The following is a 228269-nucleotide window of genomic DNA, read 5'->3' on the forward strand; positions in this document are numbered from 1 at the left end:
AAATGCCCGTCAAAGCCCGTCAGCTGCAATGCATGATGGGCTTGTCCAGTTCCGTTCTCAAATAGTGCGGGCCGGACACCTGTGCCGTTATACTGATTGTCTTGAACTGCCCACGAGCACTCAATGCACTGCTACCAGACTGGCTTTCGAACCGCGTCGCCACAAAGTTTATGCGGTCACGTGAGGACCGCACAGACAACTGGATGGTACGGACGCCCATTTCCGAATGCTTCTCTTTGTGATCCAGGTTAGCGGCTGCGCCGGAATGCATTGCGCGGCGCCGCCCGCTTCGGCGAATCGATGTGACGGAATGTGATGCGCCCCTTGCTCAGGTCATACGCCGACAACTCAAGCGTCACCCGGTCACCCGCGAGGATGCGAATAAAGTTCTTTTTCATACGCCCTGCCGCATACGCGATCAGGCGATGCCCATTTTCCAGTTCAACACGAAAACGGCTGTCAGGAAGCACCTCATGCACTACGCCCGGCATTTCAATAAGGTCTTCTTTTGCCATCTCTCACAACCTTCGCACAATGTGGATATTGGTGGCGCGAGAACCCCACGCCGACTCGGTGAGCTCATACGAAACGAGCTTTTGCTCAAGTAAGCCTGCAGGTTGATCTCCAACAAAGTCCCCAATCTCGGCTGCAATATCGCATCCCCCAGCATCCGGTCTGATCTGACCGATGCCCTTTAGCCTGCTAAACCAATGAATCGTGCCTGTATGTGTGCTCATGTGCTGCTCCCTTGCTGTAGACGTGCGAACCCAATTCTCAAGTAGAGCCAGTGGTCGAGGATCGGACAGGAATGGCCGCCAGGCCGAGACAGGTAGGAAACAGGACGGTGACGAAGTACCGAAGTGGGAGGTCAGTGTATAGGAAGTTGGCCAAATCACCTAATCTGCTTGTTCCGATAGTTCTTCAATTCAACATTCTCTGAGGGGAGAACTGGGCAAGCATGAGCCGGCCCGAATAAGCACGTCCCATGGGTAAATGGGTTGCACGTTCCCAAGCTGTTGATTTCCTTAGAAATTGTACAAAAACGCACATCAGTTCGAGGCGTAGGGCCCTGCAGTACGTTTGCAGTGTTTTGGAGGATGTTATGCAGGCACTGTGATCGGCTTTGCGTTCATGGGGAGCAAATCATCCAGGAGCGAGGAATCAGCGTTACAGGAACTGGCCAGAATTAAAGCTCATTGATAATTCTGTGGGGCGATCATGCGATTTTTCTGGCAAGCGTATGCACCTAAAAATAAAGCCCTGTAAAAACAGGGCCTTACTGGTCATTTAAGCTGGAAATCTAATATTGCCATTTGGAAATTCACTCCCACTCGATGGTCGCTGGCGGTTTACCGCTGATGTCGTACACCACACGGTTCAGCCCACGCACTTCATTGATAATGCGGTTGGACACCTTGCCCAGCAGCGAGTGCGGCAGGTGCGCCCAGTGCGCGGTCATGAAATCCTGGGTCTGCACGGCGCGCAGGGCTACGACGTAATCGTAGGTGCGGCCATCGCCCATCACGCCCACCGATTTCACCGGCAGGAACACTGCGAATGCCTGCGAAGTCGCGTCATACCAGTTCTGCGGTGCGTCCTCGCCTGCCATCACGGCGCCTTCGTATGGGGTGTTGCGCAGTTCTTCGATGAAGATGGCATCAGCGCGGCGCAGCAGGTCGGCGTATTCCTTCTTCACTTCGCCCAGGATGCGCACGCCCAGGCCTGGGCCAGGGAATGGATGGCGGTACACCATCTCGTGCGGCAGGCCCAGGGCCACGCCCAGCTTGCGCACCTCGTCCTTGAACAGTTCGCGCAGCGGCTCGAGCAGCTGCAGCTTCATGGTCTCCGGCAGGCCGCCCACGTTGTGGTGCGACTTGATGGTCTGGCCTTTCTTGCCCTTGCCCGCGGATTCGATCACGTCAGGGTAAATGGTGCCTTGCGCCAGCCACTTGGCGTTCACCAGCTTGGCCGATTCGGCCTGGAACACTTCCACGAACTCGCGGCCGATGATCTTGCGCTTCTGCTCCGGATCGGTCACGCCGGCCAGGTGGCCCATGAACTGTTCGGTCGCATCGACCGGGATCACTTTCACGCCCAAGTTCTTGGAGAACATGTCCATCACCATCTTGCCTTCGTTCAGGCGCAGCAGGCCGTGGTCGACGAAGACGCAGGTCAGCTGGTCGCCAATGGCGCGGTGGATCAGCGCTGCGGCCACGGAGGAATCGACGCCGCCGGAGAGGCCCAGGATCACTTCATCTTTGCCTACCTGCGCGCGGATCTTCTCCACGGCTTCGGTGATGTAGTCCGGCATGTTCCAGTCTGCCTTGCAGCCGCAGATCTCGTGCACGAAGCGGCCCAGCATGGCCTTGCCCTGCACGGTGTGGGTCACTTCCGGGTGCCATTGCACGGCGTAGAACTTGCGATCTTCGTCGGCCATGCCGGCGATCGGGCAGGATTCGGTGGACGCCATCAGCTTGAAGCCAGGAGGCAGGTCCAGCACCTTGTCGCCGTGGCTCATCCAGACCTTCAGCATGCCGTGGCCTTCATCGGTGACGAAGTCGTTGATGCCGTTCAGCAGCGCGGTGTGGTTGCGGGCGCGCACTTCAGCGTAGCCGAATTCGCGTACCAGGCCGTTTTCCACTTTGCCGCCCAGTTGCGCAGCCATGGTCTGCATGCCGTAGCAGATGCCCAGTACCGGCACGCCGATTTCAAATACGGCTTGCGGTGCGCGCGGGGAGTCGCCCTCCAGCGTGGAGTTGTGGGAGCCGGACAGGATGATGCCCGATGCGCCGTAGTTGCGAATGAATTCGTCGTCTACGTCGTATGGGTAAACCTCGGAGAACACACCCGCGTCGCGCACGCGGCGTGCGATCAGCTGGGTCACCTGGGAACCGAAATCAAGGATGAGGATTTTTGAATGCATATTTTCGGGGGCAAAAAATAGTGCGGCGACACTTGGTCGCCGCCTTGCGGAGTTTCTTATTCGGAGCGGTAGTTCGGCGCTTCTTTGGTGATCTGGACGTCGTGCACGTGCGATTCACGCATGCCGGCCGACGTGATCTCGACGAATTCTGCTTTCTCTTTCAGTTCGTCGATGGTGGCGCAGCCGCAGTAGCCCATGGACTGGCGCACGCCGCCCACCAGCTGGAACAGGATCGCCAGCACGGAGCCCTTGTAGGCCACGCGGCCTTCAATGCCTTCCGGTACGAACTTGTCCTGCTTGGCGCTGGCGTCCTGGAAGTAGCGGTCAGCCGAACCATCGGCCATCGCGCCCAGGGAGCCCATGCCGCGGTAGGACTTGTACGAACGGCCCTGGTACAGGATCACTTCGCCCGGCGCTTCTTCGGTACCGGCGAACATGGAGCCCATCATCACAGTCGATGCGCCGGCTGCCAATGCTTTCGAAATGTCGCCCGAGAAGCGGATGCCGCCGTCGGCGATACATGGAACGCCTGTGCCCTTCAGCGCTTCGGCCACGTTGGAGATCGCGGTGATCTGCGGCACGCCAACGCCTGCAACGATACGGGTGGTGCAGATCGAGCCTGGGCCGATGCCGACCTTGACCGCGTCCGCGCCGTATTCAACCAGCGCCTTCGCCGCGGCTGCGGTGGCGATATTGCCGCCGATGACGTCAACGTGCGGATACTTGGTCTTGATGTACTTCACGCGGTCCAGGATGCCCTGGGAGTGGCCGTGGGCGGTGTCCACCACCAGCACGTCCACGCCTGCCGCCACCAGCAGGTCGATGCGTTCTTCGTCTTTCGCGCCGACGCCGACTGCCGCGCCAACCAGCAGCTTGCCGTGCTGGTCTTTCGAAGCGTTCGGGTGTTCGGTGGATTTCTGGATGTCCTTGACGGTGATCAGGCCGCGCAGTTCAAACGCTTCGTTCACCACCAGCACGCGCTCCAGGCGGTGCTTGTTCATGAGGCGCTTGGCTTCTTCGGTGTTGGCTTCTTCGTTGACGGTCACCAGCTTTTCACGCGGGGTCATCTTGGCGCGCACTTCAGCGTCCAGTTCTTTTTCAAAGCGCAGGTCGCGGTTGGTGATGATGCCGACCACTTCTTTGCCCTGAACGACCGGGAAGCCGGAAATACCATATTGCTCGGTCAGCTTGATCACGTCGCGGATCTTCATGTCCGGCGGAATGGTGATCGGATCGCGCAGCACGCCAGCCTCGAAACGCTTGACCTTCGACACTTCACGCGCCTGGTCTTTCGGCTTCAGGTTCTTGTGAATGATGCCGATGCCGCCTTCCTGTGCCATCGCGATCGCCAGGCGGCTTTCAGTGACGGTATCCATTGCTGCGGACAGCAGCGGAATGTTCAGGGAGATGTTACGGGTCAGGCGAGTCTTGAGAGACGTATCCGCAGGCAGGATGTTGGAATACGCGGGGACGAGGAGCACGTCATCGAAAGTGAGTGCTTTTTGGAGCAGACGCATAGTATTTCCTATAGGCGCAAAAGCAGATTATACAGGAAACATTCGCTTTCGTCTCGGCAATCCTAAAGCACAGTTCAGGCCATGACCGGCGAATACATTGCTAGCGCTACCATCTGCACAACACTTTGCTGCGTCGCACAATCCAATTCTGTTTACAAATTCTTGCAGTAGTCTAAACTTGCCATCACTGATAGCGCTATCAGTCATTAAGGAGACTTATGGAGAACAATATGAACCTGCGCTGGGTTGTCATGGGCGTCAGTGGCGCCGGGAAAAGCGAGATCGGCGCGCGCCTGGCCGCGGCACTTGGCGTGCCCTTCCTTGAAGGCGATAGCTTTCACCCTGAAGAAAACGTGGCCAAGATGTCGGCCGGCACTCCCCTGAACGATGAGGATCGCGCGGGCTGGCTGCAAAAGCTGCGCAGTGAAATCAGTGCAGCCCGCGAACGCGGTGAAGGCCTGGTGCTGTCCTGCTCTTCGCTCAAGCGACGCTACCGCGACTTGCTTCGCAGCGGCGATCCGGAATTGCGCTTCGCCCACCTGCACGGCGAACGCGAAATCCTCGAGCAGCGCATGCGCACCCGCCCCGGCCATTACATGCCGGCCTCGCTGCTGGAAAGCCAACTGCGCGACCTCGAACCGCTGCAAGCCGACGAAGCTGGCGTCTATCTCGACCTGACACAGCCGCCACAACAGCTGGTCAGCCAGATCCTGCAGCACCAAGCCTAAACCAACACTGGAGACAGCATGAAATCAGCCATCACCGCCAAGGTCGCAAAACGCCGCTGGGGCATAGGCGCCCTGCTCGGCATCGGCGTCCTGATCAACTATATCGACCGCATCGGCCTGTCGGTCGCCGCGCCGCAAATCCAGGAGGCCTTCAACCTGACGCCAGTCGACATGGGCCTTCTGTTCAGCGCCTTCGCCTGGTCTTACTCGCTGCTGCAGATCCCGGTCGGCATGGTACTGGACCGCTTCGGCCCGACCCGCGTTGGGCGCTGGGGCGCCTTCCTGTGGGGCCTGGCTTCTGTCATTACTGCCTTCTCCAGCGGCTTTGCCGGCATTTTCGCCGCCCGCATCCTGCTCGGCATTGCCGAAGCCCCGGCCTTCCCGGTCAGCTCCAAGGCCACCGGTTACTGGTTCCCGCGCAATGAACGCGGCACTGCCACCGCCATCTTCGATGCCGCAGCCAAATTCTCCAACGTGATCGGCGTCCCCCTGGTGGCCGTCACTGTGGTGGCCTTCGGCTGGCGCTGGGGCTTCGGCCTGACCGCGGTGCTGAGTTTCAGCTACTTCTTCGCCTTCCTGCTGTTGTATCGCGACCCGAGCGCCGATACCAAGTTGAGCAAGGCTGAACTCGATTACATCCAGCTCGGCGGCGCCGCACCGGAAGGCCCGGCAGAAGGCGGCGCCGTCAATATGCTGGGCTACCTGCTCACCAAGTCCAAGGTCTGGGGCCTGACCATCGGCTTTGCCGCCTACGGCTATACCTTCTACCTGTTCCTTACCTGGCTGCCTGGCTACCTGGTGCAGACCATGCACATGAGTATCATCAAGTCGGCCGGCTTTGCAGCCATTCCATGGGCCGTGGCGACGGTAACCGACCTCTTCGTCGGCGGCTGGCTGATCGACCACCTGATCGCCAAAGGCAAGAATGAATCCGTGGTGCGCAAGAGCGTGCTGGTGATCGGCATGCTGTTCGGCCTGGCGGTGTTCGGCGCGACGCAAACCACCGATCCGGCATGGGCCATCTTCTGGATCTCGATCGCACTGGGCGGCCTGGCATCCGCAGCACCGGTCGGCTGGTCGCTGCCCTCGCTGATCGCGCCGAAGGGCGGTGCCGGCACCGTCGGCGGCATCATGAACTTTGCCAATAACCTGATGGGTGCTGCTGCCCCTATCGTGACCGGCATGATCGTCGGCGCGACCAATTCCTTCGCCAACGCCTTCATGGTTGCCGGCGTGATCCTGCTGGTGGGCATTGTGTCCTTTGTCTTCGTACTTGGGAAAATCGAGCCCCTGCCAGATCCGGTCCCGCGTGGCAGCACGGTCCCTGCATAAGCGCGCCGCCCCCTAATCAAAAACGGAGACAGCATGAACAAACGCATTACTGCGGTGGCGACGCTCGCCCTTACCGTTTGCAGCAACGCCGCATTGGGGCAGAGCAATGTCGCTTTCTACGGCGTGATGGACCTTGGCATTTCACAGGACCGCGGCGGCCTGGCCAGCACCTCGACCCGCGTTACCAGCGGCATGGCGACCCAGAGCCGCTGGGGCTTCAAAGGCAACGAAGACCTGGGCGGCGGCCTGTCGGCCTTCTTCGTGATCGAAGGCGGCATCCACGGCGACGTGGGCAATTCGACCCAGAACAATACCTTGTTCGGCCGCACCAGCATCGTCGGCCTGCGCAGCGCCAAACTAGGCTCGGTGTCCATCGGCCTGCAGGACACGCCGCTGTTCACGACCCTGAACACGATTGTCGACCCGCTGCGCAACGGCATCGCTCGCTCCAACAACCTGATGCCTTCGACCGGGTTCCGCGCCAGCAACTCGGTACTGTTTCGCACCGCCGACATGCATGGCTTCAGTGCCGACTTCATGGTGGCGGCCGGCGAGGTGGCGGGTGACAGCAGCGCCGGCCGCGCGCTTGGCGGCTCGGTCGGCTACGCCAAAGGCCCCTGGAACATCCGGCTCGCCTACCACAACCGCAATAACGACAGCGCCAACGTGAAGAACACCGGCAGCGGGCGCAATTTCCTGCTCGGCGCAAATGTCGACTTCGAAGTGGCCAAGCTGTGGTTCGGCCTCGGCGTCGACAAGGGCTTGAATAGCGCGCCGTTGAACGGTTCCGGCGCGCCATTCGGCGCTACGCCACCGACGCCATCGACCGACAGCCGCGACCTCCTCCTTGGTGTATCGGTCCCGTTCGGGCCGCACACCATTGTCGCCACCGCCATTGCCAAGGACGACCGCGGCGTGCTGAAACAGGACGCGCAACAGTATGCCCTGGCCTATATGTACGCTTTCTCGAAGCGTACGGACGTCTACACCTCATACGCCCGCATCCGCAATCACAATGGCGCGGGCTATACAGAAGGCAATAGTGAAGAGCCGGGCTTGGGTGACCGCCAGTTCACGGTCGGCCTGCGCCACCGCTTCTGAGCTGTCACCGAACCCACGATTCTTTTGGGAAATAAATTTGACAACAGGGGGATTTCGGGGTGAAATGTGCGTTCTCACCCAAGGAATTCCCTCTATGAATCAACGTATTACCCGCCTGGCGCTGGCAACGGCGCTGATTGCCTGCACTTCCCTTGCCCAAGCGCAGTGGATGTGGGTGAACGACAAAGGCGTGAAGCAACTGTCCGACCAGCCGCCGCCACCGGGCACGCCACCAAACCGCATCCTGAAAGCACCACGCGGCGCTGCCGCTGCCGAGCTGCGCAAGGAAATGGCTGCGTCCGCCGCCAACGGTGACGAAGCCCCAGCCGCCGAAGAGAAAGCCGCACCAGTCAAGCCGACGTTGGCTGAACGCAACGCCGACTATAAGAAGCGCCAGCAGGAAGCCGCGGAAAAGACCGCCAAGGCCAATGAGCAGGCCAAGGTCGACGCCGAGAAGAAGAAGTACTGCGCGGAAGCCAAGAGCAATATCGGCATGCTGGAAAGCGGCGTTCGCGTATCCGAAATGGGCCCGAACGGCGAGCGCAACTTCATGTCCGACGAAGCCCGCGTGCAAAAGATCAAAGAACAGCGCGAGTCCGTCAACAACATCTGCAAATAAACGGGAACTCGCATTGCCGGGCATGGCCTGAGCATGCAACTGGCCATGATCGGCGCCCTGCTGCGCCTGGCGCGAGTTTTCTAGGCTTTCTTCGCCCGGCGGCGCCGGGCGTCCTTCGGATCGGCGATCAGAGGACGGTAAATCTCGACCCGGTCGCGTGCACGGACCACGGTATCCAAGGTTTTCTTCTTGCCGTAAATCCCGACCGGCATCGTCACCAGGTTGATCTCCGGCGCCTCCTGCATGATGCCGCTGATCTCGATAGCCTGGCCGATCGTCGTGCCCTCATCCACTTCCAGCGCATACAGCAATGGCTGTGAAGCTGGCGCATAACACACGGTAATCTTGATACGTTCAGCCATAGACAGTCTCGGCACGCTTGCAGAAGGAATCGACCATGCTATTGGCAATCATGCCGAACACCGAACCGATCACCTGTTCCAGCAGCTTGCTGGAAAACTCGTAGTGCAAATCGAGTTCGACCTTGCAGGCATCATCGCGCAGGGCCTTGAAAGTCCAGGTGCCGTCGAGGGTCTTGAAGGGTCCGTCGACCAGCTTCATGCGGATTTCGCTGACCGGCGTATTCGTATTGGACGTGGTGAAGTGCTGCTTCACACCATGGAAATTGATCCCAACGCTGGCCACAACATGGTTCTCCCCCCGTTCGCGGACATCAACTCCGCCACACCAGGGCAAAAATTTGGGATAATCCTCGACCTTTGCCACTAAATCAAACATTTGCTCGGCGCTGTATCCCAGGAATACCGACTTGTGCACTACTGCCATTGAGTAACCGTTTGCTATGATGTTGTCCAAAGAACCCGTAGTTTAACCGACCCACGCATTTTTACCCATGTCCATTGCCGATAATCGCAAAGCCTTCCACGACTACTTCATCGAAGACAAGTATGAAGCAGGGATCGCGCTCGAGGGCTGGGAAGTCAAGGCGATCCGCGATGGGCGCGTTCAGATCAAGGAAGCTTACGTTACCATCCGCGATAACGAACTGTACCTGTTTGGCGCGCACATCAGCGCCCTGCCCACCGCTTCCACCCACATCCACCCGCAAGCAGTGCGCACCCGCAAGCTGCTGCTGCACCGCGCCGAGATTGACAAACTGGTCGGCAAGGTCGAGCGTGCCGGCTATACGCTGGTGCCGCTGAACCTGCATTTCAAAGGCGGCCGCATCAAATGCGAGATCGGCCTGGCCAAGGGCAAGAAGCAGCACGACAAGCGCGCCGCCGAGAAAGACCGCGACGCCAGCCGCGAGGTGGCGCAAGCCATGAAGCAGCACCGCCGATAACATTTCCAAGTGGCAACATTGATGGTACACTTTGCACCATCAATAATGCCCGGAAATGACATGGCGACCAAAATCGCATTCGCACTGATGGCAGCCGCTGCGCTCAGCGGCTGCAAGACTCCGTATTCGTCCGCACCGCTCGCCACCAATTTCCCCACCACCAGGCAGGAAAAGCTGCAGGCTGCGGCGCATTGGAACGCGATCGCCGGCCATCTGCAGCAACAGCTTATCGCCGAGCTGAAGAAGGCGCCGCCACGACCGCTGTATGTGGCAAGCCCTGTCAACCAGACTCCATTTCAACAGGCTATCAACAACCAGCTCATCTCCTCGCTGGTCCGGGACGGTTACGTGGTTTCGCGCACGCCCGCCGGCGCACTGCAAATCGACCTCGATATCCAGGCCATCACATTCAGCCCGAATCGCAAGCAAGCACCGACGGTAGGCGTAGCAACCGCCATCGCCACGGGCGTTTGGGTGCTGGCCGAGCGTATTGGCGAACCGGTCGGCAAGCTTGGCCGCTTTGCAGGCGCAGCCGGGGTTGGCGCCGGCATCGACGCCTACCAATGGTACGGCAGCGAATTCGCGTCTGGACCAACGCCTCGCACCGAGATTATCATTACAGCGTCCGTGACCGATGAACATCGCTACCTTGCGCGCGCGGCTAACACCTACTATGTCGCCGACACCGATCGCGCCCTGTACGGCATACGGGACGAAGCCGTACTGCAAATTAGCCAGAGCTTCCAGGTAAAAGGAGACCGATGATGCGCGCTATCGCTGCCCTACTTCTTCCGCTCGCACTGGCAGGCTGCGCCTGGTTCTCCAACAAGCCGCCCGAGAACGACTATGCCTCCACCTCGCAAAACCAGTTTGTCGGGGCCAATTACCGGGCAGCAGACGCTCTGCTCGCGCAACTTAATGGCCGCGTGGCAGGCGACAAACCCTTGATCATGGCGACCGTAGTCAACATCGACGCGCTGGACCAGAGCTCCACACTGGGCCGGCTGGTATCCGAACAGGTGTCGACGCGCCTGGCCCAGGGCGGCCTGCGCATGCTCGAAATGAAGCTGCGCAATTCGGTCTACATGAAGCGCCAACAAGGCGAAATGATGCTGACGCGCGAAGTGGGCGAAGTGGCGCACAACCACAATGCCCAGGCCGTAGTGGTCGGCTCATACGGCGAAACCAATGACGCCGTCTTCGTCAACATCAAGGTGGTACAGCCGCAAACCAACCAGGTAATGGCAGCCACCGACTACGTGCTGGCCAAGGACAGCGTAGTCCGTTCTATGCTGCTGGGACGCTGAGCAAGTCCACCAGCCGGGGCAGCACTTCCTGCGCGGGCGACTCCAGCTTCAGGGACAGCAGGCCGTCGGCGCGCGTCCTGCCTGCGTTGATCGCGGCAATCGGCTTGCCCGCCGCCGCAGCCATGCGGCAGAAGCGGTAGCCGGAAAACACCATCAGCGAAGAGCCGACCACCAGCAGCGCGTCGGCCGCCTCCATTTCAGCCAGTGCATGCGCGGTGCGTGCCGGCGGCACGTTATCGCCAAAGAAAACCACGTCGGGCATCAGCACACCGCCGCAGGCGGCGCAGGCCGGCGCATGGAAATCCACCAGCGCATCCGGTTCGATCGCAGCATCGCCGTCGGGCAGCGGCTGGGCAAGCATATTCGCCAGCTCGGGATTGTCACGCTTCAACTGCGGCTGCAGGCCGGCGCGCGAATAGCGGGCCTGGCATGCGAGACAGCTTACATGGTGCAGGTTGCCGTGCAATTCGATCAGGCGCTTGCTGCCGGCCCGCTGGTGCAAGCCATCGACGTTCTGCGTAATCACGCAATGCAGGTGGCCGCCGGCCTCCAGTTCGGCGATCGCGCGATGGCCGGCATTCGGCACGGCGCTCGCCATCGTGGGCCAGCCCACCATGCTGCGCGCCCAGTAGCGACGCCTGATCGCCTCGTCGCGGCGGAATTCCGGGCCCTGGATCGGCGTGCGTCCGCGCCGCACGCCGTCCTTGTCCCGATAGCCGGGAATGCCGGAGGCAGTACTCAGCCCCGCGCCGGTCAAGACCAGCACGCGGCTGTGGCGCGCCAGCCAGCGCGCCAGTTCAGCCTCAGTCGACAGCGGCGCATCCATTGGGCTTGAAAATGCGTTCGGTCGACGCCGGGTATTTTTCCAGCTTCGCTGTGGCGCGAGTTGGGCGCGGAGCGAAGTCGCCGCCGCAGTTCGGGCATTTGCCGTGCAGCTTCTCGTCCACGCAATCGGCGCAGAAAGTGCACTCGAAAGAACAGATCAAGGCATCCTGCGCACCGGGCGGCAAGTCCTTGTTACAGCATTCGCAGTTGGGTCGCATTTGCAGCATTTCCAGGTTCCTTTATTGATTCTTGTAGCTGATTGCATTCAGCAAAGCGCTGGTGGTGTCGATATCGGCCAGCGCCTCATTACTTGCGCGCGCAAAGCTGCGTTCACGGATGCGGGCCAGGCGTTCGAGCAATTCCTGCCTTGGCAGTCGCGATTGCACGATCGCCGCAGGATCAATGCCCTCGTAACGGCCCCCATTTGCTTCCAGCGTATCGAGCAGGCGCCGCACTTCAGCGTCGGCCAAACTGCCCTTGCCTGCTTGCTGTGCCGGCTGTTGCGCCAGTTGCTGGCGCATCGGCGCAAAGAAGGCCAGCGCCTCTTTCGACAACCCTTGCGGCTTGAGCGCCAGCAGCACCTGGCGACCCTGCGGCCCGCCTGCGCGCAACAGGAAGTTCACAGCGCGCGTGAACACTTCCATGTCCGGGCTTTGCAGCAGCGGTTCAACGGCCGGCACGCTGGCTGGCGAGCCGACGAGCTGCAGCAAGTCCAGCACAGGCTTGACCAATGAAGGGTCGCGCAACAGTGTGGCAAGATGACGCTCTGCCGCCGCGCCAAAGCGGCCATACAGCAAAGCGCGCACCCCGGTTTCGTCGATGGTAGAGCCTTGCTGCGGCAGCGGAATGCTCACGGCCTTGCGCAGGAAAGCGCGATCGACCAGCGGCAGCAGGCGCGCATCCTGGCTGGCCGCGGCAGCGTGCATCAGGCGGAATAGCTGCGGGCCATCGAGCGCCGCATCGGGATTGATGGCCAATGCCGCTTGCACGATAAGCGCCTTGTCGGATTCGGCGCCGTAAGCGGCCAGAAAGCAAGCGGCGTCCAGCAACAGGTGCTGGCTGGGGCGCGGCGAGCGCAATTCGGCAGCCAGTTCGCGGCGCAGCAAGGGAATTGCATCCTCACGGTAATCGCCGAAGAAGCGCCAGGCAGCATCGAGCTCGCGGCGCTGGGCTCCCGCTGCGGCGGCGTTGGCAGCCGCCGGCATGGCGCGGATCTGGGCGATGCGGGCAGTAATGGCGGCATCGGTAGCGGCATCGCCGGCATATGCCGTGAAAGACGACGCTGCCAGGGCAGCGGCAAGAAGGCGCCTCATGCCGACAGCCTGCGCTGCAGGTCCGTCACGCCAGCGAGCCAATCCTCGTAATGTTCGCTGTCTTGCCACAACTCGCGCAACTCGGAAGCATCGGACAGCACCAGCGCCAGCACGCGCTGGGCCTTGTCGGCGATATCGGCCCGAGGCTTGTTGAGCTTCGCCTGCACCTCAGCCACCCACTCGTCGACGCGCTCGGAATCCTCATCCCTCGCCCCGCCCTTGCCTTGCAGGCGCGACCAGGTTTCCACCGCCGCCAGCGCCTCGGCGCCAAATGGCGCCTCCAGGTACTCGGTGGTCTCCGCCTGCAACACGTTGTTCAACGTGTCCTCGATAAAGTAAAGGTCCCTCGATTCCTGCAGATCCTCCGCCCAATCCTGCGCGAAGTCATTGCCAAACGGTCCAACAGCCCAGGTTCCCACAAGCGCCTCCTGTACGATATAAGGCCGCATTGTACGCAATTACGGCAGACCTCGTGTCACACCCTGGGGTCACACCCCGAAAGTGACACGGGCTGAGCCATTTCCCGCTTGAGGCCGTGTCACACTTGGGGTGTGACCCCAAGGTGTGACACGGACTCTGCTGGAGCTTACTTCTGGGTCTTGACCACTTGCAGGGCGGTGGCGATCAGGCTACTCATTTCACCGACGTTGGCGGGCACGATCAGGCTGTTGTTGGTCTTGGCCAGTTCGCCGAAGGCGCTGACGTATTGCTCGGCCACTTTCAAGTTCATTGCCGCTTCGCCGCCGGGTTGCTGGATCGCTGCGCCAACCTGCTTCAGCGCGCCGGAAGTCGCTTCGGCAATTGCGAGGATGGCGGCAGCTTCGCCTTGCGCGCGGTTGATGGCCGCTTGCTTGTCGCCTTCGGAACGGGCAATCGCGGCTTCGCGCTCGCCGGTGGCGATGTTGATCTGCTCCTGCTTGCGGCCTTCGGAGGCTGCAATCAGCGCGCGCTTGCCGCGCTCGGCCGTGATCTGGGCCTGCATGGCGTGCAGGATTTCTTGCGGCGGCGTCAGGTCCTTGATTTCGTAGCGCAGCACTTTCACGCCCCAGTTGGCGGCCGATTCGTCGATCGCATTCACCACCGTGGAGTTGATGTGGTCGCGTTCTTCGAAAGTCTTGTCAAGCTCCATGCGTCCGATCACCGAGCGCAGCGTCGTTTGCGCCAGCTGCGTGATTGCGGCAATGTAGTTGGAGGAGCCGTAGGAGGCGCGCATGGCATCGGTCACCTGGAAGTACAGGATGCCATCCACCTGCAACTGCGTATTGTCCTTGGTGATGCAAACCTGCGATGGCACATCCAGCGGTATCTCTTTCAGCACGTGCTTGTAGGCGATGCGGTCGATGAACGGCACCACGATATTCAGGCCGGGCCCCAGCGTGGCGTGGTATTTGCCAAGCCGCTCGACCACCCATGCGTGCTGCTGCGGCACCACATTGATGGTCTTGAAGACGAACACCAGCGCGACGATAAATACCACCAGCGTGACAGTGCCAAAACTGATTTCCATTCCCTTCTCCCTGTTATGCGCCGACGATCAGCCGGCTGCCGCGAATCTCGCGAATCCTGAATATGCCTGGTGCCGCTGCTTCGCCCGGCGCCAGTTCCACATCCCACATGGCGCCGCGATACATCACGCGTGCAGCGCCGTCCTGCCAGGCGGCCACGCTCACGGTCTGGCCGATGTCCAGGTTGACGTCCGGGTTGGACGCCGCCGGTGGCTGCGTGGTCTTGCCAAAGCGGCTGCGGCGCAGCAGCAGCGTGGCGATGGCGGCGACCATGGCGGCCACCAGCATCTGGCCCGGCATGTCGATGCGCGCCAGCGAAACAAGCGCGCCCGCCCCCATGCCGATGGCAATCATCAGCAGGTAGAACGTGCCGCTAAACAGTTCGAGGGTGACCAGCACGCCCGCGCCAATCGCCCACAACATCCAGTCAGCCATCACAACCTCCAAAAGTAAAAAACCCCCGCTGCCGACAAGGCCACGGGGGTTCAAGCCGCTTATCGGCGGTTTATTGTTGCATTTCTGCCAGCTTCTGCCAAGTGTCGATGACCGAGTCCGGGTTCAGCGACATGGTCTCGATACCCTGCTGCATCAGCCACACGGCCAGTTCCGGGTGGTCGGAAGGACCCTGGCCGCAAATGCCGATGTACTTGTTCAGCTTGATGCAGGCCGAAATGGCCATGCCCAGCAGCGCACGCACTGCTGGATCGCGCTCGTCGAAGTCGGCGGCCAGCAGTTCCATGCCGGAATCGCGGTCCAGGCCCAGGGTCAGCTGGGTCAGGTCGTTGGAGCCGATCGAGAAGCCGTCGAAGTGCTGCAGGAACTGCTCCGCCAGCACGGCGTTGGATGGCACTTCGCACATCATGATGACGCGCAGTCCATTTTCGCCGCGTTTCAGGCCGTTCTTGGCCAGCAGGCCAACCACTTTCTCCGCCTGGCCCAGGGTGCGCACGAACGGCACCATGATTTCGACGTTGGTGAGGCCCATTTCTTCACGCACGCGCTTCATCGCGACGCATTCCATCTCGAATGCGGCAGCGAAGTCTTCGGACAGGTAGCGCGCGGCGCCGCGGAAGCCCAGCATCGGATTTTCTTCATCCGGCTCGTAGCGCGAACCGCCGATCAGCTTCTTGTACTCGTTGGACTTGAAGTCGGACAGGCGCACGATCACTTTCTTCGGCCAGAAGGCAGCGGCGATGGTGGCGATGCCTTCCGCCAGCTTGTCGATGTAGAACTGCTTCGGCGAAGCGTGGCCGCGGGCGACCGACTCCACCGCCTTCTTCAGGTCGGCGTCGATGTTCGGGTATTCCAGGATCGCTTTCGGGTGCACGCCAATATTGTTATTGATGATGAACTCGAGGCGGGCCAGGCCCACGCCGTTGTTCGGCACGGACTGGAAGTCGAAGGCCAGCTGCGGGTTGCCCACGTTCAGCATGATCTTGGTCTTGATCGGAGGCAGTTCGCCGCGCGACACTTCGGAGATCTCGGTTTCCAGCAGGCCGTCGTAGATCTTGCCCTCGTCGCCTTCTGCGCAGGACACGGTCACGAAGTTGCCGTCTTTCAGGACGTCGGTTGCGTCGCCGCAGCCCACGACTGCCGGCACGCCCAGTTCACGCGCGATGATCGCTGCGTGGCAGGTGCGGCCGCCGCGGTTGGTGACGATGGCCGAGGCGCGCTTCATCACCGGCTCCCAGTTAGGGTCGGTCATGTCGGCTACCAGCACGTCGCCCGGCTGCACGCGTTCCATTTCGCTTGGGTCGTTGATCACGCGCACAGGACCGGCGCCAATCTTCTGGCCGATCGCACGGCCGGAGGTCAGCACGGTGCCGCTCGACTTCAGCTTGAAGCGCTGCTGCGAGTCAGTGGCTTTCTGCTGCGATTTCACGGTTTCAGGACGTGCCTGCAGGATGTACAGCTTGCCGTCGCGGCCATCCTTGCCCCACTCGATGTCCATCGGGCGGCCGTAGTGCTTCTCGATGATCATGGCGTACTTGGCCAGTTCGACGATTTCGGCATCGACCAGGGAGTAGCGGTTGCGCATCTCGATCGGCACATCGACGGTCTTCACGGAACGGCCGGCCTTGGCTTCGCTGGTGAATTCCATCTTGATCAGCTTGGAGCCGATATTGCGGCGGATGACGGCCGACTTGCCCTGTTCCAGCATCGGCTTGTGGACGTAGAATTCGTCCGGGTTCACGGCGCCCTGCACCACGGTTTCGCCCAGGCCGTAGGAGGAAGTGATGAAGACCACGTCCTTGAAGCCCGATTCGGTATCGATGGTGAACATCACGCCCGAAGCGCCCAGGTCGGAACGCACCATGCGCTGCACGCCGGCCGACAGCGCCACTTCAGCGTGGGTGAAGCCTTTGTGTACGCGATAGGAGATCGCGCGGTCGTTGTACAGCGATGCAAACACGTGCTTCATCGCTTCCAGCACGTTGTCGATGCCGACCACGTTCAGGAAGGATTCCTGCTGGCCTGCGAACGATGCGTCAGGCAGGTCTTCCGCGGTGGCGGAGGAGCGCACGGCGAACGACACTTCAGTGGTGGAGTCTGCGACCAGTTTGTCGTAGAAGGCGCGGATATCGGCTTCCAGGCGAGGCTGGAACGGAGTATCGATGATCCATTGGCGGATTTCTGCGCCCGATGCTGCCAGGGCGCGGACGTCGTCGACGTCCAGGTGTTCAAGGCGGTCAGCGATGCGCTTGGCCAGCGAAGGGCCACCGTCAACGCTGTGCGACAGGAAGTCGCGGAAGGCCTGGGCGGTGGTCGCGAAGCCGCCAGGCACCCGCACACCTGCGCCGGCCAGCTGGGAGATCATCTCCCCCAGCGACGCGTTCTTGCCGCCGACGGATTCGACATCCGTCATGCGCAAATTCTCGAACGAGGCAACGTACACCCCGTCGGATTGCTCCTTCAATGCTGCGTTAGTCATAAAGACACCTTTTTGATGATAAAAATCTTTACGCAGGCATGCTTGGCATCGTTCTTGTCATTCTTGGCGCCGTGCAGCACAATCTTACCGTTGGCAAGCATTTTACAGCCTGCGCAGCAAATTGACGATTCATCCACTGGAAAAGCTTTTTTGATGCCACAAGATCAACGTTTATTGCCGGCTTCGAGCCGCACCGTCTTTTTCGTCTCTGACGGCACGGGCATCACTGCCGAAACTTTCGGCCATTCCGTGCTGACGCAGTTCGACCTGCGCTTCCGCCAGATCCGTCTGCCCTTCATCGATACCTGCGACAAGGCTTATGATGCAGTGCGCAAAATTAACGAGATCGGGGCCGAGGATGGCGCCAAGCCGATTGTCTTTTCGACCCTGGTGAAAGCGGAGCTGTCGGAGGTGATCCAGCGCGCCAACGCCATGCACATGGACCTGATCCAGACCTTCGTCGCGCCGCTTGAGCAGGAATTGGGCGTCAAGTCGACCCACACCATCGGCCGGTCTCACAATGTGGTGGACAGCGAGGAATACAAGAACCGTATCGAAGCGATCAACTTCTCACTCGCGCACGATGATGGCCAGTCGAACAAGAACTTGTCCTCGGCGGACGTGATCCTGGTCGGCGTCTCGCGTTCCGGCAAAACCCCTACTTCGCTGTACCTGGCCATGCAATACGGCGTGAAAGCGGCCAATTACCCCCTGATTCCCGACGATTTCGAGCGCGGCAAGCTGCCTTCGGCGCTGTATGCGTACAAATCGAAGATTTTCGGCCTGAGCATCGAGCCGCAGCGCCTGTCGGAGATCCGCAACGAGCGCCGTGCCGGCTCCAAGTATGCTTCGCTGGAAAACTGCCGCTATGAGGTCAACGAGGCGGAAGCCATGATGCGGCGCGAAGGCATCCGCTGGCTCTCGTCCACCACCAAGTCGATCGAAGAGATTTCCACCACCATCCTGCAGGAAATCAAGCCGAACCGCTCGGTTTATTGAGGATTTCCGCCCGCATCGCCCGCTGGAACTCGGCCCACAGGGCTGCCAGCGGGCGTCCATAGGCGCCGCTCACCGCCCCGGCAAACGCGTCGCCCCGCCCGACCGCCGCCAGCAGGCGCTTGAACGCTGCCGGGTCTCTTTCGTCCATCCACGCTACCAGCACCGACGCCTGGCGGTAATACATGGCATGCGCCAGCCCGTAGCTGGGCGCCTGCTTGGGCGCGAACAGGGAGCCCTCATCTTCAGGAACCATGTGCCGGCCGTGTACGAAGGCCTGCACCGCCTCCTCACGTGTCACGTTGCCAGCGCCGCCACCGCCCGACAGATAGGTCGGCAAGCCTTCCCAGAACCAGTTGGGTAACTTGCCGATGCCGGACATGCCGATCCGCTGCACCAGGTGCAAGTGCGCCAGTTCGTGCGTCACGATGGCCTCCCTGCGCTCGGTTGCCCAGGCCTGCATTTTCGGCGCAAGGTGCACATCGCCCAGCACCACCACTCCGGCTGCGCGCGGGGCAACAGCGCCGTAACGCGAGAAACTCTCGTCACTGGCATACACATTGACGCGTACCGGAGCCACGTACGCCATGCCGAAGGCCCGTTCATCATGCCCGATGGCGGCCGGCAGGAGCGGCGCAATGGCTGCGCCGAAGGCCTCGGCGCCGGGCTCGCACCAAATGCGGGGATCGGGCGTGCACTGCGTGAAATGGTCCTTGCTGGACAGCCAGGCACGCGCGCCGTAAAAGGCCATCTGGCCAACGGGCGTGAAGGCAGCGGCGACCGGCAGGCTGACCGCGATTAGCAGCCCCGCAATCCATCGTTTTTTCATTAGAAGAAGTCTTTCCAGTCATCCAGCCAGCCGGGGATGTCGTCCACCGGCATCGGGTTGGCAATATAGAAACCCTGGGCATAGGTGCAGCCCAGCCCTTGCAGGAAGTCCCAGTCATCCCTGGTTTCCACACCCACTGCGCAGGCATGCCGCGACAGGCTGCGCGCCAGGCCAAGGCAGGTTTTGAGGACGGTGCCGATGGGGCGCTTGCGCGAGGCGCCATCGACGAAACCGGGATCGATCTTCAGCTCGGAGAACGGAATGGCGGCCAACAGCTGCAGGTTGGAGCGCCCGGTGCCGTAATCGTCGATCGCCAGCCCGAATCCCATCATGCGCAGGCGCAAAAGGCGTTCGATGAAATGCGGATTGGTGGTCAGTACTGAAGCTTCCGTGATCTCGAACGTGAGGTAGTCGGACAGGATGCGGTGGCGCTCCAGGCAGGCCGTCATCTGGGCGATGAATTGCGGGTGCGCCAGCGTGCCAGGGTCCACATTGAGCGAGATCGAAATCGGAATCCCCTTGTCGTGCAGGCCGCGACAGGCTGCGACCGACTTCTCGATCATGCACCAGTCGAGGAAATCGATGCGCCGCACGCTTTCGAGCACCGGCACAAATGCCGATGGACCAAGCACCCCATGCTCGGGATGGCGCCAGCGGGCGAACACTTCCAGCCCTTTGACAGTGCCGGTCTCCAGTTCGATCTTGGGCTGGAAATAGGGATCGAATTCGCGTCCCTGGAGCCCGCGCCCTACTTCGGCAAAGCTGAACTCGGGATGCTGCGGGCCCGCTTCCGGCTCGGCGGAAGGCTCCCGGTAGTTGGCAATCAGTTCCTGCAGCCTGGCCGAGGTGACTGGCTTGGCCGAACTGCCCAGCACATCGAGTCCATAGGCTTCGGCCATGGTCTCGACGGAAAACAGCACGTCGGCGCTTTGCGAGGCGAAGATGATGATGCCCGCCCGGCAGTCGATTTCGGCCAGGCGCCGTAGCACTTCCAGGCCGTCCATGCCGGGCAGCGTCAGGTCCATCAGGGCGATGTTGGCGGGGGGATTGAGGCCGATTTCCAGCAGGCGCAGTGCACTCAGCCCATCTGATGCCTGGGTCACCTGCCGGGCGCCCAAGTGGCGCAGCATGCCGGCCAATAGCTCACGCTGGACGGGTTCGCCCTCGGCGACCAGGAAGTGCAAGCTTGCAATTTCCATAACGCCCATTCCAGCATGGTTAGTTTTATTAAGCCAGATTTTGCCTTACTTGCTCGAAAAAGCATACTGCCGCGCATGCGGCGACATTCAGCGATTCGACCTTGCCCAGGTGGGGCACGATGACGCGGTGGGTGGCCGTGCTTAACAGCATGTCCGAGACACCCTGCCCTTCATGTCCGAAGATCCAGGCCACGGGGCGTTTCAGGTCCAGCCGGTACAACTGTTCGGCTGCGTAGCCGCTGGTGGCCAGGGTGGCGATTTGCGCGCCCTGCACCAGTTGCGGCAGGTCGACGTTTTCGTAGATATCGAGCACAAAGTGGGCGCCCATGGCGGCGCGCAGCACTTTCGGCGACCAGCAGAAGGCGGTGCCGGGTGCGCAATACACCTCCTTCACGCCTGCAGCGGCGGCGCTGCGCAGGATCGAACCGACGTTGCCCGGGTCCTGCACGTTATCCAGCAGGACGGCGTTGACGCTCAGCGCCTGAGGCACATCTTTTTGGGGCGTGGCGATCAGGAACATCAGGCCGACGCCGTGTTCGACCTGACTGACGGCGTGGTAAAGCTGGTCGGTCAGGCACAGGATATGGGCGTGCTCTGCCTCCAGGCGGGCGATGATGGCGGCCACCTCCGGGTTGTGCAGCGCGCCTTCGGCCACGATGGCTTGTTCGGGATGGCCGCGCAACTCGAGCCAGGTCTCGCACAGGTGCACGCCATCCAGCAGGCTGCGGCCGGCCTTGCGACGCGCCTGCGAGTTGGTGGCGAGCTTGGCCAGTTCCTTGTATTGCGCGTTGTCGCGCGAAGTGATGTTCTTCACAGGTCACGCTCCAGGACTTCACGCACCGGCGCAAAGCTGCGGCGGTGCACCGGCGAGGCGCCGTGCTCGCGCAAACGCTCCAGGTGCAGCGCCGTGCCATAGCCTTTGTGCTGGTCGAAGCCGTATTGCGGGTATTTCTTGTGCAGCTTGACCAGCGCGGCGTCGCGCGCGGTCTTGGCCAGGATGGAGGCGGCTGAAATGGATTCGATCTTGTCGTCCCCTTCCACGATGGCGATGCTCTGGATGCGCATGACCGGGCACTTATTGCCGTCGATCAGCGCGAGGGTCGGCACGGTTTGCAGCGCATACACCGCACGCTTCATGGCCAGGAGGCTGGCCTGGAGAATGTTCAGGCGGTCGATTTCCTCTTCCGAAGCCTTGGCCACGGCCCAGGCGATCGCGTGCTCGCGGATCAGGGGCGCCAGCTCGTCGCGCTTTGCCTCGTTGAGCTTCTTGGAATCGCGCAGGCCCGGAATCGGCCGGTTGCGATCGAGGATCACGGCAGCGGCAAACACCGGGCCGGCCAACGGACCGCGCCCGGCCTCATCGACGCCGCAAATGATCTCGTCGAGGGAATATGGAAGGTCGTCAAACAGACCGGATTGTTGGGACATCACTCAATTCTTTCTACTGTCCAGTTCGTGTCACACCTTGGGGTCACACCCCAAGTGTGACACGAACTGATCCATTCTCACGGCAGCGTCCGTGTCACCGTTGGGGTGTGACCCCATGGTGTGACACGGGCTTATCTGTTGATGACCTTAAGGACTGCCGCGGCGCCTTCCTGGGCGCTGTTACGCAGCAGGCTGTAATGCATGTCGGTAAAGCGTTGCGCCAGCTGCAGGCGGTGCGGGACGTCGCTCAGTTGTTTCCACATGGCGTCGGCCAGCGTCTCGGCTGTTGCGGCGTTCTGCAGCATTTCCGGTACCAGGAATTCGCGCGCCAGGATGTTCGGCAGGCCGATCCACGGCTGGTATCCCATATGCCTCATGATATGCCAGGATGCGGCCATCATCTTGTAGGCAATGACCATCGGCTTCTTGAACAGGGCTACCTCCAGCGAGGCGGTGCCGGAGGCTACCAGCACGGCATCGGCGGCGCAGATGGCTGTGTGCGACTGGCCATCCAGCAGCATCAGCTCGACATCCTGCAGGCCGGCTTCGGCCACCAGTTCCAGGAAATACTTGCGCTGCTTTTCGCCCGCCATCGGCACCACGAATTTCAGCGTGCGGTCGCGCTGCTGCAGCAGCTTGCAGGCGCCAATGAAGGCGGCTGTGTTGCACTTCAGTTCGGCCATGCGGCTGCCCGGCATCACCGTGACGACGTTGGCATCCTCCGCAATGCCCAGCTGGCGGCGCGCGGCCGCTTCGTCCGGCTGCACGGGGATCACTTCTGCCAGTGGGTGGCCGACGTAAGTCACGGGCACGCCAGCTTTTTTGTAGATCTCTTCCTCGAACGGGAAGATCACCAGCATGTGCGAGACAGATTTGATGATCTTCTTGATCCGGCCGCCGCGCCAGGCCCAGATTTGCGGGCCGATATAGTGCACGGTCGGGATGCCTGCGGCGCGCAACTGCGCTTCCAGGCCCAGATTGAAGCCCGGATAGTCGGCGCCAATGAAGCAGGCAGGCCGTTCGGCCAGCAGCTGGTCACGCAGCGTGTTCTGGATGCCTTTCAGCTCGCGGTAGCGGGGAATGATCTCGAACAGCCCGCGCACGGTCATCTTCTCGATCGGCCATTGCGACTCGAAGCCATGTTCCATCATGGCCGGGCCGCCGATGCCGTGGAAGCGCGCTTCGGGCAGGTGCGGGCGCAGGCCGCCCAGCAGGCGGCCCGCCAGCAGGTCGCCGGAAGGTTCGCCGGCGACGACTGCAATCGATACGTCAGCGGACGATGCCACGGGTGGTCGTATCGAGGAATTCGCGCATCGAGCGCGCGGCGGCGGCGCAATCTTCCGGCAGCCCGGCTTCGGCTTCCAGCATGGCTGCCCTGGCTTCGTCCAGCGTCAGGCCGGAACGGTACAGGATCTTGTAGGCGTTGCGGATGGCGTTGATCTGCTCGCGCGTGAATCCGCGGCGTTTCAGCCCTTCGATGTTGACGCCATGCGCTGCTGCCGGATTGCCGTTCAACAGCACGTATGGCGGCACGTCCTGGGTCAGGCTGGTGCTCATTCCGACGAAGGCGTGGGCGCCGATCTTGCAGAACTGGTGCACGTTGGCGAAGCCGGACATGATCACCCAGTCGCCGATCTCGACGTGGCCCGCCATCTGCGCGTTGTTCGAGAAGATGGTGTTGTTGCCGACCACGCAGTCATGCGCCAGGTGGACGTAGGCCGAAATCCAGTTGTTGTTACCCAGCTTGGTCACGCCCTTGTCCTGCACCGTACCGAGGTTGAAGGTGCAGAATTCGCGGATGGTGTTGTCGTCGCCGATTTCCAGGCGGGTCGGTTCGCCGTTCCATTTCTTGTCCTGCGGCGCGGCGCCGATGGAGGAGAACTGGAAGAACTTGTTGTTCTTGCCGATCGTGGTATGGCCCTCGATCACGACGTGCGGGCCCACCACGGTGTTCTCGCCAATCACCACGTTCGGGCCAATGATCGTGTAGGGGCCGATCTCGACGCCGGCAGCCAGTTCGGCTTTCGGGTCGACAATCGCTGTTGGGTGGATGGTTGCCATGCTCTTACTCCACGGAGCGGATGGTGCACATCAGCTCAGCTTCCAGCGCTACCTGGCCGTCGACCGAGCCGACCGCCTTGTATTTCCAGATGCCGCGCGCATTGCGCAGGATTTCCACGTCCATCTTCAACTGGTCGCCGGGACCGACCGGGCGCTTGAAGCGCGCATTGTCGATGCCGACGAAGTACACCACCGAATTCTCGTCCGGCTTGATGCCCATGGACTTGAACGACAGCAGGGCTGCGGTCTGCGCCATCGCTTCGATCATCAGCACGCCGGGCATGACCGGCTTGTGCGGGAAGTGGCCGTTGAAGAACTCTTCGTTCACGGTCACGTTCTTGATGGCGGTGATGGACTTGTTCTCTTCATAAGAGATGACGCGATCAACCAGCAGCAGCGGGTAGCGGTGCGGCAGGTAAGCCTTGATCTCGCAGATGTCCATCGTCTTGTTTTCGGTAGTCGTCATGATTCTTCGTCTTCGGTTTTAGTTTTAATGGTTTTTTCCAGCGCGCGCATTTTATCGCGCATGGTCGGCAGGTTCCGGACAATCGCAGCCGACTTCTCCCAGTCGCTGTTCTTGGCCAAGGGGTAGAAACCCGTGTATTGGCCTGGTTCGGTGATCGAGCGCGATACCAGGCTGCCCGACGAAATATGGACATGGTCCGCAATCGTCAGGTGGCCAAGGATCATCGCCGCGCCGCCGAAAGTGCAGTACTTGCCGATTTTTGCGCTGCCTGCCACGCCGACGCAGCCGGCCATGGCCGTGTGCGCGCCGATATGGCAGTTGTGGCCGATCTGGATCTGGTTGTCCAGCTTCACGCCGTCTTCAATAATGGTGTCCGCCAGTGCGCCGCGGTCCACGGTGGTGTTGGCGCCGATATCGACATCGTCGCCGATCACTACGCGGCCCACTTGCGGGATGCGTACGTAGACCCCGCCGTCATTGGCAAAGCCGAAGCCGTCGGTGCCGATCACGGCGCCCGAGTGGATGATGCCGCGCTTGCCAATCACGCACTTCGAATGGAAAGTCACATTGGCAAAGAAATGCGTGCCCTCGCCCACCTGCGCATCGCGGCCGATGGTGCAGCCGGCATCAAGCACCACGCCAGCGCCGATCACGGCGCCCGCTTCGACCACCACTTTGGGGCCGATATGGGCAGTGGCGTCCACGCTCGCAGCCGGGTCGACATACGCCGTCGGGTGCACGCCGGCCGGGCGCACATAGGCCGTCTGCGCTTCGAAGATCTGCGCGGCGCGAGCAAAGTACACGTAGGGATTCTTGACGACGATGCGGGCACCCTTGTAGGTTTCTGCCACGGTGGCATCGTCATTGGCGCTGACAATCAGGGCTGCCGCGTGGCTTTGCCCTGCTTGTGAACGGAATTTGCTGTTACTGAGGAAGCTGATATGCGAAGCGCCTGCATCGGTCAACGGCGCGATTCCGGCAACATAAAGTTCCGGGTCCCCCACCAGTTGGCCGCCCAGGCGCTCGACCAGTTCTCCTAGCCGAAGGCCCATCTGTAATCCAATCTATCTGTTATTTGTCCAACGCTTCCAGCACCTTGTTGGTGATGTCGATGCGCGGGCTGGCCCACACGGCGTCCTGCAGGACGATGTCGTAGCCTTCGGTATTTGCAAGCTGCTTGATGATCTTCGTCGCCTTTTCGGCAATCGCAGCACGCTCCTCGTTGGTGCGCTGGTTCAGGTCTTCGCGGAATTCACGCTGGCGGCGCTGGAAGTTCAGGTCCGCCTCGTAGGCTTCGCGCTGCAGCTTGCTGCGCTCAGGCTCCGGCTTGCTGGCGCCTTCCTTTTCCCATTTCTCGGCCGCCGCCTTGGAGCGCATGGCCAGTTCCTGCAGCGCTTTCTCGCGGCTGGAGAATTCCTCGCGCAGCTTGTTGTCGGCCGACTTGGCCAGCTTCGATTCGTTGTAGATGCGCTCGGCGCTCAGCCAGGCAATCCGGGAGGACTGCGCCAGCGCCGGTGCCGCGGCCATCATGCCCAGCGCCAGTACGGCAGCGATTTTGCCCAGGGTAGCGGTTGCAGTCTTCAACTCGATTCTCCGTCCAAATAAGTTGCTTTGGTGCACTAAATGCATCAGAAACCAGTGCCCATCTGGAACTGGAAGCGTTCCAGGCGGTCACCCAGTTTGTCGTTCAGAGGCAAAGCATAACTCAACTTCAGCGGCCCCACCGGGGAAATCCAGCTCAAGCCCAGGCCGGCCGAGAAGCGCAGCTCGGACAGGCGCATCTTCTGGCGTTCCTGGTAGACCTGGCCGCCATCGAGGAAGCCGAACCAGCGCAGCGAGCGGTCCTGGCCCTGGCCTGGGAACGGCATCTGCAGTTCGGCATTGCCGATCAGGCGCGAAGCACCGCCCAGCGAGTCGCCGTAGCGCGGGTCGACCGCGCCCAGCGAGGAACTCTGGTAGCCGCGCACCGAGCCGATGCCGCCGGCGTAGAAGTTCTTGAAGACCGGGTAGTTCTTGCCGCCGAAGCCGCGGCCATAGTCGACCTCGCCCTTCAGCGCCAGGGTGATCTTGTTGGTCAGCGGCTTGTACCACTGGGTTTCGTACACCGCTCGCCAGTACTTCGATTCGCCGATCGCATCCAGTTCCAGGTTGATGCGCTGCATGTAGCCGAGGGTCGGGGTCATGGCGGAGTCGCGGCTGTCGCGCGCCCACGCCGCGGTCAGCGGAACCGAGTAGGCGTTGACCGAGCCGACGCCGCTGGCCGGGCCGCCCAGGTCGCGCACGTACTGCTTGAAGTAGGTCGGCGACGATTCGTCGGTTTCCACGTTCGACTTTTCCAGCCCGATACCGAAGAAGATGGTGTCCTGCTCGGAGAACGGCACGCCGAAGCTCACGCGGCCGCCGGTCTGCTTGATGGTGTACAGGCCGGTGTTGACTGCAGGCGGGCGGAAGGTGCGCAGGTAGAGCTCATAGCTGCGCGAGATGCCGTCCGGCGTGAAGTACGGATTGGTGTGCGAGAACGCGATGGTGCGGCTGTACTTCGAGGTATTCAGTTCCAGGCCCACGGTGTTGCCCGAGCCGGCGAAGTTGGCCTGCTGGATCGCCGCGTTGAAGGTGAACTTTTCAGCCTGCGAGAAAGCGCCGCCGATCTGGAAATTGCCGGTCGGGCGTTCGACCACGGACAGGTTGATGTCCACCTGGTCGGAGGTGCCCTGCGCTTCCGGCGTGTCGACGGTCACGTCCTTGAAATAGCCGGTGCGGTCGACGCGGTCGCGCGAAGCCTTGATCTTGGAGGCGTCGTACCAGCTCGATTCGAACTGTCGGAACTCGCGGCGGATCACTTCGTCGCGGGTGGTGGTGTTGCCCGAGATATTGATGTGGCGCACATAGGCGCGCTTGCCCGGGTCGATGAAGAAGGTGAACGCGACTTCGCGCTTGGCCTGGTCGATCTCAGGGTTGGCATTCACGTTGGCGAAGGCGAAACCGAAGGTGCCGAGGCGGTCGGTAATCAGCTTGTTGGTGGCGGTCAGCAGCTTGCCGGAGTACAGCTTGCCCTTTTGCAGCAGCACCAGCTGGCGCAGTTCGTCTTCGCGGCCGAACATTTCGCCTTCAAACTTGATGTCGGAGACGGTGTACTTTTCACCCTCGGTGATATTGATGGTGATGTAGATGTCCTTCTTGTCCGGCGTGATCGAGACCTGGGTCGAATCCACGTTCATCTCGATATAGCCGTGGTCCAGGTACCAGGACTTCAGGGTCTCGATGTCGCCATTCAGCTTGGTCTTGGAATACTGGTCGGACTTGGTGTACCAGCTGAACCAGCCGCCGGTATTCAGGGCGATCTGCTCTTTCAGCTCCTTGTCGCTGAAAGCCTTGTTGCCGACAATATTGATCTGCTTGATGCGCGCCACGTCGCCCTCATCGACGTCGAAGTCGATGCTGACGCGGTTACGCTCCATCGGGGTAACGGTGGTGGTGATTTTCACGCCGTACAGGCCGCGCGACAGGTACTGACGCTTCAATTCCTGTTCAGCGCGGTCCACCGATGCCTTGTCGAAGGTCTTGGCTTCGCCGACGCCGATATCCTTCAGCGCCTTGACCAGCATGTCCTTCTCGAATTCGTGGGTGCCTTTGAAGTCCACCTTGGCGATCGCCGGGCGCTCTTCCACGATCACCACCAGCACATTGCCGTCGCGCTCCAGTTTCACATCCTTGAAGATGCCGGTCGCGTACAGGGCCTTGATGGTGGCTACGGATTTGTCGTCACTGAAGGTTTCGCCCACGCGCACCGGCAGGTAGCTGAACACGGTGCCGGCTTCGGTACGCTGGATGCCTTCGACGCGGATGTCCTTGACGACGAACGACTCGGCGGCCATTGCGCTGCCGGAGCAGAAAGCCAGGACGGCTGCGCCTACCAGGGTACGGCGGAATTGGGGAGCGATACGATCAGTGTGTAATTTCATCGGCAAATCGAAAAAAATTAAAGCAGGCGGGCCAGGTCATTGAATATAGCCAGCGCCATTAAAGACACCAGCAATCCCAGTCCAATACGCTGCGCCATTTCGCCAAAGCGCTCGGAAACGGGGCGCCCTGTCAAAACTTCCAGCGAATAATACAGCAAATGCCCCCCATCCAGAACAGGAATTGGCAGCAAATTCATCAGTCCAAGGCTCACGCTGATAAAGGCGACGAAGGCAATAAAAGGCTCGGCACCCATTTTCGCCGTTTCACCGGCATATTCGGCAATGGTCAGCGGGCCGGTAATATTCTTCAGCGAGACTTCACCAACAATCATGCGGCCCAGGATCTTGAAGGTCATCGTGCAGATTTCCTTTACCTGGCGCACGGCTTTGGCGGCCGCCTCCAGCGGGCCGTAATGCACCACCATCGTATCAACTGCGCCCACCAGTTCGGCCTTGATCTTACCGACTGTTACAAGACCTTTGCTGTTTGCCTGCTTGTCTTCTACCGCGTCAGGGGTCAGCTCCAGCTCCAGACTGCGCCCCTCGCGCAGCACGGTGACGACCAGCTTTCGGCCCGGCGAGCGCAGGACTTCGGCCACGAAGCCGCGCGCATCGTCAATCGGCTGGCCGTCGACAGCCTGGATCACATCGCCCTTCAGCATTCCGGCGCGGCGGGCGGCGCCGCCCTCCTCCATGCGGCCAATGACTGGCGGCGGGCGCATCAGGTCGAGGCCGATCACCGCCGGCACGTCGTCCTCGAGGCTCGCATGGCCAGCCGCTTCGGCCGGCAGCGAAGCACGAACTTCGCCGTAACCGGGGCGTTCAAGCACCAGGCTCAGGGCTTCCTTGTGGATTGCAGACTGGATGATGGCCCAGCGCAGCTCGGACCAGCCCTGCACCGGATCGCCATTGACCGACTTGACCAGGTCGCCCCGGTGCAGGCCGGCAGCTGCTGCTGCCGTCGCTTTCGCCGGTTCCGCAATGCGGGCCGTCGGCTCGCGCACGCCGGACATGTACAGGCCGGCGTACAGGGCGATAGCAAGCAGGAAGTTGGCCAGCGGGCCGGCCGCCACGATGGCGATGCGTTTCCACACGCTCTGGCGGGTGAATTCACGGGCCAGGTCTTCGGCCGGCAGGCCGGATACATCGCCTTCGCGGGCATCCAGCATCTTCACGTAGCCGCCCAAGGGGATGGCAGACAAGGCCCATTCGGTCTGGTCCTTGCCGAACTTGCGCATCCAGACGATGCGGCCCATGCCGACCGAGAAGCGCAGCACCTTGACACCGCACCAGCGCGCCACCAGGTAGTGCCCCAACTCGTGGATGATGATCAGGGAACCGAGACAGACAATCGTGGCGAGAATGGTGCGAAAGGTGTCCATGGCTGGCTGCTTATCCGGCGATGATCCGTTCTGCCGCGGCCCGTGCCAGCGCATCCTGCGCCATGACGGCATCAATGCTGCTGGCCGCCCCATGCGGCAATTCGTCCATCACCTGGCGAATCACGCGGTCGATGCGGCGGAAGCCGATGCGCTCGTCGAGGAAGGCCTGTACCGCCACCTCGTTGGCTGCATTCAGCAAAGCTGGCGCGGTGCCGCCTGCGCGCAAGGCCTCGAAGGCCAGTGCCAGGCAAGGGAAACGGTTGAAGTCCGGCTTTTCGAATTGCAGGGTGCCGACCTGGGTCAGGTCAAGCTGTGCCACGCCGGAGGCGACGCGTTCCGGGTAAGCCAGTGCATGGGCGATCGGCGTGCGCATGTCCGGGTTGCCCAGTTCCGCCAGTACGGAGCCGTCGTTGTAGGACACCATCGAATGGATCACCGATTGCGGGTGGATCACGACCTCGATCTGTTCGGCCGGGGCGCCGAACAGCCAGTGGGCCTCGATCACTTCCAGGCCCTTGTTCATCATGGTCGCGGAATCGACCGAAATCTTGCGGCCCATGACCCACTTGGGATGCTTGCAAGCCTCGTCCGGCGTGACATTTTCCAGCGTGGAGACGTCGCGCTTCAAGAACGGGCCGCCGGAGGCGGTGAGCAGGATCTTGGTCACGCCCGCAGCGGCCGGAACGCGGCCATAGCCTTGCGGCAGGCACTGGAAGATCGCATTGTGCTCGGAATCGATCGGCAGCAGCACGGCGCCGCTTTCGGCCACGGCATCCATGAACAACTGGCCGGACATGACCAGCGCTTCCTTGTTGGCCAGCATGACTTTCTTGCCGGCCCGGGCAGCGGCCAAGGTTGGCGCCAGGCCGGCGGCGCCGACGATGGCAGCCATCACGGCATCGGTTTCGGCGGCGGCGGACACGGCGCACAGCGCGGCCTCGCCCCATTCCACTTCGGTGCGGCAGCCGGCGGAGCGCAGCAGAGCGCCCAACTGGTCGGCGGCAGCGGCGCTGCCGACCACGGCGCGGGCCGGGCGGAACTGGATGCACTGCGCAGCCAGTTCTTCGACGCGGCTATGGGCGGTCAACGCGTAGACAGAATAACGGTCCGGGTGGCGCGCAATCACGTCCAGCGTGGAGACGCCGATCGAGCCAGTAGCGCCGAGGATGGTAATGCGTTGCATGGAATTCCTTAGAACAGCCTTGGAGTGATCAACGCAGCGATGGGCAGCACCGGCACCAGCGCGTCGATACGGTCAAGCACGCCGCCGTGGCCAGGCAGCAGGTTGCTGCTGTCCTTCATGCCGGAGCGGCGCTTGAGCATCGATTCAAACAGGTCGCCCACAATGGAAGCGGCGACGATCAACACTAGCACGGCCAGCATGATGCCCCAGCCCATGCGGGTCGCCAGGCGCACTGCGAAAGTGTCCTGCAGCAGGGGTACGGATGGCGCCAGCAGCACGGTCACGACGGCCAGCAGCAGCACGGCAACCAGGCCGCCTACCGCGCCCTCCCACGACTTGCCGGGAGAGATGGTCGGTGCCAGCTTATGCTTGCCGAAAGCCTTGCCGGAGAAATAGGCGAAGATGTCGGCCGCCCACACAATGGCCATGACCGACAGCAGGTAGACAGGGCCGCGCGCGAACAGCAGCAGGATGGCGACGAAGCAGGACACCAGGGTCACGGCGTACACCATGCTCAGCATGGTATTGCCCATGCCTTCGGCCGGCGGCAAGCCCAGTTTGAGGGCCGGCGCAAAGCGGATCAGCCAGATGGCCGCGCCGATGGCCAGCCAGAACCTGGCCTGTTCGAGTCCCGCATTGAAGAAGAAGGTATAGACAAACGCCGCCGCCCACGCGGCCGCCACGACGATCGCGGCGCGGTTCTTGAACAGGCGGAAGGCTTCCCACACGGCAGCGGCAAAGAACACAGCCACCACCACATTCACCGCTGGCTGGTAGCCGGAGAACAGGACAGGCAACAATACCGCCAGCAGCAGGACGGCGGTAATCACGCGGGTTTTCAGCATTGTTTTAGCTCTTATTTGCTTTTCTTTGCCACCTGGTCGCCAGTGCGGCCAAAGCGGCGTTCACGGCCCTGGTAGGAGGCAATCGCCTCATCCAGGCGTTCGGCATTGAAGTCGGGCCAGTAGGTGTCGGTGAAGTGCAGTTCCGTATAGGCCAGTTGCCACAGCAGGAAATTGGAGATGCGCTCTTCACCGCCGGTACGGATGAACAGGTCCGGCTCCGGGGCATATGCCATCGACAGGTAGGGTGCCAGTTGCTCTTCCGAGAAATCGGTCGTGCCGGGGTGCTCGGCCACCATCTTGCCGATCGCCTGCATGATATCCCAGCGGCCGCCATAGTTGGCGCACACGGTGACGGTCATGCGGGTGTTGTTGGCGGTCTTGCGCTCGGCATTGGCGATCATGTCCTGCAGCTTCTGGTCGAAGCGCGACAGGTCGCCCACCACCTTCAGGCGGATATTGTTCGCATGCATCTTCGACACCTCACGCTCCAGGGCCGTCACGAAGAGTTTCATCAGCAGCGAAACTTCCTCTTCCGGCCGGCGCCAGTTCTCGGAGCTGAACGCAAAGACGGTCAGGTACTCGATGCCCCGCTCGGCGCAGGCTTCCACCACGGTGCGCACCGCTTCCACGCCTTTGACGTGGCCCGCCACGCGCGGCAGGAAACGCTTGGTTGCCCAGCGCCCGTTGCCGTCCATGATGATCGCCAGGTGGCGCGGCACCTTGGGCGCATCAGGCACGTCGGTTGTCGAACTAGAATATTTCATAGGTGCGTAAACTAAAAATCCGGGGAGGCAGGGGCAATACCCCTATCCTCCCCGGTTTCGGGACCTTAGACGGTCAGGACTTCTTTCTCTTTTTCGGCGACGGTCTTGTCGATGTCGGCGATGAACTTGTCGGTCAGCTTCTGCACTTCGTCAGCTGCGCGGCGCTCTTCGTCTTCCGAAATGGCCTTGTCCTTCACCAGCTTCTTCAGGCCTTCGTTGGCGTCGCGGCGGATGTTGCGCACGGCGACTTTAGCGTCTTCGCCTTCGCCCTTGCACAGCTTGACCATTTCCTTGCGGCGCTCTTCGTTCAGCGGCGGGGTCGGCACGCGGATCATGTCGCCCTGCGAGGCCGGGTTCAGGCCCAGGTCGGAATCGCGGATCGCCTTTTCAATGACGGCGCCCATTTTCTTTTCGAACGGGGCTACGCCGATGGTGCGCGCGTCAACCAGGGTCAGGTTGGCGACCTGGTTCAGCGGGGTCGGGTTGCCATAGTAGTCCACCATCACGTGGTCCAGGATGCCTACGTGGGCGCGGCCGGTACGCACTTTGGCCAAGTCGGCCTTCAGGGTTTCCAGCGATTTGACCATGCGGTCCTGAGTATTCTTTTTAATGTCAGCGATAGACATTGCTGCTCTCCTGTTGCAATTACTTGAAATATTTTAAACGTGAACCAGTGTACCCTCTTCCTCGCCCATAATCACGTTCATCAACGCGCCCGGCTTGGTAATTGAGAATACTTTGATCGGCAGTTTCTGGTCGCGGCACAGCGCGAAGGCGGTGGCATCCATGACTTGCAGGTGCTTGGCGATCGCTTCGTCAAAGCTGATCTTGTGGTACATGGTGGCGTTCGGGTCTTTCTTCGGGTCGGCGGTGTAGATGCCGTCGACCTTGGTGGCCTTCAGCACGATTTCCGCGCTCACTTCCGAGCCGCGCAGGGCCGCTGCGGTGTCGGTGGTAAAGAACGGGTTGCCGGTGCCGGCGGCGAAGATCACGACCTTGCCCTCTTCCAGGTACTGCAGCGCTTTCGGGCGCACATAAGGCTCGACCACCTGCTCGATGCCGATAGCCGACATCACGCGCGCGGTCACGCCCACGTGCTTCATTGCGTCGGCCAGGGCCAGCGCGTTCATCACGGTAGCCAGCATGCCCATGTAGTCGGCGGTGGCACGGTCCATGCCCTGGGCGCCAGGCGCCACGCCACGGAAAATGTTGCCGCCGCCAATGACGACCGCCAGTTCAACGCCCAGCTTTGCTACTTCGGCGACGTCCGCCACCATGCGTTCGATGGTGCCGCGGTTGATGCCGTACGGGTCATCGCCCATCAGGGCTTCGCCGGACAATTTCAGGAGGACGCGCTTGAAGGCTGGTTTTGACATGAGCTGGGGCTCCTTTTAAATGTTTTGTTCGGTGTGGCTTCGGCGGCAATGATAACGGAAATGCCATTGTCCACCGTTTAATTCAGGATTGAAAGCCTTAAAAGAGGCTTAACAACCTTAAAACCGGTAAACCAGTGCCTGACCCGCAGGGTCAGGCACTTGCCCGCTGCCGCCGCGTATCGGGTGTCAGACCCTGCGGGTCTGACACTGGTTTACCGGTTTGGCAAGCAGCAGGCTTAAAAAAACGGGCCTTTCGGCCCGTTTTCTTGATTATGCGCCTTTGGAGGCAGCCATCTGGGCTGCGACTTCCGCCGCGAAATCGTCAACTTTCTTCTCAATGCCTTCGCCAACCACGTACATGGTGAATGCCTTAACGGTGGTGTTAGCGGCTTTCAGCATCTGCTCGACGGACTGCTTGTCGTTCTTCACGAAAGCCTGGTTCATCAGCGACACTTCTTTCAGGTACTTGGCAACGGCGCCATCGATGCGCTTGGCAACGATGTCGGCTGGCTGGGCTGGCTTGCCAGCGGCAACAGCGGCAGCAGCGTCTTCGTCCGACTTGGCCTGGGCAACCGAACGCTCTTTAGCGATCAGGTCGGCAGGAACTTGCTCGGAGGACAGAGCCACTGGCTTCATTGCAGCGATGTGCATGGCCACGTCTTTACCAACTTGCTCGTCGGCGCCGTCGAACTCGACGATTACACCGATCTTGGTGCCGTGCAGGTATGCAGCCAGCTTGCCGGTGGTTTCGAAACGCTGGAAGCGACGGATCGACATGTTTTCGCCGATCTTGCCCACCAGGGCAGCACGCACTTCTTCCAGGGTCTGGCCGTTGCCAGCTGGCAGGGCCAGCAGGGCAGCAACGTCAGCTGGGTTGTTTTCAGCGGCCAGCTTGGCAGCCAGGGCAGCCAGGGCCAGGAAGTCGTCGTTCTTGGCAACGAAGTCGGTCTCGGAGTTCACTTCAACCAGGGCGCCGATGTTGCCGGCGATGTGGGAAGCAACCACGCCTTCAGCGGTGATGCGTGCGGAAGCTTTGGCAGCCTTGCCGCCCAGCTTAACGCGCAGCAGCTCTTCCGCTTTGTCCATGTCGCCGCCGGCTTCGGTCAGCGCTTTTTTGCATTCCATCATTGGCGCGTCGGTCTTAGCGCGCAGTTCACCTACCATTGCTGCAGTAATTGCTGCCATGTGATTCTCCTGTATTCGGTTTGGGATTCAGTCCGGGGCGGCGCCAAAGGCAGCCTGCTCATCCGGGTAATTCTGTTTAAAAAAAAGGGGGAGCTGGTGGGCCACCCCTTTCTCAAGCTGAAGCTGCCTTGCGGCAGCCAGGCAATTAAGCCTGCTCGTTAACTTCTACGAACTCGTCGCCAGCTGCAGTCTTGATGGATTCCAGGACTTCAGTGGTAGCGTTTGCACGACCTTCCAGGATCGCGTCTGCCACGCCGCGGGCGTACAGGGTGATCGCTTTGGAGGAGTCGTCGTTACCAGGGATAACGTGGGTCACGCCTTCTGGGGAGTGGTTGGTATCGACCACGCCGATCACTGGGATGCCCAGTTTTGCGGCTTCGGTGATCGCGCCTTTGTGGTAGCCAACGTCAACCACGAAGATTGCGTCAGGAACACCGCCCATATCCTTGATACCGCCGATCGACTTCTGCAGCTTTTCCAGTTCGCGACGGAACAGCAGAGCGTCTTTCTTGGTCAGCTTTTCAACGGAACCGTCTTCGATCGAAGCTTCCATGTCTTTCAGGCGCTTGATCGAGGTCTTGATGGTCTTGAAGTTGGTCAGCATGCCGCCCAGCCAACGCTGGTCAACAAACGGAACACCTGCGCGCTGAGCTTCAGCAGCGATGATGTCGCGAGCCTGGCGCTTGGTGCCAACCATCAGGATGGTGCCACGGGAAGCGGAGATTTGACGGATGGTTTTCATCGCGTCCTGGTACATGGCCAGGGTCTTTTCCAGGTTGATGATGTGAATCTTGTTGCGGTGGCCGAAGATGAACGGAGCCATCTTTGGGTTCCAGAAACGGGTTTGGTGACCGAAGTGGACGCCGGCTTCCAGCATTTCACGCATCGTTACAGACATTATTTACTCCAGGGTTGGGTCTGGAATCCTCCCAGTCACCCTTGCGGGCACCCTTGTTGGGGGGATTCGGGTTTATAAAATAAGAAAATTTACTACTTTGCAAGACACTAGGCCAGGCAACCATAAATTTTAGCGTATTGGAGGGGGCTCATGCAAGCGTATTGCAGCCTTCCACGCAGTGCGCCGGGCCGCATTTTAGTGCAAACTTTATAATAAATACAAAGATTCCCGAAATTTTTTGTATTTCTTGTCGATCCTGGGCACGCTGGCGCGTCGTGCTTTTACAAACCCACCCCAACATGGAGATTACTGAAATGGCTACGAATACCATCAAACTGCACCGTGTACTGCGCGCTTCCCCTGATCGCATCTACAAGGCCTGGACTACCGCCTCGGCCTTCAACAAATGGCTGCCGCCAAACGGTTATCTGGGCGAAGTGCACGAAATGGATGCGCGCGTTGGCGGCAAGTACCGCATGTCCTTTGTCGACCTGGGCACTGGCTTCACCCACTCCTTCGGCGGCGAATACCTGGAACTGCATCCGGGCGAGAAAATCCGCTACACCGCGGTGTTCGACGATCCGAACCTGCCGGGCCAGATGCAGACCACCATCAATCTGCGCGCCGTCTCCTGCGGCACCGAAGTCGACATCGTCCAGGAAGGGGTGCCAGCTGTAATCCCGGCGGAGCAATGCTATCTCGGCTGGCAGCAGTCGCTGGCCTTGCTGGCTTTACTGGTTGAACAGTAAGGAGGCGGCCATGGGATCTCCCTCCTCCTACTTCCCCTCGATCGAAGCAAAGTACGGCAAGCCGGTCGAGCATTGGCTCAAGCTGCTGAAGGGCATGAAAGACTTGAAGCACATGGATATGGTGGCTGCGCTGAAGGCCGAACACGGCATGGGCCACGGCCATGCCAATGCCCTTGTTGCGCACTTCAAGACGGAGAACAGCAAAGCTTGATCCGCATCTAAGCGGCAGGAGGGGAGCGTCGCCACAATGGGGAAACACGTCGAGGTGCCCTCATGAGCCTGGTTGACATCAATCCCCTACCCGCCGAAGATGAAATCATGGATCCAGCAACCAAACAGTATGTTGATTCCAGCCTCCTGATCGCTGAGGGGCGTTCTGACGTAAAGCTCGCGGAATTCCGCTCCACGATTGAAGCGTACACTGCGCGGGCTGACGAACGCGAGGCGGCTGCCCGGGCGCGCGAAGCCCTCGACGCAAAAGCCTTCGTGCAACATATGAGCGAGATTGCTGCGCGGGCCGCTGAGCGCGATGCGGCCGCACGGGAGCGCGAGGCAGCCATTGTGGAGCGCGAGGCCATCCGGGCCAAGGCATTTGAACGACGGATGGACGGCTATGAGGCACGGGCCGACGAGCGCCAAAGGGCCACGGAGGCAAGGCTTGATCGAATCGAAGCTTCAATTGCAAGCTTGAAAAAACTCGTCGTGGGAGCTTCCCTCAGCACCGTGCTGGGCGTGGGGGCGATCTACGTAGCACTGGTCCAGAATTATCACGCTGCCTTCGACTCGGCTCGCTATCTTACGACGGCCGAGCGGGACGTGGCGGCGCAGCGCCAGCGCACCGAAGCGCTGCTGACCGCCATCGATGCCCGCTTGGCCGCCATGCAGAAAGCTGGCGGCCAGCAGGACCCTTCACCTTAGGCGCCTTACTTCGTGACGCTCAGCGTGTAGTTGCCGGAGCCGCTATACGAGTACACAGTGATCCGGTAATAGGCTACCGCGGCACTGTAGCTGATCGCTTCGGTCGACGTCGGGCTGGTCGACGAAGCCACCTGCACCCACGCACTGCCATTCCACTTCTCCAGCTTCAACTCAAAGTCGGCGTTCGACGGGCCGGACAGGTTGGCCTTGATCGTGCCGCCGTTGTAGTAGAAGTATGGCGATGGGTGGATGGCGGATGCATTGGTGCCGGACAGGTAGCCGGTGTAGGTTTCACCGCCGCCCGTGCCGTCGCCCTTCACGACATCGAAGGAGATCGTCTTGGCGGCCGCGCTGATATTGGCAAGGCCGAAGTTGGAACCGCTGCCGCTCCACCAGCGCGAGTTGGTGCCATGGCTGGCGTAGTTGTTCGGCACCGTGTCATAGAAGGCCTTGTAGATTGCGCCGTCATACAGGTCGGTGCCGTCGCCGCGATTCACATTGTTTTCGGGATCGCGGCGGCCATCGGCATGTTCCATCTGCACGTATGGATGCCACTCGTCGGAGTTGTTGCCCGCCGGGTCGATGTGCCACACGGCCAGGCCGGAACCCAGTTGGTACAGGTTCTGGTCCGCTTTGTAGATCGCTTCCACGTAGAAGGCCTCATCGGTCTTGGCCGGATTGGTCCAACGATACAGGCTGTGCGAACCGGAAGTGTGACTCAGGCGGCCTTTCGGCGCATTGGCGTTCAGCGCCGGATTCAGCTCGGTCACCGTATCCCAGCCCACCTGGTAGCGGAAGAAGCCATTCGGCGGCACCGGGCGGTACTGGCTTTGCGCGCCAATGCTGCCGAAGCCCATGATGCAATAGCTGGCCGCCGAACCTTCGGAGCTGCCGTCATAGTCATACAGGTCCGGCCAGCCCATTACCAGGTGTCCGGTCTCGTGAGAAAAGGTGCCGATTGCGAGGCTGTTGCCCATATTAGTGATCTGGTAGTAGCCGGTGCAGACGCCGTCCGCGCAGAACTGCTTGCCCAGCCAGCCCATGTGCGGCCACAGGCCCTTGGACCAGGCGCTGTCCGCGCCGCCGGAGTAGAAGAAGTTCAGGCCGCGAATGCGCTTGTTGGCATCAACGCTCAGCGATGCGAAGTTGAAGCCTTGGGTGTATTCCAGCCAGTTCAATGCTTCGGAAATCAGCTCCTGCGAACGCACGCCGGAATCGAGCGAGCTGTCGGCGTAATAGGCCTTGTTTTTCTTGGCGCGGTAGTAGATCGTGGTGGTGTTGGTGTAATCCAGCTTGCCGCCCGAGACCGATTGCCAGTAGCCGCGCACGGACTGCGCGTTGCCGAAGCCGGTGTACGGCATGTCGTTCAGGAAGGAATTGACCTGGGCCTGGGTGATCGTACCGGGAACGTCCGGGAAGTCGATGATCACGGTCAGGCCTTTGACCTGGCCCGTTACAGGGGCCGCCAGGGCCTGCGGCGCGCTCATGGCGGCGCTTGCCGATTTGCGGGCACTATCCAGCGTGCGGCCGTTCATCTTCTCGAACTTCTCCTTGGCCTTGCGGGCACGCGCCTCCTGGCTCAGGCCTTCCTGCTTCTTGCCGGCAGTTCCGCCCAGGCTGCGCACCTTGGCGTTGGTCGCCAGCACGCCGGTCGACACCAGTTCGTCTCCCGCGGCGTTCACGGTGGCGTAGCAGAAGCCTTTCTTCGCAGCGTCGTACACGACCAGCGAGCCGTCATCGGTACGCTGTTCGGCGTAGTAATCATTACCATCCAGGTGAACGCGCAGCTTTTCGCCGCCCGGCTGCTTGAACTCATAAACGCTGTCTTTGTAGGGAATACCAGCCTGCGCAAACAGGCTGGCCATCAACATCGCAGCTGCAGTAACTACTTTCAATCGCATTTCGGTCTCTCCGTTTCTTGTTGTAAAGAAAGGAAAGTAAATCACGCACGATTGTGCAAGTCTTGATGAATTTATAAGTGCGCGGTGTAGAAATCGGCACAATCGCGCACCATCGACATCAAGTCACCGTGAAGGCAACCGGGCCTGCAAGGGCCGAATAGCCGTCGTTATACAGCAGCCAAGCCGCATAGCTGCCGGCGGCCAGGCCGGACGTGGCGAAGGCTGCCGTGCCGGCGCCGCTGGTGACGTACTGCCATGACAGCGAGGCGGTCGAGCCTGGCGTGACGCCGTTACGGTAAATGCCGATCCAGTTCTTGCTGTTAACCTGCGGGGCGGGAACCGAGTAGCTGAAGCTGATTGGAGTGCCGCGTGGGACCGAAGCGGCGCTGGCCGACAACGTGGCCCTGGGACCGGCTGGCGTGCGGCCCAGTACCGGGTCGGTGCGGCTGGCCTGGCCGTTTTCCACGCGGCCGGCCATACGGCGCAGGTATTGCGCGTCGAAGTCGCAAGTCACGGCCAGGTCGTACCAGCCGTAGCTGGCTCCAACCGGAATGCTCACGACGGCCTGCTGGCCGGCAGCCACAGTGTGGCTCGTGGCGGCGCGCCCATAGGCATTGTCGACAATGCGGAAGGTGGCGGCACGCAAACCCTCCACATTGGAGAGGACGATATCAACCGACATGGCGAGCGGGTTGGCGTTCAGCCACGCCTCCGGGCGCGCACCGCCAGTCGCAGTCGCCAATGCCAGCACGCCGGCAAACTCACGCTGGAAACCGCCCGGCCCCACAACGCTCAGGTGATAGTTGGGCGTAGACCAGTTCCATGCTTCGCGTTCGATCTTCTTGCCTGCTTCGACCGTGTAATACCATGGGCCGTCGCTACGGACCTGGGAATAGACGATAAACGCACCGCCTGCCAAGCCCTGGTTGAAGAACGACAGCTCCACCTGCTTCGACAAATTCACCCGTGCCGTAGCGGCAAAGGCGTACGGCAAGGCGCAGGAGTAGCGCGGGCTGCCGCCCTCTTGCACCGGCAAGGTCTGCACTGCCGGCGGTTGCGGATAAGGCTTGCCCGACACCAGCTGGTAGGTGGTCGATTTCGGCACCGTCGACGGCCACGACGAATTCGGCGTCTTGAAATCAAAGGCCGAAGTCAGGTCGCCGCACACCGCGCGGCGCCATGGGGAAATGTTTTCGCAAGCGATGCTGGAGCGCTGCTTGCCCAGGCCGGCCACCAGCCATTCTTCGAGAAAGCGCAGCTTGGAGGTATGGTCGAACAACTGCGAGCACACACGGCCACCTTTGCTCCACGGCGAAATGACCAGCATCGGTACGCGCGGGCCTAGGCCGACCGGAATGCCGTTGTAGTTTTCGTATTGACCGTTATCGGCCAGCGTGCTGCGCCCCATGCCGGTGTTCAATGGGGCCATATGCGAAGGGATGTGATCGAAGAAGCCGTCGTTTTCGTCGTAGGTAAGAAGGAAGACCGTTTTCGACCACACGTCGGGGTTGGCGACGAGTGCGGCGAGCAAGCGCGCAGTGAGGTTCTCGCCGGCGTTGGGCGAGTTCGGCGAATGTTCCGTGTAATCGTTGGGAGCGACGATCCACGACACTTGCGGCAACCGGTTATTGCGCACGTCGTCGGCGAAGGAATTCACCAGCCAGTCGCCCTTGGTGCCGCGCGCGTTGCTTTCATAGGAACCCGGCGCGATGACCCGGCCCTTCTGGTATAGCGGGCTGCTCTCCGACAGGCGCGTGCCATCGGCATTGACGCGGAAGTTGCGGAAATAGGCCAGGTAGTTGTCGCCGTAGTTGTCCCATTCCTGGTACACCTTCCAGCTTACGCTGTTCGCCTCCAGCACTTCGGCATAGGTGCGCCAGTTCGGCGCGCTGGCCGTCACGGACGGCGTGATGTTGTCGTATTTCGGATCGTTGTTGTAGTAGCCAGCCGAATCTATGTTGTACAGGCTGCCCATCGCGCCGAGCCAGTTCTGGTTGCTGCCGGTCAGCGAGTACATGCGGTTCGGGTCGGTGGCGCCGAAGATCGAGCAATGGTAATCGTCGCAGATGGTGAAGGCGTCGGCCAACGCATAGTAGAACGGCAGGTCGCCGCGGTCGAAATAGCCCATGCTCTGGGCGGTCTTCTGCTTGACCCAGGCGTCCCAGCCCTGCCATGTGGTTTGCGAACCTTTCCAGCTATGGTTGGTGCCCAGCGAGAGTGCACTGGTATTCTTGGCGTCGAAATGGAATGGCAGCACATAGCCGCCAGTGCCGTTGGGCTGGTACCAGACCGCTTTCCCGCCCGGCAGCGTGATCGCGCGCGGGTCGTTGAAGCCGCGCACGCCAGCCAGGGTGCCGAAGTAATGGTCGAAGGAGCGGTTTTCCTGCATGAAGATGACGACGTGCTGCACGTCGGCCAGGGTGCCGGTGGCGCTGTAGGCCGGCACCGCCAGCGCTTGCCTGATCAGGTCGGGGAACAGGGTGCTGGCGGCGCCAGCGGAGGCCATGCCAAGGAACTTGCGGCGGCTGGTGGACATCGGTTTTCCTTATGGGTCTGGTTGTAGGGTGTGCCGATGCTAAGGTGCATTTATGACCATTTCATGTCGCCTGTCACCCGTGCGCCACGCCTTTGACCGATTCGCAACCCGGCGTCCCGCAATTCGGCATAGGCGGGCCGACCGGGCGCGCGCTGAGGCTGTCGTTTATAATCTTGCTGATAACGCCCCTGAGTGGCGTACCCTGTACAGAACAGCAAGATCCCATGACTATCAATATCAAAACTCCCGAGGACATCGCAGGCATGCGCGAGGCCGGCCGCCTCGGCTCCGAGGTGCTCGACTACATCACCCCCTTCGTCAAGGCAGGCGTCACCACCGGTGAGCTGGACCGCCTGTGCCACGAGTACATGACCAATGTGCAGGGCACCGTGCCGGCGCCGCTGAATTACTGCCCGCCAGGCTACACGCCCTACCCGAAAGCCATCTGCACTTCCGTCAACGACGTGATCTGCCACGGCATCCCAGGCGACAAGGTGCTGAAGGATGGCGATGTGGTCAACCTGGACATCACCGTCATCACCAAGGATGGCTACCACGGCGACAACAGCCGCATGTTCTTCATCGGCAAGCCATCGATCCTGGCCAAGCGCCTGTCGGACGTCACCTTTGAATGCATGTGGCTGGGCATTCAGCAGGTCAAGCCGGGCGCCACCCTGGGCGATATCGGCCACGCGATCCAGGTGCATGCCGAGAAAAACGGCTACAGCGTGGTGCGCGAGTTCTGCGGCCATGGCATCGGCAAGGTCTTCCACGAAGAACCGCAGATCCTCCATTACGGCAAGCCAGGCACGGGCCCCGTGCTGGAAGCAGGGATGGTCTTCACCATCGAGCCGATGATCAATGCCGGCCGCCGCGAGATCAAGGAAATGCCGGATGGCTGGACCATCAAGACCAAGGATCGCAGCCTGTCCGCACAATGGGAACATACGCTGGTCGTTACCGAAACCGGTTACGAGGTGCTGACCCTGTCCGCCGGCAGCCCGCAGCCGCCAGCTTTCATCACTGAAAAAGCCGCAGCATAAAAACGCATGCCCCACGCCGCGATGAAGAAGGACCTCCGGGAACAGCTCAAGGCCCGGCTTAAATCGGACCGCCAACGCATCATTGCCAACTTCCATGAAGACGGCATGCCAGAGAAGCTGTTGCGCAACCTGCGCAGCAGCGTCGACGACATCCTGACGCAAGCGTGGGCAGCAAACCGCCTGCCGCCGCAAGCCGCCCTGGTGGCGGTCGGCGGCTACGGGCGCGGCGAGCTTTTCCCCTACTCCGACGTCGACGTCCTGATCCTGCTGCACGAGGCGCCGGACGACGCCGCGCGCGGCAAGCTGGAAGAATTCGTCCAGCTGCTATGGGACCTGGGCCTGGACGTGGGCCACAGCATCCGCACCATCGACGAATGCCTGGCCGAATCGAAGGCCGACATCACCGTGCAAACCAGCCTGCTGGAAGCGCGCATCATCACCGGCAACATGGTGCTGTTCGCGCAACTGCAGGACGCCTACAACAAGGCCATGGACCCGCGCGCCTTCTTCGAGGCCAAGACCATCGAAATGCGCCAGCGCCATGCCAAGTACGAGGACACCCCTTTCAGCCTGGAGCCCAACGTCAAGGAAAGCCCGGGCGGCCTGCGCGACCTGCACGTGATCCTGTGGATGGCCAAGGCCGCCGGCCTGGCCAACTCCTGGCGCACCCTGGCCGTGCGCGGCCTGATCACCCAGACCGAAGCGCGCCAGCTGATGGAGAAGGAACGCGCCTTCAAGGATATCCGCGTGCGCCTGCACCTGGTGGCCGGCCGCCGCGAGGACCGCCTGGTGTTCGACGTGCAGACCGCCGTGGCCGAAACCCTGGGCCTGAAAGCCACCGGCACCGGCGTGCACATGCGCCGCGCCAGCGAATACCTGATGCAGCGCTACTACTGGGCTGCCAAGACCGTGGTGCAGCTCAACACCATCCTGCTGCAGAACATCGAGTCCTACCTGTTCCCACACGACGAGAAGCCGGTGCGCATCAACGAGCGCTTCAGCGAAGTGAACGGCATGATCGACATGAACGACGACGACACGTTTGAAAAGACGCCGTCGGCCATCATGGAAATCTTCGTGCTGCTGTGCGAGCGCCCTGCCCTGAAAGGCATGACCGCGCGCACCATGCGCGCACTGTGGCATGAGCGCTTCAAGATCGACGCCGACTTCCGCGCCGATCCGGTCAACAAGGCTTACTTCCTGCGCATCCTGCAGGCGCCACAGGGCATCATCCACAACATGCGCCGGATGAACGAGCTGTCGATCCTGGGCCGCTACCTGCCAAGCTTCCGCAAGATCACGGGCCAGATGCAGCACGACCTGTTCCACGTCTACACGGTGGACCAGCACATCATGATGGTGCTGCGCAATATGCGCCGCTTCACCATGACCGAGCACGCACACGAGTATCCGTTCTGCTCGCAGCTGATGGCCAACTTCCCGCAGCCATGGCTGCTGTACGTGGCGGCCCTGTTCCACGACATCGCCAAGGGCCGCGGCGGCGACCACTCCAAGCTGGGCGTGGCCGACGTCGAGCAGTTCTGCCAGGAGCACGGCATCAACGAGGAGGACACAGAACTGGTGGCCTTCCTGGTCGAGCAGCACCTGACCATGTCGCACGTGGCACAGAAGCAGGACATGTCGGACCCGGACGTGATCCAGGCCTTCGCCAAGACGGTGGGCGATGAACGCCATCTGACTGCGCTCTACCTGCTGACGGTGGCAGACATCCGCGGCACCAGCCCGAAAGTGTGGAATGCCTGGAAAGGCAAGTTGCTGGAAGACCTGTACAAGATGACCTTGCGCGTGCTGGGCGGCGAACCGCATTCCGCCGACCGCGAATTGAAGAACCGCCAACAGGAAGCGCTGGCCACCCTGCGCCTGTATGGCCTGCCGCCCGACGCGCACGAAGCGCTGTGGAAGCAGCTCGACCTGGCCTACTTCCTGCGCCACGACGCCAGCGACATCGCCTGGCAGACGCGCGCGCTGTGGGATCGGCTGGACAGCGAACAGCCGGTAGTGAAAGCGCGCCTGGCGCCGATTGGCGAAGGCTTGCAGGTGGCCGTCTACATCAAGGACCAGCCCGACCTGTTCGCGCGCATCTGTTCCTACTTCGACCGCAAGAACTTCAGCATCCTCGATGCCAAGATCCATACGACGAAGCACGGCTATGCGCTCGACACCTTCCTGGTCACCGAGCAGAATTTCGCCAAAAGCTACCGCGACATCATCAACCTGATCGAGCATGAGCTGTGCGACCTGCTGGTAACACAAGGCCCGCTGACCGCGCCAAGCAAAGGCCGGCTGTCGCGCCTGTCGCGCACCTTCCCGATCCAGCCAACGTTGGACCTGCGCCCTGACGAACGCGGCCAGTACTACCTGCTGTCGGTGGCGGCCAACGACCGCACCGGCCTGCTGTACTCGATCGCCAACGTTCTGACCAAATACAAGATCAACCTGCATACGGCCAAGATCATGACCCTCGGCGAACGCGTGGAAGACGTGTTCATCGTCGACGGCCCTGCCCTGGCCAATGCCCGCACCCAGCTCCAGCTGGAAACCGACTTACTCGAAGTACTGAAAATCTGATGTCCGAAGAATTGTTACGCCTTTCCAAGCGCATGTCCGAACTGGGCCTGTGCTCCCGCCGTGAAGCCGATGAATGGATCGCCAAGGGCTGGGTGCGCGTGGATGGCAAGGTGGTGTCCGAACTGGGCACCAAGGTTTACCCAAGCCAGAAAGTCACCGTGGAACGCCAGGCTGCCGCCGAACAGGCGCGCCGCGTCACGATCCTGATCAACAAGCCGGTCGGCTATGTCTCCGGCCAGGCCGAAGACGGCTACCAGCCTGCCGTAGTGCTGATCAAGCCGGAAAACCGCTGGGCCGAAGACCGCTCGCCGGAACGCTTCGACCGCAACCAGTTGCGCAGCCTGGTGCCGGCAGGCCGCCTCGACATCGACTCGGTCGGCCTGCTGGTGCTGACCCAGGATGGCCGCGTCGCCAAGCAGCTGATTGGCGAAAATACCAACGTTGACAAGGAATACCTGGTCCGCGTCGAATACACCAAACCAGGCCGCCTGCCGGACAGCGACCTGCAGCGCCTGAATCATGGCCTGTGGATGGACGGCAAACCGCTGCTGCCGGCGAAAGTACGCTGGCAGAACGACGACCAGCTCAGCTTCACCCTGCGCGAAGGCAAAAAGCGCCAGATCCGCCGCATGTGCGAGATGGTTGGCCTGCGCGTGGTAGGCTTGAAGCGCGTGCGCATTGGTCGTGTCAAACTTGGAAACTTGCCAGAAGGGCAATGGCGCTACCTCAGCCCGGACGAGCACTTCTGAGTCGGCATCAACGCAACAGAAAAGCAGCATTCATTGCCGTTTAGCAAGCGCTGGGCACCGGAACGCGGTAAAGTGTTGGCGTCCTCTCCCAAAAAACGAGAACCTGAGCTGTGAACGATCCAATGCCAAACGACTTCCGCAAGGGACCGCCCCGTCCACAAGACGCGGTGGAGCCGATTGCCGCGGGGTCACATCCGCACGATATCGTGGACCCCGATGAAATCGGCGACGCACTGGCGGCGCTGGCCGATGCGGGCGACGCGATTTCAATCTACCACCGGGACAACGTCGAGCCGGTGATGGCGCGCCTGCTGTCCGTCGATCCCGAACTGCCGCACTTCGTGATCCAGCTGAACGAAGGTTCAACCCTGCCACCGGGTGAATGCACCTTCGTGGCATGGCTGCGCAGCGCCAAGTTCCAGTTCAAGCTGGACGACCCGCAATGGAACGCCCTGCCCGAGCAGCCAACCCTGGTCCCGGCGCAATTCCCCGAACGCTGCCAGGTGCTTAACCGCCGCGCGGCGCCGCGCCTGGAGACGCCGCTCGGCACCTACCACACCGCCTCCTTCGTCCTGAATGGCAAGCCGTACGAAATGCAGCTGTACGATTTCGCTGTCGGCGGCGTCGGCATGCGCTGCTCGCCGCGCGATGCAGTCGGCTTGCATGTCGGCCGCAAGCTGCAGCGCGTACGGCTGGACATGGGCCCCGGCTCGGTGCTGATCTGCGACCTGGAGATCCGCCTGGCGCGCCATTTCCGCTCCTTCCTGCTCGGCGAGCAGGTGCAGATTGGCTGCCAGTTCCAGAACCTCTCGCCCATGATGCAGGACGAACTGCAACGCATCCTGGAAAGGCTTAACACTACCCGCGGCGGCCAGCGCTAAGCCCCGGCTTACGCCGCCTAGAACGAAGTCCGCAGCGACAGCGTGTAGCTGGCGCCGGGCTTGTACTCGTCGAAGATCGCGTTGCTGAATTGGGTATAGGTCTGGCTGATCGCCTTGTTGGCATTCCAGACGCTGAGCGTCAGGTCGGTGTTGTACCTGAAGCCGAACATCTGCTTCAGGTTCATGCCGACCGACGCATCGACCTGGGTGCGCTCCGTGGTGTAGGCATACGCCCCTCCCGCAACATTCAAGCCGGTACTGGTGTTCACGACATGGCTTGCCGTGTATTGGCGTGCCACGCGGATATTCAGGCCGCCGCGTTCATAGTACAAGGTAAGGTTGTTGGTGCGCGGCGGCACGCCGGCCACTGGCGGCGCATTCGGCGCGTCGTCCGTCTGCTTGGCATAGGTGAAGTTGGCGGTGAAGCCAAAGCCCTTCACCGGCAGCATGTCCAGCGGCTGCTGCCAGGTGGCTTCCAGGCCTCGAACCTTCAGCTTGCTGTCGATGTTGTACGGCTCGGTGATTTCCACCAGATGCTTGTCGCGGCCACCGCTGGCCGTCACCGCCTGCTGCTGCGCCTCCGTCAGGCCGACGGTGCCGAACATCTGGTCCAGCTGCGCCAGCGAATAGGTGTTGATGCGCTGGCCCGGGCGGCTGGTGATGTCTTTGCCGAAGGCGCTCAGGGAAACATAGGCTTCCTTGCTCATGTAATACTCGAGCCCGATATCCAGGTTGTTCGCCTCGAATGGCTTCAGGTTCGGATTGGTCACGCTGCCCTGGCGCGCGCCCTGGTCGCCCAGCGTAAGTTGGGTCTGGCGCAGGTCGGCCGGGTTGGCACGCGTCAGCGACTTCGACCCGGAGGCGCGCAGGATGGTATTCGGCGTGACGTTGTAGGCCAGCGTGGCCGACGGCAGCGTGTTGCTGTATTTGGTGGTCTCGTACCTCCACACACTGAGGTTGTCATACAGGCCGCCGTTCTTCAGCGTCGCGTTGCGCGGGTCGGCGCCGACACTCAACACGCCGATGGTCTGCTCGGTCTGCGCATAGCGCACCCCGGCGTTATAGCGCAAGGTGCGGCCAAAGAGCTGCACGCGGCCGGTGGTTTCCGCATAGGCCGCGTCCACCACTTCGCGGATGTAGCCGCCGCTGCCGTTCTGGAAGCCCTTATGGATGTTGTCGCGGAAGTACTGGTAATCCGTATCAGCGGCAAACCTTGGCCAGTCGACGGTAATGAAACCATTGCTGCCCGCTTTCACGTAGTTCGGGATTGCCGAATTCGGAACCACCGAACCGAGATACATCAGGGGCGCCGCCCCGGCGGTGGAACCGGTGCCGTAACCCGGGTAGGCAGTGGTGACATCAGCCACCGGGCCTGGCGTGCTGCGGCCATCGCAACCGGGGCTGCGGATCTGTGTGTTCGGTGCGAAGAAGCGGTAGCTCATGTTATTGCCACATGCGACGTTCATCCAGGCGTCGGCGACGGAATAGCTGCGGTAGCGCCGTTCGATGTCGTCACGCGAACCGCCAAACTTGATGCTGAAGTCCGCGTCGCCCCAGTTGACGTTCAGGCGAGTGCCTTTGGTCTTGTTGGTGCGCTCGTAGAGGTCCATGCGCAGCCCGGACAGGCTCTGGCCCGCCTGGTACCAGCCGAAGTTGTTCGGATCGTTGATGTCCAGGTTGGAGGTGTAGACCGGCGTCTGCCCCGGCGTGCTGTTGTCGTAATAGATGACGGAATTGGGCGACCTGGTTGCCACCAGCACGGTCGGCATGTCGCGGAAGAAGGTGCTGTTGGTGGCGTTGAAATGGCCGTCGATGGTCCACTTGTCGCTGGGACGGAATTCGAAGCCCGGATTGATGCTGCGGAACTTGGTCTCCTCCTTCATCGGGCGGTATTCCAGCGCCCAGAAAGTATTGGCAAACGTCGCCTTGGTGATGGTGCACCCCAAGGTGCAGTCGCTGCGGTCGAATTCCATGCCGATCGGTATCGGCGTATTGGCGCGGGTGCCGGCGTTCATGCCCTCGTAGGTCATCCTGTTCTTCTTCTGCGCGAACATGGTGTCGAGGTAGATATCGAGCATATCGTTCGGCTGCCATTGCAGGCTGATGACTTCACCGGCGCGATTACGCTTGCCTTCGTAGACAAAGTGCCGTCCCAGTCGGCCCATCAAGCCGTTGTCGATCTGCTGCAGCGTGGCGCCGGGGTTCAGCGCCAGCAGCATGGCGCGGTCGATCTGCTTGCCCGGCACCAGGATGGGGCGTGCAAATTCCGGCAAGGCGCTCAATGCCAGGCCGGACGGCACGGTGTCGGGCGTCGATTGCGAGCCGCCGCCGGTGCTGTTCAATTTGTCCGACGCATTGCCCTGGAAGGATTTCAACTGGAAGTTGCGCATGTCGACCGTCTGGAACCCGTCGGTCTTGTAGCCGGTGTTCCCCCAGGCGATGCCGGCCAGGGCGCCGAACTTGCCCCAGCCGGCGGTGGTCCAGGTATTGCTCACCAGGGCCGATCCGGTATTGCCGGTCTTGCTGTTTTGCTCGCGGTAGTTGCCGCTCAGGGTAAACGCGGAGCGAAAGCCGGCCTTGTCGAAAGGACGTACGCTGCGCATATCGACGGTGCCGGCAATGCCGCCTTCGATCAGGCTGGCCTTCTGGCTCTTGTAAACGCTGGCGCTGCGAAATAATTCGGAAGGCAGGAAGTCCATGTCGACTTCGCGGTTGGCGCTGATCGAACCGCCCCAACTTCCCGCCGACGCCGACGCCATGGGCGCGCCGTTCAGCAGCACGCGCGTGAACGCCGCGCCCATGCCGCGGATCGAGATGTTCAGGCCCTCGCCGTCGATCTCGCCGCGCCGCACGTTCACGCCCGGCACCCGCGCCAGGGCATCGGCAATGTTCGGGTCGGGGAATTTGCCCATGTCTTCGGAGAAGACGGTATCGCTCAAGCCGATGTTGTCGCGCTTTTCCATTGCCGACAGCGCGAGCGAGCTGCGATAACCGCTCACGGTGACTACCGGCAGCACCTTGTTCGCTGCAGTTGGCCTGGCATCCGTTGCCGGCGTGGCTTCGGCGGAGGGCTGCGACTCGGTGGCTGCAGTGGCTGGCGGTTGCGGCGCTTCGCTTTGCGCGTAGGCCGTCGAAATCATCCCCGCGAGTATGGTCATGACGAGGATTTCACCGCGCGTGCCGAAGCGGCGCACGCGTCCTCCCAGTTGCTGGTTCATGCTGTCTCCTTTATATACGGCCTCATGGGCCTTGATTTAGTTAGCGCTATCAATGCGCTTGCAAAGTTACATTTGCTCCTTGTAATGTGGGCGCTTGCGCCCGCACGGTGATGGCTCCCTTCTGTCCCGGCTTGCCGCGCACGATGGCCAGGCACAAGCCGTTGAAGGCGGGTCGTTCGGTGGATGGGAAAGGCACGAAGCTGGTCGGGTCGCCGTTATCGGTCGCCACGATCTCGCCCGGGCCTTCGATGCTGAATTTCACGCTGTCCTTTGCCATGGGGACGGTATTGCCGTCCAGGTCGGTCACGCGCAGGGTGATGAACGAGAGGTCCGCGCCATCGGCAGCGATCTCGCTGCGGTCCGGCACCAGGTCGAGTTTTGCCGCGGGGCCCACAGTGCGTACCGCCGATACCGCCCATTCCTTGCCCTGTTTGTACGCGATCACCTTCAACCCGCCCGGCTCGTAAGTCACCAGGTCCCAGCGCAGGCGGTATTCGAATTCCGCGCGCTTTTTGCGGCCCTGGCTTTTGCCGTTCACGAACAGTTCGGCCTCGTCGCCCGAGGTGAATACGTGGACCGGCGTGAACTTGCCTTCCCTGCCCGGCCAGGTCCAGTGCGGCAGGATGTGCGCCAACGGAAGGTCCGGGCGCCAGCGCGCCTGATACAGGTAGAAGCGGTCCTTCTTGAAGCCCGCCAGGTCGATGATGCCGGAATAGGAACTGCGCGAAGAGTAGAACGGCGTCGGCTCGCCCAGGTAATCCCAGCCTGACCAGACGAATTCCCCCGCCACATAAGGGTATTGGTCCTGCGCGGACCAGGAGCGGTCGGCTGAAGTGCCGAAGTCGGACGCATACAGCTCGTAGGCGCTGACCTGGTGCGTATTCCAGTCGCCGCCGGCGTCGGGCCGTACCGAGGACGTGAGCGCGCCCGTCACCGGAAACTGATACTCGCCGCGGCTGCTCAAGGCCGAAGCGCTTTCGCTGCTGAAAATCATCTTGCCTGGGAAGCGGGCACGGAATTCAGGGAAGCGGCCTGGATTGCTGCGGATGCCCGCGCCCTGGTAGTTCACGCTGACCAGGTCCACCGTAGCCGGCAGCGGCATGTGGGCACGGGCGTAATTCATGGCGGTCATGGTCGGGCGGCTGCGATCCTCTTGCCGCACGATGGCAGCCAGCTTGCGGCCGATCGCGGCGCCCTCTTCACCGGTGTACTGCTCCCCCACCTCGTTGCCGATACTCCAGATCACAATCGAGGGATGGTTGCGGTCGCGGCGGATCATGGCGCGCAGGTCCTGCTCGTGCCAGTCGGGGAAGATCAGGTGCGTATCGAGCGCGGTCTTTTTCCGTTCCCACACATCGAACACTTCGTCGATCACCACGATGCCCATGCGGTCGGTCAGCTCCAGCAACTCCGGAGCCGGCGGATTGTGGCTCATGCGCAGCGCATTGGCGCCCATTTCCACCAGCATTTGCAGCTGCCGTTCCGCAGCGCGCACATTGAAGGCGGCGCCGAGTGCGCCCAGGTCATGGTGGTTGTTCACGCCCTTCAGCGCAATGCGCTCGCCGTTGACCAGCATGCCTTTGTCAGGGTCCATGCGCACATCACGAATGCCGAACCTTGTCTCGAATTCGTCGATCCCAACGCCGTCGCGCCGGACGGTGGTGACGGCCACGTATCGATGCGGATGCTGGGTCGGCGGCGGCCCCCAAAGGCGCGGCCGCGCGATGGTTGTGCTGCCTGTTGCGACATTGCTTGCGCCTGCGGCCACTTGCAGGCGCTGCGGCTGGATGTGCGCAACCGGCTGGCCGCTGCGGGTCCCCTGTTCGTCCAGCGCGTATATCGCCGTTGCCACACTGACGGTGGCGCCGCTGCGCGAGTCGTTGTCCACCGCGACTTCCAGCGACACCTCGGCGGAGTCCCGGCTCACGCGCGCCGTTCGCACATGGGTGCCCCAATGCGCGACATGGATGGGCGCCATCTTGGTGAGCCACACATTGCGGTAGATGCCCCCGCCCGGATACCAGCGCGAAGACTCCGGCGGGTTATCCAGCCGTATCGCGAGCATATTGCTGCCGCCGGGGACGACGTATGGCGTCAGGTCCAGCCGCCAGGAGTTGTAGCCGTAAGGCCAGCCGCCGACCAGCTTCCCGTTGAGCCACACCGTCGCATACGACATCGCGCCGTCGACATCGAGGAAGATCGAGCGGCCGCGGTCGGAAGCCGGTATGTCGAGTGCCTTGCGGTACCAGCCGATGCCCCAGCTGGGCAAGCGGCCAACGCCGCCATAAGGACCGGTCTCCAGGAAGGGCCCGGCAATGGCCCAGTCGTGAGGCAGGTCCACGCGCTTCCATGCGACGTCGTCGTAGCCGGGCTTCAGGTAGGCCACGTCCAGTTGCGGCTCCTGCGCCGGGCGCCGATGGCGTCGAGCGGGATCGCTGATAAAGGCGTTGCCGCTCGGGAGTATCCACGGCTTGAGGACCTGTTCCTGTGCTGCGGCCGCAAGCGCCGCAGCCTGCGGCACCGCATCGGCAGCCTTGCCGTCTTCACTTGCCGTCACCTCGGGTCGCACGTCGTAGCGCAGCGAAGCGGAGGTACCGGGTGGATCGCCCATCGTGAAGCGCCAGCCGGCATTGATCGACAGGCGTTCTCGCGGAGCGGCGGCAGCAAGCAGCGCGACAGCCCAAAGCAACAGGGACGCCAGCGCCCTGCATTTCGTCAGACGTTTCATGTTTTCCCGTAGTTCGAAGTAAGCCGTCGCGCAAACAACCAACCACTAACACGAAACCGATAGCGCAACCATTTCAGTCTATATTTGGCGTCATAGAAATGTCAACAACTTGTTGGCGAGACTGTTGCGCACGATTGAAAGGCGTTGTTTGCGCTATTCATTTGGCGCAGGCCTTCGATCAACATGGTGATTTTCTGGCGTACCGCAGCCGTGCCCCCGTTGACTGGCCACTGCCACTGCTTTGATACTTCAACGGCAACATACCAAAAAAATCCCCAAGGAGACATCGTGAAAACTTTCCGGTTGAATGCCTGCGCGGCAGGTATGGCCTTGCTCGTCCTCTTTTCCGGCTGGTTCGCCGGCAATGCCCATGCGGCCGACTTCGGACTTACTGAAGACAGCAATTTCTACACCATCGACACCGGCGCCGGCCTGGTGTTCAAGATCCGCCGTACCGACAATGGCGTGAGCACGCAGTCCGCCGGCGACATCGCTTCGATGATTTACAACGGCGTACAGTACCAGGACCAGTCGCGCGGCAGCCAGGTGAATTCCGGCTTTGATTTCCTGTACACCGGGGTTTCCGCAGTCAGCGTAAACGCCACCACGCTCGGCCCCGACTTCATCAAGGTGACGGTGCAGGCAGGCGACCTGACGCACTACTATATCGCCCGCCGCGGCTATCCGCACATCTACATGGGCACCTATTTCACCAGCGAGCCAAGCACGCTGGGGCTGACACGCTATATCCTGCGCGTGCCGATTGCCGCCTTGCCGAACGGGCCTGTGCCATCGGATATCCGCAACAATACGGGCGCCATTGAATCGGGCGATATTTTCGGACTTGCCGACGGCCAGACCCGCTCCAAGCATTATTCCAACAGGCGCCTGAAGGACTGGTCGTACATCGGCGCCACCGGTCCCGGCGTCGGCCTGTGGGTGGTGCGCGACAACAACGAGGGCAATAGCGGCGGCCCCTTCTACCGCAGCCTGCTGAACCAGGGCACCTCGACCACGCAGGAGATTACCTACATCGTCAACTATGGAGAGGCCCAGACCGAAGCGTTCCGGCCCGGCATCCTGAACACTTATTCGCTGGTGTTCAACAACGGCAGCGCACCGACAACTCCCGACACCTCCTTCTTCGCCAGCATGGGCATGACCGGATTCGTCGGCCCTGAAGCGCGCAGCCGCGTGGCCGGCGTGGGCCTGCAGGGACGCGACACGCGCTATGAATACACGGTGGGCTTCTCCAATGCCACCGCCCAGTACTGGGCCAAGGCCGATGCGGCAACCGGTCACTTCGACAGCCCCGGCATGATTCCCGGCACCTACACCATGAAGGTCTACAAGAACGAACTGGTGGTCGATACGCGCAGCGTGACTGTGGCGGCGGGACAGACGGTGGCGCTGAACACCATCAATATCGCGGGCGACCCCAGCACCGCGGCAGCGCTATGGCGCATCGGCGACTGGGACGGCACGCCGGCGGAACTGCTGAACGGCGACAAGGTCACCACCATGCATCCATCCGACGTGCGCATGGCTTCCTGGACGCCGGGCGACTTTGTGATCGGCAGTTCCAGCGCGGCCACCGGATTCCCGGCTTATCAATGGAAGAGCGTCAACGGCACCATCACCATCCGTTTCAACCTCAAACAAAGCCAGCTTGTGCCGCTCACGCTGCGGGCCGGGATCACCGTCGCCTTCGCAGGCGGGCGGCCCAAGGCACAGGTGAACGGCTGGGTCTCGGCCAACCCGGCCGCCTCCAGCCAGCCTTCAACGCGTACACTGACCGTAGGCACCTACCGTGGCAACAATACGCTGTACACCTTCAATATCCCGGCCAGCGAACTGGTGGTCGGCGAGAACGTGCTGACCCTCACCGCCATCAGCGGTTCCAGCGGCACCACTTACCTGAGCCCCGGCTACGCCTGGGATGCCGTCGACCTCATTCCTACGCCATGAACAAGATAAGACTACTCACCCTGTCGGCAGCGCTGGCCGCTGCCGCCGCAGTGCCGGGCGCGGCATCGGCAACCGTGATGCGTACCTTGGCTGCGCCGCCCTCCTCGCTGCACACCGCTACCTTCAGCGCAAATCTCGCGCTGTCGAATGATTATGTGGAGGACGGCCTGCTGTTCCATTTCAACGGTTCGGCCAACAACAACCAGTGCGGCTATGCCGGCATCAACTGCTATGACCAGCCATCGGACCTCAGTCCCTGGTTTTCGGGGAATTACATGTCGACATCGGGGAACAATGCCTACATCAGCATCAGGCGGGCAGACGGCAGCGATTTCCGCAGCATCGCCTTCGCCGCGGCGTCCGGCTACCTGACCGTGAACGGCTACTGGAGTACATGGAACGACAATGTGCGCACCGGCGCCGGCAATTTCACGCAGGCTGGCGGCACCCTGCTTGGGCTCTATGATGCGACGGGGTTCGACGAAGTGCGCTACTACGCCTTCTCCGGCGCCAACCGCAGCAGCGGCTGGAGCAGCCCGGCCATCGATGCAGTCCAGGCAGACATACCGGAACCCGGCGGCGCTTTGCTGCTGGGCGCCGGCCTGTTTGCCCTGGCCACGGTGCGCCGCAAGCGCGCCTAGAGCACGTCCAGCGGCGTGGCGCGCGTGGGCGGGGCGAACGCCTTGTCCAGCGAAGCCAGGTCCTCTTGGTCCAGGCGCAGCGTCATCGCGGCCGCGTTGGCGCGCACATGCGCTTCGCTGCTTGCTTTCGGAATCGGCATCACGCCGTCCTGCCGCAGCAGCCATGCCAGCGCAATCTGCGCGGGCGTAGCATGGTGACGCGACGCGATGGCCTGCAGCGCCGGTTCGGCCAGCAGGCGTTCCTGTTCCTTACGGTTGGATTCAAGCGGCGAGTAGGCCATCAGCAATATGCCGCGCTCCTGGCACCAGGGCAGCAGGTCCCACTCGATACCGCGACGACGCAGGTTATACAGCACCTGGTTCGCCTCAATGGCTTCACCGCCGGCCAGCGCAGTCGCCTTTTTCATGTCCGACAGGTCGAAATTGCTGACGCCGAATTCATGGATCTTGCCGGCCTGCTTCAGGGCTATCAGCCCTTCCAGGGTCTCGGCGAAAGGCACGCTGCCTTGCCAGTGAAGCAAGTACAAGTCGATGTGGTCGACCTTCATGCGCTTCAGGCTCTTCTCGCACGCCGCCACCACGCCCTTGCGCGAAGCGTTCTGCGGCAGCACCTTGCTGACCAGGTAAGCCTCGCTGCGGCGGCCGGCAATCGCTTCGCCGACCACTTTCTCGGCGCCGCCATCGGCATACATTTCCGCCGTGTCGATGACGGTCATGCCGAGGTCCAGTCCCAGTTGCAGGGCGCGCACCTCGGCAGCCTTGTCGGCTGCCCGCTCGCCCATATTCCAAGTGCCCTGCCCGATCCTCGACAGCGTCATGGCGACCTCCGGAAGTGTTGCGTCAAGCCTCGATGGCGCTGGCCGACTTCGCGGACCAGCGGTACAGCCCTACGACCACGGCGCCAGCAACGGCCAGCGCGATCAGCATGGTGGTTGCCTCGCTCATGCTGTTGGCAATTGCCAGCGGTTCGCCTTTGTTGGTCAGCACGATCAGGCCAGCCAGGGCAACGTTGAACAGCGATTCACCGACAATAAAGCCGGACATCACCAGCACGCCCAGGCGGGAAGCTGCTTCGCCATGCTTCTTGTTGCGCATTGCTTTCTCAAAGAAGTAACCGGCGATTGCGCCCACCACCACCGGCGAGGTAACCGCCGACGGCAAGTAGATGGCCAGGCCGACGCCGAGCGGCGCACAGCTGTATTTGCGGTTGCTGGACTTCTTCAGGATGAAGTCGAGTGCAACCAGTGCCAGGCCGATCAGGGCGCCATAGCCGATCAGGTCCCATTTCAGGTCGCCGCCGATCACGCCTTTGGCCAGCGTGGAAATCAGGGTCGCTTGCGGGGCCGCCAGCGGCTGGTCGGAAATGGCATTGGCATTCGGTGCGCCCGCGAAGCCGTTCGCGTGGTTCAGCAGCTCCAGCACCGGCGGCACCACGCAGGAACCGGCGAACACGCCGATGATCAGGGCGACCTGCTGCTTCCAGGGCGTCGCGCCGACCAGCTGGCCGGTCTTCAGGTCCTGCAGGTTGTCGTTGCCGATCACGGCTACTGCCAGCACCACGGTGGTGACGAACAGTGCGAAAGCGATCAGCGCCTGGGCGGTATCCGGCCCCATGATTTCGCGGCCCACCCAGCCTACCGAGGTGGCGGCACCCAGGATCGACAGGATGGCCAGGCCGGATACCGGCGAATTGGAAGAGCCGATCAGGCCGGCCATGTAGCCGCACACCGCGGCAGCCAGCATGCCGGCAATCAGGATGTAGCCGATGCCCACCACGATCAGAGGGGTCGAGATCGAGGACAGCGGGCCGCCCGACAGGAAGGACGACAGCAGCCAGCCTGCCGGCACCATAGACAGAAGGGTCACCAGGCCGACGATGAAGATCGGCAGGTCCTTGTCTTCGCGCGGCACGTCGCCGCCGCCGGCCTTGGCGCGGCGTGCAGACTCCATCGCGGACTTCAGGCCGCCCACGACCGGCTTGGCCAGTGTCGCCAGCGTCACGATCGCGGCAGCGCCAATGGTGCCGGCGCCCATCATGCGCACCTGGCTGCTCCAGATGCCCAGGGCGTGGTCGGCCACCGATACGCCGGGAGCCGCCGGATTGGCCATGGTCAGCAACGGGACCAGGATACCCCATGCAATCACCAGGCCGACCAGCATGGCCATGCCGACCGCGATACCCATCAGGTGGCCGGCGCCCACCAGGGCCAGCGAGCTCGATGCTCCCAGGCCGGTGGCGCCGTTGCCGAATTTGACGAAATGCGCCACTTCAGCGGCAACCAGCTTGGCAGCGCCGAGGAAAGCGAAAATGGCGGAAGCCACGGAACCCCAGATCACCGCCCACAGTCCAGCCTTGCCCTCCTGCGCGCCGGCACGCGATTGGGTGCCGACTTTCAGCACTTCCGCCGCGGCCACGCCTTCCGGATACGGGAGGTCGGACTGCGACACCAGTGCGCGACGCAGCGGCATGGTGTACATCACGCCCAGCACGCCGCCGATGGCGCAGGCGCCAAAGGTTGGCCAGAAAGGAATTTTTGCCCACCAGCCGATCATCAGCAGGCCAGGCAGCACGAAAATCACAGACGCCAGCGTGCCCGCGGCCGACGCGATGGTCTGCACGATATTGTTTTCCTGGATCGTCGCATCCTTGAATGCGCTGAGCAGGGCCATGGAAATCACGGCAGCGGGAATCGAGGTGGCGAAGGTCAAGCCGACTTTCAGGCCAAGATAGACCTGCGCCGCGGTAAAGACCAGTGTAATGAGAATGCCGAGGGCGATGCCGCGGACACTGAATTCGAGCGGGTTGTTCTGCGACTGGTTGCTCATCTGGGTAATCCGTTGTGTTGATAAGGATGCAAAGTGGCCGGGATATTACGCCAGATTCGCGGCGCCGCCAAACAAATCAGTCGTCGTCGCCGGGATCGAGGTCGGGGAACAACACCGAGGTAAAGCCGAACTTGGAGAAGTCGCGGATCCGTGCTGGATACAGGATCCCCAGCAAATGATCGACCTCATGCTGTACCACGCGGGCATGGAATCCCTCGGCATCGCGCACGATGCGTTCGCCGAACTGGTCGTAGCCCTCATAGTGCAGGCGCATATAGCGCGGCACAGAGCCGCGCAGGCCCGGCACCGACAGGCAGCCTTCAAAGGCCTCTACCATCTCTTCGCCGAGCGGCGTCAGCACAGGGTTGATCAGCACCGTTTCCGGCACTTGCGGCGCATCGGGATAACGCGTGTTGGCCTTGAAGCCGTAGATCACCAGTTGCAGGTTGACGCCAATCTGCGGCGCCGCCAGGCCGGCGCCGTTCGCCGCATGCATGGTGTCGAACATGTCCACGATCAGCGCATGCAGCTCTTTCGTGTTGAACTCGCGCACCGGCTCGGCAACGCGCAACAGCCGCGGATCGCCCATTTTCAGGATTTCACGCACGGCCATGCTTAGCCTCCCAGCAGCGCGAGCAAGCCCGCTTCATCAAGAATCGTCACGCCCAGCTCTTCGGCCTTGGCCAGTTTGCTGCCCGCCTCCGCGCCGGCGACGACATACGAGGTTTTCTTCGACACCGAACCCGACACCTTGCCGCCGGCACCTTCGATCAGGGCTTGCGCCTGGTCGCGGCTCATGGTCGGCAGCGTCCCGGTGAGGACGAAGGTCCTGCCGCTCATGGCGCCTTCCGCCTCGGCCACCTCGGGCAGTTGTGCCAGCAGCGCTTCGCGCAGCTCGTGCAGGGCCACCAGGCATTCGCGGTTGGCCCGTTCGCGCAGCCAGGCTTCAAGGCCCTGTTCCACGGTCGCCGGCAGGCCGAACACGTTATACACCGTCAAGTGCGACAGTGCCTCCAGCGTCATGCCCTGCTCTACCAGCTGGCGCGCGCGCGGCTCGGTCAGTTTCGGAATGCCGACGGCAGCCAGCAGCGCAACCGTGTCCAGCTTTTCGCGCAGCGCGGCCTTTGGAGCATGCTCCCCTTTCGGCGCCACGCCAGCGGCCAGCAGCGCATCCAGCGCCTCCTGGTTGCGCTCTTCGGCGAAGAAATCGGCAATCGATTCGGCTACCGTACCGCCGATATCAGGCAGCACGCGCAGCAGCGCCACGGGCGCCTTGCGGATCAATTCCAGCTTGCCCAGCCAGTCGGCCAGCGTCTTGGCGGTCGACTCGCCGACGTGGCGGATGCCCAGTGCGAACAGCAGGCGCTCCAGGGGCGGGTTCTTGCTGGCGGAGATGGCGTCCAGCAGGTTTTCCGCCCACTTGGTCGGGACCTTGCCCTGGGCGACAGTTTCCGGCGTGGTGCCGTCTCGCTCGTCGGCCAGGCGCTTCATTTTCAGCAGGTCATCCAGGGTCAGGCGGTACAGGTCCGCCACGCCATGCACCAGGTTGCACTCGACCAGGTTGTCGATGTAGCGGTCGCCCAGGCCTTCGATATCCATCATGCGGCGGCCGCAGAAGTGGCGGATCGCCTCCTTGCGCTGGGCGGAGCAGAACAGGCCGCCGGAGCAGCGCGCGACCGCTTCGTCGGCCTCACGCACCACGTGCGAACCGCATACGGGACATTCGGCCGGCAGCGCCCACATCAGCGGTTCCGGCGCTGGGCGCTTCTCCAGCACCACGGACAGCACTTCCGGAATCACGTCGCCCGCGCGGCGCACGATGACCGTATCGCCAACACGTACGTCCTTGCGGCGCACTTCGTCCTCGTTATGCAGCGTTGCATTGGTGACAGTCACGCCGCCGACGAAGACCGGCGCCAGGCGCGCCACCGGCGTAATCGCGCCGGTACGGCCAACCTGTACCTCGATCGCCTGCACGGTCGTCAGCGCTTCTTCCGCCGGGAATTTATGCGCCAGCGCAAAACGCGGGGCGCGCGAAACGAAGCCCAGCGCACGCTGGTCTTCGAAGCGGTTGGTCTTGTACACCACGCCGTCGATCTCGTACGGCAGCGAGGGACGCGCTTTCCCGATGCGCTCGTAGTAGCCCAGCAAGCCATCCTTGCCGCGCACCACCTCGCGTTCGGCGCATACGGGCAGGCCAAGTTCGGCGTACCAGTCCAGCAGCGCGCTGTGCGTTGCCGGCAGTTCGGCGCCGGTCAGTTCGCCGATGCCATAGGCATAGAAGCTCAGCTTGCGCTGCGCGGTGATGCGCGAGTCGAGCTGGCGCAGCGCGCCGGCGGCAGCGTTGCGCGGGTTGACGAACTCTTTCTGGCCCAGTTCACGCTGGCGCGCGTTCAGGGCGGCAAAATCGGCCTTGAACATCAGCACTTCGCCGCGTACTTCCAGCACCGGTGGCGGCGCATCGGTATTCAGGCGCAGCGGGATGCCCTTGATGGTACGGATGTTGGCAGTGACGTCCTCGCCGGTGTAGCCGTCGCCGCGCGTTGCCGCCTGCACGAAGACGCCGTCTTCGTAGCGCAGGTTGATGGCCAGGCCGTCGAACTTGGCCTCGGTTGCGTATTCGACCAGTTGCACTGCGTCGAGTCCTTCGCGCACGCGGCGGTCGAAGTTCTCGATATCCTCGTCGTTGAAACCGTTATTCAGCGACAGCATCGGCACCGCATGCGTCACGGCGGCGAATTCCGCCAGGGGCGGCGCGCCCACGCGCAGGGTTGGCGAGTCGGGAGCCTGCAGCTCGGGGTGCGCCGCTTCAATCGACTGCAGTTCGACGAACAGCTTGTCGTATTCGGCATCGGGGATGGTCGGCGCATCCAGCACGTGGTAGGCGTGCAGGTGGCGGTTCAGCTCCGCGTTCAACCAGGCTGCGCGTTCGGCGGGTGTTGCGTGTTGGGTATTGCTCATGTTTCCGGTTAGCTGAACAGGCGCAGTGCGCGGGTGGAACCAGCAGGAATATCCGATGCAGCCATGTCGTCGTAGAACTCGCGCACCTGGCCGGCAATGCTGGCCAGGGTTTCGTCGGCCAGCGGCTGGTTGGCGTCATCGACAATGGTCGCATCCAGGCGCGCCATCAGGTTCTTGGCACAGCCGATCATCGAGCCAAAGCCGTCGCGTGCCGGAGCGACGCAAGGCACGTCCAGCAACAAGGTCAGGCGCGAAGTGGTTTCCTCGGCCAGCGTGACGTTGGTCGACAACGAGAACAAGTAGCCGCCCTCGCCGTCCGGCATGGCATAGCGGCCGTCCGGGCGCATGTCGAAGCCCAGCTTCTCCAATGCGCCGAGCAGGGTCGCTATGTTCCATGGAGCACCGTTGGAAGCGAGGTTCACGCCCAGCTGCGCATCGTGGTTGGCTACGAAGCGATGCAGGTTTTTCGCATCCTGCATGACTTCGATCATGTCCGGGATTTGCGGCTCGGCGCCGATTTCGTCGGACACGCTGCGCAGGCGCGTCACCAGTTCGGAGTATTCCAGTTCATTCAATGCGGTGCTGCGGCTGGCCAGCTGCACCCCGCCTTGCAATTTGGTGTACACCACGCCGTGGCGCACCGGTTCCCAGTCGCCGCTCACGGCCAGGCCAATGAAGTGGACAGGCTTGTTGCCGACAAAGCGCAGCTTCTGCAGGGCCGGCAGCAGTTTTTCGCCGCGGGCCGGCGCTTCCAGTTCCAGCGGCAGCAGGCAATCGATCAGCGGATCGACCAGGCAGGTGGCCAGTTCTTCGGCAGGCACGCCGGCATCGGCGGCGCGTACCGGCAGCACCGGCTCATTGCTGTCCGGTGCGATATTGGGCCCGGCGACGTTGCCGACATGGCCTCCGACATGTTCCGGCACGCCGTAGGCGCCCGAACCGGCGTCCGGCATCGGCACGTCGTCGAGGTGGAAGCGCGGTTCGGCGCGCACGCCGTCATCGCTGCGCATCAGGACATCGTCGTGCTGGCCGTCGAAGGCGCGCTCGACACGTTTCTTCAGCTTGTACTCCTGCCACTTGTTGTAGCTTATGACGCCAACGACGAACACGCCGCCGGCGGCAATCAAACTCATTTGGAAATCTGTAATCATGCGGCTTGAGCCTCTGTAGCAAATGATGCGGCGGATTCCATGTCCACCGCTACGATGCGCGACACACCTTGTTCCTGCATCGTCACACCGATCAGTTGATTGGCCATCTCCATCGCAATCTTGTTGTGCGAGATGAAGAGGAATTGGGTCTGTTCGGACATGCGCTTGACCATGCGGCAGAAGCGCTCGGTATTGGCATCGTCCAACGGCGCGTCCACCTCGTCCAGCAGGCAGAATGGCGCGGGATTCAAACGGAACATCGAGAACACCAGGGCCGTTGCGGTCAGCGCCTTTTCGCCGCCGGACAGCAGATGGATGGTGGCGTTCTTCTTGCCTGGCGGTTGCGCCATGACCTGCACGCCGGAGTCGAGGATTTCCTCGCCGGTCATGATCAGCTTGGCCTGGCCGCCGCCGAATAGGATCGGGAACAGTTCGGAGAAGCTCTGGTTGACGCGGTCGAAGGTGTCCTGCAACAGGTCGCGCGTTTCCTTGTCGATCTTGGTGATCGCATCTTCCAGGGTCGCAATCGCTTCGGTCAGGTCGCGGTTTTGCGCGTCCAGGAAATTCTTGCGCTCCGACGCGGTAGCCAGTTCGTCCAGCGCGGCCAGGTTGACGGCGCCCAGCGCGGTAATGGCGTTGGTCAGGCGGGTTACCTCGCCCTGCAGGTAGGAGGCCTTCATGTCCGGGTGCAGTTTTTCGGCCAGCGCGGCTTCGTCGGCCTGCACTTCGGCCAGTTGCTGCGCGAACTGTTCCTGGTTCAGGCGCGCGGCCTGCTCCTTCAGCTGCATTTCGGTGATCTTGTCGCGCTGCGGCTGCAAGCTGCGCTCGGACTGCATGCGCGAGTCTTCAAACTGGCGCAGTTGCTGCGTAATCTGGTCCAGCTCATGGCGGGCGTCGGCCAGCGCGCGCTCCTGCTGCGTGCGCCGGTCCAGCAGGTCCTGCAGGCCTTCGTTGGCGGTGCCGGCCTCCAGCCCTTCCAGCTCCAGCTTGCCGGCCTGCAGGCTTTCCGTCACCTGCGCGACTTGCGAAGTAGCGGTCGCAATATTTCGACGCAGCTCGTCGATGCGGTTGCGCCCCGATTTCTCGGCAAATTCAGCTTCCTGCGCCTTGCGTTCCAGTTCGCGCAGGGCTTCGCGGGCGTCGGCCAGGCGCTGCTCTTTCTGCATGAAGGCAGTCTGGCCATCTTCATGCTCGCCTTGCAGGTTGCCCAGCTCCATATCGAGCTGCTCGAACTTTTCTTCCGATTCCAGCTTTACCTGCATCTGCTCTTCTTCTTGCGCGGCGATTTCGGCGAGGTCGGTTTCGATCTGGTTGCTGCGCTGGTTGAAGCGGGCTTCGATCTCAGACAGCTTGACCACTTCCAGCTGCAGCGTATGCACGCTGGCGGTCAGGCTTTGCACCTTGGCGCGCAGTTCGGTGAGCAGGCGGCCATGGTTGCCAAGCGCCGCATCGGCACGCACGGCGCGGCTGCGGGCTTCTTCAGCCAGCATCGATTGCGCGCGCAACTGCTTGGTGATGTTGTCGATTTCGTGCTGGCGGCCAAGCATGCCGGCCTGTTCGTCGTCCGCCGCATAGAAGCGCACCGACGATTGCGTAATGATGTGGCCCTGCTTCGTCACGAAGCAGCCGCCCGCCGGCAGCGTGCCGCGCGCGGCAAAGGCGCTGGCGTTGTCGTCGGCCAGGAACACATTGTGCAGCCAGTCCTGCAGCACGCCACGCAAGCCAGGATCGTTCAGCTTCAGCAGGTCGAGGAATGGACGCAGCGTCGCATCGCCCGATGCCGCAGGCGCAGCGGCGGCAACCGCAGGCGCGAACAGCGCCAGCTTGGCCGGCGGCGCATCGTTGAAGAAGTGCTTGGCCCATTCGATATTCGATACCTGTAACGCCGAAGTCCGTTCGCGCAGCACAGCCTCCAGGGCAGTTTCCCAGCCTTGCTCGATGTCGAGCTTTTGCCACAGGCGCGGCAGCTCGTTCAGTTCGTGCTTTTGCAGCCATGGCGTGATCTTGCCCTCGGTCTGGACGCGCTCCTGCAACTGGCGCAGCGCATTCAGCCGCGCTTCCAGCTGGTGGGTCGCGGCGGACTCGGATTGCACGGCTGCCTGCGCAGCCTGCCGTTCTTCCTCGAGCTTTGGCTGCTGCTCCAGCGCTTCCTCGAGCATCATGTTCTGCTCTTCCAGCGACTGCTGCTTTTCTTCGAGCTGCATCTTCAGGTTCGACAGGTGCGATGAATCCGGCATCGCCAGCCCGCCCTTCTCCTGCTGCAGGCGCTCCTTGCGCGTCGCCAGGCCGGCCAGGATGTTGGAAGCATTGCGCTGGTGCGCAGATTCCAGTTCCAGTTGCTGCTGCGCCTGCATGATGCGCGCGCGCGACTCCGTGCTCCGGGTCTGCGCCTCGCGCCATTCCTGCTCCAGCACCGGCAGCAACTCGCCCTTCTGCTCGGCCAGCATGCGCGCCTCTTCCACGCGCGCCGACAATTCCTCCAGGTTGATTTCCGCTTCGGCGACCTGGCCGCCGTATTCCTCCGCCTGCTGCGACCACTGGTCGCGCTGCGCGGTCAGCGTAGCCAACTGCTGCTGCAGGCGGGTGCGCGACTCGATCACGAACTTGATCTGCGCCTCAAGGCTGCCGATTTCTGCATTGGTCTGGTACAGGTGGCCCTGCGCCTGGTGCAGGCGGTCGCCGACAGCGAAGTGCGCCTGGCGCATCTGCTCCAGCGTCAATTCCACGTTGCGCAGCTTCGCGGTCTGTTCTTCCAGGTCGTTTTGCGCCTGCTCCATTTCGCGGAAATACTTCGCCTGCTCGGCCTGCGCCTCGTTCTTGCGCAGCAGCCAAAGCAGCTTCTGTTTTTCCTCCTGGTCGGATTGCAGCTGGTGGAACTTGGTCGCCACCGCAGCCTGGCCTTCCAGCTTTTCCAGGTTGTTAGTCAGCTCGCGCAGGATATCTTCCACGCGCAGCAGGTTTTCCCGCGTATCGTGCAGGCGGTTTTCTGTTTCGCGGCGGCGTTCCTTGTACTTCGAGACCCCGGCCGCCTCTTCCAGGAACACGCGCAGTTCTTCCGGGCGCGACTCGATGATGCGCGAGATCATGCCCTGGCCGATGATCGCGTAGGCGCGCGGCCCCAGGCCGGTGCCGAGGAAGATATCGGTAATATCGCGCCGGCGCACCGGCTGGCCGTTGATGTAATAGGTGGACGTGCCATCGCGCGTCAGCGTGCGCTTGACCGCGATTTCGGCGTACTGCCCCCATTGGCCCGACGCCTTGCCCTCGTTGTTGTCGAACACCAGCTCGACGGAAGCGCGGCCGGCCGGCTTGCGATGGGTGGAACCGTTGAAAATCACGTCCTGCATCGATTCGCCGCGCAGCTCGGAAGCCTTCGACTCACCCAAGACCCAGCGCACCGCGTCGATAATATTGGACTTGCCGCAACCGTTAGGACCAACCACGCCGACCAACTGCCCGGGTACCTGGAAATTGGTGGGATCGACGAACGACTTAAATCCCGACAATTTAATGGAAGATAGACGCACGTTTTATCTGTACTTCGCCCGCTGGGACGTGTTAAAAAAGTGGCTAATCATACCATTTTCCCTGTATAGCAAGAACAAAATGAAGACCAGAACCGCCATCCTGTTTGTATGCATGGGTAACATTTGTCGCTCCCCGACCGCAGAGGGTGTATTCCGGACCCGCGCCCAGGCTGCCGGGCTCGATTTGCACATCGATTCAGCAGGCACCCACGCATACCATATTGGCAACCCGCCAGACCCGCGCTCGACCCGGCATGCCGCTGCCCGCGGCTATGACCTGAGCGCACAACGCGCCCGCAAGGTGGCCGCGGAGGACTTCGAGCGCTTCGATTACGTGCTGGCCATGGACCACGACAACCTGGAGATGCTGCAGCGCGCCTGCCCTGCACAATATCGCCACAAGGTCAGGCTGTTCATGGAGTTCGCCTCACGCTCCGGCTCGGACGTGGTGCCCGATCCCTATTACGGCGGCGCGAATGGCTTCGATACGGTGCTGGATTACATCGAGGACGCATCGGACGGCCTGCTGGCCGCCCTGCGCAAAACCTAGGCAGAAGTGCCGTTGGCCGGCAAATCGTGGTGATCGTCGTTGACGGCGGCGACACCGCCCATTGCCACCGACAGCGCTGCAGCCACCACGCCTTCGGTACGGATCAGGCGCACAGTGCCCTTGCGGAACTGCTCCGCCATCGCCTCGCCCGTGATCGAGAACGCCTCCTGGCGGCCCGTGGTGGAGAAGATGTAAAGCGTCTTGAGTGGACTGATCCAGGCCAGCTTGACCTTGCGCTGGCTACCATCTTCCTGGTCGAATTCAAGCCACATGCCGCGCGTCAGGCTATCCACCTCGATCGCCGCATCGTCGTCCGGAGGCGGCGCCTCTTCCGCTTTTACTTCGGCTACAGCCTGAAGCTGCATGCGGCGCTCGGCATCCTTCTTCGCCACTTCCATTGCAAGTTCAACCTGGCGCTCGGGCGACATTTCAATCGGCGCACGAACGATCGAGGCATGGCACTCAGCCAGTTCGGCGAAGAATTGCAGGCGATCCGCATCCTGCCACTTGATCACGTCCAGCCATTTGTTCAGGGTGGACAGCAAGGTAGGCAGCTTGGCAATCAGGGTCTTGCGCTCGTCCTGGGTGATCTTCGGACGCACGCTCCAGATCAGGTCATCCATGGTCTGGGTTGCGTTGTTGACCGCGCCCGGCTTTTCGCCTTCGACGCTATAGGCAATGGTCAACACGGACACCCACTTGTTCTCCAGGAAGGCCTCGACGATCGCCACCACTTCGCCAGTGCCGATGCGCAGTGCCACGGCATCCTTGGCCGACTTGGCGGCCACCGACATCTTTTCCTGCTTCAGCGCCTTGGCGATCGGCTCCGCCATGGCGGCTGCAGCTGCCGCCTCCTCAGCCTTGATGGAGGCTTCCAGTTCATTGACCGCCTCGGTGAAGACGGTCATTTCCTCCTCGTGGTCCTCGCTGACCTTCTCCACGCTGCGCTGCATGGCCTTGTAGAGAGGATCGTCCGGGTCCTTGCGATTCTCCCAGCCCATGCGCGACAGCAGGTCGATCATGCGGCGTGCAGGATGCGCTTCCTGGAAGAAGAAATTCTTGTCGACCAGCGCGGCCTTCAGCACCGGGATCTGCAGGAAGCGGATCAGGTTGCGGATCTCGGGCGAAATGCTTTCGTCGCGGAACACCGTCTCGAACACTGCCGACAGCAGGTCGATCGTGCCTTCGTCGGCGCGAGTCAGGCTGCCGGCAGGCGCCTGCTCTTTAATCTGCGGCAGCAAGAACACATTGCTCATCGAGCCGCCACCAGTAACAAAGCCGGGGGCCGGCATCGCGCCGCCGCCGGCCTGCACGGGCCCCATAGCGAATCCTGGAGCCAGGCCCGCCGGCATGCCCGGCGCCGGCATCGCACTGCTATCGGCGCTGGCAAACACGGCGCCCTGCGGCACGCCGCGCTGCAACTGCGCCAGGAAATTCATCAGCGGCTCTTTGGCGCTGATCAGCGATGCGCGCTGGGCCGCTTCGTTATTGGCCCCGCCGTGGAAGCCCTGGGCCGGCCCCTGAACCCAGCCTCCCGCAGGCACTGCCACGCCACCCGGCACGCCCGGCACGGCGACGCCGCCCAGCATTCCGCCCGGGACGGCCGCTCCCGCACCTGCAACTGCTGGGCCGCTCGCCAGCGGCATGCCCGGCAGGCCACCACCGGGTACAACACCGCCGGCAGGAATCATCATGCCGCCCACGGCCGGCACGCCAGGGACGCCGGCCATCATTGGCGCGGCACCAGTTGCAACGCCCGGCGCCATGCCAACGCCACCAGGCATTGCCATGCCAGGCGCCGCGCCGGCCACATAGCCTGGCGCAGGCATTGGCTGCCCCGGCGCTGCCATTGGCGCTGCTGTCCCGGCACTTGCCGGCGCGGCAGCTGCCAGCGCCTCCGCTGTATGCGCAGGCGTACCATACAGCCCCGGCGTCACGCTCAGAGTGGGCAGGGACAGGTCGAGGTCGCCTAGTTGGTCAAATCCGGTCGGCGCTGCCTTGCCGCCCGGCGCATCGCCCGCACCAGAGAAGAATTGGCGCAATTGCTCCGCCAGCGCGGCCTGCTGGTTTTTCTTGCGAGATGACGCTTGCGACGCATCGTGCGAGTCAGCGCGGCGTGACTTGTGTTTTTCGACCGAGCCCGGCCCCACGCCCTTGCGCTCGAGCGCTGAACTCAGCTCCTGCAGCATGGCGCCAAAATCGAAGAACTCTTCCGGACGCAGGAATGGCTTCATCAGCTCATTCGCCTCCTCATCCTTGATGAAATCGATCCACGCCTGCTGGAAGGCGCCGAGGAAGACTTCCGGCCGGAAGGGGTTCTGGTTAATGCGCAGGATATCGCGGTCCAACAGGAAGGCCAGGCGCACATTCAGGGTGGCGAGGCCATCGGAATACTTGGCTTCAAACGGCTTGCTGAAGCTGCCCAAGGTCACCTTGGTATCCATTTCCTCCATGGACACCAGGGACAGGGACTCAGCCACCTTGCGCACCGGCGCCTTCTGCCCTGGCGCCAGTTGCGCGATTTCCAGCCGCAGGTCGTTTTCCAGTTGCCTGGCGAAGATGCCGAGGAAGGCGTAGTGATCGGTGCGCAGCCGGTTGCCGGCGCGCAAGCGCGCTTGCAGTGTCTTGACGTCGACTGCCTCGCCCGCGTCCACCAGGCTGCCCGCCCATTGGGTGGACAACTCATTGAACTGATCACTGATGTGCTTGTTGACCAGGCTAATCAGGTTTTCCAACAAGGCATGCCGCGGCGTGACCGCTTTTTGGGGCGCCGAAGATGTGTGGTTTTCTGGAAGCATGGTCTGGCCTGACTTTGGTGGTTATTCACATTGTCGCAGATTCTTTCCACATGGCAATAGGCAAATCAAAAGAATCTGCAAATATTTTCGGCGATGTGGTCAAACGGTTGGGTTTGCACCACAATGGTGCAAGGTCATGTCCTACACGCCGGTCAGTTGTATTCCGATTCACCTTTACTATTGCAGAAAGCATGATGAAGTTCCGATCCTTCAGAAAGGAACTGTCATGAAATCCAGGCAAAAATCCAGCAAGCAGAGTTCGAGCTCGGGCACACGCCAAAGCGCCGACCAGGGTTCACGTTCGGGAGCCCAGCCGGCCAGCCAGCAGTCCGATACGGCCGTCAGAGCAAGACGGACAAGAAGACACCTGCCAGCCGTAGCGGCAATCGCTAGATGACGGGCGCGGCATAGGGGGGCTGGGAGTTCGCTTCCAGGCCCTGTCGTTTCAGATATTGCGCTTCAGATGTTCGTTACGCGCTTGCCCTTGGGCGGCTTGAAGTCGGCCACGTCGTTGACGAGACCGACCTTGGCAGCTTCCTGGGCAGTCAGGTGCAGGTCTGAATAGGCGTGGATATTCCAATGTTCGTCGGTCAGGCGAACATATTTGCGCAAGATCGATTCGGTGCGGGCGTCGTCCGCCTGCAAGCCTTCCACAATGATGCGCAGCGCATCCGGGCGCGCTCCGTGCGGCGCACTTGCATGCGACTTGTGCACCATGAAACGCGCGGTTTCGCTGGCAAAGCGTTCGTCGCCGGACAGGAACAGGATGACGGCAATGGAAGCCACCGCTCCGCCGTTATACGTGACGATCTTGATCGGCAAGTTGCGCAGGTAATTGTGCAGGCACAAGCCGTCGCTCACGTAGCCGCCGTTGGACTGGATCAGGATGTGGGCGGTTTCGATCCCATCCTCTGTCATGTCCGCCACCGCATCGAACATGCGGTGCACCATATCGCTGTTCACGTCGCCGGACAGGGTGAACCAGGCCTCGGTATCGCGTTTTTGCTTTTCTTCGCTCATGGTCGCTCCACTCTGTAAATGGATGTCCGGTCATTCTAGCGCAGACCGCCATCCAGGCGTGCCCTCCTCAGTCATTAGCCAGCACATCCTCCAGGCATCGCGCCACCAGCAGCTTCGCAGACCAGCGCGGATCGAAGTCGAGCAATTTGATTGTTGTAAATTCAATCGACTGACGCGTTCCCCAAGCCTCACAAACGAAGGAATTCGGGCGCCAACCCTGGCCTTGCGTCACGGCTTACTTTGCCCAATTCCTGGTCATGAAACTGCGGGTTCACGGCCCAGTCGATTGCCGCCTCCAGCCAGGGGCAGAAGATGGCAAGAAATTCCCTGTAATAGCGTTCAACCGCGGCTTTCCAGGGATTGCCATAGTCGTCGTTTGGCGTTTTCATGACCATTGGACCAACGGCCCAGCGGCAAGTTCCCCGGGGCCGCAAGATTGACTTTATTGCCCTCCTGTCATATAGTCGCAAGTCTTGATCGGGAGAGACCAGCTGCCGCTGGCGCCGAAGGGGCATTACCCAGAAACTCTCAGGCAAAAGGACCGAACAAGGGCCCCATGGGCTAAAACTCTGGAGAGCGGCCCGCCATGGCGCAGGGCCCACCGAAGGGGCGTGCGGGATTACCTTCCCGTTATCTCTCAGGTACCAAGGACAGAGGGGTAGGCGTATTCATGTTTACGTTTATTAACCCCTATTCTCTGCCCTGAGGTATCAATGACGCTCAAAGCAACCCCACTCAACAATGCTCATCGTGCCCTTGGCGCCCGTATGGTCGACTTTGGCGGCTGGGACATGCCGGTCAACTACGGCTCCCAGATCGAAGAGCACCATGCCGTGCGCACCGACGTCGGCATGTTCGACGTGGCCCATATGTGCGTGGTTGACATCAAGGGCGCCAACGTACGTTCCTTCCTGCGCGGCCTGGTCGCCAACAACGTCGACAAACTTCAAGTGTCGGGCAAGGCCCTGTACTCCTGCATGCTGACCCCGGAAGGCACCGTCATCGACGACCTGATCATCTACTTCATCAACGAAGAGTGGTTCCGCCTGGTGGTCAACGCCGGCACCGCGGAAAAAGACATCGCGTGGATGAACAAGCAGAACGAAGCCGCCAAGGCCGGCCTGACCATCACCCAGCGCCGCGACGGCGCCAACGCCATGGCCCTGATCGCCGTGCAAGGCCCGAACGCCCGCGCCAAAGTGTGGGAAGTGATCCCGCAAGCCAAGGAAGCCACCGCTGAAATGAAGCCATTCAACGTGGCCCTGGTGCCAGGCACCGCCTTCGGCGAAGCCATGGTAGCCCGCACCGGCTACACCGGTGAAGACGGCTTCGAAATCGGCGTCGCCGCGGAACAAGCTGAAAACCTGTGGAATGCCCTGAATGCGGCAGGCGTGAAGCCAGCCGGCCTGGGCGCGCGCGACACCCTGCGCCTGGAAGCCGGCATGAACCTGTACGGCCAGGACATGGACGAAACCGTGAACCCGCTGGACGCCGGCCTGGCATGGACCATCGACCTGGTCTCCGAGCGCGACTTCATCGGCAAGGCAGCCCTGCAAGCGAAAGGCCAGAACGCACAATTCGTCGGCCTGATCCTGCGCGAAAAAGGCGGCGTGCTGCGCGCCCACCAGAAAGTCATCGCCTCCAACGGCGAAACTGGCGAAATCACCTCCGGCACCTTCTCCCCTACCATGCAGCAGGCGATCGCGCTGGCGCGCGTGCCGATGGGCGTGAACGTGGGCGACACCGTGCACGTGGAAATCCGCGACAAGAAGCTGGCCGCCACCGTGGTGAAGCTGCCTTTCGTCCGTAACGGTAAAATCCTGGTTGCTTGAGCCAGACCCGTAAAACCAAACAATAACCTTAGCCTTGGAGCCAACATGAGCAACATTCCAGCAGACCTGAAGTACACCGAGTCCCACGAGTGGGTACGCGCTGAAGCGGACGGCACCGTGACCGTCGGCATCACCGAATTCGCGCAAGACGCCCTGGGCGACATCGTGTTCGTCGAGCTGCCAAAAGTAGGCGCCTCCTTCACCGCCGGCGACGACGCCGCCGTGGTGGAATCGGTGAAAGCCGCCTCCGACATCTACGCGCCGGTTTCGGGCGAAGTGGTTGCCGTGAACGACGCCGTAGTCGGCGCGCCTGAATCGATCAACGCCGACGCCTACGCGAACTGGCTGTTCAAGATCAAGCCAAGCGACGCCAACGCCATCAACGGCCTGCTGGACGCCGCTGCTTACGGCAACGTAGCGCACTAATTACCGCATTACCGGGCCCGCTGCGTGCGGGCCTTTTTCACATTCTGGCCAAGAGATTTCCCACCATGACCCGCACCAGCCTGACCCAACTTGAAGCCCGCGATGCCTTCATCGCCCGCCACATCGGCCCGGAAGCCGCAGAACAGCAGCAAATGCTGGACGTGCTCGGCTACGCAACCCGCGCCGCCCTGATCGATGCCATCGTCCCGCCGGGCATCCGCAACAAGAATGACCTGCCGCTGGGCCAGTTCTTCCAGCCGCTGCCGGAGAACGAAGCACTGGCCAAGCTGAAAGGCATCGCTTCCAAGAACAAGGTGCTGAAATCCCTGATCGGCCAGGGCTACTACAACGCCCACACCCCGGGCGTGATCCTGCGTAACATCTTCGAAAACCCAGCCTGGTACACCGCTTACACCCCATACCAGCCGGAGATCTCCCAGGGCCGCCTGGAAGCGATCCTGAACTTCCAGCAGGTGCTGATCGACCTGACCGGCATGGCCATCGCCAACTCGTCCATGCTGGACGAAGGCACCGCCGCTGCCGAAGCCATGACCCTGATCCAGCGCGTCGGCAAGTCGAAGTCGAACACCTTCTACGTCGCCAACGACGTGCTGCCGCAGACCCTGGAAGTGGTGCAGACCCGCGCCGAGCCGCTGGGCATCACCGTCAAGACCTTCGACCCGTCCGAACTGGCCGGCGTGACCGATGCTTTCGGCGTGCTGCTGCAATACCCGGGCGTGAACGGCGTTGTGCACGACTACCGCGCTGCCGTTGAAACGGTCAAAGCTTCCGGTGCCATGGTGATCGTTGCCGCTGACCTGCTGGCCCTGACCATGCTGACGCCTCCAGGCGAATGGGGCGCCGACGTTGTGGTCGGCAACTCGCAGCGCTTCGGCGTACCGCTGGGCTTCGGCGGCCCGCACGCCGGCTACATGGCCACCCGCGACGAATACAAGCGCTCCATGCCAGGCCGCCTGGTTGGCGTGACCGTCGACCAGAACGGCAACAAGGCTTACCGCCTGGCCCTGCAGACCCGCGAACAGCACATCCGCCGCGAAAAAGCGACCTCTAATATCTGTACCGCACAGGTGCTGCTGGCCGTGATGGCTTCGATGTACGCCGTCTACCACGGCCCGAAAGGGCTGAAGCAGATCGCCGAGCGCACCCACCGCTACACCGGCATCCTGGCCGCCAACCTGAAGTCCCTGGGCTACTCGGTCAACGACACCTTCTTCGACACCCTGACTGTCGCCACCGACAAGGCCAACGAACTGCACGCAGCCGCTGTTGCCGCGGGCATCAACCTGCGCAAGATCGACGCCAAGCACGTTGGCGTGTCGCTCGACGAAACCTGCGACCGCGACACCCTGGCAGCGCTGTGGAACGTGTTCAGCGGCGGCAAGGCTGCGCCGGACTTCGACGCAGTTGAAGCATCGGTCGGCGCCAGCTTCCCTGAAGCGCTGGCACGTACCTCCGCTTACCTGGAGCACCCAACCTTCAACCGCTACCACAGCGAAACCGAAATGCTGCGCTACCTGCGCTCCCTGGCCGACAAGGACCTGGCGCTGGACCGCACCATGATCCCGCTGGGCTCCTGCACCATGAAGCTGAACGCCACCAGCGAAATGATCCCGGTGACCTGGCCTGAGTTCTCGTCGATCCACCCGTTCGCACCGAACGACCAGACCGTCGGCTACCGCGAAATGATCGCCCAGCTGGAAGAAATGCTGTGCGCCGTGACCGGCTACGCCGCTGTCTCGCTGCAGCCTAACGCCGGCTCGCAGGGCGAATACGCCGGTCTGCTGGTGATCAAGAAGTACCACGAATCGCGCGGCGAAGGCCACCGCAACATCTGCCTGATTCCATCGTCGGCACACGGAACCAACCCTGCTTCCGCCGCCATGGTGGGCATGCAGGTTGTGGTGACCGCCTGCGACGACAAGGGCAACGTTGACCTGTTAGACCTGAAAGCCAAGGCCGAACAGCACTCCAAGAACCTGGCCTGCGTGATGGTGACCTACCCATCGACCCACGGCGTGTTCGAAGACGGCATCACCGAACTGTGCGAAATCATCCACTCCCACGGCGGCCAGGTTTACGTGGACGGCGCCAATATGAACGCACTGGTTGGCGTGGCCGGCCCAGGCGCGTTCGGCGGCGACGTATCGCACCTGAACCTGCACAAGACCTTCTGCATCCCGCACGGCGGTGGCGGCCCAGGCGTCGGCCCGATCGGCGTTGGCGCACACCTGGCCAAGTTCCTGCCGAACCAGCGCTCCAACGGCTACGTGCGCAGCGAGGACGGCATCGGTTCGATCTCGGCCGCACCGTTCGGCTCCGCATCGATCCTGCCGATCTCCTGGATGTATATCGCCATGATGGGCGGCGAAGGCCTGACCGCAGCCACCGAAACCGCGATCCTGAACGCCAACTACGTCGCACGCCGCCTGGCGCCGCACTTCCCTGTGCTGTACTCGGGCCACGACGGCCTGGTGGCGCACGAGTGCATCCTGGACCTGCGTCCCCTGACCGACGCCACCGGCATCAGCAACGAAGACGTGGCCAAGCGCCTGATGGACTTCGGCTTCCACGCCCCGACCATGAGCTTCCCTGTTCCGGGTACGCTGATGATCGAGCCGACCGAATCCGAGTCCAAGGTTGAACTGGACCGCTTCATCGACGCCATGATCGCCATCCGCGCCGAAATCGCCAAAGTGGAATCGGGCGAATTCGACAAGCTGGACAACCCGCTGAAGTTTGCCCCGCACACCGCTGAAGTGCTGCTGGCAGACAAGTGGGACCGCAAGTACAGCCGCGAAGTGGCCGCCTACCCTGTGCCGTCGCTGCGCAAGCAGAAGTACTGGCCGCCGGTTGGCCGCGCCGACAACGTATACGGCGACCGCAACCTGTTCTGCGCCTGCATTCCAGTCAGCGATTACGCATAAGCGCGCTTGCCGGAAACCGGTGAATCCGGGTCAGACCCAAGGGTCTGACCCTGGTTTACCGGTCTTGAAGGAAACTGAATGAAGCAATCTACCAAAGCAGCCCTGATTTCCGGCCTCGGCTTCCCCGGCCTTGGCCAAATGCTGGTACTGAAGCGCACAGTGCGCGGCCTGGCTTTCATGCTGCCGGCGCTGGCGGTCTTCGGCTGGCTGATGTACGGCGTCTGGAAAGCCACCGCGGTCCTGATGGACCAGGCCCTGAGCGGCGCCCTGCCGCCCGACCCGATCCTCATCGCCCAGCGGCTAACCAAGGCCAGCATCATGCCCGGCACCTCCACGGCAGGCTGGATCCTGCTGGCCTGCTGGGTCGCCAGCATCGTCGACGCGCTGCTGACGCGCGACAAGCCTTAAGCCACGCTGCGCGCCACCCGGGCTGCGCGCTGCACATCCTGTGCTTCGTCATCCCACACCGCGGCCTGGGTAATTTCCTCCGCCCCCACCTGGGCGCCATCGGCGTTAAAGCGCAGCCATGCCAACGCCCCGCCTGGCGTCACGCCGATCGCATGCACGCCGCCGTGATTCGGCGCCGCCATCAGCGCCGCCATCACCAGCGTCGTTGCGATAGGCACAGGCATGCCCCAATGCCCGCCCTGCTTCCGGCACACCAGCCACAGGCCGCCCGCACCGTCGCCATAAGCGAGGTACTCGCCCACCGGGCTCGACTCGCTCCACACCACGCATGCTCCGCCGATATTGGCGACCGGTTGCGGCACGGACTGCCCGCCGCGATAGACGACGATGCTCTCGCCTGCCACAAACACGTCAGGCACGTTCGGCACGTTGGACGGCGCCAGGTGCAGGCTGGACGCTCGGCGCGGCAGGCCCTGGTAGTCGATCGCGATCCCCCAGGAGGCCGCGCGTGAAAAGCTGTTGAAACGCAGGGTGCGGCCGCAAGGCGTATCACTCAGGCGCCAGGCGCCCGGCACGCGATAGCTGCCGATTGCCGACGCCAGCGAGTCAACGCCCTCCTGTTCTTCCCAGGCACTCAACGGGCCTTCCATCGCTGCGTTGAAGTACCAGGTCTTCGCCGCAGTCACCAGCACCATCGGCACGGCGCCCGACTGCAGCAGGCCAAAGGAGATACGCGTGACATCATCCTGCACTTCCGGCACATGGCGCGGCGCCATGCCGCGCATGGTCTCCACCCATGCTGCTTCGTCGAGGTGATTGGGAATGCCGACTGCCACATGCGAGGTCGGCCCGCCGCCGCTGGCCCATGGAGCAACAGCAAGCGCCAGCGCAATGGTGCCATCCGGCGCCTGCTGGACGTCGAGTGCCTGCACCTTGCCCGGCTGGTTCAAAGGCAGCATGCCGCTCAGGTCCGTCTGCGACCAACGGCCGAAGGGGGTGCGGCGGAACATATATAGCGAACGATTGGCGCCAACCGTAAACACCAGCGGCAAGCCTGATGCGTCACGCACTACGAACAGGGGCGAACGGGCCAGGGCCGGTGCTGCGCAAGGGCTGGAACGGTAGCCCGTTTCATACAGCGGCACCAGTTCCTGCCGCACCAGCGCAGGCAGCTCGCGGCCAGCCGTCACCTGGCTGCGCCAATAAGGCATGTCGGCCGGCTGCGACGTATCGTATCGATCGAACACCGCGTTGTAGGCGCGCAGCAGGCGCTCTTTCACGTCCAGTTCCGCCAGTTCCGGGCGCGCCAGCAAATGCAGCGCCAGCTCCGCGCGGCCGCGCACAGCCTCGCCCTGGCAGCTATACAGGGTAGTCCACGACAGCGCCTCGCTCGCCATCGGTTCACGTTGCAGCACAATGCGCGCCACGCGCGCTGCGGCATAACTCAAGGCGCCCGACGCACTGGCGCCGCCCCACTTCCGTACCTGTGCCACCGGCACAGATGTCATCAGCACAGACATGCTTCACTCCCCCAGTTCAATTTCTATGTCACCAGACTCATTGATGCGCAAGTCACGGCACCCCAGCTTGCGCCCTGGGGCCAGCCCCTCGGCAACGGCGGCGAACATGTCGCCGGTAGCCGTTGCCAGGAAACCGGCAATATCCTGTTGAACCGAGGCCAGGCTGGCAGCATTGCCTTCCCACCACAGGTTGATGCGCTGCACATTCAGCAGGTGCGGCAGCGGGTCGGACACCACGTAAATTCCGGTAGTCCCAGCGTCGGTGGCCGGCACACTCTTGCGTGCGAGCGACGCCACGCCCACCCGGCCGTTTTCGACCTGCCACTGCAGTCGCAGCGACCATTGCAGCGTGGCGCGCGCCCAGGCCTTGCCCATATAGCTTCGTTGGCGCGACAGCGGCAGTTCCTGCTTCACGCTGTCCCACTCATAACGGCCCAGCACACTGCTGATGTCGATGGTCGGACGCGGCACGCCATCTGGCCCGGCCTGGCGGCCCATGGTTACCATGCATTGCAGGTCCTGTTCCGACTCGCGGTCGTGCAAGGTACGGTTGGCTTCCTGCCAGTTCAGCAGAACGTGGTCGCGATAGGTCCAGCCATTGCTGTTGCGGATGAAGCGCGCGCGCTCGCCATTGCAGAGCGTCGCCTCGACGCCCGACTTCTCGTTCTGGCATTCCTGCGGATTGACCTGGGCCACGCCATCGCGCGACGCCACATAGTCGGGCAGCGAATCCAGGCGGCGTTGCAGCTTCTCCACCACCATTGGGTAGATGTACTGGCGCAGGAAGCTCTCGCGCCCGATCACGGCGCGGCGCATTGCGGTCTTATTGAGCACCGCCGGAGCCAGGCTGCGCAGCCAGTTTCCAACCGCAGTGATAAAGAATTCCTTCAACGGGCCGTTGTCACACGGCAAATGAGATTTATCCACGTCACATAAAGCCGCCTGCAGCACCAGGCCGCCATATTCGTTGACCGCGGCCGTGAACTCAAGGCGCCAGCCGGCGACCGGCTGACGCAGGATGTCGCGCCGGCCGTAAGCGTTGTAAAAGCGCAAATTCCCTGACGCAAGCGTCAATGTCAGTTGGGCAGTAGTTGGTGCCGCGGAGTCATAACGGATCTCGACAGGACGCAACTCGGCGCGATCCTCGCCTTCGCCGCCGAGGGCCAGGCTGCCCACTTCCATGCTCCCGTAACGGATGTCATTAGGAAACTCGCCGGCCGCCCGCATGGCGTCGATCGTACTCTCCAGCAACTTTCCGGAAGTAAACCAGCTGGCGGACAGCTGTTGCACCGAAGTCGTGGTGTCGGAACCGATTTCGAAAAATACCGCTTTAGTTGTGACCATTTTTGCTTTTAAGAATGTTAAGATTTGGCCGTTTGGCAATGACTGCACTGTAAGAAAAAAAGTCTTCCCTCGCCTTCCGGCAACCTTCCGGAGGCCGGAAGAAAACCTTCCGGACCGGAAGAAATGCTCCGGAAGGTTTCTAAGTCATTGATTTATAAGAGACAGATAAAAAGAAGGTTGAACAGGCCATGGAGTTTCAATTCGGCGACTGGTTGGTCAGTCCAGAAGCCAATATCGTCACCAACGGGGACGCGAAGACGCCGCTCGAGCCGCGCGTAATGGCGGTTCTGCGCTATCTTTGCCGCCACCCCGGGGCGGTAATTCCAGCGGAAGAGATCCTGCAGGCTTGTTGGGGAAGCAACGAGCTGGGCGACAATCCGGTCCACAAAGCCATCACCCAGCTGCGCCGCGCCTTCGGTGATTCGAGCAGCGAACCGCGGTATATCGAGACCATCCGCAAGCGCGGCTATCGCGCAATTGCCCCGGTCTTGCCCCTGGCCGCGCCACCCGCGACCACGTGGGAGGGTGGATCGCCGTTCAGGGGTCTGGAAGCATTCCAGGAAAATCACGCCGCCATCTTCTTCGGTCGCGTGCAAGCGACTGCCCAGCTGCGCGAACTGGTCTTGACCCAAGCTGCCCATGGCTGCCCAATGGGGTTGGTGCTCGGCCCTTCCGGGTCCGGCAAGACTTCCCTGGTCCGTGCTGGCCTGCTGCCACAATTAATGGCAGGCGCCATTCGATCAGATGAACCGATCGGCCTATCCAGCACGGTCTACCTCGACTGCGCCGACCTCGGCAGCGGCACCTTGTTCCAGGCCTTGGCCTGCGTCCTGATCGATGCCGAGATCAACGGTGAGCCACTATTCCCCGGTGCCAGCGCTGACGGCCTCGGCAGTCGCTTGGCTTCCGAGCCTGAGGCCGTCGCAGCAGAACTGCGCGAACGCGCCTGTCAGCGCACGGCCGTTGGCGTGTTTGTCGACCGCCTCGAGGCCATTTTCCGTGCGCAACCAGGCGAAGCTGACCGCTTTATGGAAGTGATTGAATCGTTAGCGAAATCAAATTGTCTGCTGTTGCTAATGGCTTGCCGCAATGACTTCTATCCGGAAGTGATGGCCCAGCCAGTACTGCTTGCGTTGAAATCGCGCGGAGGCCACTTTGACGTTTTGCCGCCTGAAGGTGCCGACATCGCGCAGATCGTCCGCCAACCCGCCCTGGCGGCGAATCTGACCTTTGAAAAAGACCTGTCGACAGGGGCGAGCCTTGATGACGTGCTTTGTGATGCCGCGCGCGGCAACCCCGATACGCTCCCTTTGCTCCAATACTGTTTGAATGAGCTATATCGTCAAAGAAGCGAAGAAGCACAACTAAGGTTTGCAGTCTACCAAGAATTAGGAGGGATCGATGGGGCCGTTGGCGTACGTGCGGAGCAAGTTGTTGGCCGCCTTTCAGAAGCGCAACTCGATGCACTGCCACGCGTTTTATCGTTGTTGGTAAGTATCGGCGAAGATCAAACTACTGTCACCTCACGCCGTAGCCCACTTTCCATGCTTCGGACTGAGGATGAGCGCGAATTGGTACGGGTTATGGTTGAGGCCCGACTTTTTGTCAGCGAATTGGCTGGCCAAGTTCCGAGCTTTGGCGTTGCCCATGAAGCGCTTCTGCGGCGCTGGCCACGTGTATCTATGTGGATCGATGGACATCGCCAGGCATTGCAGTTGCGCACTCGCTTGCGCGGCCAGGCGGAGCGCTGGCTGCAAGGGGGCCACCGGACCGATCTGCTAATTCCACAAGGGATTCAAACACACCAGGCGGCAGAATTGCTGCGCTTGCCGGACTTCGCCCTCGCACCACTTGAGCTTGAATTTATCCGGCAATCGATCTCGCGCGCGAAGATCCGCGAACGCATCAACGTCACAGTGCTTACTGTCATTGCATTACTGGCTATCCTCTCCGCAGTCCTGGGTGTTAGTGCTCGAAATTCACAACGCGAGTCGGAAGAGCATCGAATTGAAGCCGAAGGGCTAATGGGCTACATGCTGGGTGAATTTGTCGAAAAAGTTCGGCCGCTAGGGCGACTTGAACTCTTAGATGACGTTAGCGGTCGGGCACTTCAGTATTTGACCACAACCAAACATTCAGCGGCAACATCTGAATCTGTAGTTCAAAGAGTCAAGGCCTTGCAAGTTATCGCTGAAGTTAATCTAGCTCGGGCCAATCCGGCAAAAGCGAAAGAAGCTTTGCTGACAGCACGGGAGCTCTTGCATTCGCGGGGAATGGCTGGGAGCGACGACAAATTGCACCTTAAGAATATCGGTGCCAATGCCTACTGGCTCGGCTTGGTGCACCTCAGGCAGCGGGAATTTGAGGCTGCAGAACGTTATTTCCATGAATACAAAGCCGCCAGCGAAAAATGGCAGGCAATCGCGCCGGAAGACTTGGATGCTATCACTGAACTAGCCTATAGCCATAGCAACCTAGGTACTGTCGCGCTGCGACAAGGCAATCTCGAGCGTGCCTCCTTATTTTTCACCACGTCGGTCCGACTTAAAGAGAAGGCGCTAGTCAACCACAGAACCGCGGAGCTTTCGGCAGGCCTCGCCAACAGTATCGTTGGGCTTGCTGCGGTGAAGGTTCGCCTTGGCCACCTTTCGGAAGCTTATGACTTGTACAAACAATCAGAACAATTGCTTCAGGAGCTCCTCCTCCAAACCCCTAATAACGCCACGTGGCAATTTAGGTTGAGCAATACACTGCGCTATCAGGGCGAACTAAATATTGCTATGGGGCAATCAGCTATTGGCACAGACAAGTACCGTCAAGCAAATGTCATTCTTACTCGACTCGTTGAACAAGACTCGAGTAACCAAGATTGGTTCTACACGTTAGCGGAAAACCAATTCCGCATAATTCGTGAAGAGTCGGCATCGAAAGATTTGGCTTCAACAATAACTAGACTCGACATCCTGCTTAAGGGTATCGCCAGCACCCGTACTGCTGCACCACAGTTGTCGGTCGCAGGCGCGCTTAAGGGTCGCATCGACAATATGAAGGGCGAGGTATTTTTGGCTGCTAAACAACCACATGCAGCGAAAGAGCGCTTTGACGCAGCGGCCCTTGAATTAGGAGGTTTGCTCGACAAGAACAAGTCCGATCCTTTGCTGCTTGAAAACTATACCCTCGCGTTGCTCGGACGTGCACGGGCTCGGGGCTGGAACTCTCCAGACTCGCAGGAGGATTGTGCTCGAGCCCTGAATGTTCTAAAGACGTCGAACGGCGACCTCCGCGATTTCCATTTCATTATTCCAACTGCACTGGCAAATCGTTGCCTCGGAAATAGCTCCAAACTCGCAGAGGAAAAAGGAAAATTAAGCCAAATAGCGTATCGTGACGAGCGCTACCTTCGTATGATTTCGTCACAATAATGATAGAAAAGAGGACTCCCATGTCAAAACTTCAAAACGCGCCTGAAACTTCACCAGTAATTCAAGTTCAAGTAACTGCAATTCCATCCATTGATCCAGCTACAAAGAAGGTGAAGTACGACACCACCTTTACACCAGAATCGATCAAGGTGACTAAACCTGACACTATCCTTAGCTACGAGTTGGTAGCACCAACGCCTGCTGGAGTGCAATTCAAATCAGTGAAGGTAAAAGGCAAAAAGCCTGAACAGATCAGCGCGCCTACCATCAGCCAAAGCGGAAAAGTGATGGTAATGACTGACGCTAACTCATTTAAGGAAGTATTAAATCTCACAATCCGCTTCAAGGATTCAGACGCCCTTGAATTTGATGTCGATCCTGAGGTAGAAAACGATCCAGGACATGACATGTCGGATGCGCCAATCGCCATGGTGATGTTAGAGCCGGAAGAAGGCAACGACCCCGGGCACTGAGACTGCCCGAGCGCAAACATTTCAGCGGGACTATGATCTAGAAAGTCCCGCCGCATCTGCGCATTTTTCCCGACCACGATGGCCCCATTGAGGAGATCACTCGCCAGCATCGCCGGCAAGATGATCCACCTACCGCAACAACAACTGTGTAGAAACAAATTGGGGATAACTCGCCATGATTCCACCTGTCACTTTTTTGCCAACTATCAGCGATCTTGCCGATGGTGTCCTTGAAATGTATGTCGACGGTGAGTCTCCAGGTAACCAATCCAACATCTAAGCCAGCGTGCATGGATCGGCCATCGACAACAATTCGGAAGGCAAAGGGTCAGCGCATATTGTCCAAAGCACCACGAACACTGCCAGTCCGGGGCGCCGCATCGCTTGCGTTTTTGGCTGCACAGCGTCGAATTACAGCCCAATAGGATGGGGCCAAGCAGTCATTGTCTTCAAAGTAGCCGCGCTCACGTAACAGTTTGTGCAACGCTGGCAGTTTATAGCCAGGCACAGTTGCAGCCATGTGGTGTTCAACGTGGTAATTGACGAAGTTGGGGGCGACCAGCAAACGCGCGAGCGGACCGGCCAACGTGGTCGCTGTGTTGCGGCGCGGGTCTCGGTCCATATGATCGGGCACGCCGCCATGCTCGCCCATCACGCGCAAGCGCAGCAACAGCGGAAAAACGAAGAGCTGGCCAAGCCACCAGCATGCGTAAACCTCTGGCACACCCAATGCCCACAGCACGGCGATGATCAGCCCATGCATAACGAATACCGGATACAGCGCACCGCGATCGGTCGGCTGGAATTGGTAGACAATTCCCTTCACGCCGTTCACGCCGGAGATGTCGCGCAATAGTTTTCGGAGCAGGCTGGCGCGCGTGGCGGGATAGCCTTTGACAAAAGCCAGGTCTGGGTCGGCGCCAGTGCCGGCCGCACGATGGTGTTCCAAATGCCCACGTCGATATGCAGCATAAGGTACGTTTGGCAGGGCGCCGAAAATCCACTTGCCCATCCATTGGTTCACTTTGCGAGAAGTGAAGAAATTCAGATGCGCGGCATCGTGCGTAAGAATCGCGAAGCCGAGCGCTCGGCCGGCGAGCAGCACACTAGCGAGTATCCAGGCGATCGGGTGATGCCAAACCGCGGGTAGCGCGAATCCGGCTGCGACCAGCGCCACGTTGACAAGCACGGCGCGGGAAGCACGCCAGTTGTCGGCAGTAGTGAAGGCCCGAAGCTCTTGCCTGTCGATGTAGGAGAGGATGTTCATGTGGCCATCCTAGCGCTGCACGCAGCAGATCATGGTACATTATTCGTCATGCGACGCACTTTTTCCGCCACACCGACAAGCATCTACATCGACCACAACTGCTGGGCTGGCGGCGTCATGCTGATTCGCGAGTTGCTCGCGGTCGCAGGGACGTTGAACGCGCGCGAGGTCGATTTGCACGCTGCAGCAATGTTCGATGTGACCCTGGTCGGGCCTACCTTGCAGCCAGTCCGTTCCTTCACGGGGCCGCCACTGCTACCGGAGCGCAGCTTGCGCAATGCCCAAATAGCCGGCGTTCTGGTGCTGCCATCCTTCTACGGCGACGTGCCAGCCAGCCCTTCCCTACTGCGCTGGATCGTCAGGCACTACGAAGCAGGCAGCTGCGTCCTCGCTTCGGCCAGTGGCGTGCGATTGCTGGCGGCAACTGGCTTGCTCGATGGGCGTGATGCCACGTGCAACCTGGCGGACCGGCGCGCAATCGCCGCCGCGCGTCCAGCGGTACGCCTGTCGCCGCAATCGCCACTCGTCGTTGATGGCAGGCTGATCACAGCGGCCAGCATCACGCCAACCATCGACGCTTGCGCCCACTTGGTAAAGCGTTTCCATGGCGAGAAAGCTGCGCTGAAGTTTGCTCGCTATGCCAACTCGGCGCGCCAGTTGGCAGACGTCGGCGTGGCAAGCGGGCACCACGAACACGGCGACGCCCGCATCCAGGCCGCGCAACAGTATATTGAACAACATAGCTGCGCTGGCATCACACCCGACGACGTGGCGCGCCATATCGCCATGAGCCAGCGCAACCTGGCGCGGCGTTTCAGCGCGGCGCTCGGCGTCACGCCGGTGCAGTACATTCTTCAATGCCGAATCGAGCAGGCCAAGCGCCTGTTGGCAAAACCAAGCGCTGGTTTGCGACGCGTTGCGATTGAAACCGGTTTCAGCGACGAGGCCGTTTTCCGCCGCGCGTTCAAGCAGGTGACGGGCCAGGCGCCCAGTGCCTGGCGAACGTTGCTCGGCAATTAATGGATGTTGTTTATCAGTGCTGATGGTGCCTGCTGCACTGTACATTCCCGCATGGCAATGCCACCATGTGAATACACCTAGAAAACAAACCATCGGGATGAGAATCACAGCACTGCAAGGCCTGCGCACCAGGCCGCTGGCAGTCTTGCTGCTCGCGGCGGCAAACGCATGCGCGCAAGATGCCGACTTGACCACGTTGCCGCTTGAGCAATTGATGTCGATGGAGGTCTTTAGCGCCTCCCGCTTTAACCAAAAAGCGACGCAAGCTCCTTCGAATGTAACCGTCCTTACTTCGGCCGACATCCGTGCCTACGGCTGGCGCACGCTCGCCGACGCGTTGCGCAGCATTCGCGGGCTGTACACCAGCAACGACCGCAGCTACAGCTATCTCGGGGCGCGTGGCTTCTTGCGGCCGGGCGACCTGAATACGCGCTTCCTTCTGCAAATTGATGGCACGCGCATCAACGATCCGGTTTTCGACCAGGCGCAGCTTGGCGCTGAATTCCCGCTTGATCTTGAACTGGTCGATCGCATCGAATTTGTGCCGGGGCCGGGATCGTCGATCTACGGCACCAACGCATTCTTCGGCGTGATCAATGTGATCACCCGCCGCGCGCCCGAGATCGAGGGGACGCGCGCCACGCTGGAAGCTGGCCAGGCCGGCACTCGCTCCGGCAGCGCAAGCTACGGCTGGCGAAACGGCGATGCCGAATTGCTGCTGGCAGCTAACCGCGGCCTCAGTGATGGCCGCGACCTCTACTTCCCCGAATTCGGCGGTACCGCGCACGGGCTGGATTGGGAACGCTACTCGCGCTTCTTTGCGCGCGGCCAAGTTGGCGCATGGTCCCTAACCCTGATCGACGGCAAGCGGACCAAAGGCATGCCAACGGCTTCTTACGGCCAGCCATTCGACGTCGCGGGCGGACTGACGGTCGACGAATTGCGGATGGCGGAAGTCGGCTATCGCGCTACGATGCTGCCGATGCACGGCGAGCTTTCGGCCCGCCTTTACCATTCCGAGTACCTTTATGACGGGCACTTCGTCAACCAGGAACCCTTCGGCACCATCAACTTGGACCGGACCCGCGCCAAGTGGTGGGGAGCGGACGTCAACCTGTTCCTGCAGCTGCTCGAATCCCACAAGCTGGTCGTCGGTGCGGATTACCAGTACAACCACGATGTGCTGCAGCAGAACTTCGACACCGAGCCTTTCGTCAGCTACCTGAATGACCGCTCACAAAGCAAGCGTTTCGGCATCTATATGCAGGATGAAATCACGCTGGCCAAAGGCATCCTGCTCAACGCCGGCCTGCGCTACGACCGTGAAACCAGCACTGGCGGCGTATTCAATCCGCGCCTGGCCCTGATTGCCGAACTGTCGCCGGAAACAACGGTCAAAGCCATCTACGGCAGCGCATTCCGCACGCCTAACAGCTATGAACTGTTCTACGGTATCGACACCGAAGGCGGTCAATTGGCGAACCCCGATCTTGGCCGCGAGCGCATTCGCAGCCATGAACTATCCTTGGTCCGGCAATTGGGCGCCAACGCGCGCTTCACGCTGAGCGCTTATGCCAATGAGGCTTCCGGCCTGGTAACCGAAGTCGAGGACGAGGAATTCGGCTTGCCGATCTTCCGCAACCTGGGCCGGGCGCGTGCGCGCGGTATCGAACTTGAATATGAACGCTCCTTCAGGAACGGTGCGAGGCTGCGAAGCAGTATTTCGCGCCAGACCGTCACGGGCGGCATCAGCGAGGTCAATTCACCGCGCTGGCTGGCCAAGTTCAATGCCACTGGGCGGCTGGCCGGCGTCTGGCATGTCGGTGTCGAGGGCCAGTACATGGGCGCGCGCAGGCTGCTCGATGGCGGCGAGACGGCAGGCTTCGTGCTTGCCAACATCAACTTCTTCACCATCGGGCTGACCCGCCACTTCGACGCCTCGCTTGGCGTACAAAACCTGTTCGACCGGCGCTATGCGGATCCGTCTTCGCTGGGACTGCTGCAGCACTCCATCGAGCAAGACGACCGCCGCGTCTATCTCAGGCTGAAGGCGGCCTACTGATGATGCGCCAACTCTTCGCCCTGCTGCTTCTGCTGGTCACCGCGAGCGAATACGCGCGCGCCCAGCTTCCTGCGGGCGCAGACGAGGCGGAACTGAAGGCGGCCATCCTGTACAATTTCGCCCTGTTTACCGAATGGCCTGCGGACACCCTGCCCGCCAGCGCGCCGTTGCGCCTGTGCGTCTTCCAGGGCAACGCCTTGCTGGCCGCGTTGACCGGGCTGCAGGAAAAGCAGGTCAACGGGCACCGTGTTTCAGTGCGCACGCTGCCTGCAGCGCCGGGCGGCGCACAGCTGGCGGCCTGCCACCTTCTGGTGCTGGATGCGCGGGACCGCGAACGGTGGTCCCTGCTCAAGAATGACCTGGCGACCAGCAGCGTGCTGACGGTTGCGGATGACAGGATCATTGGCGCCAACGGCGCCATGATTTCTTTTGGTATCGACAATCGCCGCGTGGGCTTCGACGTGGACCTGGTGCCTGTGCGCCAGGCGCGCCTGACCCTCAGTTCCAAGCTATTGCGGCTGGCAAGGAGTGTGCAATGAAGTCGCGCGCCAAAACCGCGCTGCTGCCGATTGGCAGCAAGGTAGTGCGTTCCACCATGCTGGCGGCGGGTGCCGCCCTGTGCCTGGCCGGCATGCTGATGGTGGTATTCCAGTTCATGGCCTTGCGCAGTACCCTCCTGCGCGATATGCAGGTACAAGCTCGCATCGTCGGCAACAACAGCACGGCCGCCCTCCTCTTCAACGATGCCCGTGCGGCGGAAGAGATCCTCAGCGGCCTGTCGGCATCACCCGACGTACAAAGCGCGAACATCATCGTCGGCAGCACGCCGCTGGCCCAGTTCCGCCGTAATAACGCACCGGTGCCCGAACTTGCGATCAGCGAGACCGGCCAGTCGCTGCACGAATACGGCATGGACTATATCGAGGTGCAGGAACCGATCAGCGTCGACCATAAGCTGATTGGCAGCGTCTCCATCCGGGCCACCCTGCTGCCGCTTTACCGGCGTTCGCTGGCTTTTGCCACCTTTACAGCGTTCGCGACCCTGGGTTCGTTTGCACTGGCGTGGTTGCTGGTGCGGCGTATGCGCGCGGCGGTGGCACTGGCCGAGCAGAACCTGCACTTGCTGGCGCACGTCGATCCGGTCACTTGCCTGCCCAACCGAAATGCCTTCAACGACCGGCTGGCACACGCGCTGAAGCGAGCGGACCGCCAGGAGACCAGCGTCAGCATGCTGCTGCTCGATCTCGACAACTTCAAGATCGTCAACGATACGCTGGGCCACGACATCGGCGACATGCTGTTGCGCCAGGTGGCGGAGCGCCTGGGGCAAACCCTGCGCAGCACGGATGTCATCTGCCGTATCGGCGGCGATGAGTTCGTGGTGATCGTCGAGCCGGCAGAGGATGACGCGGAGCCGGACCAGGTGGCGCGCAAGATCCTGCGTGCACTGGCCGACCCGTTCATGGTCGAAACCCACCAGCTCTTCGTCAGCGCGAGTATTGGCGTCAGCGTCTATCCGCAGGATGCTCCCGACGCGGCAGCCGTGGTGCGCTGCGCCGACATTGCCATGTACCACGCCAAGAACAAGGGCAAGAATGCCTATGAAGTCTTCCATGCGGAGATGGCGCAGCGGGCCAGCAAGCGCCTGGCGCTGGAGGCCAACCTGCGCAAGGCTTTGCAGAATCATGAGCTGTCCTTGCACTACCAGCCGCAGATAGACACGCGCACCGGGCGCATGCGCGGCATGGAGGTTCTGGTACGCTGGCACTCCGAAGCATTGGGCGGCATGGTGAGCCCGGCGGAGTTCATTCCGGTGGCGGAGGAAAGCGGCGTGATCGTGCCGTTGGGCCGCTGGGTGCTGCAGACCGCGATCCGCCAGGCGGCAACCTGGCGCAAGGCGGGACTGATGGAGGACATCGAGCACGTGGCGGTGAATGTTTCGGCGTGCCAGACCAAGGATGCGCAGCTGATGTACGAGGTGCAGGGATTGCTGATGGAGACGGGCTTGCCGCCCCGCCTGCTGGAACTGGAGATTACCGAGGGCGTGCTGATGGAGAATGTGAATGCCAATATCGCCTTGCTGCACAAGATACAGGCGGCAGGCATCCATCTTTCCATCGACGACTTCGGGACCGGGTATTCCTCGATGGCCTATTTGAAGCGCTTCCCGATCGACCAGCTCAAGATCGACCGCAGCTTTATCCATGCGGTGCCTGGTGATGGCGCGGCGATCGCGAAGGCGATCATTGCGATGGCGCATTCGCTGAACATGACCGTGGTGGCGGAAGGCGTGGAAACCGAGGAGCAGGTGGCGTTCCTCTCGGATGCCGGGTGCGATGTGATGCAGGGGTATTACTTTGCGCGGCCAATGCCGGCGGAGCAGTTGGAGGCTTTGCTGCGGGAGCGGCGGCTGTGGGCTGCCTGAAAAACCGGTAAACCTGGGTCCGACCCATAGGGTCAGACCCTTGGGTCTGACCCTGGTTTGCCGGTTTAATCCAGCTTGGTCGCGTGCTCGCGCGTCGCGTGGAAGGTCAGCTTCGGCCAGCGCTCCTGGGTCAGGCGCAGGTTGACGCCGGAAGTAGCCAGGTAAGCCAGGTTGCCCGCCGCGTCATACGCCACGTTATGACCGAGCGCCGCTTCGAAATCGGCCAGCGCCTTCTTGTCATCGCTGGAAACCCAGCGCGCAGTCGAAATCGAGGTGCTCTCGAACACCGCATCCACGCCGTACTCATTCATCAGGCGCGAAGCCACCACTTCGAACTGCAGCACGCCGACCGCGCCCAGTACCACCTCACCGCCCTGCACCGGCTTGAACACCTGCACAGCGCCCTCTTCACCCAGCTGCTGCAAGCCTTTCTGCAGCTGCTTGATCTTCAGCGGGTTACGGATGCGCACCTGGCGGAAGAAGTCCGGCGCAAAGTACGGAATGCCGGTGAACTGCAGCATCTCGCCTTCAGAGAAGGAATCCCCGATCTGCATATTGCCGTGGTTCGGCAAGCCGATGATGTCGCCGGCGTAAGCCTCTTCCACCTGCTCGCGCGACGAGGCCATGAACGTGACCACGGACGACACCTTCACCTCGCGGTTCAGGCGCAGGTGCTTGACCTTCATGCCGCGCTCGAATCGGCCGGAGCAAACGCGCAGGAAGGCGATACGGTCGCGGTGCGCCGGGTCCATATTGGCCTGGATCTTGAACACGAAGCCGGAAAACTTCTCCTCGGTCGGCTGCACGGTACGCACCGACGCATCGCGCGATTCCGGCGCAGGCGCCCAGTCGACCAGCGCGGACAGGATCTCGCGCACGCCGAAGTTGTTGATCGCGGAGCCGAAGAAGACCGGGGTCTGCTTGCCAGCCAGGAAATCTTGCAGGCTGAACGGGTGCGAGGCGCCGTGCACCAGCTCCACTTCCATGCGCAGCTGGTCCATCTCCAGGGGGAACATCTCCTGCAGGCGCGGATTGTCGATACCCTTGATCACCTCGAAGCTTTGCACGCTCTCTTCGCCGGCGCGGAACAGCAGGATCTCGTCGTTGATCAGGTGGTAGACACCGCGGAAGTTCTTGCCCATGCCGATCGGCCAGGTCACCGGCGCGCACTGGATCTTCAGCACCGATTCCACTTCATCGAGCAACTCGAGCGGATCGCGGCATTCGCGATCCAGCTTGTTCATGAAGGTGACGATCGGCGTATTGCGCATGCGGCAAACGTCAAGCAGCTTGATGGTCTGCGCTTCCACGCCCTTGGCCGCGTCGATCACCATCAGGCCCGAGTCGACCGCGGTCAGCACGCGATAGGTATCTTCGGAAAAGTCCTGGTGGCCCGGCGTGTCGAGCAAGTTGATGATGTGGTCGCGGAACTCGAACTGCATCACCGAGGACGCCACGGAAATGCCGCGCTGCTTCTCGATTTCCATCCAGTCGGAGGTGGCATGGCGGCCGCTCTTGCGGGCCTTGACGGTACCGGCCATCTGGATCGCGCCCGAGAACAGCAGCAGCTTCTCGGTCAAGGTGGTTTTACCCGCGTCGGGGTGGGAAATAATGCCGAAAGTACGGCGGCGGGCAACCTCGCGTGCAATCAGCGCAGGGGTCTTGCTCGAGCTTTGAATTTGGATATCGTCAGACATGATGGCAGCCAGGGGTTGGCGCAGACGGAAAACCCGCTATTTTACCACCACTCCCCTCACAGCCGGACGGCATAATCGAGCATGACTTCCAGCGCCAGGTGGCTACGTACGGCGATGCGGCCGATCCGGCCCGGCTGGAACCTGACGCTGGCGAAAGCCGCCAGCAGCAGTTGCTCTTCTTTCTCCGACATCGGCGAATTGAGGGCGACGCGTTCGACCGCGCCGTCATCGCTGATCCAGACCTGCAAGGCCACGGACTGGGGGGTAATCCCCGGCACCACCAGCAACCTGCCCGCCACCAGCCCCTCGGCTACTTCCGGTTGGCGGGTCATCGCGTCGGCGCCGAAGTAGTGCCGTTCGGCCGCCCCGGCGACGCCGTCCGTGCCCGCCGCAGCCTGCGCCTGCACCGGCTGCATGGGAAGCATCGGCACCGCGGCCGGTGGCTGCGCAACGGGCAGCGGAGCCTTGTCCGGCGCCGGCAGTGCCGCACCGACCAGGCGCACCATCATGGCTGGCCCAGGCGAAGCCGAACTGCCGCCTTCGCCGGCGACGCGGCTGGCCTGGCCGACCAGGAACAGGGCGAGGGCCACATGCGCCATCGCCGATATTGCCAGCGCCAGCCAGGGCCGCAGACGGGCTTCCATTACAGTTCCGTCAGTCCGAAATCTCGCGCCACAGGACGCGGATCTTCGCGTCGCTCGGATCGCCAGGACCGACACGCAATACCTGCGGCACGCCCATGCCGTTCGACGCACCAACCGGATAGATCATCGGGGTGCCGTTCGGCAGCTTGACCACGCTGTTACCGACAATCGGCGAGGCATACTTCAAGCCGCCCGCCACGTTCACCTGGACGTTGCCGCCGGTCTTGTAATCGAGCTGGTACAGCCAGCTGTAGCCGCCTGGCTGGCAGGCCGACACCGATGGCACCGTGGACGCGAAAATCAGCGTGCCAAGGAACAATTGCGGCGAGAGCGTGATGCGCTCACCGGTATCCGGCAAGTCCACATACCAGCCCATCTTGCTGGACCATTCAACCGCATCGCGGCTGATGTTGCGCGCTGTGCCGCTGGTCGTGACCGTTTGCGCCACCAGCGGGCTGCCGGCATTTACCGTGGTAACGCCATCGTCCTTGATGCCGTAGATGGTCTGGGTGTCAACATCGTCCAGGTCGCTCTGCCCCAGGTAGCGGCCGGTACCATAGAAGATCGCCAGCTTGTCCTGGATCTGGCCGATAACCGGTGCAACCATGATCGGCTTGCCCGGGAAATCGGCCAGCTTGCTGGCCGTGCCCTTTTCCAGGTCGAAGCGCCACATGGCGCCAGTCAGGTCGCCGCCGTAGGCGCCGACTGCCGTGTTATTGGTCGTGAAGTCAGGCGAGCGCACGTTGATGCGACCCAGGCCGCTTGGGTTTACGTTGCTGCCAACGCCGGTCGCAATGGTTTTCAACAGCGAGCCACTGGCGAGGTCGAGCACGAATACGTAGCCGCCGCCGTCGCCGCCGGCATACTTGGTACCTTCCGGCACGTTGTTGTAGCCCGATGGCAGCACGGCCACCCAGCGGCCATCGGCCATCTTGGTGATGAAGGCCGTGCCGAAGCTGTAACCCATTTTCGGATTATCGTCTGCCGTGTAGTTCCACAGCGGGCGCGGATCGGTAGGGTCAGTCACATCCAGCGCGAAGTAGCCGCGGCCACCCTTGCCCATGGCGCCTATCAGCACCGTTTTCCAGCTGCCGTTGATCTTCGCATCGCTCATGGCCAGCGGGCCGTCCAGGTAGTAGCGGTGCTGGCTGCCATAATTGGCATCGGCCAGGCGCCACATATTCGGCAAGACCATCGGCGGCACGTAGGCCCAGCGTTCCTGGCCGGATTCGCCGTCGAAGGCATGCAGCATGCCATCGTTGGCCGAGGTGTATAGCGTCGGCAGGCGGTCTGCCTTGGCAGCCTTGAATTCCTGATAGCCATCGTCATCGAAATTGAACGGCGGCGCTTTCACATAGATCGGCTGCGCATGGACGATATCGCCCAGCGCTTTCTCGCGGTCGCGGTACAGGCGCTCGTAAGCGCCGTACGTCAGCACGCGCTCCTGGTCTTCATTGCGGTCTTGCCCGCGCAGGTAGTTCACCAGCGAGGCTGCGGTGGCAGCGGTCTTCTGCGTGCTGGACCAGGTGCTGGCCTGGCTCAGCCTGTTGGTGTCGAACAGCGCCAGCTGGGCTGCCGTCAGGCCGCCCTTGCCCGTGCTAAACAAGGTACGGGTGGTGCCGTCGGCGGTGTAGATCACGCGCGTATCGCTATCGCCGGTCGCGGCGATCTTGTTGCGCAGCAGCGGCTCCGCTTGCCAGAAGGGATCCTTCGACACTGCACCGGTCGACAGGTCAAGGGAATAGCCGCTCACGTCGCCGTCCCACTTCACGGTGCGGTACGTCGCCACATAGATGAAATTGTCGCCGGCAGTTGGCTGCAGCGCGCTGGTCGCCGCCGCCGCACCGTTGCCGGTCACGCTGTCAATGCTGCGCAGCGCCTTGCGCAAGCCGCCTTCCAGCGCCGCCGGGTCCTTGGTGCTGAAATAGGTGCCGCGGCCATTGACGGCAGCGTGCCACAGATCGTCAATGGTTTCGGGTGCGTTGCCGCTCGGGGCTGGCCATTTGGTCACGCCCTGCTTGATATTGAAGTAATCCCCGCTGTTGCTGGTCTTGTAGTTGGGATCGTAAGTCAGGGTGCCGTCGACCCCGAGGCCGATGGTGAACGTGGTCATGTGCTGGTGTTGCGCCACGTCGTCCACGTCCGCATTTGCGCCCGATGGCGCAACGTTATTGGTGCAGACATCGCTCGAGCTGCAGGATGTGCGCAGGTCGTTATGGTAGTAGTAATAGGCCACGTCCGCCAGCGTATTGGGTGTTTGCAGGGCGTCGCGCGATGGCAGCGTCACCCCCGCAGCGCCGTCGGTGTCGGCCACGCCGTTATAGCTGTCGTTCCAGTAACCGTCCGTCGCCAGGATAGTAAAGTTCTTCTGGCAGGAATACTGCACCGGGTCCTTGTAACGCGTGCTGGTGCCCTTGTACATCTTGCCCAGCGAATCAAGCGAATTGCGCAATGGCGTGCCGCCAAGCGGATCGAAGCTGTACAGATCGGTATAGAACTTCTCCTTCTGTGCAGCGTCGAAGTTGGCGATATCCAGTGCGATGGGATTGTTAATGGTGGTCAAGCCAATGCGTGCGTGCAGGTAGGCCGAATCGTCGGGGTCGGTGGCAACCGGGGTGCCGCGCACATCCTTGAATGCCTGGCCGATCGCACTCTTGGTCATCTGGGTACGCGTGCGGTACCAGGCGTACCAGGTCGCGAAGTTCGCCATCTCTTCCTGATACGTGCAGACGTTTCCTGCGCAATCGGTGCGCCCTGCGGCCTTGGCCGGGAATTTCGTGGACGGGGTAATGTCGACGCGCGACCAGTTCGAGTAGCGCACATACTTGAAGGTGTCCGTCTTCTTGGCCTGGCAGCTGCCGGCCTTGCCGAAATTCTGGTTGGGCGCGCTATCCGCTGTCTTGCACCACTCAACGCTCACGTTGTAGTAGAACGGCGCGCCGTCCTTCGCATACAGGTACTTGTAGGTGTTATCCGGATACGAATAACTGCCGTTCTCCACTGCCGGCTTGCAATTCGCGCTCGGCGGCACATCATAGGTGTGACTGCACCACATGCGCTCCGGGTAGCCGGTCACCAGGTTGGTCACGGCAGTATTCGACAGGCGCGGACAGTTACCACCGGACACCACCCCCTTGCAAGGCGTGGCGTTCGGCTGTTCGGCGCTGGTATCGTCGATCAACTGCACGCCATAGCCGTCGCTCGGCACGGCAGTCCACGACGCCGCATAGGAGGTATTCCCCTTGTGGTCGGCCAGGCGTGTGCCGTCGGCCTTGGTCGGCCACATGTAGCGGATCGCCGGGTTGTAGTACAGCCCGTTAAAGGCGCTGGCAAAGTATGGCGGGTCGCCGGGCTCGCACACCACCAGGGTGTTGTTCTTGTTAGGCCCGCGGCACATGGTGCCGAAGTTGCCCAGCGAAGTGTAGCGCACGTAGTCGGGCATATAGCTCCACGCCATGCTGCCGGAATTGTCGAGGTCCAACATAATGTTGGGCAAGATCGGGGCGGTCGACGCGTTGGCCAGCGGGATATCGGCCAGCTCGGTCGGGGCGGCGGACACTGGCTGGGCAGCCAGCGCCAGGCTCAGGCCGAGCGATGCGAGCAAGGCACGCAGGCCCGGCGGTGGGACATTGGTCCAGTCCATCTGAATTCTCCTGCGTTAGATTGAGACCACAGCCTGAACGTAGCTGGTGGTGTTCCTCGGCCCGGATACCCGTGCCGTAATACGGTAGAAAGCCCGGGTGGCCGAGCTGTCGAATTTGGGTGGGCGGTAGCCCTCCATCGCGCCCTGCGCACCTTCGTCATAGCCCTTACTGAAGGTCTGCTGCGTGGAGCAGGTGCGCGCGTCCAGCGGGCCGGCGCTATCGCACATGCGATGGATGACATAAGCCACCTGGTTGCCGGCCGCATCGGCGCCCAGCTTGACGACGGCTGCGGCATTGTCCCAATTCAGGTCGTCATCGGCTGTGCCAGCACCTTCGGAATCACGCTTGTTGCCGGTCAGGTCGAGAGCATCCTGGCGGGTGGCGTAATAGCCGCTGCCCGGCATGTCCTGGTCGAGGGAGCCGCTTGGTGCGGTCTGGATCAGCCAGGCGATGCCCGCTTCCACGCCGGCATCGCCGCTGGCGGTGGCGCTTTGCTTGAAGGCCAGGTTGCCCGCGATCACGGCCGAGGTATCAACCGAACGCAGCAGCGCGATGCCGGCCAGCGTCATGGCCACCAGCACGATCAGGGTGATGGGCAGGATGACGCCCTGCTGCCAGGCTTGCCGGACTGCGCCGGCTCGTTTGCTGTGTTTCATCGTCTTATCCCCAAATGACATTGCGCAATGGCACAATCGTCTCGAACACTTTGTAGCGGTAGCACTTCCAGTCGGCCGGATAGCCGCTGGTATTGAACGTTGCCCAGCTCGACCACTTGCTGACCATGTCGCTGGTCGTGGTTGCGCATTGCTGGTTGGGTTCCGGTTTCTCGTACTGCACGCTGCGCGCGACCAGGGCGATGCGCACCGCCTTGACCAGCTTGATATCAGCGGCCGAGGGGTTGGCCCAGGTGCCGGTGGCAGGGGTCCAGGCGCTGACCCACGACTCGGTGGCCGTCGAGATCCCGTACTCCAGCTGCATGTCGACGATCTCGGGCGCCACGACGTCGTTGACGATCGCCGGGCTGGCCGAATTGTCCGAACGCAGCAGCTGGTGCAGGTTGTTCACGCTATAGGAACGCTGGAACAGGGCGCCGCCCGGTGGGGCCGTGAAACAGGACAGCTTCGCAGGCTTGGTATAAGCGGGCCAGTTGTTGGCGTTCTGGTAATTGGCCGGCGGGTTGTAATGACCGCTGGCGCCAGGGTTATGCTGGATCTTCAAGGCCTGGTCCTGGATCTGGGTCGCCTGCATCAGCGTGCACTTGCCCGCCTGCTGCACCAGGATCAGGTCGCCTTCCCGGCAGCCGGCCGTGTTGCCGACATTCAGCTCCGACGATGGCTGCGGCATATTGCTGCGCAGTTCCGTATTGGATGGATAGCGGAACGAACCTTCCCGCGGGTTGGCGAAATACTGCACCAGGAAGCTGTCGGGCCCGTTGCCGCCGTCGGTGATGGCCACCGGCGCCATCGACAGCCCGGTGATCGGCCCAGCCGAGCCACCACAGCTCAGGTCGCCGTCGCAATAGGAGTAGGTGGTATTGCAGTCGGAGAACATCGAATTGGCCATGCCCCAGCCTGCCATCTTGCCATCGCGTTCGATCATGGACAGGGCGATCGCGCCGTTGCTCTGCGCATCGGCGCCGCCGGTGGTGGTGCGCTTCTGTCCTTCCGCCTGGCTGAACACCTGCATCACGACCACCATGGCCAGCATGCCGACGCCCAGGCCCACCATGATCTCGACCAGGCCGAAACCGTTTTGCTTGTCGTGCATTGGATTATTCCTTTTCTAACCAGCGATGAATTGCACGCTGGTCTGTGTATGAACGGCGCTCTCGCCCGGCACTTGCCAAGTCACGGTCACCGTGACCGTGACACCGACTTCCGCAGTCCACGGGCCGGGCACCACGACCGTCAGTTTCCCGTTCGGCAAAGAGCTGACGGCCTGGTCCCTGACGGCATGCAGCTGGATGCGCTCGCGGTCGGCCCACATCGCACCCAGCGACTGGCTGATCACATTGGCAGCGTCGATGCGGTACTTGGCGTCGCTCACCTGGCGCACCGAAGCGGCCTGCAAGCCGACGATGGCCAGCACGCCGAACGCAAAAATCACGATGGCGACCAAGGCCTCCACCAGCGCTATGCCCCCCTGTTTCCGCAATGTGCGTTGAGACTTCATGGGATTCTCCTTAGCTGCAGCCACGCGGATCGGTGGCATAGGACATTTTCGGATCGCACATGCGGATCTGGCCGCCGCTCGATACCACCACCACATAGCGGCGCGCGCTGGCACTGGCCGTGCTGGTCACGTCGGCGCGGTTGAACAAGGTGCCGGCCGGTGGCGTATACACGCGGCCCAAGCCGTCGAAATTGATCTCGGCCGGCAGTGCCCCCGCATCGCTGATCTGCGCCGTGAAATAGCCGGCCGGAGCCGGCACCGGGATCGGATCGGCGCTGACCGTCACCTTGACCAGCTTGCTGCTTTCACCCGCCGAACGGGTCTGGATATCTGCCGGGCAGGTGGTGGTCACGGTCGGGCAGCCGACAGTCCAGCCCACCTGGCCTTCCGCGCCGGTCAGGGTGAAACGCACGACCGAATTGCGCCGCACCGCCTCGGCACGCGCGGTCTGCAAGCCGTTCACGATCGATTCGGCGGCGGCGCGGTTCTGGGCATCCTGCATCCAGGCTGAAAACGCCGGCACGCCCATGGCCAACAGCACCGCCAGGACGGTCACGCCGACCATCAGCTCGATCAGGGTCGCGCCCTGTTGGCGGCGCGCTAGCATGTGCCACCCTTTTTGCGCACCCAGCAGGTAATCGGCGCAGATTCCGACGCCGAGCCCCAGCCGCTTGGCAGCGCCGTCGTCTTCTTGTTGTTCGACTGGTCGATCGTGAAGGTGAAGCCGGCCATCTTGCCCTGGCCTTCGGCCTTGACCACGTAGGTCGTCGCCGTCAGCGTCGGACAGGTGTAGACAAAGTCGTCGGCAGGAGGCAGCGCGGCGATGGTGCCGGCGACGCAGGCGCCGTCATAGCTGCGATTGTCCTGGAAATATTGCTCCAGCTTGGCGCGCATGCTGGCCAGGTTATTGGACGCCTGCGGCAGGCGGCCGGTCTTGATGTAATCGCCGTAGGCTGGGATCGCCACTGCGGCGAGGATGGCGATAATTGCCACGGTTACCATCATTTCAATCAGCGTGAAGCCCGCCTGGCGGGATGCACCGGACTGCTGCTGTTCCATGTATTTCTCCAAAGCTGGTATTTGATAGTGCAAGTCTAGACAAGCAAGCTTGCATTTCCCTGAGGAAAACCTGACAAATACCTGACAGCAGCAGTTTTAGGAGGGAAAATACACGGAAAACAATGCGCCCCGCCCGCTGGCGGGGGTGTCGATGGCAACACTGGCGCCATGGGCAGTGGCGATATCGCGGACGATGGCCAGGCCGATACCGCTGCCATTGGTCTTTTCATCCAGGCGCTGGAAGCGCTGGAAGACTGCGGCGCGCTTGGCCTGCGGAATGCCCGGACCGGAGTCTTCCACCGTCAGCATGCCGCCGCCCAGGTGCGGGAAGCAGCTCACCGTGACGGCCCCCTTGGGCGGCGTGTAGCGGATGGCATTGTCGACCAGGTTGTCGACCAGGTCCCGCAACATGAAGCGGTCGCCGTTCACCCTGGTTGGCTGCAAGTCGAAGCCGAGGTCGATCTCCTTGCGCAGCGCCTGCTCGACGAAATGCTGGATCGATTCTTCCAGCAACTGGTCGAGCGACAGGCGCTCCATGCGCGTCTTGCGCAAGGGGCCAGGTTCCGCGCGCGCCAGCGCCAGCAACTGGTTGACCTGGCGAATCATGCGCTCGGTCGAGGCCTGCATCATCGCCAGCGACGACGCCGCGGCCGGCGTGCGCTCCTGCGCCGCCAGCAGTTCGATCTGGGTGCGCAAGCCGGCCAGCGGGGTCCGCAGCTGGTGCGCCACATTGGCCAGGAAGTCTTGCTGCGCCTGGGCGCCTTCGCGCACGCGCTCCAGCAAGCCATTGAAAGAGTGCACCATCGGCATCACTTCCAGCGGCACGCTGCCGGCCGGGATAGGCGACAAGTCTTCGGCGCTGCGCGCCTGGATGCCGGCCTTGACCTTGTGCAAGGGCGCCAGGCCATTGGTGACCGAAAACCAGACCAGGCCGACCGAAGCCAGCGTAAACACGGCCGCCAGCGGCAGCAAGGCGCGCACGATGGCGGTGCGTGCCTGGCCGCGCTTGCGCAGCGTCTTGGCCACCACCACGATGCCCTGCTGCTGCCCGGTCAGCACCGGCAGCGCCACCAGGCGCACCGGGTTGTTCTCGACCACGCCGTCAACCGCAGGGGCACCGGCACGCGCCGGGAGGACAGGCAGCACGGCATCGCCGGCCACCAGGCGGCCCTGGCCATCGCGCAAGGCAAAATAGACCTTGTCGAGCTCATCCTCGCGCAAGACGCGCTCGGCGGCCTCCGGCAAGTCGAGCACCAGCCGCCCTTCACGTTCGCTGATGCGGGCGCCCAACATGGCGGCGGCGTCGCCGAGCGACTGGTCGAAGGCGATCTGGGCCGGGATCCAGGCCAGCGCATAGCTCAGTGCAACGCCGGCCAGGTTCAGCAGGAGAACCGGGCCGATCAGCCATTTGAGCAGGCGCAGGCGGATGCTATCCAAGAGTCTTATCCATTGGCCGGTTCCAGCATGTAGCCGAAGCCGCGGATGGTGCGGATGCTGATGCCGGCATCGGCCGTCTTCTGGCGGATGCGCGAGATATAGACTTCCACCGCGTTCGGCGTCACGTCTTCCCCCCAGGGCAGGATGGCGTCGATGATCTGCTGCTTGCTGACCACGCGCGCGCTGTGCTGCAACAGATACTCCAGCACCGCCCATTCGCGCACCGACAGGTCGATCACTGTATCGCGCACGCGGGCACGCTTGGCGCCCAGGTCCAGCACTAGCGAGCCCATTTGCAGCACGCTGGGCTTCGGCGCATGGCGCCGCGCCAGCGCGCGCAGGCGCGCCACCAGTTCCGGCGTGGCGAAAGGCTTGACCAGGTAATCGTCGGCGCCCAGCTCCAGGCCGCGCACGCGGTCTTCCACCGCATCGCGCGCCGTCAGCAACAGCACCGGCAGCTGGCTGCCGCGCGCGCGCAGGCGGCGCACCACTTCAAAGCCGTCCAGGCCCGGCAGGCCGATATCAAGGACCAGCACGTCGGCCTGGCCGGGACGCTGCAGCATGGCATCGGCTTCGCTGCCGTTTTGCAGCAGTTCCACTTTCATGCCATGGCCGGACAACACCCGGACTACGCCGTCGGCCAATACTGCGTCGTCTTCTACCAGGATTACATGCATGGGGAGTGGAATAAGTTGATTACCGCGCATTATGCCCCGATTCATCACGAGGTAACAATTGCCTTGCATCATTATCGCGCCGCAAAAATCCTCGCCCAAAGCCCGCTCATGATCTTGGTCCGCCCCGCCATCGCCCTCATGCAGAGGCTGCGACTATTGCCCAAGTTCGCCCCTCGACTCCCTGGTTTTCCTGCTGCCGCTGCTGCTTGCCTCGGGCCTGCTGGTGGCCGAATTGCACAAATCGGTGTCCTTCACCATCCAGGAGCGCCAGGGCCTGGCCTATGTCCGCCAATTGCACGAGCTGCGCCGCCGCCTGCAGGAAAAGCGCAACCTGGAACACCTGCGCCTGGCCGCCAGGCAGCAAGACGGCGCGCGCGATAGCCGCCGCAGGACAGGCTGCCACGTCCGCGCTGCAGGGCCTGCGCCCGCTTGCCATCGGCACGCTGTCCGGCCTGCCCGCGCAGCCTGAGCTGGAACAGGGCTGGCAGCAACTGCAGCAGCGCCAGGCCGGCCTGGATGCACGCGCCAGCTTTGCAGCGCACAGCAGGCTGATCGCGCTGGCCGATGCCCTTGCCGCCCAGGCTGCCGACCGTTCACGCCTGTCGCTCGCCCCGGAAGTACGCAGCGCCTACCTGATTGCCTCCTTCCTCAAGAGCCTGCCGGACCTGGAGGAAAACCTGTCCGTGATGACCGGCCGCGGCGCCGCCTACATCGACAGCGGCCTGTTCGAAGCCAATGAAGACCAGATGCTGAATGCCACCGCCATGCTGGCGCGCCATGAACTGGAGCGCCTGCCGGGCCAATACAAGGGCATCCTGGCCAACCACCCTGGGCTGGCGCCGGCCCTGCAGCCGCGCCTGGCCGCCGTGCCGGTCGCCCTTGCATTCCTCGAACGCGCCCGCAACGAGGTGCTGAACTCCTACAACCAGAGCAGCGGCAAGGACTTCAACGCCGCCGGCCAACAAGCGGCTGCGGCTTTGCACGCGCTGTTCGGCAGCAGTGCCGATGCGCTGCAACAGTTGCTGGCCGAACGCGCTGCGCAAGACCGTGTGCGCCGCAACGCCGTCGGCGCCGTGGTCCTGCTCTCCATCGCACTCGCTGCCTGGCTGGGCGCCGGCTTCTATGCCCCCTTCGCGCGCGACATTCGCCAACTCAACCATGCCGTGCGCGCCGCTGCGGCGGGCGACCTGAGCGTTCGCATCAGCTCCCCGGCGCATGATGAAATCGGCGCGCTGGCAAACGCCTTCAGCGGCATGACGGCAGCACTGGAAAGCCTGGTCGCCGATATCCGCAGCGGCGCCGCGCGCATTGCCAGCGCCGCCGACGAACTGGCCAGCGGCAGCACGGCACTGCACGGATCTACCAGCACCCAGGCTGAAGCCCTGCACGTCACCGTCATTCGCCGTGCGCCGCAACAGCGCCCACGCCGACGACGGCCGCCAACTGGTGCGGCAGGCGGCCGGCGTGGCCCTGCGCGGCGGCGCCAGCGTCGGAGCCGTAGTCGACACAATGGCAGCAATTCGCAGCAGTTCGGATCGCATTGCCGACATTATCGGGGTTATCGACGGCATAGCGTTCCAGACCAATATCCTGGCGCTGAACGCCGCCATGGAAGCGGCCCGGGCCGGAAACCATGGGCGCGGCTTCGCCGTGGTGGCCACCGAAGTGCGCAGCCTGGCCCAACATTCGGCGGCCGCTGCGCTGGAGATCAAGCAACTGATCGGCGATTCGGTCAGCAAGGTCGAAAGCGGCAACGTCCAGGTCGATGCCGCCGGTGCCACCATGAGCCAGGTTGTGGCTTCCGTGCGCAGCATGGAGCACGTTATTACCCGGATTACAGAAGCCGAAGCGGGTCAGCGCAGCGAGATCGCGCGCATCAATTGCGCGCTCCACCGTATTGACGACATGACCCGGCAGAATGCCGCCCTGGTGGTCCAGGCCTCGGAAAGCGCCAGCCGTGTCCACGCGGAAACTGCCATCCTGCACGAAGCCCTTGGACAGTTCCGCCTCGGCCCTGCAAGCAGGATTTTCAACAGTGCGCCAGCCAAAATTACAATGTTGTAGGACTAGCCTGACAAACTGCCATGTTGCCAGCCTACATGACGGAGGTAACAGGTCTTATGTTCATCTCTCACATAGAAAATTAAAGTATTACCAACGCGATCGGCAAGTAGCACCCCTAAGAATGCCGACTGCAATACCGTGTACTTTAGTTCTGTGAGGATAAAATGAACAACACTCAACTTAGCGTCTCTGCCAAGAACTCGCTGTCGCAAGCAATGCCTATTGGTTCGACGGAGTTCAAAGTTGCGTCCCGGCCGGTTGTCAGCTACAGCGGCGCCCAGCAAAATGAATTGCTGGCAGCCCTCCCTCGTGAAGCACTGGAGTCCCTGTTCGAGCACCTGGAGCTGGTGCAGCTGCCCTTCGGCAAAGAATTGTTTGAATTCGGCAGCAAGCTGGAATACGTCTACTTCCCGACGACTGCCATCCTGTCCCTGCTGTACGTGATGGAAGACGGCGCGACCACCGAGATCGCCGTGGTCGGCCACGAAGGCGTGGTGGGCGTGTCGATGTTTGCCGGTGAGCGCGCCATGAGCACCGCCGTGGTGCAAAGCGCCGGCTACGGCTACCGCCTGAAAGCGCAAGCCCTGCGCGACGCCTTCAACCAGGGCGGCGCCCTGCCCCAGCTGCTGATGCGCTACAACGCAGCACTGTTCGCACAGATGGCGCAGAACGCCGTCGGCGGCCGCCACAGCTCGATCGAGCAGAAGCTGTGCCGCTGGTTGCTGGACCGCCTGGACCGCTCCCCAAGCAACGAATTGAAGGTGACCCAGGAAATGATTTCGATCATGCTGGGTGTGCGCCGCGAATCGATCACCGCCGCCGCCGGCAAGCTGCAGGAGGACGGCATGATCACCTACCGCCGCGGCAACATCACCGTCATTGATCGTGAAGGTCTGGAACGTTATGCGGGCGAGTGCTATAAGGTGGCGAAGATTGAATATGATCGCCTGCTCGCTGATGTAGCGTGCTGCTAGGATGCAGCATTGCCGGGGGCACGGCGCCAACAGGACGCTTGCCCCGGCCCTTCAGGGGAATATAGACCTCGATGCAGGTTCCCCGGTCACCCCGCCCACGGCGGATATTCAAGATTCCGCCCAGCAACAAAGCCCGCTCCCGCATCCCCAGCAAGCCGTGCGACATTGGCTTGGCCAGCGTTGGAGCGGCAATCCCGATACCGTCGTCGATGATGCGCAGCACCAGCATGTCGTCGCGCTGCAGCTTGAGCGAGACGCTGACATGGCCGGCCTTGGCGTATTTGCGGATATTGGTCAGCGACTCCTGCACGATACGGAACAAGGCAATCGACAGGCTGCTGTCGCCGGCCTTGGCAACGGCGTCAATATCGGGGCCGATCTCGGTCTCGCACGGGATATTGGTCATGCGCGTGAAGTCTTCGCAGTAGCTGTCGATCGCCGCGCACAGGCCAAGGTTGTCGAGCAGGCTCGGGCGCAGGTCTTCGATGATGCGGCGCTTCAGTTCCACCGTATCGACCAGGGTGCCGCGCGCACGGCGCAGCTGGGCCGCGAGCTCAGGATTGGTTTTTTGCAGCTGGTGCGCGACCGCCGCGATATCCATGCTGATCGAGGTCAGGTTGGCACCCATCTCATCGTGCAATTCGCGCGACAGGCGCATCTTCTCTTCTTCGCTGATCGAAATCAGGTGACGCGACAGCACCGATAGCTGCTCGGTACGCTGCTGCACCATCGATTCCAGGCTTTCGTTCGACAATTGCAGCGCGTGCTCCACCGCTGCCCGGTGCACGAAACTGCGCCGCACCAGCTGGTAGAACATGACCAGCACCACGATGGCGATGGCATTGATGCCGGCGCCCATCACAACGGCCTTCTGGTATTCCTGGTAGAAGCTGGCGGCGCGGGCCGACATGGCTTCTCCCTGCTCGCGCACCATGATCACCACTTGCAGGCGGATTTCATCCATGCCGCTGCGCTCGTCGCTGACCTTGGCAATATTGACGATATCGTCCAGCCCGCCGTGCTTGTAGACCTCAATGGCCTGGGTCAGGATGGCGATGCGCTTGCGCACCAATACCTGCAATTGCTGCAGGTTTTTCAACTGGATCGGATTATTCGCCAGCAGTTTCTCCAGCTCGCGGAACTGCTGCTCCGATTCGGTGACTACCGAGCGCGTCGGTCCCAGGTAGGTTTCCTTGCCGGAGATGAAATAGCCGCGCGCGCTGCTGTCGGCATCGAGCACCAGCACGTTCAGGTACTGCAGCCGTTCGGCAACGCGCGAGCTGAGCGCCAACTGCTCATTGGCGCCCTTCAGCGATTGCAGATTGTGGAAAAGGCTGAAACCGTTGACGATGAGGATCAGCGCGCAGGTCACGCACAAGAGCGTTTTATACAGCGGCAGCCGGTGCCGGGGCGCTGGTTCGATGGTGAAGTACATTTTCCCCATTATAGACCCGCAGCAAGATGCTGCCGCACGGAAAGCTAATTGTGCGGCACCGCAAAAGTGTAACCAGACGTATCAATCCAGCAAATTGTTCTTCATTGCGTAGTACGTCAAGTCACTATTCGACTGCAAGCCCATCTTCTCCATAATGCGCGTGCGATACGTACTCACGGTCTTGATGCTCAGCGAAAGCGCCGTGCCGATGTCGGACACGGTGGCGCCGCGCGCCAGGCGCAGGAACACCTGGAATTCGCGGTCCGACAGCTCCGTATGCAGGGCCGTATTCGGATCGCGGTCGAAGCTTTGCGCCAGCAGTTCGCCCACTTGCGAGCTGACATAGCGGCGCCCCTGGTACACGGTGCGCACGGCGTTGATCAACTCCTCCGCCTCGCATTCCTTGTTCAGGTACCCGTTGGCGCCCATCTTGAACAGGTTGAGCGCATATTGCTGGGCTGGATAGCCGGACAGGATCAGCACCGGCAAGTCCGGCTGGCCCTGGCGGATGGTACGCAGAGTATCGATACCGCTCTGGTCCGGCATGGCGATGTCAAGCAACAGCACGTCGCACACTTCCTTGCGTGCGATGTCGAGCGCTTCCCGCCCGGTGCTGCCTTCAGCGACTACGCTGAATTCGTCCGACGACGAAAAGATTTGCTTGAAACCCGCCCGTACAATCTGGTGGTCGTCACAGATGGCTACGCGAATCATTGTCTTCCCTCTTGAATTCCTAGCTTGGGAACGGAGCCAGCGTCTGCAATATCACTAGCAAAATCATAACGTTAATATTGTAGCACCAATGGTTTAACAGTTTAGCCGAGTCTAACCGAAAAAAAGGACGCCTAAGCGCCCTTGCTACAGCTGCTTACAACTTTAGTAGCTCGAGGATGCCTTGCAGCTCGCGGCGCAGCATCTCGCGGTCCAGCGGCGGCGCTTCGTGTGCCATGCCAGGAGTTTCATCATACTCGCCTTGCGCCGAATCGGCAGCGCGGCTATCGAGCTTGTTGCGGGCGCCGCTGATCGTAAAGCCCTGCTCGTACAGCAGCTCGCGGATGCGGCGGATCAGCAGCACTTCATGATGCTGGTAATAGCGGCGGTTGCCGCGCCGTTTGACCGGTTTCAGCTGGGTAAATTCCTGTTCCCAATAGCGCAGCACATGCGGCTTCACACCGCACAGTTCGCTGACCTCGCCAATGGTGAAGTAGCGTTTCGCCGGGATCGGCGGCAACACTACCAGGTCTGCCTTGCCAGGTCGGTCGTTCATTCACGCACCTATGCAGCTCAGGATGCGCGCGCCGTACCGGCGCTGTCTTCGACCATGCCTTTCAGCTTCTGGCTGGCGTGGAAGGTCACTACACGGCGTGCCGTGATCGGGATCTCCTCGCCGGTTTTCGGGTTACGGCCCGGACGCTGCGGCTTGTCGCGCAGCTGGAAGTTGCCGAAACCGGACAGCTTCACCGCTTCGCCGCGTTCCAGCGCATTGCGGATCTCGTCAAAGAAGGTTTCGACCATGTCCTTGGCCTCGCGCTTGTTCAGGCCCACCTGTTCGAACAGAAGTTCGGCCAGTTCTGCCTTGGTCAGCGTCGGCAAATCTTTTTCAGCTTCCTGGCGTACCTTGGCGTTCTGCATCGCGCTGTGCAACTCGGCGTCCAATGCGGATTCAAGTACGGCGGAATCGACGTCGTTGTTGTTAATTTTGCTGCCCTGCCTTTTAAAGTACATGAGTCCGGCAGTGCCGGACTCGCTGGTCATCCTGAATTGTTAAATCAAGCCCGCAGTTTTGCACCGTGTGCCAGGACGACATGGGCGGTCAGCGTCTTCATCAGCTCGTCCACGACATCATCCTGCAGGGTGTTTTGAGTATCTTGCAAGCTAAAGCGGAAAGCAAGCGATTTTTCGTCGCTTTCCAGGCCTTGGCCGCGATATTCATCAAACAAAACAATGGCTTGCACAATGCGCCCTTGAGCATGGGCCGTCACGGCACCATGGAAGGCGTCGAGCAGGTCCTGCACGGGAACGGCCTGTTTCACCACCAGGGCGACGTCGCGCGTGGTGCCAGGGAATTTCGAAATCTCTTCATATTCTGGCACGCGGCGTTGCTGCAACGCAACGGCATCGACTTCGAACAACACTGGCGCCTTCGGCAGGTCGTACTTTTGCAGCCAGCGCGGATGCAGTTCGCCGATAAAGCCGATCACCTTGCCATCCAGTTCCACCGAAGCGGCGCGGCCCGGGTGCAGGGCCGGGTGAGCCAGCTTCGCAAAGCGCAGCTGGCGCGGGGCGAACAGGGCTTCCAGGTCAGCCTTGACGTCGAAGAAGTCAACGTCGCGGGCTTTCTGTCCCCACTGCTCGTCGGCTACCGGGCCGTAAGCCATGGCAGCGACGCGCTGCGGCTGGTCATAGCCGGCCACGGTCAAAGGGCCGTCCTGCACGGAAGCGTCGCGCTTGAAAATGGCGCCAACCTCGAACAAGCGCACGCGCGGCTGCTTGCGGTTGACGTTGTAGCGCACGTTCGCCACCAGGCTGCCGATCAGCGACGAACGCATGACGGACATCTGGGAGGCGATCGGATTCTGCAGCTTGATCGGGCTGTCGTTGCCGTTGAAGTCCAGCTCCCACTGCGCTTCCACGAAGCTCATGTTCACCACTTCCTGGAAGCCCAGGTCAGCCAGCTGGTGGCGCACAGCGAAGATCGAACGGGTGTCTTCCGGTGCGATGCGCATCTCGTTTGCGGCGATTGGCGGCAGGGTCGGGATGTTCTCGAAGCCGTACACGCGGGCCACTTCTTCGATCAGGTCCTCTTCGATTTCGATGTCGAAACGGTAGGACGGCGAAGTGACGCTGAATACACCGTCTGCCAGCGTGAACGCGAGGCCCAGGCGCGTGAAAATATCGGCAACCATCTCATCGTTCAACGCTACGCCAATTACCTTCGCGGCGCGGGCGGTGCGCATTTGCACCGGAGCGCGCTGCGGCAGGTTGACGACCTGGTCGTCGATGGCGCCGACCTTGGTGTCAGGCGTGCCGCAGATTTCCACCAGCAGCGCGGTAATGCGCTCCAGGTGCTCGGGGATCGATGCGAAGTCCACGCCGCGCTCGAAGCGGTGCGCCGCATCGGTCGAGAAGTTGTACTTGCGGGCGCGGCCCTGGATGGCGTTCGGCCACCAGAAAGCCGCTTCCAGGTAGATGTTGCTTGTATCGTCCGACACGGCGGTAGCGTCGCCGCCCATGATGCCGGCCAGCGATTCCAGTTCCTTGTCGTCGGCGATCACGCCCACCCACTCATCGACTTCAATGGTGTTGCCGTTCAGGAGCTTGATCTGTTCGCCCTTCTTGCCCCAGCGGACGTCCAGCGAACCATGGATCTTGTCCAGGTCGAACACGTGCGAAGGACGGCCCATTTCCAGCATCACGTAGTTGGAAATGTCGACCAGTGCCGACACCGGACGCTGGCCGCTGCGCTCCAGGCGCTGCTTCATCCAGGCCGGGGTTTCGGCTTTGGCGTTCAGGCCGCGGATCACGCGGCCGGCAAAGCGCCCGCACAGGTCTGGAGCGCTCACCTTCACCGCCAGCTTTTCGTCCAGCGTGACCGGCACGATGCGGTTCTGCGGCAGGTTCAGTTGCGAGCCGGTCAGCGCCGCCACTTCACGCGCCACGCCCAGCACGGACAGGCAGTCTGCCTTGTTCGGGGTCAGCTTGATGGTGAATTTCAGATCGTTCAGCGCGAAGTAGTCACGGATGTTCTGGCCGATCGGCGCGTCGTCCGGCAGTTCGATCAGGCCACCGTGGTCTTCCGACAGCTTCAGTTCGCGCGCGGAACACAGCATGCCTTGCGACTCGACGCCGCGCAGCTGGCCAACCTTGATTTCGAACGGCTTGCCGTCGGCGCCAGGCGGCAGCACGGCGCCGGCCATGGCGCACGCGACCTTCAGGCCTGGACGCACGTTCGGCGCGCCGCAGACGATGTTCAGCAGCGTGCCGGTGCCCACGTCGACCTGGCAGACGTTCAGGCGGTCGGCGTTCGGGTGCTTGGCGGTTTCGCGCACATGGCCCACCACAACGTTGGTGAACGGCGGCGCTACTGGATCGATGTCTTCCACTTCGAGGCCGGACATGGTCAGCATGTGTGCCAGCTCATCCGAAGTCATCTTCGGATCGACCATGGTGCGCAGCCAGTTTTCAGAGAATTGCATAGTCAGCTTTCGTATCTTTTAGAACCGGTAAACCAGTGTCTGACCCACAGGGTCAGACACTTGGCCCGTAGCTTCGGCAGACTGGTGTCTGACCCTGCGGGTCAGACACCGCTTTACCGGTTTTAGTTGAACTGCTTCAGGAAGCGCAGATCGCCTTCATAGAACAGGCGCAGGTCATTGACCCCATAGCGCAGCATGGTCAAGCGCTCAAGGCCGGAGCCGAACGCAAAGCCGATGTACTTTTCCGGATCAAGGCCGAAGTTGCGCACCACATTCGGATGCACCTGCCCCGAGCCCGAAACCTCCAGCCAGCGCCCTTTCAGTGGGCCGCTACCGAAAGCGATATCGATCTCCGCCGACGGCTCCGTGAACGGGAAATACGAAGGACGGAAGCGCACTTGCAGGTCATCCGTCTCAAAGAAAGCCTTAACGAAATTCAGGTACACGCCCTTCAGGTCAGCGAAGGAAATGTCTTCCGCAATCCACAGGCCCTCGACCTGGTGGAACATCGGCGAGTGGGTCGCATCCGAGTCCACGCGATAGGTGCGGCCAGGCGCGATCACCTTGATCGGCGGCTTGTTGTTGCGGGCATAGCGCACCTGCATCGGCGAGGTGTGGGTACGCAGCAGCAGCGGCTTGCCGGTGCTGTCGTTGCCTTCAACGTAGAAGGTATCCTGCATCGAACGCGCCGGATGGTTCTCAGGTGAATTCAGGGCGGTGAAGTTGGTCCAGTCGGTTTCGATTTCAGGGCCCGCAGCGACGTCGAAGCCGATCGAGCGGAAGATCTCTTCCACGCGTTCCCAGGTGCGCATCACAGGATGGATGCCGCCTTTGGAACGGCCGCGGCCTGGCAGCGATACGTCGATCGCTTCGGCATTCAGGCGCAGTTGCAGCTGCGCTTCCGCCAGCGCATCACGGCGCGCGGTCAGCGCGGCCTCGATCTGCACTTTCGCAGCGTTGATCAGGGCGCCCTGCGCCTTTTTCTCTTCAGGGTCCAGCTTGCCCAGGCCCTTCATCATTTCGGTGATCTGGCCAGTCTTGCCAAGGTACTTGGCTTTGGCGTTTTCAAGTGCGGCAGCGTCTACGGCGGCGAGGAAATCAGCCTGCGCGGAGACGACGAGTTGTTCGAGCGAGTTCATCCGACGTTTTTCCTGTTTTGGAAATTAAAAACGGGACATAGCTAAGCCATGTCCCGCTTCTTATGAGCGCTGCCCGAAGACAGCGCGCATCACTGGCAATTAAGCAGCGATCTTGGCTTTGACGACGTTGACAATCGCTGCAAATGCAGGCTTGTCCATCACAGCCATATCAGCCAGGACCTTACGGTCCAGTTCAATAGCGGCCTTCTTCAGACCGTTCATGAACACGCTGTAGGTAACGCCGTGTTCGCGGGCAGCCGCGTTGATACGGGTGATCCACAGGGCGCGGAAGACGCGCTTCTTGTTACGACGGTCGCGGTATGCGTACTGGCCAGCGCGCATCACTGCTTGCTTGGCAATACGGAATACTTTGCTGCGACGACCGCGGTAACCCTTGGCCAGGTTCAGTACTTTCTTATGACGGGCACGCGCGGTAACCCCACGTTTTACTCGAGGCATAGTAGCTCCTTAAATAACGAGTGAGATTAAGCGGACGGCATCATACGCAGAACGCTAGTCACGTCCGACGCATTGATGTTACGGGTGCCACGCAGTTGACGCTTGTTTTTGGTGGTCTTCTTGGTCAGGATGTGGCGTTTGAAAGCCATGCCCGACTTAACGGTGCCACCTGGGCGCACGCGAAAACGTTTTTTCGCGGAGCTCTTGGTTTTCATTTTTGGCATGTGAATGCTCCAATAATGACCGGATTGTAGGTGGCAGCCCTTCGCTGCACTTTTGGTGCCTACTCTCACGGGAACCCGGGAGTATAGCACAACATTCTTCAAAACCGGTAAACCTGGGTCTGACCCGCAGGGTCAGACCCTGTATAAGCAACGGCCGCGGGTCAAAGACACGCGGCCGTTGCTCAGACAGTGCCCGACCCTGTGGGTCAGGCACTGGTTTACCGGTTTTACTTCTTCTTCTTCGGCGCCAGCACCATGATCATCTGGCGGCCTTCCATCTTGGGGAACTGCTCGACCTGGCCATGCGGCTCCAGGTCAGCCTTCAGACGCTCGAGCATGCGCATGCCGATATCCTGGTGGGCCATTTCACGGCCACGGAAACGCAGGGTGATCTTGGTCTTGTCACCGTCTTCCAGGAACTTGATCAGGTTGCGCAGCTTGATGTTGTAGTCGCCATCATCGGTGCCGGGGCGGAATTTGACTTCCTTCACCGAGATCACCTTCTGCTTCAACTTGGCTTCGTGCGCCTTCTTCTGTTCCGAATACTTGAACTTACCGTAATCCATCAGCCGGCAGACTGGAGGATTCGCGTTCGGCGCGATCTCGACCAGGTCGACATCGGCCTCTTCCGCCAGGCGGAAGGCTTCGGCCAGGCTTACGATGCCCAGCGGTTCATTATCCACACCCGATAGACGCATTTCAGGGTGGGTGATCTCGCCATTGATGCGATGGGAAGACTTGTCAGTAGCTATGGTGTTTCCTTCAATTTTGGTTAGTAGGCCGGTTGCGGGGCTCCCCCGCATTTAGGCTTTGGTCTCGACGTCGTTCTGAAGTCGCTCCACCAGGGCTTCGATCGACATGACGCCCAGATCGACATTGCCCCGCGCACGCACGGCCACGGTGTTGGCATCCCGTTCTTTGTCGCCCACCACGAGAATGAAAGGCACTTTTTGGACGGAATGTTCGCGGATTTTATACGTAATCTTCTCGTTGCGCAAATCAGCAGCAACGCGGAAGCCCAGCTTGCGCAGCCTGGATTCAAGCGCCTTGCAGTAATCCGCCTGGGCGTCGCTGATGTTCAGAATCGATACTTGCTGAGGAGCAAGCCACATCGGCAGCGCGCCGGCGTAGTTCTCGATCAGGATACCGATGAAGCGCTCCAGCGAACCCACGATCGCACGGTGCAGCATGACCGGAGTCTTGCGGGTGTTATCATCCGCGACATATTCGGCACCCAGGCGGCCCGGCATGAAGAAGTCGACCTGCATGGTGCCGACCTGCCATGGGCGGCCCAGCGAATCCTTCAGGTGATACTCGATTTTCGGACCGTAGAATGCACCCTCGCCCGGCAGTTCGGTCCAGGTCACGCCGCAAGCGCGCAGGCCCGAGCGCAGCGCTTCTTCCGCTTTATCCCACACCTCGTCGTCGCCGATGCGGTTGTCCGGACGCAGCGCCAGCTTCACGTCGATGTTCTCGAAATGGAAATCTTTATAGACTTCCATCGCCTGCTGGTGGAAGGCCACCACTTCCGGCTCGATCTGCTCGTTGGTGCAGAAGATGTGGCCGTCGTCCTGGGTGAAGCCGCGCACGCGCATGATGCCGTGCAGCGCGCCGGATGGCTCGTTGCGGTGGCACTGGCCGAATTCACCGTAGCGCAGCGGCAGGTCGCGGTAGGAACGCAGGTCGCTGTTGAAGATCTGCACGTGACCCGGGCAGTTCATCGGCTTCAGCGCGTAGGAACGGTTTTCGGACTCGGTCACGAACATGTTTTCGCGGTAGTTTTCCCAGTGGCCGGTCTTGCCCCACAGCGAAGCGTCCAGGATCTGCGGCGCCTTCACTTCCTGGTAGCCGTTTTCCTGGTACTTGCGGCGCATGTATTGTTCCACTTGCTGCCAGATGGTCCAGCCTTTCGGGTGCCAGAACACCAGGCCCGGAGCCTCATCCTGAAAGTGGAAGAAGTCCAGCTGCTTGCCCAGCTTGCGATGGTCGCGCTTTTCCGCTTCTTCCAGCTGGAACAGGTACTGCTCCTGGTCTTCCTTCTTGGTCCAGGCGGTGCCATACACACGCTGCAGCATTTCGTTCTTGCTGTCGCCGCGCCAGTAGGCGCCGGCCAGCTTCATCAGCTTGAAGACCTTCAGCTTGCCGGTCGATGGCACGTGCGGGCCGCGGCACAGGTCGGTGAAATTGCCTTCGGTGTACAGCGACACGTCTTCATTGGACGGGATCGAAGCGATGATCTCGGCCTTGTAGTGCTCATTGATGGACTTGAAATAAGCCACGGCCTCGTCGCGCGGCAGGACCTTGCGGGTCACCTGCTCGTCCTTCTTCGCCAATTCCGCCATTTTCTTCTCGATTGCCACCAGGTCGTCCGGGGTGAACGGACGCTTGTAGGAGAAGTCGTAATAGAAGCCGTTTTCAATGACCGGCCCGATGGTCACTTGCGCATCAGGGAACAGTTCCTTGACGGCGTACGCCAGCAAGTGGGCGGTCGAGTGGCGAATCACGTCCAGGCCTTCCGGATCCTTGTCGGTCACTATGGCGACATCGGAGTCCTTCTCGATCAGGAAGGAAGTATCAACGACCTTGCCATCAACTTTGCCGGCCAGGGCTGCTTTGCCCAGGCTGGTGCTGATGTTGGACGCAACCTGCGCCACGGTCAGGGGTGCATCGAATTGGCGGACGGAACCGTCGGGCAGTCGGATTGAAACCATCATGGATCTCCGGAAGAAAAAGGTAATGCTGGAAAAAATGGACGAAAAAAAACGCGGGCTAGCCGCGTTTTTCTTCAATTGAACAAGCAAAAGAAAGCCGATCGACTAGCGTCACTCACCAACCTTGATGGTAGTTCGCGGTGTCATAACCGGTGTGCCTTTCTCGCTCTTACAAAATGTCTGGTGGGCGGTGAGGAATTCGAATCCCCGACCCCTTGGATGTCGACCAAGTATTCTAACCAGCTGAACTAACCGCCCGTGTCTTTTGCAATGGTACTACATAAAAATGTTCTGGTGGGCGGTGAGGAATTCGAATCCCCGACCCCTTGGATGTCGACCAAGTATTCTAACCAGCTGAACTAACCGCCCGAGAGCCAGCATTATAGAGAGCACTTCCCTCTGTGACAAGTGTTTTCCGAAGAAAACATTGCTGATATATTCAGGGGACCATGCAAAACCACGATTCAACCCATCTTCACGCCCATCTGGACGGCGACGCGCAACACGCTCACTTCAACGAACACCGCAGCCAGGCTGCCCTGGCAGCCGCACTGGCACTCACTTTGGGCTTCGCTGTAGTTGAGGTAGTAGCTGGGTTCATGGCCAATTCGCTGGCCCTGATTTCCGACGCCGGCCATATGGTGACCGATGCCGCAGCACTCGGCCTGGCACTGCTGGCGCAACTGATTGCCAAGCGGCGCCCTTCTGCGCGCTACTCCTTTGGCTTTGGCCGTGCCGAAGCGCTGGCAGCTTTCGTCAACGGGCTGGCAATGCTGGTCGTCGTCGGCTGGATCGTATTTGAGGCGGTGCAACGCTTCGCTTCACCCGAGCCGGTGCAAGGTGGCACGGTACTGGTCGTAGCCGGCATCGGCCTGGCTGTGAACTTGCTGGTCGCCTGGAGCCTGTCGCGCGACAAGGAAAGCATGAATACCCGCGCCGCCCTGGTGCACGTGCTGGGCGACCTGCTTGGATCCGTCGCGGCGTTGATTGCCGGCGGCGTGATCATGGCAACCGGCTGGATGCAAATCGACCCCATTCTCTCGCTGCTGGTATCGCTGCTGATCCTCAAATCGACCATCGGCGTCCTGCGCGAATCCTTCCACCATCTGATGGAGGGCGTGCCCGACAACACGGACTACGCCCAGATCGGCGCCGACCTGGCTGAAGTGCAAGGCGTCCTGTCGGTGCACGATCTGCACGTATGGGAAATGTCGCCGGGGCAGCCGGCTTTGATCGGCCATCTTGAAGTCGCGGACTTGCACCAATGGCCGGCCATTCTGGCCCGGGTAAAAACAATGCTGCGCACCCGACACGGAATCGATCACATCACATTGCAAGCCGAGCCCGCAACCCATTCCCGCCCATCCTGAAATCATGAAGACCAGCTATTCTTCAATGTTGGACTCACATGCGGTCCCAACAAGCAAGCTGCGATAGATCCCTTCAACAAAACCATGTCCGAAAGGCTTCGTGTGAAATTGCCGTAAGCCCAGCAGCTATCGAAGCCGGCGCCAAACCGAAATCGGCACGTCCCCATCAGGCCGAGGCGGGACACGCCATTCGAGAACATCTCCCTCCATCGAATATGCGCGGCGCTGCACGGCCCCGTCCCATTGCGGATTCGATGCGGCGGCGATATGGAATACCAGGCGTCCATCCTCCACCGTAATCTTGCCAAAATGCGCGCTCATGGCGAGCAACAGCCGCTTGTATTCATGCAATTCGGCCGAGCGAAAATCACCTGCAAATGGCGGCCTGTCGGCATGATAGATCTGAAGCGCGTAGTGGCCGTCGCTTGCCACGTTCAGGGTGCCGCGCGGCTTGGCCCCATAGTCGTCGCTTCGACTGCCGTCGCGATGTTCACGGTAGGCGCCGATCAATTCCCAGGCCCCGGCCAGGCTGGCCCCGCTGGCTGACACCTCGGTGGCAGTTGCTGCGCCACTCAGCACTAATGCTGTCAAAACAAGCTTCCGCATTTCAAACCTCCATCAGTCGAACACGCAACAGAGGATAGCCAGCTTGACGTCAACGCAAAATTGCAAAAACTTCGCGTGACCTGTGCATAATTGCACCGATGGACACCCCTGACTGGAACGATCTTCGCTATTTCCTCGCCGTCGCCGCAGCTGGCTCCCTGTCGGCTGCTGCACGCTCGCTTGGCGTCGAGCACACCACCGTGTCGCGCCGCATCGAGGCACTGGAGGGAATATTGGGCCTGAGGCTCTTTGACCGCTTTGCGCGTGGCTGGTCCCTGACGGATGCCGGTCGCGCCTTGCTGCCCCAGGCACAACGGATCGAGGAAGAGATTCATACCCTGCTGCGCCAGGCAAGTGGCGCGGGATCCGAATTCGGCACAGTACGCATCTCGGCGCCGCCCGCCATCGCCGCCCACTGGATCACGCCGCGCCTGCCCGCTTTGCGCGCGCAACTGACGGGAATTCAGATCGAATTGGGCGCCGAACCGGCCCGCGTCGATTTATCGCGGCGCGAGGCGGATATCGCGATCCGTTTTCGCCGGCCGCAAGCGCCCGACCTGGCAGTGCGCATAGTCGCAACGGTCAAATATTATCTGTGCGCGGCGCCCCAATATCTCGCCTCGCGCAAATCTGAAGAATGGGAATTTATCGGCTACGACGAAAGCCTGGCCACGACCCCGCAGCAGGAGTGGTTGAACGCATTTGCGGCGGGCCGCCCGTTTGCTTTTAGCAGCAACGATTTGAATTCAATTGCGGCAGCGGTGCGATTTAGCGCTGGGATTGCGGTCCTGCCCGATTACCTCGCCGCTGGGCTGATAATCCCAGGCATTAACTGCCCGGTGCGGCGCGACCTCTGGATGGTCATTCATGACGACGTCCGCAAATCGCCAAGAGTTCGCCGTACCGCAGACCTCCTCGCAGAACTGTTCAGTACTGCGGCGCGCTAGCTCCTGGCAGCAACACGCCAAGACCTGGCACGCTTCGGACGAAGCTCTAGAGGGAGATGAGCTTCCCTCCTTCAAGCACGGCGAGCTTCCAGGATGCCGGTGACTTCGCAAATCGCGGCGAGCGCTTTTTGCAGTTGGCTGGTGGCGCCGATTTCGACCGTAAAGGTCATGCGGGCCTGCCCTTTGGCTGATTGGGTGTTCACGCCGGTAACATTGATTTTCTCGCGCGAGAAAATCTCGGAAATATCGCGCAGCAATCCCTGGCGGTCGGTCGCCAATACAAATAGATCGACGGGAAATACCGTGTCGGAACGCGCAGCGCCCCAGGCAGTGACAATTACCCGCTCCGGCGCTTTAGCGCGCATTTCAGCGAAGTTTTTGCACGAGGCGCGATGAATTGAAACGCCTTTTCCGCGCGTAACAAAACCCACAATTGGATCGGGTGGCGCCGGTTTGCAGCATTTCGCCAATTGCGTCATCAAGCCATCGGTTCCCACCACCAGCACGCCCGATTTGGCGCCGGATTCAACACTGGAATTGCGGCTCTTATTAACTGCGACCTGGTCGCTCGCATCTTCTTCAGCCTCGGCAGGATCGCGCAACGCTGCCTCGACATGGCGCAGTGAAAACTCATCCTTGCCCACGGCGAGGAACAGATCGTCCACTTTGCCAAAGCCCAGCTTTTGTGCCAGGGTCTCCAGGTTGACGGCGGTCTTGCCTTCGCGTTGCAGCGATTTCTCAACCAGGGAGCGGCCGTTGGCAACCGTTTCCTGGATGTCGATCGCGTGGAACCATGCCCGCACCTTGGTGCGGGTGCGGTTCGAGACCGTATAGCCTGGGCTCAGCCAGTCGCGCGACGGTCCAGCCGTACCGGGTGCGCCCTTGGCGGTAATGACTTCGCAAGTTTGCCCGCTTTTCAACGGCGTATTCAGCGGCACCATCTGGCCGTCGACGCGGGCGCCGCGGCAGCGGTGGCCCACGTCGCTGTGCAAGTGGTAGGCGAAGTCGATTGGGGTGGCGCCCACTGGCAACTCGATCACGCGCGCCTGCGGGGTCAACACGAAGATGCGGTCGTCCAGCGTGGTGGACTTGAGTTTTTCCACCCACTCGCGCTGCTGGTCCTCATTGTTGACCACAGCATCGGCAACTTCGGTTTTCCAGGCCAGCAGCTGGCGCAGCCAGGCGATCTTTTCGTCGTACTGCTGCCCTTTGAAGTTGGAACCACCCTCCTCCTTGTAGCGCCAGTGCGCTGCCACGCCGTATTCGGCGAAGCTGTGCATCTCCTGCGTGCGGATCTGCACTTCGAGGGGGCGGCCGTCGTCCGCCGTCACCACGGTGTGCAGCGACTGGTAGCCGTTCGGCTTGGGACGGGAAATGTAATCGTCGAATTCTTTCGGGATCGGGGTCCAGATATTGTGGACTACGCCGAGCACTGTATAGCAGGTCTTCACGTCGTCGACGATTACGCGGAAGGCACGCACATCGTACAGCTCGGAGAAGTCCAGGTCCTTGCCCTTCATCTTGTTCCAGATGGAGTAGATGTGCTTGGGCCGGCCGAATACCTCGGCCTTGATGCCGGCAGATGCCAGCTCGGACTGCAGGCGCGCAATGGAAGACGTGACGAAGCTCTCGCGCGCCATGCGCTTCTCTTCCAGCATCTTCGCAATGCGCTTGTAGGTCTCCGGCTCGATGAAGCGGAACGACAGGTCCTCCAGCTCCCACTTGATCTGCCAGATGCCGAGGCGGTTTGCCAGCGGCGCGTAAAGGTCCAGGGTCTCGCGGCCGTAAGCGCGCGTTACTTCGTCGAAGCGCTTGATGTCGGAGAAATAGCGCAAGGTGGTGCAGCAGGAAGCCAGCCGCACCAACACCACGCGCATATCGGTGGCCATGGCCAGCAGCATCTTGCGCAGCGACTCGACCTGGGCGACAGCCTGCTGCGCCGCGGTCTTGGTGCGCGCGGCACTGCCGGAAGACGCCAGCGTCAGCTCGCGCAGGCGGATCAGCTGGCGTACGCCGGCCACCAGGTCATTGACTTCCTTGCCGTAGCGCGGCTCGATGGAGGGGGCGGTATCGGCGTCGAGCAGGGTCAGCTCGAACATCAGTGCCGCGATGCGGGTTTCCGCATCGGTGCGCAGGATGGCCAGTGTGCTGGCCACCCCGATGGCGAATTCCAGGGCATCTTGCCCATGGCCTGTGATACGGCCGCTGTACGCCTGGCTGGCGTGGTCGAGCGCAGCCAGCACGCGCGCTCCATCGTCGGCGGACAAGCCTTGTACCAACTGATCCGTCGTTGCGCTGTTGAGAGCCGCGATTGAAACCATTACGAAAACCTTTGCAACTTTACTTTTGGGCGGCGGTCACCACGATTTCGACCAGCCAGTCGGGATTTGCCAGTTGCGCCTGGACAGTCGCACGCGGCGGGGTATTGCCTTCCACCACCCAGGCTTCCCACACTTCGTTCATGGCGGCGAAGTTGGCCAGGTCGGTGATGTAGATCTGCGCGCGCAGGATGTGCGCCTTGTCGCTGCCGGCTTCGCCCAGCAGGCGGTCGATATGGCCCAGCACTTCGGCGGTCTGCGCCTTGATGTCGCCGCCCTTCTCGGCAATCTGGCCGGCCAGGTAGACAGTGCCGTTGTGGACGGCGATTTCGGACATGCGCTTACCTACGTGAAAACGTTTGATTTCCATGCTTCTCTCTTAGTGGTTCAACAAAAAATCTTTCGCAATCGCGATCTGGTCGTCGTGCAGGAAGGTCGGCGCATGGCCAACGTTCGGGATCTCCACCAGTTTGGCCTTCGGGCCGCGCTGCGTCATCGCTTGCGCCGTTTCGCGCGACAGCAAGTCGGAGTTGGCGCCGCGCACCAGCAAGGTCGGGCAGCGGATCGCATCGTAGGCAGCCCACAGCATCGCTTCGTCAGCCTTGGCCGATTCCGGCGTCACCGACTGGAACGGCAAGGCCAGGCCCATATCGTAGTGGCGTACCCACGAGCCGTCCTTGTCCTGGCGCAGCACGTCGGCGGCCAGCTTGTGCCATTCCGCATCGGTGTGCTCGCCGAAGGTAGCCGACACCATCTTCACGAATTCGGCGCCGGCCTTGAAGGTTGGGAAGCGCACTTCCTGGGCAATGTAATCGCCGATGCGCTGGATCGCCACCGCATCCAATGTGGGGCCGATATCGTTCAATACCAGCTTGCTGACCGGGCTGTCCGGCAACGAGGCCAGTCCCATGCCGATCAGGCCGCCCATCGAAGTGCCGAACCAGTCCACGGTCTGGCGCTCGCCATTGGTCAGCACGCGCGCCAGCAAGGTCACCATATCGCTGACATATTGGGGAAGGCGGTAAAGCTGGGGGTTCACCAGGCTGCCGGAACGGCCGCGGCCCACCACGTCGGGGCAAACCACACGGTATTCCTTGCACAGTGACTGTGCAAGATTGTCGAAATCGTCCGAAACCCGGGTCACGCCGTGCACGCAAACCAGCACATTCGGGTTATCTTCCTCGCCCCATTCCTTGTATGCCATCTGGTGCAGGCCAGACATGGAGAAACACTGAACGGACTTGATTTTCGCTTCTGGCATTCGGTTCCTCGCTCCCCGCGCTGTTGTTTCGCTATTGGTTTTTGCGCTACATTCTACATTGGCTAACTAATTATAGGGGACCAAATGGTCAGCACGACTTTGCGCGGCAAAACTGCGCTCGTAACCGGCTCCACCTCCGGCATCGGCCTGGGCATCGCACGCAGCCTGGCAGCCGAAGGCGCCAACATCGTATTGAACGGCTTTGGCGATGCAGGCGAGATCGCGAAGCTGCAAGAATCGCTGGCCGCCGAATTCGGCGTGCAGGCAGGCTACCACGGCGCGGACATGAGCAAGCCGGCCGATATCGAGGCCATGATGGCCTATGCCGCCCAGAAGTTCGGCGGCGTCGACGTCCTGGTGAACAACGCCGGCATCCAGCACGTGGCCAATGTCGAGGACTTTCCGGCCGAGCGCTGGGACGCCATCATTGCCATCAACCTGACTTCGGCCTTCCACACCACCCGCCTGGCGCTGCCGCATATGAAGGCGCGCAACTGGGGACGCATCATCAACCTCGCTTCGGTGCACGGGCTGGTTGCTTCGGCCGGCAAGTCGGCCTATGTCGCGGCCAAGCACGGCCTGGTGGGCTTTACCAAAGCCACCGCGCTGGAAACTGCCAAGACCGGCATCACCTGCAACGCGATCTGCCCGGGCTGGGTCCTGACCCCGCTGGTGCAGAAACAGGTCGACGCGCGCGCCGAGAAGGAAGGCCTGTCCAACGAGGCAGCCAAAGCGGCACTGCTGGCGGAGAAGCAGCCATCCGGCGAATTCGTCACCCCCGAGGAACTGGGCGCCATGGCCGTCTTCCTGTGCTCCGATGCGGCCAGGCAGATGCGCGGCGTGGCGTGGAACATGGATGGCGGCTGGGTCGCCCAGTAATCAGGCTTTTTGCGCCAGGTAGTTGTTCTTCAGGCGCATATAGTGCTCGGCCGAGTATTTGAAGTGCGCAATCTCCTGTTCGGTCAGCTCGCGGATGCGCATCGCGGGCCGGCCGACATACAGCCCGCCGCTCTTCAGCACCTTGCCGGGAGCCACCAGGCTGCCCGCCCCCACCATCACATGCTTTTCGATCACCACGTCGTCCATGATGATCGAGCCCATGCCAACCAGGCATTCGTCGCCGATGGTGCAGCCGTGCAACAGCACCGAATGGGCAATGGTGGCGTACTTCCCAATCGTCAGGGCGGCGCCTTCCGGCTTGGCGGCCGAGCGGTGCGACACATGGCACATGGCGAAATCCTGCACATTGCTGCCTTCGCCGATCGTAATGCGGTTCACATCGCCGCGCACAACCGCATTGCACCAGATCGAGGCATCTCGGCCGACATTGACGTCGCCGATAATTTGCGCGGACTGGTGGACGAACACGCCGTCTGCCAATTGGGGAAAGGTATCGAGGTAGGGTTGCAGTGTCATGCCAGGATTATATGGCCTGCGGCGCTGCAGCATCCGGCCGATTGTGGTTTTCCACAATGGGGATAGACACAATAGCGGCAAGACAACCCGTTTGCCATGATGGGAATATTCGGAGACAAACGAGGCCCCCTCATCATGGAAAAGAAACCCTTCTACAAAGTACTGTACGTCCAGGTACTGTTCGCCATCTTCTGCGGCATCCTGCTCGGCATCTACCTGCCGACCGACGCAGTCGCCATGAAACCGCTTGGCGACGGTTTCATCAAACTGATCAAAATGATCATTGCCCCGGTCATTTTCTGCACCGTGGTGAGCGGCATCGCCGGCATGCAGGACGTGAAAAAGATCGGCCGCGTCGGCGGCAAGGCACTGATCTACTTCGAGATCGTGTCCACCTTCGCCCTGGTCATCGGCCTCGCCGTTGCCAACTTCATGCAGCCTGGCGCCGGCTTCAACGCCGATCCGCACACGCTGGATACCAAGTCCATCGCCCAGTACACGGAAAAGACCAAGGCGCTGACCACCACCGACTTCCTGCTGAACATTATCCCTAACACCGTGTTCGATGCCTTCGCCAAGGGCGACATCCTGCAGGTGCTGCTGGTTGCCGTGCTGTTCGGCTTTGCCCTGTCGCTGCTCGGCGAGCGCGGCCGTCCGGTCACCAAGCTGGTCGACGAGGTATCGCACGCCTTCTTCGGCATGGTCAACATCATCATGAAGGCCGCCCCGATCGGCGCCTTCGGCGCCATGGCTTTCACCATTGGCAAATACGGCATCGCTTCCCTGCTGCCGCTGGCCAAGCTGATGGGTTCGTTCTACCTGACCTGCTTCCTGTTCGTGTTCATCGTGCTGGGCCTGATCGCCAAGTACACCGGCTTCTCGATCGGCCGCTTCATTTCCTACATCAAGGAAGAGCTGCTGATCGTGCTGGGCACCTCCTCCTCGGAAAGCGCCCTGCCTTCGCTGATGCGCAAGCTGGAAAAACTGGGCGCCTCCAAGCCTGTGGTTGGCCTGGTGGTGCCGACCGGCTACTCCTTCAACCTGGACGGCACCAATATCTACATGACCATGGCCGCCCTGTTCGTGGCCCAGGCCACCAACACCGACCTGACGCTATGGCAGCAACTGACCATCCTCGGCGTCGCCATGCTGACCTCGAAAGGCGCCTCCGGCATCACCGGCGCCGGCTTCATCACCCTGGCAGCCACCCTGGCCGTGGTGCCAACCATCCCGGTGGCAGGCATGGCCCTGATCCTCGGCATCGACCGCTTCATGAGCGAATGCCGCGCCCTGACCAACTTCGTCGGCAACGGCGTGGCTACCCTGGTGGTCGCCAAGTGGGAAGGCGAGCTGGACATGGATACCCTGAAGCGTGAGCTGGCCAATCCTACCCCGCTGAATGCAGCGGCCCAGCCGGCCGCCGCGGAGGCGCTGGCCGCTACCGCCGAGTAAGCCCGTAGCTTCTTTACCACTAAGACAGGCCCCATGCAATTGTGCATGGGGCCTGTCTTTTTTTGTGGTTAGAATGTAACGAAGAGTCACGAGGCAAATGTTGACACACGGAAACATGCAACCTAGAATGAACTCACTAATCATGCACCCAGAAACGGACGCCAGGATGAAATTCCCCAGCCACCGTGGCTTTACCTTGATTGAATTGATGATCACCGTCGCCATCGTCGGGATCCTCGCTTCCATCGCCCTTCCCAGCTACACCCGCTATATCGTAAAGGGTAACCGCGCCGCTGCGCAGCAGCACCTGATCGACCTGGCCCAGCGCGAGCAGCAATTCCTGGCCGATGCACGTGTCTACAAGGATTCGGTCAGCGGCCTGAACATGCAAACGCCTGCTGCCGTGTCCAAGTGGTACACGATTACCATCCAGACTGATGCCGGCCCGCCGCCAAAGTTCACCATCACGGCGACCCCTATCGCCGGCAGTCGCCAGGAATCCGACGGCGCCCTCACCATCGACCAGGCCGGCAGCAAGCTGCCGGCTGACAAGTGGTGAAGCCATGAAGCGCCAATCCGGCTTCGGCCTTCCTGAAATGCTGATGGTGGTGGTCGTGATCGGTATCCTGGCGGCGCTCGGCGCGCCTGCAATGCAGGATTTCATCGCCAACCAGCGCCTGAAGAGTACATCAAGCGACCTGTTCACCAGTATCCTGCGCGCGCGCAGCGAGGCCATCAAGCGCAACAAGGACGTGTCGATTTCCCCCTCGGCCAGCTGGAATACTGGCTGGAGCATCCCTAGCCCGAACGCCGGCGAACCGGCCCTGGCCATGTTTGTGACGCGCCCGTCGATCACCGTGTCCGGCCCCGCCGCTGGCGTGACGTTTACCGCTGCCGGCCGCGTCAAGGGGGATGCCAACCCGCAGTTCTCCCTGACGGCCTCCACCGGCAAAGCCAGCTGCATCAGGATTGACCTTGGCGGCCGCCCGAACGTGCAACCTACATCATGCTAAGACCCACCATGCCTCGCCAACACGGCGTCACTATGATTGAAGTCCTGGTCACCATTGTGATCCTGGCTTTCGGCCTGCTGGGCATTGCGGTCTTCCAGTCCAAGGCCAGCGTCGGATCGATCGAATCCTACCAGCGCGCCCAGGCGGTCATCCTGCTGGACGACATGACTGCCCGCGTGCAAGGCAACCCTCAGAACAGCGCGGCCTACGAGTCAGCCAATATCGGCACCGGCGATGCGCAGCCAGCCGATTGCAGCGGCCTCGGCGCCGGCGCCGCGCGTGATGTCTGCGAGTGGAGCAACCTGCTGAAAGGCGCGGCTGAAACCGACAGCAGTACCAAGGTCGGCGCCATGATTGGCGCACGCGGCTGCATTACCCTGCTGCAGGCAGCCGATCCCAGCGCCGGCGTTTGCAAGCCGGGCATCGTCCAGGTCGCTGTTGCCTGGCAGGGCTTGCACGCCACCCAGGCTCCATCGCTGGACTGCGGCCGCAATCAATTCGGCGACGAAAGCTATCGCCGCCTGATTGCCGCCCAGGTCCTGATTCCTCAACTTGACTGCAAATGAGGAGCCCATTCATGCAGATACATCGCCGACGCGCGCAAGGTTTTACGTTGGTTGAAATGATGGTGGCGGTCGCCGTCGGCCTCCTCCTGCTCGCCGGCTTGTCGACCCTGTTCAACAACAATAGCGCCGCGCAAATGGAAATCGAGCGCGCCAACCGCCAGGTGGAAAACGGGCGCTACGCCATGCAACTGATGACCGGCGACTTGCGCAACGCCGGCTATTACGCCGAGTACGACCCGGTGGAACTGGCGGCGCCAACCGTCCTGCCGGATCCCTGCACGCTCGACCTGACAGCCATCCGCGGTGACATCGCCTTTGCGGTGCAAGGCTACGACAACAGCAATTCGCTCGGTTGCCTGTCCGACGTCAAGGCCAATACCGACGTGGTGGTGGTGCGCCATACCCAGACCTGCGTGGTCGGCGCCGCCGATTGCGAGGACGAGGCTGCCGGTGGCCCCTTCTTCCAGGCTTCGCAATGCTCCAACGACTATGAACTCGGTTCCAGCGACAAGAACAAACACTACCAGATCTCCGAGATCAACAACGGCTTCACGCTGCACCAGTACAACTGCACGGCGGCCATCAACAGCGGTACGCCGGCCGACGTGCGGCGCCTGCTGACCCATATCTACTTCGTCGCCAACAACAGCATGGCGCGCGATGGCGTCCCCACTCTCAAGCGCGCCGAGGTGGTGAGCAAGGGCGGCGTCATGTCGGTCCAGATCGTGCCGCTGGCCGAAGGCATCGAAAACATGCAGCTCGAATATGGCCTGGACACTAGTGGCGACGGCGTCGCCGACAGCTTCACCCCGCATATCAACGATACCGAGTGGGGCAATGTGGTTTCTGTCAAGCTGCACCTGCTGGCGCGCACCCTGAGCCCGTCCGTGGGTCACACCGACCGCAAGTCCTACGTCCTCGGCGCGAACGAGAATGGCCAGCAGAACGTCATCAGCGCCGCCAACGACAAATACAAACGCCACGTTTTCACCTCACTGATTGGCCTGCCTAACGTGGCCGGAAGGAAATCCTGATGAAACACCCTGCACTCCGCCAGCAAAGCGGCATGACGATGGTCGTGGCGCTGGTCATGCTGGTGCTGCTCACCTTGCTGGCCATGACCACCTTCAACCTTGGCAAGTCCAGCATCCAGGTGGTCAACAATATGCAGAACCGCGACGAAGGCATTGCGGCCAGCCGCAGCGTGCTCGACGAGGCCATGTCCAGCACCCGCTTCTTCGACACGCCATCCGATGCACTGGACCAGCCTTGCCTGAACAGTAACCATCGCTGTTTCGACGTCAATGGCGACGGCGTGGTCGATATCGTTACCTCCCTGAGCGCGGCGCGCTGCGTCAAAGTCCGCAAAATCAAGACGTCTGAACTCGATTTGCAGAACGAAGAAGACCGGGGCTGCAGCGTCGGCTCCAGCAACGATGGCCTGATCGTCGGGGCACAAAGGGGCGATTCAATGTGTGCCGACTCGACCTGGGAAATGACGGCCACCAGCCAGGACCAGCAGGTTCAATCGGAAGTCCAGATGGTGCAAGGCGTCGCCATGCGCGTCTCTACCGACAATGTCGAAACCTCCTGTAAATAAATAACTAGCCCGCTTTTATTTGAGAGCCAGCCATGCAAAAAAAGCTAATGATCACCGCGGCCGCCAGCCTCGGTGCATGCGCCACCCTCCTGTCGTTCCCGGCTGGCGCTGACGACATCGATATTTTCACCGGGGCCTCTGCCGGCACCTCGATCAATCCACGCATCCTGATCGTGCTGGACAATACGTCCAACTGGTCGCGCCAGTCGCAGAAGTGGCCCGGCGGCTTGTCCCAGGGCCAGTCCGAGGTACGCGCCATCAAGGACGCGATTGCCACCCTGAACGACAAGGTCAACGTCGGCCTGTTTGAGTTCGTCACCGACGGCAACGCCAACGACAATGGCGGCTTCGTGCGCTTCCAAGTGCAGCCGATGACCGCGTCGGCAAAGAACCAGTTCAACAACCGGCTCAACACCATCGACGGCGCCATTACCAGCCCGATCGAAAAGCGCAACTCGGGCACGATGTACGGCAACCTGATGTACGACGTGTACAACTACCTCGGCGGCCGTCCCGGCTACTCCGCCGCGCAGGGCGTCACGCCGAGCTCGATCGCCGATCCCGCCGGCTACGTTAGCCGCTGGGTGCCGTTCAAGTCGCCGCTGACCGACGACGCCAGCTGCGCCAAGACGATCGTGATCTTCGTCACCAACCCGGACCAGAGCGGCCCGACCAAGGACGATTCCGCCAACACGACCCAGTTGCAGAGCCTGGGCGGTAGCACCAGGCAGCTCGGCCTGCCGAACTTCTCGACCCAGACCGTCGAGAGCGTCACCAATATCGGCCAGACCTCGGTCTGCTACTCGAGCCAGAGCGCCGCCGGCAATGAGCTGAACATGGCGCCGTGGCCCACCACCTGCGGCAACTACACTGACGGCTGCAGGATAGGCTCGCCCCTGAACGACGGCAGCAAGATCTGCCCGGTCGGCACCTCATCGTATGCAATCAACGGCGTCAACAGCACCGTGACCAACGTGCCGACCGGCGGCGAAACCACCGACTCCAATCCCTGGAATGCCGACGAGTGGGCGCGCTTCATGCACGACAAGGGCGTGCCGATTCCGGCCAGCACAATGAAGTCCAAGGTCACGTTCTACACGATCGACGTGTACAACGCCCAGCAAAACATCGAGCACACCAAGCTGATGCTGAGCATGGCGCGCGCCGGCGGCGGCAAATACTTCGCCGCCAAGAGCCAGCAAGCCATCCTCGATGCTTTGAACCAGATCATTGGCGAGGTGCTGGCTGTGAACTCGACGTTCGCGTCAACTTCGCTGCCAGTGAACGCCACCAACCGTTCGCAAAACCAGAACCAGGTCTTCATTGGCATGTTCCGCCCCGACCCGGATGCCAAGCCCCGCTGGTTTGGCAATCTGAAACGCTACCAGCTGGTCCTGGATGGCGCCGAGGTCAAGCTGGGCGACGCCAACGCCAACCTGGCAGTCAACGACAATACCGGCTTCATCACCGATTGCGCGCAAAGCTTCTGGACCGTCCAGAAGGGGCCGTATTGGGAGAACCTCGGGCTGAACCCGGACCCAGCGAGCGGCTGCAAGGCCTTGCCGCGCGGCGTCTCGCCCTATTCCGACGCGCCGGACGGACCATCGGTTGAAAAAGGCGCGGCGGCGCAGATGCTGCGCAACGGTAACGACCCGAGCTTCACCGGCGACCCGACCTATGCCGTCAACCGCACCTTGTACACCCGCGTCCCGGGTGGCACCTCGCTGGTGGCCTTCAACACCACCAACAGCGGCTTGCCAGCCGACGTGGTCAACTTCATCAAGGGCGCGGACGTCACGCAGGAGCGCGGCGACAACATGCCAACCACCACCACCCGCCCGTCGATCCACGGCGACGTGATCCACTCGCGCCCGCTGCCGCTGGCCTATGACGAGAACAACGTGTTCGTCTTCTACGGCGCCAACGATGGCTTCTTCCGCGCAGTCGATGCCAGCAACGGCAAGGAACGCTGGGCCTTTGTCGCCCCTGAATTCTTCAGCCGCCTGTCGCGCCTGAAAGACCAGACCCCGCTGGTGAACTACCCGAACGTGTCCGGTCCCGGCGACGTGGCTGCCGTCGGCAGCCCGAAAGACTACTTCTTCGACGGTTCCACCGGCGTGTTCCAGAACCTGCCGGTCGATGCCAACGATCCCAAGAAGATCTGGATCTACCCGACCATGCGCCGCGGTGGCCGCATGGTATACGGCCTGGACGTGACCGATATCGACAGCCCACGCCTGATGTGGACGGTAGGTTGCCCGAACCTGACCAATGACAGCGGCTGCACCCCGGGCTTCGATGGCATCGGCCAGACCTGGTCCATCCCGGCGCTGGCCTTCGTCAAAGGCTACTCGCCCAGCAAGCCTGTGATCGTGATGGGTGGCGGCTACGACAACTGCGAAGACGCCAACACCGGCGCCCCCACCTGCGTGGCAGGCAAAGGCGGATACGTCTACATCATGGACGCGGAAACCGGCTCCCAGTTGGCCAGCTTCAGGACCAAGCGCAGCGTCGTCGGCGACGTGTCGATGGTCGACATCGACAACGACGGCATGGTTGACTACGCCTACGCGGCCGACCTTGGCGGCAATATCTACCGCATCGACTTCATCGATAGCCCCACCACCAAAGCACAGCTCACGGCCGGCAACTGGCGCATGTACCGCGTGGCCTACACCAACCAGGCCAGCAGCCCGCGCAAATTCATGTTCGGCCCGGCCCTACTGTACAACAAGGGCTTCGTCTACCTGGCCCTGGGCAGCGGCGACCGTGAGCACCCGCTGTCGTGGCAGTATCCTTACGAGTCGACCGCCAACCGCTTCTACGTGGCGCTCGACGACCTGTCCCTGCGGCCCACAACTGACGAGGCTGGGCTGAACCTTGACGCCAGCCTGACCAACAGCACGGCGTCGACCAGCTGCAATTCGCCGAACGTCCTGCCGAACGGCAGCACCCGCGGCTGGTTCATGGAATTGCAGAAGGGCGAACAGGTCGTGACCTCGTCCCTGATCGCCGGCGGCACTGTCATGTTCAGTACCAACCGTCCGATTGTCGGCAACGCGGCAAGCTGCTCCACCGCCCTGGGTGAAGCACGCGGTTACGTGGTTAACCTGTTCAACGCCTCTGGCGCCATTGGTGCCGACGGCATCTGCGGCGGCAACCGCTCCTCCGTGTTTGCCGGTGGCGGCCTGCCACCTTCGCCGGTGCTGGCCCGTGGTGTGAAAGTCCGCAGGGTGGGCGAGACAGGCGACCCGGGCAGGCCTGGCACTGGCACTGAGCCTCCCCGCGTAACTGTTGGGATCGGCATCGGCGGTACAGCGGCGCCGATCCAGTCGACGCGTATCAATCCGAACATCAAATCGGTCCGCAAACGTAAATACACTTACGTCAAAGGCCAGTAGGAAACGGGGGCGCATCGGCTCCCCTCTTTCCTGACAGCCGTATCGATACAAAAAAGGGACGCCAGCAGGCGCCCCTTTTTTTCTTTGGCTGCGTGCTCAGGCGAACGACAGCTCCACGCCGGAAGCAGCGGCGATTTCTTCGCGCGTTACGCCTGGGGCCAGTTCGGTCACATTGATGCCGGTCGGCGTCACTTCCATCACGCCGAGGTCGGTGATGATCATGTCCACCACGCCCACACCGGTCAGCGGCAGGTCGCATTTCTTCAACAGCTTGTGCGAGGTCGAGCCATCCTTGGCGGTGGCGACGTGCTCCATCAGCACGACCACCTTCTTGACGCCCGCCACCAGGTCCATCGCGCCGCCCATGCCCTTTACCATTTTGCCGGGGATCATCCAGTTGGCCAGGTCACCCTTTTCCGACACCTGCATCGCGCCCAGGATTGCCAGGTTGATCTTGCCGCCCCGGATCATGGCGAACGAGTCGGCGGAGCTGAAGTAAGCAGCGCCAGGCAACGCGGTCACGGTCTGCTTGCCGGCGTTGATCAGGTCCGCATCCACTTCGCTTTCGGTCGGGAAGGGGCCGATGCCCAGCAAGCCGTTTTCCGACTGCAGGAACACTTCGATATGTTGCGGCACATAATTGGCAACCAGTGTCGGCAAGCCGATGCCCAGGTTCACATAAAAGCCATCCTGCAGCTCTTTTGCCGCGCGCGCGGCCATTTCATCACGAGTCCATGCCATGTTGTCTTCTCCTTAGTTGGCACGCACGGTGCGCTGTTCAATGCGTTTTTCCGGGGTGGCGTTGAGCACGATGCGGTGCACGTAGATGCCCGGCAGGTGCACGGCATCCGGGTCGATGGCCCCGACTTCGACGATCTCTTCCACTTCCACCACGCAGACCTTGCCTGCGGCGGCGACGTTCGGGTTGAAGTTGCGCGAGGTCTTGCGGAATACCAGGTTGCCGCTCTTGTCGGCCTTCCAGGCCTTGACCAGCGAAACGTCGGCCACCAGCGAACGTTCCATCACATACTGTTCGCCGTCGAATTCACGGATCTCCTTGCCGTCGGCGACAATGGTGCCGACGCCGGTCTTGGTGAAGAAGGCCGGAATGCCGGCGCCGCCGGCGCGCAGCTTTTCAGCCAGCGTGCCTTGCGGTGTGAATTCCAGTTCCAGTTCGCCGGCCAGGAACTGGCGCGCGAATTCCTTGTTCTCGCCCACGTAGGAGGAGATCATTTTCCTGATCTGGCGGGTTTCCAGCAATTGGCCCAGGCCGAAGCCGTCCACGCCGGCATTGTTGGAAATCGCGGTCAGGCCCGTTGCCCCGCTATCGCGCAGGGCGGCGATCAACGCCTCGGGAATGCCGCACAGGCCGAAACCGCCGACCGCGATGGTTTGGCCGTCGGCCACGATGCCGGCCAGGGCGGCCTTGGCATCCGGGTAAATCTTGTTCATTATGTCTCCTTGTTCAAATGGCCAGAAGGCGATTGAGGATAGAATACGCCCGCCCAAACTTCAATACCGTAGAAATACCGCAATGCCGATCAATTATGAGTCCATCTTCAAGTTCGCCCCGGTAGGCATGTGCGTGTCGGACCAGCGCGTGATCAAGGCCGGCAATGACGCGCTGGCCGCCATGTTCGGCTACGGAGCGGGCGAACTGGATGGGCAATCGTTCCAGGTGCTGTACCCGACGCAGGACGAATACTTGCGCACCGGTGACCGCATTATCCCGATCATGAATGCCAAAGGGCGTTATTCGGATGAGCGCATCATGCGGCGCGCCAATGGAGAACTGTTCTGGTGCCACGTGACCGGGCGCGCACTGGAGACGGCGCAGCCGCTTGGGGCCGGGATCTGGACGTTCGAGGACGTGTCGGAGCAGCGGCCGGTGTCGGCGGCCCTCACGCCGCGTGAACGCGAAATCGCGGCGCTGCTCGTCGAAGGCAAGACCAGCAAGATGATTGCGCGCGATGCCGGCTTGTCGCCGCGGACGGTGGAGATGCATCGGGCTTCCTTGATGCGCAAGTTCGGTGCTGCTACCGCCACGGAACTGGTCCATAAACTGGCTGGGGCACGCTAGAACCGGTAAATCTGGGTCAGACCCAAGGGTCTGACCCTGTCAGCGGCACCGCCTGGAGTTACGGTTGTGCGTTGTTGATCTTTTCAAAGAGTCGAAGTCCAGGAACCAGCCTCGGGACCCTGAAACCGTCGGGGGTCTGACCCTTCGGGTCAGACCCCGGTTTACCGGTTTTCAGCCCGCCATCATGCCATCATCGGCCGAGATAATGGCACCATTGATAAAGTGCGCCTCATCGCCCGCCAACAGCAGCAGCAAGCCATCCAGGTCCTCCGGCTTACCCGCCCGCTTGCGCGGCAGCATGTCGATCAGGCGCTTGCCCTGGTCGCTGGCGAAGTAATCTTCGTTGATTTCGGTCTCGATGTAGCCCGGGCAAATCGCGTTGGTGTTGATGCCATATTTGCCCCACTCCACCGCCATGGCCTTGGTCATCTGCACCACGCCCGCCTTGCTCATGCAGTAGACGCCAATCTGCGGCAACACGCGCAGCCCGGCGACCGAGGCGATATTGATGATGCGGTGCTGCTTGCGCGGATCGCCCTTGGCGCGCGCAATCATGCGCTTGGCCGTTTCCTGCGCTACGAAAAAGGCTCCGCGCAGGTTGCAATCCATGACAAAGTCATAATCTTCCGGCGACACATCCAGCAAGCGTTGCGTCATTGATACACCAGAATTGTTCACCAGGATGTCGATCGGCCCCGCTTCGGTTTCAGCGTGGGCGATGGCGGATTTGATGCTCGCATAATCGGTCACGTCCAGCGTCACCACATGGGCGGCGCCGCCATCGGCTTCGATTTCTGCACGCAGTTCCTTCAGGCGTTCGATGCGGCGCGAGGCCAGTACCACCTGGCAACCTGCTTTCGCCAGCACCTTGGCAAAACGGGCGCCGAGACCGCTGGAGGCGCCTGTGATCAGGGCGATCTTGCCCTCAAAATTAACTTCGATCCCCACCGGCCACTCCTTATAATTCCGTTCCGCCATGATGACACAAAAAACCTCCTTATTAGATTGCCACGTCTAATATTAGCCCTCACAATGGCGCCACCGTTGCAATACCTGGGAAAAAAGAGCACACTCGTTCTATTTCCAGCACCGAATTTTCCATCATTCTTATAAAAACACTATGAGCAACCTTGTAGAACAGTACGGCCCGCGCGAGGCAATGGAGTACGACGTTGTGATCGTTGGCGGCGGCCCTGCTGGCCTGTCGGCAGCGATCAAGATCAAGCAGCTGAACCCGGAAACCTCCGTGGTCGTGCTGGAAAAAGGCGGCGAACTCGGCGCCCATATCCTGTCCGGCGCTGTGATGGACCCAAAGGCGATCACCGAACTGATCCCCAACTGGAAAGAGCTGGGCGCTCCGCTGAACACCGCAGTCACCGAAGACCGCGTGCTGTTCCTGACCGAGACCAAGGCATACAAGACCCCGAACTTCATGCTGCCGAAGTGTTTCGAGAACCACGGCAATTACGTGATTTCGCTCGGCAATGTGGTGCGCTGGCTGGGCCAGCAAGCCGAAGCGCTGGGCGTGGAAATCTTCCCTGGCTTCACCGGCGCTGAAATCCTGTACAACGACGACGGTTCCGTCAAAGGGGTTGCGACCGGCAATATGGGTGTGAAGCGCGATGGCGAACCAGGCCCTGACTTCCAGCTCGGCATGGAGCTGCACGGCAAGTACACCCTGTTCGCCGAAGGTGCGCGTGGCCACCTGGGCAAGCAGTTGATGGCCAAGTACGACCTGAACAAGGGCAAGGACCCCCAGTCCTACGGCATCGGCATCAAGGAACTGTGGGAAATCGATCCTGCCAAGCACAAGCCGGGCCTGGTGATCCACACCACCGGCTGGCCGCTGGACACCAAGACTTACGGCGGTTCTTTCCTCTACCATCTGGAAAACAACCAGGTCGTCGTCGGCTACGTGGTCGGCCTCGATTACGAGAACCCTTACCTGTCGCCCTACGAAGAATTCCAGCGCTACAAGACCCATCCGGAAATCCGCACCTTCTTTGAAGGCGCCAAGCGCATTTCCTACGGTGCCCGCGCCATTACCGCCGGCGGCCTGCAATCGCTGCCTAAGCTGGTGTTCCCGGGCGGCGCCCTGATCGGTTGCGACGCCGGCTTCCTGAACATGAGCCGTATCAAGGGCTCGCACGCTGCAATCAAGTCGGGCATGCTGGCCGCGGAAGCAGTGGTGGCTGCGCTGGGCGCCGGCCGTTCCGCCGACGAGCTGGTAGCCTACCCGACCGCCTTCGAGCAGTCCTGGCTGCATGAAGAACTGCACGTGGCGCGTAACGTCAAGCCTTGGCTGAAGAAGGGACTGTACCTGGGCTCCCTGATGACTGGGATCGACCAGATCGTGTTCCGCGGCAAGGCGCCTTGGACCCTGCACCATTCGACGCCCGACCACGCCTGCCTGCGCCCTGCTTCGGAATTCACCCCGATCACCTATCCCAAGCCGGATGGCAAGCTGACCTTCGACCGCCTATCGTCGGTATTCATCTCGAATACCAACCACGCGGAAGACCAGCCTATCCACCTGACGCTGAAGGACAACTCGGTGCCGGTGAATGTGAACCTTGCCAAGTTTGCAGGACCCGAATCACGCTACTGCCCTGCCGGCGTATACGAATTCGTCAAGACCGACGAAGGCCAGGACCGCCTGCAGATCAATGCGCAAAATTGCGTGCATTGCAAGACTTGCGATATCAAGGACCCGACCCAGAACATCGTCTGGATCACGCCGGAAGGTGGCGGCGGACCGAACTATCCGAATATGTAAGGACAAAGGGGGCTTCGGCCCCCTTTTCCATGGTCACCCTGGCAACGGCCAAAAAAAATCAAAAAAATTTCCACTCGGCACTTAATGCTCCCGGCCCCACGGTCGTCTTGTACTTCTGAGAGCGCAGAAAAAGACCCGCTGCTCGATTTGAACCAACCACCCAGGAGTTATCATGCTGAGCCTTCACACCAACGCAGCGGCCCTGTCCGCACAAAACTCGATCACCCGCACTCAGAACACCCTGTCGACCTCGATGACCCGCCTGAGCACCGGCTTCCGCATCAACTCGGCAATGGACGACGCTGCAGGCCTGCAGATTGCAACCCGCCTGAAAGTACAGACCAGCGGCATGAACGTCGCAATGCGCAACACCCAGAACTCCATCTCCCTGCTGCAGACCGCTGAAGGCGCGCTGGACGAAGTGACCTCGATCCTGAACCGCATGAAAGACCTTGCAACCCAGGCAGCTGACGGTTCCTCAACCGCCAACGACAAGACCGCAATGCAGAGCGAGTTCAACTCCCTGACCAGCGAACTGTCGAACATCATGACCAACACCAAGTTCGGCGGTACCGCACTGCTGACCAAGACCACCGGCAAGCTGTCGGCTGCCGCTGGTGTTGACTTCCAGATCGGTGCTGACTCCGCTGAAAAGCTGAACGCCAAGTTCGACACCAGCCTGACCGCCATCGACACCGCCCTGGAAGCCGTGTCCGCAGACTACGACGGCGCAACCGGTGCCGCAGCCGGCGGTGCCACCACCGAACTGACCGCATCCGCGAACGCCACCATCAACATCGTTGCTACCGCGATCGACAAAGTGTCGGCCCTGCGTTCCGACCTGGGTGCTGTGTCGAACCGTCTGGACCACGTCTACAACAACTTGGCCAACATCTCGACCAACACCAAGAACGCAACCGGCCGCATCATGGACGTTGACTTCGCTTCCGAATCCGCGAAGATGACCTCCTCGCAGATGCTGCTGCAAGCTGGCACCGCCATGCTGAAACAGTCGAACAGCCAGTCCTCCCTGGTCCTGTCCCTGCTGCAGTAATTCCGCAGGTGGCCTGAAAAAGCCAACCGTACGCGGTTGGCTTTTTTTATATCGCCGTATTACTATCAGTTTGTATGGCAATCGATCGCGTCACTCCTTCCAATCCAAGCCTGAGCATCCACGACCGCCAGGTCCGGGAAAATCCCGGCCAGGTCAATGCCCAGCCGATTCCGCCGGTTGCCCAGCCACCGGGCGACACGCCCGAGTTCGCGCTGCAGGGCGGCTTGCCCGCTTCCGTCGGTGCGCTGATCGAGGCGATGGAAGGTGCGCAGCATGGCCAGCTGGTCCGCAGCACCGCTGCCGCCGGCGCCACCATCGGCGCCCTGCTCTCGCAGGAAGCGTTGTCGATGCAGCCCAACCAGTTGTTCCCCTTGCGCCAGATGGTCTGGCACACCCCCGATACCTCCTTGCTGGCCGCGTCGTGGCAAGTCATGGTGCGCACCTATAGCGAACAGCGCGCCGCGTTGCAGCAGCAAAACGAAGGCCGCCATGTGCCCTCCAGCCTGTTCATGGCCGACCCGCCGCCGCCTGTGCTGCGCGACGGGCGCCCGCACCCTGGCCTGGTGTCCGAACTGGATGCCTGGCGTTTCGCGGTCTACGCCTGGGGCGCCGAGAAACTGACGCTGCGCGTCGTGGCGCGCGATCCGGGCCAGGACGAAGGGCCGCCGGAACAGCGCCGCCGCCGGCCGCGCGTGGCGCTGCGGCTGGAAATGAACTTGCCCGACATCGGCAAGGTTGTCGTGCAGATGGAGCCCTCCGAACTTGGCGTCGTGCTGGAGATCGGCGCCGCCAGCAATGAAGCCATGCAGCAGATGCGCGAGCTGTTGCCGCGCATCGCCACCATCATCGGCCAATGCGGCCTGCAGATCGTGCGCGCGCGCCTGATGCGTGAACTGACGCCGGTCAACCACCTCGAAAACGATCCTTCGCGCACGCAGGTGGCGCTGCTGACCGCCTCGCTGTTCAAGGCGATGGCGGAAGTGGCCGTGTTCCTGTCGCAACCGCGTTTGCCGGAACAAGCGCTGTCGGCCTAGTCCAGTAGCCCGGCTGGGAATAGACTTCCTTCAACTCGTCGATGAAGAAGCGTATCTTCGCCGGCAGATGCCTTTGCTGCAGGTAGACGGCCATGATGTCGTAATCGGGCAGCGCAAAATCGTCCAGCACTGTAATCAGGCTGCCCTCGGCAAGCTGGGCCTGGATCTCCCACGTTGATCGCCACGCCAGCCCCAGGCTTTCGCACGCCCAGCGGTGCAGCAGTTCGCCGTCGTTGCAGTCCAGATTCCCCTGCACCCTGACCGTGACGGGCTTGCCACCCTGCTGGAAATACCAGCCGCGCTGCTGGCCGCCCTGCAGGTTGAATGCCAGGCAGTTGTGCAGCGCCAGGTCGTCCAAGGTGCGCGGAATGCCATTGCGGGCGAAGTAGTCCGGTGTGCCGCATACAACACGGCGGTTCTTCGCCAGCCGCACTGCCACGAAACTGGGGTCGATGACGCCACCGATGCGGATGCCCAGGTCATAGCCCTCGCGCACCAGGTCGATGACCTGGTCGGTCAGGTTGAACGAGATCTGCACGTCGGGATTGGCAGCCAAAAAGGCCGGCGCGTGCGGTGCAACATGCTGGCGCCCAAATGAGGCCGGTGCGGACACAATCAGGTGGCCCGTCGCCTTGTGCCGGCCTTCCGAAATATTGCGCTCGGCGATATCCAGGCCCGAGAGAAGCTTGCGGCAATCCTCAAGGAAGACATTGCCCTGCTCCGTCAGGGTAAGGTGGCGCGTGGTGCGGTGCATCAGTTTGACGCCCAAACGCTTTTCCAGCGCATCGATCCGGCGCCCCAGCATCACCGGCGTGATGTTCTGTTCCAGCGCGGCACGCGCCAGGCTGCCCTTCTCGACCACGGCCACGAAGGCCTCGATTTGCTTCAGTTTGTCCATGGTTTTGATTATTCCATACTCAGAGTATCGAATGAAACGATTTTTTGTCGTCTTATCAGGGGAACTCATCGCCTATAGCATACAAAACATCAACAACAGACTTTGCATGCATATCAGGAGATCACCATGGCAAAAATGACGGCGGCCGAAGCGGCTGTCCACGTACTGCAGAAGGAAGGCATCTCGGTCGCATTCGGCGTACCGGGCGCCGCCATCAATCCGCTGTACGCTGCACTGAAAAAGAACGGCACGATCAAGCACATCCTGGGGCGCCACGTCGAAGGCGCATCCCATATGGCAGAAGGCTACACCCGCGCTGCCCCCGGCAATATCGGCGTCTGCATCGGCACCTCCGGTCCTGCGGGCACCGACATGATCACCGGCCTGTATTCGGCGCAAGCGGACTCGATCCCTATCCTGTGCATTACCGGCCAGGCGCCGCGCGCCCGCCTGCACAAGGAAGACTTCCAGGCCGTCGACATCTCGTCCATCGCCAAGCCGGTCACCAAGATGGCGACCACGGTGCTGGAGCCGGCCCAGGTGCCGCGCGTGTTCCAGCAAGCCTTCCACCTGATGCGCTCCGGCCGTCCGGGCCCGGTGCTGATCGACCTGCCGTTCGACGTGATGATGGCGCAGATCGAGTTCGATCCCGGGACCTACACCCCGCTGGACGCCTTCAAGCCGCGCGCCTCGCGCGCCCAGGTCGAGAAAGCGCTGCAAATGATGAACGAGGCCGAGCACCCGCTGATCACCGCCGGCGGCGGCATCATCAACGCCAATGCGTCCGCCCTGTTGCAGGAGTTCGCGGAAATCGTCAACGTGCCGGTGATCCCCACCCTGATGGGCTGGGGCACCATCCCCGACGACCACCCGCTGATGGCGGGCATGGCCGGCCTGCAGACCAGCCACCGCTACGGCAACGCCACCGTGCTGGCATCCGACTTCATCATCGGTATCGGCAACCGCTGGGCGAACCGCCACACCGGCTCGGTCGACGTGTTCACCGAAGGCCGCACCTTCGTGCACGTGGATATCGAGCCAACCCAGATCGGCCGCGTCTTTGGCCCTGACCTGGGCATTGTGTCCGACGCCGGCTACGCGCTGGAACTGTTCGTCGAAGTAGCCAAGGAATGGAAGGCCGCCGGCAAGCTACGCGACCGCACCGGCTGGGTGGCCCAGTGCCAGCACCGCAAGCGCACCATGCTGCGCCGTACCGACTACGACAACGTGCCGGTCAAGCCGCTGCGCGTGTACGAGGAGATGAACAAGTACTTCGGCCGCAATACGCGCTATGTCTCGGCCATCGGCCTGTCGCAGATCGCTGCAGCGCAATTCCTACACGTCTACCAGCCGCGCAACTGGATCAACTGCGGCCAGGCTGGCCCGCTCGGCTGGACCATTCCTGCCGCGCTGGGCGTGCGCGCCGCCGATCCGAGCACCGACATCGTGGCGATTTCGGGCGACTACGACTTCCAGTTCCTGATCGAAGAGCTGGCAGTGGGCGCGCAGTTCAAGCTGCCTTACATCCACGTGCTGGTGAATAACTCGTACCTGGGCCTGATCCGCCAGTCGCAGCGCGGCTTCGACATGGACTTCTGCGTGCAGCTGTCCTTCGAGAACGTGAACGCACCGGAACTGAACGGCTATGGCGTCGACCACGTGGCCGTGGTGGAAGGCCTGGGCTGCAAGGCGATCCGCGTGCACAAGCCGGACGACATCATCCCTGCCTTCGAACAAGCCCGCGAGCTGATGGCCAAGTACAGCGTGCCGGTGGTGGTGGAAGTGATCCTTGAGCGCGTGACCAATATCGCGATGGGCACCGAGATCAACGCCATCAATGAATTCAACGACATCATCGACGCTGCATAAGAGGAAAGCAAATGCCTAAATTCGCTGCCAACCTGACCATGCTGTTCAACGAGCAGCCTTTCCTGGAACGCTTCGGCGCCGCCGCGCGCAACGGCTTCACGGGCGTGGAATTCCTGTTTCCGTATGAATTCGAACCGCAGCAAGTGCACGAGCAACTGGAAGAGCACAAGCTGGAAATGGTGCTGCACAATCTCCCGGCCGGCAACTGGGCCGGCGGTGAGCGCGGCATCGCCTGCCACCCGAACCGCATCGGCGAATTCGAGCAGGGCGTGGAAACCGCCCTCGCCTACGCCAGCGTGCTGGGCACCCAGCGCATCAATTGCCTGGTCGGCATCAAGCCGCAAGGCGTGGCCGATGCCGATGCCCGTGCCGTCCTGGTGAGCAACCTGAAGTTCGCGGCTGCCGCGTTGAAGAAGGCCGGCATTCCGCTGCTGATCGAACCGATCAACACCTTCGATATTCCTGGCTTCTTCCTGTCGGGAACGCGCCAGGGCCTGGACCTGATTGAATCGGTCGGCTCGGACAACCTGTTCCTGCAGTACGACATCTACCACATGCAGCGCATGGAAGGCGAACTGGCCAACACGATCAAGAACCACCTGTCGGTGATCAGGCATGTCCAGCTGGCCGACAATCCGGGCCGCTTCGAACCGGGCACCGGCGAAATCAATTACCGCTACCTGCTCAACTTCCTGGACGAAATCGGCTACGACGGCTGGGTGGGCTGCGAATACAAACCAAAAGCGGGCACGGAAGCGGGCCTCGGCTGGCGCGCTGAACTGGCCGCGTAAACCAAAGGAGAAAGCAAAATGCAAAAACTCGGATTCATCGGTCTCGGCATCATGGGCGGCCCAATGGCCGGTCACCTGCAAGCGGCAGGCCACAAACTGTACCTGCACGATGTGAAGAACCCGCCGGCCAACCTGGTCGAAGGCGGCGCCACCGTCTGCACCTCCGCGATGGAAGTTGCCAAGCGCGCCGACATCATCTTCCTGATGGTGCCCGACACCCCGCAGGTGGAAGAAGTCCTGTTCTCGGAAGACGGCATCGCAGCCGGCCTTTCCGCCGGCAAGATCGTGGTCGACATGAGTTCCATCTCGCCGATCGCCACCAAGGAATTCGCCAAGAAGATCAACAAAAAGAGCTGCGCCTACCTGGACGCTCCGGTGTCCGGCGGCGAAGTGGGCGCCAAGGCGGCTTCGCTGACCATCATGGTCGGCGGACCGCAGGAAGCCTTCGACACCGTCAAGCCGCTGTTCGAACTGATGGGCAAGAACATCACCTTAATCGGCGGCAACGGCGACGGCCAGACCACCAAGGTGGCCAACCAGATCATCGTGGCGCTGAACATCCAGGCCGTGGCCGAAGCGCTTCTGTTCGCATCCAAGGCCGGTGCCGATCCAGCGAAGGTGCGTGAAGCGCTGATGGGCGGCTTCGCATCCTCGCGCATCCTGGAGGTGCATGGCGAGCGCATGGTGAAGCGCACCTTCAACCCGGGCTTCCGCATTGCCCTGCACCAGAAGGACCTGAACCTGGCCCTGCAGGGCGCCAAGGCGCTGGGCGTGTCGTTGCCAAACACCTCGGCCACGCAGGAACTGATGAACGCCTGCGCCGCCAACGGCTTGTCCGGCCTCGACCACTCCGCGCTGTGCCAGGCAATTGAACTGATGTCCAACCACCGCATCGCGCAGGCTTGATATGACGTCCATCCCAGCCCCACGCGAGCTCCTGCTCGACCTGTATAACGCCGCCATTGGCGCAGTCCATCCGCGCAACCTGGTGCGGGATTACCTGCCGCAGCCCCCTGCGAACGGCCGGACACTGGTGATCGGCGCAGGCAAAGGTGCCGCTGCCATGGCGCAAGCCGTGGAGCAGCATTGGCAAGGTCCCTTGTCGGGGCTGGTGGTGACCCGTTACGGCCACGGCGCCGAGACGCGGCAGATCGAAGTGGTCGAAGCTTCGCATCCCGTGCCCGACGATGCGGGCCAGAAGGCCGCGGCGCGCATGCTGGAGATGGTGCAGGGCCTGTCCGAAAACGACCTGGTACTGTGCCTGATCTCCGGCGGCGGATCGGCCCTTCTTGCATTGCCGGCGGAAGGTATTTCGCTGGCCGAAAAGCAGGCCCTGAACAAGGCGCTGCTGAAGAGCGGCGCCACCATCGGTGAGATGAATTGCGTGCGCAAGCACCTTTCCGCCATCAAGGGCGGCCGCCTGGCGCTGGCCTGCGGCAAGGCCCGCGTTGTCACGCTGCTGATCTCAGACGTGCCGGGCGATGATCCGCGCGTGATCGCCAGTGGGCCAACCCTGCCGGATGCCACCAGCAGTTCCGAAGCACTGGCCATCCTGTGCAAGTACCGGATCGAGATCCCGAAAAGCGTGCTGGTACACCTGCAATCGGATGCCAGCGAAACACCAAAGCCCGGCGACGCTCGCTTCGAAGGCCACAGCCACCACGTCATCGCAACCGCCCAGCATGCGCTGGAAGCCGCTGCCGCGAAGGCGCGCGAAGCCGGCCTCACGCCGTACATCCTGTCAGACGGGATCGAAGGCGAAGCACGCGACATAGGCCTGATGCACGCGGCGATGGCTCGCCAGGTGGTGGCGCGCAGCCAACCATTTCAGCGCCCATGCGTCATCCTGTCCGGTGGCGAGACCACCGTCACAGTGCGCGGCAACGGACGCGGCGGCCGCAACGTGGAATTCCTGCTCAGCTTCGCGCTGGCCATGGAAGGCGCCAAAGGCGTGCATGCGATTGCCTGCGACACCGACGGCATCGACGGCTCGGAAGACAATGCCGGCGCTGTCTACGCCCCGGATTCGCTGGCCCGCGCCGAGGCGAAAGGCGTGAGCGGCAAGCACCTTCTGGCCAACAACGACGCCTACAGCTTCTTCAGCGCGCTGGACGACCTGGTGGTCAGCGGACCGACACGCACCAACGTGAACGACTTCCGCGCCATCCTGATTCTTTGATTTACCGAGAATAGAGAGAGACACCCATATGCGTCGCGAACGCAAAGCAAAAATCGTAGCAACCCTCGGCCCCGCAAGCAGCGAATACGCCACCATCAAGGCGCTGTTCGAGGCGGGCGCCGACGTCTTCCGCTTCAATTTCAGCCACGGCAGCCACGCCGACCACCAAGTCCGCCACGGCATCGTGCGTACAATCGAAAAAGAACTGGGCCGACCGATCGCCATCCTGGCCGACCTGCAAGGGCCTAAGCTGCGCATTGGCCAGTTCGAAGGGGGCAAGGTCACGCTGAACGCCGGCGCCGAATTCCAGCTGGACCAGGCGCCCGCTCCGGGCAGCGCATCGCGCGTTCGCCTGCCGCACCCCGAGCTTTTCGAAGCCGTCAGCGCTGGCCAATCCCTGCTGCTGGACGATGGCCGCATCCGCCTCGAAGTCTTGGCCAGCGACACCGACACCATACGCACCCGCATAGTAACGGGCGGTGTACTTTCCGACCGCAAAGGCGTGAACGTACCGGATGCCGTGCTGCCGATCCCGGCGCTGACCGCCAAGGATAAAGCCGACCTCGAATTCGCACTGGGGCTGGGCGTGGACTGGATCGCCCTGTCCTTCGTCCAGCTGCCGGAAGATGTGGTGCAGGCCAAGGAGATGGTTCAAGGGCGCGCCGGCGTGCTGTCCAAGCTGGAAAAGCCTGCCGCCCTGGACCGGCTGGAAGAAATTGTCAGCGTGTCGGATGCGATCATGGTGGCGCGAGGCGACCTCGGCGTCGAGCTGCCCCCAGAGCGCGTGCCGGGTGTACAGAAACGCATCGTGCGCCTGTGCCGCAAGCACGGCAAGCCGGTCGTCGTCGCCACCCAGATGCTGGAATCCATGGTCAGCGCGCCGGTGCCGACCCGCGCCGAAGCCTCGGACGTGGCCAACGCCGTGTATGAAGGCGCCGATGCCGTAATGCTATCCGCCGAATCGGCCAGCGGCGCATACCCTGTGCAGGCAGTATCGATCATGGACCGCATCATCTCCGAGGTCGAGCGCGACCCGCTGTATCCCGCCGTGATCGAGGCCCAGCACCAGGCGCCACTACCAAACAAAGGTGACGCCATCAGCGCCTCAATGCGCGACGCCGCGCGGATCATGGGCGCGAAAGCCATGGTGGCCTACACCACTTCGGGTCACAGCAGCCTGCGCACCGCGCGCGAACGCCCGATGGCGCCGATAGTCAGCATCACACCCAAGCCGGAAACCGCGCGCCGCCTGGCACTCGCCTGGGGCGTGCACAGCACCGTGAGCCAGGACGTGAACAGCGTCGATGAAATGGTTGCAGCCGCATGCCGCACCGCGCTGCGGGAAGGATTCGTAAAGGCAGGCGACCAGATCGCCATCGCTGCCGGCACCCCATTCGGCCAACCCGGTAGCACCAACCTCCTGCGACTGGCGGAGATTTGGCCGCAATAAACAGCAACGTACAGACTTTCTCTTTTAACGCCGGTCCTCCAACCGGCGTCTTTTTATTTGTGGCGTCTGCAAAGCGGGTCAGCCCCTTGGGTCTGACCCTGCCCTACCGGTTTTACTCGCCGCGCTGATGGACTTGCGCACCAGCTGCGTAAGTTGCCGCAATCGCCCGATCATCCCCGAGCAACGCCAGCGCAAACAGCAATTCCTCCAGGCTGTCGCAGCGCGTGGAGCGGCGCTCCAGCAACGGCGTGGCCTTCGGATCGACCACAATGAAGTCGGCCTCGGCACCGGCAACGAAATTACCCACCGTACCTTCAAGCTGCATGCTGCGCGCACCGCCAAGGGTCGCCATGTAGAACATACGCAGCGCCGGCAAAAAAGTCCCGCCCATGCGCGCGACCTTATAGGTTTCGTTCATGGTCTGCAGCATCGAGAACGAAGTCCCGCCACCAACGTCGGTCGCCAGAGACAACGCTACATTCTGCTTGTCAGCCGCTGCGAAGTCGAACAAGCCGCTGCCCAGGAACAAGTTGGACGTGGCGCACATCGAAACGGCGGCGCCAGTAGCGGCCATGCGGGCACGATCCTCGTTGTCCAGCCAAATGCAATGCGCGTACATCGAGCGCGGGCGCAGCAGGCCGTATTTGTCGTACACGTCCAGGTAACTGCGCGCATCCGGGAACAGCGACTTGACCCACGCCACTTCGTCGGTATTTTCCGCCACGTGCGTCTGCACGTAAGTGTCAGGATAGGCGCGCGCCAGCTCGCCGCACATATGCATCTGTGCTTCGGTGGAAGTCGGCGCAAAGCGTGGCGTGAGGGCGTACATATTGCGGCCCTTGTTATGCCAGCGATGAATCAGTTCCTCGCTTTCGCGCGCACCGGTTTCTGCCGTATCCTTCAGGAAGTCCGGACAATGGCGGTCCATCATCACCTTGCCGGCAGCCATGCGCAGGTTGCGAGCTTCAGCCGCGCCAAAGAACGCGTCGACCGATTCCGGATGCACCGTGCAATACACCATGGCTGTAGTGGTGCCGCAACGAAGCAATTCCTTGACGAAGAAGTCGGCCACCTCGCCCGCGTGCGCCGGATCCTTGAACTGGCGCTCCGTGGGAAAGGTGTAGGTATCCAGCCAAGGCAAGAGCCCCGGCGCCGGCGACGCGATCATGTCCATCTGCGGGTAGTGGATATGGGTGTCGATAAAACCCGGCATGATGATCTTGCCGCGGTAGTCGCGCACCTGGGTATCGGGCGGCAGCGTGTCTTTCAGCCGCGAGTAGTCGCCGGCCGCCTGCACGCGGCCGTCGTTAATCACCAGCAGTCCGTCCTCGTGCCAGGCGTGCGCATCGGCATGGAAGGCAGGATCGGCCGTGAAATGCAGGACGCTGGCGCGGAAAGCTTTCAAAGTAGTCATCGCGCTTTCCTAGCTGCCGCGGTACGTCGAATATGCCCAAGGCGACACCACGATCGGCACGTGATAGTTCGTATCGGCGTCCGCAATGCCGAAGGCGATGACCACCTCGTCGACGAAGCGCGGCTCCGGCAATGCCACGCCTTGCGCCGCAAAATAGTCTCCGGCCGCAAAAACCAGCTCGTATTTTCCCGTCACGACCTCGCCGCCAGTCAGCAAAGGCGTTTCGCAGCGACCGTCCTGGTTGGTGGTGTCGGTCTTCAACAACACTTTGGTGTTCCCCTCAACGCGGAAAAGCTTCACTTTTACGCCCGCGCCAGGCTTGCCCTGCGTGATATCCAGGACGTGTGTACTCAGTTTGCCCATATGGTCTCCTCTTGTGAATGAAGAAAATCATATACGTCGGGCCATTGCGATATATACACGGTGGTGAATATCAACCATGACGTGCACGGACATAATCGGGTCTCCATATCAAAAAATACAGGAGACACCATGCAGCAAGCATTACGCGTAGCGGCAGCAGGCACCATCGCTGTCCTGGCCTTGGCGATGGGCGCGCAGCAAGCCAGCGCCGCCGACTGGAGCGACACCTCGATTGGCTACCGCTACGGCAGCAAATTCGCAGAACCGTACAACCCGAACGACATCAACAAGCAGATCCTGAACTGGACCTATGTCGACGGCTACAAATACGGCGGCAACTACATGAACCTGGATTTCCTGCGTTCCGACGGCAAAGACAACAACGCCCACGAAGCCTACCTGTTGTACCGCCACACCCTGGACCTGGGCAAAGTAAGCGGCAAGGACCTCAAATTCGGTCCGGTACGTGGCGTAGGCATTACCGCGGGCTTCGATTGGAACACCAAGAACGACGACAGCTACAACTCGCGCAAGCGCATGATCGTGGCCGGCCCAACCCTGATGCTGGACGTGCCGGGCTTCCTGAATGTGAGCCTGCTCGGCATGTGGGAGAGCAACCAGCCGCTGGGCGTCGCCAAGCGCTACAAATACGACACGCACGCCATGCTGAACGCCGCCTGGGGCATTCCTCTCGGATCGGGCTTCAGCTTTGAAGGCTATGGCAACTGGATCGGCAACAAGGGCAAGGACGAATTCGGCGGCCAGACTTCTCCAGAGGTGAACATCGACGCGCAGGTGATGTATGACCTGAGCGGCCATGTGGGCGCCAAGCCAAACAGCTTCAAAGTCGGCCTGGAATACCAATACTGGCGCAACAAGTTCGGGAATCCGCATAATATCCCCGGCAGCACGGCAAAAACCCCGATGATCCGCGCGGAGTACCATTTCTGATTGATTCAAGGGCACGGCTTGGCCTTCCAGCCGTCCCCTAAGCTGACCCGCAGCGGCATGCCGGATAGCACCGGAAAAAGTAGTTCAGACAAAAATCCTATAACGGAGACACCATGAACAACCTGCTATACCAGGTGGACGACCGTCCACCGCCAATCACAACTGCCCTCCTCGCCGCCCAGCACATGCTGGCAGCCCTGGGCGGCATCATCGCCGTCCCGCTGGTGGTCGGCGCAGTCCTGAAACTTCCCGCCGACCAGATAGTTGCCCTGGTCAACGCCGCCCTCCTCGGCTCCGGCATCGTCACCACCATCCAGTGCATCGGTGTAGGCCGGGTCGGCATCCGCCTGCCCTGCGTGATGGGCACGAGTTTCGCCTTCGTCGGCGCCGCCATCAGCGTGGGCCTGGAGCACGGCGTGCCTGGCATACTAGGCTCCTCGCTCGCAGGCTCCGCGATCATGATCCTCGGCAGCTTCTTCATGCCGCAGATCCGCAAGCTGTTCCCGCACCAGGTGACAGCAGTCGTCGTCACCATGATCGGCCTGTCGCTCGTTCCTGTCGCAGTGGACTGGGCCGCCGGCGGCAAGAACGCGGGGGCGAACTACGGCGATCCGACCAACCTCGGCATTGCCCTGTTCGTGCTGGCGACCGTGATCGCCCTTGTGCAATTCGGCAAAGGCATCGTTTCCGCAGCCGCGGTGGTGATTGGCATCGTGATCGGCTATTGCGTTTGCCTGGGCCTCGGGCTGGTGGATTTTTCGGCCGTCCAGAAAGCCGCGGTGTTCGCGGTTCCCCAGCCGCTGTACTTCGGCATGAGCTTTCCGCTGAGCGGCATCCTGGCAATGGCACTGGCTTACGTCGTGACCATCGTCGAAACCACGGGCACCTTCATGGCGCTAGGCTCAGCGACCAATACCAAGATGAAGGGCAAGCTGCTGTGCCGCGGCGTGCTGTGCGACGGTCTGGGTTCGGCCTTCGTGTCCGTGCTGGGCGCTCCACCGGTTTCGACCTTCGCACAGAACGTCGGGGTCATCTCGCTGACCGGCGTTGCCAGCCGCTATGTGGTGGCGTTGACCGGCGTGTTCCTGGCGGCGGCCGGCTTGTTCCCTGTGCTCGGCGCAGTCGTCGTGACCATCCCGCAGCCGGTGTTGGGCGGCGCCGGCCTGATGATGTTTGCAATGATTATTGCGGCCGGCGTCCAGATGCTGTCCAACGTGGAACATGACAAGCGCACCGGACTGCTCATCGCAGTTTCGGTTGGCTGCGGCCTGGCGGTATCGGTCCGGCCCGAACTGTTGTCCAAGCTGCCTGCCTTCGTGCACGAAATTTTCGGCTCTGGCATCTCGACCGCCGCCATCGTGGCCGTCGTGCTGAACCTGGTGCTGCCGGACCGACCGGTAGCTGAACATGACGAGGATGAAGAAGATGACGTACCGCAGCCGATGCTGATTCCCAAAGTCGGCTAAACTCCCGCGGTCCTGCACCGGCACGTGACGGGACCGGACCGTTCCCTGACATTGTTTCCGCATTGCCCCGCGCATTGTTTCCGCAGTGTTTAATCATTTCGAGAAAAATTGAATGAGCAAAACTCTCCTGATCAAGAATGCGCGCGTAGTTGTCACCATGGACGAACAACGCCGCGAAATCGACAACGGCGCAATCTACGTACGCGGCAACGTGATCGAACAGGTAGGCCCAACTTCCGAACTACCGCAAGCGGCAGACGAAATCATTGACGCCTCCGGCCACGTAGTGATTCCAGGCCTGGTCAACACCCACCACCACATGTACCAAAGCCTGACGCGCGCCATCCCTGCGGCGCAGAACGGCGAGCTGTTTGACTGGCTGACCAACCTGTACCCGATCTGGGCCAACCTGGATAGCGAAATGGTGCATGTGTCGACGCTGACCGCCATGTCGGAGTTGATCCTGTCCGGCTGCACCACCAGCAGCGACCACCTGTATATCTACCCGAACGACTGCAGGCTGGACGACAGCATCGAAGCCGCCGCAAAAATCGGCATGCGCTTCCACGCCGCGCGCGGCTCAATGAGCGTGGGCCAGTCAAAAGGCGGCCTGCCGCCCGACAGTGTAGTCGAGGATGAAAGAGCGATCCTGCGCGACACGCAACGCCTGATCGAGACCTACCATGACGCCGCGCGCCACGCCATGCAGCGCATCGTCGTGGCGCCCTGCTCACCGTTCTCGGTCTCGCGCGACCTGATGAAGGAGGCCGCTGCACTTGCACGCAGCCACGGCGTATCAATGCACACCCACCTGGCAGAAAACGTCAATGACATTGCGTACAGCCGCGAGAAGTTCAACATGACTCCGGCCGAATACGCCGAAGACTGCGGCTGGGTAGGCCATGACGTCTGGCACGCGCACTGCGTGCAGCTTGATGACGAAGGCGTCTACATGTTCGCAAAAACAGGCACAGGCGTCGCGCACTGCCCATGCTCCAACATGCGCCTGGCCTCAGGCATCGCCCCGATCCGCAAAATGGTCGATGCCGGTGTGCCGGTTGGCCTGGGCGTCGATGGCTCCGCATCAAACGACGGCGCCCATATGCTGGGGGAAGTGCGCCAGGCCATGCTGCTGCAACGGGTCGGCTTTGGCCCGGACGCGATGACTGCCCGCCAGGCGCTGGAGCTGGCGACTCTGGGCGGCGCCAAAGTCCTGAACCGCGACGATATCGGCGCCCTCAAGCCCGGCATGTCCGCAGATATCGTCATGTTCAAGCTGAACCAGCCAAGCTTTGCCGGCGCCCTGCACGACCCGGTAGCGGCACTCGTTTTCTGCACCCCGGCAAATGTTAATTACAGCATCATCAACGGAAAGCTCGTAGTGAAAAACGGGATCTTGCAGACGATCGACCTGCCATTGGTGATCGAACGTCATAACCATTTGGCAGCCAACCTGGCCTTGGCGGCAGGAACGCGAAGGATCGCATGAACGACGGCCGGGCGGCAGGGAATCCCGGCTATTTGACGCGGCTGATCCGGTGCCCGGTCCCGGTGACGCTTTGCGCAATCTTGCCTTCGGATTTCCAACGGACTGTGTGATCTGTACCAGTGATGCTGAGACGCCCTTTGGGCTTCACCTCGGTATTGACAACGTTGCCGACGCCCAGGATCTCAACCTCGCTGCACACCCCAGTGGTGGTCACGACATGCCCCGTACCGACGACCTCGAGTTTCCGTCCATCGCAAGCAAACGTACGCTGATGGCCACTGCCGCTGATGCTGATCAGCGTATCGGTCACCTCAACCTCGCCGACCGCATCTTCCTGTGCGCAAGCATTGGACATTGAGATCAACACAACGGTGGAAGCTGTGATTTTAAGCATTTTCCGAATCATACAAACTCTCAATAAATTATGAAAAATGTAATTCTATGGAAATGCTGGATACCGGCGCGTACAATAGAAAACGATACCGAAAGTGGCAATGTCCTGCGCCACCGGATCAGGGCGAAACTCAAGTTACCAGGTAAATTTCTCGGAGGCTTTCAACTCCTCGGGAAGCTCCGCGATATCGCCGCTGCTCGCTTCAATTACGAGGAATTCATTGAAACCGTGCCTGATAACGAGATGGTCTTCATCAAGCCAGCCGGAGATGAGCATCCGTCCACAGCTGGCACCCAGTATGCTGGCGACTGTCTTGATCTTGCCATTGCGGTTCCGAAGTTTGAGCACATGCGGTTCTGAATCAGCTTTGTTTTCGACAAACGCGTGCCATGTCCCACCTCGAGAACTTTCCGCTTTGGGTGCATAAGATGAGCGCGGGATCAGATCCTCGAAAGAGGGAATCTCCCGACCGTTTCGTATGAACGAATGTCCGCTGTTCGATTCGTACTTGGCGGCGAGTTTCTCGAACGAGTTCGACGCCGGCCGATAAGAGAGGAACTCAAACGGGACTTCATGTCCATTATGAAGGTTGCTGCGCACCAGAATCAGCAACTCGGTGCTGTCTTTTGACCATCTGGTCAATGTCATTATTTCTTTTACCGGAATGGAAACCGGCAGCGTCAATTTCGTCCGCTTCAGTGTCGCTGTATCGAAAAGGAAGAGGCCAGCAGATACCCCGATGACGAGGTACTTGCTGTCCGGTGAGAATGAGGGGGAAGACGCTCCCAGCGAGGGCTGTTCGTAGACGAGGCGGTTGGAATTGGCATGCCGGTCAAGCAGCCAATACTGCATTCTCGTTCCCCCAGCACGCACTCCCAGATAGCTTAGCCAGCGGCCATCCGGAGATTGCGTCATGTTCACGCCGTTCGCAAATTCATGTTCAGCCAGGCGCTTGCTACTCTGGTTTGCCAAGTCTGATTTGAAGAGCGACCCTTCACGGTGCGTAAAATAGACCTGCGTTTTGATATCCATGGAGGCGAGTGATACCTTTTTCGCATCAGTCGAAATGCTTCCGCACAGGGGAAGCGCCGCAGAACAATGAGTCGTCGCGGACGCATATATGGTCACTGCGGTGATTGCCGATGCCAACGAAAAGGACCTGTTCATTTCTTGACTCGCTCCGGAACTTTTCGCAGCTTACCATCTTGCAATTTTGAAAACAAGCCAGGTCGGCTCCAATGAAAATGGCCCTCGCGGGCCATCTTCATTTTTTAAGTCAGCGAGGTTTAAATGAATTCACCGACCCTTGCACTCACTGCCTCACGTACCGAGCCACTGGTCACAAAGCTGTGCGCCACCTGGATATCGTTGTGGAACCAGCGGTCACCATCCAGGCAAGCCGGGATCTGCTTGCGGATCTCGTCATAAGCCGCTTGCGTGCCCTCGCCCAGCTTGAAGCCTGGCAGCAGGTTCTCGGTCATGGTCAGCGCCTGTGCGGCCAGCAGCATTTCCACGCCCACGATGTATTGCGTGTTCTGCACCACGGTGTGGGCCTTGCGTGCGCACCAGGTGGAGTTGGAGATGTGGTCTTCGCTGTTGGCCTTGGATGGGATGGAATCCACGCTGCCCGGCATCGACAACGTGCGGTTCTCCATCACCAGGGAGCTGAGCGAGCATTGCACCACCGGATAGCCGGTGTTCACGCCGCGCAGGCCCGACATCAGGTTGCGCGGCAGGCCCCAAGACAGAGTTGGATCAATCAGGCGCGCCACGCGGCGCTCACAGATGCTGCCCAGGTCCGTGACCGCCATGGCCAGCAAATCCATTGCCTGCGCCAGGTACTGGCCGTGGAAATTACCGCCCGAGATGATCTCGAAGCCGCCGCCATCCTTGCCGAAAATCAGAGGATTATCGGTGGCCGAATTGATCTCGTTCTTTACAATGGTGTCAATGTAGTCCAGCGCATCGAACACGGGACCGTAGACTTGCGGCGTACAGCGCAATGAGTACACGTCCTGGATACGCGGGGTGTAGGGAATGTCGGTGCGTCGCAGTTCGTCGGGAAACTGGACGGCACGTGCCTCATGCGTGGTGCGGGTGGACCCCTTCAGCAGCTTGCGCACGACCGATGCAGTCTTGATCTGCCCGGGATGCGGGCGCGCCTGCTGGATGCGCGGGTCGAAAGCCGACATTTCCGCACGCATGGCCTCCAGCGTCAGGCCCAGCGACAGGCAGGCATCAGTCAGCAGGTCGCGCGCGTCCTTCGCCGCCAGCACGGCTACGGCCAGCGAGGCGGTGCAGCCGTTGATCAGTGCCGAGGCATCCTTGGCCTTGAGATCGAACTTTACCGGGCCGACTTCGGCGCGCGTAATCGCTTCGGCAGCAGGCATGCGCTGGCCCTTGTACATCACTTCCGCCTCATCGAAGCCGGCGATGGCTGCTGCCAGGTAAGCCAGCGGTGCCAGGTCGCCGGATGCGCCTACGGACCCTTTCTGCGGCATGACTGGATGGATGCCGGCGTTGATGAAGGCCAGCAGGCGGTCCACTACTTCCACTCGCGGCGCCGAGTAGTTGCTGGCGAAGGCGTTTGCGCGCAGCAGCATGGTGGCGCGGCTCACTTCTTCCGAAAACGGTTCGCCGATGCCGCCGCTATGGGCCTTGATCAACTGCGTCTGGAACAGTTCAATGTGTTCGACCTTGATACGCGTATCTTTCAGCAGGCCAACGCCGGTATTGAAGCTGTACATCATCGGCGCTTCGTCGTGCATCCAGGTGGATTCGATGTAGTCGCGGCTTTCCTTCAGCGCCGCGCGCGAAGTGGCGGACAGCTCGACTTTGGCGCCGTTGCGCGCCACGGCCAGGACTTCTTCGGCAGTCAGGTTGAAGCCGTCGATAGTTACGTTGCTCATTTCTCTTCCTTTAATTTGCGCTGGTTTCGAACCAGGTACCGATCAACTGGCGTTCGGCGTCGGTCATATGGGTCATGTTCGCCAGCGGCATATCCTTGTTCTGCACGGCGCGCTGGTAAATCTTGGCGGCGTGCTGTTTAACCTGGGCCTCGGTATCGAGCATCACGCCGCCCGGGGCTGATGCGAAACCCGCCTGGGTCGGGGTCGCGGAGTGGCACGAGGCGCAGCGCTGCGTCACCACTTGCTGAACGCTGGACAGGCTGGCCTGGGCGGCCGGTGCGGCAGCGGCGGCTGGCGCGGCGTGGCCATCGGCATCCACCGCAGCGGCCACGGTCGCCGGCGCGGCAACTGCCTTGCGCGGCGCCGGCGCGATCGCCACAGCCACGCCCGCCAGCAGGATCACGCCCGCGATCGGGAACGCAGGCGAAACCTTGCCCGCATGGCGCAGGTTGAAGAAGTGGCGAATCAGCACACCAGCAGCCATGATGGCGGCCAGCACCAGCCAGCTGTATGCGTGGCTGTAGGTCATGGCGTAGTGGTTGCTGATCATGATCAGCAGCACAGGCAAGGTGAAGTAGTTGTTGTGGACCGAACGCACCTTGGCGCGCTTGCCGTAGATCGGATCAGGCGACTCGCCCTTGGCCATCGCATCCACCAGCTTGCGCTGGCCAGGAATGATCACGAACAGCACGTTACCGACCATCATGGTGCCGATCATCGCGCCAACGTGGATGTAGGCTGCGCGGCCGCTCAGGGTATGGGTCAGCACATATGCCGCGCCGACAATCAGCACGAACATCACGGTGCCCAGCACGGCAGGCTTTTCAGCCAGCGCGGTCTTGCACAGGGTGTCGTACACCAGCCAGCCTCCCGCCAGCGTGCCTATGCCAACGGCCACTGCCTGCAGGGAGGTCAGGTCCGCCACATTCTTATCGATCATCATCGCCGAAGCATTGAAGTAGTAGACGATGAACAGCATGGCGAAGCCGCTCAGCCAGGTGGCGTAGGCTTCCCATTTGAACCAGTGCAGGTCTTCCGGCAGTTCATCCGGCGCTACCAGGTATTTTTGGGGGTTATAGAAGCCGCCGCCGTGCACGGCCCACAGCTCGCCCATCACGCCCTTCTTGGCAAGCGGACTGCCAGGCTTGGGGGGACGGATCGAGTTGTCAAGCCATACGAAGTAAAACGAGGCGCCGATCCAGGCGATACCTGTGATCAGGTGCAGCCAGCGAACCAGCAAGTTAAGCCATTCCACCCCGTAAGGGCCGAATAAAGTCTCCATGATTTTTATCCATTCAGTCCGTTCACCTGCCTCTGGCGGGCACTTCAGGTGAACCAAACGGTCGTTATATCGCCGCCGCTACGACCTGCGTGGATGGAACGATATCGGTTGCTGGCGCGGGAGACCTTCCATTTGCTATATAACTCGCATAGTCCTGGAGATATAGTTTCGTGCCCCGGAAGGTGCGAACCTCTCATGGATAAATCCAAATAAATAATATTCGGAGACCATGATGTCCAGATTGCCAGAACACTTAGACATCCACCTGATCCGTATTCTGTACCTGCTGCTGGTGGAGAAAAACGTATCGCGGGTGGCGCTTAAACTGAACCAGCCGCAGCCCTCTATTTCCGGCTCGCTGCGCAAATTGCGCGACCTGACCGGCGACCCGCTGCTGGTGCGCGGCGGCCGCGGCATGGTGCCGACGCAACACGGCGAAAGCCTGTTGAAGACCGCCAAGCGCATCCTCGACGAAACCGAAAGCCTGTTCAGCCCAAAGACTGCGTTTGTGCCGCAGGACGAAGCGCGCACCTTCCATATCGCCGCGCCGGACTACATGAACACCCAGTTCTTCACCGAGGTGATTGCCCGCCTGCGCCGCGAATCGCCGCGCAGCCGCCTGGTGATCCACTCGCTGGGACCGGACATCGATTACGTGCGCTTGTTGTCGGATGGCGACCTGGACCTGGTGGTCGGCAACTGGGACGAGCCGCCCCAGCACCTGCACATCTCCAAGCTGTTCGACGACCCGATCGTGTGCCTGATGCGCGCCAACAGCGCCTACGCCCGCCGCACGCCGAAAGACGGCATGACGCCCGAGGAGTACCTCACCCTGCCCCACGTTGCCCCAGCGCAAATACTGCCCGGCTACCACGGCAACATCGATTCCTTCCTCGAAGAGCGCGATATGGAGCGCAATATTGTTGTGGAATCGGCACACTTTCGCATGCTGCCCTACATCGTGCAGCAAACAGATTTGGTTTTGACGAGTGGCAAACAATTCGCCAATTTCTACGAAAACCTGCTCGGCCTGAAGTCATACAAGGTGCCACTGGATTTCCCGCCGCTGAGCTTCTACCAGCTATGGCACGAGCGTGCCCACCACGCCACCGAGCACAAGTGGCTGCGCGCCCAGGTCAGCGCAGCCGCCCGCCTGCTGGTGAAATAAAACCGCCCCAGATAGCTGATATCGGCCCAGCGTTATATCTCCTGCCCGCCGGGCCTCTATTATCAATTCGCCATTCCCCAGAACACCTTACTTGGAGCGGGCCGTCGCCAGGCGGCGGCCCGAAGCACGATGACGAGCCTGAAGCGACTGAATACCTGCGACGCAGAGACTTTTACCGAGATCCTGCACGGCCTGTACGAGCATTCCCCATGGATTCCGCAGCGCGCCGCCGCGCAGCGCCCGTTCCGCACCATCGACGAGCTGAAACTGGGCCTGCAAACGGTCGTCACGGATGCCAGCGACGACGAGCAGTTGGGCCTGATCCGCGCCCACCCGGAGCTTGCCGGCAAAGCCGCCGTGGCCGGCGAATTGACGCCTGAATCCACCGGTGAGCAGGCCAAGGCGGGCCTCAACCTCTGCACCAAGGAAGAATTCGCCGTGCTGCAGGAGCTGAACGCCGCCTACAACAGCAAATTCGGCTTCCCCTTCATCCTGGCGGTCAAGGGCGGCGACGGCAAAGGCCTGTCGCGCCAGGCCATCATTGCCGCCTTTCGCCGCCGGCTGCGCAACCAGGCCGACGACGAACAGCGCGAGGCGCTGCGCCAGATCCACCGCATTGCAGAGATGCGCCTGAACGCCCTGCTGTCCTATGTGCCGCACATGGGCCGCGACATCATGGAATGGGCCGAAGAGATCGGCGCGATCAGCGAGGACGAGCAAGGCCTCACCTGCACCTACATGACGCCTGTGCACCGCCGCACCGCCAACCAGCTGGCCAAGTGGATGCGCGAGGCCGGCATGCACGCCCACATTGACGCGGTCGGCAACGTAGTGGGCCGCTACCTGTCCACCGATCCGCAGGCACGCACCCTTCTCACTGGCTCGCACTACGACACGGTGCGCAACGGCGGCAAGTACGACGGCCGCCAGGGCATCCTGACCGCCATCGCCGTCGTCAAGCACCTGCATGAAACCGGCGAAACCCTGCCCTTCCACCTCGAGGTGATCGGCTTCGCCGAAGAAGAAGGGGTGCGCTTCAAGAGCACCTTCCTCGGCAGCAGCGCCGTCATCGGCCAGTTCGATCCGAAACTGCTGGACTTGCGCGACCGCGATGGGCAGTTGCTGCGCGACGTGCTGACCGACGCCGATCATGACGTCAACGCGATTGCCGACATCGCCCGCGATCCATCCGACCTGCTTGGCTTCGTCGAAGTCCATATCGAACAAGGCCCGGTATTGCTGGAGCGCGGCCTGCCGGTCGGCGTGGTGACCTCCATCGCCGGCAGCAAGCGCTACCTGGTGGAGCTGAAAGGCGTCGCCAGCCACGCCGGCACCACCCCCATGCCGATGCGCAAGGATGCCGCCGCCGCCGCCGCCGAAATCATCCTGTACGTGGAACAGCGCTGCGCACAGGACCAGGATTCTGCCCTGGTGGGCACCGTCGGCCAGCTGCAGGTGCCGAACGGTTCCACCAACGTCATCCCGGGTGCCTGTACCCTGTCGCTCGACATCCGCGCAGCCAACAATGCAGCGCGTGATGCTGCCGTGGACGACATCCTCGCCCACATCGAAAAAGTGTGCGAAAGGCGCCACATCACCTGGCAAATTGAACAAACCGTTGCCGCCGATTGCGCCCCCTGCGCGCCGCGCCTGATGGAGCAGTTGGCAGCCGCAGTGGAGCGCCACGGCATCCCTGCCTTCCACCTCGCCTCCGGCGCCGGCCACGACGCCATGCTGATGTCGCGCGTCACCGACGTCGCCATGCTGTTCACGCGCTGCGGCAACGGCGGCATCAGCCACAACCCGCTGGAGACCATGACGGACGATGACGCAGACCTGTCGGCCCGCATCCTGCTGAGCTTTTTGCGCAACTATAGCTAATTCGAGATAGCCAATATGCCCCGGCATAGAAGCCGAAAAGGAGACCTTCAACGATATTGTTAAAACAAGCAGCGCAGGGCCGCCATATTTGCCCGCCCGGAGAGGCGGGATTTCGGGCGCTAAAAACTAAACGGAGACAACCCAAATGCAATTCCTGGACAACTATTTCAAGCTCGGCGAGCACGGCACCAACGTGCGCACCGAGGTGCTGGCTGGCATTACAACCTTCCTGACGATGGCGTACATCATCTTCGTCAACCCATCGATCCTCGGCGATGCCGGCATGCCCAAGGACTCGGTCTTCGTGGCCACCTGTGTCGCGGCCGCCGTCGGCACCCTGATCATGGGCCTGTATGCCAACTTCCCTATCGGCCTGGCGCCTGGCATGGGCCTGAACGCCTATTTCGCTTACGGCGTAGTGCAAGGCATGGGCTTCCCGTGGCAAGCCGCACTGGGCGCCGTGTTCATTTCCGGCTGCTGCTTCATGATCGTCAGCCTGCTGCGCATTCGCGAGAAGATCATGAACGCCATTCCGCCGTCGCTGCGCATCGCCATCCCGGCCGGCGTGGGCCTGTTCCTGGCGCTGATCTCGCTGAAGAACGCCGGCATCGTGGTTTCCAGCCCCGCTACCTTCGTCACCATGGGTGACCTGCACAAACCTGCACCGGTACTGGCAATTATCGGCTTCCTGGTGATCGTTGCCCTGGACCGCCTGCGCGTCACCGGCGCCCTGCTGATCGGCATCATGACCGTGACGGCCCTGAGCTTCTTCTTCGGCGGCAACCACTTCAACGGCATCGTCTCGCTGCCGCCATCGATCGAGCCGACGGCCATGAAGCTGGACATCGTCGGCGCGGTGTCGCACGGCCTGTTCACCGTCGTGATGGTGTTCTTCCTGGTTGAACTGTTCGACGCCACCGGCACCCTGATGGGCGTCGCCCAGCGCGCCGGCCTGATGAAAGACGGCAAGCTGCCAAAGAACATGAACAAGGCGCTGCTGGCCGACTCCGGCGCCATCATCGCCGGTTCCGTGATGGGCACTTCCAGCACCACCGCCTTCATCGAAAGCGCCGCTGGCGTGCAGGCGGGCGGCCGCACCGGCCTCACCGCCGTCACCATCGCCTGCCTGTTCCTGGCGGCGCTGTTCATCGCGCCATTGGCCGGCGTGGTCCCCGCCTACGCCACCGCACCCGCCCTGTTCTTCGTCGCCTGCCTGATGCTGCGCGAACTGGCGGAAGTGAATTGGGCCGAAACCACCGAAAGCGTTCCGGCAGTGGTCACCGCACTGGTCATGCCCTTCACCTATTCGATCGCCAATGGCCTGGCGCTGGGCTTCATCAGCTACGCCGGCCTGAAACTGCTGACCGGTAAATACAAGGAAGTCAGCGCAATGATCTGGTGTGTTGCAGGCGTGTTCCTGTTCAAAATGATTTACATCCCCGGCTGAAGCAAGGAGTAGCAAAGATGTCCCAACCGATTCGTTTCTTCTACCAGGGGCGCGTGCAGGAAGTCGATTCCGCCGCCCCCACCCGCACGGTGCTGCAACACCTGCGGGAAGACCTGCATTGCATCGGCACCAAGGAGGGCTGCGCCGAAGGCGACTGCGGCGCCTGCACCGTGGTGATCGGCTCGCTGGTGGATGGCGAACTGGAAATGCGCAACGTGAATTCGTGCATCCAGTTCCTGCCAACCCTGGACGGCAAGGCAGTGTTCACGGTGGAAGACCTGAAACAGCCAGATGGCGGCCTGCACCCGGTGCAGGAAGCCCTGGTGGAATGCCATGGCTCCCAATGCGGTTTCTGTACTCCCGGCTTCGCCATGTCGCTCTGGAGCCTGTACTTGAAACAGGAAGGCCAAACCACCCCACCATGCCGCAAAACGATCGATGAGACATTGTCCGGTAACCTGTGCCGCTGTACGGGCTACCGCCCGATTATTGATGCAGCCGCCCGCATGGGCGAGTTGCCGGCGGTCGGCTTCGACCGCGACGCATTGAAGGCAGTCCTGCAAGGCCTGCAACGAGATACCATGTTCAGCTACACCCACGACGGCCAGACGTTCCACGCGCCGCGCACCCTGGCCGAAATGACGGCCCTGCGCGCGGCCAAGCCGACCGCCACCATCCTTGCCGGCTCGACCGACGTCGGCCTGTGGGTCACCAAGCAGATGCGCAACCTGGGCGACGTGATCTACACGCGCCAGGTGCAGGAACTGCACCGTATCGCCAGCGTCGACGGCAAGCTGGAGATCGGCGCTGCCGTTTCGCTGGACGACGCCTACAAAGCCGTGCTGGAGCTCTATCCGAACGACTCGCTGCACGAACTGTGGCAGCGCTTCGCCTCGCAGCCGATCCGCAGCACCGGCACCCTGGGCGGCAGCGTAGCCAACGGCTCGCCGATCGGCGATTCCGCGCCATGGATGATCGTGCTCGGCGCCGAAATCGTGCTGCGTTCCGATAAAGGCCAGCGCGTCCTGCTGCTGCAGGACTTCTACCTCGATTACATGAAGAAGGACTGGCAGCCCGGCGAATTCGTGGAAGCCGTGCGCATCCCCCAGCCGCGCACCGGCCAGCAGTTCCGCACCTACAAGCTGGCCAAGCGCTACGACCAGGATATCTCCGCCGTGTGCGCCGCCTTCTCGCTCGAACTTCAAGACGGCGTCGTTCGCAATGCCCGCATCGCCTACGGCGGCATGGCGGCGACTTCGCGCCGGGCACCACAGGCCGAAGCAGCCATCAATGGCCAGCCGTGGAACGAGGCCACTCTGCGCGCCTGCATGGACGCCCTGGCACGCGACTACACGCCGCTGACGGACATGCGCGCCTCCGCCAATTACCGCATGCGCACTGCACAAAACCTGCTGCGCCGCTTCTGGATGGAGACCCGCCCGGAAGACGCCATACCAAGCACTTACGTTAACGCTTACGCATTCAAGGAAGGAGCCGCCGCATGAACAGCAAGTCCGAACAGTTCATGACGCTCGGCGCCGCCAAGGGCTGGTCCGAAGTTGGCCAGAGCCATCCGCATGAATCGGCCATCCTGCACGTGCTCGGCGAAGCCGTCTACACCGACGACATCCCCGAAGCGCAAGGCACGCTGCACGCTGCGCTGGGCCTCTCCGCCAAGGCACACGCACGCATCCTGTCGCTCAACCTGGAGCCTGTGAAAGCCATGCCAGGCGTGGCCGCCGTGTACACCTGGAAGGACATCCCCGGTACCAATGATTGCGGCCCGATCATCCACGACGACCCGATCCTCGCCGAAGAAAAGGTGGAATACGTCGGCCAGCCGATCTTCATCGTGGTAGCCGACACCCACGACAATGCGCGCCGCGCCGCCCGCAAGGCCGATATCCAGTACGAAGAACTGCCAGCCATCCTGACGCCGGAAGCCGCGCGCGACGCAGAATCGTTCGTGGTGCCGCCAATGCGCCTGACACGGGGCGAAGCGCAGGCAGCATTCGAGCGCTCCCCGAACATCCTCAAAGGCAAACTGCACGTCGGCGGCCAGGAGCAGTTCTACCTGGAAGGCCAGATCTCCTATGCCATTCCCAGGGAAGGCAACGGCATGCACGTCTACTGCTCCACCCAGCACCCGACCGAAATGCAGCACGTGGTCTCGCACGCCCTGCACTATCCGTCACACGCCGTGGTGGTGGAATGCCGGCGCATGGGGGGTGGTTTTGGAGGCAAGGAATCCCAGTCCGCGCTGTGGGCCGCCTGCGCCGCAGTCAGCGCCGCGCGATTGAAACGCCCGGTAAAGCTGCGCGCCGACCGCGACGACGACATGATGGTTACCGGCAAGCGCCACTGCTTCTACTACGAGTACGAAATCGGCTACGACAGCCAGGGCCTGATCACCGCAGCCAAAGTGCAGATGGTGACGCGCGCCGGCTTCTCGGCAGACCTGTCCGCACCAGTGGCAACGCGCGCCATCTGCCACTTCGACAACACCTACTACCTGTCGGACGTGGACATCCGCGCCATGGCAGGCAAGACCAACACACAGTCGAATACCGCCTTTCGCGGCTTCGGCGGCCCGCAAGGGGCCATCGCCATCGAATACATCATCGATGAAATCGCCCGCAATCTCGGCAAGGATGCGCTGGACGTGCGCAAGCTGAACTTCTACGGGCGCAACGACGAGGAAGGCCGCAATATCACGCAATACGGCCAGAAGGTAAAGGACAACGTCATCCACGAACTGGTGGCGCAACTGGAAAGCGAGACCGCCTACCGCGCCCGCCGCGAAGCCATCCATGCGTTCAATGCCACCAGCCCCGTGCTGAAGAAAGGCCTGGCGCTGACTCCGGTGAAGTTCGGCATCGCCTTCAACGTCACCCACTTCAACCAGGCCGGGGCACTGGTACACATCTACGTCGACGGCTCGGTCCTGGTGAACCACGGCGGCACCGAAATGGGCCAGGGCATCAACACCAAGGTATGCCAGGTAGTGGCGCATGAGCTGGGGATTCCGCTGTCCAGCGTGCGCGCTTCCGCCACCGATACCAGCAAGGTCGCCAATACCTCCGCCACCGCCGCCTCGACCGGCGCAGACCTGAACGGCAAGGCCGCGCAGGATGCCGCGCACACGCTGCGCAGGCGCCTGGTGGATTTCGCCGCAAAGTCGTTCGGCGTGGCCGCCGAGGAAATCATCCTCGCCAACGGCACCGTGTTCGCGGGCGAAACCGTGATCCCGTTCGCCGACCTGGTGCAGAAAGCCTACCTGGCCCGCGTGCAACTGTGGTCCGATGGCTTTTACGCCACGCCTGGGCTGAGCTGGGACCGCGAGACCATGAGCGGCAACCCCTTCGGCTACTACGCCTACGGCGCCTCGGTGTCCGAGGTGATCGTCGACACCCTGACCGGCGAATGGAAGCTGCTGAAGGCCGACTGCCTGTACGATGCCGGCAATTCGCTGAACCCCGCCATCGATACAGGTCAGGTGCAAGGCGCCTTCATCCAGGGCATGGGTTGGCTGACAACCGAAGAACTGTGGTGGAACCAGCACGGCAAGCTGATGACGCACGCACCGTCTACTTACAAGATCCCGGGCGTGTCCGATTGCCCGGATCACTTCAACGTGCGCCTGTTCAAGAACCGCAACCCGTTCGACAGCATCCACCGTTCCAAGGCGGTCGGCGAACCGCCGCTGCTGCTGCCGTTTTCCGTCTTCCTGGCCATTCGCGATGCCGTGGCCTCGGTCGGCAACTACCGCATCAATCCGCCGCTGCGCGCCCCTGCCACAGGTGAAGCGATCCTCGACGCGGTCGATGCCGTTCGCGCCCAGGCATGACGCTCGCGCGACGCCTTGCCGCAGAAGGCCTTGGCACGGCACTGTTGCTGGCCGTGGTGGTGGGCTCCGCCATCATGGCCGACCGCCTGGCTGGCGGCAATGCCGCAATCGCCTTGTTCGCCAATTCAGTCGCCAGCGCCGCCGGCCTGTTGGCGCTGATCCTGGCGTTCGGCGCGATCTCCGGCGCTCATTTCAATCCGGTCGTCACGCTGTCGGAAGCCTGGCAAGGCGGCATGGAGTGGAGCGACACCCTCCCCTACGCGGCGGCGCAGGTTTTCGGCGCGTTCGCCGGCATTGCCGCTGCGCACGCGATGTTCGGCGAACCGTTGTTTGCCATGGCGACCCACTCCAGGACCGGTACAGCGCTGTGGTGGAGCGAGTTCATGGCAACTTTCGGCCTGATTTTCGTGATCAGCGGCTGCGCACGCAGCCGGCCGTCGTTGACGCCGTTTGCCGTCGCTGCCTACATCGCTTCCGCTTACTGGTTCACGGCATCGAGCTCGTTCGCCAACCCTGCCCTTACCCTGGCCCGGGCCGCGACGGATACGGTGGCAGGCATACGCTTTGCAGATGTACCCGGCTACGTCGCTGCCCAATTGCTCGGCGCAATGGCAGCGACTGTCCTTGTCACCTGGCTGCATAGTCCAGCGAAACTTCGAGAGCCTGAACCGGACGTTCGCCGCGCGTCAACCTATTGACCGCTCCGTGACCGGAAATCAGCTGCGCTTTCGCCACTCAATCAATTCGGCGATGGTGAGGATCGGCATGCCATGCAGCTGTGCGAACCGCTCGATGGCGTCGCCACGCATCATGGTGCCGTCCGGATTCATCAGCTCGCACAGCACGGCCGATGGCGACAGGCCAGCCATGCTGGCCAGGTCGACCGAGCCTTCGGTGTGGCCGGCGCGCATCAGGACACCGCCTGGCGTGGCGCGCAGCGGGAAGACGTGGCCGGGCCGCACCACGTCTTCCGGGCGCGCGCCAGGCGCCACGGCGGCACGGATGGTCGTGACACGGTCAGCGGCCGATACACCGGTTGTCACGCCGTGGCGTGCCTCGATCGAGACCGTGAACGGGGTGCCGTACTTGCTGCCGTTTTCAGCAGCCATCGGTGGCAGTTCGAGCTCACGCACTTTTTCGGCGGTGAGGCACAGGCAGACGATGCCGCTGCATTCGCGGATCATCAGGGCCATGGTCTCGACCGTCAGGCGATCGGTGGCGACAATCAGGTCGGCCTCGTTCTCGCGGTCGAAGTCGTCCAGCAGGATGACAGGGATACCGGCCCGCATGGCTTCCAGCGCCGCGTGGATACGGGCTTCGAGGTCGGTGCTTTGAAGGGACAATTCAGGGGACAACATAGGAAACGCTCCTCGCTAAAAGTTAACGAAAAACGCTCCAGGGCAAGCGAATAGGCGCAGCTACCCAGCCCGCAAGGCGGACAGGCATCCACGCGCAACAGCGCACATCTTCTTTCATCCGGACTATACCGTCGGCCCTGGAGTCGCACCAGGTCTGCTGACCCTGCCCTATGCAGCCAGGCAGGCGCTCGCGGGCTTGGACATTGCTGTCCTTACCGCCGGTGGGGAATTGCACCCCGCCCCGAAGACGTAATTATTTGCCTGCACGTTGCAGGCGCTGGGATTCTACCAGCAAAACCGGTGAACCGGGGTCAGACCCAAGGGTCTGACCCCGTACAGTCTTCGGGCAGCGGGTTCGGGTTGAGCGGTATTGATCTTCGCCGAAAGTCAGAGGCGCACAACCAAACCCGGGACCTGGAGACCGTACAGGGTCTGACCCTCCGGGTCTGACCCTGGTTTGCCGGTTTCAGCCCACCGTACCGATAATCGAAACTTCGCGATTCTCCGGCACTTCGTTATACGACAGAACGTGCAGCCCAGGCGCAAACAAGCGGGCGTAACGCGCCAGCAGCGGCCGGATCTGCGGCAGCACGAGTAGCAGCGGCGGGGTTGCCTGCTGCTTCATCTGCTCGCGCGCCACCGGCATGTTCACCTGCAATTGCGCCAGCAGGTGCGGGTCGATCGGATAGTTATCCAGCACCACCTTGCCGGTCTGGCGCGCCTGGTTCAGGGAGCCAAGCAGCATGTTTTCCAGTTCGCCGCCCAGGTTAAAGGCCAGCATCTCGGTCTTCTGGCCGAACAGACCGGACACGATCTGGCGCCGCAGCGCGCAACGCACTTCGGCTGCCAGCAGGATCGGGTCCTTGGTAGTTTCAGACGAGTCGAGCAGCGTCGTGGCAATCGGCACGATATCCTTCAGCGACACCGACTCCTGCAACAGCACGCGGAACACGCGCAGCAACTGGGTGTGCGTCAGCGCCTTGTCCAGCGAGCCAGCCAGCTTCGGCGACAAGGCAGTCAGGCGATCCATCAATGCCGCCACGTCTTCATGACGGAACAGCTCCGGCAGGTACTCGCGAATCAGCTTCGACACATGGGTCGCGATGGCGCTTGGCGCTTCCACCACCTGGTAGCCCAGCCCCAGTGCATGCGCCTTGTCCTTTGCCTCGATCCAGGTCACCGGCATGCCATAAGCCGGTTCCACGCCAGGGATGCCGTCGATCTGGCCATAAACGTTGGGCGACGCGATTGCCATCAGGCGCTCTGCAAACACTTCGGCCACCGCAATCGTGGACCCGCCCAGCACTACCGCATACTGCGTCGGCTTCAGCCCCAGGTCGTCGCGCACGTTAATCTGCGGCAGCACCATGCCCATCGCTTCCGACAGGCTTTGGCGCACGCCGCGCAAGCGCTTGGTCAGCACTTCGCCATGCGCCTTGTCGATCATGCCCACCAGCTTGTAGCCCAGCGAAACCTGCAACGGCTGCACCACGGGCAGCGATTGCCATTCGAGCTCTGGCACTTTCTCTTCGCGCAGCGCTGCCTCGATGGCGGCGATGTTGTCGACCACCGGCGCGCCCTGCCGCTGGTACAGGCGCCAGCCCACATAGCCCAGCACCGCGGCAAAGGTGAGGAAGCTCAACTTCGGCATGCCCGGCACCAGGCCGAGGATCACCATCACGGCCGCAGCGCTGAACAGCACATTCGGCGATGCCAGCAACTGCTGGCCCACCTGGGATTCGAAGTCGGCGCCTTCCGTCTCGGACACGCGGGTCACGATGATCGCCGCCGCAGCCGACAGCAGCAGCGCCGGAATCTGCGCCACCAGGCCGTCACCGATGGTCAGCAGGGCGTACTGCTTGAACGCATCGCCGAAACTCATGTCCTGCATCACGGTACCGATGGCGACACCGCCGACGATATTGATGATCAGGATCAGGATCGATGCAATCGCATCGCCGCGCACGAATTTGGCGGCGCCGTCCATGGCGCCGTAGAAGTCCGCTTCCGTCGCCACTTCCTTGCGGCGCTGCACTGCCTTTTCCTGGTTGATCAGGCCCGCATTCAGGTCGGCGTCGATCGCCATCTGCTTGCCCGGCAAGGCATCCAGGGTGAAGCGCGCCGACACTTCGGAAATTCGCTCGGCGCCTTTGGTCACCACGGCGAAGTTGATGATCATCAGGATCACGAACACCACCATGCCGACCACGTAGTTGCCGCCAATGACCACCTGGCCGAAGGCCTCGATCACCTTACCGGCAGCATCCGTGCCCTGGTGGCCGTGCAGCAGCACCACGCGGGTCGAGGCCACGTTCAGCGTCAGCCGCATCAGCGTGGTAGCCAGGATCACCGTCGGGAAGACCGAGAAGTCCAGCGGCCGCTTGGCGTTCACGCTGACCAGGATCACGATCAGGGCCAGCACGATATTGAAAGTGAACAGGACGTCCAGCAGGATAGGCGGCAATGGCAGGATGATCATCGCCAGGATCGCCAGCAGGAATACCGGCGTGGCGAGTTTGTGGCGTCCCGCTTCTGCGAACAAGCCCTTCAGGAAATTCATATGGTTGCTGCCTCACTCATGGAAGTTGGAACCGGTACCTGCGCCGCTTCCAGCGGATTGGGCTGCGATGGACGGCGCCCTTCACGGAACGCCTTCAGCTGCAGCACATAATGCAGGACCATGGAAACAGCCTGGTACAACTGCACGGGAATCTGCTGGTTGACCTGGCTGGTATTGTAAATTGCGCGCGCCAAGGGCGGCAGGGAGAGCACATCGATGCCGTTCTCCTGCGCCAGCCGCTTGATGTACAGCGCCATTTCGTCGACGCCCTTGGCCAGCACGAACGGCGCCTCGGCGCGCTTCTCGTCGTATTTCAGCGCCACCGCATAGTGCTCCGGATTGACGATCACCACGTCGGCGCCCGGCACGATCTTGCGCGCAGCCCGTTCGGCCATCGCTCGCTGCAGTTGCCGGATGCGCTGGCGCACTTCGGGACGGCCTTCCTGCGACTTGTATTCTTCCTTCAGCTCCTGCTTGGACATCTTTTGCTGTTCGGCGAAGAAGTAAGCCTGCGCCGGCACGTCGATGATGGCGAAGATGATGAACACGGCCACCATGGCCATCACGCCATTCAGCATCTGGTTGGCGCCCGAAATCATGGCTTCATTCAGTCCCAGCCCTTGCAGGCGCGTGTACTCGTTGACCGTACTGGTGCCGATGTGCACCAGCACCCAGCCCAGCACCGCTGCCTTGCCGATCGATACCAGCAGTTCAAAGCCATGCTTCTTCGAGAACAGCCGCCCCAGGTTGGTCACCGGGTTGAAGCGCTCGAACTTCGGCTGCAGGTTCTTGGCGCTCATCACCCAGCCGCCCGGCACCATGGCGCCCAGCACGACAAACAACGGCACCACGAACAAGGGCAACACCATCTTCACCAGCAGCAGCGCGGAACTGAGCCAGACCGTGCTCATGACGTTCTCCAGGGCGCCCTCGCCTTCCAGCGGCGCAAACGCCTGGTGGAAGATCTCGCGGAAATCCAGCAGGTAGTCCGGCAGCATGTACACGAACAGCTTGAGCGACACCAGGATGCCGATGGCCGTCGCCAGGTCGCGCGAACGCACCACCTGGCCTTCCTGGCGGGATTTCTTCAGCTTCTGCGCTGAAGCCTTCTCTGACTTGTCGCCGCCGCTATCGTCAGCCATGAGGCACCATCTGTTGCTGGATCATGTCGAGCACACGGCTCGACATGCGGATGTAATGCTGCGGAATGAAGCGCACCACCTGGCCCAGCATCAGCAGGCCGAAAACGGTGATCACCGAAAAGCCCAGCGCAAAGAGGTTCAGCGTCGGCGCCACGCGGTTCAGGAAACCGAAACCAAGCTGCACCACCAGCGCGGAAAACACCACCGGTATCGCCAGCAGCATGGCGGCCGAGAAGATCCATGCCACATTCCACGCCACCGCCTGCAACAGCAGCGCCGAATAACCGCCGCCCAGCGGCCAGGCCTTGAAGCTTTGCCCGATCACGCCGGCCAGCACCAGGTGGCCGTCTATCGAAAAGAAAACGACGATGGCCAGCATGGACAGCAGCGCCGACACCACGTCCGACGAAGTGCCATTCAGCGGGTCATTCATCACCGCCATCGAAAAGCCGACCTGGCTCGATACCAGGTAACCCAGCACGCCGATCACCGACATCGAAAAATGAAATGCCAGCCCGATCGCGCCGCCGATCACCGCCTGCTCCAGCGTCACCGCAATGCCCTGCACCGAAATCGGGTCGATGCCCTGCACCGCCTGCCCCTGGGTCACCGGCAGCAGGATGATCGCCAGCACCAGCGACACCAGCAGCCGCACAGTGACCGGCACCATCATCTCGCCCAGCACCGGCGCCGCGCTCAGCATGGCCATGCAGCGCACGAAAGGCCACCAGATTGCCGTCAGCCACACCAGGAGGTTTGCCAGGACCTGTTCCATGGCCCGCTACCCCACCAGAGTTGCCGCGCGCTGGAAGATCGACACGCAATAATCCATCAGGTAGCTGGACATCCAGCGCCCCGTCAGGACAATGGCCAGCAGGGTGACCAGCAGGCGCGGCAGGAAGCTCAGCGTCTGCTCATTGATTTGCGTCGCGGCCTGCACCAGCGCCACCAGCAGGCCCGCGACCAGCCCTGGCACCACCAGCACCATGACCATGATCATTACGATATGCAGGGCCTCGACGATCAGGTCGACGGCCACGTCGGGCGTCAGCATCGCTTTGTCACCTAATAGGCCTGTATGCTCGTCACGAGCGTATTGACAGTCAATGTCCAGCCATCGACCAGCACGAACAGCAGCAGCTTGAACGGCAGCGAAATCACCAGCGGCGACAGCATCATCATACCCATTGCCATCAGCACCGACGATACCACCAGGTCGATGATCAGGAAGGGAATGAACAGCAGGCAACCGATCTGGAATGCCGTCTTCAATTCAGACAAGACAAACGCCGCCAGCTTGACGGTGAACGCATGGTCGGCGGGATTGGTAATCGCGTCTTCGCCGGCCAGGTGGGCGATCTGCCTGAGCGAAGCCTTGCTGGTCTGGGCCAGCATGAAGCGCGATATCGGCTTCTCGGCAATTTTCAGCGCATCCTGCAAGCCGATCTTGTCCTGGTCGTAGGGCACGAAAGCGTCGCGCCACACCGCGTCCCCGATCGGCTTCATCACCAGCAGGGTCAGGATCAGCGCCACGCCGGTGATGATACGGTTGGGCAAGCCCTGCTGCAGGCCCAGGGCCTGGCGCAGCAGCGACAGCACGATGACGAAACGGGTAAAGCTGGTCATCATCATGACCATGATGGGCAGCAAGCCCAGCAGGGTCATGATGACCAGGATCTGCATCTTCACCGACAAGTCGGTCTTGGCGCCAGGGACCACCCCGGCCAGCAAATCCTGGGCCCACGCGGGCGCGCAGGCACATAGCAGCACTGCCCCGGCCGCCAGGCCGGGCACCAGGCGGCGCGCCGTCATGGCGCCATCATGTCGAGGTTCAACCCGTCCAGATCGATGACCTTGAGGCCGTAGTTTTCGCCGGCCACCACCACCTCGGCGCGGCCGATCGCGGTGCCGTTGACCTTGATGGTCAGCGGTTCCCCGGCCAGCATGTCGAGTTCCACCACGCTGTCCGGCCCGATCTGCATCAGGTCCTGCAGCGACAGGCGGGCCGAGCCAACCTCCAGCGTCAGCGTGACGGGAATCTTGCGCATCATGGCAGGCAGGTCGCGCCGGCCGGCACGCGGCGCCGGCACGTCGCTCAAATCCTGCGATACCTGGTCGATGATCATTTCTTCCGACATATCGTCCAGCATGGAGTCGTTGGAACCGTTCGGGTTATTCATCATGTTCATTCGGAATCTTCAAAAGAGGTTAAGCAGAGTTTGCCCTTGTGCTCAGTGACCGCAGCTGTAAACAGGCGGGATTCTTCGAGCATAACGTCTGCCCTGTGCAGGCTGATCGGGATGACATCGCCCACACGCAGGTCGAACATGGCGCCCAGCGTGGTTTCCTTGGAAACCAGCCGGCCGCTCAGGCCAACCTGGAGCCGCGCCGCCAGCGGCCCTGGATGCTTGTTGCCCTTCTTGCCGGCATCGCGCTCCGGCATCAGGCCGGCCAGCACACTGCCCATCACTTGCTTGTCGAGCGCAAACCAGGCCTTGCCCTGCAGTTCGCCATCGCTGAGCGAAACAGTGACCACCCAGCTTCCTTTGCCGGGCTGGGCGGCGCTGCTTGCCTTGATGCTTTCCTCTTCGCCAAGTTCGCGCCCGCTTGCAGGCAGGTTACTTTCAATTCGCGCTGCCAGAATGCTCACCAGCTGTTGCCCCAGAACCACAGCCAGGCGTTCCTCGGTAGCGGTAACTCGCACGGCCTGTTCGTCAACAGCGGCATCGGCGCGGGTGGCGCGCCCGTAACGGTAATTCAATACGCCTAGCAGTATCTTACGCTCCAACGCAAAACCCAGTTGCCCGGAAGGCGCTGCAAAACCCAGCCAGCGCTGGCGCGCTTCGCTGCCGTCGAGGCGGCTGAAGGACACATCGTCCACCTGGAACGTGCCCCAGTAACGGCGGTGGACGTTCAGGCGCATGGCCTGGGCCAGGTCTTCGCGCAACTGCGCGGCAAACTCGGGCAGCCGGTGTACCGGCCGCCCCAGCAAGCAAGGGTCAAGTACTTCGTATTGCACAGTGCTTTGAGAGGTAGTCATAGTTGGCCATCCGTCTGCTGCAATCCTATCGCAAAGTTCTGCGCTCAGGATGATCTTGGAAGCGTAGAATAACTCAAATCCCTCAGTATTGCCATGAATCAAGTAGCTCTTTGGTCAAAAAGACTTTACATAAAAGTTTCCAAAGAGTAAGCTTCATTATTGCAATGTAACATCAGTTGGTTGCAAAAACTATCCTTAGTGCATGATTTATAAGTAGTTTTGCGATTTGTAAGCGGTTGTTACGAACCAGAAATCGGGTTACACTGCATGTTCCCGTACGGCACCATTTAACATTTAGTCCAGATTGTTGGTTAGTGACTGGAAGTCAATGGTGTTGCAGTATTGGTAACGAAAGCGCGCCCTGACGCAACCAACCTGAGGTGTTTTATGGCAAATGAATTCGCTGGCCTGATCAAGGCCGACCTGGCATCCCTGAACAATGCGGCCGCCGAGCTGACGCAGCACGCCAACCTCATCGCGCCTGCCGCCCAGTTCAACGCGCCGCAGCCGGGCGCCACTTTTTCCTTTGCCCAAACGATGCAAGACGCCATTGCCGGCGTCAATGCGCAGGACCTTGATGCCGGTCAAAAGATGGCCGATGTCGATGCCGGCCGCAGCGACGACCTGGTGGGCGCCATGCTCGCCAGCCAGGAAGCCAGCCTGTCGTTCCAGATGCTGATGCAGGTGCGCAACAAGGTGATGGGTGCGGTCGATGAATTGATCAAGCTTCCGCTGTAATCTGTAGTTTCCGCCTTCCTTCTCGAAAGACCTGACGTGATTGCTAACCTCAAGTCCGCCCTCGGACGCTGGCGCGGCGCTGCGGCACCAGCGGTGCCGCCGGCTGTCCTGAAGAACCTGTATCCCCTGCTGCTGCTCGCTGTCGGCGTGACGGCGCTGGTGCTGATGATCCTGTGGAAGGACCAGAGCGGCTACAAGCCGGTATTCGGCCAGCGCGAAAAAGTCGCGACCGCCGACATGATGAACGTGCTCGACGCGGAAAAGATTTCTTACCGCATCCATCCGGAAACCGGCCAGGTGCTGGTGCCGGAAGGTAAGCTGGGCCAGGTGCGCATGCTGCTCGCCGCCAAGGGCGTGACCGCGCAATTGCCGGCCGGCCTGGAACTCATGGACAAGAACGACCCGCTCGGCGTCTCGCAATTCGTGCAGGACGTGCGTTTCCGCCGCGGCCTGGAAGGCGAACTGGCCAATTCGATCATGACCCTCGACGCGATCGCCCATGCGCGCGTGCACCTGTCGATCGCCAAGTCCACTTCCTTCGTGTCGAGCGATGGCGAGAAGTCGTCGGCCTCCGTAGTTATCGCTACCAAGCCAGGACGCACGCTCGCGCCTGAACATATCGCCGCCATCGTCAACATGGTGGCAGGCAGCGTCGCTTCGCTGAGCCCGGCGCGTGTGAGCCTGGTCGACCAGGCCGGCAACCTGCTGTCCTCGCACGTCGACCTGACGGAGGCGTTCGATGCCTCGACCTCGACCAATGAGAACGCCAAGCGCCAGCAGGAAGAAATCCGCGCCAACATCAAGGGCCTGCTGGGCCCTATCGTTGGCGACAGCAATTTCCGCGTCAGCGTGACCGCCGATGTCGACAACGACAAGGTCGAAGAAACCGTTGAAAAATATGGCGCCGACCCCAAGGTAACCAGCGAAGCCATGCGCGAAGAGCAGGACCGCAACCGCATCGCGATGGGCGTGCCTGGCACCCTGTCCAACCGTCCGCCGCAGCAGCAGGCGGCCGATGCAGCGGCCGCAGCCGGCGCGGCTGGCGCGCCCGGCCAGGCGCCGGAAGGCACCGCGCGCAAGAACGCGACCACGCGCCAGTTCGCCTATGACCGCAGCATCACCCAGACCAAGCGCGCCCGCGGCCGCCTGGTGCGGCAGAACGTGGCCGTGGTGCTGGCACAGGCTGCCGCCCCCTTCCCGAAGACTGGCTGGACCGCACCTGAGATTGCCAACATCGACAAGGTGCTGCGCAGCGGCCTGGGCATCAATGAAGAACGCGGCGACAAGCTGGTGGTAAGCGCCATGAACTTCCCTGCCAAGGCGGCCGACGTGCCATGGTGGCAGGAACGCGATACGGTGGTCGATTCGGTCAACTGGCTTGGTTACGCGGTGGCCCTGCTGCTGGCTTACCTGCTGCTGGCCCGCCCGCTGCTGCGCCTGCTGACTGCGCGCTTCGCCCCGGCCACGCCGGCGCAGGCGGCCAAGCCGGCCCTGGCCGGCGCGGCGGCGCGCCAGGCCGAGGCTACGCCGATCCCGGGCAGCGCGACGGCCGTGCCGGGCGCCGCCGGCGCGGCAGCTGCTCTAGGCTCTCCGCAAGCGCAGGAAGAAGCGGGCGCCAAGCCGGCAGCGCTGCAAGGCAGCCAGATGCCGATGGTGCCGCTGCTGGAAAACTACGATTTGCCGCCTGCCGGTTCGCCGGTGGACGTGATGGTGGACCACCTCAAGGTTCTGGCCGAGAAAGAGCCGGAACGCGTAGCCGAAGTCGTCAAACAATGGATGCAGAAAAATGGCCGACATCAACAATAACCTGGACCAGGAACAGGGCCTGAGCCCGGTCGAGCAAGCCGCGATCGTGCTGCTGTCGATCGGCGAAGAGCCGGCTGCTGCCGTGCTGCGCTGCCTGTCGCGTGAAGAATTGCTGGAAGTGACCCAGGTCATGTCGCGCATGAGCGGCATCAAGGTGGAAGAAGTGAAGACCGCCATGCAGACCTTCTTCGACGACTACCGCCAGCAGTCCGGCGTGCACGGAGCTTCGCGCTCCTTCCTCAAGCGCTCGCTCGACCTGGCGCTGGGCGGTGATATCGCGAATACCGTACTGAACAACATCTACGGCGACGAGCTGCGCCCGAAAATGGCGCGCCTGCAGTGGGCCTCGCCGAAGTGGCTGGCCGACTACATTGCCAACGAACACGTGCAGATGCAGGCGGTGTTCCTGGCCTTCCTGCCGCCGGCGCTGGCCGGCCAGATCCTCGATGCGCTGCCGCTGGAAGGACGCGACCTGGTGCTGCTGAACATGGCGCGCCTGGACGAGATCGACCGCGACCTGCTGCTGGAACTGGAAGAACTGGTGAACCGCTGCCTGTCCTCGTTCGACTCGCAGTCGACCAGCGTGGAAGGCGTGCGCCAGGTGGCCGAGATCCTGAACCGCCTGCCCAGCAACCGCGCCCAGATCGTCGAGCTGCTGCGCGCCCACGACCCGGAAGTGGTGGAACAGATCGAGATGCAGATGTACGACTTCCTCATCCTGTCGACCCAGACCGAAGTCACGCTCACCCGCATCATCGAGGAAGTGCCGCTCGAGCAGTGGGCCATCGCGCTCAAGGGCGCCGAACAGGCGATCCGCGACGCGGTGCTGAAGACCATGCCGAAGCGCCAGGCGCAGGCCTTCGAAGACATGATGCGCCGCGCCGGCCCGGTGCCGATGTCGCGCATCGAAGCGACGCGCCAGGAAATCATGGCCACTGTCAAGGCGCTGGCCGATGCCGGCGAAGTCGAAGTGCAGCTGTTCGCTGAAACGGTGGTCGAGTGATGAAACAGTTCCGCCCTTACCGCTTCCCGCCTTTGCAGCAGTACGTGCACAGCGCCAATGGCCAGCGCGTCGCCGGCCAGGGCCACGTGGCCGATGCCGCCCAATGGCAGGCTTCGGTCAGCGAAGGTTTCGAGCAGGGCCAGCGCGACGGTTATGAAATCGGCTTGCAGCGCGGCCAGGAAGACGGCTTTGAAGCCGGCCGCCAGCAAGGCGTGGAGCTGGGCCGTGAAGAAGGCCGCCAGGAAACCCTGGTCGGCTTCGACCACCTGGCGCGCCCGGTCGACGGCATGCTCAAATCGCTGAAGAAGCTGCGCGCCGATTACCGCGCCGCCCAGCGCAAGGAAGTGGTGGACCTGGTGGCGAAAGTGGCGCGCAACGTGATCCGCGCCGAGCTCGCGCTGCAGCCGGTGCAGATCATGGCCCTGGTCGACGAGACCCTGGCCTCGATGCCGCCAACGCGCGACGAGATCGATGTCTACCTGAATCCGGAAGAAGTCAAACGCATCATGGAAGTCGATCCGAAGCGCGCCAAGCGCTGGAACCTGATCGGCGATGCCCGCCTCGACCTGGGCGAATGCCGCATCCGTGCCGGCGATAGCGAAGTCGATGCCGGTTGCCACCAGCGTCTTGCTGCTGTCATGGAACAGGTCGATAATCAGTTGCAGGCCGCCGATGGCGGTGACGACGCTGAGAGCGAAGAATGATTGCAGACGCACTGCGCAAACTGGAACTCGATGACGTACCGCTGGCGACCCCGACCGGGCGCCTGGTGGGGGCTTCCGGCCTGCTGCTGGAGGCTACCGGTTGCAAGCTGCATACCGGCCAGCGTTGCCAGATCGAGACAGTCGATGGCGAATGGCTCGACGCGCAGGTGGTGGGCTTCCGCGAAAAGCTGACCTTCCTGATGCCGTTCAAGAAAGCTGCCGGCTTGACCACCGGCGCACGCGTGCTGCCGTCCAACGAAAAAGGCAGCTTGCAGATTGGCGACAGCTGGCTGGGCCGCATGGTGAACGGCATTGGCGAACCGATCGATGGCCTGGGCAAGCTGGGCGGTGAATACGCGCTCGACGCCCAGCCGCCGCGCATCAACCCGCTCAGGAAGCAGCCGGTAATCGATGCACTCGACGTGGGGGTGCGCGCGATCAACAGCATGCTGACCTTGGGCAAGGGCCAGCGCGTCGGCCTGATGGCCGGTTCCGGCGTCGGCAAGTCCGTGCTGCTGGGCCTGATCACGCGCCAGACCGTGGCCGACGTGGTGGTGGTAGGCCTGATCGGCGAACGTTCGCGCGAGGTGCGCGAGTTCATTGAAATGTCGCTGGGTCCGGAAGGCTTGAAGAAAGCCGTGCTGGTCATCGCGCCGGCCGACGAGTCGCCCTTGATGCGCATCATGGCCACCGAACTGTGCCACTCGATCGCCGCCCATTACCGCGACCAGGGCAAGAACGTGCTGCTGCTGGTCGATTCGCTGACCCGCTATGCGATGGCGCTGCGCGAGGTGGCGCTGGCACTGGGCGAGCCGCCCGCCACCAAGGGCTATCCGCCATCGGTGTTTTCCGCCCTGCCCCAGCTGGTCGAATCGGCCGGCAATGGCGAAAATCCATACGGCAGCATGAGCGCGATCTACACCGTGCTGGCCGAAGGCGATGACCAGCAGGACCCGGTGGTCGACACCGCGCGCGCCATCCTGGACGGCCACATCGTGCTGACGCGCGAACTGGCCGAGCGCGGCCACTACCCGGCGATCAATATTGCCGCCTCGATCAGCCGCTGCATGAACCATGTGATCACGCGCGAGCACATGCTGGCGGCGCGTGCACTGAAAGCCTCGATGGCGCGCCATGAACGGGTGCGCGACCTGATCCCGCTGGGCGCCTACGTGCCGGGCGCCGATCCGGTCACCGACAAGGCCGTCAACCTGCATCCGCATATCGAAGAATTCCTGTGCCAGGGGACCAAGGAACCGGCCCCCTACGCCAATTGCGTGGACCAACTTGAAAGGCTCATGGCATGACGACAACCACGATTCGCAGCCTGTCGACCCTGGTCGACATGCGCAGCAATGAAGTCGACAAACTGCAAACGGAAATGGCCGCCAAGGAAAGCGTGCGCGACCGCTACCGGAAGACGCTCGACAAGCTGACCAACCTGTACGAAAGCAGCGGCCCGTCCGGCCGCCTGCCGATGGCCCTGGCCATCAATTGCGGCGATTACAAGCAAGGCGTGATGGCCATGGCCGACAGCCAGCGCCTCAACCTGCACATGCACGAGGCCGACATGGCCGTGTCGCAGCGCGCCCTGACCGCCGCCTACGTCAAGCGCGAAGTGCTGGGCCAGGTCTTGGAGCGCCACCAGGACGCAGCGGCCACGGCGCAGCGTGCGCAAGAGCGCAAGCGGCATGACGAACTGGCAACCCAACTGTGGTACCGCGGACATAAATGAAAGGCTGAACCGAATATTTCATGAAGTCATCACTTTGGTCGCCTCTTACCTTGGTACACTTCATTTAATTTCTTCGGAGCACGAGAAATGGCTACTTCTGTCCCCACCTACGATCCCAAGACCACGGCCACCCAACTGGCGCAGATGTATATCCAGGGGCGCCAGTCGATGCTGGATTCCCAGTCTGCTACCGCGACGGCGATCGACAAGGCGCTGAGCAAGCTGAGCTCGGCCCTGGGCACCTTCCGCAGCGCCCTGTCGTCAACGACCTCGTCCGGCTCGGTTGTAGCCAACAAGGCAACATTCAGCTCCGATGTCGGCACGGCCACGGCAACCGCCTCGGCGGCCGCCGGCAATTACCAGTTCTACGTCGAGCAGCTGGCCACGGTCGGCCAGGTGTCCTACAGCGGCATGACCGATTCGGCCGTGACCGGCGCGGCCGCCGGCACCCTGTCCGTCAAGCTGGCCGATGGCAGCAGCTTCACCGTCAGCCTGGCCAACGGCGACAAGGACCTGAACAATACGCTGAGCGCGAAAGAAATTGCCGCTGCCATCAATATGGAAGCGACCAATAATTCGCGCGTGACCGCCTCCACCCTGACCGTCAACGGCCAGACCCGGCTGGTGCTGACCTCCAATGTGACCGGCCAGGCCAATGGCGTGGCCGGCATCGACACCACCAACCTGGGCGATCCAGCGTTGCAGGCGCAGCTGGCCGATGCCAACCGCGTGCTGCAGAACGGCACCGATGCCGTGGTCTGGGTCGGTGCCCCGGGCGGCGATCCGAGCAACAAGATCACGCAAGCGTCGAACACCTTCAATGTGGTCGATGGCGTCTCGATGACCTTCACCAAGGCCCAGACGGGCGGCGTGCCGGTCACCCTGAATGTCGCGCGCGACAGCAGCGCCACCGCGACCAATGTGCAGAATTTCGTGGACCAGTGGAACAAGATGCTGGCCTCGATCGGCGAACTGACGGCAGCCGGCAACGTTGCCAAAGGAACGGCCAGCGGCATCTATGCCTCCGACGCCGGCCTTGCTTCGCTGAAATCGCGCATGCAATCGCTGCTGCGCACGGCGGTCGGCGGGGTCAGCCTGGTCAACTATGGCGTCACGGCCCAGCGCGACGGCACCCTGGCGCTGGACAAGACACGCCTGGACAAGACCCTGGCCACCAACCCGACCGGCCTGGACGCGATCCTGGGCAAGACCGGCACCATGCCGACGGGCGTCCTGGGCAACCTCGATACCCTGGTCAACAGCTGGACCAAGGCCGGCACCGGCCAGCTCGCCACCCGCAAGGATGCCAACGCCAAACTGCAGTCCCAGCTCGTGTCCCGCCAGGCCGCGCTGGAAACCCAATACGACAACGCTTACAAGCGCTACCTGAACCAGTTCACCCAGCTGCAATCCCTGCAGTCCCAGATGAGCGGAACGAGCAGCATGTTTGAAGCGATGTTCAGCAAATCCGATTCCTGAAAGTCTTAAACAATGGACCACGACGCCTACGGCAGCTATCACGCCACGAACCTGGATGCACAGACGGCCCGCGCCACGCCGATCGAACTGGTGCTGGTGCTGACCGACGGCCTGCTGGAAGAGCTGGCCCGTGCACGCGGCCACATCCTTGGCAAGCGCTACGAACAAAAGGCGCTCAGCCTCGACAAGTGCACCGAGATCATCAACGGGCTCGCCAGCTCGCTCGATTTCGAGCAAGGCGGCGAGGTGGTGGCCAACCTGGGCCGCCTGTACGACTATTGCGCTGCCCGCCTGTACCGCGCCGGCGTGGACATGGACCCTGCCGTCATCGACGAGGTGGTGGGCCTGCTGACCACGATCCGCGCCGGCTGGCAAGGCGTGCACGACAAGCATGGATAGGCATGGGACGCTGCTGCAGCTTGCGCAGCAGCTGAGCGCCGCCACTGCCGCCAGCGACTGGGCGGCACTGGCGGCGATTAATACTTTGATGACCTCCACCCTGCCGGCGCTGGCAGCGCAGGGTGCGTGGACGCCGGCCGAGCGCGCAGCGCTGGCGGCGCTGCGTGATTTGCACGTCGCGGCTGTGGCAAGAGTTGATAGCGCCACCGTCGAGACTGGCCAGCACCTGAGCGATATGACGAACAACAGAGAGGGCTGGCTTGCCTATGCCCTCGACAGCGGTGACGCTGCAACCGGAACCTGAGCATGATCAACTTGCCTGCGGCCCCTGCCGCTCCCGTCCCAACAGCCGCCGGCGCTGCCGGCCTGCCGCCGCCGGCCGCCAACGGCGCCGCAGCGGCCGATGCGGCCCGCGGCAGCACGGCTGACAGCGCTGCGCCGGCCAGCGGCCTGGCCGGCGTGCTGCTGGATGCCGCCGCCATGGTGCCGGCGCCGTTCGGCGCCCTGCTGGACGCCATGGCCGGCAGCAGCGCCGACCAGGAAAGCACCCCGGCCAAGCCTGCCGACGACACGGCAGCCGCCGCGGCCGCCCTGGCCACCATGCTGCCTGCCATGGGCACGCTGCCGCTGAACGGCGGCACGCCGGGCGCCACGCCCGACAGCGTGGCAGCCGTCGCCGCCGCCCTGACCGCTCCCGCCGCCAAGGCCAACGCCAGCAGCCTGCTCTTGCGCCAGCAGGCCCAGGCCAGCGCCCTGGCCGCCCGTGAAGCCGGCGCCGGCGCGCAGGCCGAGGCCGCCAGGGCGCCGGCAGCACCGCTGCCCGACACCCGCAGCGCCCTGCTCGCCGCGGCAGCCCGCCCTGCTGCCAGCCCGGTACTGCCAGCCGCCACGCCCGCCGCGGCGACCCGCAGCTCGGCCAGCGAAGCCCTGGCCAGCGCGCTCAACGCCCTGCAAGGCCAGGCCGCCGACAGCACGGCCGCCCCGCTGGCCGCCAAGGACAGCGCCAGCCTGCTGGCCGACAGCCAGCGCCAGCCGGCCGATGCCGGCGCCCTGCCCGGCTTCCGCAGCGTGCTGGCCAATGCAGCCGCGCCCCAGCCCGGCGATACGCTGCAATTGAGCGGCAGCCCGGAGCAATGGCAGCAGCCGCTGCGCGCCGCCCTCGGCGACCGCCTGCAGCTGCAACTGGCTCGCAATGACGAGCGCGCCGTGATCCGCCTGGAACCGCCAAACATGGGCAGCGTGGAAATTTCCGTGCGCCACAGCGGCGGCGCCCTGCAGGTGAACATCGCCGCCAGCCACAGCGAAGTGCTGCGCCAGCTCAACACCATCGGCGACGCCGTGCGCCAGGACCTGTCGCAGCGCCAGTTCGGCGAGGTAGCCGTCACGGTGTCTTCCAGCAATGCGCGCAGCCTGGCCGATGGCGGCCAGCAGCAGCGCCAGCAGGACGCGCAGCAGCAACGCGAACAGCAGCGCCAGCCGGGCCGCGCCCTGGAAGGCAGCGATGCCGGCAACACCACTTTTGCCATGTTGGGCGAACGGGAGTAAGCATTAGATGAACAAGAAACTGGTCCTGAGCGTGGCAGCCGTGCTGCTGGTGGGTGCAGGCGCCGCCGGCGGCGCCGTCTGGCTCATGAAAGGCAAGAGCGCCGAGCCGGCCAAGGCGGCAGCCGAGGAGAAAAAACCGGGCGAGCCCCTGAAGTACCTGACCATCGAGAAAGTCATCGTCATGCTGCGCCGCCAGCCGGGCGAGACCGTGCCGCACTATATGTCGGCCGACCTCGTCATCTCGACCACGGCCAAGCAGGAAAAGGAAGCCAAGGAAGCCCTCCCGATGCTGCGCAGCGTTGCCGTGCGCGCCCTGTCGGCCCTGCCGATGGAAAAGGCGTCGATGATGACCATTGACCAGTTTGTCGAGGAATTGAACAAGGCTTACGATGAAGCCTACACCAAGGAGGCGCGCGAACGCCCCTTCGAGCAAGTGATGATTGGCAAGTTGATCCTGGAGTAAAGGCCATGGGCTTGGTGGATACGGTTGCAGATCCCTATGCCGAGAGCTACGCCGCAGTCAGCGTGGCCGACGAGCAGAAGCACTTGCTCGCCTACGCGCCGCTGGTCAAGCGCATCGTGCGCCAGCTGAATTCGCAGGTGCAAGGCGCGATCGACCGCGACGACATGGAGCAGATTGGCTTGATGGGCCTGCTTGAAGCGCTGCGCCGCTACGGCGAGCCCGATGCCGGCTTCGGCAGCTACGCCGCGCTGCGCGTGCGCGGCGCCATCCTCGACGAGCTGCGCCGGCAGGACTGGCGCCCGCGCGCGGTGCGCCAGCAAAGCCACAAGATGCGCGATGCGGTGCGCGAGCTGACGCGCAAGCTGGGCCGCGAGCCGGGCGAACAGGAAATCATGACGGCGCTCGGCCTCGATGCCGAGGCCTACCAGGCTTACCTGCTGGACGAGAATGCCGAGACCATCGCCAGCTTCGACGACATCCTGCAGGACACCCTGGCCGACACCGGCAGCGTGGCCGGCCCCGAAGAGCAGCTGATGATACGCCGCAGCCTGGAACAGGCGCTGAACGGCCTGGACGAACGCGAGCAGCGCGTGATCCAGATGTATTACGAATTCGAGCTCAGCTACAAAGAAATCGCCGCCGTGCTGGACCTGACCGACGCCCGTGTCTGCCAGTTGAACAAGCAGGCCCTGAACAAGATGAAAGCGGTGCTGGCGGCCTGAGCCGCAGCCCACCCGGAAGACCAATCGAAAGGCATAAACCATGCAGCAACTATTCGGCATCATGATCGTGTTTGGCTCGGTGTTCGGTGGCTACGCCATGATGGGCGGCCACTTCACCGCGATCTGGCAGCCGCTGGAACTGCTGGTGATTGCCGGCGCCGGCATCGGTGCCTTTGTCATCGGCAACCCGCGCCACGTGCTGTCGGAAACCATGGTGCAGGTCAAGCACCTGATGTCGCGCAAGAAGTACGACTCGGAATTCCAGCGCCAGCTGCTGCTGCTGATGTATGAACTGCTGCAACTGGCGGCCGGCGGCCTGAAGGCACTTGACGCCCACGTCGAAGCGCCGCGCGAATCGCCGCTGTTCCAGCGCTATCCGCTGATCCTGGACGAGCCCAAGCTGCTGGCCTTCATCGTCGACAACTTCCGCCTGATGGCCATGGGCAAGATCAACGCCCACGAACTGGAAGGCGTGCTGGAGCAGGAACTGGAAGCCATCCACGAAGAACTGACCCAGCCGGCCAAGTCGCTGGGCAAGATCGGCGAAGCCATGCCGGGCTTCGGTATCCTGGCCGCGGTGCTGGGCATCGTGATCACCATGGGCACGGTGGGCGAAGGCGCCACCTCGGCCGAGATCGCCGAGCACGTGGGCGCCGCCATGGTCGGCACCTTCATCGGTATCTTCTTCTGCTACGGCGTGCTGGACCCGATTTCCAATATGCTCAAGCAGCTGGTCAGCCAGGAAGCGTCCACCATGGAATGCGTGAAAGTGGTGCTGGTCACCCACGTGGCCGGCAAGCCGCCGCTGCTGGCCATCGACGCCGGGCGCCGCCTGGTGCAGCTGAACATCAAGCCTAGCTTCGCCCAGCTCGAAGGCTGGATCAATGCGATGGAAGGCGGCGACGAGCCGGAATCGACTTCGCGCCGAGGAGGTGGCCGTGCTAAAGCCGCATGACAAGCACCATGAGCAAACCATCGTCAAGCGCGGCGGTGGCAAGCACAAGCACGACGAGCATGGCGGCGCCTGGAAGGTTGCCTTTGCCGACTTCTGCCTGGCCCTGATGTGCCTGTTCCTGGTGCTATGGCTGATGGCCGTGCGCAACCAGGAATCGCTGGAACACGTGCTGACCCAGTCCGACGGCAGCAAGACCGACGTCGGCAAGGGCGTGATGCCGGAACAGGTGGGCGGCCCGCGCGGCAGCCTGATCGAACGCTTCCCGATGCCGCGCACCGGCAATACCGATGTGGACGGCAATGCCACCCAGGGCTTCAACAAGAGCCCGACCGACACGGCGGAAAACCGGGTGCGCTACGAAACGCCGGAAGACCTCAAGCTGCTGGCCAAGACGCTCGCCAGGATGAGCGAGGAAACCGGCCTGGCCAGCAATCTGGAATCGGTGGTCACGCCGTATGGCTTGCGCGTGATGTTGCACGATACCGACAGCCAGGGCATGTTCGTGCGCGGCTCGGCGGTGCCGACCGACAAGTTCGCGCGCCTGCTGCAGAGCATGGGCCCGCTGTTCGCCAAGATGGAAAACCAGATGCTGATCGTCGGCCATACCGACTCCTCGCAGTATGCCGATACCAGCTACAAGGCCTTCTCCAACTGGAACCTGTCCAGCAACCGTGCCATGGCCGCGCGCTCGCAGCTGCTCGCCGGCAGCATGCCGCAGGACAGCGTGCTGCAGGTGGTCGGCATGGCCGACCGTGCGCCGCTCGATGCCAAACGGGCCGATGCTGGCGTCAACCGCCGGATCGAACTGCTGATCCTGACCAACACGCAGGCGAAAGCCATCGCCGATATGTTTGGCATGCCGAGCAGCAAGACTGCTATCATCCGGGAATTGGATTTGCCCGAACCCGGCCTGTTGCAGCAATTGCGGCAACAACTGCTGCCTGGCAAGGGGAAAAGCAATGGCAATTAATGTTAAGTCAAGAGGAAACCGTATGAGGATTTCCGGTTCTACCCCAGGCACCCCGGTGCAGACCGTGGCCGACAGCGCGCCGGCCGACGCGGCGCGCCCGAGCGCCGCCCCGGCCGCCCGGCGCGAGCTGGAATCGGCCGTGATGCAACCCGCCATCCAGGCCATGAAAGAGATGGGCGACATCGACCATGAGCGCGTGGCGCAGTTGCGCGACGCCCTGGCCAAGGGCGAACTGCCGTTCGACGCCGGCAAGCTGGCCGGCCTGATCCAGAAGTTCCACCGGGGCGAGCAGTGAGCGAGATCAGCCGCCAGGACGCCATGCGCTTGCTGCTCGACGGCATCAAGGCGGACTTGCACAGTTACCAGCAGATGCTGGACCTGATTGCCCAGCAATTTGAAGCGGCGATCCGCCACCAGAGCGAACGCCTGGGCGAAATCGCTAAAGAAATCGGCGCTTTGGTCGATGTGCTGGAAGCGCGCCGCGCCCAGCGCGTCGAACTGGCAACCCGCCTGGTCGGCGCCCAGCCCTCCATGGAACAAGTGTTCACCCTGCTCAAGCCCGATGCGCGTGCGCGCCTCGAAGCCGACTGGGCGCAACTGGAAGGCATGGTGCAGACGGCGCGCGAAATGGGCCGCCGCAATGCCGAACTGCTGGCGGAGCAATACACCATCATGCAGCGCGTGCTGCATGGCGACGATCAAACCTATGAGCCGGTCTGAATTCACGCCTTTCCGGGCCTTTACCGCTGCCACCGCGCCGACCCAGGCCACGGCAGCCACCGTCAGCAATATGAGCGCGATGCGCCCTGCGCTGCCGGCCGCCTTCAGCCCATCCCCGGCCGCCACCGGCGGCGCGGGCAGCGCCACCTTCCGCCAGGTGCATGCCGAAGTTGCACGCTATATTGCGGCAGCCGACGCACCGGGCGCCGCTGCGCCCGGCGCCGGCAACGCCCTGACTGCCGATGGCGCCGCCCTGCGCGCCCGCATTGCCGCGCGCGCCATCGGCGGCAGCGAGGCAACGGCCGAGGCCGGCGTGCCCAGCGAAGCCCAGCAAGCCTTCCTGGAAGCGATCCGCCCGCATGCGGAAGCGGCCGCGGCAAGGCTTGGCGTGGCGCCGGAACTGGTGGCCGCCCACGCGGCGCTGGAATCAGGCTGGGGCCGCCATGCCCCGGGCAACAATATGTTCGGCATCAAGGCTGGCGGCAACTGGCAGGGCGCCGTGCAGGCGCTGGCCACGCTGGAAGTGGAAGACGGCGTCGCGCACAGCCGCAACGAGCGCTTCCGCGGCTACGGCGACATGGGCGGCTCGTTCGAAGACTATGCCGGCATGCTGCTCGACAATCCACGCTACCGGCGCGCCCTCAACACCGGCAGCGACGCGCAAGCCTTTGCACATGCGCTGCAGGCCGGCGGCTATGCCACCGATCCCGCCTACGCCGACAAGCTGGGCCGGGTTGCCGCCAGCATCAAGGCAAGTCTGCAGGCTCAACAGTCCCAGCATCAATAACGCGCGCCCGGATCTGGGTGCCGCTGCTGTTTTTCACTCGGATGATGGCGCCGCGCGTGCCATTGTCCAGGGCTTCGCCCGCCATCGACACCTCGATCTGCTCGCGCTTGGCGACGATGCGCACCTGGTCGCCGCGCTTGACCAGTTGTGGCGCTGCCAACATATTCTGCCGAATGACTTCGCCGGCGCGGATGGTGCGCCGCGCAGCCATCCCCTCGAGCTCGCCAAAGTCGGAAAAAGCATCGGGAATCAAGGTGATATCGTGGCGCTCCCGCAACAAGTCTATAGGCGACAGAATTTTTCCGGAAATTAAATCGGTGGCAGCAACTGCAACGTTTGCCGACACCTTGCCCTTGGCAAGGAACTCATAGCGCCAACCTTGCAAGCTTGGGCAAACCACCACGAAACGCATGCGTGCGATGCCGCGCTGGTCCAGGCTCTCAACCCGTGTCTCAGAGGGACAGGAAGGAATGACGCGATTGGTCTTTATGACTTCGACATCGAACTTCGGCTCCAGCCAGCGTTGGCTTTCTGCATTGTTTTGCAATTGCTTTTCTGCAGCTAGTTTCACTTTGCTTAGCAATTCTTCCATTGTTGAAGCAGTTGCAAGCCTGAAATTTAAAATTCCTATGAGCAATATTCCACCGAAAACCTGTACAATGGGATTGTTGGGCATGGGCAATACCTTTAGACTGTAAATTCGCTGGGACATTACCAGAGGAGAGCAACAATGGCCATTAATTTCAAGGACGCGCTGGGTTTGCATGCGGATGCATTGCAGCTGCGTGCGCAACGTACGCGCATCCTGGCATCGAACATCGCCAACGAGAATACGCCGGGCTATTCAGCCCAGGATATCGACTTCAAGGAGTCGCTGGCGCGCGTCGAAGCGGAGCTGTCCGGTGAGCCAATCCTCGACGGAGATGGTGAAACCAAGTTCCGCGTGCCCTACCACCCCAGCGGCGACGGCAACACCGTTGAAATTGGCGTGGAGCAAGCCGCTTTCTCGCAAAATGCAACTGACTTCGCAACCAGTTTGACCTTCATCAACATGAAATTGCGTGGCATCGCCAAAGCCATCAACGGTCAATAAGGGGATTTTTCATGAGCTTTAAAGACATTGCGCAAATTGCCGGTTCGGCGATGGCGGCACAGACAGTGCGCCTGAATACCGTCGCCTCCAACCTGGCCAATGCCGACTCGGTGGCCGGCAGCGAGGCCGAAACCTACCGCGCCCGCAAGCCGGTCTTCGCCACCGTCATGGACGACAACGTCGACGCCGCAGCCGGCGGCCGGGTGCAGGTGCTGGACGTGGTCGAGTCGGCCGAACCGCTGCGCAAGGTGTACGAGCCCGGCAACCCGCTGGCCAATGCCGACGGCATGGTGTTCTACCCGAATGTCAACCAGGTGGCCGAGATGACCGACATGATGTCGGCTTCGCGTGCTTTTGAAACCAATGTGGAAGTGCTGGGCCGCATCCGCGGCATGCAGGCTTCCCTGCTCAAACTCGGTGAATCCTGATGGAAACCAACCTGTTTACCAACGCTGCTGCGCAAAACAGCAACCCGACCGGCGTGGCGCTGAACGGCGCCTCCAACGAAGGGCGCGACATGTTCACCAAGCTGCTGGTGGCCCAGATCAAGAACCAGGACCCGCTGTCGCCGCAAGATCCGTCGCAGTTCGTCCAGCAATTGACCCAGCTCTCGCAAACCGAAGCGCTGCAGAACCTGGCCAGCCTGACCACCGCCAACGCCTCCGTGCTGCAATCGATGCAGGTGCTGGCCATGGGCGCCCAGGTCGGCTCCGACGTGATGGTGCAGTCCAGCCAGGTGAGCATCGACGGCCACAAGGTGGTGGGCGAAGCGACCCTGGGCAGCAGTTCGGCCAAGACCAGCCTGGTGCTGACCGGCAGCAACGGCCAACAGGTTGAAATCGTCATGGGCACCCTGCCTGCGGGCACCCACCAGTTCACCATCGACCCTGCCGCGCTCGGCCTGCCAGCCGGCAGCTATTCCATGCGCCTGGCCAGCGAGAGCAACCCGAACGCGCCGCTGGCCGTGCTGGGCCGCCTCGACAGCGTTCAGGTCGGCGCCGCCGGTAGCGTTACCGTCAAGATTGATTCCGTGGGCGAAGTATCGCCTTCCGCCATTACTGCATTCCGGGGCAAAACCCCGACTTCCGCTATTTAACGAAAGGTCCTCGCCATGAGTTTCGATATCGCTTTGTCCGGCATCCAGGCCATCAACGAGCAACTGGGCACGATTTCCAACAATATCGCCAACGCCGGGACCTACGGCTTCAAGTCCAGCCGCGCCAACTTCGCCTCGCTGCACGCCGGTGCGCAGCCGACCGGCGTGCACATCGGCTCGACCACCCAGTCGATCGGCCTGAACGGCGGCATCCAGGCCACCAACCGCGGCCTGGACGCCCTGATCAATGGCCGCGGCTTCTTCGTGGCCAAGGATTCCACCGGCCAGACCAACTACACCCGCGTCGGCATCTTTACCAAGGATGCCACCGATTTCCTGGTCAACAGCGCCGGCGCCAAGGTGCAGGGCTTCCAGCTGACCCCGCCAAGCATGGTGGCCGGCCCGATGGGCGACATCAAGGTGCCGACCAACCTGCTGACCGCCAAGGCCACCACCAACATCGATTTCGTGGCCAATATGTCGGCCGACTGGACTGTACCAACCGGCAATATCACCACCAAGCTGCCGAACGCTACCGTCACCCCGGCCGTGGTGCCTGACGCCAACATGTACAACATGTCCAAGGTCACCGTGGTGCACGACTCGCTGGGCAATGAACACACCGTGACCCAGTATTTCGTGAAAGACGTGGCAGCGCGCACCGTCAAGGTGTACTCGGCAGTGGACGGCACCGACCTGGGCGCCGCCGGCGGTTCGCCCTACACCCTGACCTTCGACACCAGCGGCCAGCTGGACCTGGCGGCCAACGGCGGCGCCTCCTATGCCCATAACCTGAGCTTCGCGGCAGCGCCGGCAGCGGCGATGACCGTCGAGATCGACTACACCGGTACCACCTTCCAGAAAGGCGAATCGACCACCTCGACCAACGCCGCCGACGGCTACGCGGCCGGCAGCTACGTGGGCGTGGAACTGGACCAGGCCGGCAACGTGGTGGCCAAGTACTCCAACGGCGAAAAGCAAGCCATCGCCCGTTTGGCCATCGCCACCTTCCCGGATGAAGATGCGCTGACCCCGGTCAATGAAACGTCCTGGACCGCCAACGTGCAGTCCGGCAACGCCAACCTGTCCGAAGCCGGCCAGGGCGTGGCCGGCGCACTGACGGTCGCTTCGCTGGAAACCTCCAACGTCGATGTGACCTCGGAGCTGGTCAGCCTGATGACCTCGCAGCGCAACTACCAGGCCAACTCCAAGGTCATCACCGCGGAGAACGAGATGCTGCAGTCGCTGATGCAAGCCCTGTAATAAAGGCCAACTGAATGGACGCGCTGATCTACACCGCAATGAGCGGCGCCGAGCGGGCCATGCGTGGCCAGCAGGTGCACGCCAACAACCTCGCCAACCTCGACACCAACGGCTTCCGCGCCAACCTCGAGCTGGCGCAGGCTGCCAAGCTGCCCGGCTACGGCTACGACGACCGCCACATGTCGCAGATGCAGTCGAACGCCGTGACCGACCGCCAGGGCGCGCTGCGCCAGACCGGCCGCGAACTGGACGTGGCCATTTCCGGCCCCGGCTACTTCGCCGTGCAGGGCCCGACGGGCGAAGCCTACACCCGCGCCGGCGCCATCACGCTCGATGCCGACGGCACCCTGACCGTCAACGGCATGCAGTTGCTGGGCGAAGGCGGCCCGATCACCCTGCCGGTGCACCGCAAGGTGGAAATCGGCCAGGACGGCACCGTCTCCATCCTGGGCCCGACCGCCAATGCCGAGATGCAGGTGATCGACAAGCTCAAGCTGGTGCGCGCCGAAGCGTCCGAGCTCACCAAGAATGAAGCGGGCCTGCTGGTGGCGCGCGACGGCCAGTTGCTGGGCACCGACCCGACCGTGCAAGTGAAGGCCGGCCACCTGGAAGGCGCCAATGTGACGGCAGTCGAAGAAATGGTGGCCACCATGAGCCTGAATCGCACCTTCGAAATCCAGATGAAATTGTTCAAGGCCGCCGACGACATGACCTCGGTCGGCAACAAACTGATTAGCGGCTAACAGGAGAATCACGATGAATCCAGCAATGTGGATCAGCAAGACCGGCGTGCAGGCGCAAGACGCGAAGCTGCAGGCCATCGCCAACAACCTGGCCAACGCCAACACCGTCGGCTTCAAGCGCGACCGCGTGGTGTTCGAAGACCTGTTCTATTCGATCGACCAGCAGCCGGGCGCCCAGCGTGCCGACAACAACACCCTGAACCCGTCCGGCGTGCAGATGGGTAACGGTACCCACCTGGTCGGCACCCAGAAGATTTTCACCAACGGCAATGTGCAAACCACCAACAACGCGCTCGACGTGGCCGTGATGGGCAATGGTTTCCTGCAGGTGCGCCGCCCGAACGGCGAGCCGGCATTTACCCGCGCCGGCCAGTTGCAGGTCGACAAGGACGGCGTGCTGGTCAACGCCTCCGGCCTGCCGCTGGTGCCGCAGATCACCGTGCCGGCCAATGCCACCGCCATCACCATCGGCGAAAACGGCACCGTGTCGGCCACGATTCCGGGCAACACCACCCCGACCGAACTGGGCCAGTTGACCCTGACCTCCTTCATCAACCCGACCGGCTTGCAGGCGCTGGGTGAAAACCTGTTTGCCGAAACCCCGGCCTCCGGCGCCCCGACCGAAGGCCGTCCGGGCGACGCCCAGTTCGGCAAGCTCAAGCAGGGTGCCCTGGAGGGCTCCAACGTGCAGGTGGTGGAAGAGATGGTGGACATGATCGCAGCCCAGCGCACCTACGAAATGAACACCAAAGTTCTGACGGCAGCGGATAATATGCTGCAGTACCTGGCACAGGCCGCACGCTGATGAAAACCGCCCTGCCCGCGCTGGCCCTGGTCCTGCTGGCTGGCTGCTCCAGCCTGCAGCCGACCGTGCGCCCGGCGCCGTTCGACGAAACCCCTGCCGTGTCGCGCAGCGCCTTGCCGCGCGGCACCTCAGGTGGCGTCTTCAATCCGGACAGCAGCATCTCGCTGGTGTCGGACAGCCGCGCCTTCCGCGTCGGCGATATCGTCACCGTGATCCTGCAGGAAACCACGCAGGCATCGAAGAGTGCCGGCACCACCCTGGCCAAGGATTCCAGCGTCGGCATCGCCTCGCCCGGCCTGCTGGGCAAGACTTTCCCGAAGGCCGGCGTCGATATTTCGGCTGAGCGCGGCTTCAAGGGCGATGCCCAGAGCACCCAGCAGAATGCCCTGAGCGGCGCGATCACCGTGATCGTGCAGGAAGTGATGCCGAACGGCTTGCTCAAGGTCGCCGGCGAAAAAATGCTGACCCTGAACCAGGGCGAGGAATTCGTGCGCCTGCGCGGCTTCCTGCGCGCGGCCGATATCGATGCCAACAATATGGTGTCGTCGCAGCGCATCGCCAATGCCCGCATCGCCTACGGCGCGCAAGGCACACTGGCCGATACCAACCAGCCGGGCTGGCTGACGCGCTTCTTCCTTGGTCCCTTGATGCCTTTCTGAGGTATGACTATGTTCCGCTTCCAAACCGGCAAAGCAGTGTCTGACCCGCAGGGTCAGACACTGGCACGCGACGGCCGCAGGCACGTGTCTGACCCTGCGGGTCTGACACGGGTTTACCGGTTTGTGGCAGCCCTGCTGCTGGCCATCGCCATCCCCGCCACCGCCGCCCCCCAGCTGCGCAACCTGGTCGCCATCGAAGGCGTGCGCGACAACCCCCTGGTCGGCTACGGCCTGGTGGTCGGCCTGAACGGCTCCGGCGACTCGACCCAGGTCAAGTTCGCCAGCCAGTCGGTGGTCAACATGCTCAAGCAGTTCGGCGTGAAAATGCCGGATGGCGCCGACGCCAAGTCCAAGAACGTGGCTGCCGTGATGGTGTCCGCCGTGTTCCCGCCAGGCTACCGCCGCGGCCAGCCGATCGACGTCACGGTCTCCTCGCTGGGCGACGCCAAGAGCCTGCGCGGCGGCTCCCTGCTGCTGACCCCGCTCAAAGCCGCCGACAACGAAGTCTACGCGCTGGCCCAGGGCAATGTGGTGGTGGGCGGCCTGTCCGCCGCCGGCAAGAGCGGCTCCTCGGTCACCGTCAACACCCCGACCGCCGGCCGCATCCCGAACGGCGCCGTGATCGAACGCGAAATCGCCACCGACTTCGCCAGCAAGCCATCAGTGCACCTGTCGCTGAAGCAGCCGAACTTCGAGACCGCCACCAATATCGTGGAAGCGATCAACCGCAAGTTCGGCGACGTGGCCAGCACGGCGGACGGCACCGGCATCGACGTGCTGGCGCCGCAGAACCCGACCCAGCGCGTGGCCTTCATGGCCAAGCTGGAAGCGCTGCCGATCGAAGTCGGCCAGGACGTGCCGAAAGTCGTGTTCAACTCGCGTACCGGCACCGTGGTCATCGCTGATGGCCTGCGCGTGAAGGCGGCCGCCGTTACCCACGGCTCGCTCAAGGTGGTCATTTCGGAAAGCTCGAAGGTCAGCCAGCCGGCGCCCTTCAGCCAGGGCCAGACGGCCATCACCCCGCAATCGAACGTGGCGGTGAATGAAGCCAAGCCGCAAATGTTCAAATGGCCGGCAGGCGCCAAGCTGCAAGCCATCATCGACGTGGTCAACAGCCTGGGCGCGACGCCGGATGACATCATGGCAATCCTGCAAGCCCTGGACCAGGCCGGCGCCATCGAAGGCGAACTGGTGGTGATCTGATGGACGGCCGCTTCGCCCCCCTGCCGGTACGCAAGCTGGGCATCGGCGCCGACGACAGCAAGCTCGGGCAGGCCGCCCCTGCCCCGCAGACCGAGGAAGTACGCTATCGCGACAAGGCCACCGATGCCGCCGTCAAGTTCGAGAGCTTCTTCATCGCCCAGACGCTGCACAAGATGCGCGACGCAACCAAGGCCATGGCCGACGACGACAGCATCTACAAGGACTCGATCAACAGCGACATGCTGGACATGGCCGACAATATGGTGGCCGACCAGCTGGCCGGCCGCCGCGCCTTCGGCGTCGCCGACGCCATCCTGCGCCAGTTATTGCCAGCGACGCCGCCTGCCGGGGCTTCCCAGCCAGAAATTTCAGTTTTATCCAAGAAAAATCCGACCGACGCTTAATCTCCCCATTGGCGCGGTCGCCTTTACTCGATAACGGGCCAAGATGCCATTGAGCAACGGCCCAGCCTAAGGGAAGATTGCACCATGTCGATTATCAACAATGCACTGTCGGGATCGTTGGCCGCCCAGGCCGCCATCAACACGACCAGCCAGAACATTGCAAACTTGCAAACCAAGGGTTATACCCGCCAGGGCGTGCTGCTGTCGGCCGTTGCCCCTTCGGCCGGCTCCGGCGGTCCCGGCTTCGGCGTTGAAGTGAGCAAGCTGTTGCGCTTCTCCGACTCGTACAAGAGCCAGCAATTATGGCGTGCCAACTCCGAACTCGGCTCGCGCACCCAGAGCCAGCCCTACTTCACGCAACTTGAACGCGTGATGGGCGATGAAAAGACCAGCCTGTCGAACGGCGTCGACCAGTTCTTCCGCGCCCTGAACGCGGCCGGCGTCGACCCGGTGTCGACCCCGCTGCGCCAGCAGGTGCTGACCGCCGCCAACGCCATGGCGCAATCGTTCAACAGCATCTACAACGTCACGCGCCAGCAGCAGGTGTCGATCACGCAGCAGCGCGACGCCATGCTGCCGCAGCTGAATACCCTCAGCGCCAATATTGCGGCCCTGAACAACCGCATTACCCAGGCCGGTTCGCTCGGCACCAACACCTCGGCCCTGGTCGATGAACGCGACCGCGCCATTGATTCGCTGGCCAACCTGGTCTCGGTGGAGGTGCTGGAACAGCCGGACGGCACCCGCAGCGTTTCCCTGCGCAGCGGCCAGCCGCTGGTGGTCGGCAACCTGGCCGGCACCATGTCGATGAATCCGTCGACCACGCCAGCCACGCTCGAACTGAAATTTGCCGGCACCACCTTCGGCCTGGACGACACCAAGGTCGGCGGCCAGCTGGGCGGCATTGGCGATTTCGAGAAGAACACCCTGCAGCCGCTGCAGCAGTCGCTGCTGGACATGGCCAACCAGCTGGCGACCAAGGTCAACAACACCATGGCGCTGGGCTACAAGCCGGACGGCCTGCCGGGTCCGCCGATTACCGCCACGCCTGGCGGCGCCCTGTTCGCCTTCAACGCCACCGGCGCCGGCGGCATCCTCGGCCTGGTCCCGGGCATCCAGGCCCAGGACCTGGCGTTCTCGTCCAACGGCGCGCCTGGCGACAGCAAGAACCTGCAAGACCTGATCGCGATCAAGGGCCAGCCCATCACCCTGACCTCGGTCGGCACGGTGCTGATCGGCGATGCCGACACCCAGCTGGTGGGCAAGCTGGGCATCGACAGCGGCCAGAACCAGTCGCTGCTGGACACCGCCGCCACCATCCGCCAGCAATCGGAAGACGATTGGGCCGCGACCAGCTCGGTCAACAAGGACGAGGAAGCGATCAACCTGGTCGAGTTCCAGAATATGTACCAGGCGAACATGAAGGTGATCGCCGTTGCCAACACCCTGTTTGACGCCACCTTGGCGCTGTTCTGAGGATTATTGAAATGCGTATCGCCTCCAGCCAGTTCCAGGCATCCATGAACCGCTCGCTGCAGATCAACCAGACGGTGATCGCCAAGCTGACCGAGCAGATGGCCACTGGCAACAAGATCCAGGTGCCGTCCGACGAGCCGATCGCCAATGTGCGCCTGTCGCGCCTGCGCCGCGAAGAAAACATCGTCAGCCAGTACGTGGACAACATCAGCGCCGTGAAGATCCGCCTGTCGAAGAATGAGACCTACCTGGGTTCGATGGTCGACGACATGGGCGCCGCGCGCGACCTGTTCGTGTGGGCTTCTGACGGCTCCAACACGCCGGCCGACCTGAACTCCATGGTCAACAGCCTGGTGGCGCTGCGCGACTCGCTGTACTTCAATGGCAATACCAAGGACCAGGAAGGCAAGTACATCTTCTCCGGCACCCTCACCTCGACCGCGGCGCTGTCGTACGACGCCACCCAGCCGCTGGGCGCGCGCTACAGCTATACCGGCAATAACGGCACCCAGGAAGTCGTGGTGGGCAATGGCATCACCCAGCCGGCCAATGTCACCGTGCAAGGCATGGACGTCTACCTCAACCAGCTGGACCAGGCCATCAGCATGCTGAGCAGCCCAACCGTCAGCCCCAGCGACCCGGTCCTGCAAGGCGTGTTGAAAACCGCGCTGGACGGCACCGACTCCGCGCTGAACCAGATTTCCAGCAAGATCGCCCAGTTCGGCGGCGCCCAGAACGTGATGGAAACCCTGGCCAATAACCACAGCAACGTCAGCCTGTCGAACAAGATCGCGATCACCGATATCGCACAATTGGATTACGGCCTCGCGGCCACCCAGCTGTCTGGTTACAATAGCGCCCTACAAGCGACTTACCAGGCTTATTCGAAGGTCAGCGGACTGTCGCTGTTTAACGTACTGTAAATATCATGGAAATCGCCCAGCGCCCCAGCACTACCGGCCTCTCCGCCCGCGCCACCGCCAATCCGGCGGCAGGACAGGCTGAGACCACGCCGGCAGAGGCAAGCGCGGCGATCGACCAGGCCGCAGCCAGCAAGGCGCCCGCCCCCCTGCGCCGCGGCCTGAGCAATATGGATGCCCCGCTGCAGAACGATGTCTCGGGCGCCCAGCAAGCGATTGACTTCCTCGAGCAAAGCGCAGCCCAGCTGCGCGCCCTGAAGACCGACATCGCCGCCAAGCTGGCCACGCGCACCATGCGCGACGGCCAGGTGGAACAGCGCGTACGCCAGTTCAGCGAAACCTGGCGCAACCGGGCGCAAGCGTCCGGCGGTACGCTTGACGCGCAACTGAACTACTCCAACCAGCCGTCGACCCAGCGCTTCACCGTGCGCGGCATGACCCTGGCCAACCTGCGCAACGGCGCCCGCGAGACGCTGGCCATCTCGGTGGGCGGCGGCACCGCCGGCCTGCGTTCGGTGCACCTGGCGCCCGGCCTCTCGGACGCTGAAATCATTTCCCGCTTCGACCAGGCGATGGCCCCCGCCGGAGTGCGCGTGTCGGTCAACAAGGATGGCGAGCTGGTGTTCACGGCGCCGGAAAGCGCCTGGCCCGGGATTCGCGACTCGCTGGCCGTGCAAGGCTCGGGCATCCGCTTCCCGGCGGGCCAGCTCAACCGGATCAAGGCCGACGCCGAAGCCCCGGTCGTGATGCCCGAAGGCTGGGGCACCAGCGACATCGAAGCGATGCGCGCCACGCTGCAGCAAGTAACGCAAGCCCTGGCGCACGTCGAAGCCGCGCTGGCCAAGGTCCGCCAGGAACTCGCAACTGCCACCCAGCGCGTGCAAAGCGAACTGCCGGAAATCGAAGTGGCCGGCATGGGCCAGATGGCCGAAGTCTTCGCCAATGTCGCCAACGAGCCCGGCTACTCCGCCCTGGTCTCCCTCACCTCCGCCCTGGTCGGCATCAACCGCGACCGCGTCGTCTCCCTGTTACGCCTAAGTTAAAAGTCGGGGTCAGCTCCGGCAATCAGACATTTCTTGCGCTGACGCAAATTTGACTTCGCTGGTCGGACCTAAACTTGGTCTATGAATCGACCTTTGCGAATCGAGCGCGACAACGCCTGCTACCACGTCACTGCACGTGGAGACCGACGCTCCACCATCTTCCGCAATGATAGCGATCGCTTGACCTGGCTGGCACTGCTCGCTGAAACTTGCGCGCGTTTCGACTTTAGCGTCCTGGCCTACTGCCAAATGGGCAACCACTATCATTTGGTCCTGAAAACACGGCTAGGCAAGCTGTCGCGCGGCATGCGTTACCTCAATGGCAATTACTCCCAGTATTTCAATCGCCAACACCGATTGGTTGGGCACGTTTTTCAAGGACGCTACCACGCCATCCTCTGCCAGGAAAGCGAATATCTGAGGGAGCTTTCGCGCTACACCGTCTTGAATCCTGTGCGGGCCGGACTGGTAATACACCCAAGCCACTGGCTATGGAGCAGCTACGGCGCGTTGGTCGGCTCAGTTGACGCGCCTGCTTGGCTCGAGCGCGATACCGTCCTCGCACAATTCGGCAATATTCGCCAACAAGCAATATGTGCGTTTGAAGACTTCGTCTTGGCCGGCATCGGTCAACAAAATCCCTTCCGAGCAGTGCGCCACCAGCTTTTCCTGGGAAGCGACGAGTTCTGCTTGCTGGCGGCCCAAGGGGAAATCCGCGGCGACCTGTTGGAAATAAAACGCACGCAACGAAAAGCAATCGTGCAGCCGCTGAGGGACTACTTCCTCCTTTACCTGGACCGCCACGAAGCGATGGCCCAGGCCTATCTCTCGCACAATTACACGATGGCAGAGATCGCAGCCTTTTGCGACGTTTCGGCACGAACCGTCGGCCGCGCGGTGAAGGCCTTTAGGAAAATGTCCGATTGCCGGAGCTGACCCCGACTTTTATCACGCCAGTTGGGCGGGGCCGCGGGCCAGCGCGCCCATCTGGCTGGGGGGCAAGGGGCGGGCGTAGACGAAGCCTTGGGCGTAGTCGCAGCCGGCGGCTTTCAGGAGGTTGAGCTGGGTTTCGGTTTCGACGCCTTCGGCGACTACTTTCAGGCCCAGCTTGTGGGCCATGACGATGATGCCTTCGCACAGCGCGAGGTCGCCGGAATCGCCGGCCAGGTCCATCACGAAGCTGCGGTCAATCTTCAGGTAGTCGATATCGAAATTCTTGAGGTGGGCCAGCATGGAGTGGCCGGTGCCGAAGTCGTCCAGCGCGACCTGCAATCCCATCGATTTGAACTGGCGCAGGCGCTCCATCACCGGCCCGCTGCTGCCGAGCAGCAGGCGCTCGGTAATCTCGATCACGATGCTGCGCGGCGCCAGGTGCATCTGCTCGACATAGCGCATCCATTTCTCGAAAATCTCGGGGCCGGTGCGAAACTGCACCGGCGACTGGTTGACGCTGATCTGGAAGGGGCGCCCCAGCTCCTCCTGCCAGCGCTTGGCCTGGTCGGCGGCGCTGCGGAATACCCAGTCGCCAATTTCGAGAATGACGCCGCTGGCTTCGGCGCTGCCGATGAAGTCGGCCGGGTTCAGCATGCCGCGCTCGGGGTGGCGCCAGCGCAGCAGCGCTTCGGCACGTTCGATGGTGCCGCTATGCAGGTTGACGATGGGCTGGTAGTGCAGCTCGAACTGTTCGTTGGCGACCGCCATCTGCAAATCGCGCGTGATGCGCAGGCGCAATTGGGCGGCGGCCTGCATGTCGGGCGTGAAGTAGCTGTAGCGGTTGCGGCCGGCATTCTTGGCGGCGTACATGGCCTGGTCGGCGTTGCGCAGCAGTTGCTCGGGGTCGTTGGCGTCCGAGGGATGCAGGGCGATGCCGATGCTGGCGGACACCGATCCGCTATTGTCGCCCAGGATGAAGGGCCGGTTCAGGCTGGTGATGATCTGCTGCGCCACGCGCTCGGCACTGGTGACATGGTCTAGGCCGGGCAGGATTACCACGAACTCGTCGCCGCCCAGCCGTGCCAGCGTGTCGGAGGCGCGCACGCAGGCGCTAATGCGGTGCGCCGCCTCCACCAGCAAGGCATCGCCCATTTCGTGGCCGAGCCGGTCGTTGATTTCCTTGAACTGGTCGAGGTCGATAAACAGCAGGGCCAGGAACAGGCCGTCGCGGCGGGCCTTCTTCATTTCCTGCGATAGCCGGTCCTGGAACATATTGCGGTTCGGCAGGGCCGTCAGCGAGTCGTAATTGGCCTGGTGCCAGATCAGCTCGGTCGACAGCTTGCGCTCGGTGATGTCGCTGACCAGCGCCAGCGCGCCGAGGTAGCTGCCATCGGAATCGAAGATCGGGTTGGTGGCCAGGGTGGCCCACATATCGCTGCCATCGCGGCGCAGGAACTTGAATTCGTGGCGCTCCGCAATGCCTTGCTGGCGACGTGCGATATTGCGCTCGAGCAGGGCGCGCCCTTCGTCGTCCATGAAGTTGACCAGCGGCTGCTCCAGCATCTCCTCGATCGTATAACCGAGCATGGCGGCCATCTTGGGATTGACGAAACTGGTGCGTGCCGCAGCGTCGATTTCCCAGATCCCCTCTTCCGCGCTGTGCACGATGCGGCGAAAGCGCTCTTCGCTTTTTTCCAGCGCCGCCAGCTTGCCTTCAGCCATTTCCAGCACCACGCGCAATTGCGCCATGCCTGGCGTGCCGCTGCCCAGCAGCGTGACGGCAAAGCCGCGGTCGCCGCGCCCGCGCGTCATCTGCAGCGACAGGCGCTGCGGCTCTTCGCTGGCAAGGCTGTTGCTGACGAAGGCATCAAAATCGGCAATGAAGCGTTGCGCCACATAGTTGCGGAAGGGGACGCCATCAGGGTTCTGGCGCGGCAGGCCGAGCAGGTCGGCGCCCACCAGGTTCATTTGCAGGATGGTGCTGTCGCTCGCGAGGACAAAATAGCCAACCGGGGCCAGCAGGTAGAGATCGTTGAAGTAGTCCTGGTCGCTGGCCAGCTGCAGGTCGCCGCTGGCGCGTTGCAGGCCGTTGTAGACGGCTGGCGGAGTGCCTCCCATGGCAGCCAGCACTGCTTCGCCGGGCAAGAGTGCATCGAGCCCTGCCAGTCCGGGGACGGCGGGCCGGGTGGCGGTCCCCTGCTCCGCCTGCCTGGCATGCTGGTCTTTATCCATATTGGTTCCAGCCTAGCATGCCCTTGTGACAATGTCGAGCAGCTAACTTTGGCGGTGCGCGCGGTTCAGGCGTTGTTCGGCAAAGCGTTGCAGTTGCTCGAAAGCCAGGCTGAGTATCCAGTAGATGACGGCTGCCGCGAGATAGAGCGGCAAGGGGCGGAAGGTGGTGGCAATCACTTCCTTCGTCGATAGCATCAGTTCCGTCATGGTAATGACTGACACCAGCGAAGTATCCTTGATCAGGCTGATCAGGGTATTGCTCATCGAAGGCACGGCAATGCGCAGCGCCTGCGGCATCACCACATGGCGCAAGGTCTGTCCGTAGCCCAAGCCCAGGCTGTAGCTGGCCGACCACTGGCCTTTATGGATCGAGAGGATGGCGCCGCGCAGGCTTTCCGACAGGTAGGCGCCGGCGTTCAGGCTCAGCGCCAGGATGCCGGCGGTGACCGGCGTGAACTCGATGCCGACCGACGGCAGGCCGTAATAGATCACGAACATCTGCACCAGCAGCGGCGTGCCGCGCATCAGGCTGACGTACACATTGGCCGGCCATCGCAGCAGTTTCCAGGGCAGGATGCGCATCACGGCGGTGGGAAAGCCCAGCACCAGGCCGCCCACCATCGCGGCGACCGCGAACACCAGGGTATAACCGGCGCCCTTCAACATCACGGGCGCCGCCTCGTGCAGCAGCTCCAGCCACTCCATGCTTAGGGCGCCTTGCTGACGTCAGTACCGAACCACTTCATGGAAATGGCTTTCAGGCTGCCGTCGGCGGCGGCATCCGCCAGCACCTTGTTGAGCGCGGCCTTGAAGGCGGGATTGCCCTTCTGGAAGGGAATGCCCATGCGCTCGACGGCGCCGACACGGGCGCCGGCCTTGATTGGCAGCTTGGTGGTTTTCAGCAAATAGGCCGTCATCAGGCTGTCGTTCAAGGCTGCATCAATACGGCCCAGCGCCAGGTCGGTCAGGTTTTCCGGGGCTGCCGGGTAGCCTTTCACGTCGATGCCGGGCACAGCCTTCAACTGCATTTCGTAGACGCTACCCTGCCCGGCGCCGACGCGCTTGCCTTTCAGCTGTTCGAGGGAAGTCCAGTTGTTCTTGTCATCCTTGCGCACGATCAGCATCGGCGACGAGTAGATGTAAGGCGTACTGAAGTCGAAAGCTTGTTCGCGCTTCGGGTTGATGCCAACCTGCGAAATGATGACGTCGTATTTATTGCTGGCCAGTCCAGCCAGGATCGAGGCCCATTCGGTGGTGACGAATTCCGGCTTCAGCCCCAGCTTGCTGGCCACCAGGCGCGCCACGTCGACGTCGTAGCCCGCCAGCTCGCCATTTTTCTCCTTGAAATTGAATGGCGGGTAGACGCCTTCCATGGCCACTTTCAGCGTGCCGCGCGCCTTGACTGTTTGCAGCAGGTCGGCGGCACTGGCGTGCAGCGCGGCTGCGGCCAGCAGGAGGGCGATCAACGGTTTGCGCATCAGGAATCCTTTAGTAAGAACGGCTGCGGCCGAATTTATGACCGACGACAAGGGTGGTGCTGGCGACCAGGACGGACAGGCCAAGGATGAGCTGCACCAGCTTGTCTTCGGGCAGGGTCCAGAGGCGGCCTTTGGGTGGCTCGCAAGCGGCGATAGCGCACAGCAAGGGCTCCACCCAATCGGCTTCAGGAGTAACATCGAGGATAACGGCGCCCTCGGTGGTCTGCAGGTAGATTTCGCCGCCCTCGGCCAGGCTGAAACACACGCCGTAGCCGGTTTCCTGCTTGCCGACGTGTTCCTTCAGCGCGAGGTCGTGCTCGGCAATCCACAGCTCCACGTCCTGGGGCGTTTCCAGTGCGGTCCACGGCACCGGGCGAAAGCGCGGCTTGGCCGCTTCGTCATCGTGATTAAACATGGGTCAGGAGTGTAACCGAAACCTCAGGAGGCGGTATGAAAGTAAACGAATATGTATCTGAGTTTGATGCGTTCTTCGGCAAGCTGCTGGATGAGCATCCGGAAATGGTGGAAGACCAGCGGGTTGGGTGGAATATCTGGTGGGACCATAAGGTGGACCTGGAGGCGGAGCGGCTGGCCAGGACGGATGCGGTGCCGACGCCGGCTTATTACTACCACTGAAAACCGGTAAACCGTTGTCTGACCCACAGGGTCAGACACCCCGGCCTGCGGCAGCCGCGTATCAGTGTCTGACCCTATGGGTCAGACACTGGTTTACCGGTTTCAGCCTTTCCAGCTCCGCTGCAGCCCGGTATCAGCATGAATCCACCCGCCCCGCGGCCCCTGGCGGTAATAAAACCCCACGCCCCCCTGCCGGAAACTCTGCACCAGGCTGCCCAGCACCTCCGCGTTCAAGTTCGGAATCCGGATATCGGCAGCCTTGCCGCTCATATGCAGCGACTGCCGCGCCGCAGGAATTCCCTGCTCGATCAGCTTTTTGTTGGAAGCCGGCGTGCGATACCCCGACAAGATCTCCAGCGGGCTCTCGATCCCGAAGCGCTGCACAAACGCCTGCGCGCCCCACAGCGTCTCGAACAGCTTCGGATCAATCGCTGCCGTCTCCTTGCCGTTCACGTCGCGCAGCAAATGGCACAGCTCCTGGTAAGCCGAGTCGATGATCTCGCCATCCTTCCAGTAGGTCAGCCGGGCCTTCTCCCCGCTTTGCGGCCGGATCACGCTGATCGTGCGCGGCTTGATCCAGAATTCCAGGTCCAGCATCTGGGCGTCGAAAATATCGGGCGGAGGTTCCGGCTCCGACTGCGCGCGACCCTGGCCAAGCAGCGGCAGCCCAGCCAGCGCTGTGCCCGCCATCATATGGAGGAAGTCTCTGCGAGTTGTCATGGCGATTCCATCTATTGCAATAACGATTACTATAGCAATAGAGAATGACTTGAGAAACCCCTTTAACAATTTGTCGTAAACTTCGCAGCGGGAGCGATGATCACAAGGTCCGACGTTGCAACCGCCACGCAAGGCAGGATATAGCCTTCCCGCTTCTCCTCCAGGCTCAGGCCTGGCCATTCAATCAGGTGGCGCGCAGTGCCGCTTTGCACCCGGCAGATGCAGGTGCGGCAGGTACCGTTGCGGCAGGAACTGGGGAGCACCACGCCGGCGCGGGCGGCCGCCACCAGCAAGCTGGCCTCGCCATCCGTTTCGAACGATAATCCCTTTGGCTCAACTCTTATCTGAAACACAATGCCTCGCTATATTGCCCTGCTCCGCGGCGTCAGCCCGATGAACTGCAAGATGCCGGAACTGAAAGCCGCCTTTGAAAGTGCCGGATTTTCCAACGTCAAGACGCTTCTATCAAGCGGCAATGTAGCATTCGACGCCCGTTCCGCCTCCGAAGCCGCGCTGGAACGCAAGGCCGAGGCAGCGATGGCCAAGGCGCTCGGCCGCAGCTTCTACACCATTATCCGCTCGCAAAAACACCTGCAAGACCTGCTGGCGGCGGACCCCTATCCTGGCCTGGGCGCCGAGCCGGCTGCCAAGCGCGTGGTGAGCTTCCTGCGTGCCGCGCCATCCGCGACCGTGCTGCCGCCGCCCATCAGCGGCGCTGAAATGCTTGGCGTAATTGGAAGCGAGGTGTTTTCGACCTACTTGCCCAGCAGCGACGGCCCGGTCTTCATGCGCCTGATCGAGAAGACTTTCGGCAAGGACATCACCACCCGCACCTGGGACACGGTGCGCAAGTGCGCGTCAGCCTGATCCCTGGACAGCACTGGTCGGGAAACGCCCTGCTCTCGCCCGGCTTCGGCGTATTCCGCGGCGCGATCGGCGACAGCGCACTGCACGCCCATTACGCGCACCAGCTGGTCATTTCGCTCCATGGCGAAATTGGCGTGGCCTTCCCTACCGGCCCGCTGCGCGCCCCCGGAATTGCCATCCCGGCAGGACTGCCGCATTGCGTCTGCGCCGACGAGGCGCTCCTGGTCTACCTGGACCCGCTGACGCCGGAAGGAACGGCCTTGTTCCAGGCCCCGGCCGACACGCCGGCGCTGCTGGCCGACGATCTGTGCAGCCAGCTCCTCGCGGCCGCCGATACAGGCCAGCCCCTGCGCAGCGTGCTGCGGCAGGCTTTCGGCCTGTCCCGGCCCTCGGCTCAGGATGCGCGCATGACCGCCGTCGCTGGAGCGCTGCGCGCAGGCATTGCGGAAGGCGGCGCAAGCAGGCTCCAGCTGGCCGAGCTTGCCCATCTGTCGCCCGACCGTTTTTCCCACTGGTTCGTCGAACAGACCGGCCTCCCCTTGCGCAGCTATCGTAAATGGCTGCGCCTGGAACTGGCACTACACCGGCTTGCTCAGCGCGGCAACCTGACCGACGCGGCGCACGCCGCCGGTTTCGCCGACTCGGCCCACCTTTCGCGTACTTTCCGCGAGATGTTCGGCCTTAACCCGGCCGCCCTTCTGCGCGGCATCGTGCTGGATAGCTCTTTCGTTCAAGCCACCTGACGCGCGCGCCCTTACGCTGGCCTTCTTTCACCACTGGAGGTCAACATGAAGCAATGGACGATACGCTACCTGAGTTATCCAATCGTTTTTGGCGGCGCCGCCGCGGCGATTTTCTGGGCCGCCACGCAAGGCTTGCCCTACTGGCCAGCCGTGCCGCTGATGGCGCTGGCGGCCATTGCCTGCGTCGCCCTGCTCGAACGCTTGCAGCCCTATGAGGCGGCCTGGCTGGCCGATCATGGCGATACGCGCACCGACTGCCTGCACTTCCTGGTCAACGCAAGCGTCCTGTATGGCAGTATTGAAATCCTGTCCTGGGCACGCGCCCTGTTGCCTGCGCCAGCAGCCTGGCCGGCCACCTGGCCGGCTTGGGCGCAAATCGCCGCTGCCATGGTCGTGCTCGATTTCGGCTTGTTTTTTATGCACTGGCTGAGCCATCGCCACCACCGCCTGTGGCTGTTCCACGAAGCGCACCATAGCAGCGAACGCCTGTACTGGCTGAACAGCGAACGGCGCCACCCGCTGCACGCCATGATGATGGGCGCTCCGGGTTTTGCCGTCCTGCTGGCACTGGGAGCGCCGGCTGCCACGGTCGCGACCGGCCTGGCCATTCTTTCCGTCCACCTGGCCTTCCAGCACGCCAACCTCGACTATTCGCTGGGTCCTTTGCGCCACCTGTTCGGCGTCGCCCAGACCCATCGCTGGCACCACAAACGCAAATACGAGGACGCCCAGGTCAATTTCGGCGAATGGCTGATGCTGTGGGACCACCTGTTCCGCACCTACCGCCAGCCGCCGGGCCGCATCGGACAAGCTGACGTCGGCCTGGACAGCCAGGATGCCCCGTCTAAGTATCTTCGCCAATTGTTACGACCATTCCTGTGAGCTACAATGTCAAGCTTGTCCGGTAGGCCATCGCCCACCCGCTATCCACCCCGAGCCTGCCGAACCCGGCGAGCCCAGGGAAGAATATTCAGCGGAAAACCTCCGCATTTGAGGGAATAAACATGTCTCAAAAGTCTAAAATCATCTACACCCTTACCGACGAGGCGCCACTGCTGGCGACTTATTCCCTGCTGCCAATCGTGCAGAAATTCGCAGCCCCAGCCGGCGTCGACGTCGTCACCAGCGACATTTCGGTCGCCGCCCGCGTGCTGGCAGCCTTCCCGGAATGCCTGAGCGACGAACAGAAAGTGCCGGACAACCTGGCCGAACTGGGCGCCCTGACCCAGAACCCGGACACCAACATCATCAAGCTGCCTAATATTTCGGCATCGGTTTCCCAGCTGGTCGCCTGCATCCGCGAACTGCAGGCCGCCGGCTACAAGCTGCCGGACTACCCGGAAGACGCCAAGACCGAAGAAGAGAAAGCACTGAAAGCCCGCTACGGCAAGTGCATCGGCTCCGCCGTGAACCCGGTCCTGCGCGAAGGTAACTCCGACCGCCGCGCGCCAAAGGCAGTGAAAGAATACGCACGCAAGAACCCGCACTCGATGGGCGAATGGAGCCAGGCTTCGCGCACCCACGTATCGCACATGCACGGCGGCGACTTCTACCACGGCGAAAAGTCCATGACCCTGGACAAGGCCCGTGAAGTGAAGATGGAACTGATCACCAAGTCCGGCAAGACCATCGTGCTGAAACCGAAGGTCGCCCTGCAGGCTGGCGAGATCATCGACTCCATGTTCATGTCGAAGAAAGCCCTGCTGGAATTCTACGAGCGCGAAATCGACGACGCCTACAAGACCGGCGTGATGTTCTCGCTGCACGTGAAAGCGACCATGATGAAGGTATCGCACCCGATCGTGTTCGGCCACTGCGTACGCATCTTCTACAAGCAAGCGTTCGAGAAGCACGCCAAGCTGTTCGAAGAACTGGGCGTGAACGTGAACAACGGCATGGTCAACCTGTACGAAAAGATCGAAAAGCTGCCAGCGTCGCAGAAGGACGAAATCCTGAAAGACCTGCACGCCTGCCTGGAAAACCGTCCGAAGCTGGCCATGGTCGATTCGGCCAAGGGCATCACCAACTTCCACTCGCCAAATGACGTGATCGTCGACGCATCGATGCCGGCCATGATCCGCATCGGCGGCAAGATGTGGGGCGCCGACGGCCGCACCGCCGACGTCAAGGCAGTCATGCCTGAATCGACCTTCGCCCGCATTTACCAGGAGATGATCAACTTCTGCAAATGGCATGGCAACTTCGACCCGAAAACCATGGGCACCGTGCCAAACGTAGGCCTGATGGCGCAGCAAGCCGAAGAATACGGCTCGCACGACAAGACCTTCGAAGTACCGGAAGGCGGCATCGCCAACATCACCGACCTGGCCACCGGCGAAGTGCTGCTGACCCAGAACGTGGAAGAAGGCGACATCTGGCGCATGTGCCAGGTGAAGGACGCTCCGATCCGTGACTGGGTCAAGCTGGCGGTCACCCGCGCCCGCAACTCCGGCATGCCTGCCGTGTTCTGGCTGGACACCTACCGTCCGCACGAAGCCGAAGTGATCAAGAAGGTCGAGACCTACCTGAAAGACCACGACACCACCGGCCTGGACATCCAGATCATGTCGCAGACCCGCGCCATGCGCTACACCCTGGAGCGCGTATCGCGCGGCCTGGACACCATCTCGGTGACCGGCAACATCCTGCGCGACTACCTGACCGACCTGTTCCCGATCCTGGAACTGGGCACCTCGGCCAAGATGCTGTCCATCGTTCCGCTGATGGCAGGCGGCGGCATGTACGAAACCGGCGCCGGCGGCTCCGCACCGAAGCACGTCAAGCAGCTGGTGGAAGAAAACCACCTGCGCTGGGATTCGCTGGGCGAGTTCCTGGCGCTGGCCGTCTCGCTGGAAGAGCTGGGCATCAAGACCGGCAACGCCAAAGCCAAGATCCTGGCCAAGACCCTGGACGAAGCCACCGGCAAACTGCTGGACAACAACAAGTCGCCATCGCCACGCACCGGCGAGCTGGACAACCGCGGCAGCCACTTCTACCTGTCGATGTACTGGGCCCAGGCCCTGGCAGCGCAGAACGACGACGCCGAGCTGAAAGCCAAGTTCGCACCGCTGGCCAAGTCGCTGGCAGAGAACGAAGCAAAAATCGTCGAAGAGCTGAACTCCGTGCAAGGCGGCGCCATGGACATCGGCGGCTACTACAAGCCGGATGCAGCCAAGACCTCCGCCGTGATGCGCCCAAGCGCAACCTTCAACGCAGCACTGGCCGCCCTGTAACCCGGCCACTGCCCTAGCTCCGTCTATAAAAGTCGGGGTCAGGTCTGGCAATCCGCCACAAAGTGGCGGATTGCCAGACCTGACCCCGACTTTTTTTTTACTATTGGCGGAAGCTGGCGATGAAGGCGTCGCGGGCGGCGTGGTGGGGAATGTCGCGGCGCCATACCATGACCGTCTCCACTTCGGCCACTTCCGGCGGCAAGGTGTGGCATTGCACGGTGCGGCCCAGGCCGCGCTGCCTCAGGACTTCGCGCGGCATCATGGCGACGCCCATGCCGGCGGCAACACAGCCGATGATGGCTTCGAAGGTGCCGAATTCTGCGATCCGCGTGTGGGCGACACCGGCGTCGGCAAACCACCATTCCAGGCGGCGCCGGTAGGAGCAGCCGCTGCGAAAACCCAGCAGCGTACGGCGCGCCACGTCTGCCGGCCCTGTGACTGGGCCGTGCAGCGCGTCGGTCAACAGCACCAGTTCTTCTACAAATACTGGCTGCTGTTCCAGTTCCGGGCGCTCGACCGGGCCGGAGACCAGCGCGAGATCGACCTTGTGATTCAGTACCTGCTGTATCTGGTAGTCGGTCGGGCCGGTATCGAGCAGCAGGTCCACTTGCGGATGCTTGCGGTGGAATGCGCCCAGCACGCGCGGCAGGCGCGCGGCGGCGGTGGTTTCCATCGAGCCGATACGTAGCTGTCCCGACGGCTCGTTCTCGCCGCGCACCGACATCTGCGCTTCGTCCGCCAGCCGCAGCAGGCGGTCGGCGTATTCCAGCAGGCGCGTGCCCTCCGCGGTGATCAGCATGCGCCGCCCCGAACGGTTGAACAGGGTCACGCCCAGCGATTCCTCGAGCTGGTTCAGGCGCGCCGAGACGTTCGATTGCACCCGGTGCAGCCGCGCTGCGGCCTGGGTCACGCTGCCTTCTTCGGCCACGGTCTTGAATATCCTCAGCGAGGAGAGTTCCATTTCATTCTCCAATTGAGATAGATGAATTCATTATTATTCATTTTTATTGATGCGTGAAGACATTTATAGTTCAAGCTATCCAAAGGAGCTTCACCATGCACAAGCCATCCCCCGCCGTCCTGCTGGCCGCCAGCTTTGCCTTCATCATCGTCCAGCTCGACGTCACCATCGTCAACGTGGCCTTGCCGGAAATCGGCCGAGAGCTGGGCGCCAGCGTCAGCGCATTGCAGTGGGTGGTCGACGCTTATACCTTGGGCTTTGCCGTCTTCCTGTTGTCGGCGGGCGTGCTGGGCGACCGTTTCGGCGCACGCCGCGTGTTCCTGTCGGGCTTTGCCCTGTTTACACTCGCTTCGCTGGCTTGTGCGATGGCGCCGGGTGCGCTGGCATTGAACCTGGCGCGTGCCGTGCAAGGCGTCGGCGCCGCGCTGCTGGTGCCTAGCTCGCTGTCGATCCTGAACACGGCTTACGCTCACGACCGCGCCCAACTGGCCAAGGCCATCGCCTGGTGGACGGCTGCCGGCGGCGTATCGATTGCAGCCGGTCCGGTGCTGGGCGGCTTGTTGATGAGTGTTGCCGGCTGGCGCAGCATTTTTTGGGTCAATATCCCGATTTGCGTGCTGGGTTTCTGGCTCACGCTGCGCGTGGTCCCTGCCCTGCGCGGCAAGGATCCGGCGCGCTCATTCGACATCAGCGGCCAGGTACTCGCCATCGTTGCGCTGACGGCGTTTATCGGCGCGGTGATCGAATTCAATACGCTGGGCGCCTCCAGCCACCTCGTGCAGGGCGCGCTGCTGGCGGCCCTGGTGTCGGCGGCCTTGTTCATTCGCAGCCAGCAGCGCAGCGCGGCGCCCATGCTGCCGCTTGGCCTGTTCCGGGACATCGGTTTTTCAGGCGCGGTACTATTTGGCGTCCTGGTCAACTTTGCCTATTACGGTGTGATCTTCGTACTCAGCTTCCATTTGCAGAAAGTGCGCGGCTTCTCAGTGATGCATGCGGGGCTGGTTTTCCTGCCGCTGACCGGCACCTTCATTTTCTCCAATATCGCCAGCGGCCGGTTGCAGGCGCGTGCGGGGTCGCGCTTGCCGATGATCGTCGGCGGGCTGGTCGGCGCCGCGGGCTATGCTCTGTTGGGCGTCTTCGGTGTCGCACACGACGCCACATTCCTGGAAATGCTGCCAGGACTGGTGCTGATCCCGGCCGGCATGGGCCTCGCGGTGCCGGCCATGACCACCTCGATCCTGGCCGCCATCGATCGCGGCCAGGCCGGCACCGCGTCGGCGGTGCTGAATACGGCGCGCCAGGTGGGCGGCGCCATGGGCGTCGCGATCTTCGGCGCCATCCAGGATATCAAATTCGCACTGTCCGTTTCCACCATCTTGCTGCTGCTCGGCGCGCTGCTGGCCTGGTATTGCATCAAACACCCCATTTCAACCAAAGGAGCTTCTCTATGCCGTACGTAAATTTCCGCATCACCAAGGAAGGCGTCACCGCCGAACAGAAACTGGAATTGATCAAGGGCGCGACCGAACTGCTGCAGCGCGTACTGAACAAGAACCCGGCAACCACCTTCGTCATCATCGATGAAGTGGAAACCGATAACTGGGGCATCGGTTACGACAACGTCACCACGCTGCGCGCCAAGGCCGCAGCAGCCAAGGCGCAAGGCGGCTGATCATCGCGGTTCAAGGCCATTGCCTGTGGCGGCCCAGTAAATACCGCCGTACAGGTGGTGGCGAAAGACCGGGTCGCCGTAGGTCGCGGGAAGATGGCCAAGCGCAGTGTAGAACGCGCGGCCGCCATCGTAGTCCTGGTACCAGCTGACCGGATGAAATGCGCCCATGCCTTGGGGTCCCGCCTTGTAAGTCGTCTCATCGACCGACAGCAGATAGCTGACTTTGCTGGTGGCGGGCTTGAACGCGTACCATTCTTCCGTCACCAGGTTGCGCGCGGCGAAACGCTCCATGCCCGGGAAGCTGCGGTTCTCCACTTTCAGGATGGCGGTCTGGATCGCTGGATGGTGGTCGAACATATGCCCCACCAGCCTGGTGTACCACGGCCAGCCGTACTCCGTGTCCGACGCACTGTGCACACCAACATAACCTCTGCCGGAACGGATGTAGCGCTCGAACGCCCCCTTCTGTTTCGAGTCAAGTATGTCTCCGGTCGTCTGCAGGAAGACCACGGCCTGGTATTTCGCCAGTTCCTGGTCACTGAAAACGCGATTGGCGTCTTCGGTCCAGAACACATTGAAATCATGCAGCTTGCCCAGCTCCTGGATCGCCGCAACACCTGCCGGGATCGAGTCATGATGCCAGCCGGCCGTTTTCGAAAACACCAGCACGTTGAATTGCGCCGCTTGCACGCAGCTGGAAGCCAAAACAAAAACTGCCGTTATCAACACTTTCACGCACATCCCTCCATTAGCGGCCCTGTTTGGTAACGCTATCACGAATTGCGCGAGACAAGCTGCTTCAATTTGGCAACAGGTGAGTATTTGCGAGACTTTTGAGGCATTTTCCGGCAGATCATAGGACGAATCTTACAAGGCGACGCTGCGGAGGATTCGGCCATGGATACTGAAATGGTGATACGCGCAGTCCAGCGCAAGCTGGGCATTGAAGCCGATGGACGCCCCGGCCCCATCACCTGGGCCGCCATCTATTCGAAGATCGTCGGCGAGGAAGTGCCGGCGGAACTATCCGGAAATGTCGACGCACGAAGTGAAGCCGTCATCCTCACCTTGCACCCGACAGCCAGGTCATATGCCAGGGCCCTGGTCAACAAGGCCGCTTCGATCGGCATCGACATCAAGGTAATCAGCGGCCTGCGCACATTTGCGGAGCAGGACAAGCTGTACGCCCAGGGCCGCACGACGCCGGGCAAGAAGGTGACCAACGCCAAGGGCGGCCAGTCAAACCACAACTATGGCATTGCATTCGATGTGGGGGTCTTCGATGGCACCAAATACCTCCCCACTTCGCCCAAGTACAAGGTGGTCGGCGGCCTCGGTCAGGACCTGGGGCTTGAATGGGGCGGAAAATGGACCACGATCGTCGACGAGCCGCACTTCCAGCTGCGGCCTGACTGGGCAAAGAACGAGTCGGAACGTGACATGCTGGTCGAACTATTCCGGCGCCATGAACAAGGTCTCGACTATTACGCCTGAACCCTAGTTGCAGCCGCAGAAGCGCTTCGGCTTGCTGGCATCGCACACCGTGCCATCTAGCTGCTTCCAGAAGAAGACCGTGTCGACACCGTAAGGCGAGCGCACATTGCCGGCGCGCAGATAGCCCTGGCGGGCAAAGAATTCCTCGCCGGTTGCAGTGCTGTGGAGTTGCAAGGCCTTGACGCCCCAGCTGCAGGCTTGCTGTTCGACGCAGGCCAGCAGGGCCTTGCCTGCGCCGCGCTGGCGCACTTCGGGCAGCAGATAGCACAGGGCCAGCTTGCCGGCCGCGGTCAGCAAGGCCACGCCGACCACGGCGCCCTGTTCGACCGCCACCAGCGAATAGTTGGTGGGCGAAGCAAACCAGGACGCGACCGTTTCGGGCGTCTTGTTGCCAAGCCATGCACCAAGAATGGCGGGATCATTTTTATGGTCAAGCACACAACATTCGGCGATTGAGCGTCGCAGCACCTCACAGGCAGCCGTGGCGTCTTTCGCTTCCGCGCGGCGAATTTCAAAACTCATGCGTGCTCACAGGTATTCAATAACCGGAATATACACCAGCGGCAAAAACCCCGTATGAGGCCGCGTGCGCGCAAGCTTATCCGGGGCCGAGACTAAGCTTATAACGAATAAGTAGTTTCCTTTCGGCGCGAGATTCTAGACCATGCATATCTGTTTTCACAATAGAGATTGCCATGACTTATAACAAATTCGCATTTGCACTCAGCACCGCCCTGGCCGCGGCGACCTTCGGTTTTGCTTCGAGCGCATCGGCCGCCGAAGTGACCCTGCTGAACGTGTCCTATGACGTGGCACGTGAACTGTATAAGGACATCAACCCGGCTTTCGCGGCCGCGTACAAGAAGAGCACGGGCGTCGACGTCACCGTCAAGCAGTCGCACGGCGGCTCTTCCAAACAGGCGCGCGCCGTGGCCGATGGCCTGGAAGCGTCAGTGGTGACCATGAACCAGGCCAACGACATCGACATGCTGGCCGACCGCGGCCTGGTGGTACAGGACTGGGCCAAAAAATTCCCGAACAATGCGGCGCCGGCCTACTCCACCATGGTCTACCTGGTGCGCAAGGGCAATCCAAAGGCAATCAAGGACTGGGCCGACCTGGCCAAGCCGGGCGTGGCCGTCGTGATCCCGAATCCCAAAACCGCGGGCAATGGCCGCTACACTTATCTGGCGGCCTGGGGTTCGGTGCTGAAGAAAGGCGGCAATGAAGCGCAGGCCCGTGAACTGGTCGGCAAGATCTTCAAGAACGTACCGGTGCTGGATGCTGGCGGCCGCGCAGCCACCACCACCTTCACCCAGCGCAAGATCGGCGACGTGCTGGTGACCTTTGAAAACGAGGTGAACCTGGTGCGCGCCGAATTCGGCGACGACTTCGAAGTGGTGTATCCATCGTCCTCGATCCTGGCGGAGTCACCGGTGGCCGTGGTGGACAAGGTGGTGGACAAGAAAGGCATCCGCAAGGAGGCCACCGCCTACCTGAATTTCCTGTACTCGGAAGGCGGCCAGGAGATCATCGCCAAGCACTACCTGCGCCCGCGCTCGGACGCCGTGTTCAAGAAGTATGCGGCCAACTTCAAGCCGATCTCGCTGTTCACCGTGGATGAAGTATTCGGCGGCTGGCGCGCAGCCCAGAAAAAGCACTTCGACGACGGCGGCGAGTTCGACAAGATCTACAGCTCGAAGTAAGCCTTACGCTTTCGTCAGGCGCTCAATCTGCGCCTTCTTCTCGGCCATGTCATGGTCGGTATCATGGAACCGCGCCGCGATGGCGCGGAACTCCTCCTGCAACCCGATGAATGCGTCAACTATGTCGGGATCAAAGTGTTTTCCCTTGCCTTCGGTGATGATCTGCACCGCCTGCTCGTGCGGCATGCCGTCCTTGTAGACGCGGCGGCTGATCAGGGCGTCGTATACATCCGCCACGGCCATCAGCCGCGCCGAAACCGGGATCGCTTCGCCGGCCAGCCCTTCCGGATAGCCTGAACCATCCCATTTTTCCTGGTGCGAATGAGCGATCTCCTTGGCGATCGACAGGAACGCCATCGGCGTGCCCAGCGATCGTTCCGCGTGCTCGATGGCGGCGCGGCCCAGCGTGGTGTGGGTCTTCATGATTTCGAATTCGTGCGGCTCGAACCTGCCGGGCTTGAGCAGGATGCGGTCGGGGATGCCGACCTTGCCGATATCGTGCAGCGGGGCGGATTTGAACAGCAGGTTGATGTAGCTGTCGGTGAGCACCGCACTGAAGCGAGGATGGCCTTTCAGGCGTTCAGCCAGCGCCTTGACGTAGAACTGGGTGCGGCGGATATGGTTGCCGGTTTCGGAATCGCGGGTTTCGGCCATCGATGCCATGGCCAGGATGGTGACGTCCTGGATTGCCACAACTTCGCGCGTACGTTCGCGCACCTCCTGTTCCAGGAATTCGTTCTGGTCGCGCAGGAAGTCGGCATGCTCCTTCAGCATCAGGTGGTTGCGCACCCGGGCCAGCGTGATCGCCGGGCTGATTGGCTTGGTGATGTAGTCGACCGCGCCCAGGTCCAGGCCAAGCTGTTCGTCCTCCACCTCCGACTTGGCGGTCAGGAAGATGATGGGGATGTCGCGGGTGGTTGGATTGGCTTTCAGGCGGCGGCATACCTCATAGCCGTCCATCTCGGGCATCATCACGTCCAGCAGCACCACGTCCGGCGGCTGGCCGGTGGTGGCGATGCGCAGGGCTTTCTCGCCGCTGTTGGCGACCTTCACCTTGTACAGGTCTTTCAGCAGGTCGTTCATCAGCACCAGGTTGTCGGGCGAGTCGTCGACCAGCAGCACGGTTTTCCTTGCGATCAGTTCCAGTTCCATCTCACTTTTCCTCCAGGCTTGCCATTGCTTCGTCCAGCGCCGCCAGCGCGGCTTCCAGGTCCAGGTTACCAATTCCGTTTTCAATTCGTCGCCAGTGATCGGGCAAGGCGGCCTTGAATTGCGCCAGCTCCGCTTCCCACAGCTCGGCCGCTTCCGAGTCGCTGTCCGCCAGCAGGTGGCGCAGGCGGCCAAGCGGCGGTGCGGCGGCCGGCATGGCAGGCACCAGCGCGGGGTGCACGGCGCCGCCGCGCATTTCTGCGTCGAGCGCACGCAGCGCTGCCAGCAGCGGATCGAGCTCCATCAGCACCATTGCCAGCAGGCGTTCCAGGTCCTCGCGCGCGGCCCCGTTCTGGCAAGCCTGCTCCAGCGCCTGCGCAGCCTCCTGCACGCTGCGCGCACCGATATTGCCGGCCACGCCCTTCAAGGTATGCGCCAACCGCTCCGGCGCAGTCGCATCGCCGCCCATGAGCGCCTGCACGAACATGGCGGCGAAGTCCTGCTGGCCGTCGCGGAACTTCACCAGCAGGCGGCGGTATAGCTTTTCGTCGCCCATGGAGGTCGCGAGTCCGGCCCGGACGTCGACCATCGGCAGCGCCGGCAGCGGCGCTGGCTTGCCGCCGGCGGCATCGACGGAGGCGGCGTGCGCATTGGACGCGGCAGGCAGCATGCCGGCCTGGCCCTCGCCCGGCGCCGGCCGCAGCCAGCGCGCCAGCGTGGCGTACATTTCGGCCACGTTGACCGGCTTGGCGATATGGTCCTGCATGCCGCTGGCCAGCACCTTCTCGCGGTCCCCGGCCATGGCGTTGGCCGTCATCGCGATAATCGGCAATTTGTCCAGGGCTGGATTGGCGCGGATCGCGCGCGAGGCCTGGAAGCCATCCATCACGGGCATCTGGCAGTCCATCAGCACGCCGTCAAAGCGCGCATCCTGCGCCAGGATGTCCAGCGCTTCCTGCCCATGGCGCGCCAGCACCGCTTCGATGCCGGCCTTGCCCAGCAGGTCGATCGCCAGCTCCTGGTTCATCTCGTTGTCTTCGACCAGCAGCACGCGCGTGCCTGACAGGCGCGCCATGACGTCGACCTGGTGCATGTCGCGCTCGGCCGCGCGCCGCCCCTCGGCCAGCACGCCCTTGCCCAGGGCCTCGCCCACCGCTTCCAGCAGGGCGGACGGCGTTACCGGCTTGGTCAGCACGGACTTGAGCCGGACCCGGCGCTCCTCCGCGCTGGTCAAGGCTTCCTCGCGGCCGTAGGCGGTCACCATGATCACCGCCGGCAGCGGGCCGGCGTCCCCCGATTGCAGGCGCCGCACCGTTTCCACCCCGTCCATGGACGGCATCTTCCAGTCCATCAGGATCAGGTCGTACGGCATGGCCTTCTGCCCGGCACGCGCAGCCATGTCCAGCGCCTGCTGCCCGCCCAGCGCCACGTCCACTTCCAGCCCGAAGGAGCGTGCGACCGTGGACAGGATTTCGCGCGCCGACGCATTGTCGTCCACCACCAGGACCCGCACGCCGAGCAATTCGTCGGCCCGGAACATGCGGCGCGGCTTCGGGTTGGCCTGCAATCCGAAGCGTGCGGTGAAGTGGAAGGTGGAGCCCATGCCTTGCGCGCTTTCGACCCAGATGCGCCCGCCCATCAGCTCCAGCAGGTTCTTGCAGATCACCAGGCCCAGGCCGGTGCCACCGTATTTGCGCGTGGTGGAGGCATCGGCCTGGCTGAAGGACTGGAACAGCTTGGCGCTCTGCGCCTCGCTCATGCCGATGCCGGAGTCGCGCACCCAGAAGTGCAGTTCAACGCCCGCCGCGTCCTGCGCCGACTGTTCGATGCCGACCACCACCTCGCCCTGCTCGGTGAACTTGACGGCATTATTGGCCAGGTTCACCAGCACCTGGCCGATGCGCAGCGGATCGCCCACCAGGCCGGTCGGCAATTCCGGCGCTACCTGGAACAGCAGTTCAAGGCCCTTGTCCTCGGCCTTGAAGCCGATCAGGTTGGCCAGGTTGTCCAGCACGTCATCGAGGTCGAATTCAACCTGTTCCACCGTCATCTTGCCGGCCTCGATCTTCGAGAAGTCGAGGATGTCGTTGATGATGCCCAGCAAGTTCTCGCCGGCGCGCTGCACCTTCTCGACGTAGTTGCGCTGGCGCTTATCGAGCTTGGTCTGCAGCGCCAGGTGCGACATGCCGATGATGGCGTTCATCGGGGTGCGGATTTCGTGGCTCATATTGGCCAGGAAATCGCTCTTGGCACGGGTGGCGGCCTGCGCCTGCTCCTTGGCCACGCGCAGCTCGTCCTCGGCAGCTTTTTGCGCAGTGATGTCCTGGTAGACGCCATACATGAAGCGCGGCGTGCCGTCCTGCTCGTCGCGCACCACGGTGCCGACGGCGTGCAGCCAGATCACCCGGCCGTCGAGCGGGCGCTTGTAGGCATACACCGCGTCGAACTTGTCGTAGCTGCCGTCGAGGGCGCCCTGCACCCGGGCCGCCACGCGCAGCGCCCCTTCGGGATCGGCTTCCACCACGCGCGCAAACCATTCGTCCTGCAGGTGGTAGCGGCCGCCGGGCCGCGGCGGTTCGCCCAGCAGGCGCGCGGCGCGTTCGGACTGCGTGTAGTATTCGGGATCGCTGTAGTCCACCACCCAGTAGCCGCAGCCGGTCATTTCCAGCGCGATATCGCCGAGGAAGTTGCTGCGCTTGATCTGCTCTTCCAGCTGCTTGCGTTCGGTGATGTCGCGAAACACCACCACCGAGCCGACCTGCGCGCCATCCTTGTACATGGGCCGGTCCGCGTAGTCCACCGGGAAGGCGCTGCCGTCCTTGCGCTTCAGCAGCTCGCCATCCTGTTGCCATTCGGCGCCTACCAGCTCGCCTTCCTCGTAGCCAAGCAAGGCCGGCGCCGCCGGGTTGACGAAGGTGACCCGGCCGGCCAGGTCGAGGCCGACGATGCCGTCGCTGACGGCGCCCAGCACCAGCCGGCTGCGCTCTTCCAGCAGCCTGGTGCGCTCGTTGCGCTCCAGGATTTCCATATTCATCGCGATCACCGGCAGCGCGCCATCGAGCAGCGCCTGGGCCTGGTCGCCGTAAGGCTCCAGCGTTGCCAGTTCCAGCACGCCCAGCAGGCGTTCATTGCGCAGCACCGGAACGATGGCAATGCTGGCAGGGTCGGCCTCGCCCAGCGCGGAGCCGATGCGCACATAGCCCGCCGGCGCCTGGCGCATGACGATCGGCTTGCGCTGCGCCGCGCACTGCCCGACCAGCCCTTCGCCGAGCAGGAAACGCTGCTGCGCCGCGGACCTGCCGCGCATCGCATAGCCGGCCAGCAGCGCCAGGCTGCCCTCTTCCGCCTCATGCCGGTAGAAGGCCGCGTGGCCAGCCTGCACCAGCGGCGCCAGCAGCGCCAGCGTGCGCGTCGCCAGGTCTTCCGCGCTTTCCGCCGATTGCAGGTCGTTGCCGATCGCCGCCAGGTGGGTCTTGAGCCAGCGCTGCGCCTCCATCTTGCACGCTTCCTCCTGCAGCACCTTGATCGAACGCGCCAGGCTGCCCATCTCGTTCGGGAAGTCGGTCAGCGGCACTTCGGCACCCAGCTTGCCCTTGGCCAGCTGCTGCACGGCGCTGCGCAGGCGGTCCGAAGGCAGCCGCACCGAACGTCCCACCAGGTAGCTGAAAAGCACGCCCAGCACCAGGCTCAGGCCCAGCAAGCCATAGGTGAGCTGCTTTTCGTAGCGCGACAAAGCCTGCATCTCTTCGATCTGGTGGCGCGCGCTGTCTTCCTTGATTTCGGCGATGCGCGTCAAGGCATTATTGGCGCGGATGGCGTGTTCCTGGAACGCCGGATCCGCCACCACGGCGACGGCCTGCTCCACCTGGCCGGCGCGCAACAGGCGCAGCGCATCGTCCACGCGCAGGTGATAGTCGGCGTAGGCCGTATCGAATTCGGCCAGGTTCTTGCGGTTCTCTTCGCGGATGATGCGCGGACGCAGTTCCTCCAGCGCGCGGTCTTGCTTGCGCTGGGCCTCTTCGAGCATGGACATTGCATACTCGCGGCCAGCCCTGTCGCGCGCCAGCAAGGCTTGCTGCAAGGCCCGCCCGCGCTGAGCGAACTGGATCAGCGCATCCTTGGCGTCGGAGATGCCCAGCAAGTCATTCTTGTAGATGCCGAGGATCTCGTCATGCAGCCGGGCCTGGGTGGTGACGTTGTGCAGCCCGAACGCCAGCGTGATCAACAGGCTGCCGCCAAAACCCAGCGCGAGCTTCCACGTCAGGCCCAGTTTTTCAAGTCGCGTCAGTAAGCGGGCCACGCTTCCTCCCTACTCAGTCATATTGATTGCCAGCAGGTCGAGCGCTGACAGGAATTGTTCATAAGCCGCCGCATCCGGGGTTGCAAGCAGCGCCAGTTCCACGGCTCCCAGCAGGCGGCCTTGCAGCTGGACTGGCGCCAGCAGCAAGGCGCCCGGCGGCGCCTCGCCCAGCCCGGACCGGATGCGCCATGCCGCGCCCGCGCCGCTGGCGTCGACGATGCGCGCTTCGCGTTCCAGGGCGCACTGGCCAAGCAGGCCCTCGCCCAGCGCCAAGCGCGCCGGCGGGGCCGTGCAGGCATAGCTGGCGGCCAGCACCAGGCCATCGGCTACGGCAGCGTAGATGCTGCCCTGCATGGCGCCGAACAGCAGGTGGCATTGGTCGAGGAAGGCCGTGAGGCGGGCATGGCGGTCGCTTGCCTGCTGCATCTGCAGCGCCACCTGGGCCAGCTGCATCTTGCGCTCGGCGCGCAGTTGCTGCTCCTGCGCCACGCGTTCGAGTTCGCGGTGGGCGCGCTGCTGCGCCGCCTGGCTGCGCACGGCGCGCAGGCCGGCCGCCCCGAGCAGGAGCACCACGGCCGCCGCCATGGCAGCGGCAGGCAGGCCGCTGCCCGGCGGCACGCTCTGGCCCAGGTCTTCCAGCACCACCAGCTGCCAGGCACCGGATGGATCGTGCCAGTCCACGCTGGCCGAGGCCACCGCAAAATGCCGGCCTTCGCCCTGCACCATGCCCGGCGCCAGCTTGAGCGGCAGCGGGCGCGGCTCCTTCTCTTCGAACAATTTGCCGAACTGGCGCACGGCCCGGATGCCCGCCACCCGGGCCGGCGTCACCTCGCCGGCCAGCATGCCGCGCCATTCGCGCCGGCTGCTGGCAAACACCACGCCTTGCGGCGACAGCAGGATGGCGGCCTGGCCGCTGCGCGCCAGCAGGCGCTCCAGCTTGTCCATGCCGGTGCGCGCCACCACCACGCCCACCGGATCGCCGCGGCGCGCCATGCCGGCGTAGACCGGGGCCGCGAAATACAGGGCATGGTCGCCGCGCGCCAGGCTGACGGCGGCGTAGATATTATTGCGCCCGGCGATGGCTTCCTTGTAATAAGGCCGGAAGCGCACGTCGATGCCGGTCGACGGTTTTCCGCTATCGTCCCAGGACGATTTGACGAAGCCGTCCCGGCCCACCACGAATAAACCCTGGATTTGCTGGCTGCGGGCCACGTTTTCCAATAAGGCCGATATTTTCGGCTGGTTGGCGGGAATTGGTTCGGTACTGTCTTTTTTGATATCCGGCTCAATCAATCCGAGCAGGGAAATCGCCCCCATCAAGTTACTGTCCAGGGTTAATGACATTGCAGCAATAGCGTCGCGCTGCACGTCGATATTCAATAATTCCAGCCTGGCCTGTTCCAGCCTGGCGCGGTAGCTGCTGCCGGCCAGCAGGGCCGCCGCCGCGGCCAATAGCGCGACCACAGCCCAGGCCCGCAAGCGATATTTTGCAATTCTCTCAATTACCAACATGGCAAATTTCAAGAAGGAAATATTATCGAATAACAATACCAGCATTCCCGCCGCGCGTGCCGCACGCCATGGATTTTATTGTTCAGTTGCGCATGATTGACGTTTGCTGGACGAGTTAACCCGATAGTGATATCGTCCTTATTTAGAATATTGCCCTTAATCCAGCAATATTCCGCCCCGAACGAACGCCTCAAACCCATCATGTTCAAGAAAATAACCGCAGCCCTGCTGGTGTCGATCTCCGCAGCCGCGTTTGCCGTGCCTTTGGGCTCGCAATCTGTGCTTGTCGTCGAGGATGAGACTGGCAAAGTGCTGGTCGAGAAGAACGCCACCGCCGTTGTTCCGATCGCCTCCCTGACTAAATTGATGACCGCAATGGTCGTGCTCGACTCCAAGCTTGATATGGACGAGCAAATCAGCATCGACAAGGACGATGTCGATACGCTCAAGCACAGCACCTCGCGCGTGCCGGTCGGCGCCACCCTGTCGCGCGGCGAAGTGCTGCAACTGGCGCTGATGTCGTCCGATAACCGCGCCGCGGCCGCGCTGGCCCGCACCTTCCCCGGCGGCCCGGCCGCCTTTACTGCCGCGGTGCACGCCAAGATCCAGCAGCTCGGCATGACCAGCACCCGGATCGATGAACCGACCGGCCTGTCGCCTAACAATACATCGAACGCGGCCGACCTGGTGAAAATGGCTGCCGCCGCCGCCCAGTATCCCGAGATCCGCCGCATCACTACCGATACCGAGGAAGTGATCAATATGAAGGGGCGCATGGTGCAGTACCACAACACCAACCGCCTGGTCGGCGCCAAGGGCTGGGATATCGGCCTGTCCAAGACCGGCTATACCGAAGAAGCGGGCCGCTGCCTGATCATGCGCATCACGGAAGCCGGCCGCGCAGCAACCCTGGTGCTGCTGAACGCCGGGGGCAATTCAGCGCGCCTGATGGATGCGCTGAACATCCGCCGCCTGCTGGCGGGCGACAACGCTCCCAAAGTGATGAAAGCATCCAGCCCGCGCAAGAAGGCCGTGCGCACAACGGAACGCCGTCGCCGCCGCATGTAAGACGCCTGACGGGGTTCGCTGCCGAGAGGCACCATGGACCTGCTGCGCAAGCTGCGCTTCGCACGCCGCCTGGCGATCCTGGTGGGGATCTTCGCCGGCGGCTTCCTGCTGTACGGATTCTGGTCGTTCCGCACCCTGGACCAATTGCGCGTCAACGGCCCGCTGTACGGCGACGTGGTGCAGGGCAAGGACCTGATTGCGGATGTGCTGCCGCCGCCGCTGTACATCATTGAATCGTTCCTCGTCGCGCAGCAATTGGCAGCTGCCGGCAGCCAGGTCGAGCGCGAACAGCTGGCGCAGCGCCTGCGCACCCTGCACGCGCAACAGGTGGCGCGCGTCCATTACTGGCAGGGCCAGGCCCTGGACGGCAGCCTGGCCGAATCGCTCAAGCAGGCCAACATCCAGGCCACGGCGTTTTACAACGAAGCGTTCGGCCAGCTGGTGCCCGCGCTGGAGCTGGGCGACCGGCCGCGCGCCGGCCATGCGCTGGCCAAGATGCAGCGCCATTACGAGCAGCACCGGCAAGTGGTGGACGACCTGGTGAACCTGGCGGCAAGCCGCGCACGCTTTACCGAAGGCCAGGCAGCCGAACGCATCCGCTTCGACAGCACGCTGCTGCTGGCCATCCTGGCCGCTTCGCTGGCGCTTGCCATCGGCATGGCATGGCTGGTCAGCCGCAGCATCACGCAACCGCTGGCGCAGGCGCTGGCGATTGCGCAGCGTGTGCGCGGCGGCGACCTGGCATCGCCCGCCCCGCCGCCCTTCCCCGACGAAGCGGGCGAGCTGCTCTCGTCCCTGCACGCGCTGCAGGCGAGCCTGGCCGCGTCCGCCGCTGCGCGCAGCGAGTCCGAGCGCAAGCTGCGTTGCACGCGCCAGCTGCTGGACCGCCTGTTGAACAGCGCCGACATGCTGGTGCTGGGGCTGGGGCATGAGGGCGAAGTACTGATCTTCAACGAAACGGCGGTCCAGGTCACAGGCTGCAGCCGCGACAGCGTGCTGGGACGCGTCTGGCGCGACCTGCCGCTGCTGCCCATGTCGGCCGTGTCGCAATGGCCGGAAGGCGGGCACCCCGAACAGTTCCGCGCCATGCCGGCCGGCCACGAGCATCTGCTGCAGACGGCGTCGGGCGATGAGCGCCGCATCGCCTGGCACCACAGCGCCCTGGAGGAAGGCGAGATCGCCCTGCTCAGCTTCGGTATCGACGTCACGGAACTGCGCCAGGCCGAGCGGGCCATCGCCGCGGCCCACGAGGCAAGCGACCACGCCCATCGCAGCAAGGGCGCCTTCCTGGCCAATATGGGCCACGAGATCCGCACGCCGCTCAATGCCATCATCGGCCTGACGGAACTGGCCTTGCGCGGGCCGCTCGACGCGCGCCAGCGCGGCTACCTCGAACAGGTCGACGGCGCTGCCGCCAGCCTGATGGCGATGTTCAACGATATCCTCGATTTCTCGCGCATCGAGGCCGGCAATTTCCACATGGAAGAATGCGTCTTCAGCGCGCGCCGCGCGGCCGAACAGGCTTGCGCGGAATGGCAGGCTGCGGCGCAAGCCAAAGGCCTGCTGCTCGAATGCAGCGTGGAGGCGGCGCTGCCGGAAGAACTGGTAGGCGACGCGGCCCGCCTGCAGCAGCTGCTGCAGCATTTGCTGGCGCATTCGGTCAAATTCACGGAGCGGGGCAAGGTGCAGTTGCTGCTGCGGCGAGAAGACGCCGGCGCCGAAGATGGCACGGTACTGCGCTGGGAAGTACGCGACACCGGCGCGGCGCGCGACGCCGCAGTCCAGCTCTACGAGCCGGTGGGGCCGGGCGATTCGGCAGCAGGACTGGGCCTTTCGGTGGCGCGCCAGCTGGCAGCCATGATGGGCGGCCACCTGCTGCTGGAAAGCGATCCGGCCGAAGGCAACCGCTTTGTCTTCACCGCCCTGTTCCGCCATGCGCTGCCGGGCGCAGTCGCTTGCGTTGAAGCGCAGGCGGCTGCGCAAGCGGCATTTCCTGCGCTGAGCGCCCTCGGCGCCGACATGGCCGGCGCCCTGGCGCGCCTGCATGGCAACCACGCGCAACTGCGCAAGATGCTGGGCCAGTTCCTGCAGGGCCAGGCCGCCCTGCACGTGGCCGTTGGCGATGCCGTGGCCCTGGGCGACCGCCAGCGCGCGCAGCGCATGGTGCACACGCTGGCCGCGCTGTCGGCGCAGCTGGGCATGGAGGCCCTGCGCCAGGCCGCGGCAGGCGTGCTCGGGGCGCTGCGCGCCGGCGGCGGCGCGGCGCCGGAACTGGCGGCGCTTGCGCCGGCCCTGGACGCGGTGCTGCAGGCGATCCACGCCGACCTGCAGACAGGCGGCGAATCAGGCGAGCAGGCTGCGTAGGCCGCTGGTGCGTTCGGTACGGCGCCGGATCGCATCGGGCAGCACGCCCGAATTGGGCGTCAGCAGCGTAAAGCGCTGGCGGGCGCGCGTGATGCCGGTGTACACAAGTTCGCGCGCCAGTACGCTGGGCGCTTCGCGCGGCAGCACCAGCACCGTGTGGCTGAATTCCGAACCCTGCGATTTGTGCACCGTCATGGCGAAAGCCGTTTCCACATTGCGCAGGCGGGTCGCGAGCACGCTGCGCACCTGGCCGCCCTCCGAGAAATACACGCGCAAGGAACCGGAGCGCCCGGGGTCGGGCAACGCCAGCCCGATATCGCCGTTGTACACGCCCGTGGCGTAGTCGTTGCGCGTGACCATGACCGGGCGTCCTACATACCAGTCGCCGCGCCGCTTCAGCAAGTCAAGCTGTTCAAGGCGTTGCGCAATGCTGTCGTTCAGGCCCGAGACGCCCCATTCGCCCTCGCGCACGGCGCACAGCAGGCGGAAACCTTCGAATTCAGCCAGCACGCCGGCGGCCCAGGCATCATGGCCGGCAGCGCCGGGGCCCTGCCCGACCATCTGCAGGAAAGGCCGGTAGCCTTCGACTGCCAGGCGCAGCATGTCCTCCTGCTGCGCCGCTTCGTTCCAGTGCAGTTGTCCCCCGCTGTCGGCGCGCAGCACGGCGCGGGCCGCGTCGGCATCGCCGTGATTGACGGCATTGGCCAACTGGCCGATCGGGCCGCCGAAACGGCGGCTCTGGCGCAGCATGACGGTCTGCTGCGCCAGGGCGCCGGCATTGCCGAGGAATTCCGGCGGGATGGCCTGGCCCGATGCCGCTACCACAAAGGCCGCCGTGGCGGCGTCGTAGCCACCGGCCTGCGCATCATGGCACAGGTCGCCCAGCACCGAACCCGCTTCCACCGATGCCAACTGGTCCTTGTCGCCCAGCAGGACCAGGCGCGCGCCGCCGGGCAAGGCATCGAGCAGGGCTGCCATCATTTCCAGGTGCACCATCGACGCCTCATCGACGATCAGCACGTCCACGTCGAGCGGATTGCCGGCATTGTGGCGGAAGGCCCGCGTCTCCGGACGGGCACCGAGCAGGGAATGCAGGGTGCGGGCGCCGCCCATGCGCTGCGCCAGCTCACGCAGCGGCAATGCGCCGCCAAGGCTTTGCTCCAGGTCGCCCAGCGCGCCGTCAATGGCCTGCTTCAGGCGCGCGGCAGCCTTGCCGGTTGGCGCCGCGAGCGCCACGCGCAGCTGGTCGGCATGGACGCCTTCAACCGCAAACAGCAAGGCAAGCAGGCGCGCCACCGTATAAGTCTTGCCGGTGCCGGGACCGCCGGTGATGACTGCCAGGCCGCCGCGCGTAGCGACCGCGCAGGCGATCTTCTGCCAGTCGGCCCCGCCCTCGCGCGTGGCGTGCGTGAACAGCCGGTCCAGCCATTCGCGCACCAGGGAGGGTGGCGGCCCCCCTTTATCCGTGCCGGTGCGGGCGCGCACGGCATCTGCCACCGTGTTCTCGTCCGACCAGTAGCGGCGCAGGTACAGCCGGCCGCCAGCAAGCACCAGCGGCTGGCCCCTTTCCACGCCGCCCGGCCAGGCCAGCACTTGCGGGCAGGCCTGCAGGAATTCGTGCCAGCCCGCCAGCCCTTGCGGCAGTTCGCCGGCCTCCTCGCACAGGCTTTGCCAGTCGTCTTCGCCCCAGCCCAGCATGGGCGAGGGATCGGCGGCCAGCGCCGCCAGTTGCAGGCAACTGTGGCCGCGTCCTTCGAGCTCGGACAGCAGCAGGCAGGCCAACGCCAGCGGCCGGCCCGATGCGGGACTGCCGTCCGGCGCAAGCGCCGTCACAAAGCGCGCAAACACAGGACCCAGGCGGCGCAGCATGCCGCCTTCGGCCAGCATGTCGGCATGTTCGTAAAAACTCATCGGCAAAGCCCGTCCAGTCCGTCCAGCAGCTGCGCATCGGGCGGCAGCAGGTAGCACCCGCGCGTCTGCTCGTTGCCGACCCCGCGCAGGAAGTAGAAGATCGCGCCGCCCAGTTGCGCGGCCGGGTCGTAGGACTCGCCCAGGCGCGTGCGCAGCAACCGGTGCAGGGCCAGCATGTAGATGGCGCCCTGCACGTCGTAGCGGTGCGCCGCCATGCCGTGCGCCAGCGCAGCCTTGTGATAGGCGGCATCGCCGCCGCCCAGTGCGTTCGATTTGTAGTCCAGCACCCAGTACCGGCCCTGGCATTCGAAAACCAGGTCGCAGAAGCCTTTCAGCATGCCGTGCAGCTCGCGCTGCGGCAAGCCGGGACGGGCAATGCCGTCCAGCAGGTGCTGGCGGCACAGGCGATCCAGCTGCGCTGTATCCAGACGCTCGCTCGGGAACCAGAATTCCATTTCCGGCAGCAGTTGCCCGATCGCGTCCAGCGCGCTGCCCAGCGGCGGCAGTTCGGTGGTGACGATCACCTTCAGCCATTCCAGGGTATCGGCTTCACGATGGCCCCAGCCGGCGCGCTTGATCTGGCGCGCGGCGCGTTCCGTATAGTGCTCCTGGTGGATCGACGCAAAGCCGTCGCGCGCCAGCGTTTCCAGCTGGTCGTGCAGGAAGTTGCCGGGCACCGAGCCGCGCGGGAAGCGGTGCCAGGCCGTATCCTCGATGCGCAGCGCTGCGCCCTCTTCCTCGCCTTCCAGCAGCGTTTCCTGCGCGGCGTGCATGGGTGCAGGCAACGGCTCGCTGCCGCTGCGCCTTGCCAGGGAGGTGAAGCTGCCGACCGACCAGTCGCGTTCAAAATCGCCCTGGTACGCCAGCGGCGCTTCCAGCGGCGGACGCTCGACCGCGCGCGCCAGGCGCGTCACCGGCACGGCGGGCTCCAGCAGGGCGATGGAAATGGCATCGCAATCGCCGCGCAACTGCTGCCAGCTTTCCAGCAACTGGCCGGCAGGCAGCGGCTCGCCGCCGGTCAGCAGGTAGCCAAGCGCCGAATCGTGCAGGGTATTTTCGTCCTTCTTGCGCGCCGGCAGTGCGGCCACGCCAAGCCACAGGAAATGCCGGGCGCGCGTCAGCGCGACATACAGCAGGCGCAGGTCTTCCTCGATGCGGGCCGCTTCGGCTGCCAGCTGGCCTTCTTCGGACAGGTGCATGTCAAGACGGCGCTCGCCGTCGGCATCGGTGTATTCGAAGAAGGTGCGGTTGCGCTTGTCCACCTTGCGCACCGTGACGGCGAACGGCAGGTAGACCAGCGGGTATTCCAGGCCCTTTGACTTGTGCACGGTAACCACCTTGACCAGCTCCGCGTCCGACTCCAGCCGCAGCACGCGTTCATCGCCGCCGTCCGTCTCGTCGTCGATCTGCTCCGCCAGCCAGCGTATCAGCGCCTGTTCGCCTTCCAGCTGCCGGCTGGCCTGCTGCAGCAGCTCGGCCAGGTGCAGCAGGTTGGTCAGGCTGCGTTCGCCGCCGGGCCGCGCCAGCAGCTGCGCAGGCAGGCCAAGGTCGTGGATGAAGCGGCGCAGCATGGCCAGCACGCCCTGGCGCTGCCAGACCACGTGCAACTCCTTGAGCTGTTCGACGCGGCGCTCCCAGGCCAGTTCGTCGGCCGAAAACCGGGCCAGTTCTGCCAGCGGCAGGTTGGCGGTGCGGGTGGCAAACGCGGTGCGCGCCAGTTGGCCATCGAGCGGGTTGGCGACTGCCGAGAGCCAGCGCAGCATGTCCGCAGCTTCGTCGCTGGAGAGCACCGAGTCCTTGTCGGACAGGTACACGCTTGGCACCAGCCGGCGTTGCAGCGAACGGCGCACGGCAGCCGCTTCACGGCGCTCGCGCACCAGGACGGCGATGTCGGCCGGTTGCAGGCGCCTGAAGCCCTCGCCGCCCTGGAAGCCGGTAGCCGGGTCGTTGAGCAGGCAGGCGATATGCTCGGCGCACTGCTCCGCGAAGTACTCGCGATAGGCGTCGGCGCCCAGCTGCTCCATGGTGCAGCCGGCCGTCAACGCCTGGATGTCGCCGGCCGGGCCCACCAGCCGCTCCGCGCGGCCGCGCGCGCCCACCGCCTCGAACGGCAGCGGATTGCCCTTGTCGGTGCGGAAGCGGAACGCCCCGCGCGCAAACCCGCCCTGCCCGGCCACGCCTTCCGCGTGCAGGAAGACCTGGTTGACCGCAGCCACGATCTGCGCCGTGGAGCGGAAGTTGGTGCCAAGCTGGTAATGACGGCCCTGCGTGGCACGGCGCGCATCGAGGTAGCTGTGGATGTCGGCGCCGCGAAAGCCGTAGATCGACTGTTTCGGATCGCCGATCAGGAACAGGCCGAGATCGGGGTCGTTGGCGGCGACCTGGTACAGCAGGTTGAAAATGCGGTACTGGCTGGGCGCCGTGTCCTGGAACTCGTCGACCATGGCCACCGGGAACTGGTTGACGATACGCTGGCGCAGCGCCTCGCCATTGGCGCCTTCCAGCGCACCGCGCAGGCGCTCCAGCATGTCGGCAAAGCCGAACAGCCTTTGCTGGCGTTTCAATTCCTCCATGCGCGCGGCAATCGTCGCAGCTGCATGGCGGAGTACGTGGTGGCGCAGCGGCTCGATGGCATCGAGGGCGCGGCGCAGCGGCGCGATCCCTTCGAAGTCCGCCGGAATGTCGGGCGCGAAGCCCTTGGCGCAAGCGTCGGCCATGCCGGCCGGGGTCAGGCGGAACCACGGCGTGGCGTTCATGTCCGGTTCGGCCAGCGCAGGATCGTTGGCCCAGTCGCGCAGGGCCGCGAACCATTTGGCGACATTGTCGGCGCGCAGCTTGGTGCCGTTGAAGCACTTCGGATTGGCCTCGCGCTGGGATGCGATCCAGCTTTCCATGCGCGCTGCCCGCTCGGCCCAGCCTTGCTTCAGCGCCGCCAGCGCGGCCTGCTGCTCGCCCTGCACGCGGCCGATCATGGCGCCCAGCGGCTCCCGGCCTGCCAGCCCTGCGGCATCAGGCCGGCGCGCCAGGTCGCGCACGCTGCGGCCGAGCGCGGACACGTCGCGGCAGGCGGAAAGCAGCACACGCAAAGCCTGTTCGCCCAGCGGGTACACCTGCTGGCGCCAGTAATCATGCACCGCGTCTTCATACAGCGCCGCCTCGTCGCTGAGCAACTCTTCGTCGAACAGGTTGCCGCTGTCGAAAGCGTGCTCGCGCAGCATGCGCTGGCACCAGGCATCGATGGTGAAGATTGACGCCTCGTCCATCGTTTCGGCTGCCAGCTGCAGGCGATAGGCTGCCTGCTGGCGCGCGGCATGGTCGGGCAATGCTTCCAGCAGCGCGTCCAGGTAGGAATCGGGTG

203 protein-coding genes, 2 tRNA genes, 1 pseudogene and 3 riboswitches (1 of these 209 only partly in view) are annotated in these 228269 nt (G+C 62.4%); of the genes and pseudogenes, 100 read left to right on the forward strand and 106 right to left on the reverse strand.

The genetic code is table 11. The annotated features are described in order from the left end of the window. Window positions 1–248: 248 nt before the first annotated feature. The 3 genes from infA to guaB all read right to left on the reverse strand — a co-directional run bounded on the left by infA (window position 249) and on the right by guaB (window position 4440). Complete coding sequence (gene infA, locus ACN9MY_RS18225; protein ID WP_426161886.1) at window positions 249–515, reverse strand: translation initiation factor IF-1; 267 nt, start codon at window positions 513–515, stop codon at window positions 249–251. An 806-nt stretch (window positions 516–1321) separates the two neighbouring features. Continuing rightward, on the reverse strand, window positions 1322–2923 hold the full coding sequence (gene guaA / locus ACN9MY_RS18230; protein WP_426335903.1) for a glutamine-hydrolyzing GMP synthase: 1602 nt from the start codon (window positions 2921–2923) through the stop codon (window positions 1322–1324). Between the two features lie 56 nt (window positions 2924–2979). Then, window positions 2980–4440 carry an IMP dehydrogenase gene (gene guaB, locus ACN9MY_RS18235; protein ID WP_130312186.1) on the reverse strand — a complete coding sequence of 487 codons (1461 nt, stop codon included), beginning with the start codon at window positions 4438–4440 and terminating at the stop codon, window positions 2980–2982. Between the two features lie 218 nt (window positions 4441–4658). Between guaB and ACN9MY_RS18240 the strand changes: the two genes are divergently transcribed. The 4 genes from ACN9MY_RS18240 (at window position 4659) to ACN9MY_RS18255 (ending at window position 8220) form a co-directional block, all read left to right on the forward strand. Beyond that, complete coding sequence (locus ACN9MY_RS18240) at window positions 4659–5168, forward strand: gluconokinase (RefSeq protein ID WP_426335904.1); 510 nt, start codon at window positions 4659–4661, stop codon at window positions 5166–5168. An 18-nt stretch (window positions 5169–5186) separates the two neighbouring features. Beyond that, complete coding sequence (locus ACN9MY_RS18245; RefSeq protein WP_426335905.1) at window positions 5187–6500, forward strand: MFS transporter; 1314 nt, start codon at window positions 5187–5189, stop codon at window positions 6498–6500. Between the two features lie 33 nt (window positions 6501–6533). Beyond that, window positions 6534–7601 (forward strand): porin, encoded by a 1068-nt coding sequence (locus ACN9MY_RS18250; protein ID WP_426335906.1) that lies wholly within the window; start codon window positions 6534–6536, stop codon window positions 7599–7601. 94 nt (window positions 7602–7695) lie between these two features. After that, window positions 7696–8220, forward strand: a complete 525-nt coding sequence (locus tag ACN9MY_RS18255) for a DUF4124 domain-containing protein (RefSeq protein ID WP_426161892.1) — start codon at window positions 7696–7698, stop codon at window positions 8218–8220. Between the two features lie 80 nt (window positions 8221–8300). Here the strand turns inward: ACN9MY_RS18255 and ACN9MY_RS18260 are convergent, their stop codons facing one another. Together ACN9MY_RS18260 and ACN9MY_RS18265 are read right to left on the reverse strand one after the other, a co-directional pair. Next, window positions 8301–8582, reverse strand: a complete 282-nt coding sequence (locus ACN9MY_RS18260; protein WP_426161893.1) for an RnfH family protein — start codon at window positions 8580–8582, stop codon at window positions 8301–8303. Further along, window positions 8575–9006, reverse strand: coding sequence for a type II toxin-antitoxin system RatA family toxin (locus ACN9MY_RS18265; RefSeq protein WP_426161894.1), 432 nt, complete (start codon window positions 9004–9006; stop codon window positions 8575–8577). Before ACN9MY_RS18265 ends, ACN9MY_RS18260 begins: the two co-directional genes overlap by 8 nt. Before the next feature lie 67 nt (window positions 9007–9073). Here ACN9MY_RS18265 and smpB point away from each other — a divergent pair, with 67 nt between their 5' ends. Genes smpB through ACN9MY_RS18280 form a run of 3 tightly spaced genes read left to right on the forward strand, consistent with a single transcriptional unit; the run spans window position 9074 to window position 10830 of the window. After that, on the forward strand, window positions 9074–9523 hold the full coding sequence (smpB, locus tag ACN9MY_RS18270) for an SsrA-binding protein SmpB (RefSeq protein ID WP_426335907.1): 450 nt from the start codon (window positions 9074–9076) through the stop codon (window positions 9521–9523). Window positions 9524–9583: 60 nt separating this feature from the next. Beyond that, the gene (locus ACN9MY_RS18275) at window positions 9584–10288 is read left to right on the forward strand and encodes a hypothetical protein (RefSeq protein WP_426335908.1); all 705 of its coding nucleotides are present in this window, start codon (window positions 9584–9586) and stop codon (window positions 10286–10288) included. Next, window positions 10285–10830 (forward strand): FlgO family outer membrane protein, encoded by a 546-nt coding sequence (locus ACN9MY_RS18280; protein ID WP_426161896.1) that lies wholly within the window; start codon window positions 10285–10287, stop codon window positions 10828–10830. The genes ACN9MY_RS18275 and ACN9MY_RS18280 overlap by 4 nt, the downstream gene beginning before the upstream one ends. Here ACN9MY_RS18280 and ACN9MY_RS18285 read toward each other — a convergent pair. The 7 genes from ACN9MY_RS18285 to ppsA form a co-directional block, all read right to left on the reverse strand. Further along, complete coding sequence (locus ACN9MY_RS18285) at window positions 10811–11656, reverse strand: NAD-dependent protein deacetylase (RefSeq protein ID WP_426335909.1); 846 nt, start codon at window positions 11654–11656, stop codon at window positions 10811–10813. The genes ACN9MY_RS18280 and ACN9MY_RS18285 overlap by 20 nt on opposite strands. Then, window positions 11634–11882, reverse strand: coding sequence for a DUF1272 domain-containing protein (locus ACN9MY_RS18290; RefSeq protein WP_426161898.1), 249 nt, complete (start codon window positions 11880–11882; stop codon window positions 11634–11636). The genes ACN9MY_RS18285 and ACN9MY_RS18290 overlap by 23 nt, the downstream gene beginning before the upstream one ends. A gap of 12 nt (window positions 11883–11894) precedes the next feature. Next, window positions 11895–12968: a hypothetical protein gene (locus ACN9MY_RS18295; protein WP_426335910.1), complete on the reverse strand. Its 1074-nt coding sequence runs from the start codon at window positions 12966–12968 to the stop codon at window positions 11895–11897. Continuing rightward, the gene (locus ACN9MY_RS18300; protein WP_426161900.1) at window positions 12965–13387 is read right to left on the reverse strand and encodes a DUF4259 domain-containing protein; all 423 of its coding nucleotides are present in this window, start codon (window positions 13385–13387) and stop codon (window positions 12965–12967) included. Before ACN9MY_RS18300 ends, ACN9MY_RS18295 begins: the two co-directional genes overlap by 4 nt. A 167-nt stretch (window positions 13388–13554) precedes the next feature. After that, window positions 13555–14475: an SPFH domain-containing protein gene (locus tag ACN9MY_RS18305; protein WP_426161902.1), complete on the reverse strand. Its 921-nt coding sequence runs from the start codon at window positions 14473–14475 to the stop codon at window positions 13555–13557. Between the two features lie 13 nt (window positions 14476–14488). After that, the gene (locus ACN9MY_RS18310) at window positions 14489–14908 is read right to left on the reverse strand and encodes an NfeD family protein (RefSeq protein ID WP_426318225.1); all 420 of its coding nucleotides are present in this window, start codon (window positions 14906–14908) and stop codon (window positions 14489–14491) included. A 70-nt stretch (window positions 14909–14978) separates the two neighbouring features. Continuing rightward, complete coding sequence (ppsA, locus tag ACN9MY_RS18315; protein ID WP_426161904.1) at window positions 14979–17405, reverse strand: phosphoenolpyruvate synthase; 2427 nt, start codon at window positions 17403–17405, stop codon at window positions 14979–14981. A gap of 153 nt (window positions 17406–17558) precedes the next feature. Between ppsA and ppsR the strand changes: the two genes are divergently transcribed. After that, window positions 17559–18404, forward strand: coding sequence for a posphoenolpyruvate synthetase regulatory kinase/phosphorylase PpsR (gene ppsR, locus ACN9MY_RS18320; RefSeq protein ID WP_426161906.1), 846 nt, complete (start codon window positions 17559–17561; stop codon window positions 18402–18404). Here ppsR and ACN9MY_RS18325 read toward each other — a convergent pair. From ACN9MY_RS18325 to rpsB, 18 genes are all read right to left on the reverse strand, one after another. Further along, complete coding sequence (locus ACN9MY_RS18325; protein WP_426318226.1) at window positions 18379–19230, reverse strand: hypothetical protein; 852 nt, start codon at window positions 19228–19230, stop codon at window positions 18379–18381. The two genes, ppsR and ACN9MY_RS18325, sit on opposite strands and share 26 nt — an antisense overlap. Further along, on the reverse strand, window positions 19230–20429 hold the full coding sequence (locus tag ACN9MY_RS18330; protein WP_426318227.1) for an EAL domain-containing response regulator: 1200 nt from the start codon (window positions 20427–20429) through the stop codon (window positions 19230–19232). The genes ACN9MY_RS18325 and ACN9MY_RS18330 overlap by 1 nt, the downstream gene beginning before the upstream one ends. A 28-nt stretch (window positions 20430–20457) precedes the next feature. After that, a complete protein-coding gene (locus ACN9MY_RS18335; RefSeq protein WP_426161911.1) occupies window positions 20458–21243 on the reverse strand; it encodes a TrmH family RNA methyltransferase in 786 nt (261 codons plus the stop codon). After that, a complete protein-coding gene (gene rnhB / locus ACN9MY_RS18340) occupies window positions 21240–21857 on the reverse strand; it encodes a ribonuclease HII (protein WP_426318228.1) in 618 nt (205 codons plus the stop codon). Before rnhB ends, ACN9MY_RS18335 begins: the two co-directional genes overlap by 4 nt. 131 nt (window positions 21858–21988) lie before the next feature. Continuing rightward, window positions 21989–23143: a lipid-A-disaccharide synthase gene (gene lpxB, locus ACN9MY_RS18345; protein ID WP_426335911.1), complete on the reverse strand. Its 1155-nt coding sequence runs from the start codon at window positions 23141–23143 to the stop codon at window positions 21989–21991. Further along, entirely contained in the window at window positions 23127–23918 is a 792-nt protein-coding gene (lpxA, locus tag ACN9MY_RS18350) for an acyl-ACP--UDP-N-acetylglucosamine O-acyltransferase (RefSeq protein ID WP_426161914.1), read from the reverse strand. Before lpxA ends, lpxB begins: the two co-directional genes overlap by 17 nt. A 4-nt stretch (window positions 23919–23922) precedes the next feature. Beyond that, window positions 23923–24384 carry a 3-hydroxyacyl-ACP dehydratase FabZ gene (gene fabZ / locus ACN9MY_RS18355; RefSeq protein ID WP_055924214.1) on the reverse strand — a complete coding sequence of 154 codons (462 nt, stop codon included), beginning with the start codon at window positions 24382–24384 and terminating at the stop codon, window positions 23923–23925. After that, window positions 24381–25436, reverse strand: a complete 1056-nt coding sequence (lpxD, locus tag ACN9MY_RS18360; protein WP_426161915.1) for a UDP-3-O-(3-hydroxymyristoyl)glucosamine N-acyltransferase — start codon at window positions 25434–25436, stop codon at window positions 24381–24383. Before lpxD ends, fabZ begins: the two co-directional genes overlap by 4 nt. Before the next feature lie 19 nt (window positions 25437–25455). Next, complete coding sequence (locus tag ACN9MY_RS18365; protein ID WP_426161916.1) at window positions 25456–25968, reverse strand: OmpH family outer membrane protein; 513 nt, start codon at window positions 25966–25968, stop codon at window positions 25456–25458. A gap of 44 nt (window positions 25969–26012) precedes the next feature. After that, a complete protein-coding gene (bamA, locus tag ACN9MY_RS18370; RefSeq protein WP_426161917.1) occupies window positions 26013–28346 on the reverse strand; it encodes an outer membrane protein assembly factor BamA in 2334 nt (777 codons plus the stop codon). Window positions 28347–28363: 17 nt separating this feature from the next. Then, the gene (gene rseP, locus ACN9MY_RS18375) at window positions 28364–29728 is read right to left on the reverse strand and encodes an RIP metalloprotease RseP (RefSeq protein WP_426335912.1); all 1365 of its coding nucleotides are present in this window, start codon (window positions 29726–29728) and stop codon (window positions 28364–28366) included. Between the two features lie 10 nt (window positions 29729–29738). Further along, on the reverse strand, window positions 29739–30911 hold the full coding sequence (gene ispC, locus ACN9MY_RS18380; protein WP_426335913.1) for a 1-deoxy-D-xylulose-5-phosphate reductoisomerase: 1173 nt from the start codon (window positions 30909–30911) through the stop codon (window positions 29739–29741). A gap of 8 nt (window positions 30912–30919) precedes the next feature. Further along, complete coding sequence (locus tag ACN9MY_RS18385) at window positions 30920–31756, reverse strand: phosphatidate cytidylyltransferase (RefSeq protein ID WP_426318233.1); 837 nt, start codon at window positions 31754–31756, stop codon at window positions 30920–30922. An 11-nt stretch (window positions 31757–31767) separates the two neighbouring features. Further along, window positions 31768–32520: a polyprenyl diphosphate synthase gene (gene uppS / locus ACN9MY_RS18390; RefSeq protein ID WP_426161921.1), complete on the reverse strand. Its 753-nt coding sequence runs from the start codon at window positions 32518–32520 to the stop codon at window positions 31768–31770. A gap of 65 nt (window positions 32521–32585) precedes the next feature. Beyond that, window positions 32586–33146, reverse strand: a complete 561-nt coding sequence (gene frr / locus ACN9MY_RS18395) for a ribosome recycling factor (protein WP_057262710.1) — start codon at window positions 33144–33146, stop codon at window positions 32586–32588. A 33-nt stretch (window positions 33147–33179) separates the two neighbouring features. Further along, complete coding sequence (gene pyrH, locus ACN9MY_RS18400) at window positions 33180–33896, reverse strand: UMP kinase (RefSeq protein WP_130312126.1); 717 nt, start codon at window positions 33894–33896, stop codon at window positions 33180–33182. A gap of 270 nt (window positions 33897–34166) precedes the next feature. Next, window positions 34167–35081, reverse strand: coding sequence for a translation elongation factor Ts (tsf, locus tag ACN9MY_RS18405; RefSeq protein ID WP_426161922.1), 915 nt, complete (start codon window positions 35079–35081; stop codon window positions 34167–34169). A gap of 145 nt (window positions 35082–35226) precedes the next feature. After that, window positions 35227–35979, reverse strand: coding sequence for a 30S ribosomal protein S2 (gene rpsB, locus ACN9MY_RS18410; RefSeq protein WP_130312122.1), 753 nt, complete (start codon window positions 35977–35979; stop codon window positions 35227–35229). Window positions 35980–36293: 314 nt separating this feature from the next. On the opposite strand from rpsB, the gene ACN9MY_RS18415 reads away from it, so the two are divergent. From ACN9MY_RS18415 to ACN9MY_RS18425, 3 genes are all read left to right on the forward strand, one after another. After that, complete coding sequence (locus ACN9MY_RS18415) at window positions 36294–36728, forward strand: SRPBCC family protein (protein WP_426161924.1); 435 nt, start codon at window positions 36294–36296, stop codon at window positions 36726–36728. A 10-nt stretch (window positions 36729–36738) separates the two neighbouring features. Then, window positions 36739–36939 (forward strand): DUF4287 domain-containing protein, encoded by a 201-nt coding sequence (locus tag ACN9MY_RS18420; RefSeq protein ID WP_426161925.1) that lies wholly within the window; start codon window positions 36739–36741, stop codon window positions 36937–36939. A 62-nt stretch (window positions 36940–37001) separates the two neighbouring features. Then, complete coding sequence (locus ACN9MY_RS18425) at window positions 37002–37646, forward strand: hypothetical protein (RefSeq protein ID WP_426318235.1); 645 nt, start codon at window positions 37002–37004, stop codon at window positions 37644–37646. Between the two features lie 5 nt (window positions 37647–37651). Here ACN9MY_RS18425 and ACN9MY_RS18430 read toward each other — a convergent pair whose 3' ends face one another. Both ACN9MY_RS18430 and ACN9MY_RS18435 read right to left on the reverse strand, forming a co-directional pair. Beyond that, a complete protein-coding gene (locus tag ACN9MY_RS18430; protein ID WP_426161927.1) occupies window positions 37652–39547 on the reverse strand; it encodes a M6 family metalloprotease domain-containing protein in 1896 nt (631 codons plus the stop codon). Between the two features lie 118 nt (window positions 39548–39665). Further along, the gene (locus ACN9MY_RS18435; protein WP_426335914.1) at window positions 39666–42083 is read right to left on the reverse strand and encodes a phosphocholine-specific phospholipase C; all 2418 of its coding nucleotides are present in this window, start codon (window positions 42081–42083) and stop codon (window positions 39666–39668) included. Window positions 42084–42307: 224 nt separating this feature from the next. On the opposite strand from ACN9MY_RS18435, the gene map reads away from it, so the two are divergent. From map to ACN9MY_RS18455, 4 genes are all read left to right on the forward strand, one after another. Next, window positions 42308–43126 (forward strand): type I methionyl aminopeptidase, encoded by an 819-nt coding sequence (gene map, locus ACN9MY_RS18440; RefSeq protein ID WP_426161931.1) that lies wholly within the window; start codon window positions 42308–42310, stop codon window positions 43124–43126. Window positions 43127–43132: 6 nt separating this feature from the next. Continuing rightward, window positions 43133–45715, forward strand: a complete 2583-nt coding sequence (locus ACN9MY_RS18445; protein ID WP_426161932.1) for a [protein-PII] uridylyltransferase — start codon at window positions 43133–43135, stop codon at window positions 45713–45715. Continuing rightward, entirely contained in the window at window positions 45715–46464 is a 750-nt protein-coding gene (locus ACN9MY_RS18450) for a pseudouridine synthase (protein ID WP_426335915.1), read from the forward strand. The genes ACN9MY_RS18445 and ACN9MY_RS18450 overlap by 1 nt, the downstream gene beginning before the upstream one ends. 122 nt (window positions 46465–46586) lie before the next feature. Next, a complete protein-coding gene (locus ACN9MY_RS18455; protein ID WP_426318240.1) occupies window positions 46587–47345 on the forward strand; it encodes a flagellar brake protein in 759 nt (252 codons plus the stop codon). 17 nt (window positions 47346–47362) lie between these two features. Here the strand turns inward: ACN9MY_RS18455 and ACN9MY_RS18460 are convergent, their stop codons facing one another. Then, window positions 47363–50563, reverse strand: a complete 3201-nt coding sequence (locus tag ACN9MY_RS18460) for a TonB-dependent receptor (RefSeq protein ID WP_426318241.1) — start codon at window positions 50561–50563, stop codon at window positions 47363–47365. 49 nt (window positions 50564–50612) lie between these two features. Continuing rightward, a complete protein-coding gene (galB, locus tag ACN9MY_RS18465; RefSeq protein WP_426335916.1) occupies window positions 50613–53291 on the reverse strand; it encodes a beta-galactosidase GalB in 2679 nt (892 codons plus the stop codon). 288 nt (window positions 53292–53579) lie between these two features. Between galB and ACN9MY_RS18470 the strand changes: the two genes are divergently transcribed. Together ACN9MY_RS18470 and ACN9MY_RS18475 are read left to right on the forward strand one after the other, a co-directional pair. Further along, entirely contained in the window at window positions 53580–55259 is a 1680-nt protein-coding gene (locus ACN9MY_RS18470; protein ID WP_426335917.1) for a rhamnogalacturonan lyase B N-terminal domain-containing protein, read from the forward strand. Next, entirely contained in the window at window positions 55256–55900 is a 645-nt protein-coding gene (locus ACN9MY_RS18475) for a PEP-CTERM sorting domain-containing protein (protein ID WP_426161941.1), read from the forward strand. Before ACN9MY_RS18470 ends, ACN9MY_RS18475 begins: the two co-directional genes overlap by 4 nt. On the opposite strand, the gene ACN9MY_RS18480 is transcribed toward ACN9MY_RS18475, so the two are convergent. From ACN9MY_RS18480 to smc, 6 genes are all read right to left on the reverse strand, one after another. Then, window positions 55897–56718, reverse strand: coding sequence for an aldo/keto reductase (locus ACN9MY_RS18480; RefSeq protein ID WP_426161942.1), 822 nt, complete (start codon window positions 56716–56718; stop codon window positions 55897–55899). The genes ACN9MY_RS18475 and ACN9MY_RS18480 overlap by 4 nt on opposite strands. A gap of 22 nt (window positions 56719–56740) precedes the next feature. Then, on the reverse strand, window positions 56741–58726 hold the full coding sequence (locus tag ACN9MY_RS18485) for an OPT family oligopeptide transporter (protein ID WP_426161943.1): 1986 nt from the start codon (window positions 58724–58726) through the stop codon (window positions 56741–56743). 76 nt (window positions 58727–58802) lie between these two features. Then, entirely contained in the window at window positions 58803–59339 is a 537-nt protein-coding gene (gene def, locus ACN9MY_RS18490) for a peptide deformylase (protein ID WP_426335918.1), read from the reverse strand. Between the two features lie 2 nt (window positions 59340–59341). Then, window positions 59342–61687, reverse strand: a complete 2346-nt coding sequence (gene ligA, locus ACN9MY_RS18495) for an NAD-dependent DNA ligase LigA (RefSeq protein WP_426318245.1) — start codon at window positions 61685–61687, stop codon at window positions 59342–59344. Window positions 61688–61695: 8 nt separating this feature from the next. After that, a complete protein-coding gene (locus ACN9MY_RS18500) occupies window positions 61696–62820 on the reverse strand; it encodes a cell division protein ZipA C-terminal FtsZ-binding domain-containing protein (protein ID WP_426318246.1) in 1125 nt (374 codons plus the stop codon). A 14-nt stretch (window positions 62821–62834) separates the two neighbouring features. Continuing rightward, entirely contained in the window at window positions 62835–66365 is a 3531-nt protein-coding gene (gene smc / locus ACN9MY_RS18505) for a chromosome segregation protein SMC (RefSeq protein ID WP_426318247.1), read from the reverse strand. A 79-nt stretch (window positions 66366–66444) separates the two neighbouring features. Here smc and ACN9MY_RS18510 point away from each other — a divergent pair, with 79 nt between their 5' ends. Next, window positions 66445–66915, forward strand: a complete 471-nt coding sequence (locus ACN9MY_RS18510) for a low molecular weight protein-tyrosine-phosphatase (protein ID WP_426335919.1) — start codon at window positions 66445–66447, stop codon at window positions 66913–66915. On the opposite strand, the gene ACN9MY_RS18515 is transcribed toward ACN9MY_RS18510, so the two are convergent. From ACN9MY_RS18515 to ACN9MY_RS18525, 3 genes are all read right to left on the reverse strand, one after another. After that, entirely contained in the window at window positions 66912–69650 is a 2739-nt protein-coding gene (locus tag ACN9MY_RS18515) for a DUF1631 family protein (RefSeq protein ID WP_426335920.1), read from the reverse strand. The two genes, ACN9MY_RS18510 and ACN9MY_RS18515, sit on opposite strands and share 4 nt — an antisense overlap. 522 nt (window positions 69651–70172) lie before the next feature. Next, on the reverse strand, window positions 70173–70733 hold the full coding sequence (locus ACN9MY_RS18520) for an ATP-dependent Clp protease proteolytic subunit (RefSeq protein WP_426335921.1): 561 nt from the start codon (window positions 70731–70733) through the stop codon (window positions 70173–70175). 188 nt (window positions 70734–70921) lie between these two features. Then, window positions 70922–71122 (reverse strand): hypothetical protein, encoded by a 201-nt coding sequence (locus ACN9MY_RS18525; protein WP_426335922.1) that lies wholly within the window; start codon window positions 71120–71122, stop codon window positions 70922–70924. Between the two features lie 79 nt (window positions 71123–71201). Then, a riboswitch (glycine riboswitch) is annotated at window positions 71202–71287 on the forward strand. A gap of 5 nt (window positions 71288–71292) precedes the next feature. After that, window positions 71293–71397, forward strand: a riboswitch (glycine riboswitch). Between the two features lie 49 nt (window positions 71398–71446). Between ACN9MY_RS18525 and gcvT the strand changes: the two genes are divergently transcribed. The 4 genes from gcvT to ACN9MY_RS18545 all read left to right on the forward strand — a co-directional run bounded on the left by gcvT (window position 71447) and on the right by ACN9MY_RS18545 (window position 76344). Beyond that, a complete protein-coding gene (gcvT, locus tag ACN9MY_RS18530) occupies window positions 71447–72565 on the forward strand; it encodes a glycine cleavage system aminomethyltransferase GcvT (RefSeq protein WP_426335923.1) in 1119 nt (372 codons plus the stop codon). Between the two features lie 45 nt (window positions 72566–72610). Continuing rightward, window positions 72611–72991, forward strand: coding sequence for a glycine cleavage system protein GcvH (gcvH, locus tag ACN9MY_RS18535; RefSeq protein ID WP_426335924.1), 381 nt, complete (start codon window positions 72611–72613; stop codon window positions 72989–72991). Window positions 72992–73056: 65 nt separating this feature from the next. Beyond that, on the forward strand, window positions 73057–75936 hold the full coding sequence (gene gcvP / locus ACN9MY_RS18540) for an aminomethyl-transferring glycine dehydrogenase (protein ID WP_426335925.1): 2880 nt from the start codon (window positions 73057–73059) through the stop codon (window positions 75934–75936). 78 nt (window positions 75937–76014) lie between these two features. Beyond that, entirely contained in the window at window positions 76015–76344 is a 330-nt protein-coding gene (locus tag ACN9MY_RS18545) for a hypothetical protein (protein ID WP_426318248.1), read from the forward strand. Here ACN9MY_RS18545 and ACN9MY_RS18550 read toward each other — a convergent pair. Next, window positions 76341–77864, reverse strand: a complete 1524-nt coding sequence (locus ACN9MY_RS18550; RefSeq protein ID WP_426335926.1) for a hypothetical protein — start codon at window positions 77862–77864, stop codon at window positions 76341–76343. The genes ACN9MY_RS18545 and ACN9MY_RS18550 overlap by 4 nt on opposite strands. 3 nt (window positions 77865–77867) lie before the next feature. Beyond that, window positions 77868–79208, reverse strand: coding sequence for a hypothetical protein (locus ACN9MY_RS18555; protein ID WP_426161964.1), 1341 nt, complete (start codon window positions 79206–79208; stop codon window positions 77868–77870). 188 nt (window positions 79209–79396) lie between these two features. On the opposite strand from ACN9MY_RS18555, the gene ACN9MY_RS18560 reads away from it, so the two are divergent. Beyond that, window positions 79397–82630 (forward strand): winged helix-turn-helix domain-containing protein, encoded by a 3234-nt coding sequence (locus ACN9MY_RS18560; protein ID WP_426335927.1) that lies wholly within the window; start codon window positions 79397–79399, stop codon window positions 82628–82630. Between the two features lie 20 nt (window positions 82631–82650). Further along, complete coding sequence (locus tag ACN9MY_RS18565; protein WP_426318251.1) at window positions 82651–83103, forward strand: hypothetical protein; 453 nt, start codon at window positions 82651–82653, stop codon at window positions 83101–83103. A gap of 328 nt (window positions 83104–83431) precedes the next feature. Here the strand turns inward: ACN9MY_RS18565 and ACN9MY_RS18570 are convergent, their stop codons facing one another. Continuing rightward, window positions 83432–84370, reverse strand: coding sequence for a fatty acid desaturase family protein (locus ACN9MY_RS18570; protein WP_426335928.1), 939 nt, complete (start codon window positions 84368–84370; stop codon window positions 83432–83434). A gap of 48 nt (window positions 84371–84418) precedes the next feature. On the opposite strand from ACN9MY_RS18570, the gene ACN9MY_RS18575 reads away from it, so the two are divergent. The 4 genes from ACN9MY_RS18575 (at window position 84419) to ACN9MY_RS18590 (ending at window position 89877) form a co-directional block, all read left to right on the forward strand. Continuing rightward, window positions 84419–85390, forward strand: a complete 972-nt coding sequence (locus ACN9MY_RS18575) for a GlxA family transcriptional regulator (protein WP_426335929.1) — start codon at window positions 84419–84421, stop codon at window positions 85388–85390. A gap of 97 nt (window positions 85391–85487) precedes the next feature. Next, entirely contained in the window at window positions 85488–87452 is a 1965-nt protein-coding gene (locus tag ACN9MY_RS18580) for a TonB-dependent receptor plug domain-containing protein (RefSeq protein WP_426335930.1), read from the forward strand. After that, a complete protein-coding gene (locus tag ACN9MY_RS18585) occupies window positions 87452–87991 on the forward strand; it encodes a YfiR family protein (protein WP_426161970.1) in 540 nt (179 codons plus the stop codon). Before ACN9MY_RS18580 ends, ACN9MY_RS18585 begins: the two co-directional genes overlap by 1 nt. Next, window positions 87988–89877 (forward strand): putative bifunctional diguanylate cyclase/phosphodiesterase, encoded by a 1890-nt coding sequence (locus ACN9MY_RS18590; RefSeq protein WP_426335931.1) that lies wholly within the window; start codon window positions 87988–87990, stop codon window positions 89875–89877. Before ACN9MY_RS18585 ends, ACN9MY_RS18590 begins: the two co-directional genes overlap by 4 nt. Window positions 89878–89942: 65 nt before the next feature. Here the strand turns inward: ACN9MY_RS18590 and ACN9MY_RS18595 are convergent, their stop codons facing one another. From ACN9MY_RS18595 to ACN9MY_RS18640, 10 genes are all read right to left on the reverse strand, one after another. After that, window positions 89943–91574, reverse strand: a complete 1632-nt coding sequence (locus tag ACN9MY_RS18595; RefSeq protein WP_426318256.1) for a peptide chain release factor 3 — start codon at window positions 91572–91574, stop codon at window positions 89943–89945. 56 nt (window positions 91575–91630) lie between these two features. Continuing rightward, a complete protein-coding gene (locus ACN9MY_RS18600; protein WP_426335932.1) occupies window positions 91631–92218 on the reverse strand; it encodes a hypothetical protein in 588 nt (195 codons plus the stop codon). A gap of 10 nt (window positions 92219–92228) precedes the next feature. Beyond that, entirely contained in the window at window positions 92229–95861 is a 3633-nt protein-coding gene (locus tag ACN9MY_RS18605) for a pilus assembly protein (RefSeq protein WP_426318258.1), read from the reverse strand. A 15-nt stretch (window positions 95862–95876) separates the two neighbouring features. Continuing rightward, window positions 95877–96518, reverse strand: coding sequence for a pilus assembly PilX family protein (locus ACN9MY_RS18610; RefSeq protein WP_426318259.1), 642 nt, complete (start codon window positions 96516–96518; stop codon window positions 95877–95879). Between the two features lie 4 nt (window positions 96519–96522). Continuing rightward, entirely contained in the window at window positions 96523–97629 is a 1107-nt protein-coding gene (locus tag ACN9MY_RS18615; protein ID WP_426161977.1) for a PilW family protein, read from the reverse strand. A 15-nt stretch (window positions 97630–97644) separates the two neighbouring features. Then, the gene (locus ACN9MY_RS18620; protein WP_426318260.1) at window positions 97645–98034 is read right to left on the reverse strand and encodes a type IV pilus modification PilV family protein; all 390 of its coding nucleotides are present in this window, start codon (window positions 98032–98034) and stop codon (window positions 97645–97647) included. A gap of 10 nt (window positions 98035–98044) precedes the next feature. After that, window positions 98045–98641, reverse strand: coding sequence for a GspH/FimT family pseudopilin (locus tag ACN9MY_RS18625; protein WP_426161979.1), 597 nt, complete (start codon window positions 98639–98641; stop codon window positions 98045–98047). After that, complete coding sequence (locus ACN9MY_RS18630) at window positions 98635–99093, reverse strand: type IV pilin protein (RefSeq protein ID WP_426161980.1); 459 nt, start codon at window positions 99091–99093, stop codon at window positions 98635–98637. Before ACN9MY_RS18630 ends, ACN9MY_RS18625 begins: the two co-directional genes overlap by 7 nt. 96 nt (window positions 99094–99189) lie before the next feature. Then, window positions 99190–100530 (reverse strand): sensor histidine kinase, encoded by a 1341-nt coding sequence (locus ACN9MY_RS18635; RefSeq protein ID WP_426318261.1) that lies wholly within the window; start codon window positions 100528–100530, stop codon window positions 99190–99192. Between the two features lie 5 nt (window positions 100531–100535). After that, window positions 100536–101207: a response regulator transcription factor gene (locus ACN9MY_RS18640; RefSeq protein WP_426161982.1), complete on the reverse strand. Its 672-nt coding sequence runs from the start codon at window positions 101205–101207 to the stop codon at window positions 100536–100538. Between the two features lie 764 nt (window positions 101208–101971). Between ACN9MY_RS18640 and ACN9MY_RS18645 the strand changes: the two are divergent. The 3 genes and pseudogenes from ACN9MY_RS18645 to ACN9MY_RS18655 form a co-directional block, all read left to right on the forward strand. Next, window positions 101972–102466 (forward strand): annotated as a pseudogene (locus tag ACN9MY_RS18645) (HAMP domain-containing protein); the annotation flags it as partial. A 205-nt stretch (window positions 102467–102671) separates the two neighbouring features. Further along, entirely contained in the window at window positions 102672–103271 is a 600-nt protein-coding gene (locus tag ACN9MY_RS18650; RefSeq protein ID WP_426337643.1) for a methyl-accepting chemotaxis protein, read from the forward strand. 164 nt (window positions 103272–103435) lie between these two features. After that, window positions 103436–104245 (forward strand): Crp/Fnr family transcriptional regulator, encoded by an 810-nt coding sequence (locus ACN9MY_RS18655; protein ID WP_426161983.1) that lies wholly within the window; start codon window positions 103436–103438, stop codon window positions 104243–104245. Here ACN9MY_RS18655 and ACN9MY_RS18660 read toward each other — a convergent pair. The 12 genes from ACN9MY_RS18660 to ACN9MY_RS18715 all read right to left on the reverse strand — a co-directional run bounded on the left by ACN9MY_RS18660 (window position 104148) and on the right by ACN9MY_RS18715 (window position 114778). Next, window positions 104148–105680 carry a CHASE3 domain-containing protein gene (locus ACN9MY_RS18660; protein ID WP_426161984.1) on the reverse strand — a complete coding sequence of 511 codons (1533 nt, stop codon included), beginning with the start codon at window positions 105678–105680 and terminating at the stop codon, window positions 104148–104150. The genes ACN9MY_RS18655 and ACN9MY_RS18660 overlap by 98 nt on opposite strands. A gap of 81 nt (window positions 105681–105761) precedes the next feature. Then, window positions 105762–106394, reverse strand: a complete 633-nt coding sequence (locus ACN9MY_RS18665) for a response regulator (protein WP_426318266.1) — start codon at window positions 106392–106394, stop codon at window positions 105762–105764. A gap of 154 nt (window positions 106395–106548) precedes the next feature. Beyond that, window positions 106549–106947: a MerR family transcriptional regulator gene (locus ACN9MY_RS18670; RefSeq protein WP_426318267.1), complete on the reverse strand. Its 399-nt coding sequence runs from the start codon at window positions 106945–106947 to the stop codon at window positions 106549–106551. 17 nt (window positions 106948–106964) lie between these two features. Beyond that, window positions 106965–107312, reverse strand: a complete 348-nt coding sequence (locus tag ACN9MY_RS18675; protein WP_055925271.1) for an integration host factor subunit alpha — start codon at window positions 107310–107312, stop codon at window positions 106965–106967. A gap of 137 nt (window positions 107313–107449) precedes the next feature. Beyond that, window positions 107450–109876, reverse strand: coding sequence for a phenylalanine--tRNA ligase subunit beta (pheT, locus tag ACN9MY_RS18680; RefSeq protein ID WP_426318268.1), 2427 nt, complete (start codon window positions 109874–109876; stop codon window positions 107450–107452). A gap of 122 nt (window positions 109877–109998) precedes the next feature. Then, a complete protein-coding gene (gene pheS, locus ACN9MY_RS18685; RefSeq protein ID WP_426161988.1) occupies window positions 109999–111015 on the reverse strand; it encodes a phenylalanine--tRNA ligase subunit alpha in 1017 nt (338 codons plus the stop codon). 99 nt (window positions 111016–111114) lie between these two features. Then, entirely contained in the window at window positions 111115–111474 is a 360-nt protein-coding gene (rplT, locus tag ACN9MY_RS18690; protein ID WP_028101213.1) for a 50S ribosomal protein L20, read from the reverse strand. Between the two features lie 26 nt (window positions 111475–111500). After that, on the reverse strand, window positions 111501–111698 hold the full coding sequence (gene rpmI, locus ACN9MY_RS18695; protein WP_057262756.1) for a 50S ribosomal protein L35: 198 nt from the start codon (window positions 111696–111698) through the stop codon (window positions 111501–111503). A 227-nt stretch (window positions 111699–111925) separates the two neighbouring features. Next, complete coding sequence (gene infC, locus ACN9MY_RS18700; protein WP_426161989.1) at window positions 111926–112501, reverse strand: translation initiation factor IF-3; 576 nt, start codon at window positions 112499–112501, stop codon at window positions 111926–111928. Further along, on the reverse strand, window positions 112502–114409 hold the full coding sequence (gene thrS / locus ACN9MY_RS18705) for a threonine--tRNA ligase (RefSeq protein ID WP_426323787.1): 1908 nt from the start codon (window positions 114407–114409) through the stop codon (window positions 112502–112504). It lies immediately after the preceding gene. 181 nt (window positions 114410–114590) lie between these two features. Continuing rightward, window positions 114591–114667 (reverse strand) — tRNA-Val (locus ACN9MY_RS18710). 34 nt (window positions 114668–114701) lie between these two features. Further along, a tRNA-Val gene (locus ACN9MY_RS18715) sits at window positions 114702–114778 on the reverse strand. Window positions 114779–114858: 80 nt separating this feature from the next. Between ACN9MY_RS18715 and ACN9MY_RS18720 the strand changes: the two genes are divergently transcribed. Then, window positions 114859–115779 (forward strand): cation diffusion facilitator family transporter, encoded by a 921-nt coding sequence (locus ACN9MY_RS18720; RefSeq protein WP_426335933.1) that lies wholly within the window; start codon window positions 114859–114861, stop codon window positions 115777–115779. Between the two features lie 126 nt (window positions 115780–115905). Here the strand turns inward: ACN9MY_RS18720 and ACN9MY_RS18725 are convergent, their stop codons facing one another. Continuing rightward, window positions 115906–116385: a lipocalin-like domain-containing protein gene (locus tag ACN9MY_RS18725; protein ID WP_426335934.1), complete on the reverse strand. Its 480-nt coding sequence runs from the start codon at window positions 116383–116385 to the stop codon at window positions 115906–115908. A 98-nt stretch (window positions 116386–116483) separates the two neighbouring features. Here ACN9MY_RS18725 and ACN9MY_RS18730 point away from each other — a divergent pair, with 98 nt between their 5' ends. Next, on the forward strand, window positions 116484–117332 hold the full coding sequence (locus tag ACN9MY_RS18730; RefSeq protein WP_426335935.1) for a LysR family transcriptional regulator: 849 nt from the start codon (window positions 116484–116486) through the stop codon (window positions 117330–117332). Between the two features lie 71 nt (window positions 117333–117403). Here the strand turns inward: ACN9MY_RS18730 and ACN9MY_RS18735 are convergent, their stop codons facing one another. From ACN9MY_RS18735 to ACN9MY_RS18745, 3 genes are read right to left on the reverse strand one after another with little or no spacing between them, the layout of a single operon-like run. Then, window positions 117404–119653, reverse strand: a complete 2250-nt coding sequence (locus ACN9MY_RS18735) for a RelA/SpoT family protein (RefSeq protein WP_426161993.1) — start codon at window positions 119651–119653, stop codon at window positions 117404–117406. Between the two features lie 19 nt (window positions 119654–119672). Then, window positions 119673–120020 (reverse strand): RidA family protein, encoded by a 348-nt coding sequence (locus ACN9MY_RS18740; RefSeq protein ID WP_426161994.1) that lies wholly within the window; start codon window positions 120018–120020, stop codon window positions 119673–119675. A 9-nt stretch (window positions 120021–120029) separates the two neighbouring features. Continuing rightward, a complete protein-coding gene (locus ACN9MY_RS18745) occupies window positions 120030–120911 on the reverse strand; it encodes an alpha/beta fold hydrolase (RefSeq protein WP_426335936.1) in 882 nt (293 codons plus the stop codon). Between the two features lie 84 nt (window positions 120912–120995). Between ACN9MY_RS18745 and ACN9MY_RS18750 the strand changes: the two genes are divergently transcribed. After that, entirely contained in the window at window positions 120996–121790 is a 795-nt protein-coding gene (locus tag ACN9MY_RS18750; protein WP_426161996.1) for a 3-hydroxybutyrate dehydrogenase, read from the forward strand. Here ACN9MY_RS18750 and ACN9MY_RS18755 read toward each other — a convergent pair whose 3' ends face one another. After that, window positions 121791–122327 (reverse strand): gamma carbonic anhydrase family protein, encoded by a 537-nt coding sequence (locus tag ACN9MY_RS18755; protein ID WP_426335937.1) that lies wholly within the window; start codon window positions 122325–122327, stop codon window positions 121791–121793. A 135-nt stretch (window positions 122328–122462) separates the two neighbouring features. On the opposite strand from ACN9MY_RS18755, the gene ACN9MY_RS18760 reads away from it, so the two are divergent. The 7 genes from ACN9MY_RS18760 to ACN9MY_RS18790 all read left to right on the forward strand — a co-directional run bounded on the left by ACN9MY_RS18760 (window position 122463) and on the right by ACN9MY_RS18790 (window position 130359). Continuing rightward, window positions 122463–123779 (forward strand): dicarboxylate/amino acid:cation symporter, encoded by a 1317-nt coding sequence (locus ACN9MY_RS18760; protein ID WP_426335938.1) that lies wholly within the window; start codon window positions 122463–122465, stop codon window positions 123777–123779. A 166-nt stretch (window positions 123780–123945) separates the two neighbouring features. Then, a complete protein-coding gene (locus ACN9MY_RS18765; RefSeq protein WP_426318275.1) occupies window positions 123946–124338 on the forward strand; it encodes a type IV pilin protein in 393 nt (130 codons plus the stop codon). A gap of 4 nt (window positions 124339–124342) precedes the next feature. Continuing rightward, window positions 124343–124792 (forward strand): GspH/FimT family pseudopilin, encoded by a 450-nt coding sequence (locus ACN9MY_RS18770; protein ID WP_426318276.1) that lies wholly within the window; start codon window positions 124343–124345, stop codon window positions 124790–124792. A gap of 8 nt (window positions 124793–124800) precedes the next feature. Then, window positions 124801–125358, forward strand: a complete 558-nt coding sequence (locus tag ACN9MY_RS18775; protein WP_426318277.1) for a type IV pilus modification PilV family protein — start codon at window positions 124801–124803, stop codon at window positions 125356–125358. 11 nt (window positions 125359–125369) lie between these two features. Then, a complete protein-coding gene (locus tag ACN9MY_RS18780) occupies window positions 125370–126392 on the forward strand; it encodes a PilW family protein (RefSeq protein WP_426335939.1) in 1023 nt (340 codons plus the stop codon). Continuing rightward, the gene (locus ACN9MY_RS18785) at window positions 126392–126958 is read left to right on the forward strand and encodes a hypothetical protein (RefSeq protein WP_426318278.1); all 567 of its coding nucleotides are present in this window, start codon (window positions 126392–126394) and stop codon (window positions 126956–126958) included. The genes ACN9MY_RS18780 and ACN9MY_RS18785 overlap by 1 nt, the downstream gene beginning before the upstream one ends. A gap of 32 nt (window positions 126959–126990) precedes the next feature. Continuing rightward, entirely contained in the window at window positions 126991–130359 is a 3369-nt protein-coding gene (locus ACN9MY_RS18790; RefSeq protein WP_426335940.1) for a pilus assembly protein, read from the forward strand. Window positions 130360–130455: 96 nt separating this feature from the next. Here the strand turns inward: ACN9MY_RS18790 and ACN9MY_RS18795 are convergent, their stop codons facing one another. Next, the gene (locus tag ACN9MY_RS18795) at window positions 130456–131100 is read right to left on the reverse strand and encodes a CoA transferase subunit B (RefSeq protein WP_426335941.1); all 645 of its coding nucleotides are present in this window, start codon (window positions 131098–131100) and stop codon (window positions 130456–130458) included. A gap of 12 nt (window positions 131101–131112) precedes the next feature. Further along, window positions 131113–131811 carry a CoA transferase subunit A gene (locus ACN9MY_RS18800; RefSeq protein ID WP_426318281.1) on the reverse strand — a complete coding sequence of 233 codons (699 nt, stop codon included), beginning with the start codon at window positions 131809–131811 and terminating at the stop codon, window positions 131113–131115. A gap of 82 nt (window positions 131812–131893) precedes the next feature. Between ACN9MY_RS18800 and ACN9MY_RS18805 the strand changes: the two genes are divergently transcribed. Continuing rightward, window positions 131894–132439 (forward strand): LuxR C-terminal-related transcriptional regulator, encoded by a 546-nt coding sequence (locus ACN9MY_RS18805; protein WP_426162009.1) that lies wholly within the window; start codon window positions 131894–131896, stop codon window positions 132437–132439. A gap of 171 nt (window positions 132440–132610) precedes the next feature. Here the strand turns inward: ACN9MY_RS18805 and ACN9MY_RS18810 are convergent, their stop codons facing one another. Further along, on the reverse strand, window positions 132611–133387 hold the full coding sequence (locus tag ACN9MY_RS18810) for an SDR family oxidoreductase (protein WP_090436401.1): 777 nt from the start codon (window positions 133385–133387) through the stop codon (window positions 132611–132613). Window positions 133388–133598: 211 nt separating this feature from the next. Between ACN9MY_RS18810 and ACN9MY_RS18815 the strand changes: the two genes are divergently transcribed. The 3 genes from ACN9MY_RS18815 (at window position 133599) to ACN9MY_RS18825 (ending at window position 137303) form a co-directional block, all read left to right on the forward strand. Beyond that, window positions 133599–135215, forward strand: a complete 1617-nt coding sequence (locus ACN9MY_RS18815) for an electron transfer flavoprotein-ubiquinone oxidoreductase (protein WP_426337644.1) — start codon at window positions 133599–133601, stop codon at window positions 135213–135215. A gap of 172 nt (window positions 135216–135387) precedes the next feature. Continuing rightward, window positions 135388–136269, forward strand: a complete 882-nt coding sequence (locus tag ACN9MY_RS18820) for a flagellin (protein WP_426162010.1) — start codon at window positions 135388–135390, stop codon at window positions 136267–136269. Between the two features lie 74 nt (window positions 136270–136343). Continuing rightward, window positions 136344–137303: a hypothetical protein gene (locus ACN9MY_RS18825; protein ID WP_426318282.1), complete on the forward strand. Its 960-nt coding sequence runs from the start codon at window positions 136344–136346 to the stop codon at window positions 137301–137303. Here ACN9MY_RS18825 and ACN9MY_RS18830 read toward each other — a convergent pair. Further along, window positions 137233–138201, reverse strand: a complete 969-nt coding sequence (locus tag ACN9MY_RS18830) for a LysR family transcriptional regulator (protein ID WP_426335942.1) — start codon at window positions 138199–138201, stop codon at window positions 137233–137235. The two genes, ACN9MY_RS18825 and ACN9MY_RS18830, sit on opposite strands and share 71 nt — an antisense overlap. A 126-nt stretch (window positions 138202–138327) precedes the next feature. Here ACN9MY_RS18830 and gcl point away from each other — a divergent pair, with 126 nt between their 5' ends. Genes gcl through pyk form a run of 5 tightly spaced genes read left to right on the forward strand, consistent with a single transcriptional unit; the run spans window position 138328 to window position 144490 of the window. Next, window positions 138328–140070 carry a glyoxylate carboligase gene (gcl, locus tag ACN9MY_RS18835; RefSeq protein WP_426162014.1) on the forward strand — a complete coding sequence of 581 codons (1743 nt, stop codon included), beginning with the start codon at window positions 138328–138330 and terminating at the stop codon, window positions 140068–140070. An 11-nt stretch (window positions 140071–140081) separates the two neighbouring features. After that, window positions 140082–140861 carry a hydroxypyruvate isomerase gene (hyi, locus tag ACN9MY_RS18840; protein WP_426162015.1) on the forward strand — a complete coding sequence of 260 codons (780 nt, stop codon included), beginning with the start codon at window positions 140082–140084 and terminating at the stop codon, window positions 140859–140861. Window positions 140862–140879: 18 nt separating this feature from the next. After that, on the forward strand, window positions 140880–141767 hold the full coding sequence (glxR, locus tag ACN9MY_RS18845; RefSeq protein ID WP_426318284.1) for a 2-hydroxy-3-oxopropionate reductase: 888 nt from the start codon (window positions 140880–140882) through the stop codon (window positions 141765–141767). 1 nt (window position 141768) lies between these two features. Then, window positions 141769–143040 carry a glycerate kinase type-2 family protein gene (locus tag ACN9MY_RS18850; protein WP_426318285.1) on the forward strand — a complete coding sequence of 424 codons (1272 nt, stop codon included), beginning with the start codon at window positions 141769–141771 and terminating at the stop codon, window positions 143038–143040. A 28-nt stretch (window positions 143041–143068) separates the two neighbouring features. Continuing rightward, a complete protein-coding gene (gene pyk / locus ACN9MY_RS18855) occupies window positions 143069–144490 on the forward strand; it encodes a pyruvate kinase (RefSeq protein ID WP_426335943.1) in 1422 nt (473 codons plus the stop codon). Between the two features lie 112 nt (window positions 144491–144602). Here the strand turns inward: pyk and guaD are convergent, their stop codons facing one another. Together guaD and uraH are read right to left on the reverse strand one after the other, a co-directional pair. Next, on the reverse strand, window positions 144603–145904 hold the full coding sequence (guaD, locus tag ACN9MY_RS18860) for a guanine deaminase (RefSeq protein WP_426335944.1): 1302 nt from the start codon (window positions 145902–145904) through the stop codon (window positions 144603–144605). Window positions 145905–145913: 9 nt separating this feature from the next. Further along, on the reverse strand, window positions 145914–146267 hold the full coding sequence (uraH, locus tag ACN9MY_RS18865) for a hydroxyisourate hydrolase (protein ID WP_426335945.1): 354 nt from the start codon (window positions 146265–146267) through the stop codon (window positions 145914–145916). Window positions 146268–146396: 129 nt separating this feature from the next. On the opposite strand from uraH, the gene ACN9MY_RS18870 reads away from it, so the two are divergent. From ACN9MY_RS18870 to ACN9MY_RS18880, 3 genes are all read left to right on the forward strand, one after another. After that, window positions 146397–147218, forward strand: a complete 822-nt coding sequence (locus ACN9MY_RS18870; protein ID WP_426335946.1) for an outer envelope protein — start codon at window positions 146397–146399, stop codon at window positions 147216–147218. Between the two features lie 113 nt (window positions 147219–147331). Beyond that, entirely contained in the window at window positions 147332–148684 is a 1353-nt protein-coding gene (locus ACN9MY_RS18875; RefSeq protein WP_426318290.1) for a uracil-xanthine permease family protein, read from the forward strand. Window positions 148685–148796: 112 nt separating this feature from the next. Further along, window positions 148797–150173, forward strand: a complete 1377-nt coding sequence (locus ACN9MY_RS18880; protein ID WP_426335947.1) for an 8-oxoguanine deaminase — start codon at window positions 148797–148799, stop codon at window positions 150171–150173. A 28-nt stretch (window positions 150174–150201) separates the two neighbouring features. On the opposite strand, the gene ACN9MY_RS18885 is transcribed toward ACN9MY_RS18880, so the two are convergent. The 4 genes from ACN9MY_RS18885 to ACN9MY_RS18900 all read right to left on the reverse strand — a co-directional run bounded on the left by ACN9MY_RS18885 (window position 150202) and on the right by ACN9MY_RS18900 (window position 154758). Continuing rightward, a complete protein-coding gene (locus ACN9MY_RS18885) occupies window positions 150202–150579 on the reverse strand; it encodes a DUF3060 domain-containing protein (RefSeq protein ID WP_426162025.1) in 378 nt (125 codons plus the stop codon). A gap of 123 nt (window positions 150580–150702) precedes the next feature. Further along, window positions 150703–151599 carry a hypothetical protein gene (locus ACN9MY_RS18890; RefSeq protein ID WP_426162026.1) on the reverse strand — a complete coding sequence of 299 codons (897 nt, stop codon included), beginning with the start codon at window positions 151597–151599 and terminating at the stop codon, window positions 150703–150705. A 254-nt stretch (window positions 151600–151853) separates the two neighbouring features. Continuing rightward, complete coding sequence (locus tag ACN9MY_RS18895) at window positions 151854–153476, reverse strand: HAL/PAL/TAL family ammonia-lyase (protein WP_426162027.1); 1623 nt, start codon at window positions 153474–153476, stop codon at window positions 151854–151856. Between the two features lie 10 nt (window positions 153477–153486). After that, window positions 153487–154758: a urate hydroxylase PuuD gene (locus ACN9MY_RS18900; RefSeq protein ID WP_426335948.1), complete on the reverse strand. Its 1272-nt coding sequence runs from the start codon at window positions 154756–154758 to the stop codon at window positions 153487–153489. Between the two features lie 232 nt (window positions 154759–154990). Between ACN9MY_RS18900 and ACN9MY_RS18905 the strand changes: the two genes are divergently transcribed. The 6 genes from ACN9MY_RS18905 to ACN9MY_RS18930 all read left to right on the forward strand — a co-directional run bounded on the left by ACN9MY_RS18905 (window position 154991) and on the right by ACN9MY_RS18930 (window position 163799). After that, window positions 154991–155926 carry a LysR family transcriptional regulator gene (locus ACN9MY_RS18905; protein ID WP_426172240.1) on the forward strand — a complete coding sequence of 312 codons (936 nt, stop codon included), beginning with the start codon at window positions 154991–154993 and terminating at the stop codon, window positions 155924–155926. 129 nt (window positions 155927–156055) lie between these two features. Beyond that, a complete protein-coding gene (locus tag ACN9MY_RS18910; RefSeq protein ID WP_426162029.1) occupies window positions 156056–157807 on the forward strand; it encodes an allantoate amidohydrolase in 1752 nt (583 codons plus the stop codon). 145 nt (window positions 157808–157952) lie between these two features. Beyond that, window positions 157953–159254, forward strand: a complete 1302-nt coding sequence (locus ACN9MY_RS18915) for an NCS2 family permease (protein WP_426162031.1) — start codon at window positions 157953–157955, stop codon at window positions 159252–159254. A gap of 17 nt (window positions 159255–159271) precedes the next feature. After that, the gene (xdhA, locus tag ACN9MY_RS18920) at window positions 159272–160759 is read left to right on the forward strand and encodes a xanthine dehydrogenase small subunit (RefSeq protein WP_426162032.1); all 1488 of its coding nucleotides are present in this window, start codon (window positions 159272–159274) and stop codon (window positions 160757–160759) included. After that, window positions 160756–163101 (forward strand): xanthine dehydrogenase molybdopterin binding subunit, encoded by a 2346-nt coding sequence (gene xdhB / locus ACN9MY_RS18925; protein ID WP_426162033.1) that lies wholly within the window; start codon window positions 160756–160758, stop codon window positions 163099–163101. Before xdhA ends, xdhB begins: the two co-directional genes overlap by 4 nt. Then, a complete protein-coding gene (locus ACN9MY_RS18930; RefSeq protein WP_426162034.1) occupies window positions 163098–163799 on the forward strand; it encodes an aquaporin in 702 nt (233 codons plus the stop codon). The genes xdhB and ACN9MY_RS18930 overlap by 4 nt, the downstream gene beginning before the upstream one ends. A gap of 18 nt (window positions 163800–163817) precedes the next feature. On the opposite strand, the gene ribB is transcribed toward ACN9MY_RS18930, so the two are convergent. From ribB to ACN9MY_RS18970, 8 genes are all read right to left on the reverse strand, one after another. Beyond that, entirely contained in the window at window positions 163818–164459 is a 642-nt protein-coding gene (ribB, locus tag ACN9MY_RS18935) for a 3,4-dihydroxy-2-butanone-4-phosphate synthase (RefSeq protein ID WP_426162036.1), read from the reverse strand. A gap of 102 nt (window positions 164460–164561) precedes the next feature. After that, window positions 164562–164712, reverse strand: a riboswitch (FMN riboswitch). A gap of 213 nt (window positions 164713–164925) precedes the next feature. Next, a complete protein-coding gene (locus tag ACN9MY_RS18940; RefSeq protein ID WP_426162038.1) occupies window positions 164926–167019 on the reverse strand; it encodes a flagellar biosynthesis protein FlhA in 2094 nt (697 codons plus the stop codon). After that, window positions 167016–168161 (reverse strand): flagellar type III secretion system protein FlhB, encoded by a 1146-nt coding sequence (gene flhB / locus ACN9MY_RS18945; RefSeq protein ID WP_426162039.1) that lies wholly within the window; start codon window positions 168159–168161, stop codon window positions 167016–167018. The genes ACN9MY_RS18940 and flhB overlap by 4 nt, the downstream gene beginning before the upstream one ends. Then, window positions 168154–168936: a flagellar biosynthetic protein FliR gene (locus tag ACN9MY_RS18950; RefSeq protein WP_426162041.1), complete on the reverse strand. Its 783-nt coding sequence runs from the start codon at window positions 168934–168936 to the stop codon at window positions 168154–168156. The genes flhB and ACN9MY_RS18950 overlap by 8 nt, the downstream gene beginning before the upstream one ends. 6 nt (window positions 168937–168942) lie before the next feature. Further along, the gene (gene fliQ, locus ACN9MY_RS18955) at window positions 168943–169215 is read right to left on the reverse strand and encodes a flagellar biosynthesis protein FliQ (RefSeq protein WP_055924555.1); all 273 of its coding nucleotides are present in this window, start codon (window positions 169213–169215) and stop codon (window positions 168943–168945) included. 11 nt (window positions 169216–169226) lie between these two features. Next, a complete protein-coding gene (gene fliP, locus ACN9MY_RS18960; protein WP_426162042.1) occupies window positions 169227–169973 on the reverse strand; it encodes a flagellar type III secretion system pore protein FliP in 747 nt (248 codons plus the stop codon). Then, window positions 169970–170344, reverse strand: a complete 375-nt coding sequence (locus ACN9MY_RS18965; RefSeq protein WP_426172241.1) for a FliM/FliN family flagellar motor switch protein — start codon at window positions 170342–170344, stop codon at window positions 169970–169972. Before ACN9MY_RS18965 ends, fliP begins: the two co-directional genes overlap by 4 nt. A 2-nt stretch (window positions 170345–170346) precedes the next feature. Then, window positions 170347–171201, reverse strand: a complete 855-nt coding sequence (locus ACN9MY_RS18970; RefSeq protein WP_426318301.1) for a FliM/FliN family flagellar motor switch protein — start codon at window positions 171199–171201, stop codon at window positions 170347–170349. A gap of 387 nt (window positions 171202–171588) precedes the next feature. Between ACN9MY_RS18970 and ACN9MY_RS18975 the strand changes: the two genes are divergently transcribed. The 17 genes from ACN9MY_RS18975 (at window position 171589) to ACN9MY_RS19055 (ending at window position 185227) form a co-directional block, all read left to right on the forward strand. Then, a complete protein-coding gene (locus ACN9MY_RS18975; protein WP_426162044.1) occupies window positions 171589–171939 on the forward strand; it encodes a flagellar hook-basal body complex protein FliE in 351 nt (116 codons plus the stop codon). Window positions 171940–171975: 36 nt separating this feature from the next. Beyond that, window positions 171976–173745, forward strand: coding sequence for a flagellar basal-body MS-ring/collar protein FliF (gene fliF, locus ACN9MY_RS18980; RefSeq protein ID WP_426318302.1), 1770 nt, complete (start codon window positions 171976–171978; stop codon window positions 173743–173745). Beyond that, on the forward strand, window positions 173726–174748 hold the full coding sequence (locus ACN9MY_RS18985) for a flagellar motor switch protein FliG (RefSeq protein WP_426162046.1): 1023 nt from the start codon (window positions 173726–173728) through the stop codon (window positions 174746–174748). Before fliF ends, ACN9MY_RS18985 begins: the two co-directional genes overlap by 20 nt. Continuing rightward, on the forward strand, window positions 174748–175452 hold the full coding sequence (fliH, locus tag ACN9MY_RS18990; protein ID WP_426335949.1) for a flagellar assembly protein FliH: 705 nt from the start codon (window positions 174748–174750) through the stop codon (window positions 175450–175452). The genes ACN9MY_RS18985 and fliH overlap by 1 nt, the downstream gene beginning before the upstream one ends. Then, complete coding sequence (fliI, locus tag ACN9MY_RS18995; protein WP_426335950.1) at window positions 175449–176759, forward strand: flagellar protein export ATPase FliI; 1311 nt, start codon at window positions 175449–175451, stop codon at window positions 176757–176759. Before fliH ends, fliI begins: the two co-directional genes overlap by 4 nt. Next, entirely contained in the window at window positions 176756–177187 is a 432-nt protein-coding gene (gene fliJ / locus ACN9MY_RS19000; RefSeq protein WP_426162049.1) for a flagellar export protein FliJ, read from the forward strand. The genes fliI and fliJ overlap by 4 nt, the downstream gene beginning before the upstream one ends. Window positions 177188–177274: 87 nt before the next feature. Next, window positions 177275–178666 (forward strand): flagellar filament capping protein FliD, encoded by a 1392-nt coding sequence (gene fliD, locus ACN9MY_RS19005; protein ID WP_426318304.1) that lies wholly within the window; start codon window positions 177275–177277, stop codon window positions 178664–178666. 12 nt (window positions 178667–178678) lie between these two features. After that, a complete protein-coding gene (gene fliS, locus ACN9MY_RS19010) occupies window positions 178679–179065 on the forward strand; it encodes a flagellar export chaperone FliS (protein WP_426162051.1) in 387 nt (128 codons plus the stop codon). Further along, window positions 179058–179369 (forward strand): hypothetical protein, encoded by a 312-nt coding sequence (locus ACN9MY_RS19015; protein WP_426318305.1) that lies wholly within the window; start codon window positions 179058–179060, stop codon window positions 179367–179369. The genes fliS and ACN9MY_RS19015 overlap by 8 nt, the downstream gene beginning before the upstream one ends. A 2-nt stretch (window positions 179370–179371) precedes the next feature. After that, on the forward strand, window positions 179372–180610 hold the full coding sequence (locus tag ACN9MY_RS19020) for a flagellar hook-length control protein FliK (RefSeq protein ID WP_426318306.1): 1239 nt from the start codon (window positions 179372–179374) through the stop codon (window positions 180608–180610). 7 nt (window positions 180611–180617) lie between these two features. Next, window positions 180618–181073, forward strand: a complete 456-nt coding sequence (locus tag ACN9MY_RS19025; protein WP_426335951.1) for a flagellar basal body-associated FliL family protein — start codon at window positions 180618–180620, stop codon at window positions 181071–181073. A 5-nt stretch (window positions 181074–181078) separates the two neighbouring features. Then, window positions 181079–181795, forward strand: a complete 717-nt coding sequence (gene fliA / locus ACN9MY_RS19030) for an RNA polymerase sigma factor FliA (RefSeq protein ID WP_426335952.1) — start codon at window positions 181079–181081, stop codon at window positions 181793–181795. A gap of 40 nt (window positions 181796–181835) precedes the next feature. After that, window positions 181836–182750, forward strand: a complete 915-nt coding sequence (gene motA, locus ACN9MY_RS19035) for a flagellar motor stator protein MotA (protein WP_426162056.1) — start codon at window positions 181836–181838, stop codon at window positions 182748–182750. Next, a complete protein-coding gene (locus ACN9MY_RS19040) occupies window positions 182734–183720 on the forward strand; it encodes a flagellar motor protein MotB (RefSeq protein ID WP_426335953.1) in 987 nt (328 codons plus the stop codon). The genes motA and ACN9MY_RS19040 overlap by 17 nt, the downstream gene beginning before the upstream one ends. A gap of 22 nt (window positions 183721–183742) precedes the next feature. After that, complete coding sequence (flgM, locus tag ACN9MY_RS19045; protein WP_426162058.1) at window positions 183743–184015, forward strand: flagellar biosynthesis anti-sigma factor FlgM; 273 nt, start codon at window positions 183743–183745, stop codon at window positions 184013–184015. Next, window positions 184012–184440 carry a flagellar export chaperone FlgN gene (flgN, locus tag ACN9MY_RS19050; RefSeq protein WP_426162059.1) on the forward strand — a complete coding sequence of 143 codons (429 nt, stop codon included), beginning with the start codon at window positions 184012–184014 and terminating at the stop codon, window positions 184438–184440. Before flgM ends, flgN begins: the two co-directional genes overlap by 4 nt. After that, window positions 184427–185227, forward strand: coding sequence for a glycoside hydrolase family 73 protein (locus tag ACN9MY_RS19055; RefSeq protein WP_426335954.1), 801 nt, complete (start codon window positions 184427–184429; stop codon window positions 185225–185227). Before flgN ends, ACN9MY_RS19055 begins: the two co-directional genes overlap by 14 nt. Here the strand turns inward: ACN9MY_RS19055 and flgA are convergent. Further along, a complete protein-coding gene (gene flgA / locus ACN9MY_RS19060; RefSeq protein ID WP_426162061.1) occupies window positions 185187–185903 on the reverse strand; it encodes a flagellar basal body P-ring formation chaperone FlgA in 717 nt (238 codons plus the stop codon). The two genes, ACN9MY_RS19055 and flgA, sit on opposite strands and share 41 nt — an antisense overlap. A 54-nt stretch (window positions 185904–185957) precedes the next feature. Here flgA and flgB point away from each other — a divergent pair, with 54 nt between their 5' ends. The 13 genes from flgB (at window position 185958) to ACN9MY_RS19125 (ending at window position 196868) form a co-directional block, all read left to right on the forward strand. Beyond that, the gene (gene flgB, locus ACN9MY_RS19065) at window positions 185958–186320 is read left to right on the forward strand and encodes a flagellar basal body rod protein FlgB (RefSeq protein WP_426335955.1); all 363 of its coding nucleotides are present in this window, start codon (window positions 185958–185960) and stop codon (window positions 186318–186320) included. 11 nt (window positions 186321–186331) lie between these two features. Then, complete coding sequence (gene flgC, locus ACN9MY_RS19070; protein ID WP_426162063.1) at window positions 186332–186748, forward strand: flagellar basal body rod protein FlgC; 417 nt, start codon at window positions 186332–186334, stop codon at window positions 186746–186748. Further along, window positions 186748–187416, forward strand: coding sequence for a flagellar hook assembly protein FlgD (locus tag ACN9MY_RS19075; RefSeq protein WP_426335956.1), 669 nt, complete (start codon window positions 186748–186750; stop codon window positions 187414–187416). The genes flgC and ACN9MY_RS19075 overlap by 1 nt, the downstream gene beginning before the upstream one ends. A gap of 15 nt (window positions 187417–187431) precedes the next feature. Next, on the forward strand, window positions 187432–188679 hold the full coding sequence (locus ACN9MY_RS19080) for a flagellar hook protein FlgE (RefSeq protein WP_426335957.1): 1248 nt from the start codon (window positions 187432–187434) through the stop codon (window positions 188677–188679). A gap of 14 nt (window positions 188680–188693) precedes the next feature. Then, window positions 188694–189422, forward strand: a complete 729-nt coding sequence (gene flgF / locus ACN9MY_RS19085; RefSeq protein ID WP_426162067.1) for a flagellar basal-body rod protein FlgF — start codon at window positions 188694–188696, stop codon at window positions 189420–189422. Between the two features lie 13 nt (window positions 189423–189435). Beyond that, window positions 189436–190227 (forward strand): flagellar basal-body rod protein FlgG, encoded by a 792-nt coding sequence (gene flgG / locus ACN9MY_RS19090; protein ID WP_207232845.1) that lies wholly within the window; start codon window positions 189436–189438, stop codon window positions 190225–190227. Continuing rightward, window positions 190227–190886 (forward strand): flagellar basal body L-ring protein FlgH, encoded by a 660-nt coding sequence (gene flgH / locus ACN9MY_RS19095; RefSeq protein WP_426335958.1) that lies wholly within the window; start codon window positions 190227–190229, stop codon window positions 190884–190886. The genes flgG and flgH overlap by 1 nt, the downstream gene beginning before the upstream one ends. A gap of 123 nt (window positions 190887–191009) precedes the next feature. After that, on the forward strand, window positions 191010–192089 hold the full coding sequence (locus ACN9MY_RS19100; RefSeq protein ID WP_426335959.1) for a flagellar basal body P-ring protein FlgI: 1080 nt from the start codon (window positions 191010–191012) through the stop codon (window positions 192087–192089). Then, window positions 192089–192493, forward strand: coding sequence for a rod-binding protein (locus ACN9MY_RS19105; RefSeq protein WP_426335960.1), 405 nt, complete (start codon window positions 192089–192091; stop codon window positions 192491–192493). Before ACN9MY_RS19100 ends, ACN9MY_RS19105 begins: the two co-directional genes overlap by 1 nt. Before the next feature lie 84 nt (window positions 192494–192577). Beyond that, entirely contained in the window at window positions 192578–193969 is a 1392-nt protein-coding gene (gene flgK, locus ACN9MY_RS19110; protein ID WP_426335961.1) for a flagellar hook-associated protein FlgK, read from the forward strand. 11 nt (window positions 193970–193980) lie between these two features. Then, window positions 193981–194892, forward strand: a complete 912-nt coding sequence (gene flgL, locus ACN9MY_RS19115; RefSeq protein ID WP_426162073.1) for a flagellar hook-associated protein FlgL — start codon at window positions 193981–193983, stop codon at window positions 194890–194892. A 5-nt stretch (window positions 194893–194897) separates the two neighbouring features. Next, a complete protein-coding gene (locus tag ACN9MY_RS19120; RefSeq protein WP_426162074.1) occupies window positions 194898–195932 on the forward strand; it encodes a hypothetical protein in 1035 nt (344 codons plus the stop codon). A 93-nt stretch (window positions 195933–196025) separates the two neighbouring features. After that, the gene (locus tag ACN9MY_RS19125) at window positions 196026–196868 is read left to right on the forward strand and encodes a transposase (RefSeq protein ID WP_426335962.1); all 843 of its coding nucleotides are present in this window, start codon (window positions 196026–196028) and stop codon (window positions 196866–196868) included. A gap of 12 nt (window positions 196869–196880) precedes the next feature. Here ACN9MY_RS19125 and ACN9MY_RS19130 read toward each other — a convergent pair whose 3' ends face one another. From ACN9MY_RS19130 to ACN9MY_RS19145, 4 genes are read right to left on the reverse strand one after another with little or no spacing between them, the layout of a single operon-like run. Beyond that, window positions 196881–199097, reverse strand: coding sequence for a putative bifunctional diguanylate cyclase/phosphodiesterase (locus ACN9MY_RS19130; RefSeq protein WP_426335963.1), 2217 nt, complete (start codon window positions 199095–199097; stop codon window positions 196881–196883). A gap of 42 nt (window positions 199098–199139) precedes the next feature. After that, window positions 199140–199802 (reverse strand): amino acid ABC transporter permease, encoded by a 663-nt coding sequence (locus tag ACN9MY_RS19135; protein WP_426162077.1) that lies wholly within the window; start codon window positions 199800–199802, stop codon window positions 199140–199142. 2 nt (window positions 199803–199804) lie between these two features. Continuing rightward, a complete protein-coding gene (locus tag ACN9MY_RS19140) occupies window positions 199805–200575 on the reverse strand; it encodes a transporter substrate-binding domain-containing protein (protein WP_426162078.1) in 771 nt (256 codons plus the stop codon). 10 nt (window positions 200576–200585) lie between these two features. Next, window positions 200586–200990 (reverse strand): hypothetical protein, encoded by a 405-nt coding sequence (locus tag ACN9MY_RS19145; RefSeq protein ID WP_426335964.1) that lies wholly within the window; start codon window positions 200988–200990, stop codon window positions 200586–200588. Between the two features lie 35 nt (window positions 200991–201025). Here ACN9MY_RS19145 and ACN9MY_RS19150 point away from each other — a divergent pair, with 35 nt between their 5' ends. Further along, the gene (locus ACN9MY_RS19150; protein WP_426335965.1) at window positions 201026–201211 is read left to right on the forward strand and encodes a DUF3460 family protein; all 186 of its coding nucleotides are present in this window, start codon (window positions 201026–201028) and stop codon (window positions 201209–201211) included. A gap of 102 nt (window positions 201212–201313) precedes the next feature. Here ACN9MY_RS19150 and ACN9MY_RS19155 read toward each other — a convergent pair whose 3' ends face one another. Both ACN9MY_RS19155 and ACN9MY_RS19160 read right to left on the reverse strand, forming a co-directional pair. Continuing rightward, on the reverse strand, window positions 201314–201901 hold the full coding sequence (locus tag ACN9MY_RS19155; protein ID WP_426172242.1) for a YcbK family protein: 588 nt from the start codon (window positions 201899–201901) through the stop codon (window positions 201314–201316). A gap of 92 nt (window positions 201902–201993) precedes the next feature. Next, window positions 201994–202275 (reverse strand): 2Fe-2S iron-sulfur cluster-binding protein, encoded by a 282-nt coding sequence (locus ACN9MY_RS19160; protein WP_426337645.1) that lies wholly within the window; start codon window positions 202273–202275, stop codon window positions 201994–201996. Window positions 202276–202285: 10 nt separating this feature from the next. Between ACN9MY_RS19160 and ACN9MY_RS19165 the strand changes: the two genes are divergently transcribed. The 4 genes from ACN9MY_RS19165 to ACN9MY_RS19180 all read left to right on the forward strand — a co-directional run bounded on the left by ACN9MY_RS19165 (window position 202286) and on the right by ACN9MY_RS19180 (window position 206774). Beyond that, complete coding sequence (locus tag ACN9MY_RS19165; protein ID WP_426318318.1) at window positions 202286–202798, forward strand: DUF1697 domain-containing protein; 513 nt, start codon at window positions 202286–202288, stop codon at window positions 202796–202798. Then, complete coding sequence (locus ACN9MY_RS19170) at window positions 202783–203541, forward strand: helix-turn-helix domain-containing protein (protein WP_426335966.1); 759 nt, start codon at window positions 202783–202785, stop codon at window positions 203539–203541. Before ACN9MY_RS19165 ends, ACN9MY_RS19170 begins: the two co-directional genes overlap by 16 nt. A gap of 45 nt (window positions 203542–203586) precedes the next feature. Beyond that, window positions 203587–204423, forward strand: a complete 837-nt coding sequence (locus ACN9MY_RS19175) for a sterol desaturase family protein (protein ID WP_426335967.1) — start codon at window positions 203587–203589, stop codon at window positions 204421–204423. A gap of 122 nt (window positions 204424–204545) precedes the next feature. Beyond that, window positions 204546–206774, forward strand: a complete 2229-nt coding sequence (locus ACN9MY_RS19180) for an NADP-dependent isocitrate dehydrogenase (protein ID WP_426318321.1) — start codon at window positions 204546–204548, stop codon at window positions 206772–206774. A gap of 100 nt (window positions 206775–206874) precedes the next feature. Here the strand turns inward: ACN9MY_RS19180 and ACN9MY_RS19185 are convergent, their stop codons facing one another. Next, a complete protein-coding gene (locus ACN9MY_RS19185; RefSeq protein ID WP_426162088.1) occupies window positions 206875–207735 on the reverse strand; it encodes a LysR substrate-binding domain-containing protein in 861 nt (286 codons plus the stop codon). 95 nt (window positions 207736–207830) lie between these two features. On the opposite strand from ACN9MY_RS19185, the gene ACN9MY_RS19190 reads away from it, so the two are divergent. Together ACN9MY_RS19190 and ACN9MY_RS19195 are read left to right on the forward strand one after the other, a co-directional pair. Further along, window positions 207831–209195, forward strand: coding sequence for an MFS transporter (locus ACN9MY_RS19190; RefSeq protein WP_426162090.1), 1365 nt, complete (start codon window positions 207831–207833; stop codon window positions 209193–209195). Next, a complete protein-coding gene (locus tag ACN9MY_RS19195; RefSeq protein WP_426162092.1) occupies window positions 209183–209407 on the forward strand; it encodes a 2-hydroxymuconate tautomerase family protein in 225 nt (74 codons plus the stop codon). Before ACN9MY_RS19190 ends, ACN9MY_RS19195 begins: the two co-directional genes overlap by 13 nt. Here the strand turns inward: ACN9MY_RS19195 and ACN9MY_RS19200 are convergent, their stop codons facing one another. Then, complete coding sequence (locus ACN9MY_RS19200; RefSeq protein ID WP_426335968.1) at window positions 209408–210142, reverse strand: ThuA domain-containing protein; 735 nt, start codon at window positions 210140–210142, stop codon at window positions 209408–209410. A gap of 162 nt (window positions 210143–210304) precedes the next feature. Here ACN9MY_RS19200 and ACN9MY_RS19205 point away from each other — a divergent pair, with 162 nt between their 5' ends. Continuing rightward, on the forward strand, window positions 210305–210901 hold the full coding sequence (locus tag ACN9MY_RS19205; protein WP_426335969.1) for a M15 family metallopeptidase: 597 nt from the start codon (window positions 210305–210307) through the stop codon (window positions 210899–210901). Between the two features lie 3 nt (window positions 210902–210904). Here the strand turns inward: ACN9MY_RS19205 and ACN9MY_RS19210 are convergent, their stop codons facing one another. After that, window positions 210905–211423 carry a GNAT family N-acetyltransferase gene (locus ACN9MY_RS19210; RefSeq protein ID WP_426162095.1) on the reverse strand — a complete coding sequence of 173 codons (519 nt, stop codon included), beginning with the start codon at window positions 211421–211423 and terminating at the stop codon, window positions 210905–210907. 173 nt (window positions 211424–211596) lie between these two features. On the opposite strand from ACN9MY_RS19210, the gene ACN9MY_RS19215 reads away from it, so the two are divergent. Next, the gene (locus ACN9MY_RS19215) at window positions 211597–212607 is read left to right on the forward strand and encodes a sulfate ABC transporter substrate-binding protein (protein ID WP_426335970.1); all 1011 of its coding nucleotides are present in this window, start codon (window positions 211597–211599) and stop codon (window positions 212605–212607) included. A 3-nt stretch (window positions 212608–212610) separates the two neighbouring features. On the opposite strand, the gene ACN9MY_RS19220 is transcribed toward ACN9MY_RS19215, so the two are convergent. Genes ACN9MY_RS19220 through ACN9MY_RS19230 form a run of 3 tightly spaced genes read right to left on the reverse strand, consistent with a single transcriptional unit; the run spans window position 212611 to window position 219535 of the window. Further along, on the reverse strand, window positions 212611–213759 hold the full coding sequence (locus ACN9MY_RS19220; RefSeq protein WP_426335971.1) for a response regulator: 1149 nt from the start codon (window positions 213757–213759) through the stop codon (window positions 212611–212613). Window position 213760: 1 nt separating this feature from the next. Then, window positions 213761–218056: a response regulator gene (locus ACN9MY_RS19225; RefSeq protein ID WP_426335972.1), complete on the reverse strand. Its 4296-nt coding sequence runs from the start codon at window positions 218054–218056 to the stop codon at window positions 213761–213763. A 9-nt stretch (window positions 218057–218065) separates the two neighbouring features. After that, window positions 218066–219535, reverse strand: a complete 1470-nt coding sequence (locus ACN9MY_RS19230) for a cache domain-containing protein (protein ID WP_426318323.1) — start codon at window positions 219533–219535, stop codon at window positions 218066–218068. 234 nt (window positions 219536–219769) lie between these two features. On the opposite strand from ACN9MY_RS19230, the gene ACN9MY_RS19235 reads away from it, so the two are divergent. Together ACN9MY_RS19235 and ACN9MY_RS19240 are read left to right on the forward strand one after the other, a co-directional pair. Then, on the forward strand, window positions 219770–220636 hold the full coding sequence (locus tag ACN9MY_RS19235) for a serine hydrolase (protein WP_426162104.1): 867 nt from the start codon (window positions 219770–219772) through the stop codon (window positions 220634–220636). Window positions 220637–220669: 33 nt separating this feature from the next. Next, the gene (locus tag ACN9MY_RS19240) at window positions 220670–223000 is read left to right on the forward strand and encodes a histidine kinase dimerization/phospho-acceptor domain-containing protein (protein ID WP_426335973.1); all 2331 of its coding nucleotides are present in this window, start codon (window positions 220670–220672) and stop codon (window positions 222998–223000) included. Here ACN9MY_RS19240 and recD read toward each other — a convergent pair. Beyond that, window positions 222980–224911 carry an exodeoxyribonuclease V subunit alpha gene (gene recD / locus ACN9MY_RS19245; RefSeq protein ID WP_426335974.1) on the reverse strand — a complete coding sequence of 644 codons (1932 nt, stop codon included), beginning with the start codon at window positions 224909–224911 and terminating at the stop codon, window positions 222980–222982. The two genes, ACN9MY_RS19240 and recD, sit on opposite strands and share 21 nt — an antisense overlap. Then, window positions 224908–228269 carry the 3' portion of an exodeoxyribonuclease V subunit beta gene (recB, locus tag ACN9MY_RS19250; RefSeq protein WP_426335975.1) on the reverse strand. Its footprint extends 271 nt past the window's final position, so the window shows 3362 of its 3633 coding nt (coding positions 272–3633); the start codon falls outside the window, past its right edge; it ends in the stop codon at window positions 224908–224910. Before recB ends, recD begins: the two co-directional genes overlap by 4 nt.

This window comes from Pseudoduganella sp. R-31 (genome assembly GCF_049913235.1).
GTDB lineage: Bacteria > Pseudomonadota > Gammaproteobacteria > Burkholderiales > Burkholderiaceae_D > Rugamonas.

Excerpts from the sequence above, each read along its gene's own strand:
- ACN9MY_RS18560 (WP_426335927.1), top strand. The coding sequence starts at position 79,397 with ATGGAGTTTCAATTCGGCGACTGGTTGGTCAGTCCAGAAGCCAATATC.
- tsf (WP_426161922.1), bottom strand. The coding sequence starts at position 35,081 with ATGGCAGCAATTACTGCAGCAATGGTAGGTGAACTGCGCGCTAAGACC.
- ACN9MY_RS18285 (WP_426335909.1), bottom strand. The coding sequence starts at position 11,656 with ATGGATGCGCCGCTGTCGACTGAGGCTGAACTGGCGCGCTGGCTGGCG.
- flgC (WP_426162063.1), top strand. The coding sequence starts at position 186,332 with ATGAGCTTTAAAGACATTGCGCAAATTGCCGGTTCGGCGATGGCGGCA.
- ACN9MY_RS18430 (WP_426161927.1), bottom strand. The coding sequence starts at position 39,547 with ATGCGATTGAAAGTAGTTACTGCAGCTGCGATGTTGATGGCCAGCCTG.
- ACN9MY_RS19215 (WP_426335970.1), top strand. The coding sequence starts at position 211,597 with ATGACTTATAACAAATTCGCATTTGCACTCAGCACCGCCCTGGCCGCG.
- ACN9MY_RS19120 (WP_426162074.1), top strand. The coding sequence starts at position 194,898 with ATGGAAATCGCCCAGCGCCCCAGCACTACCGGCCTCTCCGCCCGCGCC.
- smpB (WP_426335907.1), top strand. The coding sequence starts at position 9,074 with ATGTCCATTGCCGATAATCGCAAAGCCTTCCACGACTACTTCATCGAA.
- ACN9MY_RS19020 (WP_426318306.1), top strand. The coding sequence starts at position 179,372 with ATGATCAACTTGCCTGCGGCCCCTGCCGCTCCCGTCCCAACAGCCGCC.
- guaA (WP_426335903.1), bottom strand. The coding sequence starts at position 2,923 with ATGCATTCAAAAATCCTCATCCTTGATTTCGGTTCCCAGGTGACCCAG.
- ACN9MY_RS18965 (WP_426172241.1), bottom strand. The coding sequence starts at position 170,344 with ATGATGAATAACCCGAACGGTTCCAACGACTCCATGCTGGACGATATG.
- ppsA (WP_426161904.1), bottom strand. The coding sequence starts at position 17,405 with ATGACTAACGCAGCATTGAAGGAGCAATCCGACGGGGTGTACGTTGCC.
- infA (WP_426161886.1), bottom strand. The coding sequence starts at position 515 with ATGGCAAAAGAAGACCTTATTGAAATGCCGGGCGTAGTGCATGAGGTG.
- ACN9MY_RS19185 (WP_426162088.1), bottom strand. The coding sequence starts at position 207,735 with ATGGAACTCTCCTCGCTGAGGATATTCAAGACCGTGGCCGAAGAAGGC.
- fliP (WP_426162042.1), bottom strand. The coding sequence starts at position 169,973 with ATGACGGCGCGCCGCCTGGTGCCCGGCCTGGCGGCCGGGGCAGTGCTG.
- ACN9MY_RS18580 (WP_426335930.1), top strand. The coding sequence starts at position 85,488 with ATGAGAATCACAGCACTGCAAGGCCTGCGCACCAGGCCGCTGGCAGTC.
- ACN9MY_RS18870 (WP_426335946.1), top strand. The coding sequence starts at position 146,397 with ATGCAGCAAGCATTACGCGTAGCGGCAGCAGGCACCATCGCTGTCCTG.
- ACN9MY_RS18525 (WP_426335922.1), bottom strand. The coding sequence starts at position 71,122 with ATGAAAACGCCAAACGACGACTATGGCAATCCCTGGAAAGCCGCGGTT.
- gcl (WP_426162014.1), top strand. The coding sequence starts at position 138,328 with ATGGCAAAAATGACGGCGGCCGAAGCGGCTGTCCACGTACTGCAGAAG.
- gcvT (WP_426335923.1), top strand. The coding sequence starts at position 71,447 with ATGACGCTCAAAGCAACCCCACTCAACAATGCTCATCGTGCCCTTGGC.
- flgB (WP_426335955.1), top strand. The coding sequence starts at position 185,958 with ATGGCCATTAATTTCAAGGACGCGCTGGGTTTGCATGCGGATGCATTG.
- ACN9MY_RS19175 (WP_426335967.1), top strand. The coding sequence starts at position 203,587 with ATGAAGCAATGGACGATACGCTACCTGAGTTATCCAATCGTTTTTGGC.
- ACN9MY_RS18915 (WP_426162031.1), top strand. The coding sequence starts at position 157,953 with ATGCAATTCCTGGACAACTATTTCAAGCTCGGCGAGCACGGCACCAAC.
- ACN9MY_RS18425 (WP_426318235.1), top strand. The coding sequence starts at position 37,002 with ATGAGCCTGGTTGACATCAATCCCCTACCCGCCGAAGATGAAATCATG.
- ACN9MY_RS18735 (WP_426161993.1), bottom strand. The coding sequence starts at position 119,653 with ATGGTTTCAATCGCGGCTCTCAACAGCGCAACGACGGATCAGTTGGTA.
- ACN9MY_RS18570 (WP_426335928.1), bottom strand. The coding sequence starts at position 84,370 with ATGAACATCCTCTCCTACATCGACAGGCAAGAGCTTCGGGCCTTCACT.
- ACN9MY_RS18260 (WP_426161893.1), bottom strand. The coding sequence starts at position 8,582 with ATGGCTGAACGTATCAAGATTACCGTGTGTTATGCGCCAGCTTCACAG.
- ACN9MY_RS18895 (WP_426162027.1), bottom strand. The coding sequence starts at position 153,476 with ATGAGCAACGTAACTATCGACGGCTTCAACCTGACTGCCGAAGAAGTC.
- ACN9MY_RS18830 (WP_426335942.1), bottom strand. The coding sequence starts at position 138,201 with ATGGACAAACTGAAGCAAATCGAGGCCTTCGTGGCCGTGGTCGAGAAG.
- ACN9MY_RS18305 (WP_426161902.1), bottom strand. The coding sequence starts at position 14,475 with ATGGAAATCAGTTTTGGCACTGTCACGCTGGTGGTATTTATCGTCGCG.
- ACN9MY_RS18800 (WP_426318281.1), bottom strand. The coding sequence starts at position 131,811 with ATGAACAAGATTTACCCGGATGCCAAGGCCGCCCTGGCCGGCATCGTG.
- ACN9MY_RS18245 (WP_426335905.1), top strand. The coding sequence starts at position 5,187 with ATGAAATCAGCCATCACCGCCAAGGTCGCAAAACGCCGCTGGGGCATA.
- ACN9MY_RS18255 (WP_426161892.1), top strand. The coding sequence starts at position 7,696 with ATGAATCAACGTATTACCCGCCTGGCGCTGGCAACGGCGCTGATTGCC.
- ACN9MY_RS18730 (WP_426335935.1), top strand. The coding sequence starts at position 116,484 with ATGGACACCCCTGACTGGAACGATCTTCGCTATTTCCTCGCCGTCGCC.
- rseP (WP_426335912.1), bottom strand. The coding sequence starts at position 29,728 with ATGGACACCTTTCGCACCATTCTCGCCACGATTGTCTGTCTCGGTTCC.
- ACN9MY_RS19155 (WP_426172242.1), bottom strand. The coding sequence starts at position 201,901 with ATGGCGGGCACAGCGCTGGCTGGGCTGCCGCTGCTTGGCCAGGGTCGC.
- infC (WP_426161989.1), bottom strand. The coding sequence starts at position 112,501 with ATGCGGGGGAGCCCCGCAACCGGCCTACTAACCAAAATTGAAGGAAAC.
- guaD (WP_426335944.1), bottom strand. The coding sequence starts at position 145,904 with ATGACTACTTTGAAAGCTTTCCGCGCCAGCGTCCTGCATTTCACGGCC.
- ACN9MY_RS18485 (WP_426161943.1), bottom strand. The coding sequence starts at position 58,726 with ATGAGCAACCAGTCGCAGAACAACCCGCTCGAATTCAGTGTCCGCGGC.
- lpxA (WP_426161914.1), bottom strand. The coding sequence starts at position 23,918 with ATGGCAACCATCCACCCAACAGCGATTGTCGACCCGAAAGCCGAACTG.
- ACN9MY_RS18775 (WP_426318277.1), top strand. The coding sequence starts at position 124,801 with ATGCCTCGCCAACACGGCGTCACTATGATTGAAGTCCTGGTCACCATT.
- gcvP (WP_426335925.1), top strand. The coding sequence starts at position 73,057 with ATGACCCGCACCAGCCTGACCCAACTTGAAGCCCGCGATGCCTTCATC.
- ACN9MY_RS18770 (WP_426318276.1), top strand. The coding sequence starts at position 124,343 with ATGAAGCGCCAATCCGGCTTCGGCCTTCCTGAAATGCTGATGGTGGTG.
- ACN9MY_RS19235 (WP_426162104.1), top strand. The coding sequence starts at position 219,770 with ATGTTCAAGAAAATAACCGCAGCCCTGCTGGTGTCGATCTCCGCAGCC.
- ACN9MY_RS18600 (WP_426335932.1), bottom strand. The coding sequence starts at position 92,218 with ATGGAAGCCCGTCTGCGGCCCTGGCTGGCGCTGGCAATATCGGCGATG.
- motA (WP_426162056.1), top strand. The coding sequence starts at position 181,836 with ATGCAGCAACTATTCGGCATCATGATCGTGTTTGGCTCGGTGTTCGGT.
- ACN9MY_RS18310 (WP_426318225.1), bottom strand. The coding sequence starts at position 14,908 with ATGGCTGACTGGATGTTGTGGGCGATTGGCGCGGGCGTGCTGGTCACC.
- ACN9MY_RS18415 (WP_426161924.1), top strand. The coding sequence starts at position 36,294 with ATGGCTACGAATACCATCAAACTGCACCGTGTACTGCGCGCTTCCCCT.
- ACN9MY_RS18825 (WP_426318282.1), top strand. The coding sequence starts at position 136,344 with ATGGCAATCGATCGCGTCACTCCTTCCAATCCAAGCCTGAGCATCCAC.
- ACN9MY_RS18890 (WP_426162026.1), bottom strand. The coding sequence starts at position 151,599 with ATGGATATCAAAACGCAGGTCTATTTTACGCACCGTGAAGGGTCGCTC.
- rnhB (WP_426318228.1), bottom strand. The coding sequence starts at position 21,857 with ATGTCCCAACAATCCGGTCTGTTTGACGACCTTCCATATTCCCTCGAC.
- fliD (WP_426318304.1), top strand. The coding sequence starts at position 177,275 with ATGGCTACTTCTGTCCCCACCTACGATCCCAAGACCACGGCCACCCAA.
- fliA (WP_426335952.1), top strand. The coding sequence starts at position 181,079 with ATGGGCTTGGTGGATACGGTTGCAGATCCCTATGCCGAGAGCTACGCC.
- ACN9MY_RS18565 (WP_426318251.1), top strand. The coding sequence starts at position 82,651 with ATGTCAAAACTTCAAAACGCGCCTGAAACTTCACCAGTAATTCAAGTT.
- ACN9MY_RS18905 (WP_426172240.1), top strand. The coding sequence starts at position 154,991 with ATGTCCAGATTGCCAGAACACTTAGACATCCACCTGATCCGTATTCTG.
- ACN9MY_RS18900 (WP_426335948.1), bottom strand. The coding sequence starts at position 154,758 with ATGGAGACTTTATTCGGCCCTTACGGGGTGGAATGGCTTAACTTGCTG.
- frr (WP_057262710.1), bottom strand. The coding sequence starts at position 33,146 with ATGTCTATCGCTGACATTAAAAAGAATACTCAGGACCGCATGGTCAAA.
- ligA (WP_426318245.1), bottom strand. The coding sequence starts at position 61,687 with ATGAGCAATACCCAACACGCAACACCCGCCGAACGCGCAGCCTGGTTG.
- ACN9MY_RS19190 (WP_426162090.1), top strand. The coding sequence starts at position 207,831 with ATGCACAAGCCATCCCCCGCCGTCCTGCTGGCCGCCAGCTTTGCCTTC.
- flgL (WP_426162073.1), top strand. The coding sequence starts at position 193,981 with ATGCGTATCGCCTCCAGCCAGTTCCAGGCATCCATGAACCGCTCGCTG.
- lpxD (WP_426161915.1), bottom strand. The coding sequence starts at position 25,436 with ATGGGCCTTCGGCTAGGAGAACTGGTCGAGCGCCTGGGCGGCCAACTG.
- flgA (WP_426162061.1), bottom strand. The coding sequence starts at position 185,903 with ATGCCCAACAATCCCATTGTACAGGTTTTCGGTGGAATATTGCTCATA.
- flgF (WP_426162067.1), top strand. The coding sequence starts at position 188,694 with ATGGACGCGCTGATCTACACCGCAATGAGCGGCGCCGAGCGGGCCATG.
- ACN9MY_RS19145 (WP_426335964.1), bottom strand. The coding sequence starts at position 200,990 with ATGTTTAATCACGATGACGAAGCGGCCAAGCCGCGCTTTCGCCCGGTG.
- ACN9MY_RS18455 (WP_426318240.1), top strand. The coding sequence starts at position 46,587 with ATGCCAAACGACTTCCGCAAGGGACCGCCCCGTCCACAAGACGCGGTG.
- ACN9MY_RS18790 (WP_426335940.1), top strand. The coding sequence starts at position 126,991 with ATGCAAAAAAAGCTAATGATCACCGCGGCCGCCAGCCTCGGTGCATGC.
- flgH (WP_426335958.1), top strand. The coding sequence starts at position 190,227 with ATGAAAACCGCCCTGCCCGCGCTGGCCCTGGTCCTGCTGGCTGGCTGC.
- ribB (WP_426162036.1), bottom strand. The coding sequence starts at position 164,459 with ATGTTGTCCCCTGAATTGTCCCTTCAAAGCACCGACCTCGAAGCCCGT.
- ACN9MY_RS18435 (WP_426335914.1), bottom strand. The coding sequence starts at position 42,083 with ATGTCCACCAGCCGCCGCAAGTTCCTTGGCATGGCCTCCGCTGGCGCC.
- flgM (WP_426162058.1), top strand. The coding sequence starts at position 183,743 with ATGAGGATTTCCGGTTCTACCCCAGGCACCCCGGTGCAGACCGTGGCC.
- ACN9MY_RS18510 (WP_426335919.1), top strand. The coding sequence starts at position 66,445 with ATGAAGACCAGAACCGCCATCCTGTTTGTATGCATGGGTAACATTTGT.
- ACN9MY_RS18785 (WP_426318278.1), top strand. The coding sequence starts at position 126,392 with ATGAAACACCCTGCACTCCGCCAGCAAAGCGGCATGACGATGGTCGTG.
- ACN9MY_RS18615 (WP_426161977.1), bottom strand. The coding sequence starts at position 97,629 with ATGCACGACAAGCAAAACGGTTTCGGCCTGGTCGAGATCATGGTGGGC.
- ACN9MY_RS19055 (WP_426335954.1), top strand. The coding sequence starts at position 184,427 with ATGAGCCGGTCTGAATTCACGCCTTTCCGGGCCTTTACCGCTGCCACC.
- ACN9MY_RS19210 (WP_426162095.1), bottom strand. The coding sequence starts at position 211,423 with ATGAGTTTTGAAATTCGCCGCGCGGAAGCGAAAGACGCCACGGCTGCC.
- ACN9MY_RS18620 (WP_426318260.1), bottom strand. The coding sequence starts at position 98,034 with ATGAAGTCTCAACGCACATTGCGGAAACAGGGGGGCATAGCGCTGGTG.
- ACN9MY_RS18970 (WP_426318301.1), bottom strand. The coding sequence starts at position 171,201 with ATGACTACCTCTCAAAGCACTGTGCAATACGAAGTACTTGACCCTTGC.
- ACN9MY_RS18640 (WP_426161982.1), bottom strand. The coding sequence starts at position 101,207 with ATGCATGTAATCCTGGTAGAAGACGACGCAGTATTGGCCGACGGCGTA.
- ACN9MY_RS18875 (WP_426318290.1), top strand. The coding sequence starts at position 147,332 with ATGAACAACCTGCTATACCAGGTGGACGACCGTCCACCGCCAATCACA.
- uraH (WP_426335945.1), bottom strand. The coding sequence starts at position 146,267 with ATGGGCAAACTGAGTACACACGTCCTGGATATCACGCAGGGCAAGCCT.
- ACN9MY_RS18250 (WP_426335906.1), top strand. The coding sequence starts at position 6,534 with ATGAACAAACGCATTACTGCGGTGGCGACGCTCGCCCTTACCGTTTGC.
- pheS (WP_426161988.1), bottom strand. The coding sequence starts at position 111,015 with ATGAACTCGCTCGAACAACTCGTCGTCTCCGCGCAGGCTGATTTCCTC.
- fliJ (WP_426162049.1), top strand. The coding sequence starts at position 176,756 with ATGACGACAACCACGATTCGCAGCCTGTCGACCCTGGTCGACATGCGC.
- def (WP_426335918.1), bottom strand. The coding sequence starts at position 59,339 with ATGGCCGTGCGTGAAATCCTGAAAATGGGCGATCCGCGGCTGTTGCGC.
- flhB (WP_426162039.1), bottom strand. The coding sequence starts at position 168,161 with ATGGCTGACGATAGCGGCGGCGACAAGTCAGAGAAGGCTTCAGCGCAG.
- ACN9MY_RS18940 (WP_426162038.1), bottom strand. The coding sequence starts at position 167,019 with ATGAATTTCCTGAAGGGCTTGTTCGCAGAAGCGGGACGCCACAAACTC.
- ACN9MY_RS18590 (WP_426335931.1), top strand. The coding sequence starts at position 87,988 with ATGAAGTCGCGCGCCAAAACCGCGCTGCTGCCGATTGGCAGCAAGGTA.
- galB (WP_426335916.1), bottom strand. The coding sequence starts at position 53,291 with ATGAAACGTCTGACGAAATGCAGGGCGCTGGCGTCCCTGTTGCTTTGG.
- ACN9MY_RS18630 (WP_426161980.1), bottom strand. The coding sequence starts at position 99,093 with ATGGAACAGCAGCAGTCCGGTGCATCCCGCCAGGCGGGCTTCACGCTG.
- ACN9MY_RS18575 (WP_426335929.1), top strand. The coding sequence starts at position 84,419 with ATGCGACGCACTTTTTCCGCCACACCGACAAGCATCTACATCGACCAC.
- ACN9MY_RS18445 (WP_426161932.1), top strand. The coding sequence starts at position 43,133 with ATGCCCCACGCCGCGATGAAGAAGGACCTCCGGGAACAGCTCAAGGCC.
- xdhB (WP_426162033.1), top strand. The coding sequence starts at position 160,756 with ATGAACAGCAAGTCCGAACAGTTCATGACGCTCGGCGCCGCCAAGGGC.
- ACN9MY_RS19015 (WP_426318305.1), top strand. The coding sequence starts at position 179,058 with ATGGATAGGCATGGGACGCTGCTGCAGCTTGCGCAGCAGCTGAGCGCC.
- ACN9MY_RS18765 (WP_426318275.1), top strand. The coding sequence starts at position 123,946 with ATGAAATTCCCCAGCCACCGTGGCTTTACCTTGATTGAATTGATGATC.
- ACN9MY_RS18295 (WP_426335910.1), bottom strand. The coding sequence starts at position 12,968 with ATGAGGCGCCTTCTTGCCGCTGCCCTGGCAGCGTCGTCTTTCACGGCA.
- ACN9MY_RS18610 (WP_426318259.1), bottom strand. The coding sequence starts at position 96,518 with ATGAAACACAGCAAACGAGCCGGCGCAGTCCGGCAAGCCTGGCAGCAG.
- ACN9MY_RS18670 (WP_426318267.1), bottom strand. The coding sequence starts at position 106,947 with ATGAACGACCGACCTGGCAAGGCAGACCTGGTAGTGTTGCCGCCGATC.
- xdhA (WP_426162032.1), top strand. The coding sequence starts at position 159,272 with ATGTCCCAACCGATTCGTTTCTTCTACCAGGGGCGCGTGCAGGAAGTC.
- ACN9MY_RS18545 (WP_426318248.1), top strand. The coding sequence starts at position 76,015 with ATGAAGCAATCTACCAAAGCAGCCCTGATTTCCGGCCTCGGCTTCCCC.
- uppS (WP_426161921.1), bottom strand. The coding sequence starts at position 32,520 with ATGAAATATTCTAGTTCGACAACCGACGTGCCTGATGCGCCCAAGGTG.
- ACN9MY_RS18625 (WP_426161979.1), bottom strand. The coding sequence starts at position 98,641 with ATGCTAGCGCGCCGCCAACAGGGCGCGACCCTGATCGAGCTGATGGTC.
- gcvH (WP_426335924.1), top strand. The coding sequence starts at position 72,611 with ATGAGCAACATTCCAGCAGACCTGAAGTACACCGAGTCCCACGAGTGG.
- ACN9MY_RS18745 (WP_426335936.1), bottom strand. The coding sequence starts at position 120,911 with ATGCCAGAAGCGAAAATCAAGTCCGTTCAGTGTTTCTCCATGTCTGGC.
- ACN9MY_RS19165 (WP_426318318.1), top strand. The coding sequence starts at position 202,286 with ATGCCTCGCTATATTGCCCTGCTCCGCGGCGTCAGCCCGATGAACTGC.
- fabZ (WP_055924214.1), bottom strand. The coding sequence starts at position 24,384 with ATGACGACTACCGAAAACAAGACGATGGACATCTGCGAGATCAAGGCT.
- glxR (WP_426318284.1), top strand. The coding sequence starts at position 140,880 with ATGCAAAAACTCGGATTCATCGGTCTCGGCATCATGGGCGGCCCAATG.
- ACN9MY_RS18950 (WP_426162041.1), bottom strand. The coding sequence starts at position 168,936 with ATGGAACAGGTCCTGGCAAACCTCCTGGTGTGGCTGACGGCAATCTGG.
- ACN9MY_RS18275 (WP_426335908.1), top strand. The coding sequence starts at position 9,584 with ATGGCGACCAAAATCGCATTCGCACTGATGGCAGCCGCTGCGCTCAGC.
- bamA (WP_426161917.1), bottom strand. The coding sequence starts at position 28,346 with ATGAAATTACACACTGATCGTATCGCTCCCCAATTCCGCCGTACCCTG.
- ACN9MY_RS18280 (WP_426161896.1), top strand. The coding sequence starts at position 10,285 with ATGATGCGCGCTATCGCTGCCCTACTTCTTCCGCTCGCACTGGCAGGC.
- ACN9MY_RS18795 (WP_426335941.1), bottom strand. The coding sequence starts at position 131,100 with ATGGCATGGACTCGTGATGAAATGGCCGCGCGCGCGGCAAAAGAGCTG.
- ACN9MY_RS18655 (WP_426161983.1), top strand. The coding sequence starts at position 103,436 with ATGAACAACACTCAACTTAGCGTCTCTGCCAAGAACTCGCTGTCGCAA.
- ACN9MY_RS18550 (WP_426335926.1), bottom strand. The coding sequence starts at position 77,864 with ATGTCTGTGCTGATGACATCTGTGCCGGTGGCACAGGTACGGAAGTGG.
- pyrH (WP_130312126.1), bottom strand. The coding sequence starts at position 33,896 with ATGTCAAAACCAGCCTTCAAGCGCGTCCTCCTGAAATTGTCCGGCGAA.
- ACN9MY_RS18385 (WP_426318233.1), bottom strand. The coding sequence starts at position 31,756 with ATGCTGAAAACCCGCGTGATTACCGCCGTCCTGCTGCTGGCGGTATTG.
- guaB (WP_130312186.1), bottom strand. The coding sequence starts at position 4,440 with ATGCGTCTGCTCCAAAAAGCACTCACTTTCGATGACGTGCTCCTCGTC.
- flgG (WP_207232845.1), top strand. The coding sequence starts at position 189,436 with ATGAATCCAGCAATGTGGATCAGCAAGACCGGCGTGCAGGCGCAAGAC.
- thrS (WP_426323787.1), bottom strand. The coding sequence starts at position 114,409 with ATGGTTTCAATCCGACTGCCCGACGGTTCCGTCCGCCAATTCGATGCA.
- recD (WP_426335974.1), bottom strand. The coding sequence starts at position 224,911 with ATGAGTTTTTACGAACATGCCGACATGCTGGCCGAAGGCGGCATGCTG.
- ACN9MY_RS19195 (WP_426162092.1), top strand. The coding sequence starts at position 209,183 with ATGCCGTACGTAAATTTCCGCATCACCAAGGAAGGCGTCACCGCCGAA.
- pheT (WP_426318268.1), bottom strand. The coding sequence starts at position 109,876 with ATGCAATTCTCTGAAAACTGGCTGCGCACCATGGTCGATCCGAAGATG.
- ACN9MY_RS18820 (WP_426162010.1), top strand. The coding sequence starts at position 135,388 with ATGCTGAGCCTTCACACCAACGCAGCGGCCCTGTCCGCACAAAACTCG.
- ACN9MY_RS18520 (WP_426335921.1), bottom strand. The coding sequence starts at position 70,733 with ATGAGCGAAGAAAAGCAAAAACGCGATACCGAGGCCTGGTTCACCCTG.
- ACN9MY_RS19140 (WP_426162078.1), bottom strand. The coding sequence starts at position 200,575 with ATGCGCAAACCGTTGATCGCCCTCCTGCTGGCCGCAGCCGCGCTGCAC.
- ACN9MY_RS18930 (WP_426162034.1), top strand. The coding sequence starts at position 163,098 with ATGACGCTCGCGCGACGCCTTGCCGCAGAAGGCCTTGGCACGGCACTG.
- hyi (WP_426162015.1), top strand. The coding sequence starts at position 140,082 with ATGCCTAAATTCGCTGCCAACCTGACCATGCTGTTCAACGAGCAGCCT.
- ACN9MY_RS18975 (WP_426162044.1), top strand. The coding sequence starts at position 171,589 with ATGGCAAATGAATTCGCTGGCCTGATCAAGGCCGACCTGGCATCCCTG.
- ACN9MY_RS19180 (WP_426318321.1), top strand. The coding sequence starts at position 204,546 with ATGTCTCAAAAGTCTAAAATCATCTACACCCTTACCGACGAGGCGCCA.
- ACN9MY_RS18330 (WP_426318227.1), bottom strand. The coding sequence starts at position 20,429 with ATGGAAATTGCAAGCTTGCACTTCCTGGTCGCCGAGGGCGAACCCGTC.
- ACN9MY_RS18595 (WP_426318256.1), bottom strand. The coding sequence starts at position 91,574 with ATGTCTGACGATATCCAAATTCAAAGCTCGAGCAAGACCCCTGCGCTG.
- ispC (WP_426335913.1), bottom strand. The coding sequence starts at position 30,911 with ATGCAACGCATTACCATCCTCGGCGCTACTGGCTCGATCGGCGTCTCC.
- ACN9MY_RS18460 (WP_426318241.1), bottom strand. The coding sequence starts at position 50,563 with ATGAACCAGCAACTGGGAGGACGCGTGCGCCGCTTCGGCACGCGCGGT.
- rplT (WP_028101213.1), bottom strand. The coding sequence starts at position 111,474 with ATGCCTCGAGTAAAACGTGGGGTTACCGCGCGTGCCCGTCATAAGAAA.
- ACN9MY_RS19220 (WP_426335971.1), bottom strand. The coding sequence starts at position 213,759 with ATGGAACTGGAACTGATCGCAAGGAAAACCGTGCTGCTGGTCGACGAC.
- ACN9MY_RS18880 (WP_426335947.1), top strand. The coding sequence starts at position 148,797 with ATGAGCAAAACTCTCCTGATCAAGAATGCGCGCGTAGTTGTCACCATG.
- ACN9MY_RS18815 (WP_426337644.1), top strand. The coding sequence starts at position 133,599 with ATGGAGTACGACGTTGTGATCGTTGGCGGCGGCCCTGCTGGCCTGTCG.
- rpsB (WP_130312122.1), bottom strand. The coding sequence starts at position 35,979 with ATGTCTGTAACGATGCGTGAAATGCTGGAAGCCGGCGTCCACTTCGGT.
- pyk (WP_426335943.1), top strand. The coding sequence starts at position 143,069 with ATGCGTCGCGAACGCAAAGCAAAAATCGTAGCAACCCTCGGCCCCGCA.
- ACN9MY_RS19150 (WP_426335965.1), top strand. The coding sequence starts at position 201,026 with ATGAAAGTAAACGAATATGTATCTGAGTTTGATGCGTTCTTCGGCAAG.
- ACN9MY_RS18290 (WP_426161898.1), bottom strand. The coding sequence starts at position 11,882 with ATGCTGCAAATGCGACCCAACTGCGAATGCTGTAACAAGGACTTGCCG.
- flgK (WP_426335961.1), top strand. The coding sequence starts at position 192,578 with ATGTCGATTATCAACAATGCACTGTCGGGATCGTTGGCCGCCCAGGCC.
- ACN9MY_RS18585 (WP_426161970.1), top strand. The coding sequence starts at position 87,452 with ATGATGCGCCAACTCTTCGCCCTGCTGCTTCTGCTGGTCACCGCGAGC.
- ACN9MY_RS18910 (WP_426162029.1), top strand. The coding sequence starts at position 156,056 with ATGACGAGCCTGAAGCGACTGAATACCTGCGACGCAGAGACTTTTACC.
- map (WP_426161931.1), top strand. The coding sequence starts at position 42,308 with ATGACTATCAATATCAAAACTCCCGAGGACATCGCAGGCATGCGCGAG.
- rpmI (WP_057262756.1), bottom strand. The coding sequence starts at position 111,698 with ATGCCAAAAATGAAAACCAAGAGCTCCGCGAAAAAACGTTTTCGCGTG.
- ACN9MY_RS18755 (WP_426335937.1), bottom strand. The coding sequence starts at position 122,327 with ATGACACTGCAACCCTACCTCGATACCTTTCCCCAATTGGCAGACGGC.
- fliH (WP_426335949.1), top strand. The coding sequence starts at position 174,748 with ATGAAACAGTTCCGCCCTTACCGCTTCCCGCCTTTGCAGCAGTACGTG.
- ACN9MY_RS18240 (WP_426335904.1), top strand. The coding sequence starts at position 4,659 with ATGGAGAACAATATGAACCTGCGCTGGGTTGTCATGGGCGTCAGTGGC.
- ACN9MY_RS18475 (WP_426161941.1), top strand. The coding sequence starts at position 55,256 with ATGAACAAGATAAGACTACTCACCCTGTCGGCAGCGCTGGCCGCTGCC.
- ACN9MY_RS18420 (WP_426161925.1), top strand. The coding sequence starts at position 36,739 with ATGGGATCTCCCTCCTCCTACTTCCCCTCGATCGAAGCAAAGTACGGC.
- ACN9MY_RS19130 (WP_426335963.1), bottom strand. The coding sequence starts at position 199,097 with ATGGATAAAGACCAGCATGCCAGGCAGGCGGAGCAGGGGACCGCCACC.
- ACN9MY_RS18720 (WP_426335933.1), top strand. The coding sequence starts at position 114,859 with ATGCAAAACCACGATTCAACCCATCTTCACGCCCATCTGGACGGCGAC.
- fliQ (WP_055924555.1), bottom strand. The coding sequence starts at position 169,215 with ATGCTGACGCCCGACGTGGCCGTCGACCTGATCGTCGAGGCCCTGCAT.
- ACN9MY_RS18740 (WP_426161994.1), bottom strand. The coding sequence starts at position 120,020 with ATGGAAATCAAACGTTTTCACGTAGGTAAGCGCATGTCCGAAATCGCC.
- ACN9MY_RS18675 (WP_055925271.1), bottom strand. The coding sequence starts at position 107,312 with ATGCAGAACGCCAAGGTACGCCAGGAAGCTGAAAAAGATTTGCCGACG.
- ACN9MY_RS18760 (WP_426335938.1), top strand. The coding sequence starts at position 122,463 with ATGGAAAAGAAACCCTTCTACAAAGTACTGTACGTCCAGGTACTGTTC.
- ACN9MY_RS18665 (WP_426318266.1), bottom strand. The coding sequence starts at position 106,394 with ATGATTCGCGTAGCCATCTGTGACGACCACCAGATTGTACGGGCGGGT.
- ACN9MY_RS18325 (WP_426318226.1), bottom strand. The coding sequence starts at position 19,230 with ATGAAAAAACGATGGATTGCGGGGCTGCTAATCGCGGTCAGCCTGCCG.
- ACN9MY_RS19080 (WP_426335957.1), top strand. The coding sequence starts at position 187,432 with ATGAGTTTCGATATCGCTTTGTCCGGCATCCAGGCCATCAACGAGCAA.
- ACN9MY_RS18805 (WP_426162009.1), top strand. The coding sequence starts at position 131,894 with ATGCCGATCAATTATGAGTCCATCTTCAAGTTCGCCCCGGTAGGCATG.
- ACN9MY_RS18450 (WP_426335915.1), top strand. The coding sequence starts at position 45,715 with ATGTCCGAAGAATTGTTACGCCTTTCCAAGCGCATGTCCGAACTGGGC.
- ACN9MY_RS19240 (WP_426335973.1), top strand. The coding sequence starts at position 220,670 with ATGGACCTGCTGCGCAAGCTGCGCTTCGCACGCCGCCTGGCGATCCTG.
- ACN9MY_RS18265 (WP_426161894.1), bottom strand. The coding sequence starts at position 9,006 with ATGGCAGTAGTGCACAAGTCGGTATTCCTGGGATACAGCGCCGAGCAA.
- ACN9MY_RS18985 (WP_426162046.1), top strand. The coding sequence starts at position 173,726 with ATGGCCGACATCAACAATAACCTGGACCAGGAACAGGGCCTGAGCCCG.
- ACN9MY_RS18885 (WP_426162025.1), bottom strand. The coding sequence starts at position 150,579 with ATGATTCGGAAAATGCTTAAAATCACAGCTTCCACCGTTGTGTTGATC.
- ACN9MY_RS19135 (WP_426162077.1), bottom strand. The coding sequence starts at position 199,802 with ATGGAGTGGCTGGAGCTGCTGCACGAGGCGGCGCCCGTGATGTTGAAG.
- ACN9MY_RS18500 (WP_426318246.1), bottom strand. The coding sequence starts at position 62,820 with ATGAGTTTGATTGCCGCCGGCGGCGTGTTCGTCGTTGGCGTCATAAGC.
- ACN9MY_RS18660 (WP_426161984.1), bottom strand. The coding sequence starts at position 105,680 with ATGTACTTCACCATCGAACCAGCGCCCCGGCACCGGCTGCCGCTGTAT.
- fliI (WP_426335950.1), top strand. The coding sequence starts at position 175,449 with ATGATTGCAGACGCACTGCGCAAACTGGAACTCGATGACGTACCGCTG.
- ACN9MY_RS18605 (WP_426318258.1), bottom strand. The coding sequence starts at position 95,861 with ATGGACTGGACCAATGTCCCACCGCCGGGCCTGCGTGCCTTGCTCGCA.
- ACN9MY_RS18725 (WP_426335934.1), bottom strand. The coding sequence starts at position 116,385 with ATGCGGAAGCTTGTTTTGACAGCATTAGTGCTGAGTGGCGCAGCAACT.
- ACN9MY_RS18850 (WP_426318285.1), top strand. The coding sequence starts at position 141,769 with ATGACGTCCATCCCAGCCCCACGCGAGCTCCTGCTCGACCTGTATAAC.
- ppsR (WP_426161906.1), top strand. The coding sequence starts at position 17,559 with ATGCCACAAGATCAACGTTTATTGCCGGCTTCGAGCCGCACCGTCTTT.
- ACN9MY_RS19205 (WP_426335969.1), top strand. The coding sequence starts at position 210,305 with ATGGATACTGAAATGGTGATACGCGCAGTCCAGCGCAAGCTGGGCATT.
- ACN9MY_RS18480 (WP_426161942.1), bottom strand. The coding sequence starts at position 56,718 with ATGACGCTGTCGAGGATCGGGCAGGGCACTTGGAATATGGGCGAGCGG.
- ACN9MY_RS19075 (WP_426335956.1), top strand. The coding sequence starts at position 186,748 with ATGGAAACCAACCTGTTTACCAACGCTGCTGCGCAAAACAGCAACCCG.
- ACN9MY_RS19105 (WP_426335960.1), top strand. The coding sequence starts at position 192,089 with ATGGACGGCCGCTTCGCCCCCCTGCCGGTACGCAAGCTGGGCATCGGC.
- ACN9MY_RS18780 (WP_426335939.1), top strand. The coding sequence starts at position 125,370 with ATGCAGATACATCGCCGACGCGCGCAAGGTTTTACGTTGGTTGAAATG.
- ACN9MY_RS18750 (WP_426161996.1), top strand. The coding sequence starts at position 120,996 with ATGGTCAGCACGACTTTGCGCGGCAAAACTGCGCTCGTAACCGGCTCC.
- ACN9MY_RS19025 (WP_426335951.1), top strand. The coding sequence starts at position 180,618 with ATGAACAAGAAACTGGTCCTGAGCGTGGCAGCCGTGCTGCTGGTGGGT.
- ACN9MY_RS18555 (WP_426161964.1), bottom strand. The coding sequence starts at position 79,208 with ATGGTCACAACTAAAGCGGTATTTTTCGAAATCGGTTCCGACACCACG.
- fliS (WP_426162051.1), top strand. The coding sequence starts at position 178,679 with ATGGACCACGACGCCTACGGCAGCTATCACGCCACGAACCTGGATGCA.